Origin of the sequence: Veillonella absiana (genome assembly GCF_032970865.1) — a bacterium.
In the GTDB taxonomy this organism is placed as follows: domain Bacteria; phylum Bacillota; class Negativicutes; order Veillonellales; family Veillonellaceae; genus Veillonella; species Veillonella absiana.
The window spans coordinates 1-230686 of record NZ_JAWJZB010000003.1 but is presented as its reverse complement, the minus strand read 5'-3'; the positions used below and the strand labels follow the sequence as shown (position 1 = coordinate 230686).

Here is a 230686-nt window from a genome sequence, read left to right as displayed (position 1 = left end):
ATGGCCAGCCGAAGTCTGGGAAGGTCAAATCGACATTCTTATTTTCGTTGCCCTCTTATTGTTCAGCTCCTTCCGCCATGCTAAAGGCCAAGTATTCGTCCTCTACGCCATTCTGTACTCTGGCGCACGATTCTGCTTGGAATTCATCCGTGGTGATTATGTGAACCTCACTATGGGCCTCAAATCTGCTCAAATGACCAGCCTCATTGTTATGGTTATTGGCGTGATTATATTCTTGTATCTTGGGTATTTAGATCGTAAAAATAATCCTGTTGCTGACTCCATTGATGAAAGTTCAGAAACAACTGAAGTCGCTCAAAACAATTCAAAAAAAGTACATAAGAAACGCAAATAGTAAAAGGCTTCTACGCATATCTATAAGATAACGTAGAAGTCTTTTATGCAGACTATTTCCTAAACAATATAGTTTCGTTATACACAATTTCAATAAGTTGATTCTGTTCATTTAATACAAAACTACCAGTTAAACCACCTTTATGGATAAACACATATCTTCCATCAATATATTTTACATTATCTAAATATGGAATTGTATGCATATATAATTCTTTCCTAATTATTTCTGCTTCAGATTTAGTGCATCCAATAACGCCTCTTAAATATTCAATTTCTAATTGATCTTTAAGGTCTTGTGTCTTTTTAGTTCGTAAATAATCTCGCAAAATATTTACAGACCAATACATCATTGCCAGTGGAAAAATTAACTTCAATAAACTTAGTTCCATAGACTTATTTACTCCCCAAAAAACTTATCGTACACTATATGCCGCTGATATTCCTAAAAAGGCACTAACCACTAGATGTAGTTAGTGCCTATACTTATTTCAGCTCATTAAACTTATATCACTAGTTATAGCAATAATCACACATGTGATTATAAGTTACAAGATATAATTCGACAAATCCACATCCTGCACAATGGTTCCCAAACGCTCCATTACCATTTCAGCAGTTATGGTAACGTCTACTGGACTTTCAGGTGGAGCATTAAAGGAAATGTCCTGCAAGAGTTTTTCCAAAATTGTATGCAAACGACGAGCACCGATGTCCTCGGTTTCGTTGTTCACACGATATGCTAATTCCGCAATTTTATCGATGGATTCGTCTGTGAAGTGAATCGTTACATCGTCAGCCTTGAGGAGCATATGATATTGTTTCAACAACGCTTGTTCCGGTGTAGTCAAGATAGCCTTAAAATCCTCTTGTGTCAAACTATTCAATTCCACACGAATGGGGAAACGACCTTGTAATTCAGGAATCAAATCGGAGGGTTTGGACACATGAAATGCACCAGCAGCGATGAAGAGCATGTGCTCCGTTTTAATAGGGCCATATTTCGTATTTACCGTCGCACCTTCCACGATTGGCAAGATATCGCGTTGCACTCCTTCACGAGAAACATCGGCACCACTACGTTGGTTTGAGCTAGCAATTTTATCGAATTCATCAATGAACACAATGCCTTCGTGCTCCGCTTGGTACACGGCTTGTTCTGTAACAGCATCCATGTCGAGGAGTTTTTCTCCCTCTTCGTTGATGTAGATTTCACGAGCTTTACCCACAGTAGTATGACGTTTCTTAGTTTTGTTTGGCATCATGGAACCTAGCATATCTTGTAGATTGCTAGTGATTTCATCCGCATTGTTGCCCGCTAAAATGCCGGTAAAGGATTTTGGCGCCTCTGCTACATCAATTTCGATTTCACGATCATCCATCATACCAGCGACAAGACGATTATAAAACTCTTCACGTTTTTGACTGCGTTCAGCATCATCAGCTTTTTCTTCATCGGATTTTTCTGGTTCGATGGCTGTTTCATCGTTAGTTACAGTATTTTTATCAGCTGTGTTAAATAACATTTCCAAAGGGTTCGTGAACTTTTTGCCTTCATCTTTCACAGGTTTTGGCCATAAAATATCGAGCAAACGTTTGTTAGCAAGTTCAGTAGCTTTTACCTTTTGCTCCTCAATCATTTGTTCTTTCACCATGCGCACAGCATTTTCTACGAGGTCGCGAATCATTTGATCCACATCACGGCCTACATAGCCCACCTCTGTAAATTTAGTAGCCTCCACCTTGATAAATGGGGCTTTCATCAATTTCGCCAAACGACGAGCGATTTCCGTTTTACCTACACCAGTCGGTCCGATGAGGAGAATGTTTTTAGGCACGTATTCCTCGCGTACGTCCTCTGGCAATTGTTTCGCGCGCCAGCGATTACGAAGCGCAATGGCCACCATTTTTTTCGCATCTTGTTGGCCTACAATATATTTATCTAATTCCGAAACGATTTGTTTCGGTGTGTAATTCATTTCCATCGATTAACCCTCGATTTCCTCTACAATCACATTATGGTTCGTATACACGCAGATATCCGCTGCAATGTGCAAAGATTTTTCTGCAATTTCCTTTGCTGAAAGCTCTGTATTTAGCGTCAATGCACGTGCCGCTGCCAATGCATAATTGCCACCAGAACCGATGGCACAAATACCATCATCAGGTTCGATAACCTCGCCATTGCCAGATAGCATTAAAATGGTGTTGCCATCTGTTACGAGCAATAGAGCCTCTAAATTGCGGAGCACCTTGTCACTACGCCATTCCTTGGCAAGTTCCACAGCACTCCGTAATAATTGACCATTGTATTGATTGAGTTTTGCCTCAAACTTATCAAATAAAGAAAATGCATCTGCCACAGAACCAGCAAAACCAGAAATGATTTTACCGTTATAAAGGCGGCGTACTTTTTGTGCGGTATTTTTCATGACTATGGATTGGCCCATCGTCACTTGACCATCACCCGCGATGGCTACACGATTATCTTTTTTTACAGCACATATGGTGGTAGCGTGAAATTCAATCATACTAAACCTTCCTTCTCTTGTAATGCATGTAATTCCTCCAAGGCACGTTGTGCAATGAGGCCATTTTTTTCTTTTTTCTTACGAATACGTTGTGGCCATGGATCCATAATACCAAAGTTCACATTCATAGGTTGAAAATTAGAACCTTCATAATTGGAAATGTATTGGCTCAACGCACCAACAGCCGTTGTTTTTGGGAACTCGATGAACTGACGTTCTTCACAGAGACGGCCCACTTGTAAACCCACCATCAAACCAGATGCAGCAGATTCCAAATAACCTTCTACACCTGTCATTTGACCGGCAAAGAATAAACGACCATCTTGTTTTAATTGGAATGCATGATTCAACAATTCTGGGGAATTGATATACGTATTACGATGCATTACGCCATAACGAATGAAATCTGCATTTTCAAGGCCTGGGATCAAGCCGAATACACGTTTTTGTTCGCCCCATTTTAAATGCGTTTGGAAACCAACTAGATTATACATAGTGGCTTCTTTATTTTCCTTACGTAATTGAACGACTGCATAGGATTCCTCGTTTGTCCGTTTATCTACGAGACCTACTGGTTTTAACGGTCCATAACGAAGGGTGTCCTTCCCACGGCTCGCCATAATTTCAACAGGCATACAACCTTCAAAATAGATTTCTTTTTCAAAATCCTTTGGTTGTACTGCTTCTGCGGTAGTCAATTCATGCCAGAAGTGTTTGTATTCTTCCTCTGTCATTGGGCAGTTCAAATAATCTGCATCGCCTTTATCATAGCGAGACGCAGCGAATACCTTATCATAATTTAAGGACTCTGCTGTCACAATAGGTGCTGCAGCATCATAGAAATAGAAACTAGTTTCGCCTGTAAGTTCGCGGATTTTATTCCCTAATGTTTCAGATGTCAACGGACCTGTTGCAATAACCACCACACCGTCTTGAGGAATGTCTGTTACCTCTTCGCGATGAACAGTAATCAATGGGTTTTCAGACACCTTCTTGGTTACCATTTCGCTAAATAAGTTACGATCTACGGCCAATGCACCACCGGCTGGAACAGCTGTGGCATCCGCACATTCCATGATAAGGGAACCGAGACGTCTCATCTCTTCTTTTAACAAACCTACGGCATTTTCAATATTGCCCGCACGTAGTGAATTACTGCATACGAGCTCTGCAAATTGTTCCGTTTGATGAGCCGGTGATGTTTTCACAGGTCTCATTTCATATAAATCAACTTGGATTTCTTGTTTGGCTAATTGCCAAGCTGCCTCAGAGCCAGCCAGGCCGGCCCCGATAACAGTTACTTTATTTGTTTTCACATCAAACTCCTTATAGGATACTTGTATTTATTAATCTGCTATATCTTCAGATTTCTTAGTTTTTTTAGTATTAGTTTTTTTAGCTGCTGTCTTCTTAACTGTTTTCTTTGTTATATCTGTTTCAGCAGCTACTATCTCAACAGCCTCAGTAGATTCTGTGGCCTTTTTGCGAGTACGTTTTGGCGGTCTTGTGGAACATTCTTCATTAGAGCAGTATTTTTTTACTGTTCCATTTTTATATTCCTTTTGTACCATGATGCTGCCACAAGTGTCGCAGAATTCATTAATTGGTTTATCCCAGGCAGTAAAATCACATTTTGGATAGCGTTCGCAACCATAGAATACACGTCCACGTTTAGATTTACGTTGTACAATTTCGCCTTCTTTACATTTTGGACATGTCACCCCAGTACCTACGGTAATAGGTTTTGTATTTTTACAATCTGGGAAATTAGAACATGCTAAGAAGCGACCAAATTTACCAAATTTATATACCATTGGACTACCGCAAAGTTCACAAGTTTCGCCACTTTCAGTAGCCGCGATTTGAACCCGTTCCACATTGCTGGCTGCCTCTAGTTCTTCGGCAAAGATTTTATAGAACTCGCCCAGCACGTGTTGGTACGTTTCCTTACCATTAGCCACTTCGTCTAGTTCTTCCTCTAGATCGGCGGTAAATCCAGTATTAATGATTTTACCGAAATATTCCTTAAGAAAATCTACCACTACAAAACCAAGTTCTGTGGGTACGAATTGTTTATTCGTATTTTCCACATAGTTACGGCTAACAATAGTATCAAGAATTGGTGCATATGTACTAGGACGACCAATGCCTAATTCCTCAAGAGTTTTAATCAAGCTAGCCTCAGAATAACGAGCTGGTGGTTGTGTGAAATGTTGTTCCGGCGTAATGTCCATATTTTCCACAGCATCACCTTTTTTTAGCAATGGTAATTGCGGTGTTTCCTCTTTTTTAGCATCTTCGTAAACGGCGATAAACCCAGGGAAAATTACCTTGGACCCACTAGCCTTGAATGTATAATCCTCTTTAGCAACCATTTCAATAGTTAACAATTCTGATTGTTGGGGCGCCATTTGGCTCGCCATAAAACGATTCCAAATCAATGTATATAATTTCAATTCCTCTTTTGTAAGGAATGGTTCCACCATTTTAGGTGTTAATTCCAAGGACGTAGGACGAATCGCCTCATGGGCATCTTGGGCTGAGTCTTTGGAACCATAGAAATTAGGTTTTGCTGGATAGTAGCTTTCACCATAGGTACGAATGATATAATCGCGGGCTGCACTCACCATTTCCTTGGCGATACGCGTGGAATCGGTACGCATGTATGTAATGAGACCTACGTGACCGTAACTGCCGATTTCCTTACCTTCGTACAAATGTTGGGCAATCATCATAGTACGTTTCGCACCAAAATTCAATTTACGAACACCATCTTGTTGCAATGTGGATGTGGTAAACGGCGGTTGTGCCTTGCGAGATCGCTTGCGTTTTTCAACGGCAACGACGGATACTGGTGCCTGTTCTACATCAGCCTTGATAGCATTTGCATCGGCCTCATTAGTGACGTCTAATTTTTCACCCTTAATATGCGTGAGCACTGCTGTAAATTCTTCGCCCTCTGTTGTTTTGAAAGTACCGTCAATGGACCAATATTCTTCTGGAATGAAGGACTGAATTTCCCGTTCCCGTTCGCAGATGAGACGAACCGCAACGGATTGAACACGACCAGCACTCAAGCCCTTACAGACCTTTTTCCATAATAATGGGCTCAATTTATAACCCACAATACGGTCAAGCATGCGGCGCGCTTGTTGGGCATCCACCATGTTCATATCGATGGTGCGTGGATGCTCAATGGCCTCTGCAACCGCTGTTTTTGTGATTTCGTTAAATGTAATACGACAATTTGTCTTGTCATCCACATTCAAAATGTACGCTAAATGCCAAGAAATAGCCTCCCCTTCGCGGTCCGGGTCAGTTGCGAGGAGTATAGCACTACTCTTATCTGCTGTAGCAACGAGATCATCGATAGTTTTCTTGCGACCTTCTAAATTACGATATTTTGGGGTAAAGCCATTTTCAATGTCGATACCAATTTGTGTTTTTGGTAAGTCTCGTAAATGGCCCATACTAGCCTTAACTACATAATTAGGGCCCAGAAATTTCTCGATAGTTTTAGATTTTGCTGGGGATTCCACGATAACCAAAACTTTGCCATCTGGTTGGTATACACGTGGTTCACGATTGATGATAGTAGGTGTACTTTTTAGTACTTTTTTATCATGCACGATACCTACCGTTGTAGTAGGTTCCTTCGTTTTTTTAGTTTTTGCTTCTTTAGTTGTACTAGCTTTCTTGCTAGGTTTTGTACTCTTTGTTGATTCTTTTTTAGCAGTGGATGCTTTTTTAGTTGTTTCAACGGTACCGGAACTATCTTGTTCCTTTTTATCCTTTGGTTCACCAATTACGATGGTACGTTTAATGGACAAGTACATCACTCCTGTTTTGACATAATATATAACCGCGAGAAGGTATCTTCTCTACGATCTGCTTCATTTCTAACTCTAGTAATAAACTATAGATTTTATCCATAGGAATGCGAGTATCTTGATACAATTCATTAATTGAAATAGCCCGATTTGTAGGGATGGCCTTAATCAAGTTACTTTCTTCCAAACTAAAGCTTAACATACTAGACTTGGATATGTCACTATCTTTTATGTCTTTTGTCATGGCCCAACCAAAATCCTCCATAATATCTTCTGGTTTCGTTAATACATGGGCACCTTGTCGCAATAGCCAATGGCAACCGTCGGCATAATGCTCCAAAACATTACCAGGCACCACATAGACTTCTCGTCCAGAATTGATGGACATATCTGCAGTCGTCAATGAGCCGCTACTGGCCCGTGCCTCCACAACGATGACCGCCTGTGAAAGTCCGCTAATAATCCGATTTCTAGCAGGGAAATTTTTAGCATGAGGTGGCATAAATGGCGGATACTCAGAAACGAGTAATCCCTTTTGATCAATAATTTGATTGAATAATTTTTTATTTTCTGGAGGATATGTTTGCTCTAATCCACAACCCATAACAGCTATAGTATGTCCATGTCCCAATAGCGCTCCCTCGTGACTGGCACTATCGATACCTCTAGCTCCACCACTAACAATGATAACTCCATAATTAGCGAAACTTTTACCAAAGTGTTTCGCTACATTACGAGCATAATCTGTACATTTTCGAGCCCCTACCATGGCTATGATTCGCTCAGATTTTTTTAAAAGTTCAATATTGCCTTTCACAAAGAGCACCGCCGGCGGATTATATATTTCCTGTAGGCGAGCCGGGAACAGCACATCTAAATACGTTACATACCCAATATGGTAATGACGGAGCGCCGCGTAAAGATTCGTCAGAGTTCTATCATTAGCTGATTTACATATGGCATTTTTTCGATGTTCAGGAATGGCAGAAATCGTGTCTACCTTATCTCTATCACCTAGCGCACACCATGCCTTGTAAGGATTACCAAATCGATCAACTAAGAGTCGTATGGTCGCAGCCCCAAGATTTTGAATACATTGCATGGCAGCTATATAAAAATTCATTTCATATTGTTGTGTCATTCCCTTATCCCCTTTCCTTACGATAAGCCATAGCCTCGGCTATATGTTCTCTTTCAATACATTCAGCCCCATCTAAATCAGCAATGGTGCGTGCCACCTTTAAAATCCTGTCATAAGACCTTGCACTCAAATGAAATTGTCTAAATACCGTGTTGATTAAATCCTCCGCCTCACTAGATAGCACACAAAATTTCCGAACTGCTCGATGCGTCATCTGACCATTGAGTTGAAAGGATTCCCCCTTATAGCGTTCAAATTGTAATGCGCGAGCTTGCTCTACATTCTCTCGCATCGCTTTTGATGACCATCGTTCATCAGGCTCAGACTGTTGTTGTAATTCAAATAACTCCGGCCGGTCCACATAAATTTGTAAATCCATTCTGTCTTGCAATGGACCAGATATTTTATACAAATATTTTTTTATTTCCCCATCCGTACAGATGCAATTGTGATAAGGATCTCCATAATATCCACAAGGACATGGATTCGATGCGAGTACCAATATAAATTCTGCGGGATAGGTATAATTGCCATATACACGTGAAATGGATATCGTATAAGACTCTAATGGCTGCCGTAAAGCATCTAATAACTCACGCTTGCATTCTGGAGCCTCATCGATGAATAATACGCCCTTATGGGCTAATGTAATCTCTCCAGGCCTAACCGATTGACCTCCACCAATCAAGCTGGCTAGGGTCGCTGTATGATGAGGCGCACGAAATGGCCTTTGTTGCATTAAATGATGTCCCGTTAATAGTCCAGCAATATTATGAATCTTACTAACCTCTAATTGTTCATCCTTCGATAATATGGGCAATATTGTGGGCAATCGTTTGGCCATCATCGTCTTACCCGCCCCAGGTGGTCCCACCATTATAATATGGTGAAAGCCTGCGGCCGCTATTTCCATACCACGTTTAGCAAACACTTGGCCTTGTACATCAGAGAAATCGTATTCATTATTTATATTCAACTCAATTTTATCCGTTGATTGCTCTAGATAATCTTGACGTTCTAATGTATTCTTTTCAATACCTCTTACTAGATTCTCTAAATTAGATGCACCAAAAATATCTAGCGATTCAATACAACTGGCTACTGCACTATTTTCTATGCCTGTATAAATACGTTCATACATCGATTCATAGGACTGGACAGCCATAGCCAATAATCCATTGATAGGTTTAATATGACCTTCTAGCGAGAGTTCACCAATAAATACACTCTTCGCCAATAATTGATTCCGCTTTGGTTTTCGTAATTTGATTTGTCCTGATGCCTCTAATATACCGATAGCAATGGCTAAATCTAGACCGGAACTCTGTTTACGTAAATCAGCAGGTGCTAAATTTACTACAATACGTCGCATGGGAAATTCAAAACCACTGTTTCGTATAGCTGCCTTCACACGTTCTCTCGATTCTTTCACAGACTGATTTGGCAAACCCACAATATCTAAACTAGGTAAGCCCGCCGATATATCCACCTCGACGGTTACAATATATCCTTGTAATCCATCTATAGTAGCACCATTTATCTTTGCATACATATACACACCTCACATAAGAGAAATAATTTCTGCACACATTGCAATTTCAACAACCGTTAAAATGCATCCTCAATAAATCGTATGCGACAAGTATTATCGTTGTACACATAGATTTCAATAAAATCAAAAGATAATTCATCCCAATCTACATTATTTTGATACATGTCAGATACATAAATCATAGCAGTTCGTTTGATATGTAATTGTTTCTTTTTAGAAATAGCCTCACAGCCCAAGCCAAATTGAGTACCTCTCCGTGTTTTCACCTCAATAAAATGATATGTTTTCCCCTTTATAGCGATAATATCAATCTCACCTAGTTTTGTCTTATAATTAGCTCCTACTATAACAAACCCTTGACGCTCTAAAAATTGTAACGCCTTTGCTTCGCCTAATATACCAAGTTCATGGGCATCTACTTCTACAATCTTCATAATCCACCTCCACACACAGACACTTAGAAACTTATCAATCTTGCAATTTTTAACTATACATGTCACTCAACTAGCCTTTTATATCCTCATAATAGTTGATGTTCCCTGTGAAAGTAAATACTTTCGGATTGACCATTAGTCACTTTTGCTCCTATTAGTCACTTTGTTGAATAGCAGCAACATGTGTAACGCAAGTTCACCTCAGTTCTTTTCACGTTCGAATGCCCATACAATATGGCAATATGGCAATCTAACAATTCAAAGATCATAATAATGGCATAGAAAAACACCATGCGATCCATAAGGTTCACATGGTGTTACTTCAACATATTTCATGCTGAAACAATATATATTGATTTATTGTTACTCGATATAACATTATTATTTTTTCACCCATCCAACGATGGATTTCACAGGTTCAAAGCTCTTACGATGCAATGGTGTAACACCTTGTAATTCAATAGCGTCCTTGTGAAGGTCTGTATAGTACCCTTTATGGATAGCAAAGCCATAGCCAGGGTATTCATCCTCTAATGAGGCCATATATCGATCACGGGTGACCTTAGCAATAATACTAGCGGCCGCAATGTTCGCACTTTTACTATCACCTTTAATAATGGACTCGACGGGAATTGTAAGGTCTGGTAATTTCATGGCATCTGCCACTACTGCCTCAGCTGGTACCGCTAATGTACGGATAGCTTCATACATAGCCTGACGTGTAGCCTCATAGATATTGAGTTCATCAATTTTCTCTGGTCCATAGGATACACAAGAAACAGTAATCGCCTTTTCCATGATTTCATCATAAAGGGCTTCACGTTTTTGTTCGGATAACTTTTTAGAATCATTAAGACCACCGATGAATGTATGAGGTGGCAAAATTACGGCTGCCACAGTCACAGGGCCAGCAATTGGTCCACGACCTACTTCATCAACGCCTGCCACATGATATAGACCATCCTCGTAGAACATGCCTTCGTAATCATACATTTTTTCAATGCGTTGTTGTTCCTCAAGAACTTTTTTCTGACGCATCACATAGGCCGCTGCCAATTTACGAACAGAACTGCGCTCATCTTCTTGGGCCCACATGAGGTCCTCGAAATCAACTGTGCCACTCAAGAGCTCTTTGATGTCTTTCACCTTAAGTTGACTAAACTCACTCTTCAACATAGTATGGTTCCTCGTCTACTGTATCAAGTGTAATATTACCTAGTTTTGCATTACGATAATCAGCCAATACGATACGTCTAGCCTTGTCTAGGTCAACAATCCCGCCACTAACGAGACAGCCTCTACGACGGCCAATATTTTCAAGAATATCGTCGAGGTTTTCCATTTCCTCTGGTTTTAATTTATACCGTTCTACCAAAATCTCTGGCGTGTTATCTTTCAAATGACCAAGCAATTGTTTCATTACATTTTCAAGATCATATACATCATCCGAAATAGCCCCTGTCATAGCAAGGCGTGCTGCCGCACGTTGATCCTCTAATTTAGGCCACAATACACCTGGTGTATCCAATAATTCCATGTTCTTACCGATTTTAACCCATTGTTGACCACGCGTATGACCAGCCTTGTTCGCCGTACGTGTCGCCGCAGAACCTGCAAGGGAATTGATTAACGTGGATTTACCAACATTTGGTATGCCCAGAATAATAGTACGAATAGAACGACTACGAATGCCTTTATTCAACCAACGTTCAATGATGGGTTTGCTCAATTGTTCCACCGCACGAATAAGTGCTTTGTTTCCCTTACCAGATTTAGAATCGATAGCTAATACCGTGATTCCTTTGCTAGCCAAAAACTCAGTCCATTCCTTCGTCGCAGCTGGATCAGCCAAATCGACCTTATTTAGCAAAATAATATGTGGTTTTTGATTGATTAATTCAATAATCACAGGATTCGCACTACTGCGAGGAATACGCGCATCTAACAATTCGATGACTACGTCTACCTTTTTAATATATTCTTGAATCATACGAGTGGCTTTGGCCATATGTCCAGGGAACCAATGTACAATTGGAGAGTCTACCATAGTATATCCTTTCTGTGAAAGCTACGTTATCTTATATATTTTTTATTATACTATATTTTAAATACCCTCGCTAAAACATAGGGTACTACCATTTCTATTTCTTATTTAGTAAAAAATAAAAGGCTGCCATAGGCAGCCTTTTATGAGGATTAGCGTTTTTCGCGAATACGCGCAGCTTTACCAGTAAGGTTACGTAAGTAGTACAATTTAGCACGACGAACGATACCACGACGCATCAACTCGATTTTTGCAAGACGTGGGCTGTGAAGTGGGAATGTACGTTCTACACCTACACCAGATGCAATACGACGAACTGTGAAAGTTTCACGTACGCCACCGTTTTTACGGTTAATTACCAAACCTTCGAAGATTTGGATACGTTCGCGAGTACCTTCGACAACTTTTACGTGAACGCGTACTGTATCACCAGCACGGAATTCAGGAATGTCTGTACGAAGTTGTTCTTGTTCGAGCACGTTAATAATGTTCATGTTTCCTCCTATATTGCAGACATTCTTTAACTACACCTTATAGCCAGCGGACTGTCTCAAATTAACAGAAATAATATACCACATTTAACGCATCAAATGCAAGGTCTTTTTATTTCTTGATTTTATTAAGTAATTCAAATAATTGGTCTTTTTCCTCAACGCTTAAGTCTTGGAATAGCTCTTCTAATTTGGAGTCTTGTTCTTGTTTAGCTTCTTCAGCTTTCACTTGTCCTTTTTCAGTTAATGAAATAATAGTAACACGTTTATCTGCATCATCCGCAGTTTTTGTTACATACCCATGAGCTGCTAAAATATCTACTTGTTCAGATACAGAAGCTGGTTGAATCCCTACCACTTCTACTAAATCCTTTTGTTTTGCCCCTTCTGGTTGATTCAACAAAGCAACTAGAATACGGTTACGAGAGCTTTCGCGGCCTTTTCTACATTTTCCGCCTTTTCCCTCTGTACCTTGGGCTACTACAGTTTCACCTGCAGCCGCTGCTGCAGCTGCACGTCTTGCCTTACAACCACAACCAGGACCACCATGGACATGTCCTTCACCATGATGATGTGCACCGTGCCCATGTTCGCCATGCTCACCATGATGATGTTTACCATGACCGCCTTTACCGTGCCCTTTGCCACCCACTAAAGAACGTAATGCTTCGAATAATTCTAAATTTGTTACATTTGCCATCGGTATATCTCCTTGAATGTTTAATCCTAATAGATCTAATTTAATATATTTTCACACTACTGTGTGAGTTTAATAATTTTCACGCTTCTACATGAGATGATTCTAATATAATCATCAATAGGCTTAAATCGCACATCTTCTTATCATGTACTGGTATTAATAAAAATTAACTTCTTATAATAGTTAGGTACCTAATTAAATTATACCAAATAATATAGAATAGTCAATTAGTTAGATTCCGAATTAATCTTTTATTTTTTACTATATATCTTTTTTACTTTCACAGAATAAAACGTATATTAAGCGGCTCATTCAATGGAAAATGAAAAAGACCCTACACCAATACAATGTATTAATGTAGAGAATAATTAATCAACTATGTAATTCTATCAATTGTTAGTCTTTCTTAAACTAGACAGATAAATTACTCTCATGGCACAATGGAAAATAAAGATACCTTACATTACTGAATTAATCACATTAGCATAATTTAGACAAACGTAAAAACCCCTGGTAACTAGTTTCTACAGCGACATTCGGCTTTGCCGTCAGGATCGAGGGAACTAGTTACCAGGGGTTTACCATATCCAATTAGAACTAGGGATTATTTTAGTTTAGACACATCACCTATCACAGCGATAACGCTATAAGCTAAGCGCACCAACTGTAAACGATTAGCTTTAATTACTTCATCTTTGTCCATAACCATTACATCTTCAAAGAACTTATTAATGCTATCTACCAATGTAGCAGGCACAGCTACTACGCCAGCATAATCCATGTTGTCCCATGCTTCTTGGCTCACTGCAGCAGCTTTTGTAGCATCAGCGAACAATGCTTTTTCAGCATCTTCTACTAATTTGCTTTCATCAACGCCTGTGTAAGTTACATCTTTCACCAAGTTGTACATACGAGTGTAAGCTTGAACAAGTTCAACGTTTTCATCAATGCGGTTATTCATTACTGCGTTTGCCAAACCTTCAGCATCAGCAACGGACAATGCAGTGTTGGACAACAACAAGTCGATTACATGATGAGGAATTTGACGATCAAGGTAGATATTTTTCAAACGCAATGTGAAGAATTCTTCCAATTGACCTTGTAATTCAGCTTGTTTATCCGCTGGAACATTAAGTAAATTCATAGCAGCCACGAAGATTGGTCCAAGATTTACATTCCATTTGGATTCAAGCAAGATGTTCAAGATACCGATAGTTTGACGACGTAAAGCATATGGATCTTGAGAACCTGTAGGAATTAAACCACGGCTAAATGTAGCCACGATGTTGTCTACTTTATCAATGATGGACAATACTTTACCAGTATCAGTTTTTGGCAATACATCGCCAGCAAAACGTGGTAAGTATTGTTCGAAAATAGCTTCTGCTACTTCTGGGGATTCACCGTCAAGCAAGGCATATTCTTTACCCATTACACCTTGTAATTCAGTGAATTCTGTAACCATACCAGTTGTTAAATCTGTTTTCGCCAACAATGTAGCGCGTTCTAATTCAACTGCTGCATCTTCATCAAGTTCACAGGCTTCGCCAAATACACGGCCTAATTCAAGTAAACGTTTTGTTTTATCAGCTAAGTTGCCAAGACCTTCTTGGAATACGATTTTAGTAAGGCCTTCTTCACGGTCGATTAATGCTTTTTTACGGTCTTCATTAAAGAAGAATTTCGCATCATCAAGACGAGCACGTAATACACGTTCGTTACCAACTTGAACAACTTCGATGGATTTATCGTTACCATTACGAACTGTAAGGAACATTGGTAATAATTTACCATCTTTGCTCATCAATGGGAAGTAACGTTGATGGTCTTTCATTGGTGTAATGATAGCTGCATCAGGCAATGCCAAGTAGGAATCTTCGAAACCACCGCAAAGTGCTGTTGGCCATTCTACGAGGTACAAGATTTCTTCTAATAAATCATCATCCCATACGATATCTGCATTTTTTTCTGCAGCGATGGCGAATAATTGTTCTTTAATCACTTCGCGACGTTTGTTTTGGTCAACCATAACGAAGTTCTTTTCTAATGTAGCAACATAGTCTGCAGGGTTAGCAATAACGAATTCACTTTCACCAAGGAAACGATGACCACGAGATACATTACCAGATTGAACGGTTGCGAATTCCACTGGAATTACTTGATCATCCAACAATGCTACTAACCAACGTACTGGGCGTACGAATTTATCATCTAAATTACCCCAATGCATGGATTTAGGGAAATTCAAACCACTGATTAATTGTGGCAAGATTTCTTTTACGATATCCTCTGCAGATACGCCTTTGGAAGTAGTTTCTGCGAAGATGTAACCATCCTCTACTACGAGATCAGCTACGTCTAAACCTTTACCACGAGCAAAACCGATAGCTGCTTTTGTAGCATTACCGTCAGCATCATAGGCGATAGATACGGATGGACCTTTATGGCGTTCGCTGATGTCAGCAGATTGGTCTGCTAAGTCTTTCACCAATACAGCAACACGACGAGGTGTTCCATATGTTGTGACAGTGCCGAAAGGAAGATGTGCATCTTGTAATTTTTGAGCTGTCAAATCTTGTAATTGTTGCAAGATACTAGGCATAAATCCTGCAGGAATTTCCTCAGCCCCGATTTCAAATAATAAATCTTTAGCCATCTTATTTATCTCCTTTCAACAATGGAAATCCTAATTCTTCGCGTTTCGCAAGGTATGCTTGTGCACAGATACGCGCTAAACTACGTACACGTCCGATGAAAGCAGTACGTTCACTGATACTGATAGCACCACGAGAATCCAATAGGTTAAATGTATGGGAACATTTTAATACATAATCATAAGCTGGCAATACATAGCCTGCCTCACAGATGCGTTTTGCTTCTTTTTCATACATATCAAACAATGTGAATAACATATTTGTATCTGCTAATTCAAAGTTGTATACGGATTGTTCTACTTCGTTAGCATGCCATACGTCACCGTATGTTACTTGGTCATTCCATTTCAAATCGTATACGTTTTCAACGCCTTGAATGTACATAGCCAAACGTTCTAAACCGTATGTGATTTCAACGGAAACTGGTTTTACATCAATGGAACCAACTTGTTGGAAATAGGTAAATTGTGTTACCTCCATGCCGTCAAGCCATACTTCCCAACCAAGGCCCCATGCACCCAATGTTGGGGATTCCCAGTTATCCTCTACAAAACGGATATCATGGTCTTCTGCATGAATGCCCAATGTTGCCAAGGATTGTAAATATAATTCTTGGATATTATCAGGGGATGGTTTCACGATAACTTGGAATTGATGATGTTGGAATAAACGGTTTGGATTATCACCATAACGACCATCTGCAGGACGACGAGATGGTTCTACATAACATACAGACCAAGGTTCAGGTCCAATAGCATGCAAAAATGTAGCAGGGTTCATAGTACCTGCGCCTTTTTCCATGTCGTATGGATTTTGTACGATACAGCCCTGATCACTCCAGAACTTTTGCAAATTCAAAATAATCTCTTGAAATGTCATTGTTTTGCCTCCACTAACAATACGCACTGACTCTATTGAGTCTATTAACCTCTATATTCACGGGCTACGCCGATGAAAGTGAGCCGTCACAGCAATAAAAAAATCCCTGCAACGAAAAGAATCGTTACAGGGACGAGAATTACCCGCGGTTCCACCCTATTTGGCTGATGCCCTCTTTTTTATACATTTGTGTTGCTCCACAGTGCCTTCAACCCTTGCGTGAGCTTTCACCGTCCTCACTCGCTAATGATAGAGTTTACTCCTCTGTTTCATCACAATCTACATATTATTGTAGCAATTGCCCCTATACTGTGTCAATTCTTAAAATTAATTAGGAATTGTACACTCTGCATAGGCTCACCAAATTGGTGCGTGGCATATTGATATAATAATTGTTCTAGTTCTTGCCACGCATATTTTCCTAGTTCTAATGCGGTAGTTTCCCCCCAATCATAACTCAATACCTGAGGCAATGAATTACGCAATTGAGGTCCCACGGATTTTCCCGTTACCTCATAGATTTCCTCAAAAAATACATCCACCCCATTATTGCTCTCGAAATCCTTGATACTCGGTGTTAATCCGGCCAATGACAATAATTGCCAGCCTAGAATTATGGTGCCCAATCGCACGGATTTTGTACGGATGGATTTTGAATATTGCACCACCCGATTAAATACATTACGATCCACATCGTACATAGCGAATAATTTTAAAATCAGCTCTCCTGCAATAGATGCGTAGCTAATATTCGTTAAATCCGTATCAAGAGATTCTACAATATAACTGCCATCCACTTGGGTGAGATTCATATATTCCCCATCTGGTACGACAGTGATATATACGCCACTGAAAGGTCTCAAATAGGATCCACTACGAAAGGATTGTAATCGTTTATGTGGCATAGAGCATTGGATTATCCCAAGGCCGGGCGTAATAAAGGTAAACACAGAATATAGTTTGTGTTTTTTCCGCCACACCACAATAGCCGGTGTATTCGTACCATCTCTTGTGAAAGCCATGTGACCGCCTCCTTTATTACAATTCCTTTTTCATGAATATTAACCAGTCTATCTTCACCTGATCTAAATAACAATGGCCTATTTATCGTCCTCACTAGACTCAGTATCCTCCGTTAGTTCCGGTTCTGGTACAGGCGTAACTTTCAAACGAGAAATACGATAGCCTTGCATATCAATAACCTTGAATTCATAGCCATGGTCGATAACCGTATCTCCAATGATTGGCGTACGTTCTAGTAAACCAAAGATATAACCGCCAATTGTATCAGAATCTGCATCGGTTAATTCCGTATCCATTACGTCTTCTACTTCATCTACGAGAACCTTGCCATCAAATTCAAAGGAACCATCGGCATAGGCCATTGTGGCTGCCAAATGTGGTTCGTGCTCATCTTGAATGTCACCAACCAATTCCTCGATAATATCCTCCAGTCCTACAAGTCCTACCATGCCACCATATTCGTCTACAACTACAGCTTGGTAAATACGACGAGTACGCATGTATTGAAGCAATGTAGATAATTTCATCACTTCTGGTACCGTTAAAATATCACGGCGTACATTGCGTAAATCTTGACGAGCTTGGGACGGACGTTCCATCAAATCCTTGATGTGAACGAGACCGATAATATGATCCTTGTCCTCTACGCAAAGTGGATATCTCGTATGAGATGTGGCACGAATCATTTTCATGGATTCATCGTAACCATCCTCTACATACACAACATTTACATCTTGACGTGGTATCATAACTTCTTTAGCCATACGATCCACAAAATCAAATACATTGTCGATAAGTTCGCTCTCTACTTGGTCTAGCTCGCCTTCTTGATGACTACGGCTTACGAGCATACGAATTTCCTCTTCCGTATGAACCAAGTCAAGTTCCGTACGATATTTCGTTTGATTGGAATCCAATATAGTATTCCCAATCTTATTGGCAATCCATACAAATGGAGCAATAATACGACCTACAAAGACAACGATTTTACTGTAACTGTAAATATATTGTTCCGCATGAGATAACCCTAATGCCTTTGGAATAATCTCACCAAAAATCAATACAATAGTACTAATTAATAGTAGCAAGATGACATCAAGAACACGTTCCATCCAGGGCTCATAATAGCCCATGGCAATCATCAATTCATGAATTGTCGTATCAAATAGATAAGAACCTGTACCGGCCAACAATAGGATAAAGAATATAATAAGAAATTGTGTAGTATTCAAAAAGCGTTCGGGGCTTTTATACAAATTGAGGAGAAATTCACGATCTTTGTCCTCTAATTGCTCCATATCCTCCACATGCTCTTCACGTAAACGCGCATAGGAGAATTTGGATACTACTAAAAAGAAAATACAAATGATGCAAACTAATGCAATACCTAATGGAAACAGACTATCTGTTATGTCCATGTCTCTTTCTCTCTTCCCTTCTGTTATTTATAACCTAATTCAGATAACATACCTGATTTATTGCGCCAGTCTTTCTTAACCTTAACCCATAAATCGAGATATACCTTTGTAGCTAATAATCGTTGAATATCCGCACGTGCTGCAGCGCCTAATTCTTTTAATAGTGCACCGCGTCTACCGATGATTATGCCCTTTTGGGAATCCCGCTCACAATAAATAGTGGCACGTACATAGGTAGTACCGTCTTCACGAGTTTTCATTTCATCTACGTCGACAGCGATGGCATGAGGAATTTCATCACGGGTAGCTAATAAGATTTTTTCCCGTACAATATCAGAGATAATCAAACGTTCTGGTTGATCTGTAATCATATCATCAGGGAAGTATTGTGGGCCTTCTGGTAGATTTTCATCTAGTACAGTAAGGACTTCATCAAGATTATCCTTTTCCTTTGCGGAAATTGGAATAATACCAGCAAAATCATACGCGTCTTGATAGGACACAATAACCTTCATCAAGTCTTCCTTGGATAATGTATCGATTTTGTTAATAAGTAAGAACACTGGAACTTTCACGCGGACTAACTGTTCAATAATAAAATTATCCCCAGGACCACGTTTTTCATTGCCTGCTACCACAAACAAAACGGCTTCTACTTCTTTAAGTGATTCGATAGCAGCATCCACCATATATTCCCCCAATTTATGTTTAGGTTTATGAATACCTGGTGTATCCATGAATACCACTTGTTTGGTTTCATCAGTATATACACAAATAATACGGTTTCTTGTTGTTTGTGCTTTATCAGAAACTATTACAATTTTATCGTCAATGAGGGCATTAATCAAAGTTGATTTCCCTACATTAGGTCTTCCTACAACTGCTACAAATCCAGATTTAAAATGCTCATTATTCATTATATGGTGCATCCTCTCGTACGTAACCCAAGTTACCTAATACAAATTCTTCTTCCTTGCGCATTTCTGCCTTGTCCTCGTCAGTCATATGATCGTATCCGAGGATATGTAAACAACCATGTGTTGTTAAATACGCCAATTCCCGTTCAAAACTATGTCCGTATTCCTCAGCCTGTTCAGCTGTGCGTTCCAAAGAAATAATCAAATCGCCCAACAATTGGGATTCCTCCTCGCTATCCTCGTAATCTTCACCTTCATTTAATGCAAATGAAAGCACATCTGTAGGACGGTCAATTTGACGATATTCACGATTCAACTCGTGAATTTTTTCATTACTACACAGTAAAATACTGAGTTCCTCTCCACTTGTTAGGCCGTACACACGACCTACCTCGGCACAGACCTTTTCAATAATGTTCTCTACCGCTTTATTTTCAGTCATATTGTCATCATAACTGATTGTGATGTCCACTATATATCCTTCCTTTTCTATCTGCTTATGAAAGTCCAAACATACGATTCTGATTTACTACCTAGATGAGCTAGCAAATCATTAAGCTGTTTCATTGGACTTTGCTTCTTCATTAGCCTTTTTCTGTTTTTCATTATATACTTCGTAAGCCTTAACAATGCGGCCTACCAAATCATGACGTACGACGTCTTGATCGCTAAAGTATACCATCTTAATACCCAGCACAGAACGCAATACCTTTTCGACCTCACCAAGGCCTGAGCTAACGCGAGATGGTAAATCAATTTGCGTTTTATCACCATTTACCACCATTTTAGAGTTATTCCCTAAACGGGTAAGGAACATTTTCATCTGTTCTGGTGTTGTATTTTGTGCTTCATCAAGAATGACAAAAGCATTTTCCAATGTACGACCACGCATATACGCTAGCGGTGCTACCTCAATGGTGCCACGTTCCATAAAGCGTTGTACTTGTTCAAGCCCGAACATTTCGTTCAGTGCATCATAGAGTGGGCGCAAATAGGGATCTACCTTTTCCTGTAAATCACCTGGTAGGTATCCAAGGCGTTCACCAGCCTCTACGGCAGGACGGGTAAGAATAATTTTATCTACATTTCTATTTTTCAAATAGAATGCTGCCAATGCAACGGCAAGGAATGTTTTCCCCGTACCAGCTGGACCAATACCAAAGGTAATGGTATTTTTACGGATGCTGTCGACATAAAATTTTTGACCTTCCGTTTTTGGTGTAATTGTCTTGCCACGCATGGTCACACTCAACGTGTCCTCAAACATGGTATGAACAATATCACTTTTACCCCCGGCAATGAGTTTCGCCGCAATTTTTACTTGTGCTTCTGTTATGGTACTGCCTTGTTGATGTAAAAATACGAGCTCTGCTAAGGTTCTTTCAAAATTAGTCACATTCGTTTCATCACCATTAATGGTTACTATATCACCACGTGACACAACTGCAGCGGGAATGACTTCGTTAATCATTTTTAAATGTCGATCTTGCTGCCCTAAAATAGAAGCTGCTAAATCATAATTAGGAAACGTAAATATACGTTCACTCATAGATGGTTCTCCTTTTTACAGAAACTTTCTAACTGCACGTCCATTTAAATAATTACACAAATCACCTTGATGAGCATCCAGGGCTTCCATTCTTTCATCAATCAAATCTTGCACACGCCACCAGCCCATGGACCAGTTCGTGAATAGCGTATTATCCTCAGGCGCACGCCCTACCAGGCGTTGCAACACAATATTAGGATCCAGATGTCTAAGAAAGGCAATGACGCGATCAGCGTATTCCTCAGCAGAAATTAATGTAAACTGCCCCTCTTGATACCATTTTGCCATCAATGTATTTTTTACGATGTATAGGGCGTGGAGTTTTACTTGATCCACACCGAGGGCGGACAATATTTTCGCCCCTTCAATAGTATCCTCCATCGTATCCCATGGCAAATTAAGAATCATATGAGTTGTCACATTAAATCCATATCGTTTAATACGCAATACGGCATCAATAAATTCAGCCATTGAATGACCACGATTAATTTTCTCTAATGTATGATAATTCACAGATTGTAGGCCTAATTCAATGTAAATATCTTTGTTGTATTTTTCTTGAATATCCTTGAGAATCTCAAGGTATTCTTCGGCAATACAATCTGGACGCGTCGCAATGGCAATGCCTACGGCAGAATCAATACAACCAGCCTCCATATAGGCTCTAAAATCCTCTAGATTTAAATAGGTATTACTAAAATTCTGATAATACGGAATATATTTATAGGCCTTGTATTTCGGGGCAATGTGGGCAATATTTTCGTCTAACTGCATCTGCACCGTCATCCAAGCCGGCCGATTTTCATAACCCGCACCGATTTCACCACAGAATACACAACCACCTACACCTGCAGAACCATCTCGATTCGGACAAGTTAATGGCAATGCCACCGGTAATTTATATACCTTTTCTCCGTATTTTTCACGATAAAATTTTGAAACCATGCGATAGCGCTTTGGTTTACTTGTATCACTCATATATATCCTTTATATAATTGATGCTAAATACCTCCATGTTCAGATTGTAACGTAATAAAATCTGCACTGTATCTAGTCATTGTAATCTCTTTGTAATAATCAAATATACACTACTGTTAGTAGTATATATTGGCTGCCATCCCCTACTATATATGGGAATTCTGCCCGTGAAAGTATGGTTATGCTATATTAAAGTATGGTTAATGCTATATTATAGAGGTCGTACGAATGGCTGTGACTTGCGATTTACATCGATAATCACAATACCACTATCACCAGTCATAGCCTCTATATTACGAACACCTAAGTAGCGTGCTGTCTGTTCAGACATTGGCATTTCTACATATTGTTGACGAATTTGACGCCACTCCTTAAAGCTATAATTAGGAATGTATTGGCCTGCCAATTCTTCATCTCGCCAAAAGGCTTCGCCAGCCTGTAATAGTTCCTTCGTTTGCTTCGGTAAACCTACAGCCTCACTACGGACCTTACCGCGATAGCTGCATAATGTGTCATATTGCAGTAGCTCGGCACCGATGGTGTCTACACGATTCATCAAGAATTGGTATAGGAATTCAATTTGATCAATATCCTTCAAATTCACTTGATGATGGTTGTTATCGAGCCAAGCTCGCGTCATATGACAGAAATAGCTAAACGCATCTTCTGTATCAGAATCAATTAATTGTTGCCCAATATACCCAAACACAGTACGGAATCGCTCACTATTATAGAATCGTTCAAATACATCCTCAAAATGTTTAAGAAAACGTACTTCATCATAACTGAGTACATGGGTACTCAATACTTCATAGGGAGCTAATGGATCGCTAGTATACTGGTATTCATCCATACGTCGTACACCGGAACCTTTTAATAATTTCAAGAATCCAATTTGTAGTGCCTGTGGTTGTAAACTAAATAAATCATTAAAGGATTGACCAAATCGCTCAAATCCTTCATGCGGTAGGCCCACAATTAAATCCATATGCACATGCGTACGACCGGCCTCAATAATAGGTCGAATAGATTTTTGAATATAAGGCCAATCATTATAACGGTTAATGGCATCCAAGGTTTGTTTATGAGTACTTTGTACCCCTACCTCAATTTGAATGCGCCCTTCTGGGGTATGACAGAGTAAATCTGTTTCCCATTCCGTCATCAACTCTGGTTCCATTTCCAAATGGAAATTTGTATCCGTGTCGGCATCGCGCATGAATTCCATCAATGGTCTATGATGACCAGGCGCACAGTTAAATGTACGGTCTACAAATTTAATTTGTTTTACTCCATGGTCGATGAACCACTGTAATTCCTGTAATGTTCGTTCTTGTGGAAAGAGCCGCACTGTATTTTTATTGCCAGACAAGCAATACTGACAGGAAAATGGACAGCCACGGGAGGATTCGTAATACATGATTTTATGCTCCAAATCCTTCATATCTTCTTCCGTATAAGGAAAAGGAATGGTTGATAAATCACGTACCTCTACAGCCTCTGTAGAACCTTTGAAAGCACCATCAGTAGCGCGTCCACGAATGCCATCAATAATTGGTGTCAGCCCATCCTGACCAGCAATTAGAGCTGATACGAGATTGGCAAAGGCTTCTTCCCCTTCACCTTGAATAATATAATCAATGTCCTTGCATCGTGCCAGTAATTCATCAGCTGTGAATGATACCTCTGGGCCACCTAAGACGATTTTAATGTCTGGGCGCACAGCTTTCACCAAAGAAACCACATGCAATGTCATCTCGATATTCCAAATATAGCAAGCAAAACCGAGCATATCCATATCTCGCTCTGTAATGTCGCTAAGAATATGCAAAACAGGCATATTGATGGTGTATTCTACCACATCATATGCCTGTCCACGGGTCGCCCCATAGGCCTTGAGATAACGCAAAGCCAAGGAGGAATGTATAAATTTTGAGTTTAGAGTCGTCAATACTACGTTCATGGTACCTCTTTATCATCGAATGGGCTCGTCCCACCGTCTAGTCATAATAGATATATTATACCACAGTATGCCGTTTCTATACTAATATTCTAAAATAATCCAAAAATCATGGAAATCAATGTGCCAATGATAAATACAATGCCGACAATTGTTAAAATAACGCCACCAAAGAAGAATATAACTGCCGCAATGGCTGCCACTACGGCTATCAAAATAATGCGCGTTAACCAGCCAGAGGCGTTTAAATTAACTACCTTTACGCGACTATAGCCTTCATCATAGGTTTCATTAAATGTATTAGGATCATCAGGGGAACGGTCCATATGGACCTCTCCACCAGCTTCATCGATGGTTACACCATCAAAACCGTGGCGTTCTTCTTCGGATAACACGCGCGTATTATTAGTATCTTCGGAATTGTGATTGTCAAAATAATCAGATTGTGTTTGATTGTTTTGTCCAGTATAGTTATTTGTTGTCATAATTCTCCGTATTTTATGATAAAAGTGCCCCAATGGGAGGGCACTTTTACATTAGTCGTTCAAATGTTTTTGTAACAATTGGTTAACTACGCCAGGGTTCGCACGACCTTTGGATTCTTTCATAACTTGACCTACGAGGAAGCCAATTGCTTTTCCGTTACCTGATTTGAAATCTTCTACTGGTTGTGGATTATTAGCGATAACTTGTTTTACGATTTCTTCGATAGCGCCAGTATCGGTAATTTGTACAAGACCTTCTTCTTTTACGATTGTGTCTGCATCTTTACCAGATTCCCACATGCTAACGATAACTTTTTTCGCGATTTTACCGGAAATAGTCCCTTTGTCCATCAACGCGATCATACCTGCTAGATTTTCAGCAGGTACTTTGCTTTCACCAAAGGTTAAACCATTTTCGTTTACCATTTTGGACAAATCACCAAGAATCCAATTAGAAGCTGTTTTAGCATCGCTGCCAGCGTTAACTGTAGCATCTAGGTAATCCGCCATTTGACGTGTAGATGTCAAAATTGTGCTATCCTCAACGGATAAACCATATTGGTTCACGAAGCGATCCATTTTTTGATCTGGCAATTCAGGCAATTCTGCGCGAACGGCTTCGATTTCTTCATCAGTGATGATGATTGGTACCAAGTCAGGTTCTGGGAAGTAACGGTAGTCATTTTCCGCTTCTTTTTTACGCATTGACAATGTAATGCCTTGTGCGTCATCCCAAGTACGAGTTTCTTGAATAACTTGACCACCTTCTTCGATAAGCATGGCTTGGCGTAATGCTTCGTATTCGATACCTTTTTGGATACCTGTAAGAGTGTTCATGTTTTTAATTTCAGATTTTGTGCCTAGTTTTTCTGTGCCACGAAGACGAACGGAAATATTCGCATCGCAACGCAAGCTACCTTCTTCCATACGAGCGTCAGTTACGTCGAGGTATTGAAGAATGGAACGCAATTTTTCAACATAGGCTTTTGCTTCTGCGCCAGAACGAATATCTGGTTCAGATACGATCTCAAGCAAAGGTACACCAGTACGGTTGTAATCGACATTAGACGAATTGGAATCGCTAATGGTATTACCGCTATGTACCAATTTACCAGCATCTTCTTCCATATGGATACGAGTGATGCGAATACGTCGAGTTTCACCGTTTACCTCTACATCAAGGTGACCATTGAGGCAGATTGGTAAATCATATTGGGATGTTTGCCAGTTTTTAGGCAAATCTGGATAATAATAGTTTTTACGGTCGAATTTGTTAAAGTGCAAAATCTCGCAATTCAAAGCCAAACCAACTTTAATAGCATATTCTACTACTTTTTTATTCAACACTGGCAATACACCTGGTAAACCAAGGCAAACTGGGCATACATGTGTATTTTGGGCACCACCAAATTCAGTGGTACAACCGCAGAATATTTTAGAATTAGTTTTTAGCTCGGTATGAACCTCCAAGCCTACCACCGTTTCGTATTTACTACTCATAAAGAAACCTCCCCTGTTGGTGCCACAACTTGGCAATCAGGACGTGCTTGTTCAAATGTATAGGCAGCACGTAACAACACTTCTTCACCCATAGCTGGGCCTAATAATTGCATACCGATTGGTAAATTACTAGAGCTCATACCTGTTGGAACGCTAATACCTGGAATACCTGCAAGGTTAGCTGGTACAGTACATACGTCTTCGAGGTACATCGCCAATGGATCATTTAATTTTTCACCAAATTTGTAGGATGTATTCGGTGCTGTTGGGGCTAATAATAAATCAACTTGTTTGAAAGCTTCGTCAAATTCGTTTTTGATTAAACGACGAACTTTAAGGGCTTTCAAATAATAAGCATCGTAATAACCAGAGCTCAATACATAGGTACCAAGTAAGATACGACGTTGTACTTCTTGTCCGAAGCCTTCTGTACGAGTTTTCGTGGACATTTCAACTAAATTGTCGGCTGGCACACGAAGACCATAGCTAACGCCGTCATAACGTGCAAGGTTAGTACTAGCCTCTGCTAAAGCGATGATATAGTAAGCAGACAACGCATATTTAGTAGTAGGCAAAGATACCTCAATTATTTCAGCACCTAGCTTTTTGTACGTTTCGATAGCTTCGTCCATAGCTTTACGAACTTCAGCGTTTAAACCTTCTCCATAGTATTCTTTTGGTACACCAATTTTAATGTTTTTAACATCATTTACAAGTGCTTTTGTGTAATCTGGACGGTCACCTGGGATAGATGTGGAATCTTTCACATCATGGCCTGTTATGGCATTCATAACGATGGCAGCATCAGTTACATCGCGTGTAACAGGTCCAATTTGGTCCAAGGAAGACGCGAAGGCAATCAAACCATAACGAGATACATTACCATAGGTTGGTTTCATACCTACTACGCCACAGAAGGACGCTGGTTGACGAATGGATCCGCCTGTATCAGAGCCTAATGCCCAAATAGCACTGCCACTGGATACAGCCGCTGCACTACCACCGGAAGAACCACCTGGTACACAATCAGTATTCCAAGGGTTAGCTGTTTTAGCAAGAGCAGAGTTCTCTGTAGAACCACCCATAGCGAATTCGTCCATGTTCAATTTACCAAGGCTCACAACGTCTTGGCTGAACAATTGTTCCATAACGCTTGCATTATATGGAGGAATAAAGTTTTCCAACATTTTAGATGCACAAGTCGCTGGTTGACCTTGAATACAAATATTATCTTTAATAGCGCCTGGCACGCCTGCTAATGGAGAAATAGCTTCGCCTTTGGCGATTTTTTCATCCACATTAGCTGCTACAGCTAGGGCTTGTTCATGAGAATCAGACAAATACGCATGTACAGCTGTTTCTACTTGTTCTTTATGTGCAATCACTGCCTTCGTCAATTCAACGGCAGAAATTTCTTTATTCACTAATTTTGTGTGAAGTTCATGAATGGTTGCCACTGTAATCCTCCTATTCTTGTACTACGCGAGGTACTTTGAAATATCCGTCTTCTTCTTCTGGCGCATTAGATAATGCCAAATCATGATCGAGGGATGGTTTCGTTACATCTTCACGGAATACATTGTGAATAGGTACAGCGTGTGCCATTGGTTCCACTCCTTCTAAATCGAGCTCATTGAGCTCTGCTACATAGGATAGAATATCGCTTAATTCTTTTTCCATATGCCCCATATGTTCTTCTTTCACTTCTAATCGTGAAAGTAATGCAATTTTTTTAATCTCTTCTTGAGTGATTTTCATCGGTGCACATCCTTTCATATTCTCTTATTATAACAAAATTGAAAGTACTTTTAAATGATTCGAGCTTCTATTTACCCCAAGATTCTGTAAGGGCGATAAATTCTTCTTCATTGATAACACGAATACCGAGTTCATTTGCTTTCGTAAGTTTGCTACCACTATCTTTACCGGCCACAACTAGTGTTGTTTTTTTGCTGACAGAGCCAGTGACTTTAGCACCATGTGCCTCTAGGAGTTTCCCAGCTTCGCTGCGTCCCATCACCTCTAATTTACCGGTGAGAACAACGACTTCGCCTTCCATCTCATTTCCTGCGGCTTCTTGTATTTCTACAGTCATCACAAGACCTGCTTGAGTCAATCCTTCGATGATAGCTCGATTAGATTCTATCTCACGGTAAGCCACAATACTATCCGCCATAGTAGGTCCTATTTCCTCTACACTAAGGAGTTCTTCCTTCGTAATGGTCAGGAATCGTTCCATGGAGCCAACTTCACTTGCAATCGTACTAGCTGCTTTAGAGCCGATGAGTCGAATACCAAGTCCAAATAATACTCTATCTAGACCACGAGATTTGGAGTCAGCGATAGCTTTCACCAAATTTTCAGCGGATTTTTTACCCATACGGTCCATCGTCACCAGTTGATCCACCGTAAGATGATATAAATCCACCACATTCGTAATCAAATGATTATTGATGAGGTTTTCTACGATGCTTGGGCCAAGGCCATCAATATTCATAGCATCACGGGAGGCAAAATGAATAATTTGTTCCTTCTCAATGGCTGGGCAATGATCATTAGTACAACGAATGGCTGCCTCACCTTCACGGCGCACCGCTGGAGAATGACAAATAGGACATGTAGCTGGAATCGTAAAGGCCACTTCTGAGCCTGTACGTTTTTCTGGTAATACACGAATGACCTCTGGAATGATTTCCGCCGCCTTGTGAATAAGCACATGGTCACCAATACGGATATCTTTCTCCATAATGAAATCTTGATTGTGCAAGGTAACACGACTCACATTAGTGCCCGAAACAAATACAGGTTCCAATTCACCTGTTGGCGTTAATACACCTGTGCGACCTACATTAATGGTAATATCCTTAATGATGGTTTCCACCTCTTCTGGTGGGTATTTATAGGCCGTAGCCCATTTTGGGTCTTTCACAGTGGAGCCAAGAATCTCTTGGTCAGAGAATGCATTAACCTTAATAACCATACCATCTGTATCATATGGCAATGTATGGCGTTTTTCGTTCCATAAATCGATAGTTTCAATAACCTCGTCAATGGTTTTGCAAACGGTGTAATTCGGATTTACAGAGAAACGGTATTCCTTGAGCTGAGCCAATAATTCCTCTTGAGAATGAATGTTGGCACCCTCCTCGGAACCGATGGCATAGGCAAAGAATGCTAGATTACGGCTCGCAGTGATGGCCGGATCTTGCTGTCGCAAGGAACCAGCCGCTGCATTACGAGGATTTACAAAGGTAGGCAAACCTTCCTCTTCGCGTTCCTCATTAATACGTTGAAACTCGCTATGTGGCATATAGGCCTCACCTCGAATTTCAATAAACTCAGGAGCATTTTTAATCATCAACGGAATGGATTTTATAGTTTTTACATTAGATGTTACATCCTCACCCACACGACCGTCACCACGAGTAACGGCACGCGTTAATATCCCATTTTCATAGTGCAAATTCACTGCCAGTCCATCAATTTTTAGTTCCACCACATAGGTAGGCGTATGGTCTAGATCCTTGACCACGCGATTGTGAAAGGTCCGTACTTCGTCAGCATTAAATACATTGCTGAGACTGAGCATAGGTCTACCATGAACCACCTTTTCAAAAGGTCCTTCAATTTTAGAGCCAACCCGTTGTGTAGGAGACGTAGGCACAATATATTCTGGATGTGCAGTTTCGAGGTCTACTAATTCACGATACAGTTTATCATATTCATAGTCAGAAATAACCGGTGCATCCTCTAAATAATAGAGTTCTCCGTAATGTGTTAAATCTTGTTGTAATTGTTCAATTCGTTCTTTTGGATTCATAGATTCTAGTTGATTCGTAGATGCTGTCTGATTCGTAAACTCTTTAAGAGTGATAGATTCTTTGGAATTCATAATATTATCCTTTTTTAACAGGTGCGAATTTAGCCATTACTACGCGTAGGCCTTGGGTTGGGAATTCAATGGATAATTTCATAGCTGCCCCTTCACCAGTTACGGCTACAACCTTACCATTGCCCCATTTGCTATGTACCGCCGTATCGCCTACTTGCCATTGTTCGATTGTTTCATTACGCACAATTGGTTTTGTCACAGGTCGACTCATAACGGACATATGCTGAGGCACATGACGTTTTACATCTTCTGGCACCTTTCGTTTAGCCCGTAATTCCTCTACCAATTCCTCTGGAATTTCATCAAGGAAACGTGATGGTAAATACCCACTAGTGCGACCAAATACAGTACGCGTTGTGGCATTGGAAATAAATAATTCCTTTTCAGCACGCGTAATACCTACATAGGCCAAACGACGTTCTTCCTCTACCTCTTCAGGATTTAATAAGGTACGACTGTGTGGGAATAGACCTTCCTCTAAACCGCCGAGGAATACGATAGGAAATTCTAGCCCTTTTGCGGCATGCAAGGTCATCAATGTTACTTTAGAGTCCTCTTGTTCAAAGGAATCCACATCATTGACAAGGGCTACTTGTTCAAGGAAATCTTCAACAGTTCCCGTTGGATTTACGTCGATAAAGTCCTTCGCCACAGATAATAACTCACCAATATTCTCAGCGCGAGCTTGATCTTGTGGATCCGTACTTTCCTCCAATAAGGCCAAATAACCAGTACGATCAAGAATGGCCTCTAATAAATCCAGTACATTTTTCTCTTCCATCTCGGCTACGAGAGTAAAGATTAAAATACCGAACTCTTCTAGTTTTTCTTTTGTTTTTCCTTTCACAGAATCCACTAAATGAAGTTGTGTTAGCGTCATAAACAAGGAGGTACCATTTTCACGTGCATAATCTTGCAATTTAGACACTGTAGTCGCACCAATACTGCGTTTTGGCACATTGATAATACGTAACAAACTCAAATCATCAAAGGGATTATAGAGAACGCGTAAATAGGCAATAACGTCCTTGATTTCTTTACGATCGTAGAACTTTGTGCCCCCTACCATTGTGTACGGCACAGCCCGTTTAATGAGCGCTTCTTCGAGCACACGAGATTGCGCATTGGTACGATATAAAATGGCCATATCACCGTATGGCACATCGTGAATATCATGTTTCTTCACAATGGTATCACCGATGAAAGCTGCTTCTTCGTGTTCAGATTGGGCTGTAAAATGTTGAATCTTAGCACCGTCTACCTTGTCGGTCCACAAATTCTTTTCTGGACGCCCTTCATTATTGTCGATGACGGCATTAGCTGCATCTAGAATAATTTTTGTAGAACGATAGTTTTGTTCCAATTTAATAGATGTACAGTTTGGATAATCCTTTTCAAAGTCAAGGATATTTTGAATATCCGCACCACGCCATGCATAGATACTTTGGTCAGCATCACCAACGACACAAATATTTTTCCAATGAGCTGCCAATAAACGAGCCAATAAATATTGCGCATGGTTCGTATCTTGATATTCATCAATCATAACATAACGAAAACGTTTGCTATATTTTTCTAACACATCCCCATGAGATTGTAATAATTTTACCGCTACCAAGAGTAAATCATCAAAATCTAAAGCATTATTTTTCCGTAATTCCCGTTCATAATAGGTGTACACGTCGGCCACTTTGGAATGGTAAAAGTCCTTTGGATTTCTAGCGTATTCAGAGGCAAACTGTAAATTATTTTTCGCTTCTGAAATAGCTGACATCATAGCCCCAACTGGATAGTATTTGTCATCTAAATTCAACGCTTTTAGCGCAGCTTTAATGACTTGTTGAGAGTCAGATGTATCATAAATAGTAAAGTTACTATTATAACCAAGGTAATTATTTAATTCAAAACGTAAAAACTTCGCACAGAAGGAATGGAATGTGCTGAGCCAAATTCTATCCGCTACACTGCCAACGAGCCCTTCTACACGACTCTTCATTTCCTTTGCCGCTTTGTTCGTAAACGTAATGGCAAGGATTTCATAAGGATTGACACCTTGTGCCAACAAGTAGGCAATACGCACCGTTAGCACCTTTGTTTTACCAGATCCAGCGCCCGCTAGAATCAATAAAGGACCATCCGTTGTTTGTACGGCCTGTTGTTGTTCTCGATTCAATCCATCTAATAGTTGATTCATATGTGTCTCCAATGGGTGTGTAAACAACAAAAACGTTGCAGAGCAACGTTTTGTCGTGAAATACATGTATTATTTCATAGCTCCTAAAATTGGAGGAACGATTTGTTTTTTACGAGACATAGTGTTTTCCAAGAATACACCATTATCTTTTACTTCTGTATTGAAAGCTTTTGATACGACTGCATCAGCATCACCGCTATATAACAAGTCAGTGCTTTCTTTCAAAATATTAGTAATCATAATATAAGATGCGGCATAGTTATTGCTAGAGCGAAGTGCCTCTAAGGCAGCTACTAATTCATCACGTTTAGCCAACAACTCTGTTGTATCCATAACAGAGATTTGACCGATGGAAATAGTTTGACCAGCTTCGGAGAATTCTTTCATATCTGTCCGAACGATTTGATCATTAGTCAAGTCGGATACGTCTGCACCAGCTTTTAACATGTCTAAACCATAGGATTCAATATCTACACCAGCGATAGGCGCTAATTTTTCAGCAGTAGCCTTGTCCTTAGGTGTACATGTTGGGGAACGGAACAATACTGTATCAGAGATAATTGCAGATAACATCAAACCAGCAATAGTTTGTGGAATCTCTTGATTGTTATCAAAGTACATGTTCGCCACGATTGTACTAGAGCAACCAACTGGTTCCATATGAATGTATACAGGCCCATCAGTTTCAAAATCTCCAATACGATGATGATCAACCACCCCTACTACGTTCATAGATTTGTATCCATCAATAATTTGCTTGGATTCATTATGGTCAATTAAAAACAAGTCACCACCATTAGGAGCAAATGTTTCCCAATTTTCAACAATTTGTGGATGTGCTACATTAAAATGATTCAATATAAACGTAGTTTCCTTATTGGCACTACCTGCACATACTGGTGTAGCTGATGTGCCCATTTGAGTTTTGAAATTAGCAAATGCAATAGCGGAGCAAATAGAGTCTGTATCTGGGCTTTTGTGACCAGATACATAAAGAGTTTGTTCACTCATAGTATCACCTCATACTTATATATAATTAATGTTAATGTTTTTTCTTGCGTAAATCTTTGATATCACTGAAGCCCAATTTTTCAATCAAAATGAAGAGCATTGGGATTACGAAGATACCAAACAATGTAGCTGTAGTCATACCTGCTGCTACTGTGATACCCATGGATACACGAGCACCTGCGCCGGCACCTGTGGATACTGCCAATGGCAATACGCCTAGGATAAATGCAAAGGATGTCATCAAGATTGGACGTAAACGGATTTTAGATGCTTCAATAGCTGCATCAACAATATCCATGCCACGTTCGTCAACACGAATCTTCGCGTACTCGATAATCAAGATTGCATTTTTCGCGGCCAAACCAATCAATGTTAAAAGACCGATTTGCATGTAAATATCATTTGCTAAATTATAGCTACCTGTTAGGTTCAACAAGTACGGTACTAATGCGGCACCAATTAAACCAGATGGTACGGAGAACAATACGGCAAATGGTACTTTCCAAGATTCATACAACGCCGCTAAAATCAAGAATACAAAGGCTAAACCAAAGCCGAGGATAACCACTGTTTGTGTACCAGCCTTAATTTCTTCACGAGCCTGACCAGAGAAGTCATATGTATAACCTTGCGGTAATGTTTTAGCAACTTCTTGTAATGCATTAATAGCATCACCAGAAGAATAACCACTCGCCTCTGCACCACCGATTTGAACTGCCATCGCATTATCAAAACGAGTGATAGTAGATGGAGAACCAGTTTTATTCTCTATAATATAGTTTGCTACCGAAACAGATTGACCTGCACTATTGGTAACATAGAGCATATTTAAATTATTAGTATTTTGACGGAATTTTTCATCCGCTTGTACTACTACCTTGTAGTTTTTACCATATTCAGTAAAGTCATTAACTTGAATACTACCGTAGAAGCCTTGCAATGTTGTAAAGATATCAGAAATCGCTACACCATCTTGAGCTGCTTTTTCACGGTTTATATCGAATTTTAATGTAGGTGTACTATTATCAAATGTTGTATAAATAGAACCAATAGCAGGGTTTTTACGAGCTTCTGCCATGAATTCATTCGCCCGTTCCATCATAGTAGTAGTATCATCGCCAGCTTTATTGATGAGATACATTGTGAAACCACCTGTATTACCAAGACCTGGAATAGAAGGCGGATTCAAAGCAATTACAGTAGCCTCCGGTACGCCCTGAGCTGCAAAGCCGAAGGTTTTACCAATTTTAGTATTAATATCTTGACCTTTACCAGTCCGTTGATCCCAATCTGTTAAGGATGCAAAAATAGCACCAGCACTAGATTTTTGTCCACCTCCAAGAAGATCAAAACCAGCAACTGTAAATACGGTTTCCATATCTTCGTCTTTTTCTAAGAAGCGAGCGATATTTTGGAGAGTTGCATTTGTGCGATTTAAAGTTGCCCCTGGTGGTTCATTTACCGCCACCATATAGTAACCACTATCCTCTGCTGGTACGAAAGCAGATGGTAGGCTAACCATAATAACCCCACCTACACCAGCAAATACTAGCAAAGCAATAATAGTTAAATATAGTTTATGGGATAATTTAGCCAATTGGAATCCATACCAATCACTAAAGCGTTCCAAATAGTAATTAAACTTGTTTAATCCGCGATGAATAAAGTTTTCATGTTCATTAGGCGCGTGTGGTTTTAACATTGTTGCGCATAATGCTGGTGTTAATATCAAGGCCACAATAGCAGAAATAACAACTGATACGGCAATTGTCAAGGCAAACTGCTTATACAAAATACCGGTCATACCACCCATGAAGGCAACTGGTACGAATACGGCAGACAATACAAAGGCGATCCCAATTACTGGGCCTTGTACATTTTCCATAGCTTTAATGGCTGCTTCTTTTGGATGTAAACCATTAAATTTCAATTCATATTCAACGGCCTCTACTACTACGATAGCATCATCGACGACAAGCCCAATGGCCAATACCATAGCGAATAATGTCAATGTATTGATCGAGAAGTCAAGAACCGTAAAGGCTGCAAATGTACCAAGCAAGGATACTGGAACAGCAATCATAGGAATGATTGTGGAGCGCCAGGATTGCAAGAAGACATATACAACGACTAATACCAATAACAATGCTTCTACGAATGTATGAATAACTTCATTAATAGAAGCACGTACAAATTTAGTATTATCTACAACTACTTTATATGTTAGATCTGGAGGGAATGAAGCAGATTGTTCTTCTAGAATTTTTTCTACATTTTCAATCGTTTGTAGGGCATTCGCATCATTTTGTAATGAGATAGCAAAACCAGCAACGTCCAGCCCCTCTTGTTGGGAGTCAAAGCTATAAGACTCAGCGCCTATACCAATATCAGATGTGACATCTCGTAAATGAAGAACTGTACCATTAGATGTGGTCAAGGAGATATTACCAAATTCCTCAGCTGTTGTTAAACGCCCCTTAATGGTAATTGGGTATTGGAAGGCTTGCTTACCATTCGTTGGGTTTGCACCAACAGTACCGGCAGCTGCTTGAAGGTTTTGCGCCCTAATAGCACTCGTTACTTGACTCATTGTAACGCCCAGTTTTGCCATTTTAGCTGGATCCAACCATACACGCATGGCATAATCAGAACCAAACTCTTGTACAGAACCAACACCTTTAACAGATTTAATAGGATCCATTAGGTAGTTAGTACCATAGTTTTTCAAGAATGTTTTATCATATGTACCATTCGGAGAGTTCAAGGAAAAAATCAATGCCATATCACCAGAGGACTTTGTGGTTGTTACACCAACCTGTTGTACCTCAGATGGCAAAGATGCTACAGCTTGTTGTACACGGTTTTGAGTATTAACCGTATCCATATCTGCATCTGTGCCTTGATTAAATTGTACTGTCAAAGAATATGTACCATTACTTGTACTTGTAGAAGACATATAGTCCATGTCTTGAACCCCAATAATTTGGGTTTCAATAACGGATGCTACTGTATCATTTACAACCTGTGCAGTCGCGCCAGTATAATGAGCACTTACACGCACCGTTGGTGGTGAAATTTGTGGGTATCGGGCAATTGGTAGATTAACCATAGCCAAAATACCGACCATCGTAATAACAATAGCGATTACGATGGCAAATATTGGGCGATTAATAAAGAATTTTGACACTTGTGCGCCTCCTATTTACTAGATTCAACTTGTTCTTTAGTTAATAATGTAGCTTTTACAGTCACACCATTTTTAACTTTTGTTAAGCCATCAACAACAATTTCGTCGCCAGCTTTCAAGCCAGATTTAATAATAGTATAGCCACCAGTTGTACCTGCAAGTTCAACTGCAGTTTGTGTTACCTTACCATCAGCACCAATCACATAGATAAAGTTTTTATCCATAACTTGTAGAATAGCTTTAGATGGAACTAGAATTGCATTTTTAACAGTAGCCCCAGAGGTAGTTACAGTAGCAAACATATTTGGCAATAATAAATGATCTGGATTAGCGAAGGATGCTTTCAAAATCAATTTACCGGTACCACTGTCAAGACTTTTAGCAGCTTGTACAATGCTACCTTCATAAGCATATGTGGAACCATCAGCTAGTTGTAATTGCACTCCACCATTACCTGTAGAATCAGTAGCACGTTCTGTCATGAATTGTAAATATTCAGGTTCTGTCATACTGAATTCAACAATGACAGGGTCAATGGAATCGATTGTTACCAATGTTGTAGAACCAGCTGTTACATAGGTGCCCAAATCGATGTCATCCATTTCCAACGTTCCGGAATATGGTGCATAGATGATGGTATCACTCAAATTATCTTGTGCAATTTTTACAGCAGCTTCATAAGCCTCTAATGTAGCAGCGTTTTGTTGTACTGTGCTTGCTTGTGTATCATAAGTTTGACGAGCAATGGCATCTTGTTCAGATAGAATTTGATAACGTTTCAAATCCACTTGTGCATTTTGTAAATTAGCACGGGAACTTGCTGCTGTCGCTTCTGCATTTGCTAAATTTGCTTCGTATTGGCGAGAGTCAATACGGTACAATGGTTGACCTGCAATTACTTGTTCGCCACCTTGTACATATTTTTCCACTACATAGCCAGACACACGAGCATGAACCGCTACACTATTTTCAGCCTTAATAGTGCCACTGAAAGATTGTTTAATCGCTGTATCACTAGCATTTACTTTGTAAGCATTAACAGCTACATTCGTTGATTGTTGTGCCGCCTCTTTACCACAACCTGCTACCATGACGGCTGATAGAACCAGAGCTGCTAACATACTAGAATAACGAAACTTCATTATACATACTCCTCTCGAGCAAAAAAGAAGAAATATTTATATCCCAAAAGATATTAATTCCAAAGATTTCAATTTCATAATAATCCTCATAATATTTTACTTAAATTTCTTCGAATAGTCAAGAATTTCCGGCCACCTCGACAATTAAAAAGTGAGATTTTACCTATATCCATAAGCATCAATTGCATACAATTTTTTAGCATGAGTGTACACACTTTTTCTAAAAAGTCAATACAATTTAATTCAATAAGTAAAAAACGGCAGAAATATCTGCCGTTTGCATATGCTATGTGGTGGAGACGAGGGGAGTCGAACCCCTGTCCAAAAGTGGTGCCATATAAATCTCTCCGAGTGCAGTCAATGATTTAAGATCTCAAGTTCCTATCGCTCACCGACAAACTACAGAACTCCAGTTCATAAAGTCTCGCCTAATTTATATGAACAACTAAATTAAGCCAGCCCGTTGTTTGACGTTCATTCCCTCTCCACGGGCGAGAGAGAGATGAACGTAGCTTATGCAGCTAATGCAAAATTTTCTTCTGCGTTTAAATGTTTTCCCACCGTTTAACGGCCTCATGGAACGCCGACTCGCTATCTATACCACACGCACCCCTGTCGAAACCATTACGTCCCCGAGTTGCTTTGTAAACTTAATTATACGATTATACTTTATGAATTGTCAAATTTTATTGTTCAGACTTATGCAAATTTCGCAATCACACCAACAAAAGAATATATAGATACTGATGTTTCTCGACAATGAAAAACACACTCAGTATTTCTGTTGTTCTTTTAAACGTTTTTCTATGTCACGTTTTGCATCCCGTTCTGCCATATCTTGACGTTTATCGTATAATTTCTTACCGGTTACAAGACCTACTGTTACCTTCACATACCCACGGCTAAAGTGAAAGTTCAAAGGGATTAAAGAGAATCCCTTCTCTTTCACCTGCCCCAACAACTTGTGAATTTCAGCTTTATGCATCAAAAGCTTACGAGTTCGTTCTGGCTCATGATTAAAGCGATTCCCCTGTTCATAAGGACTAATATGCACTTGATATAGTAAAAGTTCGCCATTTTCAATACGACAAAAACTATCCTTTAAGTTCAATTTACCTTGTCGTATCGATTTAATTTCAGTCCCTGTTAAAGCGATACCCGCCTCATAGGTTTCATGAATATTAAAATCGTGGCGCGCTTTTCGATTGTCTGCTATGAGAGAATTAGATTTCTTTTCTGTCATATATTACCTCATTATTTTTTATGTTTAGACTTTTTAGATTTATTAGTCTTTTTCTTTCCACCTTTAGATTTTATCTTAAGATTGGAACGACTCTTGCTACTGGAACTGCGATTACTACTAGAATTTCTACTAGAGCCTCTCTTGCTACTAGAATTCCGTCCTTTTGATTTATTGCTAGACTGTTTCAATTGTTCTTGAATGAGCATCAAATTATCAACTTCTCCAAGAACAAAGTCAATTTGCTTACGTTCTACATCGGCTTTCACCAAAGTTACTGTTACCTCTTGGCCAAGGCGATAGATAGTACCAGTTCGTTTGCCTACCATCACAAAGTGTTCTTCATCATAGAAATAGTAATCATCATTCATCATGCTAATGTGAACGAGACCATCGATACCATTTTCTAATTCCACGAACATACCAAAGGATGTAATGCTCGATACATGACCCGTAAACACTTGGCCCACAAATGGAACCATGTATTGTGTTTTCTTAAGATCATCGGTTTCACGCTCTGCAGCTACGGCCACTTGTTCTTGAATAGATGAGTGCTCAGAAGCACGCGCCAAGAATTCTTCTTTTACATCACGTAGTTTATAGCCATCCTCCCAATGCATATCAGCCTTGAGCAAACGATGTACCATTAAATCCGGATAACGACGGATAGGCGATGTGAAATGAGTATAACAAGTGGATGCCAATCCAAAGTGACCTACATTTTCAATGCTATATTTTGCTTGTTGCATTGAACGCAATGTCATAATTTGAGCTACTTGTTCAATATCTGTGCCCTTGATGGCATGTAAAATATCTTGGAAATTACGTGGTTCTATTTCATCAGCGTTTAATAAAATATTTTGTCCCAAATAGTTTAATACCGTTTGGAAATTAGACAATTTTTCTTCACTTGGTTTTTCATGAATTCGATACACAGATGTACGGTGTGTATTTTTCAAGTGTGTTGCCACAGTTTCATTGGCAATAAGCATACATTCCTCAATAAGTCGTTCCGCAAGAGTCCGTTCACGTTTTACAATTTGTAAAGGTGTTCCATCATGATCAAGCATAACGCGATATTCAGGGAAATCAAAATCTAGTGCCCCTCTACGTTGACGCATTTTGTTTAAAATTTGAGATACTTTATACAAATTATGAAGCATAGGCATGAATGGAATCATATCATCAGGAATAATATTTTGATCTATAGCCTTAAATACTTCCTTATAATTACACCGACGTCCCACATTAATAATGGACGGTGTAATCGTGTAGTCTACAACTTTGCCAGCCTCGTTAATTTCCATTAAACATGTCATAGCATAGCGATCTTCATGGGCATTCAAACTACAAATACCGTTAGACAATGCTACCGGTAGCATTGGGATAACACGGTCTACTAAATAGACACTGGTGCCACGTTTGTAGGCCTCTCTATCGATTTCACTGCCAGATATAACATAATGACTCACATCAGCAATGTGAACACCGAGTTTATAATTACCATTATCCAGTACTTGTACGCTCACAGCATCATCAAGGTCTTTAGCATCTTCACCATCAATAGTAACGAGCTGTTCATTACGCAAATCTAGACGTTTGGGATTATTCCTAATGATAGTATCAATACGTAAGCTTTCATCAAGAACCTGTTTTGGAAAGGAAAAGGGAATCTTATGATTTGCCATAATACAATTAATATCAAGGCCAACATCACCTTCATAGCCAAGAATTTCTGTTATGATACCTTCAGCCTTGCGTTTTTTCTCAGGCCAGGAGATAATTTTCACCAATACCTTAGCCCCACTACGAGCGTTCATAGTATTTTCTAAGGCTACATAGACATCTTCGCCAATGCGTTCATCATCAGGAATAACGAAACCGAAAGATTGTTGACGATCATAGGTACCTACAATGGTTTCATTAGCACGTTCTAGCACCTCCACAACGAGGCCTTCTTTTTTTTGATTTCCTGCAGTACTGCCAAGAATACGCACCCGTACCTTATCGTTATGCATAGCAGAGCCTTTGTTCTCAACGCTAACATAAATATCGTCGATACCATCAGGCATAATAACAAATCCGAAAGACTTTCGGTAGCCTTTATAAATCCCATCTACCTCTTGCCCTGAACCTGCGTATTTATAAACATCAGTATATTTAGCCATGAGATACTCCTCCTTTGCTAACAGTCGTACAATGCGTGCTTTATTTATATAAAAAGAAAAAGCCTGCTGTGCAGGCTTATCCTATTAGTATTGATGCATTAATGCGCCAAGAACAAGGCTAAGCACAGCAAAAATAACACCTAAAATAACTGTGAGACGGGACAAAAGACCATCTAAACCACGTTCCTTACCACCGAATGAGGAATCTGCTGCACCAGATACAGCCCCCATACCAGAGCTTTTACTAGATTGAAGCACTACTACTACAATCAACAAAATAGAAACGATTACCTCTGCACCCATTAAAACATTATTCACAATTGTCATCCTTCCTGTGAGACTTGATCTGTTTGATTAATTAAACGATCTTCTAAATACTTTTCCAATTTTCGCTTTACTCGTTGTAAAGCATTATCTATCGATTTTATGCTGCGATCTGTTTCACCGGCCATTTCCTGGTAACTTTTACCATCCAAATAGCCCAATAAAACATGCCATTCCAACTCACTTAGCAAATACGTCATATTTTTTTCAATATCTGCAAACTCTTCACGAGTAATGATGAGTTCTTCGGGATCTGATACACGAACATTGGCTATCATATCCATCAAAGTACGCTCAGATTCCTCCGTATATACCGGTTTATTCAATGATATATAGGAATTTAATGGCATATGTTTTTGACGTGTCGCTGTTTTAATAGCCGTAATGATTTGACGTGTTACACATAATTCAGCAAATGCCCTAAACGAAGCTTGACGCTCATAATCAAAATCACGTGTAGCCTTATACAAGCCAATCATACCTTCTTGTATGATATCGTCTCGATCAGCACCTACTAAAAAATAGGACCGAGCCTTAGAACGCACAAAATTCTTGTATTTATTCACAAGATGCGCCATGGCTAATTCATTACGGTCTTTTTGTACTAAGACCACAACTTCTTCATCGGACATTTCATTAAAATTGTAATCGGACTTACTCATATGATTTTCTTTCATCAGATGCCTCCATACGATTTACAAATGGAAATACCAATTCATTTTACATTATACTTTATGATGATTGGATTAGCAATGTTTATTTATTTCCTCGGCGAATCGCCTCTAATTTCTCAGCTACTGTTGGATCTAGCAAATCTCCAAGCTCATTCCGTCTAATACGCATATGATCTCGATGATGATTATGGGTATATTGCTTACGCTCTTCTGCTTTGGCCAATCGAATATCATTATACAATTCTCTTGCGGGTATCCTCAGTCCCCCCGAACCAAGAATTTGATTTTGTTCATCACCATCAGAGGTTACTACATACACATTCGTATATTTGCCCTTGCGCAAAAACACCTCCCTCTCGATATAAGAATCAGCTGTTTCCCCATCATCTGTATAGACTTCGAAAAAACCTTTCGCTAGTTCCTCTACACTAGCCGGTGTGGCCGTATATTTACCATCGAAAACAAGTATGCCTTCGTATTCTTTATATTTACAGAAATTCATCAATTGATCTCTTAATGTAAGCCGTGCATGTTCCAAAGATTCTCGAGAAAGCTTCTTTAACTCCGGCCATGCAAATATTACATTATATCCATCAATGATCAGGATGTCTTTTAACATAGTAACACCTTATTTGTTATTTCTCTGACGTACTGCTTCATACATAAGTACTGCTGCAGCTACAGAAGCATTTAAAGAATTCAAATTTCCATACATTGGTATCGTTACCAAGAAATCACACGCTTCTTTCACCACTTTGCTGATTCCCTTGCCTTCGTTACCGATAACAAGAACAGTTGGGATTGTCATATCTGCCTCATACATGGTGCGGTCGCCCTCCATATGAGCGCCCATAACCCAAAAACCTTGCTTTTGTAATTGCTTAATGGTTTGCGATACATTACCTACTTGTACCAATGAAATTTGTTCCACCGCACCCGCAGAGGTTTTGGCAACCGTTGCATTGATTGGTGCATTATGTCGTTTAGGAATTAAAACCGCCGTAGCGCCTACACATTCAGCTGTGCGGATAATAGCCCCCATGTTATGTGGATCCTCTACACCATCAGTGAGAATTAATAATGGTGTGGTATCACTATGTTCTTGTAATACTTCACCAAGATCCATAAAATCGATGGCTGCTACCAGTGCTACTACACCTTGATGAGGCACTTCTTCAGCATATTTATTTAATTGTTTCACTGGTGTTGGTCGCACTTCAATGCCTTTAGACTTTGCTAGCCCCGCAATATCAGCCAACGCCGTTTTAATTTTATCGTCTGCAATCAATACACGTTGTACAGAACGACCTGCTCGCAACGCTTCCTTCACAGCATTACGACCTACGATATATTCGTCCATAGTGACCTTTCTCTATCTAAATGGATATATATATGCACTAATTGCACTAATATTATTTTAATTCTACTAATGTTACCCTATATGCCTTAGACATTAGTTCTTCTAGTCTATCCATTTGACGTGTTTCATATAAGAATCCAAGAATAGATTCAAAGGCCGTACTGCTACGATATTCTTGAACCGTACTACTCTTTGGTACATTCACATTGCTATTACGACCGCGTCTAGCAATATGTTGCTCAATGTCCGTCAAATCATCTTCTATTGCTAGTAACACTTTTGCCTGTGCTTTAGCACAAATAAAATCAGTAACAATAGTATGTAAAACTTGAACTTTACCAATCCCCATTTGAATAACACGTTCTCGAACATACATAGAATATACAGCATCTCCAATATAAGCAAGCATTAGGGCGTCTGCCACTAATGTTTCCTCAACTGTTAGGGGTGCTATCCCTGTATGATTCTCATCGAGGTCTCGTAATTTACGAAGAGCCTCGCTTTTTAAAAATTGAAATTGTTTAAATTTCACGTTTTTTCCACCGAGCTCCTTGCGGAGAGTCTTCAATAGTAATACCAATTTCAGCTAGACGATCACGGATACAATCAGCAATCCCCCATTGTTTTTGCTCACGAGCATCTTGGCGCACTGCCAAGATGACTTGCATTAATTCATCATATTCTTCTGCATTGGCGCCAGTTTGACCTTCCCATGTCTTCTCAAGAATGCCAATAACTTCTGTCATGAAAGAGAAAATACGTTTCACTTCTGCTAGCGCTTCTTGGCATACTACACCATCACGACTTACAACGGACTGGTAATAGATGTTGATTTCCTTAGCCAATCCAAACATTGAGGATGTAGCCAAGGCTGTATTGAAATCATCACTCATAGCAGCTTCGAATTCTTCTTCATATTCTTTTGCTTTTGAAAGTAAAGTTTCTGCTTCTTCACATTGACCTGCAGGACAAGTTTCCAAATACAATACATTTTGGATAGCTGTTGTAAAACGTTCTAATGCTTTGTTCGCTTCTTCCAATCTTTCATCAGAGAAATCTAATGGGCTGCGATAATGCGTACTAAGCAAGAAATAGCGGAGTGCATCTGGGCTATAATGTTGCAATACATCTTTCACTAAGAAGAAGTTATTCAAAGATTTTGACATCTTTTCTTGATTGATAGTAATAAAACCATTATGTAGCCAGTAACGAACGGCTGGATGATGACCAGAACAACCTTCGGATTGGGCAATTTCATTTTCATGATGTGGGAAAATTAAATCGCTGCCACCACCATGGAAGTCAAATTCTTCGCCAAGGTATTTATTACTCATAGCAGAGCATTCGATATGCCAACCAGGACGACCTGGGCCCCAAGGAGATTCCCAAGATGGTTCACCTGGTTTCACAGATTTCCACAATGCAAAGTCCATAGGATTCTTTTTACGACCATCAACCTCGATACGGGCGCCTGCTTCCATATCATCCAAGGTACGTCCAGATAATTCACCGTAATGTTCAAATTTTTCAACGCTATAATATACGTCACCATCAAGTTCGTAAGCATAGCCATTTTCAATCAATTTGGCAATCATTGCCACAATATCATCGATGTGAGTAGATACACGAGGATACACATCAGCGTGTTTAACACCTAATTGATCCATAACTTCGAAATAACTATCGATATAACGATTAGCAATTACGTCCCAAGTTACACCTTCACCATTGGATGTATTGATGATTTTATCGTCCACATCTGTGAAGTTCTGTACATATGTTACTTTATAACCCACATGTGCCAAGTAGCGACGAATTACATCCCAAGTTACAAATGGACGTGCATTACCAATATGCGGATGATTATATGGTGTTACACCACATACATACATTTTAGCTTCCCCAGGTGTCACAGGATTAAATATTTCCTTTTGACGTGTCATAGTATTAAAAACTGTAATTTCTCTCATCGTTACCGATGCCTCCATCTATGTTAAATAAAAAAAGACCGTTCATCTCATACAGAGACGATGGTCCGCGGTTCCACTCTGTTAAGTACAATTGTACTCACTCAACGCATAACGGAGCGACTCCGGATGAACCTACATATCAGCCCACCAGCTCGTGAATGCATTTCCTTTACCTATCCATAGACCCTTCCACCATCGGTCCTCGCTAGTAAGTTAGTATTAAAGTACTTCTTTCAGTCATAGCTTTTCCTATAAAAATATATATTTAATGATACCAACACTATCGAAAAAAGTCAATGATTATCTAACCTTCGCACTAAAGCAGAAGCACTATGTCAAACCACTTCCTATCTACTAAAGCCGATTCTGTATGATAATCCTATCCACCTCTCCCTAGTTCTCTATTACTCATAATTTCACTCGTCAGATAATGATGGGCCCATGCCGAAAAAAGATTCTTAACACCTTCAATACGATTGTATATGAGAAGAATCACCCTATCTATCTCGACATTCGCGGAACGCGTCAGGAGAGAAAGATAGGGTGATTCTTCGAATACTTATTTAAATGTTTTTAGAATCATTTTTTCGGCAGAAACCCGCAAAGATGGAGCCTGTGAAATTATGAATAATAGAGAACACTGCACCAGCTACGGCTGCTTGCGGAGTAAAGTGTGTCATCGCCAAACTTGCTGCCAAAGCTGAGTTTTGCATGCCCACTTCAATTTGCATAGCACGACGAGAAGCTGTTTCCGTACCAACCAGCTTACATACACCATAGGTTACTAAATAACCACTTAAGTTTTGTAGCAAGCAAGCCACGAAAATAATGGCACCTGTTTCCATAATATTATTACGGCTAATAGCAGTTACACCACCAATAATAATCAATACTGCGATAGCTGCAATAGTTGGTAATACTTCTTTTACCGGTTCAATTTTAGAACCAACAAAATAGTTAATGATGATACCTAACACAATTGGCACAACTACGATTTTCACAATGGACATGAACATAGGCCAAAACGCAATTTCAATGCTAGATGTAGCACCAGCATAAAATACGATAAAAATAGGTGTCAAAATTGGGGCCAACATTGTAGAAACAGCTGTAGCAGAAATGGATAATGGTACATTGCCATTCGCCAAGAATGTCATAACATTAGATGCAGTACCACCTGGACAAGCACCTAATAAAATGAAACCTACTGCAACCTCAGGGGGAAAATTAAAAATATACCCAATTAAGAACCCTGCTAACGGCATCCAAGCAAATTGTATAACTGATACCAAAATAACTTGCCATGGTTGTTTAAATACGGCTACGAATGCTGATGCTGTCAGCGTCAACCCCATACTAAACATAACTAGTTGTAACAACGGAACCGTTTGCTTTGCAGCCCAATCAAATAAACCTGGTACCAAGAAAGCCACCACGGCTACGATTAATACAATCCATGATAGATAACTATTAAACGCCTTATTAATAGCTTGAACTAAACCCATAAAAAACACTCTCTTTCTTCAATAAAAAACAAATATGTTTTCTATTATAACAAAAGAGAGTGTTTAATACTATAGACTATTAAGTTTTAACCTGTTATAGCTTATGCCAATAATAATTTAACATTGTCCAAGCGGTGTAAGCATTTTTCCTTACCGAGCAATGTTACGATATTATTCAAGTCAGGACCATGCATTTGACCAGTCAATGCAACACGCAATGGCATAAATACAGGTTTACCCTTTAGGGACGTTTCTTTCATTACGGCTTTGATAGATGCTTTTACGTCTTCTGGAGTTACCGTATCCATAGCTTCTAATTTAGCACGGAATGCAGCAAGTACTGTTGGTACAGTTTCTTCTTTCAATACTTCTTTTAATTCAGCTTCATGACCTTCTTCAAGGAATACAGCATCACCCATGAACAAGCCAACTTGTTCTTTAATTTGAGCGCCATAGCTAATATGATCACGAACAGTAACGCATAATAATGTTAACCATTCGATATCTTTTGGAGATAGGCTATCTGGTGCAATACCAACTTCTTTCAAATGTGGTAAACACAATTTGAAGAGTTCTTCATCAGATAATTTTTTTATATAGTTAAAGTTAATCCAGTTCAATTTATCAATATCAAACACCGCTGGATTTTTAGCCACACGATCCATGGAGAATTGCTGAATCAATTCTTCTTGACTGAACAACTCTTGTTCCCCTTCAGGTGCCCAACCAAGCAATGCTAAGAAGTTTACTAATGCGTCTGGCAAATAACCCAATTGTCTATATTGATCCACAGAAGTAGCACCATGACGTTTGGACATTTTTTTGTAGTCTTTACCAAGAATCAAGGAAATATGACCAAATACGGGAATATCCCAACCAAGAGCTTCATAAATTGCCATTTGCCGTGGAGTATTGGATAAATGTTCTTCCGCACGGATAACATGAGTAATCCCCATAGTGTGATCATCCACGACTACGCCATAATTATATACAGGAATGCCGTCAGATTTTACGATAACAAAGTCGCCTACACCATTGGAATCAAAGGATACATGACCACGTACCATATCATCAAAGGCATATGTTTTATTCAAAGGTACACGTAAGCGTACAGTTGGTTTGCGACCTTCAGCTTCATATTGAGCCTTTTGCTCAGCAGTTAAATGTTGACAATGACCATTGTATTTAGGAGTTTCGCCTTTATCCATTTGGGCTTGGCGTACTTCATCAAGTTCTTCTTGAGAACAATAGCAATAATATGCTTTGTCTTCTGCAATCAAACGATCTGTAATTTCTTGATAGATATCAAGACGTTCAGTTTGACGGTATGGACCATTATGACCACCTACATCGATGCCTTCATCCCAATCCATGCCTAACCATTTCAACGCAGCTTTGATATTTTCTTCACTTTCACGAGTGGAACGCGCCAAATCAGTATCTTCGATACGAAGAACGAATTGACCTTCCTCTTTACGTGCCAATAACCAGTTAAATAATGCAGAACGAGCACCACCAATATGGAATGGGCCTGTTGGACTTGGTGCAAAACGAACTTTCATGTTACTCATAAATTAAACCTCTCCTTCATATAAGGTTACCACAGCTTGTGCTGCAATCCCTTCACGGCGTCCGAGGGCGCCAAGCATTTCATTTGTCGTTGCTTTGATGCTGATTCTATCAAGTGGAATCTCAAGCACACGTTGTAAATTCGCCTTCATCTCTTCGATGTGGGGCTTTAATTTTGGTGCTTCTGCAATCACCATAACATCTATATTATAGGCTTGTAATCCCTGTTCTTTCAACAAGGAATTCACCTTTTCTAGTAAAAGTACACTAGAAATCCCTTTATATTGGTCATCCTCTGGTGGGAAATAGTAGCCAATATCTCTAATCCCAGCGGCCCCAAGCATAGCATCCATCAAGGCATGAATCAATACATCGGCATCAGAATGACCATCTGGTCCAATAGGCGATTCAATGGTAACGCCACCTAAAATACAAGGGCGTCCCTCTTTAAATCTATGAATATCATATCCAAATCCAACGCGCATTTTATTTGTATCTACTCCTAAATATCGCTTAGCCACACTCACATCATTCAGCGTGGTAATTTTAATATTCTTATAATCGCCTACCACAATATGAACGGGCTCACCTAAATGTTCCACCAATGACACATCATCAGTGCCCAAGAAATTCGTCGCTTGTGCATGTGCTTGTGCCTTGAGGAACAATTCCTTTTGAAAGCCCTGTGGCGTTTGCATATTGTACAGTTCTTGACGTTGTAATGTTTCAATGACTACTCCAGTAGCATCTACCCGTTTTACCGTATCCGTAGACGGTACGGCAACGACAGCTGCACCATATAGTTTAGCGCCATCTGCCACTTTAGTGAAACTATCCGCATCCGCTACAGGACGTGCCCCGTCATGTACCAAAACAATATCACAGTCGGGTGATACATGAGCAAGACCATTCACCACAGAATACTGACGTTCCTCACCACCTACAACAATTTGAATAGGACATGGCAGAATCATGGATTGTATATGTTCTTTCATGACCTCTTGTTCACTATCTGCCACCACTAGAATTATTTCTTGCAAATTAGGAACACCTGCTACATGTTCCAATGTCCATTGGATAACAGATTTACGTCCTAAGGATACATATACTTTATTATGCTCTAGTCCCATACGGCGGCCAGCACCGGCCGCTAGGACGATACAACTAATCTTACTCATGTACACCTCCGTCTACACGAGCAAAAATCATACGGCCTGCACTTGTTTGTAGAATAGAAGTTACCATAACAGCTACCTCTTGACCTACATATGGTTTGCCATCTTCTACAACAATCATAGTACCATCATCAAGATAAGCAACACCTTGATGGATTTCCTTGCCTTCCTTCATGATTTGCACCGTTATCCATTCACCAGCAATTAATGCCGGTTTTAATGCGTTGGTCAGCTCATTAAGGTTTAAAATCGTTAATCCTTGTACTTTGCCAACTTTATTTAAATTAAAATCGTTAGTCATTAATTTCCAGTTTTTTTCTAATGCTAAGCGCATCAATTTAGAGTCCACTTCATGAATATCATCATAATCGTTATCGACAACAATAATAGGTACATTTTTATCCTCTTGCATTTCATGTAGAATATCAAGACCACGACGGCCACGATTTCGCTTCATAGAATCTGCAGAATCAGAAATCAATTGTAATTCTTCTAGTACAAATACAGGAACGATCAAAGGACCATCAATAAATCCAGTAGATGCTAATTCCTTGATACGACCATCAATAATAACGGAAGTATCTAGCAATTTTGCAGTTTCATCATTGATTTGCTGATTATCTTGTTTTTGTTTGCTTTCACCAGAACCAAACATTTTAAAGCGACCCGTTTTTTTAGTATCATCCCCATCACGTTGTTTCATATAATTGCCATACATTTCAGGACCCTTACGAGCCATTAAACGCAAGCCAATATAGCCAAATATGGCGCTCAAAATGATAGGAATATACGGCCCCACAATAGGAATCTGATTAAAGGCAACACCAATAAGATTAGCAATAATAAGTCCAAATAATAAACCGATAGTGCCTGCCACTAATTCTTGATTCGGAACACGTGTTAATAACCGCTCCAACTGACGAGAAATAATTAAACCTTGGTTCAAAATGAATGACGAAATGAAATAGCCAATAGCCGCGCCCACGAGACTGCCTGCCACAAGAACTGCTATTTTAATAGCTGTTAATGTTAAACCACTGGAATTCAGGAATTTTGCATCTATATAGGGATCAAGTAAAGGCATCGCCCCATCGATTCCCATATAGCTGGCCACCCCTGCCAAGAGAGCAATCACATAACGCAATATATTGTAAATCATAATGTCACCTCCTTTTTAGAAAATATAAAAACTATACATATTGTATTCCATACTGATGATAACAATATGAATAAAAAACTATATAGATATACTACTAAATATTCATGTATTAGCCGTCATATATATCACTAACGACAAAGAATAGAAAAATTCTATAGCATAAATTGTGATTCTTTAATTAAATGCCAGTTGCATAGCCTCTTGAATCGTTTTTACCCCACGAATTTGAAGTTCACTATTTTTTGTTTTTACTTGACGTAAATTTCCATCAGGAATAACAAATTTCGTAAAGCCTAATTTTTTAGCTTCACTAATCCGTTGTTCGATACGTGGAATACTTCGCACATTACCAGTGAGTCCCACTTCCCCAAGAATAACCATATCGGCAGGCACCACACGATTTTTCAAATTAGAAACGATGGCTACCGCCATGGATAAATCACAAGCTGGCTCATTCACCTTGAGGCCGCCGATGACATTTACATACACATCCTTATTGCCCAATGTAAAACCACAACGTTTTTCAAGTACTGCCAACAAAACTATAAGACGATTCAAATCATATCCTATGGATGTACGGCGTGGCATACCAAAGGCTGTGGGTGTGACAAGACTCTGTACTTCTACAAGTATAGGGCGCACCCCTTCTAAATAAATCATGACAGCACTGCCGCTCTCTTCATCAGAACGTTCAGCTAATAGTGCTTCCGATGGATTTTCAAGTTCCCCTAGGCCTTCTTCCTCCATGGCAAAAATACCTGTTTCCGACGTAGATCCAAAACGATTCTTGATAGCACGTAAGATACGGAATTGGTAGGATCGTTCCCCCTCAAAATAGAGTACCACATCCACCATATGTTCTAGCATTCTTGGTCCAGCAATATTACCTTCCTTCGTCACATGACCGATGATGATAATAGAGATATTTTGCTCCTTTGCAAACCGTAATAAACGAGCTGTACATTCACGTACTTGGCTAACGCTACCTGGCGCCGCCTCAATATCTCCAGTATACATGGTCTGAATAGAATCTATCACTAGTAATGATGGTTTATTTGCCAGTGCTTCTTCCAATACATGATCCAAATCCGTATCAGCTAATACATGTAAATTCGCACTATTAATACTCAAGCGTTCCGCTCTAAGTTTTAATTGTAATTGTGATTCTTCACCAGACGCATAGAGTACGATACCCACATCTTCGGCTACTTGTTTAGATACTTGCAATAGCAATGTAGATTTACCAATACCAGGATCGCCACCGAGGAGCATTAATGAACCTGGCACAATGCCACCACCCAAGACGCGGTCAATTTCCTTATACCCCGATGGAATGCGTGCAATATTGGACACTTCAATATCTGGCAGGGCCACTGGTTTCATCACGTTTTGGCCTACACCACGATTTGTAGGTGTACGGCTATGCTTTGTTTCCTTGATGACTTCTTCTACTAGAGAGTTCCACTCCCCACATTGTGGGCAACGGCCCATCCATTTAGAGGATTCTGCACCGCAGTTATTACAGAAAAATGTTGTCTTAACCTTCGCCATATATCCTCCCTTATCAAATAATAATAAAAGGTCATGAACCAATCATTCATGACCTTTTATTTGCATAATTGTTCTACAGTTCGGTCAACTATTGTTATCTAATAGTATACCATTTTTTGAGACATATTTTTATTGTGAAAGTGAATTTATCACTAATTTTTATGCAGAAACTGTAATTTCTCCATCTGTTGCATCAACTTTAATTGTCTGACCTTCTTTAACACCTCCTTGGAGTATTAAATCAGAAACCGGATCTTCAATGAGTCGTTGAATAGCACGTTTCAATGGACGAGCACCGTAAGCAAAGTCAGAGCCTTCTTTTACAAGTACATCCATAGCGCTGTCAGAAATAGTCAATTCGAGGTTAATAGTACCTAAACGTTTTGTTACATCCTTCATCAAGATATGTACAATTTGTTTTAAATCAGTTCTTGTTAATGGATGGAATACAATCATTTCATCAATACGATTCAAGAATTCTGGTCTAAAGTGACGTTTTACAGCATCTAAAGCAGCTTTTTTAGCTTCTTTAAATTGTTGTTCTTCTGTATTTTCTACAGTTACATCAGTTTTCTTGCTGGAGATAAAACCAAGAGCTGCATTATCAGTCTTCAATTGTTTGGAGCCTAGGTTGCTTGTCATGATGATGACTGTATTTCTAAAGTCTACTGTACGACCTTGGCTGTCTGTTAAACGACCATCATCTAATACTTGAAGCAAGATATTAAAGAAATCAGCATGAGCTTTTTCTACTTCATCAAGCAAGATAACGCTATATGGTTTACGACGTACTGCATCTGTTAATTGGCCACCTTCTTCGTGCCCAACGTATCCTGGAGGCGCTCCGACTAGACGAGATACAGTATGTTTTTCCATATATTCAGACATATCAAGGCGAATCATAGCATTTTCATCACCAAACAAGGAGCTTGCTAATGCTCTAGCCAATTCAGTTTTACCAACCCCTGTAGGGCCTAGGAACAAGAACGAACCAATTGGACGTTTTGGATCCTTTAAACCGGCCCGAGCACGACGAACGGCTTTCGCTACAGCTACTACTGCATCGTTCTGACCAACTACACGTTTATGAAGTTCATCTTCCAAGTGTAATAATGTTTCCGATTCTTTTTCGGCAATCTTGGATACAGGAATACCAGTCCATTGTGTTACTACGGCTGCAATATCATCGTCTGTAACAACGAGTTGTTCATCAGATTTTTCCTTAGCCGATGCTTTTTTATCTTCAATTTCTTTTGTTACTGATTTTTCTTCATCACGAAGTTTAGCTGCTTGTTCAAAGTCTTGAGATGTAATGGCTGCTTCTTTTTCTTTTTGAATATTCGCTAAACGATCTTCCAATGCCTTCACATCAGGTGTAGCAGAAAATACTTTCATACGAACTTTAGAGGCCGCCTCATCCATAACGTCGATAGCTTTATCTGGGAGGAATCGATCCGTAATGTAGCGACTAGATAATGTTACAGCCGCTTTCAAGGCTTCATCAGTAATTTTAGCTTTATGGAACGCTTCGTAACGGTCACGTAAGCCTTCCAAAATGCTCAATGCATCCTCTTCGGTAGGTTCCCCTACTTGTACTGGTTGGAAACGACGTTCTAAGGCAGCATCTTTTTCGATGTGTTTCTTATATTCATCCAATGTAGTGGCACCAATAACTTGGAATGTGCCACGAGCTAATGCTGGTTTCAAGATATTAGCAGCATCCATAGCACCTTCAGAGGCACCAGCCCCAACCAATGTGTGGATTTCATCAATGAAAATAATCATATCATCATGTTTTTGTACTTCATCGATGGCTTTTTTCAAACGTTCTTCAAATTCACCACGGTATTTAGCGCCTGCCAGCATGGCACTGATACTCAAGGAAATAATTCGTTTGTTACGTAAAATTTCTGGTACATTACCAGTGACAATACGTTGTGCAAGGCCCTCAGCGATGGCTGTTTTACCAACACCAGGTTCACCAATTAATACTGGGTTATTTTTAGTACGACGGCTCAAGATTTGGATAACACGTGTAATTTCCGTGTCACGGCCAATGACTGGATCAATCTTGCCTTGTTTAGCAGATTCATTCAAATCAGTGGCAAAATCAGCTAAGTCACCTAAATTGCTATTACTAGATTGTCCTTCTTGTCCACACCCTGATTGTGCTTGTTGATTACCGCCCAAACTATTGCGTATAGCATTCACTACATCGTCACGACGTACATTTAAATCTTGCAATATAGCTACGGCTACGCCGCCACCATCACTTAATAGGCCAAGTAAAATGTGTTCTGTACCTACGTAATTGTGTTGCATACGGTTAGCACTTTCAATAGCTAGTTCCAATACGCGTTTGACACGTGGTGTCATATATATTGTGGAACCACTGTGATTACCTTTACCCACTTGTTCCACTACATCGGATTCTACATCCTCTGCAGTAACGCCAAGTTCATATAAAGCCTTCGCAGCTACGCCTTGTTTTTCTTTCAACAGGCCAATCAATACATGTTCTGTACCCACATAATCATGACCTAATTCACGAGCTGCTTGCTCTGCTAAAGATAATACACGTTGTGCTCCATCTGTAAATCGTTGCATCATAAAACTTCACCTCAATTTCTCTCTATGATTGCTTTCATTTATTGTTGTTCTAATCTATGTAAACGTCTAAACTCACTAGTCAAGTTTTTGACGGATAATTTTAGCGCGATAACTATCACGCTCACTACTAGTCATGGTATCTTTTTCAGCATATTTGCTAAGGAAGTTTGGTCGTGTTGTCGCCACGAGCTCATTAAATACATCGGATTTCCATGTTGGAAGAATTCCCATATCCATTCCCAATTGAGCATCACTCAATAATGACAAGGCTTCTTGGCCACTAATACGACGTGCATATTTTAGCACACCATAGGATCGCCACAATCTATCTTCAAAGGCCTCTACATCACCTTGTTGTAATGCAGTACGGCATTTTTGCTCTTCTGCTACAATGCCTTCTACAATTTTTTGTAATTGTTCAATAGTTTCATCTTCACTTGCACCCAATGTACGTTGGTTAGATACTTGGAAAATATGGCCTAAAGCTTCAGAACCTTCACCATATAAACCTCGTACTGAATACCCTAATTGGATGATGCTGCGAATTAAACGATTGATTTTTTCAGTCATTGCCAATGCTGGCAAATGTAACATTACGGAAGCCCGCATCCCTGTCCCTACATTGGTAGGACAAGCGGTTAAATAACCATATGTTTCATGGAATGCATAACTATGTTTAGCCTCGATGGCATCATCGATGACGATGGCATGTTCATAGGCCTTACGAAGGTTTAAGCCAGCCTCCATAGTTTGGATGCGTAAATGATCTTCTTCGTTAACCATGATGGCTACGGAACCATCCGCGGATACAATCAATCCGCGATATAGTAATTTTTCTGCTAATGCTGGGCTGATTAGATGTTTTTCAACTAATGCCGCACGTTCTACATCAGACAATTTATCTAACGAAATATTGGAGAACTCTTTAGAATCAGCCTGGCGTAAGGTGGATAATAGGCCTTTACCAATAGCATCAACCTTTTTCAAAGATTCCTCATCATTTCGGTTGGTAAACAATATATCTTTAAAATTTCTAGCTAAACGAATGCGGCTTGAAATTACAATATGTTCTTTATCATTTGTATCCTTCAACCACTCACTAAGAGGGGCGTCTAAAATTTTATCTAACATCACAGCCACCTCCTTATTCAGCGCTAGGATGTACAGTTTCTTCTAATGTTTTAATTTTATCTCTGAGCTGTACAGCTTGTTCAAAATCTTCCACTTTAATGGCTTCATCTAATTGGTGGCGTAATCGTTTAATTTCCCGCTTTGCTCTAAATACATCATTACCACGACTTGGAACACGACCATTATATTCTAATGTACCCTGAATCCGTTGTAATAATGGTTGTATTTCTTTACTGAAAGTATCGTAACATTGATCACAACCAAATTTACCTGTGCGATTAAATGTATCGTAGCTTATGCCACAATGTGGACAAGTTCTTCGCTCTCTAGATTGTAATAAACTGTCTGGATACACCATATTTTGGAAGAAATCATTAGTAAAGAAGTTATTGTCCCACATATCGTTAGCAAAGGAACTAAATGGTGAGAACTTACCTGCCTTTTGTAATTTGTTGGCACAATCAGCACATAGATGCTGTTCTGTCTTTTGATTATTAACGATGCTTGTCATATGCATCGTTGCTTCATTATGTTTACAGTGATCACATAACATAGTTCATCACTCCTTCTTTAAGATATCAATCATGGATGCATATAGATTTCGGATTACTTCATTACGATCATCCATATCAACATAATCGATAATAGAAGCAAAGAAATTATGCATTAGTTGTGCTTCACGTCTTGTAATTTTATCTTGTTGCAACAATTGGAATAATGATTGGTCCACATCTCGTAAATCAATCAATCTTTCACTATCATCAGGTGTTTGATAAATATGATAAGGTGAAATCACCACTGGCAAATACCCAGAGGATGTAGGTGTTAATTTACTAATGCGAATATAACCACCAAGACCACGTCTAGATTCTACATCAAACCCACGATCATTAGAAAAACGAGTACTCAATACATAACTAATTTGAGATGGTGCACAATTTAATTCATCGGCTAACTCATTTCGTTTTAAGATGATGCGCTCTTGTTCTTCTTTCATTTTTTCTAATATAAACTTTTCTATTTTATCAGCTATAATACTCATATAAATCACCTCTTTGTCTTTTTGTCCTTTATTATGATTACATTATATTCGTCCTTTTGACCTTTGTCAACAATAAAAAGTCAAAAAATCAAAATTAATTTTTGACTTTTAAAAAACCTGGTTTTATAAGCATTTATAGTACTTTCTTTTAGTCAACTTTAGAATGTATAGCCTATTAAAATTTGACTTATCATGTCTAAAAGTCAAAAATCATATTCATTTTTAGTTTATGTTTACACCTACCAAGATACAATGTATAATGAATTGAATATATATCTAATAGAAAGAAGGTGTTCCCCTATGGCAGATGCATTAGGCCAACAATTATTAATCGACTTATATGCTTGTGATGAAGATACAATCTCTTCTGCTACCTCCGTACAAGAAAGTGTAGCAACTGCTTTTGATTTAGCTGAACACGAAGTAGATGAAATTAGTTGCCAAGTAATGGACGACGAAATTATCCTCATCGCCATTGCTCCAAAATTCCATTTATGCTTACATACATATCCAGCTCTCGGTTACGTAGCTGGTGACATGTATAGTTTTGAAAATGAAGTGCCTTTAACACTAATGATGAAAGCCTTACGTAAATCATTCCGTGCAGAAAAAGTCAAAGCCACTAGCGTTCAACGTGCTGACTTTGGTAATGAACGTGATATGAAACCTCGTCGTCAAACTAAAATCACTACATTAGGTCGCGTATCGCGTACTCGTATCCAATTAAAACAAACTGGTAAAAAATTAAAATCTCAAAGTGCTAAAGTATTTAAAGTAATTGCCAAAAAAGGCAAAGGCCAAAAAAATAACGGCTAATCCATTTTTAGCGACCATTGTGTAGATTCATTGTAATACTACTCAACCTACTTTCACAAAAATAAAACCCTGTACCTCGTATCATACGAAGTGCAGGGTTTATTTTATCTGCGCACCATCATTTCCTCTAAATCAAGAGTCATTGCAATTTCATCTGGTTCATCACAAAGATATTCTGCATTGGCTGCCAACAATTCTGATTCAGCACCATAACCATAGGTAACACCGATAGAAATACAACCTAAGGCATTAGCAGATTCCACATCATATTTACGATCTCCTACCATGTAAGCAATACGACGACCATTTTTATCTTGTAATGGTTGACCACTTAGATTTAGGGCTTTTTTCAAAATATCTTCCTTGTGAATGAGTCCACTTGCAGCATCAGCGCCAACAATTAAATTAAAGTATGGTGTCAAATAAAAATGATCGAGAATTTCACGGGCAAAGTGCTCTGGTTTCGCTGTAGCTACCGCCACATAATAATGTTCGGCTCTCAGTTTTGTCAGTAACTCTGAAATACCATCGTAGACTCTGTTTTCAAACTTCCCTAATGTGCCATAGCGCTCTTGGAATTTTTTGTACGCAATGCGTGCCTCTTCCTCTGTCATACCACAATGTTCTTGAAAAGATTCCACAATAGGTGGTCCTAAAAACAATTGCAATGTATCTTCATCAGGAATTTCATAGTCAAATGCATTAAGCGCATATTTAATAGAATTGACAATACCTTCTCTAGAATCTGTTAACGTTCCATCTAAATCAAATAATACGGTCTTCATCAGACACCTCTTATATAAAAATAGAATAATAAATATAACACCATTATTATAACATAAACAGCATAGTCCAATGGACTATGCTGTTTAGTATTCACCATTAGATAACAATCCAAAGGGTTTATATTTTTAGTGCTTCTTTCAATGTATGCCAAGCAAGTACGGCACATTTAACACGAGCAGGCATATTTGAAATATTTTTTAATGCCATAGCATCTTCCAATTCCTCTAACTCTTCGTCATCAGTAACGTCTTTCTTGATCATACCCAAAAATAATTCAACTAAACGCAATGCTTCTTCTACAGATTTGCCTTTGATAATATCAATCATCATAGATGCAGAGGCTTGGCTGATGGCACAACCAGAACCTGTATAAGCAGCATCTTTCACAATACCATCTTGTACATCTACTTGTAATGTTAAATCATCGCCACAACTTGGATTATGACCATGTTCAGATACAGTAAATGCATCAAGTTCATGTTTATTACGTTTATCTTGATTATGTTCTAAAATTAACTCTGTATATAATTGATCCATTTCCATGGTTCTAATCTCTCCTAGTCTTTATATCCCATAACAGAACGAACTGTTTTTAATACGTCCAAGAATGCATCCAAATCTTCTTTACGGGTATACAAGTACATGCTGAGTCGGCTAGATGCAGCTACATTGTAGAACGCACCTAGTGGCTGTGCACAGTGATGGCCAGAACGGATACAAATACCTTTGCTATCCATAATGGTTGCTACATCATGAGGATGTACATCTTCTACTGTGAAAGCAATAACACCATGTTTTTCTTTTGGATTTGTACTACCTAGTACACGTACATGAGGAATTTCAAGCATCTTTGGTAAAATATAGGCTACTAATTTTTCTTCGTAGCTTTCAATTTGCTCCATACCGAAGGATTCCAAATAATCAATGGCCGCATGTAATGTTACAGCACCATCTGCATTTGGTGTACCAGCTTCAAATTTATATGGCAATTCATTGAATGTAGTAGTTTGTTCTTTTACATATTCAATCATGTCCCCACCTAACAAGAATGGAGGCATGGCTTCAAGCAATGCACGTTTGCCGTATAAAACACCGATACCTTGAGAAGCACACATTTTATGACCAGAGAATACGAAGAAATCGCAGTCAAGTGCTTGTACGTCAATTTTCATATGCGGTGTAGATTGTGCACCGTCAAGAACGACGATGGCACCTACGGAGTGAGCTTTCTCGATTAATTCTTTTACAGGGAATTCCATGCCCAATACATTACTTACATGAGCAAAGGCCACAATTTTAGTGTGTTCATCAATTTTATTGATTTCACCATCTTTTAAATGACCAGTTTCATCTAAATACATATATTCAAGAGTTGCACCAGTTTTATTAGCTACATATTGCCAAGTTACTAAGTTCGCATGATGTTCTGCCACAGTAATTAGGATTTTGTCTCCTTCTTGTACATTGTTAACACCATAGCAATGAGCCACAAGATTCATGGATTCAGTACTATTGCGAGTAAAAATAACCTCTTCACGTTCACGAGCATTGATAAATTCAACAACGCGGTCACGAGCATTTTCATAGGCTTCACTAGCTTCTACAGCCAACACATGGGAACCACGGTGTGGATTACCATTATGTTGTGTCATATGTTCAACAAGACGATCCACTACCACTTGTGGAATTTGTGCTGTAGCACCGCTATCTAAATAGATAACACGATTGCCATTATGTGTTTTATTTAAAATTGGAAAGTCTTTGTAAGCTTCTGTAATGGGTTTCATATATATCCCTCTTTAAATTTTATTTCGTACAGCTGTTAATGCTGCTTCTTCGATATCTTCATTACCAATACGGTCAATAATTGGACGAATCATAGATTCTACGATGATATGTTTTGCTTCGGCTTCACTGAAACCACGGCTCATCAAGTAGAATAATTTTGTTTTGTCCAATTGGCCGGCACTGGCTGCATGGTTACCAACTACATTATCTTCTTTACACAGCAATAATGGCAATGATACAGATTTTACAGTTGGATCAAGCAATAAACAAGTATCTTCTTCCGCACCTTCAGAACCAGTAGCACCATGAAGGAAATCAAGTGTACCACGGAAAGATTTTTTAGACACATCACTTAATGCACCCAATGTATGAATATCAGATTTAGATTTTTTACCACCATGACTCATCAACATAAAAATATCAAATTTCTGTTCTTTATCGCCAAGATATGCTAAATCATGAATAAGTTCACATTCTTCACCGGCTAAATCCTGTTCAAAATGTAAGATATTTTCTTTACCGCCAATTTCGATGTTAATAAATTCCACATTAGCACGATCAGCAAGTTTAGTGTAGCGGTGTTCAATTTGTTGCAATTCTTCGCTTATCAAATTAACCTTCTTCACTACTACATTTGCTTCCTCACCAATGATGAATTCTGTAAAAGTTTCAACACTAGTATCTTTTGCGTCCCCAGTCATAAGAATGAGAACCTCTAATTCCGCTCTATCTCCTACATGGAATTGGAAACGGCTAGCTATACGTTTAGCAGCATTTACTTCAATTATAACTACCTCTTTACCATTTGCTGGCACAGTAATCAAATGAGCTTCACCAGTAGAAATTAAATTTTGCAAAGCTGTTGGGTTAACACCTGGGAAGGTTGCTTTCACCAACTCTGTATTAATCAATGGTGTTACAACACCTGCATTGGCATTGATTACCACATTTGCTCTTTCGTCTGTTGCACCTAAAACTTGACCTTGTGTATGGTTAACACGTAACCATCTAAAGGTTGGTCTTGGAAGCACATTAAATAATAAATTTTCGCTCATATGTCCTCCTACCCAATGGAACCTTCAAGTTCTAGATTAATCAAATTATTCATTTCTACAGCATATTCCAATGGCAATTCTTTAGAAATTGGTTCAACGAAACCACGTACAAGCATAGCACGCGCTTCCTCTTCACTAATACCACGAGTCATCAAGTAGAAAATGGCCTCATCAGAAATACGTCCAATTTTTGCTTCATGACCGATATCCACATTATCATTTTCAATGATGATAGCAGGGATTGTATCAGATTGAGACTCTGCATCAAGCATTAAGGATTCACAAGAAACAGTTGCTTTTGCATGTTCTGCATTAGGTCCCATTTTTAACAAGCCACGGTAAATAGCAGCACCACCACTTTTAGAGATAGATTTGGAGTTTACATTACTTGTTGTGTGTGGAGCATTATGAACAACTTTACAACCTGTATCAAGGAACTGACCTTCACCGGCAAATGTAACACCTGTAAATTCACAATGTGCCCCTTCACCATTTAGAATACTCATTGGATATAAGCAAGCTACACGAGATCCGAATGAACCAGAAACCCACTCAATCGTGCCACCTTTACCAACAATACAACGTTTTGTATTCAAATTGTACATATTCTTGGACCAGTTTTCGATAGTAGAGTAGCGAAGAGATGCATTATCTTTTACAAATAATTCTACAGCACCCGCATGAAGGTTAGATACATCATATTTAGGTGCAGAACAGCCTTCGATAAAGTGAACTTTCGCACCTTCTTCTACGATAATCATAGTATGTTCAAACTGACCAGCGCCAGGAGCATTTAAACGGAAATAGGATTGTAATGGAATATCTACTTGTACGCCAGCTGGTACATATACGAAGGACCCACCAGACCAAACAGCACCATGTAAAGCTGCCCATTTGTGATCCGTCGGAGGAATCAATGTCATCCAATACTTTTTAACGATTTCTTCATGTTCATGAAGAGCCGTTTCAATATCTGTATAGATAACACCTTGCTTAACCAAATCTTCTTGAATGCTATGGTATACAACTTCTGAGTCGTATTGTGCACCTACACCAGCTAAGGATGTTTTTTCCGCTTCTGGAATACCAAGGCGGTCAAATGTGCTCTTAATATCTTCTGGAACTTCATCCCAGCTTTCTTTCATGTCCACCTTTGGTTTTACATAGGTGACAATGTTAGACATATCAAGACCACTAATATCTGGAATCCAAGTTGGAATATCCATCTTATTATATATATCTAAGGATTTTAAACGGAACTCAAGCATCCATTCAGGTTCATTTTTGTTCGCCCAAATCTCACGGATGATTTCTTCCGTCAAACCTGTATCAGCAATATAGGAATAATCGAACTCGTTTCTGATGTCATAGACACCACGGTCCATATCCGCAACTTGCGTCTTCTTTCTTTCTTCCATGAATGCCTCCTAAGCCAATTCTTTATATGCGTCGTAACCTTTTTCTTCAATTTCTTTTACTAGGGATGCATCGCCAGTTTTAACGATTTTACCGTTAATCAAAACATGAACGAATGTAGGATTTAATTTTTGAAGAATTTGATTGTGATGAGTAATAATCAATACTGAGTTCTTTTCATTATGGAAACGATTTACACCTTCAGAAACGATGCGAACAGCATCCACGTCAAGACCAGAATCAGTTTCGTCAAGAATAGCTAATTTAGGATCAAGAATAGACATTTGTAAGATTTCATTTTTCTTACGTTCACCACCAGAGAAACCTTCATTAACATAACGTTGCGCATAGGCTGCATCAAAAGATAATTCATCCATTTTAGCTTTTAATTCTTTTTTGAAAGCCAATGCACGTACATTTTCACCAGTAATTGTAGATTTAGCTGTACGAATAAAGTTTTCAACAGTGATGCCTGGCACAGAAATTGGATGTTGGAAAGACATAAAAATACCAGCTTTGGCACGGTCATTAACAGCATCTTCTGTAATATCGTTACCATCAAATACGATGGAACCTTTATCTACAGTGTAAATTGGGTTACCCATAATAGCATTAGCCAATGTAGATTTACCAGCACCATTTGTACCCATAACTACATGGATTTCACCTGGATTAATTGTCAGGTTAATGCCTTTTAATATTTTTTTACCTTCAACAGATACTTCTAAATCTTTTACTTGAAGCAGTTCAGCCAAAATAATTCACTCCTTATATACTATATATAATGCTAAAACAATATGAATATTACTAAATAAAATATATCAACACATGTCTTATATAGACGTAAAAAAGCGGTATGCACCAAAGTGAATACCGCTGTATCTTCTCGCCACTTTAGCAAGTCATGTGCATAACTATCTATACTTATTATACATGCTTGTCTAATTGATAGCAAGATATTCCTACCAAAATATATTGGAATTAAAAGAATAGTATATATTACTTATATAAATAGGCTTTTTATCCAAATGAGTATTTTGGTATCAATTCTCAATTAATACTTTTTACTTATAATTTTTTATTATAAATTAGAGAAATCCAATGTGCCAAACAAATCATCATATGTTTCAGCACGACGAATTTGTGTTACGCTGCCATCCTTATGCAATAATAATTCAGCAGAACGTAATTTACCATTATAATTGAAGCCCATAGAATGACCATGTGCACCAGCATCATGAATAATAACACGATCCCCGATATCAATTTTTGGTAATTCACGTTGAATAGCGAATTTATCATTGTTTTCACATAAAGATCCAGTTACATCATATACATGATCTAAAGGCGCATTTTCCTTTCCCATTACTGTAATGTGATGATAGGAACCATACAATGCTGGACGCATTAAATTAGCCATACAGGAATCTAAACCAATATAGTTACGGTAGATTTCTTTTTTATGAATCGCTGTAGATACGAGCCAACCAAATGGTCCCGTTACCATACGGCCACATTCATATGATAAGGCAATATGTGGATACTGATTTCCCACTAAAATACGCTCATAAGCTTCTTTGATTTCAGCACCTAATGCTTCAAAGTCCATAGGTTCTTCTTCAGGACGATAAGCAACACCTACACCACCACCAAGATCGATAAATTCTAACTCAATACCAACTTTTTCACGAATTTCAAGAGCAAATTCAAAGCAAATTTCAGCTGTTTGTTTATGAGCCATCACATCTCTGTCATTGGAAGCTAACATAACGTGTAAACCAAAGTGCTTAACTCCAAGTCCTTTCATACGTTTGTATGATTCTAAAGCTTGTTCATGAGTCATTCCATATTTAGCTTCTGTTGGAACACCAATGATATCGTTACCACCAGATTTTAAATCACCAGGATTATAACGTAAACACATTGTATCAGGTAAAGAACCATGGTTTTCTAATAAATAATCGATATGTGTAATATCATCAAGATTGATGATAGCCCCCAAATCTAATGCTTTCTTGTACTCTACATATGGTGTGTTATTGGACGTGAACATAATATCATGACCAGTGATACCAACCTTTTCACAAAGAATTAACTCTGCCAAAGAAGAACAATCTGCCCCTACGCCCAATGGTTGTAATAAACGCATTAGGTAAGGATTTGGTGTAGCTTTCACAGCAAAATAATTTTTGAAACCTTTGTTCCAATTAAATGCTGCTAAAAAACGTTTCATATTATTTACAATACCTTCTTCATCATAGATGTGGAAAGGCGTTGGGTATTCTTTAATAATGTCTTCAAGTTGCTCTACTGTAAATGGGACTTTTTTCTCGCTCATCTGACTCTCCTATTAGGAACAAAAAATATATTCTAACAATTGGCATAACACTACACTAATAGTGTATAGATACTTTACCATGTATTTTCTATAGAATTTTAACAATATTTATTATAGAGGAATCCACAGACCTAGTCAATGAATTTATTCAATATAGTAAAACAACCCTTATATCAATACCTTGATATAAGGGTTGTGTATGTATAGCTATGTAATTAGCAATGATATAAAACTCTATATATGGAGATTACATCATGCCGCCCATGCCACCCATTGGAGGCATAGCTGGCATTGCTGCCGCACCTTCTTCTACTTTGTCAGCAACGATTGTTTCAGTTGTCAACACCAAGGATGCAATGGATGCTGCATTTTGAAGAGCAGAACGAGTAACTTTTGCAGGATCTACGATACCAGCTTTTACCATATCTACATATTCTTCAGTTAATGCGTTGAAACCAACACCTACTTCAGTATTTTTAACTTTTTCTACTACAACAGAACCTTCTAAACCGGCATTGTATGCGATTTGACGAACTGGTTCTTCTACAGCGCGTTTAACAAGGTTAATACCAGTTTGAACATCGCCAGTTGCTTCTAATGTGTCAAGAACAGGAATGATGTCGATGAAAGTAGTACCACCACCAGCAACGATACCTTCTTCCACAGCGGCACGAGTTGCATTCAATGCATCTTCGATACGAAGTTTTTTATCTTTCATTTCAACTTCTGTAGCAGCCCCTACTTCGATAACTGCAACACCACCAGATAATTTAGCCAAACGTTCTTGCAATTTTTCTTTATCGAATTCAGAAGTAGTTTCTTCTACTTGTGCACGGATTTGAGCTACACGTTGAGCAATTACTGCTTTGTCACCTACGCCATCGATGATAACTGTTTCATCTTTGGAGATACGTACTTGACGAGCAGTACCCAAATCTTCTAATTCAACGCTGTCGAGCTTACGTCCCATATCTTCAGTGATAACAGTACCACCAGTAAGGATAGCGATATCTTCAAGCATTGCTTTACGACGGTCACCGAAACCAGGTGCTTTTACAGCAACGGCTTTGAAAGTACCACGCAAACGGTTAACTACCAATGTAGCCAATGCTTCGCCTTCAACGTCTTCAGCGATAATCAATAATTCTTTACCAACTTTTACTACTTTTTCCAATGTTGGAAGCATATCAGCGATAGCAGTAATTTTACGGTCGGTAATCAAAATCAAAGGATTGTCGATAACTGCTTCCATACGATCAGGGTCAGTTACCATGTAAGGGGAAATGTAGCCACGGTCGAATTGCATGCCTTCTACTACGTTCAAACCTGTTTGCAAGCCTTTGGATTCTTCAACAGTGATAACACCATCTTTACCAACTTTTTCCATTGCTTCTGCAATCAAACCGCCAATTTCTTCATCAGCTGCAGATACGGACGCAACTTGAGCGATGTCAGATTTGCCAGATACTTTAATAGCACGTTTTTTAACTTCTTCTACCAAAGCGCCTACTGCCATTTCAATACCTTTTTTCAAGATCATAGGATTAGCACCAGCAGCTACGTTACGCATACCTTCTTGAATCATTGCTTGAGCCAATACTGTTGCAGTAGTAGTGCCGTCACCAGCTACATCATTAGTTTTTGTAGCAACTTCTTTTACTAATTGTGCCCCCATATTTTCAAATGGATCTGGAAGTTCGATATCACGAGCGATAGTTACACCATCATTAGTGATAGTAGGAGCACCAAATTTTTTATCCAATACAACATTACGACCTTTAGGTCCCAATGTAACTTTTACTGCATTTGCCAATTGATCAACGCCACGACCTAATGCACGGCGAGCTTCTTCATTAAACAAAATTTCTTTTGCCATTGTATATTGCCTCCTTGAATAGTACTCTATTCAAATTACATGTAATTAATACATTAGTCACTGTGAAAGCAACTAATAGAACATTCCAATTCACTACAATAAGCTCAATTATTATAGTGAATCAATTTAATCTTATAAAACTGCTAAGATATCGCGTTCACTAAGAACTAAATGATCAACACCATCAATATTTACATCTGTACCAGCGTATTTAGCGAATAATACTTTATCTCCAACTTGCACTTCTAATGCAACACGTTGGCCATTGTCATATACTTTACCAGCACCTACGGCTACTACTTCACCTTCTTGAGGTTTTTCTTTTGCAGTATCTGGTAAAAAAATACCACTTTTAGTTTTTTCTTCTTTTTCTAATACGCGAATAATAACGCGATCGCCTAATGGTTTTAACATGAGAAGTCACTCCTTATTAGTAATTTATTTTTATATTGTTAGCACTCAAACATCTTGAGTGCTAATCACATGTATTATTATATCCTATCCCTCAATAATTGCAAGTATATTTTTTTGATTTTTTGACTAATTAGTTTTTTACTAGACTTTTATATAACTTTTACAATATAAAGTCAAATCAAAAGTGCAAAAAGCTATAACAAGATGATGTTGTAATTCATCTTGTTATAGCTCTGTCTACATTTCGTTATTATTTTTTATCCGTTATGCCATATTATTTTTTACTCACTATACCAATATTATTTTTTACTCGCCGATGCGATAATCTGTTCGCACAAAGTAGCAATGGTCACTTGTTTTTTCATTGCCAAGCCACGAATCCGAGAAAACGCCTCATCCTCAGTTACTTTATACATATCCATTAATAGCCCGGTAGCACGACTAATAAGTTTGCGATCCTCTAAAGATTGTTCTAAAGATGCCATATCGGCACGCATTTGCTCATCCTCTTTAAAACGGCCAATAGCCATTTGTAATGTAGGAATCAGTTGCTCTTCTCTAACGGGTTTAATCAAATAGCCAAATACGCCAGAGTCTTTTGCTTTTTTAACTAGATCATCTTGACTAAACGCCGTTAATAGCACAACTGGTGCATAATGATTATAACCAATTTGTCGAGCTGCCTCTATACCATCTAATTCTGGCATTTTTACATCCATAAGGATTACATCTGGTTGTAATTGTTTTGCCAACCGAATGGCTTCAACGCCATTAGCACCTTCTCCTATAATTTCACAGCCACCAGACTCTAGAATATCTCTAAGATCCATTCTAATTAAAGATTCATCATCTACGAGTACTACCTTCATATTATTCTCCTTTTTCAAAATCAATGGTCACAATTGTCCCCCCAGACTGATGATTTCCCATCTGTATTGTGCCTTGTAATTCATGAGTCACTAAATTTCTAATAATTTGTAATCCTAATCGCTTGGATGCATCCAAAGAAAATGACTCTGGCAGTCCCTTGCCATCATCGCCTAAGGTTATCAAAATACGCTGATTATTGTCCTGTACCGATAATGTGATATGACCATCTTGTGTCCCAAGTCCATGCTCAATGCTATTAGATATGAGTTCATTAATAATCAAGGACACATAACTCGCTTGATGTGAGGAAATGATAATATCATCTCCTATATAATCACATTGCACCTGTTGCTTTGGTAACAGCATACTATTTTTTAACAATCTACTAAGTTCATCATAAATACTACGAATAGAAATATAATCCTCATCATAGTGGGATACGATGTCGTGTACCAATGCCATACTTTCAATTCGAGAGATTCCCTCTTGTAATGCTTTTTTAACCTCATTAGAGTCTGATCGTCTAGCCTCCATGCGAAGCAGTCCTGCTACGGTTTGCAAATTGTTTTTTACGCGATGGTGAATCTCTTTAATAACGGAATTTTTTACTAATAAAGCCTGTTGTTGTTTACTTTCACGTGTCATATCCTTTAAGAACAAAAAACTACGGCTCAAACCGCGCCCAAAGAATACGGGAATGACCGTTTGACGAACCACAATATCCTGGTATATTTCCTCACTAATGGCCCCTTGTCGTTCAGTGAGCACTTTTTTTACAAAGGACAACTTCAAGGAACTGCCATAAATAGATGACCCTACTAATCTCCGATCAAAGCCTAGTAAATTAACAAGTCGAGATGCCGATTCATTACCATACATGATGGTGCCCCCTTCATCAAATATGATAACCCCATCCTGATAGGATAGTGGTTCATAAAGGCTCTTTGGATTATCCAATATATCTTGTGGCATTAACATAGACATATATGTGGTCTCAGTTAAAAGAAGAATTTGTTGAATAATATTTTCATCAGCCACACTTTCTATATGAGGATTTTTAAATACGAGTCCCCCTATCACCTTACCACCATTATCTACAATAGGATAGGTAATAATAAATGCTAATTTTCCATTTTGCTCCTCTTGAAAGCCCTGTATAGGTTGCCCTTCAGACAACAGCTGTGTCCAAATGGGAACAATCGTAGCAGATAATGATTTACAAGCAATACCCTGCTTTATAGGGTAGATTTTCAAAAATCCCCCCTCTTGATTTGCCGTAAACATATACACAGCATGCTGTACCACTGATTCAGCAAAAGGGATAAACTCAGCAATCCGCAACAACAGGCTAACTTGTGGCTCAGACAGATTGGTATCTTTTAATAATGTACTTTGTATATCCATTATTTAATCGACTCCACCCAAGATACGGTACCAATATCTACACTTGGTTTTGCATTTAATGATAAATCAGAAAATTTACCTGCCTGTGCCATGTAATACGCACGACATCCAATCATAGCTGCATTATCGGTAGATAAGATTTTGTGCGGTTCATAATACATAAATCCATTTCGTTCGCACATTTCCTTAATAGCCTTCTGTAACCCCTTATTGGCGGATACACCACCAGCAATGGTGATTTTCATTTGCCCTGTACGTTTTGCGGCATCCTCTGTTTTTTCCACTAATACATCAACCAATGCTTTTTGGAAGGATGCGGCAACATCGGCCTTGTTAATTTCAATATTCTTCTGCGCTGCACTATTTAAATAATTTAATACGGCAGATTTTAATCCACTAAAACTAAATTCAAAGTTACCAGGCTCACTCAATGCTTTCGGAAATTCGATAGCCTCAGGGTTACCTTCCATAGCAATGTTATCAATATGCGGGCCACCTGGATATGGAAATCCCATAACACGAGCAATTTTATCAAAAGCCTCTCCCGCTGCATCATCGCGAGTTTGACCTAAAATTTCAAATGTTTCATAGTCTTTTACGACCACGAGCATAGTATGACCCCCAGAGACTACAAGGCTCAAAAATGGGGGTTCTAGTTCTGGATTAGCTAGGAAGTTAGCAAAAATATGACCTTCCATATGATTTACACCGATAAGAGGAATGTCCGTAGCAAAGGATAAACCTTTCGCCGCTGCCACACCTACTAACAAAGCACCTACTAATCCTGGGCCATAAGTAACACCGATATGATCAATATCTTGTAATGTTACATGCGCATCTGCCAAAGCTTGGTCGATAACAGGGATGACTTGTTCTATATGATGACGCGAGGCCACCTCTGGCACAACGCCACCAAATTTTCTATGAATTGGAATTTGACTAGATATAACATTGGATAAAATTGTACGACCATCCTGCAAGACAGCCGCCGAAGTTTCATCACAACTACTTTCTAGTGCTAATGTATATACACTCATTGTACATCCTCTTTAATTAAAGACATGATATATGCGTCTTCAACAGGTTCTTGATAATAATGTTTCCGCAATCCTTTTACGGTAAATCCTAAGCGTCGATATAGTGACATGGCAGCCACATTCGATACGCGCACCTCAAGAAAAATTTCAGCAACACCACGTTTAAAACATTCTTTTACAAGTTTTCGAACAAGCATAGCCCCATAGCCTTCACGGCGCGCACAAGTACGAACGGCTACATTAGTGATTTGCCCTTCATCTGCCACAAGCCACACTCCAGCATAGGCTAATAATTGTTTATTTTCCTCAACTACGAAATAGAGTTTATGTCCAGGGTTTTCTAATTCATTCACGATGGAATCCATGGACCAAGGAATAGAAAAACATTCTTCCTCAATATCGAAAATTTCTTCCGCATCGGAAACCTCTGCTAGTCGAATAATCATAGATCCACCTCACTAGTCTTATCAGTTGTTACTGATACTTTAGCTATATCACCTGTATGGTTTGTAGCATCTATATACGTAGAGTCATCTAACGATGTTAATACATTGGCTGTTTTCACGGTCTCAATCACGATAACTGTAGAATTTTGTGCCAGCATATCAACATTGTCTTTATGCTTTTCTTCCCACACAACTTCAGCCTCAGAGCGACGAATATAGTATGGCACCATCGTCATCGGATTTTCAGTTTCACCAGCTTCAATCTGTGGCATTGCTGCTAAGACAAGCGAACTTGCCTTAGGTATAGTTGCTGTCATAGGTGCAATACGAATATGTGGTGTATCGTCAGGCATCAATTTAGTAATACGTTTAATGCCATCCCCAATAAATGTTATGGAATGACCATCAGCCACCACCTCATTCATAAGATCTACTGCAGCTTTCACCATAGGTAATTGAGTACATATCAACGAATTGTCTTGCCATTCATAACGCGCTTCATAAACATTTTTCTTTTGCGCATCGATAAGAACAGAAATAATACCCTCACAATATGGCAAATTATAGGCCATTCCGTCCATAGTCATTACACCATATAAAGGAATGTTGAGGGCATAGGCCATCGCCTTGGCTGTACCCATACCGATACGTAAACCTGTGAAAGAACCAGGACCAGTACTGACCACAATTCCCGTCAAATCAGATTTTTGTTTCCCCGTCATATTAAATAGGGCATCAATATGTGGCACCAATTGTTCAGAATGAGTAAAGCCTGCTTGCATAGTGATTTCACCAATCACTCTAGTTTCATCCACCAGAGCTACACTTGATACTAGGCTACTTGTTTCAATTCCTAACCACATATTGACCTCCAATTTGGGCTAATTCATCATCACTGAGGATGTCACTAGCCATCATGATTTGACGTTCACTCTCGCCAAGACGTGTAATAGTAACCCATAATGTTTCATCTGGCAATTCATGAGGAAATTTATTTGCCCATTCAACAATACTAATTTGGTCTTCTGTATATTCGTAGAATCCAATATTTTCTAATTCACACACATCATCCAAACGATATACATCAAAGTGATATAATGCTTGACCATGCGCCTCATAAGTATTCATTAATGCAAAGGTAGGGCTCGTCATTTCCTCTTTAATGCCAAAGCCTAATCCAATACCTTGAGACATATGCGTTTTCCCAGTTCCTAAATCACCTATGAGAGCCACACATAAGGGTTCTTGGCGTTCTTGTAAAAATGCACCTAATTGCTTTCCTAATTGAGTTGTATCCTCCACGGAGTGTGTTTGACACTCCACTCTATACTTAGTTTCCAAAATGATTATATCCTCTCGCCTCTAGCGTTTCTATTTTCCGTTCCTTCGTCACCATTTGTACAATATTATTACCTTCCAATACTTGACCGATAATAGTGATTTGACCTATTTTTTTTAAAGTGTCTTCCAACTCCTTTGGTGCCGTAAAAACAAGCTGAAAGTCTTCTCCACCATATAAGGCATAGTCAACGGGACGTGTGCCTAATGACTTTGCTAACGTATAGGTCTCTTCATGAAGTGGTACTATTTGTTCATCAATGACAATATTCACGCCTGACGCCTTAGCAATTTCATGTAATTCACTAGCTAGGCCATCGCTAATATCATTCATACTTGTTACACCATGCATGCGTAGAGCTTGACCTAATTCAATTTGTGGATCAGGACGTTGATGACCAAGTATCGTCATGTCATAGCCATCATAACCATACGATAAAGCACCTAAGCCTGTAGCAGCATACCCAACATAATTGGTAACCCCTACAATATCTCCAGGTCGTGCACCACTACGTAGAACAGCCGTACCACGAGGCACCTCACCTATAATCGTTACAGTTAATACGATGCCCTCTTGAGAGCTCACAGTATCGCCACCAAGAATATTTACATGATGTAGTTTACATTGATCTTTTATGCCCTTATAGAATTCATCTAATATGGCCACATCTAGTGCCTTTGGTGCTGCCACAGATAATACAACTTGTCGTGGAATACCACCCATAGCTGCAATATCACTAAGATTGGCAGTCATCAGACGATAACCTACGTCATAAGGTGTCATATACCGCAAGGAAAAATGAATTTCCTCAACCATCGTATCAATGGATACTAATTGTTCCATCTCAGGATTTGCCTTATAAATGGCACAGTCATCGCCAATGCCTGTCACCACCGTAGATGCATCGTTAATCACATCTGAATTAATACTATCTATGAAATTAAATTCACCAATATCTTGTAATTGCATAATAGCTCACATTTCTAAACTCATATAATAATCTAACTTATACTATATCAAATTTTACAAAAAATCTGTAGCAATTAGATTGCTACAGATTTCTTTTACTCTAAAGAGTCATTATTTAATTAAATTTTTCATACGTGTTAATGGTTCAGATGTATCAAAAGAAGCAATAGACTTAACTTGTTTTCCATCAACCACAAATAGAACACTGTTAATATCATCAAAGGAGGTAAGTGTATTAACGATGGCTGCTAATTGTAATTTAACAGTCAAATCGCCCCCTTTACCAGCTGCAAAAGCTTTATTTACCTCTACCGTTGCAACTTTATCCTTAACAGTAACAGAGCTAATTTCAATAGCTTTATCAAAGATTGGATATTTATGACTACGATCAGATTTTAACATCGCTAACAATGCTGCTTTTGGCGTGCTCTTATCTGCAGAAATCTCTACAGATTCTTGGGTAACACCAGATGCATCCTCAGTAGGTATAAAATAAATCATTTTAACAGATTCACTAGAGCTACTTTTATCAAGTTTTCCAGTTGATGCATCCTTATTTGCTTTAGTATCTTGCTGTACTGTTTTTTTACTAGAATCAGCTCCTGGGATAGCCATATCAGAACTACAACCAACGGCTGACACAGCTAATATGGCAATACACATAGCAGATACTAATCTCATTTTTAACTTCATAGATTAGCCTCCAAAGTAACTTGCTAAACCTGCTGCAATTTCTGCGGCAAAGCTTTGTTGTGTTTTTGTTGTATTCAATGCTGCCTCTTCAGTTGGATTAGAGATGAATCCAAGTTCTACCAAGATAGCTGGCATATCGGAATGACGTAATACATACAAGTTCCCCTCTTGAATACCACGGTCACCATTAAATTTTGGTTCATTCATGATTTGATCTTGTACTCGTTGAGCTAATTTAGCATCATACCCAGTTTTACTATAATAATAAGTTGCAATGCCACCTACGCTAGGATTGCTGAATGCATTAATATGAATACTTACAAAAGCATCAGAATTATATTTATTTGCTACATTAACACGAGCTTGTAACTCATCTACACCACTCGCATTGGGTGCATATACATCAACGTCAGTTGTACGAGTCATATATACTTTAGCTCCACGTGCTTCTAAATCAGCCTTTAAGTATTTAGCAATTGGCAATGTAACTTGTTTTTCTTGTAAACCATTAGGCCCAATAGCACCTGGATCGCTACCACCATGCCCAGGATCAAGAGTAATAACTTTACCTGCTAATCCACCAGAAGTTTTGTAATTACCATTAGAACTAATTGTTGTTGCAGCACCTGTCGAAGTTGAGCTTGTTTTTTTAGTGGAACTCGAACTAGACTTAGCAGTTGTTTTCTTACTGCCATAATAGTTACTTTTAGGTGCAACCCCTTGTTTTTGTACATCCATCACTATACGGTATGGTTTATTATTAACCGTATCCTTTTTCAAAGAAAATACTTTAATTCCATCTGTATCAAGAGCTTTAGGTGTTTTAATAGTTACATTTACATTTTTTCCAACTTGTGTCAACTTAGCTGAGCTAGCAATGGAGGAGTCCATTGTCATCGATGACTTTACCTTACCAATTTTGGTATTCTTTAATGTAACGGTCGTCGTTTTTCCATCTTCACTAATAGATGCACTAGCTTTCACTGGTGCAGATAAATCCATTACCATCCGCACATATGGTATGGGTGCATCATTTCTAGTTACCCATCTTGCATCTTGTAGAGTGGCCGCCTGTGCCTCAAATCCCATAAATGGAATCAACATAAGAAGGGCAAAGAAAAATAAGTAGAGTTTTCGCAAAACATTCACTCCAATCAAGTTCAAATCCTAGTACATCATTGGTGTAAATTAATTCATATAATTTACACCACGTGGTACGCTATCATAATTTTAATGTCATATCTCAATTATAGTCTGATTACATCGTAATAAGATGAAGATTTACTATTTATTTTCATAAATAACATTCGATTGACTAAATGTCATTAAGATAACAATATATTCACAAAATCTCATTACGTCAGTTATTTATTATACCACAGAATTCCGCTCTAGGTACACAGTCAATGTACATTCAAGTCCTTAAATCCCTCTATCAAAACACATAAAAAAGGGATATATACAATTTACAGCATATATCCCCTATATATATGACCTTATATGGTATATTATGAGTAAAAATTTTTTTACTACTTTATCGTTCTGTCTCTACTTGCCATGTCTTTCCATCTGTACTAATGTGCACTATACCCATCGTGTCAGTTCTATAAATAGAAACCTTTTCTTGTTGTAACCTAGTTAATGTTTTATCCCCAGGATGATTATAACTATTATGTAAACCTACAGAAATAACACCAATTTCTGGGCGTACAGATCGGATAAACTTTGTAGGTGAACTATGATCAGAACCATGATGCGCTACCTTGAGAACACGAGCAAATAATTTACTATTCTGCTCCTTCACCAATCGAGCTTCTTCAATCTTTTCAGCATCACCAGTAAATAGCATAGAAAATTTACCAAATTTAAACTTTCCCACAATAGAATTATTATTCAAATCAGGTTTCCCTTTTGAATCCTTAATAACGTCCTCCCACGGGGCATAGACGATGAAAGTTGAATTACTTCCAAAATCTACCACATCACCTTTATGTAAACTATGATGTCTAATATGATTTTTTTCGATGATTCGTCGATAGGAATTTTCCACCGTTGTTTTGGTGATTATACCATTGTCATAAACATTTTCAATTTCAAAATTTTTAGCTATGGCTAAAAATCCCCCAATATGATCCTCATGTCCATGAGTAATAATAATATTTTTAAATTTCTTTACCCCTAATTGTTGCAATTGAGCCACTATATTGGGGCGATGTGCCACATCCCCCGTATCAATCAAGCTATATTCATTTCCGACCTTAACGAGGAATGCGTCACCTTGTCCAATATTTAGAGCATATACATGGACCGTCCCCTTAGCTTCATTAGGATAATCGTCACGCTCTTGATCATTGACTGAACTTTCAGCAGCCCCGTTTGTCACATTTAGTACACTCGTGGCTTGATCTAAAATAATATTCGCTGCACTTTCATTGTTACATCCTGCTAGTGAAAGTACGAACACAAGGAGACACAAACAATATGTAATTATTTTTTGTATTGATTTCATTCACACACTCCCAATAATATAATCTCTATCTACTTCTAAATACATAGACTACACTGAATATACAAACAATATACTAAACATTCAGTGAGGGAGAAAGCAATTCGCTAATAACACTCCCTATACGAACACTCACATCACTAGGAGTATATCCCCACAACTTTTTTGTCCCTAAGCGATCTGCAGTATAACTATGTAAAAACGTACCTATAAGTGCTGCTTCATTTACCTCATATCCTTGTGCCACAAAAGCCGAAATCATACCGGTTAGCACATCACCCATTCCTCCGGTGCCCATACCTGAATTACCAGCCATATTTATATAAATCGTCCCATTAGGCAATGCTACTAATGAAGGAATGCCCTTTAAGACAAGAACAACATGTTGTGCTATAGCAAAGTCACGAGCACTTTGAACATAATTCTTTTGAATGTCTAAAATTGAGCGCCCTGTCAATCGACTGAACTCACCTAGATGCGGTGTCATAATAGCTGGATGAGAGCGAGATTGCAAAACTCCATTCGTCTCTCCATTAGCCATATCTCCCAAAGCATAGAAAGCATCGGCATCAAGCACAATAGGCCCATCATAGGTCGCTAAAAATTCGAGTACTATTTGTGCCGTTTCCTCACGTCTCCCTAATCCAGGGCCCAATGCCAGCACACTCTTATCTTTTACCAAATCCATTATATCTGACACACTGCGAAAAGAGGCAGTCATCACCTCTGGCATAACTTTATTTTGCAACGTACGTAAACAATCGTCTGGTACAGCTACAGTTGTTTTACCTGCCCCACTATGAACAGATGCCTCGCCAGCCATCAAAGGTGCCCCAATCATACCATTAGAACCACCAATAACTAGAGTGTGCCCATTACGGCCTTTATGGGCTATTGCACTCCTAGGACGCAATAGGGTCTCTATTAATCTAATATCTAATCCCCACGTATTGTGATAGGCTTGATAATTTTGTAACACCTTCTCAAAGGGGATACCTAAAGGTTTTACAATTACATGCCCAGCATACTCTTTACCAGGATACAAACATACGCCTTGTTTGGTAGCGCCAAAAGTAATCGTATAATCAGCCTTAAAACTAGAGTGAGATACCTCACCTGTATTAGCATTTACACCAGCCGGTATATCAATGGACCATTTACTGATAGAATATAATTCACACTGAGATTGTACTATTTCAATAACCTCCTTCATCTGAAACCGCAATTCACCTTTCATTCCAGTTCCAATGAGACCTTCCACAACCGCCCATATAGTATGCCATGGAATATCATCTAGTGATGTATAGATTGCTATCCCTAACTGCTTAACCATATGTAATTGCTCTTTAAATAGCTGAGAGCCCTTTTGACTTTCACCAAAAAGATATATACAAACAGGAATTTCTAGTTCCATTAAATGGCGAGCTGCCACAAGACCATCAGCACCATTGTTACCATTTCCAGAGAGAAATAAAATAGATTTTGCCCCTTTGTAATGATTGGCCAAAACTTGTGCCACATCAGAACCTGCATTTTCCATGAGATACCCTAATGGAATTCCGTATTTTTCTGGCGCCATACGGTCAATGTATTGGGACTCTTCCTTTGTTAATATTCGCATGTTTTCACCTCAATCAATCTGAATTTGAACTATATGTCCTCATTACGGTAGTGGGTTAGAGAAAATATCTATCCATGATTTACTAGTATCTATTTGCTCAAAATAACTTGAGCCATTGCTATGTTCTGACAATGACTAATAGATACTTGTACATCACTATACCCCCCTTGTTCAAATATATTTTTAAATACCCCAGATATTGTAATATAAGGGGCTCCTAATTCATCATGATCAATTTGAATCTCTTGCCAGGAACCATAACGCATTCCTGTTCCTAAAGCCTTCAAAAATGCTTCTTTTGCAGCGTAAAGGCCTGCAAAGGACTCATATTGATGTTTCCCCTTACTCTTACAATAGAAAACCTCTATAGGTGTATATACGCGTTCTATAAAGGCATTATTTCTTTCAATAGCCATTTGAATCCGTTCAATTTCAATTATATCAATGCCTAGTTTCATGCATCCTCCTCGGATGAGTGTAATACAAAATACAAGAGCTGTATACTCATTATACACAAGGCCTTATAAATAGACAAAAAAAATCCCAACCCTATTGATACAACAGGATTGGAACTTTATTAGCTTTATGGTGCCGGAGGTGGGACTTGAACCCACACGGTGTTACCCGCTTGATTTTGAGTCAAGTGCGTCTGCCATTCCGCCACTCCGGCACATCGGAACAATTGCTATTATACCGAAACGACTATACCTTGTCAACAATTTTTTTTACAATTTCCATATCTTCATCATTCTGCTGCTTCCAGGTTAATGCTACTACAGTAATTACGCCATGTTCTATGCGTTCTACATCCGTAGGAATATCGTCCTTATCAAACTCTAAATGACCGCCAATCCAAAAGTATTCATCCCCGCGACGACTCATGCGAGCATCAATAATATCTGTATATCGCTGGAATCCTTGACTTACAACCTCTACATGATCCCAGTCACATGGGCCTTCCAATGGAAAATTTACATTTAAGAGACCATGAAATGCTTCCTTTACAAATATTTGCTCAATAAAAGACTTAATAAATGGCAACATCTCTTCCCCACGTCGAGAACTGTATTTTCTCACTGAAAGCGCTAACCCTGGTATATTATAGAACATGGATTCCATAGCCCCTGAAACAGTGCCTGAATACAGTACATCAGATCCTAAATTAAATCCATGATTAATACCCGATATCACCAGGTCCGGCATATCATCTACAAGTAAATAACTCATAGCTAGTTTCATACAATCAGACGGTGTTCCTGTAACTGCCATCAATCTTGGGTTTGCTGTATCATCGCTAAATTTACGAATCTTTAAAGGTGTTTCAATCGTCAAGGCATGTGATTTGGCACTTTGCTCCACTTCGGGTGCCACAACTGTGACTTGATAAAATTGTGCTAAATAATCGGCCATATCACGAAGGCCGGGCGCTAAAATACCATCATCATTACAAATTAAAATATGCATATATACCTCTATAAATTATTAATTCTACACTATCTAAAACCATGTATCCTATAGGATAACTCTAGTGAGCTCACATATAATCATCATATGAACTAACATAGTATAACTTTCATGAGATTATTATACTTGAAAATTCCTCTCTATAGCAAAAAGCAGCCGATCAAAATCGACTGCTTTCATATTATTTTTTATTCATGTTGCCCATACGAGTTAATTTCACATCCTCAAGTGCAACGGCACGAGTATGAATCGTATGAGACCAAACCTTGTTGTAACGGCGGAAATAGCCAAGAATATTGACTGGAACCCAGGAGTACACAAAGAGTGGATATAACAAATAATAGAACCAAATTTTTGGTGGCACCTTAATTTTAAGGAGTACAATCAATGGGAAAAGATATTGTCCTACCCCAATGATGGTCCACACCGTTACTGGCATAATTTGATACAAAATATTTGTATAAATTGGGTAATATCCATTGATGTAAGATAATACTAAGTATACGGTAGATAATAATAAGAAATATGGCTGACTCACTTGGAAAATCCCATCAAGAATCATAATATTTCCAGTTTTTACACCTATGGTAAAGAGTTTTGGAATATATCGCTCTGCACATAGAAATTGCCCCTGTGCCCAACGAAGACGTTGTTTACAAGATGCCATCATAGTAGTTACTTTTTCATCATATACAATAGCATCATGAGCCCAACAAGTACGAATTCCATGAGTCAATAACTTCATAGAGAATTCCATATCTTCTGTAAGGCTGTTACATTCCCAACCATAGTCTCGAATGATAGAGGTGCGAATACACATACCTGTGCCACCCAATGCAGTAGATAAACCCAATCTGTATTTAGCTAGATGCCACATATGATTAACCATCCAAAACGCAATAGAGAATGTACCTGCTACCCAAGAGTCTGTAGGATTTTTGGAGTTCAAATACCCTTGAATAACAGATTCACCTTTTTCAAGATGATCATTCATTTCCAAGAGAAATTGTGGATGCACTAAATTATCAGCATCAAAGACAAGATAGGCATCATATTTTCGTTGCATTTGTTCAACGCGCTCAAACATCCACCCCATAGCATAGCCTTTGCCTACTTCTTCTTGGTTAAAGCGTTCATGCACTAAGGCCCCTGCTTCACCAGCTACTTTTGCAGTATTATCTGTGCAGTTATCTGCTACCACAAAGATATCATAGAGTTCATCAGGATAATCTAAACTGCGTAGATTCTTGACTAATTCTCCTACTACAACCTCTTCATTATGCGCACAAATAACAACGGCAAAGGAGTTTTTCGGTGTATAGTTTTTATGTACGCGTTGACGCCACATGCCTACGACGGCCAACACAAAATAATAAATCGTGTAAATTACGATTATTACCTGCATAGGAATCAATAGTAGATCCAGTAGGTAATCCATGTAATACAACCTCCACCTTACTTGCGAATAACTAAGTTAAGTGCTGAGTTAATCAAGCCAAATAACACATAGCCAGCAAACAACAATACAGCCCAAGCGTGATAATCACAAATCAAGCCCAATACTACCAATAGACCAACAATACCTATGGCAATTTTTTGAATACACAAAGAACTATGACCTTTAAAATCAGGATATTTTACTTCGCTAACCATCAAGATGCCTACGCAAATCATAGAAACCATCAAGACGATTTGAGGCACCATAACACCACATAATACATAGGTTGCTGCCAAACAACCAGCAGCTGGAATTGGTAACCCTTGGAAATACCCATGTACCTCTTCTGTCATAATATTAAAACGGGCCAATCTGAAAGCACCCAATACAGCAAATGCTAACAATGGTACATAAGCGTACCAACCTAAACCATATAGTTCTTTCACATATAACATATATGCAGGCGCTACACCAAAGCCCACAACATCAGCTAGCGAATCTAATTCACGGCCAAATGGACCTGACACACCTAAAGCTCGAGCCACGCGCCCATCCAAACCATCTGCCAATAGAGACAACAAAACACAGATTGCTGCATATGTTGTTTCCCCTTGTGCAGATAATGTAATCCCAATAACGCCAAAAGCTAAATTGCTTCCGGTAAACAAATTAGGAAATATTGATTTATTCATGACCTAACCTCCCAATAACTGTATCTCCGGCAGTCACATGTTGACCTTTTTCAACAAAAATTTCAACATCTTTATCCATATAGATTTCTGTGCAAGAACCAAACTTAATCATTCCATACAGTTGTCCACGTTTCAATACGCTATCTAGGTCAGTCCAAGATACGATACGTCTAGCCAAAAGACCAGCAATTTGTGTTACTAGTACTTTTGTGCGGTCATTTTCAATACAAATTGTGTGGCGTTCATTTTCAAAACCTACTTCATCCTTATAAGCTGGTAGAAAGCCACCTTCTGTATATTGACGATATATAATTTTTCCATCGATAGGTGCACGATTAGCATGCACATCAAATACAGATAAGAAAATTGTTACTTTTTTACAATCACGATGCAAATATAAATCTTCATATACATCGGCAATATCCATAACTTTCCCATCCGCAGGAGATAGAATCAAGTCTGGATCTTGAGGAATTACGCGCTTTGGATTTCGGAAAAAATTGACAAAGAACAGTGCCAATATAAAGGGAATAATTGCAATATAATAATGTCCAAAAGCACATAATAGTACCGCTATTAGGAGCATGGCACCAATGAGCGGAAAGCCTTCTTTTATAATAGGACCTGTGGGCACGTTGCACCACCTCTCTAGCGTTTATTTTTAATAACAGTAAGCATAAATTTAGGTATGCTCATCATACGACCAATACGTTTTGGTTCTAAATATAGACGATATAACCACTCTAAACGATTATGTTGCATCCACTCTGGGGCACGTGGAATATTACCAGCTAATACGTCAAAGGATCCACCAATCCCCATAGCCACAACACCATCAAGATGGGACAATTTATGTTGAATCCACTCTTCTTGTTTTGGTATGCCCAGTGCTACAAATATGATTTTGGCGCCACCCTCTTCGATAGTACGAATAATATTCGTTTCTTCTTCAGCATTAAAGAAGCCATCATGAATACCAACGATATTCAATGGACCTACTTCTTGTTCTATATTAGACACTGCTTTTTCTGCCACACCCGGTGCAGCCCCCAAGCAATATACAGGAATCGATTGTTCACTAGCGACCTTAAATAGACCTTTAGCTACATCGATACCAGCTACACGTTCTGGGAAATGTTCTCCATTTTGTTCTGCTGCCCAAAGCACACCTGCTCCATCTGGAACCACTAGGCTAGCATTCGCTAATATTGTATGCAAAGAAGGATTACTATTGGCAAGCATAACCATTTCAGCATTAGCCGTGGCTACAATATGTAGCCCCGGCTCGTTCATCATCTCTTGAACACGCTGAATAGTTTCGTCCTTCGTAATAACATCAATTGGCACAGACAATATATCAATACGCTTGCGCAATATAACACCTCACTAAAACCTTTATCATAATCTGTTTAAAATAATCAGTATATATTTATACAGAAAAATATATCCAACCTATAATTTATAACATATTTTTTCTAAATATCCAACCAGAAAATTTTACAATCCACAGTAAAAAGGATTATAAACCACTATAGTTAGGAGCCTCTACAGTGATGCTAACATCATGTGGATGACTTTCTTTCAAACCAGCTGCTGTAATTTGCATAAATTGTGTATTATCCATCATTTCTTGAATGTTATGGCAACCACAATAGCCCATGCTGGCACGAAGACCACCAACCATTTGGAAGATAGTATCTGCTAACATGCCTTTGTAAGGTACGCGACCTTCGATACCTTCTGGAACGAGTTTTTTCGCTTCTGTTTGGAAGTAACGATCTTTACTGCCCAATTTCATAGCCCCAAGACTGCCCATGCCACGGTATACTTTATAGCTACGACCTTGGTAAATAACAGTTTCCCCTGGGCTTTCATCAGTACCAGCCAATAGGTTACCCATCATTACAACATTAGCACCAGCAGCGATAGCTTTTGCAATATCACCAGAGTATTTAATACCGCCATCGGCGATGATAGGAATACCATAACGACGAGCTACTTTTGCTGATTCGTATACAGCAGTGATTTGTGGAACACCAATACCAGCGATAACGCGAGTTGTACAAATGGAACCAGGTCCAATACCTACTTTAACAGCATCAGCACCAGCTTCGATTAACGCCTCTGTACCAGCTGCAGTAGCTACGTTACCAGCGATAACTGGAATATGAGGATAGGCTGCTTTAATTTCTTTTAATGTACGCAATACACCTGCAGAGTGACCATGTGCAGTATCTACAATAATTACGTCAGCTTTTGCAGCTACTAATGCATCGAGACGATCGTACATATCTTTAGATACGCCTACAGCTGCACCAACTAATAAACGACCGCTACCATCTTTAGCGGCATTAGGGTATTTTGTAGCTTTTTCAATATCTTTGATAGTAATCAAGCCTTTTAATTCACCATCACCATTAACTAAAGGTAATTTTTCAATGCGGTGTTCACGCAAAATTTGTTTAGCTGTTTCTAAAGATGTACCTTCTGGAGCCGTTACAAGACCTTCTTTTGTCATACAAGCACCGATAGTACGAGTCATATCAGATTCAAAACGCATATCGCGATTTGTAATGATACCAACCAATTTCCCATTTTCAGTCACAGGCACGCCAGAAATTTTATATTTATGCATCAATTCTTCTGCATCAGATAACAAATTTTGTGGACTCAAATAAATTGGATCTACAATAACACCATGTTCAGAGCGTTTTACCTTATCTACTTCGTGAGCTTGTTCTTCAATAGACATATTTTTATGAATAACACCAAGACCACCTTCACGCGCCATAGCAATGGCCATACGGGACTCTGTAACGGTATCCATACCAGAACTAATCATAGGAATGTTTAACTTAATGTCTTTTGTTAATTGTGTAGATAATTCTACTTGATTTGGTAGTACATCAGATGCTGCTGGAATTAATAAAACGTCATCAAATGTTAAACCTTGAATACCAAATTTATCTTCTCTCATGGTACTTTCCTTTCACTTATATAAAACTAAAAACTGCGTTATCATAAAGGGCCGTCGTAACGGCCCCTTTGACATCGCAGTTTATCTTTCAGACCGCAATACGCCGCCTTCCATAAAATCATCTTTTTTCATATCAACAAAAATTACTTTTACTGCATCCACAGGAACCCCTACGATATCTACAGTTGCTTTTGTAATTGCTTCGCCCAATTGTTTCTTAGTTTCTTTACTACGACCTTCAACGAGTTCAACATGAATTAATGGCATAATTTTTTCCTCCATTGGATTGATAATCAAAAATAAATTATTAAATTTATTATACGTGAAAGAGAGTATAGATACAACTAAAACATTAGATAAAATCTAATATTATAGCACCTTATAACATTATAACCAGTATATCTTAATTATACAATATTCTAATAAATTTTTCACCAAATCGTTTCGATAATTCACTACTCATAACAGTTTGTAATTGTTCAATACCAAACTCCTTAGCGTAATCTAAAACATCCTGCCGTGCTTGCACTAAAATATCTATATCTTTAATAATATTAGCAACACGTAAATCTGGCAATCCTGACTGTGCCACCCCAAATAACTGACCGGATCCACGCAACAATAAATCTTGTTCCGCCAATTCAAATCCATCGTTTGTAGTTTCCATCAATTTTAGCCGTTCTTGACTAACATCAGTTTTAGAATCACTAACGAGAATACAATAGGACTGAATATCGCTACGACCAACACGACCACGCAATTGGTGCAATTGTGAAAGTCCGAAACGTTCCGCCCCTACAACGCACATAATAGTGGCATTCGGTACATTCACACCTACCTCGATAACCGTTGTCGACACGAGTAGCTTTACATCACCTGCATGGAATCGTTCCATAATTTCATCTTTTTCGGATGGTGTCATACGACCATGAACGAGACCTACGTCAAAACGTTTATAGAAATAGTCACGTAATTCTAGAAAGGTTTCCTCTGCCGCCTGTAAATCTAATTTTTCGGATTCTTCCACTAAAGGACAAACCACATAGACTTGATGTCCTACAGTCATTTCCTTTTCAAAAAATTTACGTAATCGTTCCGTATACGATGTATCCACCACATAGGTTTTCACAGGTTTACGTCCCGGTGGCATTTTCTTAATGAGACTCACAGCTAAATCACCATACACAGACAAAGTCATGGTTCTTGGAATGGGCGTTGCCGTCATGATAAGTACATGGGGATGTATTCCTTTTTTTTGCAATGATGCCCGTTGTTCTACGCCAAAACGATGTTGTTCATCAATAACGACAAGGCCTAGTCGATCAAACACAACACTGTCCTGAATAAGTGCGTGAGTACCAATAATCATCTGAATAGTGCCATCCGCCAATCGATCGTATATATCCTGTTTTTCTTTCTTTGATGTAGACCCTGTTAATAAAGCAATGGTAATATCAAGATTATGACAAAGCGCTTGTATACCTTCATAATGTTGAGCGGCTAAAATTTCCGTCGGCGCCATCAATGCCCCTTGGAATCCATTTTCAATAGCCTTTAACAGACTCAATGTAGCCACCACGGTTTTTCCAGAGCCCACATCACCTTGCAACAATCGTTGCATAGGGCGTTCATCTTGCATATCACAAGAAATTTCATACAACGCTTGCTGCTGATCCCTAGTCAATGTAAATGGCAGAGCCTCTGTGAAAGCCGCCATTAATTTCCCATCAGGCTCCATTTTATGGCCCACATAATTCTGAGCTTTATTACGCAATAAAGCCAAACCAGCTTGCATGATAAATAATTCTTCATAGGCCATCTGATGACGAGCTTGTTCGTATCTTTCACTCGAGGTAGGAAAATGCATATTATAAAACGCATCATAGCGACTCATAAATGTATGTTTTTTGCCTATGGACGGCGGCAATACCTCATCCATAAATCCATGGACAGAAAACCAATTTCTCACTGCACTACGGATAATATATTGACTCACCCCATCCACCAAAGAATAAATAGGTACAATACCTGTATCCGGATTTTGATTGGGCCCTAAATTTTCCATTTGTGGCGTGTTCATCTGCAATGCACCATAACCAATTTCCACCTTGCCATAAGCATATAATCGTTGACCTTTTTTATAAAAGTTCTTTTTATAGCCTTGATTGAACATAACGATTTTCAAGGAACCCGTTCCATCCGTCACCACGATTTCTAAAATAGATAATCTAGGACGTGGCCGTTTTTCCCCGACAGCGATTACGGTACCAATAATACCTCTCGTCATGCCAACTGTTAATTCCTTGATACTATAAATTTTACGTCTATCCTCATAAGTACGTGGAAAATACGACAGCAAAGAGGATACCGTATGGATACCTAATTTATGGAATTGTTTTTCCCTACCAGGGCCAACGCCCTTGATAGAAGTTAGTAATTCACTCATAATATACCTAGTATTTAGTCTAATAAAATATTATAATCTATGGAGAGTATACCATATATTGATGAAATCAGGAAAACTTACTCATTATGTGCTTGCTTTACTATTCTATTTGTGATAATATATTTTTGTTATGTTGTAGAACTATGCTTGGAGGTGGAAACTATGGCAAACCTTTGCGAAGTATGTGGCAAATCCACATCTAGCGGTATGAACGTGAGTCATTCTCATATTCGTACAAGAAAAACTTGGAAACCAAACATTCAAAGAGTACGAGCTGTTGTCGACGGTGCTACTAAAAAAGTAAACGTGTGCACACGTTGCCTTCGTTCTAATAAAATTACACGCGCGTAATATAAAAAGTACATGTACTCAACGAAGAAAAATAAGGGAAGAAATGATAACTCATTTCTTCCCTTATTTTTTTATAAAAACCTATTGCCTACATACAGCAAAAAACCGGATTTACCAACGCACCTAATTTGGTAAATCCGGTTTTTCATTTATAGCATAATTTTAGGAATGTAAAATTTCTTGAATAGTTTAATAGCATATTGGTCTGTCAGGCCCGCTACATAATCCACCACATCTACAGTAGAATAGAACCCATTATGGCCAAAGTCTTCTTCCATATCTCCTGGATGCTCCATGAAATAGGTAAATAAGTTTTTTACCACATGAGCCGCCTTATTTCGATCAGGGATTAAGGCCGGTGCTAAATAGACTTCTTTAAACATAAATTGACGGAACCGATTCATCGTTAATTCTACATCTGCAGACATTTTAATTTCAGTCTGATCCATAGAATTTTCTACAATATCCATTACCATGGATGTAATCATTTCAGAGGGAGTAATCCCTAAGACTTCACGGACGTCATCAGGCAATCTATCCTCGGATAACATACCGGCACGCTGTGCATCATCAAAATCATGACATAAATAAGCAATACGGTCTACAATGCGAACAATTTGGCCTTCTAATGTAGACGGAATCACCGCCCCGGTATGGCCCACAATTCCCTCTTTAACAGCTGTTGTTAAATTAAGGCCCTTCCCATTCTTTTCAATGACCTCAACCATGCGTAAGCTTTGTTCATTATGATTAAAATGACCAACTAAATCACGAAGTGCGTATTCCCCCACATGACCAAATGGGGTATGCCCCACATCATGGCCCATCGCAATAGCCTCTACTAAATCTTCATTAAGACGCAATGCTCTAGCTACGGTACGACTAATTTGTCCCACTTCTAGTGTATGAGTCATCCGTGTACGATAATGATCACCAGGAGCTATATACACCTGTGTTTTATGTTTCAAACGACGGAAGCATTTACTATGAATAATCCGATCACGATCTCGTTGGAAGGCCGTACGCAAAGGATCTGGTTCTTCCTCTCTACTACGTACAGCAAGACGACTTTTTGCCGCTAATGGAGAGAGTATTAACTCTTCCCGTTCTTCTATTTGCTCTCTAATATTCATAACACCTCTTATTGTTTATTATCCATAGCACGATTACGATCAATCAACTGCATTACAAAGGACGATGTTTCTTCAATCGACTTATTGGACACATCCAATACTTGGCAATGTAAACGTCGCATAATAGCTTTTGCATATTCTAATTCTTGATTAATACGTTCTACAGATGCATAGTTAGCCTCATCCTCAAGACCAATAGCACGCAGACGTTCAGAACGAATATTATTCAATTTGTATGGATCGATAATCAAGCCTACAATTTTCTTTGGTGGAATTTTGAATAATTCTTCTGGCAATGGAACTTCTGGAACTAACGGAAGATTAGCAGCTTTTATTTTTTTATATGCTAAATACATAGATAGCGGTGTTTTACTAGTACGAGATACACCAATAATTACGATATCAGCCTTTGCAAATCCACTTGGATTTTTACCATCATCATATTTAACAGCAAATTCAATAGCTTCCACCTTTTTGAAATACTCTTGGTCTAGTTTGTGAACCATACCAGCTGTCATACGAGGTTCAGTATCTGCAATAGTACCTACTGCATTTAAAACAGGCCCCATAATATCTACTGCTTGTACACCATATTCTTTGGCCTTTGTATGCAAATAATTACGCAAAGAAATAGATACAATAGTATGACAAATTACATGTCCACCAACTTTCGCATCCTCAAGAACTTCATCAATTTGTTGTTCACTTACAATATAAGGAACCCGAATAATTTCAATTGGCTCCTTATCATATTGACTGGCTGTCGCTCTTGCTACAGACTCTGCCGTTTCCCCGAGAGAGTCCGATATAGCATAAATAATTTTATCTTTCATTAAAACTACCTCATTGTATACTGCATTCTAAATATGTCTTTGTTACTGTTGTTTTTGACACTCGGCCAACTACTTTATATCGTTTCTTCTTAGCCTCTGCCTCTATGATAACTACAGGTAAACAGTCGACTTCATAATCTATCATTTTCTGTGCTGCTTCCACTAATGTATCCGCAGGCTCCACAAATATCACCTTACTAACAGGTGTCATTATCATCGAAATAGGCATAGTATTTGAATTATTTTGTCCCATAGATGCCCGCAATAGATCCTTCCGCGATACAACACCTAATAAATAGGAATCTTCACACACTAGAATCGTACCTACATCCTCTGTAAATAGGGTTACAATCGTATCATATAAACTAGTCTCTGGAGTTACCACTACAGCTTGAGACAAAACATCTTGAACGGTGAAGGAATTCAATGTTTCAGATACTTGTGTTTCTGTAGATAAACCAACATAGTAATACCCTACATTTGGTCTAGCATCCAATACGCCTAACATGGTGAGAACTGATAAATCCGATCGCAATGCAGATCGAGTAACATCCAGATATTTAGCTATAGCATCACCGGTAACAGGCCCTTCTTCGCGAACAATATGTGCAATTTGTTCTTGCCGTTGTGAAAGTTTCAATACTGCTCCTCCTTTCGTTTACATAGTTCCATTATATCCTGTATTTCCATTTGTAAAAAGAGGAGACTTAAATAAGTCTCCTCTCTCTATAATCTTATGCTCAAATGATTTACAATTACCAAGTTAAATCTTCAGATTCTTGGCGTCCACGACCTGTTACAGCATCAAGCATCATACGTTGCTCTAATTGGGCAACCATTTTCTTAGTACTCTTAACAGCATCTGGATTTACGGAAATGGAATCGATACCGCTCTTAACTAAGAAATCGCATAATTCTGGATATACACTTGGTGCTTGGCCACAGATAGATACTGTTTTACCATCTTTATGAGCCACTTCAATTAAATGACGAATAGCACGACGAACCGCAAGATTTCTTTCATCATAAATATGTTGTACAGTTTCGTTATCACGGTCACAGCCTAGTACCAACATAGTTAAATCATTGGATCCGATAGAATAGCCATCCACGTATTTATTAAATTGATCTGCCAAAATAATATTAGATGGAATTTCTGCCATCAACCAAATTTTGAAGTCTGCACTACGCACAAGACCTTCTTGAGCCATCAAATTAGTAACCAGTTCGGCCTCTTGTACTGTACGACAGAATGGAATCATAACTTGAAGATTTTTAAATCCATATTCATTACGCACTTTTTTAATAGCTTCTAATTCTAATTTGAAAGCTGGTAGATATTTTGGATCATAATAACGAGATGCCCCTCTCCAACCTAGTAAAGCACTAGATTCATGAGGCTCATATTTATCGCCACCTTTAAGATCACGATATTCACTAGATTTGAAATCACTCAAACGAACTACGACTTGACGAGGTGCCAAAGCTTGACATACTTTGCGCATGCCTTCAGCCAGTGTATTAACAGCCACATCACTGCGACCAGTTTCAATCAAATACAATGGATGTTCATGGATGAAAGTAGTCCAAATGAACTCTTCACGCATTAAGCCGATACCATCACATGGCAATACACCATATTTTTCAGCTAAATCAGGATCACCAAGATTCATATACACCTTCGTGCCTGTTACAGGAATATATTCTGTAGCTACTGCAGCTGCTGCAGGTTGTTCTGCTTTTTTCACAACGTCTTCAATAACGCCATCATAAACAATACCATTAGTAGCATCTACAGTAATCATTTGACCATCTTTTATAGAGGTTGTAGCTTCTTGACTACGGCTCTTTGTACCAACGATACAAGGAATACCAAGTTCACGGCTTACGATGGATGCATGACAGGTCATACCACCAGCATCAGTAACGATAGCTTTTGCTTTTTTCATAGCTGGTACCCAGTCAGGTGCTGTCATCGCAGTCACTAGAATTTCGCCTTCTTTGAAATCATCAATATCAGAAGGATCGATAATAACATGAGCTTTACCAGCTGCATTACCAGGGGATGCTGGCAATCCTTTTACAACAATTTCACGATTTCCGGTATCACCCAAAGAAGGTGTTTCTGCTGATGTATCAGATTTTTCTTTTCGAGACCATACTGTTTCTGGGCGAGCTTGTAGAATCCAAAGTTTTCCATCTCTTTCATCAACGCCCCATTCCATATCCATATAGCAACCATAATGTTTTTCAATTTGTTTAGCATAATCAGCTAACTCTAATACTTGTGCATCAGAAAGTACTTGTGCTCGAGCTTCATCTGCAGGTACCACTTCTTCAATGCAGTCACCATCAGCCTTACGAACTAGACGAATGTGTTTATCATTAATCATACGGTCAGTAATAACCATATCATGTTTATTTACGTGGAAATTATCTGGTGTCACTGTACCTTGTACAACATATTCCCCAAGTCCCCAAGAACCTTCAATTAAAATATTGTTGTCATCGCCAGTTACCAAATCAACCGTAAACATAACACCAGCTGCTTTGGAGAACACCATCATTTGAACAGCAGCACTCAATGCTACTGTCATATGGTCAAAACCTTGCTTTACACGGTAATATGTTGCACGATCTGTAAATGTAGATGCATAACATTCTTTAACTTTTTCAATAATTGTGTCTGCACCACGAACATTTAAATAGGTATCTTGTTGACCTGCAAAACTCGCATCTGGTAAATCCTCTGCTGTAGCACTAGAGCGAACAGCTACGAATGGATCTTTTTCACCCACTTTTTTACCAAGTTCTTCATAAGATACACGAATAGCTTCCGCTAAATCAGCTGGCATTTCTTCTGCGCAAATCATTGCACGAATTTTAGCACATACGTCACGAAGCAATGCAGAGTTTTCTACATCATCAAGACTATCTAATGTTTCTTTAATACGGCTTTCCAAGCCTGTTTTACTCATAAATTCACGATAACCATGAGCAGTGGTAGCAAATCCATATGGCACTGGAACACTAGTAGAAGAAGTCAATTCACCAAGAGATGATGATTTACCACCTACAAGTGCAACATCTTCACGTTTTAATTCATCAAACCATAATACATATGCTGTTTCGCGATTCATTTGAGAGCCTCCTAATTTTAATTAGTGCAACATAATAAAGTAACTACATTAAAATAGTATATCATATTATGTGTATTGTCAAATTAAAAACCAACTAATATTGGCTATTTTATCATCTTTATAATATATCAATTATACAACACTAATATAGGAACCACTGAAAACTATCTTTGTTTTCAGTGGTTATGCCTATAACTCCAAAAAAGTAGCAACTCATTACGAGTTGCTACTCAAATATTGCTTTAACCTATTGTAGTCACATCAACCACTACATTATATATGACTTTATATAGATTAAACCTACATAAATAACCGTGCTATTTATCTATGTATTCTATTACAAATCTCCCCGATAAATATCAAGGAAGTTTTTTAGGACCCGTGCCGTAAGCCCCCAAATCGGATACCCCTTATAAGGATAGAAATAAACTGGATAGGATTGACGTGTTTTCCAATCTATTTCATAGTCTTTTAACAAATGGAAAGGAAATCCCTCCATAGGTTTAGTTGCAACCTCCACACGTGCCTCGATAGGTTCCATAGCTAACAATTCCTTTAAAGGAACTGTAAATATTTCGCCTACCTCATGTTCACTAGGATGAAAATCCAATGTATGTAATCTCACAGCTACCGCATGTAAGCGAACGCCAATAGCAGATACTAAGCAATCCAGTGGCCCTAATAATTCAATGGACCGTACTGGAATTCCCAACTCTTCAGAGCATTCACGAATTGCAGCATCTGTACCAGTCTTATCATCAACTTCACAATGTCCGCCTGGGAAACTAATTTCCCCGGGCTGTCGTCGCAATGTTTTGCTACGTACCGTGAACAAGATATGATTTTCACCATCCATAGATACAATTGGTACAGTAACAGCCGCATATACAACATTTTGATCATCAATAATTTGAGGCTCACGATGACTGAGCTTATCTTTGAGTGCCGTCATCTTAGTATACCTTAATTAAATTTAACTTTCACAAACTTACGTTTACCTACTTGTACAATCATACCATCTTCAAGGGTAATATTTTCTTCTGTATATTTTTCACCATTGATTTTGAAAGCACCAGCCTTGATTGAACGTCGCGCTTCCCCATTACTAGCAGTTAAACCTGCATCTGTACAGAATTGTGGTACGAATACAGGACCTTCTGGTGTGGCCATTTCATATTCAGGAATATCTATTGGCAATGCATGTTGTTGGAATACGCGTTTAAATTCTTCTTCTGCTGCTAATGCAGCTTCTTCACCATGATATAAACGAACGATAGTGCGCGCCAATTGCATTTTCACATCACGAGGATGCGCTTCACCAGATTCTAGTTTAGCTTCCAATGCTTCTTGCTCTTCAATAGTCATATCTGTAACAAGCATGAAATAACGCATCATCAATTCATCAGGAATAGACATAGATTTACCGTACATTTCCTTAGGAGCTTCAGAAATACCGATATAGTTCCCTAAAGATTTACTCATCTTTTGAACGCCATCTAAACCTTCAAGTAATGGCATAGTAATAACAACTTGTGGTTCTTGACCTTCTTCAGCTTGTAATGTCCGTCCCATCAACACGTTAAAAGTTTGGTCAGTACCACCAAATTCAACATCTGCCTTGATAGCTACAGAGTCATAGCCTTGCATCAATGGATACATAAATTCATGGATGCCGATAGCTCGGCCTTCTTTGAAACGTTTATTGAAATCATCTCGTTCCATCATACGAGCCACTGTATAGCGACCTGCCAAACGAAGGACATCTGCAAAATTCATTTCTTCTAACCATTCGCTATTATCTCGAATGATAGTCTTATCTTTATCAAGAATTTTAAAAATTTGTTCTTTATACGTAGCTGCATTTTCTGCTACTTGCTCTTTTGTCAATGGCGGACGAGTGACACTTTTACCAGAAGGATCACCAATACGAGCAGTAAATCCACCAATGATGATAACAACTTGATGGCCGAAATCTTGGAACAATTTTAATTTACGTAAAGGTACAGTGTGACCTAAATGAATATCTGGAGCCGTTGGATCCAAACCTAATTTAATAGTTAAAGGTTTATTTTCCTTAATAGAGCGTTCTATTTTTTTCAGTAATTCTTCTTCACGAATTAAATCAGCTACACCATGTTTAATTTGGCGTACTTGTTCTTGTGCACTAATCATGAGCGTCCTCCTAAATTAATAATATGTTTTAGTATACCATATTCCCTATATCCTTACCATGGATAACGTAGATTAGCTATGTTCAGTACATAAGTAAAAACTTTATACACTCAAGTAAATATGTAAGGTCTTTAATGTACATAATTTGTAAGTTTTTTATATAGCCCATATAAGGAAGTTATATTGATAATTTTTAAACTATGCTATAATAATTATAACTGTGTAAGTAATTTACCTCAGTTCCTAAGTAAGTACCAATTTTAAAGATTATTTATTACCAAAAGAGGTGTTCTCTATGAACAATACAAAGTCGTCAGCCCCTCGTCGACGAACTACACCAAGAAAAACTACACCACCGAAAAATAAAAACTCCTCGGTGAAACGATTTTTCTGGATAACTATGCTACTATCTATACTTATTGTAGCCGGTGCTGGCTGTGGCTTTATTAGTGCGACTATGTCAAATTTACCAGATGTAGAAAATGTGCAACCTGCAGCATCCTCACAAATTTATGATGTACATGGCAATCTACTCACTACAGTTCATTCTACGGAAAATCGATTACCTGTACCCATCTCTGAGGTACCAAAAAGCTTACAAAATGCCTTTGTTGCTACAGAAGATGCTCGTTTTTATAGTCATCACGGCATAGATCCTGTCGGTATTCTACGTGCCGTATGGGTAAACATTGCACGTAGTGGTGTATCTGAAGGTGGTTCTACCATTACGCAACAACTTGCAAGAAATGCATTTCTTTCACAAGATCGTACACTAAAACGTAAAGTATCAGAAGCACTCCTAGCATTACGTATTGAACAACGATACACAAAACAAGAAATTTTAGAAATGTACATGAACCAAATTTATTTTGGTCAAGGTGCGTATGGCGTTCAAGCAGCCTCCAAAGTTTATTTTGGTAAAGATGTACAAGACTTATCCTTAGCCCAAGCGTCAATTTTAGCAGGTCTTCCACAAAGCCCTAACTACTTCTCTCCATTCAATGATTTAGAGGCTAGTAAAAAACGTCAAGCTATCGTGTTAGGCCAAATGGTTAAATATAACTATATTACTCAAGCACAAGCTGATGAAGCAAAAGAAGCAGACTTAGAATTAATTGCTAAACAAGATGCTACTGCTAGTACAGATACTAATGCATCCTATTTTATTAATTACGTTATTGCTCAAGTTTCTGAAAAATATGGTGATGATGCAATCTATAAAGATGGTTTAAAAATCTATACCACAATCGATATGGATGCCCAAAATGCTGCAGTCCGTGCGATGGGCGACCTTCCAACATTCTATACAGATCAAAATGGCTTACAACAACCACAAGGTGCCTTAGTAGCTGTAAATCCACATAATGGTTATATCGTGGCTATGGTTGGTGGTCGTGGCAATGACTCCTTTAACCGCGCTACACAAGCTACACGCCAACCTGGTTCTTCTTTCAAACCATTTGTATACCTAGCTGCTATTCAACAAGGTATGACACCAGGTACAATCATTGATGATTCCCCTGTTGACTTCAATGGCTGGAAACCACAAAACTATGAAAGATCTTACTTTGGTCAAGTACCATTACGCTATGCACTGCAACATTCCTTGAATGTGGCTACCGTTAAACTAGCAGATGATATTGGTATGCGTAAGATTTTAAATCTAGCCAAAGAAATGGGCATTACAAGCCTTACTGATTCTGATAACAACCTAGCTGCTGCACTTGGTGGTTTAACACATGGTGTCAGCCCTATCGAAATGGCTACGGCCTATAGTGTTCTTGCCAATGGTGGTTTAAAAATTAATCCAACAGCGATTACAAAAATTATCGATCGCAATGGTCAAGTTCTAGAAGAATCTTCTGTGGATGAAAAACGTGTCATCGAAGAAAAAGATGCTGCTATCATCACAAGTATGCTTGAATCAGTAATCCAAGGTGGTACTGGTGGTAATGCTGCCATCGGTCGTCCTGCAGCCGGTAAAACTGGTACAACAGATGATTCTAAAGATGCATGGTTCGTCGGTTATACACCTGACTTAGTAGCGGCAGTATGGATGGGCGATGACTTTGGTGTGGAAACCTTAAATGGTACAACTGGTGGTACTATCCCAGCTATGATTTGGCATGACTTTATGAACCAGGCATTAGCTAACACCCCTGTTTCCGATTTTAATGTTCCTGCATCTGCACAATCCATTATTAATCAAGGATATCGTGCTGTTGCTAAAGAAACTCCAAAAGAAGAAGCAAAAAAAGATAGTAAAGATGAAAAATCTGATGAAAAAGTAGAATCTAAGGATTCAAAAGATTCTAAGGAAACTGTTAATGAAGAACCAGCTCCAAAAGAAGAAAAGAGCTCTAAAAAATCTTCTAAAGAGTAACGTCTTATAAATCACATATAATTGTAATAACAAAAAAAGAACTCCTGAAGGAGTTCTTTTTTTGTTATATATAAGTTTTCTACCACTTAATAGAGGACTAATTCATTTCAAAACAATTGTAACTTAGAGTAAAGCCAAATTTACTTCAACACAACATTAGTAGCCCCTGCTCCACCTTCATCATAGCCAGCAGTTTCAAAATGTCTAACTTGTGGTAAGGTACGTAAATATTGATGAACCCCATCACGCAAGGCACCAGTGCCCTTGCCATGAATAATGCGAACTTGACCAATACCAGCCAGCAAGGCCTGATCAATAAATCGCCCTACCGACACAACGGCTTCGTCTACGGTTTGACCTAAAATATTGATCTCTGTAGATGCTTGTTGCTGCCGGAGCACAGCCATGCCAGAACGCTTGCGTTCCTTTGGTTGTGGTCTCTTTTGGTCGCGTTCTAGTTTATTACCTTCTTCGCGAGTGGTACTGCGTAATTCATTGAGTTTTACGGTCGCTGTGAGTCCATTAATATCAACATTCACACGTTTACCATTAATAGATAATACAGTGCCCAAGGAACGTAATGTGGTTACGTACACTACTTGGTTTACTTTGATATCGTTAGCTGTAAGTTCCTTGCGTTCATCATCTAGCGGTGCCTGCGGCACTTGTACACCAGATATCCCTTTACGAGCTGCGTTGATGGCATCTTGGCGTTTCTTCGTATTCGTTTCAGAGAATTGCGATTTCAATTGCTTGATAATCTGTTCTCCTTCTACACGAATGGAACGCTTCATGTTCTCCGCTTCCTCTTGAGCCTTCGTCATCATGGTCTTGCGCTTTTCATTGAATTGTTTTTTCTCACGCTCTAGTTGACCACGCATACGACGTGCTTCATCTAATTCTTTTTTCAGCGCCCGTTCACGGTCAGAGGCGCGACGTAATTGTTCATTCAAATCGCTGAGTACTTCTTCCATTTCATTATTGGCGAATTTAGATTTGTACTCTGCCGCATCTTTCACAATATCCTTAGGCAATCCAAGACGTGCCGCAATACTCAAGGCATGACTACTACCAGCCACACCGATGTGCAATCGATAGGTTGGTCGCAATGTGCGTTCATCAAATTCCACATGGCCATTTTCAATGCCCTCTGTATGATACGCATAATTTTTCAATTCATTATAATGAGTACTCACCATCATAAGGGCGCCTTTTTTGCGGAAATAGTCGAGAATGGCAACGGCTAATGCGCTCCCTTCCTCTGGATCCGTCCCAGAACCCAATTCATCGAGGAGCACTAAATCATTAGGGCCTACATGTTTAATGATGGAAATAACTTGCGTCATATGGGCAGAAAATGTACTGAGGCTGGCCTCTATACTTTGTTCGTCCCCAATATCAGCATAAATATTATGAAAGATTGGTAACATGGACCCTGGTTCGGCAGGAATGCAAAGACCGCTTTGATTCATCAAACTCAACAGGCCCAATGTTTTAAGGGACACCGTTTTACCACCTGTATTAGAGCCAGTAATCAAGAGAATGCGATAATCCATGCCCAACGTAATATCCGTTGGAACCACAATATTGGCAGGAATGAGTGGATGACGAGCCTTCATGAGTTTGACTTCACGATTAGGACTCAATACTGCAGGGCTGGCCTTCATAGTAATAGCTAAGGCCGCCTTACCATAGACGAATTCTACATGGGATACCTTTTCACAGGCATCCATCAAATCATTGCTACTAGCTTTCACCAAGCCAGACAATTCCTTATAAATACGCAGAACCTCTTGTTCCTCACCCAAAATAGCCTCTTGCAGATCATTATTTAGGTTTACTAAGCGCATAGGTTCGATGTACAGGGTTTGACCCGTCGCAGATTTATCGTGAATTAAGCCATCAAAATATTGACGATATTCTTGTTTCACCGGAATTACGTAGCGATTATTACGTTGTGTAATGAGCGCCTCTTGGAAATATTTTTGATTATCCTTGTCATGCAAAATAGCTTGGATATCATTTTTAATACGTTCCCGTGTTTTAGTAATAGTATTACGTAAACTAGCTAATTTAGGAGATGCTGTATCAAGCAATTCGCCTTTTTCATCAAATACACGTTTCAATCGGTTTTCGATACGATCGTGATTTGGCATATCCTGAACCCATAAAGAAAGAAGTGGATATTCCATGTATTTTTGACGGAAAAATTTAGTCATCCGCTTGTAGGCGCCAATAGTGATGAGGATATCCCATAAATTTTCTCGTGTTAACACAATGTCTTTACGACTTTTTTTACAGGATTCTCGAATATCACGAGTACCGCCAAGGGGCTGTTCAATTTCCATTTGCAAAGAACGAATAGCCTCTACCATTTCATCCAAGGCTTCTTGAATGACTTCGCGTTCATCCATCGGTTCTAGTTGGCTCGCTAGTTCTTTGGCAATCTTAGAGCCACAATGTTTTTCTAATTCTTTTTTTATGGTAGAAAAATCTAATGTTTCTTCATTGTACATACAGTTCCTCCTCTCTTTTTTCTATCCCACTGAACTATGTCACCACAGTGTTTAATATTTCATCTAGCCTAAGCATATATCTATATATGATATGAATCAGCTAGTATCAATTTCACTTTACAATATACCACGGAAATAATGGCCTCTCGTGATTGGTGCCTCCATAGCATCTTGTTGTTTAGGTGGTGCCGGTTTACGTTGTTCCAAAATATCCACGTAATCTCTAACTGTTCGTTCCAATTGTTTTGATCCCACCTGACGTCCATCAATGCGCAAAATGGAAATCCCTTTTTGTACCAATTCAGGCACATAAGCCTTCATATCCATCTCATGACTGTTCATGATGTGCATACGACAATAGGGATCTGTACGCAATAGGAATAATTCCCCCTTGCGGTCCTTTAATGCGTAATGTTGTTTCAAACATGGGGCTGGGCAATTTTCCTTTTGGCCCGTCCCCACAAAGCTTGCAATAGCACAGTATTCGGAAATCATCATCTCCGTACGTCCATGGACCATTGTCTCAATCGGAGTATGAATATGACGTGTCAATTCACTGATTTGCGTCAATGTCATTTCTTGAGACGGTGCTATAGCGCTCACCTGTAGACCTTCCCAGAATTGAGCACTATGGGTGTTAAATATATTCAGTCCCGTATCACATTCAATATGTCCAGTAAAACCTAAATCATTGAGCCAAATCAGGGCTTGTGGTACATGAATACCAATAGCATCAGGTTTAGCACCTATCATCGCTTGTAGCGTTGTTAGGTATGTTTCTACTTCATCATCCTTGATGACACGTGGTATGGTGAAAGTACAATACACCTGTCCTTTACGACAGAGTTCAACCACCTGTGCATATACATCCGCTTGATATGGTGTACGTTGCAAGCGGTCACCGCCAAAGACGATTTTATGAGCGCCCCCAGCTATAGCTGCACGAACACCATCTAGCTCATCTACACGAGCGCTAATGGCTGGCAATGATAAATTGCTGTTCTGTACTTCTAATTGAGATTTCGTCTGTAATTGGGATTTCACCTCTAATTGAGATTTCGCCTGTAATTCAGAATAATCACTTGGTTCTGCACTACGTTTTGCCCACTCAGTTCTATGATACTCTATCAATTCCGCCTCTAAGGCCTCTACACCACGACGGCGTAAATCATTGAGTACACTAGCTGGCCATAAATACGGACCTTCTGGCATATTCACACCAGACAGTGCAAATAGAGTATTGCCTAAACGACTTAATTGATCTTGTACTTTTTCAATACTAGTTGGATTGTGATCCGCAATTTTAGGAACATACTCATGGTCTACCGTTACGGTCATGCCATTTTCTAATAATAGCGTTAAGGATACACCAGGGTTTTCCATTTGTAAGTACGCATAGACAGGATATTTGCGAGTAAATTCTTGTAGACCTCGACTCTTTTGTTGTTTCGGTGCTGACGCAACATAGACCGTCCCATCCGCCATACCTTCCTCTGGGGTACCTACATAGTGCCCCTCTTTGATTTGTTTCCAGGAGGAATCAAATTCATAGTACACCACGGAACCAGCCTTTTGAATGACCTTTAATAATGAGCCGTGTTCAACAGTTTCCTGTAAAAGAAGCTCTAATTTACCTTTTTTATGAACAGCCTTGCCCACTGGTTTTCCTTGATTATTGGGGGCTACCGCCGTGATCATTTGTCGGCCTACCTGATGTTCCAAATAGGATGTAGAAAACCCACGATTAAATCCAGATTCTAAGGCTAATGTATCATGTTTAGTTAATTTCGTAGGTTCATGTTCATGGCCTTTAGCGCGATTGAGGATATCTCGGTACGTACCGATAACTTGGCGCACATAGGATACCTTTTTCATACGGCCTTCTACTTTAAAGGATGCCACACCGGCCTCTACGAGCTCATTCATAAACGCACTATAGTTCAAGTCCTTAAGACTCAACACATAGTTTTCATTCGGTGGCAACACATTTTTGCCACTTTCATCAATGAGTTCGTACGGCAATCGACATGGTTGCGCACAGGCACCACGATTACCGCTACGGCCACCAATAAAGGAGCTCATCAAACATTGCCCAGAATAGCATACGCAAAGGGCCCCATGAACAAAGATTTCAATTTCAACCTTGCAGTTTTTACAGATATGGCGGATTTCATCAAGACTCAATTCACGGCCTAATACAACACGAGTAAATCCCAATTTTTCATAGAATCGAACTGCATCTAATGTAGTAGCCGTCATTTGCGTACTACCATGAAGATGTAAATTAGGTGCCACTTGCTGGGCCAATTTAGCCACTGCCAAATCTTGTACGATAATGGCATCTACACCAATACGCTCTAGGTCCTTTAAATAACTGGTAAGATCCTTCATTTCACGGTCACCAATGAGGATATTTACTGTTACATAGACGGACACATCAAGAATGTGCGCTAAGCGTATAGCCTCAGCAAGCTCATCAATATCAAAATTTGCTGCGTGAGCACGCGCATTAAATCCTTTACCACCTAAATAAATGGCATCGGCACCTGCCTCAAGGCCTGCTATGAAATTTTCCATGGTTCCAGCTGGCGCTAATAATTCCATGAACTCTCCTTTATATAATAGCTTTATAAATAGCCATAAAAGGGCCTACCCGAAGGTAGAACCCTTTATAGATCTTGTCATTAGCGAAGTTTACAATTAATTTCGCCTAATTTTGTGATAATAGTTTGAATGCTTTCTTCAATATCTTCATCATTCAACGTACCTTCCATGGAACGGAATTGCAAGTTGTATGCTAAGCTACGGAAACCAGCTTCAATATGTTCACCTTCATATACGTCAAAGATATGAACGGATTCTAAGAATTCACCGCCATTGTCTTTGATAATTGTCATGATATCACTACTTGTTACAGCTGTTGGTGCAACGATGGCAAGGTCACGACTTGTACCAGGGAATTTACTGAATGGAGCATATCTAAAGTGAGTATTCGCTAATTCCAATACGGCTTCCAAATCAATTTCAAACATAAATGTTTTGCCTGGCAAATCAAAGTTTTTCACCGCTTGTGGATGTAATTCACCAAAGTTAGCGATAGTTACGCCATTAATGAAGTACTGTGCACTCACACCTGGGTGGTAATAGCTTTCACCACTTGGAGCAATTGTGTAACCCTTGATTCCCACAGCTGTTAGCAAACCATCAACGATACCTTTTACATCGTAGAAATCAGTATCACGTTGTGGTGCATTCCACGCTGGATCAGTAGTTTTCCCCATCAAAATACCACAAGCCATAGGGCGTTCATGAGGTACTTCTGTTAATGGCAAGGATTTTGGTTCGTATACATTAGCAGTTTCGAACAACCAAAGGTCCTTGTTTTGTTGCGCAATATTGCGTTTCGCAGCTTCAATAACGGCTGGAATCAATGTAGTACGCATGTATGGGAATTCTTCGGAAATTGGATTCAAAATTGGAATCGCTGTATAGCGAGTATCGCCTTCAGGGAGCATCATATTGGACAAACCATCTTTGTGCATGAAACTGAATGTGATAATTTGAGATAAGCCAACCTCAGCAAGGTAATGCGTTACTTGTTTAGTCAACGCTTTTTTAGCTGTCATTGCACCAGATGCAAGAACTGCGACTGGAATTGTTGGTTTAATATTATCGTAACCATGAATACGCGCTACTTCCTCTGCGATATCTGGCATTACTGTCACATCATCGCGCCATGTAGGTACGAGCGCCTCTGCATCTTGACCATTGCGAATCACTTCGAATTGTAAGTCTGTAAGGATTTGTACCATTTCATCGCCAGAGATACTAGTACCAAGATATGCATTCACTTGATCGATATTGAAAGCTACCGTACGTTGTTCTACTGGATTTGGATATACATCTACAATACCTTGTGCCACTTTACATGTTGGGCAGATTTGTTGCAATAATTGAGCTGCACGATCGATGGCATAAGCCGTATATTTATGGTTTACACCACGTTCAAAACGACCAGATGCTTCAGAGCGCATACCCAATGCTTTGGACGTACGACGAATGGATGGGCCATTGAATACAGCAGCTTCAAATACAACAGATGTTGTCTTAGCTGTTACTTCACTATCATAGCCACCCATAACACCTGCTACGCCAACAGCTCGTTCAGCATCACTGATGATGAGCATAGATTCTGTTAAATCACGATTAGTACCATCAAGAGTTTGGATTTTCTCTTCTGGTTTAGCCATGCGAGCTACTAGTTTATGACCTTTAAGGAAATCATAATCATAAGCATGCATTGGTTGACCAAATTCAAGCATTACGTAATTTGTTACGTCTACTACATTGTTGATAGGACGAATACCAGAATTACGCAAACGATTTTGCATCCACAATGGAGATGGTGCCACCGTTACATCTGTTACTAGACGACCCATGAAACGTGTACAAAGCTCTGGTGCTTCGATTTCGATATCTACTTTGCCTTCAATAGATTCACCATTTTCGTTCACCATAATAACTGGGAACAAGGCTTTTTGATTTGTCATCACACCAAATTCACGGCTAAGACCAATCATGGAGAAGCAGTCTGCACGATTTGCAGTGAGTTCAAATTCATATACTGTATCATTGAGCATCAATACATCTTTAATATCTTGTCCAATCGGCGTACCTTCTGGGAAAATATAGATGCCTTGTGCTTCTTCTGGTAATACTAAATCAGTGGATAAACCGAATTCAGCAACGGAACAGAACATACCGTCAGACACTTCACCACGAAGTTTACCTTTTTTGATTTCTGTGCCATCTGCTAAACGAGATTTATGATATGCTACTGGCACCACTTGGCCTACTGCCACATTAGTAGCCGCTGTAACGATTTGTTTTGTAATAGGTTCGCCGTCTTCTGTTAAACATTCTACTTGGCAAACCTGTAATTTATCTGCATCTGGATGTTTTGTAATTTCTACAATTTTACCAGTGTAAATCTTTTTAAGACCTGGGTCCATAGATTGAACTTCTTCTACGGGAATCCCTGCTTGTGTCAACGCATCTGCTAATTCTTGAGCAGGACGAGTTTGATCAACAGGCACATATTCATTCATCCATGTTAAGCTTGCTTTCATCCTCGTAACCTCCTAAAACTGATTCAAGAAACGAACGTCATCTTCAAAGAATAGACGCAAGTCACCGATTCCATATAATAGCATAGCAATACGTTCTACACCCATACCGAAGGCAAAGCCTTGTACTTGGTCTGGATCATAGCCATTAATGCGCAATACATTTGGATGCACCATGCCACAACCAAGAATTTCGAGCCAACCTGTATGAGAACATACACGACAGCCTTCGCCACCGCACATAACGCAAGAAATATCTACTTCTGCAGATGGTTCTGTGAATGGGAAGAAACTTGTACGGAAACGAACTTGAGTATCTTCACCAAACATGTGGCGCAAGAATGCCTCTAAGGTACCTTTCAAATCAGCAAAGGTAATATTTTTATCGATAATTAAACCTTCTACTTGATGAAACACAGGGGAATGTGTGGCATCATAGTCCCAACGGTATACTTTGCCTGGTGCAATCATACGGATTGGGCTATTAGGTTCATGACGTTGCATCGTACGCGCTTGTACAGGAGATGTATGAGTACGCAACAAGAAATTTTCTGTAATATAGAAGGAATCTTGCATATCACGAGCTGGATGATCTTTTGGTAAATTTAGGCATTCAAAATTGAAATGGTCCTGTTCTACTTCTGGACCTTCTTCAACGGTATAGCCCATTTTCATAAAGAAATCTTCAATCATTTCATTCACAGCTGTGAGCGGATGAATATGACCTTGACGAGTTACTCGGCCTGGCAATGTGATATCGATTTTTTCAGAACTCAAACGTTCTTCCATTTCTTTACGGTCCATGTCAGCCTTAACAGCATCTAATGCTTCTTCTAGGGCTACACGAACTTCATTCACAAGGGCACCCATTTTAGGACGTTCTTCTGGTGAAAGTTTACCCAAACCTTTTAACAAAGCTGTTACTTCACCTTTTTTGCCTAAATACTTAACGCGCACATCTTGTAATGCTTGATTATCTTGTGCTTCATGAATTGCTGCTAGCGCAAGATCTTTTATGCGCTGTAATTCTTCTTTCATACAAAGCCTCCTAAAAAACAGACCTCCACCCACAAAGGGCGAAGGTCATCATTCGCGGTACTAACATAGTAATTATACAGGATTTTACTAGTAAAAGTCAAAGAAAGCTAGCCATAATAAGGCAATTTTCTCTAAATTACTCTTGCTGAGATTATCCCAAGCTCAGTAATGGAATGATCACATTACAACCTATGAAATCCAATACGATTACTCAATCGTGTCCTCTGGAATTATCGACCATGGCAAATCTGGAAGCTCCATATTATGCAATACATAAAATGTACCCCGTCCGACGTGAACAAGCTCTCCTTTTTCATTGTAAATACGACTTGTAGCCACCATTGTTCGAGTGCCATTATGTTCAACAATACCTACACCACGTAATTTTTCTCCACCTTTGACAGCACGTACGTAGTTCCCGTTAATATCGATGGTGCTAACATTTTTCCCTAAAGTAAAACAGGCAATTCCCATAACACCATCTGCTAAGCCAGTACATACTGCACCATGTACATCGCCTCGAATATTACAATATTCTGTGGTATTAGTTTGTAATGTATTTTCTGCATACCCCGATTTTACACGTATAACTTTATCATCTTTCATCCAGAAAAATGGAGTGTTGTCTAATATATTTTGAAAATGCTCAACCATAGTTTTCATCATGTACATCCTCCCCATATAAATTTGATATGCTTTAATTATATCAAAAAAGCTCTTCTATATGAATAAAATCCATATAGAAGAGCCTGTGTATTGTAATCTATAGATATTTTATACATCATCTCTACACAAAAAACAATATTCTAAATTATTCGTAATGCAATGCATCGATTGGATTCAAACGAGCTGCTTTGCGGGCTGGATATACACCAAAGACCAAACCGATGGCAATGGAGAACCCAAAAGACAAGAAGATTGTCGGAATTGATAGTACCGTGCTCATGCCTGAGAATTTACTAATCAGCTGCGAGGCGCCGATACCAAATATAATTCCTATAATGCCCCCCATCAAGCTGATTACAACTGCTTCAATAAGGAACTGAGTAACAATGACATTATATGTAGCACCAAGGGCCTTCCGAATACCAATTTCACGGGTACGTTCTGTTACGGATACGAGCATAATATTCATAATACCAATACCACCAACTACTAGAGAGATAGCTGCTACGGCACCGAGGAACAATGTTAAAGTACTTGTTGTTTGTTGCATGGTTTCCATAATGGATTGCATATTCCTAATATTGAAATCATCAAGATTACTATCCTTAATATTATGACGAACACGAAGTAAGTTTTCTATGTCTGCTTGCAGTCTATTGATACCATTATCATCATTAGCAGATACATAGACCATACGGAGATAATCAACACCTTGCACACGTTCCATGGCTGTTGTATATGGAATATATACTACATCATCTTGGTCCTCGCCCATAGAGCTATTACCTTTACTTTCAAGAACACCGATAATCTTGAACGGAATATTCTTAACACGAATATCTTTACCTACAGGATCTTCATTACCAAATAAATTTTTTACAATTGTACTACCAACAACGGCTACCCGTTCTCGATTTTGCACATTTTTCTCTGTAATAAAACGACCATCTTTCATAGTCAAATTATTGATAGTTTGCAGGCTAGGGCTAACACCACTTACCGTAGTTGTCCAGTTGTTGCTTTGATAAATGGCCACATAACTATTACTAGTAAATGGACTCGCTGCTGCTACACCATCTAATTTAGCAATTGCTTTATAATCGCCTTCCTTCAAAGATCTTTGTGATGATGCTGTAGGTCGAACCCCTGGCGTTCTCGGAGCCCCAGGCATAACCATAAGTAAGTTTGAACCCAAGCTCGAAATAGAATCAGATACTTGCTGCTTTACGCCATTACCAATAGATACGAGGGCAATAACCGCAGCTACACCGATAATAATGCCAAGCATGGTCAAAATTGACCTCATTTTGTTAGCGATGAGGGATGCCCATGCCATTAAGAAACTCTCTTTATACATGTTGTGCCCCCTCTATTTTTGCCATATTCAAATTTGGTTTATCTTCCAAAATCAAACCATCCTTTAATACTACATTACGACTCGCATAAGTAGCAATTTCTGGTTCATGTGTAACAAGGATGATAGTACGACCTTCTTTGTACAAATTCAAGAAAATATTCATAACCTCTAATGTTGATTTAGAGTCTAAGTTCCCCGTCGGCTCATCGGCCATAATAATAGATGGGTCATTTGCCAATGCACGAGCAATAGCCACACGTTGACGTTGGCCGCCAGACAACTCCGCGGGTAAATGATCAATGCGATCTCCAAGGCCTAAATCAGTTAATAATTTAGCGGCTCGTTCCATACGAGTCACCTTGTCTACTCCACCATATACCATGGGCAATGCCACATTCTCTTGAGCCGTCAATTTAGAAAGCAAGTTGAAACTTTGAAAAACGAATCCAATTTTCTTGTTACGCACAAAGGCTAGTTGATCATCATCTAAATTGGCTACTTCTTCTCCACTTAATCTGTAAAATCCATCTGTAGGTCTATCTAAGCAACCTAAAATATTCATGAAGGTTGATTTACCAGAACCAGATGGCCCCATGATAGATGTGAACTCACCTTCAAAAATTTGTAAATCAATACCGTGTAATACAGGCACTTGTAATTTACCATTTACATAGGTTTTTGTTACACCTTTAATGTCAATTACCGCTTCTTTCATAGATGTATTACCCATTAGAATGGCCCCATACGACTACTAGATTTACTAGTGCTAGTCACATCACCACTCACAACGATTTCATCGCCTTCGGAAACACCATTGAGAATTTGAATATTTGTATCCCCAGTTAAACCAGTAGAAACAGATGTTCTTGTTGGTTGACCATTTTTAATAACATACACGTATTCCCCTTGTTTATCAGTACGAACAGCTGTCATTGGTACAACCAAAATATCCTTTTGTTCATCCCCATAAATGGTTGCACGCGCAGTCATTGTAGGAAGGAAGTTATCTGCAATATCCGATGGAATTTGAACTTTTACAGTATAGTACACTACGCTAGAGCTAGTAGTACCCATTTCACCTTTTGTACCTTTAGCAATTTGAGATACGTAACCAGTAAATGTTTTACCTGGTTGAGAGTCAACTGTAAAATCCACTTTAGAACCAGAGCGAATATTACCGATATCAGTTTCATCAACAGTTAAATAAATTTCTAAATTTGATAAATCAGCGATTGTGGCAATAACCATTTGTGTGGAAATACCAGTACTAATAGTTTGACCAGCTTTCAACGGTGTACCAATAATAGTACCCGTCATTGGCGCTGTAATCGTTGCATCAGATAAATTCGCTACTGCGCTATCATATGTTGCTTTTGCTTGTTCATATGTAGATACTGCTGTGTCATAAGTTTGACGAGCAATTGCATCTTGCGCAGCTAATGTAGCATAACGATTCATATCTTTTTCAGCATTATCCATTGCTGATTTTGCACGGTCTACGGTAGCTTGCATGGAACGCATATCAAGGTAAGCAATGACTTGACCTTCCGTAACTTGGTCATTTTCTTTCACCAACACAGATTCCAATTTACCCGCTACATTTGTGGAAATATCAACATAGTTTACTGGGTTAATCGTACCCGTAGCACTAATCAAGGTTTTAACAGTACCTTTTTCTACTTTACCAGTTGTATATTGGGTTTTTGTTTGTGTTGTATTCGTGTGCATGTAATAATACGTGCCTCCACCAATAACACATATGGCAAGTGCAGCTGCCACTATTTTTGAACGATATTTATTAAAATCCAATGTTCTATAACTCCTTTTTGTATAAACCCCTAAATTTTATCTATAGTTTACGTTTCCCTGGTGAAAGTAACATGAACTGGTAAATTAACTACTAAGTATAGATACTAATTCGTACTGCTCTTCTTGAATTGGATACGTGATTTCTTTAGCCTCTTTATATGGTAACGCTCGCAATGCACCATCTACATAGCCAATAATCCGATTATCTCGACCATCTAATAACGCATCAATAGCCAATTCACTCATGCGAGCAGCCATAATAGCATCCATAGCGCTAGGAGCACCACCACGCTGTAAGTAACCTAATACAGTAACACTAGGATCTAAATATGTATTTGCTTTTATAAAGTCACTCACTTCGTAACTATTATAAGCACCTTCGGCTACAATAATAACACTATACGTTTTGCCATTACGATGTGTTTCATTTAAACGCTCACATACTTCTGTCAAAGGCAATGGGTGCTCAGGTAACAAAACAATCTCAGCACCACAAGCAAGTCCTGATTGTAATGCAATATGACCCGCATGACGTCCCATGACCTCTACAATAGCTACACGCTCATGAGCACTAGACGTATCTCTAATTTTTCCAACACATTGAACCACTGTATTTACAGCAGTGTCAAAACCAATCGTATATTGTGTGCCCCCCATATCATTATCAATGGTACATGGAATTGTTATCGTAGACATCCCCAAATTAGTCAACGCTTGAGCTCCTGCCATAGATCCATCCCCGCCAATAACCACGAGATGATCAATATCATATTGTCTTAAAATTCTATAGGCTTCTTGTTGTACTTGTGGATTCTTAAATTCTGGAAAACGCGCAGTTTTAAGGTAGGTCCCCCCAGTGGTAATAATCCCTCCTACATCACGTCGTAATAAAGGTTTAATCTCTTCATTTAAAATACCTTCATAGCCCCGTTCAATACCAAAGACATTAAATCCCTCATGAATTGCCTTTCTTGTGATTGCTCTTATGGCTGCATTCATGCCAGGTGCGTCTCCTCCGCTTGTTAAAACGGCTAGATTTTTCATATCCTTCACCTTCTTTATGTTGTTGAATTGATTTCGATGGAATTAAATTTGATTGGATTGACTTTGCTTTTATATCTAATGATTTTGACTTCTTCGGCTTACTATCCAGTTTACGAGTCTTAAACAAAACCTCTTCATTATAGAAAACATCTTCAATGACTTGCATCAGATCTTCAGTACGACCATTTGTAGTATCTAGTACATAATCGCACTTTTTATATACTGGTTTCCATAATTGCATCATGCTATGTACGTACCCAGATACATCATCATAATCCATAGTAGGTCGTTTCCCAATCTTACGATTAACACGACTCACAATTCTAAATTGTGCCGCTCTAATACCTATAATATAAGAATATTTTCGTAATGCTCGTAATGTTTTTAATTCAATAGGGAAATTTCCCCCTACAGAGATAACAGCTTCATGGTACATAGATACTTTTTTTAGTACATCTAGTTCCGCTTTTTTAAAAGCTTTTTCCCCGATTTTTTTAAATATTTCAGCAATGGGCAACCCAAATCGTCCTTCTAATACCCGATCAGTATCTACAAATTGCCAATTCTTCATTTCAGCCAAATTCCGACCAAAATGACTTTTACCGCTGCCCATAGAACCGATCAAAATAATGTTTCTTTTGATAATCATGACTCTTTTTCTTACCCTTCATATACATTTATCTTTTATTTTACTACATATTAATAGTCTTGAAAATAAAAAGAGAGTGTATCTCAAGATATTTCTGTGGTCTTGCTCTTACAGAAAATCTATCTTAATATACACTCTCTATGTTTATATGTATACATTTATCCATAAACTCGCACTGTTACATATAAGGATTTCCCCTTAATTTCCATAGATTGAATAGACACCACTCCGTATATTATTTGTGCGTTCAATTCATCAATACATTGAAGAATATCCATTAGTTCCCCTATCAATTCAATTTCCATAGCACTATGAAACTGATGAGTAGTGATATGTTCAGTACGATTATCCATGGGTAAATCTCTTGTCCCTACAACTACTATAGGATATTTCTTTATTATCATCATAACATGAGAAGTCATACTGTGTGCTGACTCCTGTTGACTCTTAAAATACTTAATAGTCTTTGCTTCCTTAGAATTTACAAGAATTCTTTTCTCTTCGTAATCACCTTTTACGACTAGCCACTCTTGATATAGTGCCGAATACTGTTGATGGAAATAAACCATTCCTACCAAACCAATGGCAACAATGAAGCACCAACAACCAATAGCTAAATACACCGTTTTAATCGGTACGGGAATTATCTCGACGATGTCCTTCCAAATGAAAGCCCACCATCTCAGAGTTCTTTGGAGCATCTTGTTTTCCATGTATATCATAACCCCTTAAATATCCCATCAGCTTTTGTTTAAATGTATCATACACTTGTATATTCAACACTTGTCCATCAATAGAAAAAGACTTTTCATTTGCTATGATTTTTGTAAAGCTTATCTGTTGCTGTGGATGATTCAACTGATTAGCACTATCTAATAATACCATTATCAAATGACGATTCTGCCCATACATAGGCTTCAGTATCTCCCGTTCTATTAACTTTAGCTTTTGGAGCTCATGTTGTAACTGAATATATTCTGTGTTTGCTTGAATATTAGCCATATTCGTAACTAATGTATTGTATGTCCAGTAATCATATAAAAATCCTCCTAGAATTGAAATAGCAAATACTGATATACAAGTAATCCCAACTAAAACCCAATACCTATACCTATGAAACCATAATCGCATTTGAATGGGGCGTTTTAGTAAATTAATCATCGTATCAGCTTTCATATCGGCCCCCATTTATATCAATCAAACAAATGGTAAATATATTATCTATCGACTTGGTAATACATAATCTAAGCCTCTAATGACTAGACCTAGCGCCATATCCCAATGTATATCTCCACTTTGAAAATTTTCCTTAGCACGATCTACTATTTGCACATCTGCAGTCTCCATTAAACCATATTCCTCCTCAATAGCATGGATATCATATTGAGTTTCCTCAGCTAACTCTTCTATTCCATATATTTTTACCCCCTGTACCTCTTCTATACCGTAAGTTTGTAAATGACTTTCCAACTCATTGATACTTGCAACAATTGCAGGCCCATTAGCATCAACTTGACTCTCCATTATACAAACCCCTTTCCACCACGCGTATAAATGAACAGAGTCACCTTGTACTTCCCCTAAAATAAATCCATTGCGATGAGTGTACAAGTATATTAATGGACTTGGCCAATAATCAATAATTTTTACACGTATATGAGATAATAAAATACCTATATTTACATCATCTAGATCTTCGGTTTTAAGTGCTGCTACATACAAATATTTTTGTCCCATATCATCAATACGCAAACAATAATCATAGGTATAGATTTTAGTGTCCCATCCTGTTATATCCTCTAAATTCCAACGCAAAAACTCTTCAAAGTCTACCTCTTTAGCCACACCAACCATGCACTTTTGCGTATCCATCTGTGCTACAATACCAAAACGCTCGCCGTCTAGAGAGTTTTGTTTTATAAATCGATGCAAGTCATGACCGCGATCAGTGGTTCTATCCATAGAGTATGCATCCGTAATGAGCAAAACCCCTTCTTCAATATGACCTGTAACACCTATAATACAATCTGTATCTATGCAAATACCTGTAAACGTTCTTCCACTCATAACAACCTCTCTAATATCTATCCATACAATTTATTAAACACCCTTACTTTTACTCTTACTCTTACTTCAGCTATTAGTTAGTGCACTGTAATCTTCAATGAATTTTATAATATCTACTAATAGGGGAATATAGAGTCTATAACTAGCTGTTGACGCTCTTTATCCAAATGAAATACTACTTTAGAACGAGCCGAACAATGACGTGCTTTATTAATAGAATGAACAATAATATGTGATTCATTCGCCTCATATAAAGGGCGTTTAATATAAATTTTTTCAGACTCTGTTTCAATCAAAGGAATTTCTTGTCCCTTTTGAATTTGACCTCCCTCATGGATATACATAACAAACCACATTGCCCCTCTTTCAGCCCCATACTTAGCTTGTACTAAATCTAATTCTTTTTGAGTCATCTCTACTTGTGACTGTGTCAGTACCAGTAATGTACTCCCGGTCACTAAAAATAACATCATAGTAATAAGTACTACATAAGAAATCATCCCTTCTTGTCGATTATTAGACATAAAAATTCCTCATTTCTATATGGTTATTATTTCAATCTACCCTATACCATATATAGTCCGGAAATACAGCAGCATCAACCACATATTGACTTTTACCACCTTGACCTGGAATAAAGAATGTTTTTCCCTTATGAATTCGATTATTAACAACCCAGTTCATATATACTACATTATGATCATCCATAGAAAAGGGGTGTTTCTTATATTCAACGATTCTTTTATCTAATACATTTGTAATGCGACTACCGCTCAAAGGTTGAATATCTCCATCTGATAGCTCTCTATATAATGCGTCTCGTGAAACCACCCACTGCCAAAGCATAGGGCCCTGCGATACTAACCGTTGACCAAATTGTTGAATTACAATATTTCTAGAATTATGCTTCACTCGTCCAGCTATATGTATGCGTGTATATCTACCATCCTCCATAACGGCTATGTCTTCTCTAATTTTATGATTCCACAAATATAAATAAGACAAATATTGTAATATGCACAAAGTCACAATACTAATTATTACACCAGTAATCATCAATTGGACCAATATAAAACCATCTATCGATTTAGTGTTTACTAGTTTTTGGTAATAAATAGGTAGAAGCTTCATAAACAACCACTCCATCTTTCATTGCTTGCACTGTATACTGCAACATTCCTATATGATTTACCTCCACCGATTTCACATTAGATTTATAAGTAATCCCATCAAGAACCTGCATATCCGATGCTATTTCACCAGTATCAAATCTACTGTTTCCAATATTTAAATTTCCAATGCTCTTTGAATAAAAATATTCTGCTTTTCCTACTTCTAATTGATTTGAAACCTGTTGCAATACTTTATCATTGATATATGCTTCACGAATTCCAGTTGTACAGTAGTTATAAATCATAAAAATATATGGAATCATAATCATAAACAACGTTACACCTACCAGTGTATCTTCATATAGAAATCCATCATTATGTTGGCATCCAACCTTATGTATCCTAGTGCTCTGCATCAGTACCATGCTCCCAACGTATTCGACCAGTTGTCTTAGAAATCCAAATATGATTCACCTTTTTAATTCTTGTATCTCTCAGTTTAATATGACTTTCACTAGCAGGAAGACCCGAACTATGAAACGTCACCTCTGTAGCTAAGCCAGAATTTTCAATATATGGAGGAAATATATATTCAGAGCCAGGTACAGTACTAGCTCGTTCAAGCCAAAATGAATGATCTTTATGAATCATCATAAATGGACGGTTTAATCCTTCTGATCGATAACCTAACATATTCATCATCTGCACCTGTTTAATTTCAGCTACTAATTGCTCCGTTGTCGTATCCAATTCTTTGCGGTTCTGACTCGATTCTGCTACTCCAGTAATCACAATAGTGCACAATATACTTATGATAGCCAAAGCCATCATCCATTCCACCAATACAAAACCAGATATCCACGTACTATGAAATTTATTCATAGCGCTCACCACAATACAGTAATATACGCACTCAAACAAAGAAATGGACCAAAAGGCACCCTTTGGGATAGGATAATTGATTTGGTGCTACATGCATATTGATATATGAGATAGAGTGTGCCAATAATAAAGGAAAGGCCGAACATAAGCCATACGCCTTCTACAGTTTGCCATAGTGCCAATGCTCCAAACCACTTGATATCACCCCAACCAAATCCACCTCGACTGAGAATTCGTAAGAGGTAACACAAAAGCATTATCACCAAAGACATTAAACCTGTAATAGCAAGCCATCGTCCCTGACCATAAGAATATAGCAAGCCTACAAGACCTAAGAGTATAGCGCCTTCATCGGGTAAAATATAATATCGCTTATCGATGGTAGCCCCCCATACTAGTACGATTGTGAATATAAGAAGCTGAATGACGATTATACCGTCCCCGTATCGGTCACAAAGCCATAGAACATATCCTAACACCCCTAACAAATACCATATCTGTTGATATCTTTTGATCCAGTTTCTTTGTTTAAACATATCACTGACCTTCTCTTAAACTGCAAAAATCACATTGTGTTCCTATGTGTTAGACTATTATTGTCCATCCGAACTTTTAACAACAACAGATTTACTAGTATTTCCATCTACTGCTTCATAACTAATCGTATAGTTACCTCCTTTAGGTGTTTTGACATTTTCTGTTAAATAGCCTTCTTTATAGAGATTTTCTACTGTTGGTGGTGTATCTACATTGCGATCAATCATGTACAGTTGGGTAGCATTTTTGATGATTTGCATATCTGCCACTTCTTTAGCAGATTTAGCTTTATCCGCAGCTGACATAAATTGTGGCATTGCAATGCCTGCTAATATTGCAATAACGGCCACTACAACCATCAATTCAACGAGTGTAAACCCCTGTTTACTTTTATGCTGTCCTTGTACCATACGCGATTCCCATGCACGGATATAATGAATCACAGAATCTACACCTTGTTTCACATAGCTATTCATAGTATTAATGTTTAACATATTGAACACTCAACTTTCTTTTACTAAAGAATATCTTCTTAACACACATTATTTTGAAATTGCTGAGATTGATGTAAACATGGGATACATCACAGATACCACCAAAATTCCTACACCAATTCCCATTACACTAAGCAGAATAGGCTCTAATAAACGTTCTAGATTAGAAATATATCGTGCCAACATAGCCTCATAATAATGGCTACAATGAGAGAGCATAGATACTAATTCCCCGCTCTCCTCGCCAATACTAACCATATCCCAAATAAATTCATTGCCTACATCACAATCCTGTAAGGATGTATGGAATGTCTGTCCTTGACGTAAAGCTATACTAATTTGTTGAGCTCGTTCACGACCATATAAATTTTGCCATAATGGCTCCGTTAACGTAAGAGCTTCCAATAAGGATATCCCACTCTCTAATAACAATGCCCATACACGTAATATACCGGTGTAGTACATACAACTGAGCCACAACCATTGCTTCGACTGGCTCCATAGTCTTTTATGAATACGATGTTTTACTGTAGGTAATCGATATCCAATTACCATTGTAGCTACAAGTACAATACATATAGCGACACAGGCATAACTATGGTTGGTAATCAAATCTCCTAGAGAAAATAATATTCTTGTCATCAACGGTAATTCAATCTTCATCGTTATGAATACTTTCTTAAAGGAAGGGAGTATAAATAGTACTGCAACGAAAAAAAATACGACCATTAATGACAACAAAAATATTGGATAGCTGATAGCACTCATTATCTTTTGATGATGTTGTTGTTCTTTTTCATAGTAAGATTTTATGAGTTGAAAGCTTACACCTAACGTTCCTGCCACCTCACCTGCACGTAACAATGCAATCCCAATTTGTGGAAATCCACAATTTGTTAAAGATTGGGATAAACTCTTACCCTGTTGTACATCAGCACAAATGGATTGATACGGTATTCTAGGGCTCTGTCTTTTTGATACGAGCTCCATAATTCTACGTAGAGGTATTCCCGATTCAATGAGTAGCCCCATTTGATAGGAGAATTCAATAATATCCTTATGTTTCCACTTCTTTGGTCTATGTTTCTTTACTGCTGTAATAGAAACAATATATAGTTTTTCATGACGTAATCGAATTGCCACTTCATCAACAGAAGATGCCCAAATCTGTCCTTTCTTTTCTTGCCCCTCTATCGTTTGGGCAACATATGCATAAGCCTCCATATCCACTACCTCATTCTAGTAACTATCATTAGCTAGTATGACAGCAACCAAAACTACTCCTAGCCAAAACATTACGTAAAAACTATCATAAAAGTTCCTTGAACAAATCTACCTGACCATACCTTAGAGCAAGTTTATTAACTGCCATTTCTAGAGTTTGCATAGGTGGCTGCGTTTCTTGGATTGATATAATTTGTGCTTCCTTCTTTGATCGAATGAGATTTGCAACAGCTCTCGTATTAATAAGGATATCTTTAGGTACTAAGAATTTATGCTCTAAGCGAAACAATCGTTGACATAATACGACACGCAAAACTTGAGATAATTGACTGCGTATCTCATCTTGTTGTTCTGCACTAAACATAGAAATAATCCGATTAATAGCCAGGACTGAACGTTGTGTATGCATCGTTGCAAATACAAGATGACCTGTTTCAGCAGCATGCAGAGCCGCTTCTAACGTTTCTTTATCACGTAACTCTCCCACCATAATAACGTCAGGATCTTCACGTAATGCATCTCGAATTCCTTCCGCCATAGAATTAATATGTATACCCAATTGTCGTTGATGAATGAGGCCCTTTTGATTGGTAAACTGAAATTCAATAGGATCTTCTAATGTTACAATATGCTTAGCCATTGTTTGATTAATAAACTCTAAACAACTCGCCATCGTATAAGATTTACCTGATCCCGTAGGACCACAAGTGAGAATTAAACCATCCCTATATTGGCAAAAGGATTTTAATAACAAATCATCCTCTGTATCCCCTAGCACTAATTCTTTGTGGCTTAATATTCGCAACGTCCCACACACAGCATCGTTGGACTTGTACAAATGTGCACGAATGCGTGTTCCCTTATAGCTGAAAGCTTCATCTACAGAGCACCAACACTCTCTTGAGAGTATATGGCACAATTGCAACAATTCATCAATCATAATCGTGTCAGCCTTATAGGAAAGTTCATGTAAACCACTAGCATCTCTAGCATACACAGGCTGATGCTCTTCTAAATGAATATCTGTTGCCTCTAATCGATAAGCCTCCTCTAACACAGGGCCCAATTCGCTAAACAAGCATGTACACATACGTACCTCCTTCATCACATGGCTTATTACACACTTATCATTGCTATACTTTAATTGAATGTATATGGCTAACATCAAATCAGTAATCCTACACAGTCCCCTTAAATAAGCAATCCCACACGTTGTACTTCCTCTAATGACGTTATCCCCTGTTCAATAGCTGATTTAGCAGATACTTCTAGAGTAGTTACCATAAACTCATCAGGCATATGCCAATTAGGTTGCTGCATAGGCACCTCCATTAATTCAAAAAGTGCCGTACGCCCGCTATACTGCCCATTACCATCTAATTTTCTTACAAGCCTCTGTGCAATAGCCCCCATCAATGTCGCTTTAATCAAATAAGGTTCTACCCCCATATCTTGCAATCGTTCAATGACACCCAGAGACGTATTCGTGTGTATAGTAGATAATACACGATGGCCTGTTAGAGCAGCCTGTACCGCTAAGCGTGCCGTTTCATTATCTCGTATTTCTCCAATCATTATAGAATCAGGATCTTGTCGTAAAATGGCGCGTAATCCTTTTGAAAATGTTAATCCGATTTTCTCGTTAATGCCTACCTGAATGGCCCCCTCAATATCAGCCTCTACAGGATCTTCTAAACAAATAAGTTTTGTTGTACTACGTGGTAGCATCATAAGCATGGAATATAAAGTAGCTGACTTTCCCGCTCCTGTTGGGCCATTAATAGTTAGTAAGCCATAAGGTCGTTTTAATAGCTCCTGTACATGTGTATATAACTCTTCACTCATTCCTAACTCTACTAAAGATTTATAGCTTCCTTCGTTTCCCATCAAACGGCACACAATAGTTTCACCATATATACTCGGCATAGAGGAAACACGCATAGTAATCTCTTTATAATCAGATATACCTTGACGAATGAACTTCTTATCCCCTATATTTTGTTCCTGAATTTGATGACGATTCCATTTCCACCGACCATCTTGCGGTATCCGTTTCTCGCTAATATCCATGCCACTTAATACCTTAATTCGATTAATCATCTGTTCTTGGTACGCCCTATCAATCGTCTCATACCGTGACAATAATCCATCGCAACGAAATCTCACTTCCAAGCCAAGCTGAGTCGTATCGAAATGAATATCACTGGCCCTTTTTTGATGAGCAACCTCGATGATTGCATCCAACTCTATGTCCACATACATAACAACCTCCTTTACTTGCGCTAAAATTTACACCATACCTGCTTATTGCACTGTAATATTCACCATGATTTCTAAAACTCCTGCTTTGAAAAAATAAATTTTTAAAATTCTGCGAATCGTGTAATTTTTCCATAAAGGGTTCCAGTTATGCTAACAAAATAAGTTATCACATCATATTTCATCAAAATAAAAAACTCCCGATGATCCATGATAATCATGACTCACCGGGAGCTTCTCAAATCGGTACACATAAATAATAATCAGATATATGCTATCCACTTATTACTATGTTTACCAATTACATCATATTATTTTTTAATGTTATAGAACACGTCATCGCCACCATAGCGAGCAGTTTCGTACAACAATTCTTCGATGCGAAGTAATTGATTATATTTCGCTACGCGTTCGCTACGAGCAGGTGCACCAGTTTTGATTTGGCCAGCGTTAACAGCTACTGCGATATCTGCGATAAACGCATCCTCTGTTTCGCCAGAACGATGAGATACAACGCAAGTATAACCAGCGCGTTTAGCCATTTCCATAGCTTCAAACGCTTCTGTTAATGTGCCGATTTGGTTTACTTTTACCAAAATGGAGTTACCAACGCCAAGTTCGATACCTTTAGACAAGCGTTTTGTATTTGTTACGAACAAATCATCGCCTACCAATTGAACTTTATCACCGATGCGATCAGTTAATAGTTTCCAACCGTCCCAATCTTCTTCAGCCAAACCGTCTTCGATGGATACGATTGGATATTTTTCAGTAAGGTAAGCATAGAATTCAACCATTTCTTCTGCAGTTTTTACTTTACCTTCGCCAGCTAAGTTGTATTTACCATCCTTATAGAATTCAGAGGATGCGGCATCGATAGCTAATTTGAAATCGCTACCTGGTTCATAACCAGCTTGTTTGATAGCTTCACAAATAATTTCCAACGCTTCTTCATTGGAACCCAAGTTTGGAGCGAATCCACCTTCGTCGCCTACAGCAGTGCTCAAACCTTTGTCATGCAATACGGATTTCAATGTATGATAGACTTCTGCACAGCTACGAAGCGCTTCGCTAAGGCTCTTAGCACCTACAGGCATAATCATGAATTCTTGTAAATCCACATTATTATCTGCATGAGCACCACCATTCAAAATATTCATCATTGGCACTGGCAATTCTTTCGCATTAAAACCGCCTAAATATTGGAACAATGGCAAATCAAGGGACATTGCTGCTGCACGAGCTACGGCCATGGATACGCCTAAAATAGCGTTTGCCCCAAAGTTACCTTTATTATCTGTGCCGTCTAATTTCATCATCAATTGGTCGATGGCTACTTGTTCTGTGGCATCATAACCGATGATAGCAGGGCCAATTTTAGCATTTACATTATCCACAGCTTGTAATACGCCTTTGCCATTGTAACGGGATTTGTCGCCATCACGCAATTCAACGGCTTCGTACATACCAGTAGAGGCACCAGATGGAACGTCTGCAGTGGCAATTGTACCATCTTCCAAACATACTTCTACTTCTACTGTTGGATTTCCGCGAGAATCCAAAATTTCTCTAGCAAATACTTGTTCAATTGCTGCCATTCTTCATTCCTCCATATTGAAAGCTTAAAATAATTTATGTCCAGTCATTTCCTCTGGTTTTTCAATACCACCCAATGCAAGCATTGTCGGTGCGATATCACAGAGTTTACCAGGTATTAATGTATCTTGTTTATGTGTATCACTCACCAAGATGAGAGGTACTAAATTTGTTGTATGCGCAGTATGTGGTTCATTAGTTTCATGGTTTACCATAACCTCTGAATTGCCATGATCCGCTGTTACCAACAAGTGACCATGTTTCTTAAGAATTGCCTCAGAAATTCTGCCCAAGCAAGTGTCTACTGCCTTAATAGCTTTCACAGCGGCCTCGAATACACCTGTATGCCCCACCATATCTGGGTTGGCAAAGTTCAAGATAATCATGTCATATTTCTCAGCTTCGATGGCCTCTACCACCTTATCAGTAACCTCATAGGCACTCATTTCAGGTTGTAGATCATAGGTCGTAACCTTTGGTGAATTTACCAAAATACGGTCCTCACCATCGAATGGAACCTCTTTGCCACCATTAAAGAAGTATGTTACATGAGCATATTTTTCCGTTTCCGCAATGCGGAGCTGACGATAACCACCCGCACTCAATACTTCGCCTAATGTTTTTGGCAAAACGTCCTTTTCGTACACAATGTCGACTGGCAAATTATCTTCGTATTTTGTCATAGTCGCCATATAAATATCGAGCTTATCTCGTTTAAATCCATCGAAATCATCAAGTACCAGAGCCTTTGTTAGCTCACGACCACGGTCAGGTCGGAAATTACAGAACATTACGGCATCACCGTCTTGAATCATACCCTTCGGATTTAAGATGGTAGGTACGATGAATTCGTCCACCACATCTCTAAAGTAGGAGTAATCGATGGCTTCTTTTACGCTATTTGCAACAGGGCCATCACCCTCTACCATAGCGCGATATGCCAGTTCTACACGTTCCCAACGATTATCGCGGTCCATGGCGTAGAATCGACCTGCTACAGTAGCAATAGAACCGACACCGATAGTACTCATGTAATGTTCTAAATCGTTTATGTATTCCATAGCAGATTTAGGTGCCACATCACGACCATCTAGTAATGCATGTACATAGACCTCTTTAATGCCCTCTGTTTTAGCCCCTAAAATAACGGCTTTCACGTGGTCAAGAGAACAGTGTACATTGCCATCAGAAATGAGGGCAATTAAGTGTAATCGGTGTTGCTTCGCATGTTGATATAATTTTTGAATGACTGGACGCTTGTAGAACTCGCCATCCTCCACGTCTTTTGTGATACGTGTTAAATCTTGATATACAATACGGCCAGAACCTAAATTGAGATGTCCTACCTCAGAGTTACCCATCTGACCTTTCGGTAGACCTACCGATAGACCTGATGCCTCTAAAGATGTATGAGGATACGTATTCCACAAATGATTGAAATTGGTTGGATGCGCTTGCACCACCGCATTCGTTTGATCACCTATATCGCCCATTCCAAATCCATCGAGGATACAGAGCATAACAGGCGCTGTTAGTTTGGCCATGTCCAATCCTTCCTATCTATTATTTCGTGCCATCAATGATAGCTTTAAAATCAGCCGCTATCAATGAGGCCCCACCAACGAGTGCCCCGTCAATATTCGGTTCACTCAATAATTCTTTTGCATTACTACCTTTAACACTGCCGCCGTATTGAATACGAATAGCCTCAGCCGTTTCAACATCATAGAGATGAGCCATTTTTTTACGGATATCACGACATACCTCTTCAGCTTGGTCCGCTGTAGCCGTTTTACCTGTACCAATAGCCCAAATTGGTTCATAGGCGATAACCGTTTCCATAGCTTCCTCTTTAGGAATATCTTTGAAAGCACCCTCTAATTGACCTTCGATCCAAGCCTTTGTATGGTTTGCTTCTCGTTGTTCGAGACTTTCACCAACACAGACTATGGGTGTCAAATCATATTGAAAGGCCGCCTTGATTTTAGCATTCACCGCCGCATCTGTTTCACCATAGTATTCACGGCGCTCAGAATGACCTAGGATGACATATTGTGCGCCTACCTCAGTAATCATAGCGGGAGACACCTCACCAGTGAAAGCGCCAGACTCATGGTAATCCATATTCTGTGCACCTACACCAATTAGTGTTTCATCTACTAAATCAAGAACAGTAGCTAATGTAGTAAATGGAGGACATAGCACCACATCACATGGCAATTCCTCTGTTCCTAGTAAGGATTTCAATTCCTCCACCAAGATAGTTGCCTCTGTAATGGTACCATTCATTTTCCAGTTTCCTGCAATAATTGGTTTTCTCATATTAAGCCTCAGTTAACGCTGCAATACCAGGTAATTCTTTACCTTCCAAGAATTCAAGAGATGCACCGCCACCTGTAGAAATATGAGATACTTGATCTGCTAAACCGCTCTTTTCAATAGCGGCAACAGAATCACCACCGCCAACGATAGTTAAACCGTCAGACTCTGCCACTGCTTTCGCAATTGCATTTGTGCCAGCTGCAAACTTATCCATTTCGAATACGCCCATAGGACCATTCCAAATGATAGTTTTCATAGGTTTTAACGCATCTCCGAATAATTCACGAGATTTAGGACCGATATCCAAAATCATCCAATCATCTTCAATATTTTCCACGTCTACGATTTTTGTATTTGCTTCATTGCTGAAAGCATCAGCCACAACAGCATCAATTGGAGTCAATAGACGCGCACCAGCTACGCGAGCTTCCATTACTAAATCGGTAGCCACATCTTTTTGGCCTTCTTCCAATAAGGATTTACCAACATTGCAACCTTGGGCTGCGATAAATGCATTAGCCATACCACCACCGATGATCATAACGTCTACTTTTGGAAGTAAGTTAGAAATTACAGAGATTTTATCGCTTACTTTTGCGCCACCAATAATAGCTGCTACTGGTTTCTCTGGATTATATACAGCTGCACCTAATGCTTCGATTTCTTTTTTGAGTAAGAAACCTGCCGCCATTGGGATATAGTCAGCAATGCCAACAACGGAGGCTGCTTTGCGGTGAGATACACCGAAAGCATCATTGATAGCAACATCTGCCAAACTAGCTAATTGTTTAGCGAAGTTTGGTTCATTTTTTTCTTCTTCAATATGGTAACGCAAGTTTTCCAATAAAATAACTTCGCCACCTTTAAGTTTAGCGATAGCAGCTTCTACAGCTTCACCAATGCAATCATCTGTAAAGGCTACTGGTTTACCAAGAAGTTCAGCTAAATGTTTAGCACAAGGGGCTAATGTCATTTCTGGTTTCCGATCCCCTTTTGGACGACCAAAATGGGATCCTAAAATAACAACTGCACCTTGTTCCATTAAATATTGAATCGTAGGGATCGCAGCACGGATACGAGTGTCATCAGTGATGACACCGTCTTTCATAGGTACATTAAAGTCAACGCGGACAAATACCTTTTTACCTGCTACTTGCACATCATTAATTGTTAATTTCATGTTCTATGCCTCCGCTACGGATTATAAACCTTTACTTGCTACAAAAATAGCCATATCGATCAAACGTTCAGAGTAGCCCCATTCGTTATCGTACCAGGAAACTACTTTTACCATGTTACCGTCCATAACCATTGTTAAATCAGCATCAACAATGGAGCTACGGGAATCGCTACCAAAGTCGCAAGAAACCAATGGCACATCAGATACACCAAGGATGCCTTTCAATTCGCCAGCAGCTGCTTTGCGGAATGCTTCGTTGATTTCTTCTTTAGTAGCTGGTTTTTCAAGTTCAGCCACCAAATCAGTAGCAGATACGTCTGGAGTAGGAACGCGCAATGCGAAACCATCCAATTTACCTTTCAATGCAGGCAATACTAATGCAACGGCTTTAGCAGCACCAGTTGTTGTAGGGATAATAGACATCGCTGCTGCACGAGCACGACGAGGGTCTTTATGACGAGCATCTAGGATTTTTTGGTCATTTGTATAGGAATGAATTGTAGTCATCAAACCGCGTTTGATACCGAAGTTATCAAGCAATACTTTTGCAAATGGTGCCAAGCAGTTTGTAGTACAACTAGCATTGGAAATGATGTGATGTTTAGCTGGATCATAAGCGTCTTGGTTAACGCCCATAACCATTGTTAAATCTTCGTTTTTACCAGGGGAAGAAATCAATACTTTTTTAACTGTTGGTTGATTCAAATGAACTTTTGCTTCTTCTGCATCACGGTATTTACCTGTACATTCAATAACGATTTCAACGCCTTCTTCAGACCAAGGTAATTTAGAAGCATCACGGTCATGGAATACACGAATTTTTTTGCCGTCCACGATGATATAATTTTCGTCAGCTGTTACTTCGTTAGGAATTGTACCATGAACGGAATCGTATTTTAACAATAATGCAGTACCTTCGTTATCACCTGTTGCATTAATAGCTACAACTTCGATATCCGGATTATTAATAGCTGCACGAACTACACATTTACCAATACGACCAAAACCATTAATACCAACTTTTACTGCCATTGTTATGTCCTCCTCGACTAAAACTAAACTAAAATTTATGATACATTATATGTTTATGACAAATGTCATATAAAACCTAATTGACACAATTACAAAACATCAACAATAACGAATTAACGTAATTGCAAAATTTCTGCAATGCCTTCGGCGGCTTTGTCATCAATGATAAGCATGCCTTTTTTACAAGCCCTCATGATACCGATGATGGCCATAGATTTTTCCCTGCCTCCAGCCACTGCGATAACATGTGGGATATCCTTGATAGATTCCAGTGTAATGCCCACATTATTGCTAGCATACACAATATCACCATCCATCGTACAGTAATGACCTAGGGCCTCGCCGACAGCTTGTTTTTGTTCCAAATAGTCTTTTAACTCTTTGCTCAAATGTCGTTGGTTCGCCATATGCATGGCCTGACCAATACCAAAGATCAATATGTCCGTTTCATTAGATAGTTCCTCGATTTCTTTGATTTGTGGTTCCATCTGTAACAGAACTTTCAACGAATCCTCCGATAATCCATCGGGTAGATGAAGCATTTTATAATTACCTTGTAATTGTTCTGCTAGTACTGCAGCAATTACATTTGCTTGGTATTCAACGCGTTCACCAATTCCGCCACGAGCGGGAATCACGGTAGGTTGAATTTTTTTCTGAGGCATCGCATCGGCCATAGCAGCCATCGTACTACCACCACTGACGGCGATAATATCATGAGCTTCCATGATATCCTGCAGTTCCTTGGCCGCTGTAAAACCCAATTGTTTCAGCATCGTTTGACCATCACCGCTTGTAATGACCACCTTATCTAATTGCAAGGCCTGTTGAATCAAGACCTCTAACTCGTTGATTTTATTTAGCTCATGCAAGGCACTACCTAGTTTTGGTAATAATGCTTTTCCTTCTTCTGAAAGCACCATCCCCTGCTGCGTAAATTCAACCAGCCCATTGTCCTTCATCAACTCCACATGGGATCGCACAATCCGTTCCGACAATTTGCTAAGACCAGACAACATACGACGTCCTACAGGTTGAGAATAAGAAATGTGATTTAATAGAACATATCGTTCCTCCACAACATCCATAAGCTCTGGCGCGATACGTTTATAAATCTCTATTAATTCATTCATGATCCACCCCATTTCCTATAAGACCGGACATTATTCACTATTAGAAACACAACGTCAATATAATCTAAGTACTAAATACACTAGTTATTCGATTACACCATCATCATTTACGTCCCACCTAAGCAAATTAAGTCCCAGCTAAATCAAAAAAATCCCTCTACACATGTATTTTACCCCCTATAACAAAAATCTTCAAGTAAAATTTATTTAAAACACATACATCTTGCGAGTTCCATCTTGCGAGTTCCATATCAACTAAATACTCCATATAGTACCAATCATTCTAAGCCGTATGATAAAATGCACCTAAATTACTCTACCCTTTAGCGCTGACCACACACGAATACAGGCAAATCCGTACGGTTCCCCCACCTCCAAGCATATGGCAGAACAAAAACTCCATCTCCTCCCGCTCTATCCCTAACACGGATACATTTCTACCTAGCTCACCTATACTGCGATCGTATTTTCTGACAAATAAGGAAATAAAGAGCCCCCAATATAATCTTGTAGCGACATTACGCCGAAGGCGTTCCGAGCAAAAGATTATATTGGGGGCTACAAATATTTAATTATTTAGTACCGAAAATACGATCACCAGCATCTCCCAAGCCAGGAAGAATGTATCCGTGTTCATTTAATTTTTCATCTAGTGCTGCCACAAAAATCTGCACATCAGGATGTTGTTTATTTACTTCTTCAACACCTTCAGGTGCCGCTACTAAACACATCAATTTAATGTTTTTAGCACCTTTTTCTTTCAATAATGTAATAGCTGCAGATGCACTACCTCCTGTAGCAAGCATTGGATCTGTGACGATAAAATCGCGTTCACCCACATCACTAGGTAATTTGCAATAATATTCTACTGGTTTTAAAGTTGCTGGATCACGGTATAAACCAACATGACCAACCTTAGCAGTTGGGATCAATTCTAACATCCCATTTACCATACCTAAGCCAGCACGTAAGATTGGAATAATACCCACTTTTTTACCAGCAATACGTTTACCGACCATCTTAGTTAGAGGCGTTTGAACTTCCACGTCTTCCAATGGAAGGCTTCTGGTAATTTCATAGCCCATCAATAAGGTAATTTCATCTAATAATTGACGAAAATCTTTAGAGCCTGTGTTTTCATCACGCATTAGCGTAACTTTGTGTTGAATCAACGGATGTGTCATTACATTTACATTCATGACGGTGCCTCCTAAAAATGACTACTTCTACAACATGTACTCTTCTATCTCATACTATATATTAATACAAATGACAAAAAATTTAAAGATTTACACGTAATTTACATAGAAAAACGACACAAATCCGAAGAAAGGTGTCGTTATATCTATAATAAGTGGATGAACTATAATAAAACTTTATTTTGCAAAGATCTATTCACAATCCAATGATTATCATGTACTAACTTACTAATTAGTACAATGGATATGCTGCTGTTAATGCATCTACGCGTTTACGAGCATCTTCTTGTACAGCTTTGTCTTCTGGATTTTTCAATACTGCTGCAATGATAGATGCAATTTCTTCCATATCTTTTTCTTTTAAACCACGAGTTGTTAATGCTGGTGTGCCAAGGCGAATACCGCTAGTTACAAATGGGCTAGCTGGATCGAATGGAATTGTATTCTTATTACATGTAATACCGATTTCATCTAATAAATGTTCTGCATCTTTACCAGTTAAACCAGTATTACGAACGTCTACAAGCATAACATGTGTATCAGTACCACCAGAAACAATTGTTAATCCTTCTTTTTGAAGTGCTGCGGCCAATGTCTTAGCATTATCGATAACTTGTTGTGCATATACTTTGAATTCTGGTTGTAATGCTTCACCAAGTGCCACTGCTTTTGCTGCAATCACATGCATCAATGGGCCACCTTGGATGCCAGGGAAGATGGCTTTATCGATTTGTTTTGCATATTCTTCTTTGCAAAGAATCAAACCACCACGAGGACCACGTAATGTTTTATGAGTTGTAGTTGTTACAACGTCAGCATATTCCACTGGATTTGGATGTAAACCAGCAGCTACTAGGCCAGCAAAGTGAGCCATATCTACCATGAAAATAGCACCAACTTCATGAACAACAGCTGCCATCTTTTCAAAGTCGATAATACGACTATAGGCACTACCACCAGCGATAACCAATTTAGGTTTTGCTTCCAATACTACTTTGCGGAATTCTTCATAGTCGATTTGTTGAGTATCTGCATCTACACCGTAAGGTACTACATTAAAGTAGTTACCAGATACGTTTACAGGAGATCCATGAGTCAAATGACCACCATGAGACAAATTCATGCCTACAATAGTGTCACCAGGTTGTAACAAAGCAAAGTATACGCCAAAGTTTGCTTGGGAACCAGAATGTGGTTGTACATTTGCATGTTCAGCACCAAATAGACGTTTTGCTCTTTCAATAGCAAGAGTTTCGATAACGTCAACATTTTCACAACCGCCATAATAACGTTTTCCTGGGTAACCTTCTGCATATTTATTAGTTAAAACACTACCTTGTGCTTCCATAACTGCTTGAGATACAAAGTTCTCAGACGCAATCATTTCTAATTTGTCGCGTTGACGCATTAATTCTTGATCAATAACAGCTTTCACATTTGGATCTTGTTTTGCTAAAAAACTCATAATGTCCTCCTAAAATCTATTCTTCAATATCTGCAATTTTAGCGACACGACGTTCATGTCGGCCACCTTCAAATTCAGTAGTTAACCAAATTTTCACAATGTCTCTAGCTAGACCCGGACCAATAATGCGTTCCCCCATTGTTAAAATGTTAGCATTATTATGTTCACGAGATGCATGAGCAGAGAATGTGTCATGACAAAGCGCAGCACGAATACCTTTTACCTTATTCGCAGCAATACCAATGCCGATACCAGTTCCACAAATCAAGATGCCACGGTCAAATTCGCCGTTCGCCACAGCATTTGCTACAGGAACTGCAATATCAGGATAATCAACAGAATCAGTACTATTTGTACCAAAATCAGTTACTTCGTAACCTCCATCGGCCAAAAGAGATTTAATATCTTCTTTTAAATGTAAGCCACCATGATCACAACCAATTGCTACTTTCATTTTGTCACCCCTATTATTCACCATCAACTGCACTAAGGCCTTTTGTTACCAAATCTTGTATTTGCGTTGCACACGCATCATATACCTCTTGACTCTGACCAAATGGATCTGCCACTTCACCTTCACTGCCACCCCATTCAGCTAAAGTTTTAATTTTAGACTCAAGAAACGGAAACTGACGAAGTAGTACAGATTTATGCTCCTTTGTCATACCGATAATTAAATCAGCTGCATTCACTAGTTCCATTGTTAATGGTCTAGAGCGATGTTCTGAAATATCCACGATAGAAGCAACTGCTTTCACAGCTTCCTCTGTAGGTAATGCACCATATGCTGCAAATAGGCCTGCAGAAATTGTTTCTACTGCTTTGCCCTCTTGTTTGGCAAGCTCTCTTGTTAAGCCTTCCGCCATAGGACTTCGGCATGTATTGCCGGTACAAACAAATAAAATATGCATTGTTACATCCTTTTCAGTACAAATAACCTGATGGCTATTTATACATTATACCAAATAACTCCAATATGTAGAAACAAAAATACATCTCAAAGGGACAACCTTTATTTCTAATATTTCATAGTACAATTCTAATGAAAGCATATAAAATTTCATCATCTCTAGTATACCAAAGATTAGCAAAATTTTTTATACATATATCACATGTTTATTACTTGCCTTTTCCATGCGATTCATAATAGCTACACCGATACCTTCAGATAATACACCTTGTGCTAAAATACGCGTAACGCCAGCTTCATTGAATAGTAATAGTGATTTGTAAAAGCTATGTGCCAAAGCCACATAGTCTAATGATGAACCATATACAATACAATAATATTGTTTATCATCTGTAATATCTGAACCGAGTAATTCAAATACCTCTTGGCTCAGTAATAAACCAATTTTTGACTGTACCGTTCTTATTGAATGCTTCGTTTGTGTATCTAATAATGACGTATCAGATTCTATTAAGCTCTGTTTAATCGCCTCTGCCACATTCCTATCGTCCCCTACAAAGGTAATCATAGGAGAATCTGGTGCATAGTGTTTATACTTCATACCTGGTGCCTTTGGAACAGTCTTTCCAGTGACCAGATTCGGATCATAATCCACATGAGCGACTACAGTTTCTAGCATTTCCTTCGTAATACCACCGGGCCGCAAAATGGTGACGGCATCATCATGAACCTCAACTACAGTCGATTCCACGCCAATTGTACAGGGGCCATCGTCTAAAATATACTCAATGCGACCATTCATATCATGATACACATCCTCTGCCGTTGTGGGACTTGGTCGCCCAGATATATTCGCACTGGGTGCTGCCACAGGAACGCCAACTGCTACCAATAACTCATGACAGATAGCATGATCTGGGCAACGTAATGCCACCCGAGGTAATCCACCAGTAGCACGATCAGGTACGAGGTCTGATTTAGGTAATGTTATGGTCAATGGACCTGGCCAAAAAGCATCCATTAATTTTTGCGCTGTTTTCGTTACCTCTAATACCAACGGTTTGATACTTTCTGCATCGGGTACATGAAGAATCAGTGGATTATCAGATGGGCGTCCTTTAGCTGCATAAATACGGTCCATGGCCTCTGGATCGAGGCCATTGGCCCCTAATCCATATACTGTTTCCGTGGGAATTGCCACCAATTTCCCATTCCGAATGGCTGCCCCTAATTGTATTAGCATGCCTCTAGATGGCTCTTGAACTACTTGTGTGATGATATCGCTCTTGATTTGAGCTGAACTATTCAATTGTTCTTTGTCCATATAGACACCACCTTACATACGTTTTGCTACTATAACGCGATTAATCCCAGCTAAATCCTTACAATACTGAATCTCGTGAAATTGACCTGTAGCTTCTAACAATTGACGTACGTCATCTCCCTGATGTATACCAATCTCCATAGCTAATATGCCACCAGGCACGAGGTACTGACCACTATTAGCTACTAATATACGATAGAAATCAAGGCCATCTGCGCCACCTTCAAGGGCCATATGTGGTTCCGCCAACACCTCTGGTGCTAATATTCTCATATCTGCTGATGTAATATACGGTGGATTGGAAACGATGACGTCAAAGCTTTCACCAGAATGTTCAATAGCCTTGAACATATCAGAATGTTTAAATATACTGCGCTCAGCAAGCTGTAATTGATTACGATTCTGCTCTGCTACCTGTAATGCCTGTATTGATAATTCCAAGCCCATTCCACTTGCCTGTGGTAAATAATGTAATAAGCTCAACAGAATCGTGCCTGGGCCACTGCATACATCGAGAATACGTCCAGAAAAATCCTTAGGTAATGTATCTAATACGTATTCCACTAAGGTTTCCGTATCAGGACGCGGAATCAGTACATGTTCATTTACCTTAAAGGTAAGCCCCATAAAGTCCTTTTCCCCAATAATACTGGCCACGCTACGGCCCTTTGCACGTTCTTGTACAAGTGGACGAAAAGCGTCTAACTCCTCTTGCACTAAAGGTTGGTCATAGTGAGTATATAAATAAATACGATCTTTCCCTAATATATGAGAAAGCAGTACTTCCCCATCAAGTCGAGGTGAATCCATCTCCTTGCTACGAAAATACTGCTCTGTCCATTGGAGAATACGACCGACAGTCCAAATCTCCTTATTCATTATTTGCTGCTCCTTGCATTTTAGCAGCTTGGTCAGCTGCTACAAGGCCTTGAATGAGTTCATCAAGGTCACCATTTAAAATGGCATCTAATTTGTACAATGTTAAATTGATACGATGATCTGTCACACGACCTTGAGGGTAGTTATAGGTACGAATACGTTCACTACGGTCACCAGTACCAACTTGACTCTTACGGTCAGCGGCTACAGTAGATGCGGCCTCTTGGTCTGCCTTATCTTGCAAGCGTGCACGCAATACTTTCATCGCTTTATCACGGTTTTTGAGCTGAGAACGTTGGTCCTGACAAGCTACAACAATACCTGATGGGATGTGAGTAATACGTACAGCAGATTCTGTTTTATTAATATGCTGACCACCGGCACCACTGGCACGGTATGTATCGATTTGAAGATCTTTTTCGTTGATTTCAACATCAACCTCTTCCATTTCTGGCAATACCGCTACCGTTACAGTAGATGTATGAACACGACCTTGTGTTTCAGTTGCTGGTACACGTTGTACACGATGTACGCCAGATTCGAATTTCATTTTAGAATATACACTATCGCCATCAACAGAGAATACAACCTCTTTGAAACCACCCAGTTCCGGTTCATTAGCATCAATGATATCGCACTTCCACCCTTGCGTTTCCGCATATTTTGTATACATACGGAACAAGTCACCGGCAAATAATGCGGCTTCATCACCACCTGCACCACCACGAATTTCAATGATAATATTTTTATCATCATTAGGGTCTTTTGGTAACAACAAAATGTGAAGTTTTTCTTCTAGCTCTTCACGTTGTTCCTTCAACTCTTTTAATTCCTCTTGCGCCATGGCACGGAAATCTTCATCAAGAGATTTATCTTCTAAAACCTCCATCGCTTCGTCCAGGCCAGATAAAACTTTTTTATAGGTTCTGAAAGTTTCCACCGTATCTGTAAGGGACGCATGTTGGCGAGTCAATTTTTGCCATTCTTGTTGACGTGCAATGATTTCAGGGTCACTGATGCGTTGCTCAAGGTCCATAAATTTGTCTTCAATAACTTGTAATTTATCTACTAACATAAATCTGATTAACTCCTAATCTTCTTCATATGCATCTTCTTCGCTAGGTCGTACTTCTTGAAGAGCACGAATAGCTACTTCTATTTGATCATCATCAGGCTCACGTGTTGTCATATATTGCAACCATAAACCTGGTGTGATGAGTGCTTTCACAATTGAGTTCTCGCTACGACCAGCAATGCGAATCATTTCATAGGAAATCCCCGCCACCACAGGCATCAATAATACGCGAGATACAATACGTTCCAATAGATTTGGCCAACCGAGGAACGCAAATACGAAAATGCTGACCACCATAACGATGAGCAAGAAATTCGTACCGCAACGGGCATGTAAACGTGAATGGTTACGTACATTTTCAACGGTCAGTTCCATGTCACTTTCATAGGTGTGGATAGTTTTATGTTCCGCCCCGTGATACTGAAAGACCCGTTTAATATCTGCCGTTAAGCCAATGGCCCATATATATAATAAAAACAATACGAGGCGAATCACACCCTCTACTAAGTTCAATGCTACATGATTATCCCCGATACCAGGAATCCATTTCGTTGCATACGTAGGCAATGCCAAAAACAATGCAATTGCTACAACTGTCGAGAACGCCATAGTCATGGCAATCTCAGTATTACTCATTTCCTCATCGTCTTCACCGGCAGCCTTGGCAGAGAAAGACAATGCTTTCATACCAATGATGAGTGATTCATATAAGGACACACAGCCTCGTAAAAAAGGTTTCTTTAAAATAGGAAATCGATCCGAAATAGATGTAGTCGCTTCCTTGTTGACAACAATGGAACCAGATGGTTCACGTACCGCTGTCGCTGTATATCCAGGGCCACGCATCATCACACCTTCGATGACAGCCTGACCTCCAACAAATTTTTTAATCCGTTCTGTAGTCACAAACGTCTCCTCTATTAAACAAATATAGGCAGAGCTCTAAGCTCTGCCATATACATGCTAAGTAACAGTACGATATTATTTACCGTAACGTTTGTTAAATTGTTCAATACGACCACGAGCTTGAGCCGCACGTTGTTGACCAGTAAAGAACGGATGACATTTAGAGCATACGTCTACACGAAGGTCACCTTTAACGGAACCAGTTTTGAAAGAGTTACCGCAACCGCAAGTAACTATAGCTTCTTTATAGTCTGGATGAATACCTTGTTTCATTCTATACACCTCTTTCCAGCATTCCAATATTATTCTTATAGATTATAGCACGATGAACCCTTAAATGCAATAGTTTAGTCAGCAGTACCGCTGATTTTTATTCTTTAGAAGCTTGCTTTTCTGCAATGGCTGCTTCAAGAACTTCTTCTAAATTAATTTCATTTAAAAGATCCCGTAAGGCAATAATTTCTTCTAAATTTAAGGTAATACCTTTCTTCATACCTGTGTATTCACTGTCCCAGGAACGAAGGTCAAATTTAGGATTGTATTTGCCCCAACTTGTACATGTTAATTGTTTTTTCCAACCGTCTTTATCTTCAGAAAGTGTGCCTAGCACATTGAAGATTTCAAAATTGATAACTGCCATGAGTTACCCTCCTCTCATTCGTAACGTTAATAGATTTTGCTATTAACTAATGGCGAAATGGGGCAATATTAAATCTATGATTTATTTATGCCTACACTATATAGTGTACACCATATGTCAAGTCCTATATTTTCTACCACGTATACGATTAACGAATCTACTATATAATCAATACATTAATTTGTCTTCATCATGGACCAACGATTAAATAAAACAGACTTTACCAATAATTATTTAATACTTAATCCATGATGACCCATCTATTAATTGTTATCTGTATAGGCCTCTAAATCAATGGATTCTACCAAAGGTACAACCTTAGTGGCCACCGTATCAATTGTGTGTTGCCATGATTCTTGGGCTTTGGTAATCGCTTCCGCATACGCCACTTGTCCTTTAGTAACAGATTCAATCAAGGCAGCTTCATCATTTACATTTAATATAGAACGTCGACAATTCCCCAAGAAATAACCGAACCCCTCTTCTGTTCTTGCAATATGTGTAATATGGGCCATAATTGTTTTCCCAATGGTACTCGTGAAATAGGTATACCATAGGTATGCCAATTCTTGATCGGGGAACATCCAGTATACACCTTGGTCCGGTGCTTGTGTAGTTAATACTACCTCTACATCTTCACCATCTTGTTTGAAAGCTACCATATACGCACCTTCTGCCGCGAAACTTGTACGTGTAGTCACTGGCACACGACTGTCTAAAGAATAGATACCATCTTGACCTAATGTGGGATCCATTTGCCCCCCCGGTAATAATATAGATCGCAGAGATAGTGCATAATTAAGTACAGTAAATACCGTCATATCACCAAATACGCCATGTGGCAATTTAATGAATGCCGTTTCCTTCCATTCGTTGCCATCAAATTCACGAACACCGATGTTCATTTTCTTTACATCGGCCGGTCCATAAATAATTTCATAAGCCCCTAGTGGTGCCCATTCACAGATTTTTTCAATCCGCTTTTGTGTAAGGAAGAATTGTAGAGCCATTTTATTTAGGCCTACTTGTGCTTGCGCCATAGTAGATGGTACAAACAAACGTGCTGTGCCATATTGTACGAGATTATTAAGACCATTGGCCACTTCTTCTACAATATCTTCACATGGTTTAAACATGCCCACAGATGCAGTCACAATATGATCAAAGTAACTAGCATGTGGCCAACGATTAATGATTTGCGCCATTGGATATAGACGAGACAATACGCTATAGCATACAGGAGATGCTGTATAGAGCACTACCTTCTTAGGCTCAAAGGATTGTAAAATCTCCTCTATCATGCACGCATATTCTTCTACATAGGCGAACAATACAAGATGATCTGTATCCTTGTGAGCTTCGATGCTTTCACGAATAGGAGTTTCCCATTGATGACCAGCATCAATGCCCTCTAAATAATCTGTATCAGTAATAAAATCAATAAGATTAATCGCGAAAGATGGACCATAAATTTTAGTCATCGTTTCTTCATCATATGGTATTGGACCAAATGCCTCTGAGGTAGAACGTTCTGCCAATTTATAGAGAGCCTCCGATGTTAATCCCCACTCGCGAGCATGTGCATTAGAGGAAACCAATTGATCTAGTGCTTGGAAACGCATCAATTCGTTTACCATATCGATGCCTTCCAAATTATGAGATTTATATAATTCAATAATGGATTGATATTTTTCTAACATATTACACAACCTTTCCGGCGGATGGGCATACATGCGCCAGCATACATTCCCCACATAATGGTTTACGTGCCTTGCAGAGGCGACGTCCATGATAAATTAACCAATGATGAGCTGCACTCCATTTATCCTTTGGAATGGCTTTTTGTAATTTTAATTCCATTTCCTCTGGTGTGGAGGCTACGCCTAATTTTAATCGATTAGATACACGGAATACATGAGTATCTACAGCGATTGCTGGTGTACCATATAGAACAGACACGACCACATTCGCCGTCTTGCGTCCTACCCCTGGTAATTCAATGAGCTGCTCGAATTCGTGAGGTACCTCCCCCTTATATTGATGCACCAAAATATCGCAGGTCTTAATCAAATTATTAGCCTTTGATTTGTAGAGTCCACAATCCTTGATGAGCATTTCCAGTTTTTTGACACCAATGGATAACATCGCTGCTGGTGTATTTAATTCAGGGAAAATACGGCGAGTTACAATATTTACACGTTCGTCCGTGCATTGTGCAGAGAGCACAACGGCTACTAATAATTCAAAATCATTGGAATATTCTAATGCCGGTTTCGCATCAAAATACGTTTTTTCTAATATACGGAGTTGCTCCGCTTTAATCGCTTTCGTTACACGCATGATGCTCCTTTCTACACTTGTGAAAGTACTATAATGCTTTCTATTATACATTCACAATTATATAGTATTCATCGCTTCTAGTCTATGTATGAACACTTTTAGTCTATATCAAAAACAAGTAGTATATTGAAAAACAGCATACCTATGGTACAATAATAACCGATGAAAATCATAGTGACAGTATTTTTACCAATATACAACAGGTATAACCTCATTTATCCTTGCCATGTAATTATATTAGGAGTTACCCATGAATATTAACGATACAATAAAACGCATTAATGAGCTAGCCCATAAAAAAAAATCTGGCCAACCTCTTACAGAAGCAGAACTCGCTGAAAAGAAAAAGTTATATGATATCTACCTCGGATTCATTCGTGGTCAAGTGACCCAAACGTTAGACCGTGTGGAATTTGTTGAGGCCGATGGATCTATTACCCCTGCCAAACAAAAGAAAACACAATGATGAGAACTTCTTTCCTCCCTATTGGGGGCATGACCCAAAGTAATGACATGTAACTATAACAACATATAGAAGACCGCCTAAGCACTGAACTCTCCCCCTAATGTTAGACCTAGTATTCTAACGTTAGGGGACAGTTCACACTGCTTGGACGGTCTTTTATTATATACCACACTATATATCCAACTACGAGAGTTATGACACAACTATTTTTATTAAATTAACCTTTTATCATAAATCAAATTTTACACCTAAATTTTTCTTACCGTAATCTTAGTTATCATTACCAATAAACTCTCGCAACAAACTTCTCTTCGGAACAAAAGAGCCGTCCAATTCCTTAAATGGTGATAGAAAGCGAATCAAATGGTGTGCCAACGGATAATATTCATCATCTTTTGAAACAGATTCTAATAATGGCATTGCCTCTTTCTTCAATACTGGCAACTCATAAATAAGAGCTGAATTAAATATGATATCCGCATCCTCTTGAAAAGGGAAAATATTTGTTTTCTCCCCTTTTCGTACATCTCGCCACATTTTAAACGTTCGTTGCGCATTAGCCCCTCTAAATTTAAAATCGCGCACTAAACGACGAACTAAACGAGTATCAGAGGTAGAAATACGATTGTGATCATTAATAGCTAACTGAGTTAATGCACCTAAATAAATTTTTATCTTTTCATAGCGAGGTACAATGCGACTTAAATCATCATTAAGGGCATGCAATCCTTCTACCACAACAATAGAATTAGATTCCAACTGTACGGCATCATCTCTAAAAGTCCTAGAACCATCAGTAAAATGGAATGTCGGTAAATGAACGGCCTTGCCTTCATAGAGGTCACGAATATTTTCATTAAACAGGTCAATATCCAATGCGGCTATCGACTCAAAATCATAATCACCATTCGGTAATTTCGGGGTTTTACTTCTTTCATAGAAATAATCATCTAGAGATAACATCAACGGTTTACGATCATTAATACGCAGTTGTGTACACAATCGTTTCGTAAATGTCGTTTTTCCTGCCGAAGATGGTCCAGCAATTAACACTAATTTAATAGCCGGAGACTGTGCCACAATCATATCAGCAATACTAGCCTGCTTTTTCTCTTGTAAACCTTCAGCAAGCTCAATAATATCTGTAATTTCTCCTGTATCAATATAATGATTTAATTGATTCACATAAGAACAATCAAGTATTCGTCCCCACTGCTTTGCCTCTAAAAAGACTTTAGCAAATTTAGGTATTTCTTCATAGGGTTCTAATACATAAGGATCATCGATATCTGGATATTTCAGTAAAAATCCTGGTGCATAATGTTGCAACTCAAATAGTTCTGCATATGTTAATGATGGTAACATGGGGCCAAAATAATAATCTGCCATATCCCCATTACGATAATAAGTCACATCTACGCGTTCCATATGTTCAAGTAAAGCAGCGTCATCCGCCTTGCCTACACCTTGCAAATATTCAATGGTTTCCTCACGTCCCACCTTAATCTTTTCTATGTCTGGAAACTCATCTTGAATACGTTTCATCTGTGCTTCTAATTGATGTACGTGATGAACAGTTAATAGCTCTCCATCTGGAAACGTTAATTCACAATACAATGCTTTTCCCAATGAATGGGCAACACGAACATAACTATGGGGGAATAACATATCCGCGGCTCTAACTAGCATTAAAATTAAAGTTCGTTGATAGGCACTATGACCTTCCTGGGTATTAATCGTAATCCATCTAATATGAGCATCACACTTAATTATGGTTTGAAAGTCACTCACATCATTATTGATAGCCCCTAATACAATTGGATATTTGTCATGTGGCTTTAATAGATTATAGGCTTCGCCCAAAGTTGTTCCTTCTGGTATATTCACTGAGGAACCATAATTATCGGTAACAGTAAACAATACAGGACCCTCCCTCTCTATAAATAAGTACTTATTCTTAATCAATTATATCGTCTATCATATATCATGCGAGTATACTATAAATTATATTCTTAGCATACCACATATAGAACCAAAAAAATAATGAGTGTTACTCAACAACACTCATTATTTTTACTAAACATTTTTTTCGCATTATAATTTTTTGTACTTACTAATATATTAGTATTCCAATTCTAGTAAAACCAAATCATAGTTTACCCAAACGTTTCATAACCTCAAACATTTTACCTGCTAATCCCTTCATTTGACGTTTAGGGATACCACAAGCAGCTACACGAATACCATTAGCTAGTGCGATAACATAAATATGGTCTTTTTTCAATTCTTCACAAATTTCAGTTGCTGAATCTGTAGGAATAGTAATAAAGAATCCACCATGGTATGGCAACATTGGTAAGCCACATTCCTCAGCTTCTTCCTTAAAAATATTGGCACGTTCATGAATTAATACATCATATTGATCTCGTTCAGCTTCATAAGCTTTATATTTCTCTTCATTAGCCACAAGATTTACAACTGTTTTCATGGCAGGTCGACAAATATTGGACCATGTAGCACGAGATGTCATTTTATTAATTTCATAAAATTCATCAGCTACATCTTTATCAGCAGAAACACCAATCATAGCGCCAACGCGTTGACCGTACATAGTAAAACCTTTAGAAATACTATAACAAACAACGGTGAGCATCTCTTTTGGCAAATTACCAAATTTTTTGAAGAATTTACGGACCGCCTCTTTATCACCGGAGTAATCAATATAGGCTACATCAACCCCAATAATAATATTTTTACCAGAAGATGCTTTTGTTTTTAAGAAGTCTAAAATTTGATCCCAATCAGCTTCAGGAATGGAATATCCTGTTGGATTATTACCTGGAGTGTTGAAAATCATAACAATATTATCTTGTTTTTCACAAAGAGTATTTACCTTAGCTTGGAAGTCAACATGATTGAATTTGTTTTCATCATCAAATAAAGAATACGTAACTAATGTACGACCACAGTCATTACACATAACTTTATAAGAGCCCCAATACCAATCGGCAGTCAACACTTCATCACCAATATCAGTATAGTTATAAATTAAATGATGGACACCGCCAGTTCCCCCAGCAGTAGCAATATCACGAATATAACCTTCTGGCTTATAATTACCAAAACAAAGATTTTGGACAGCCTCAAGGAATTCAGGAATACCTTCGATTGGTGCATATCCCACATAATCTGCATCAGGAAGATTGAGATACGCCTCTTTTACAGTTTTAAGAAATACAAGATTTCCATCTTCATTTAAAATAGATCCAACTGTGCCATTTAATACGTTTTCCTTGCCAATAGCTTTTGCATCAGCTTGCGCCTGTCCTGATGTTACAAAGATTACATCTTTCAGTTTTTTCCCTTTTGCATGTTTTGCTGCTAAACTTGTTGCCATGAAGAACACCATCCTGTCTAAATAAGTAAATTACATACCTATCATACCCAAATAAGAGTATTTATACAACAGCTATACCAAAAAATTTTAAAATCTAGTAAAGAATATTGTATACACAATAGTTTTTAAGAAGTTGGAAGTTGGAAAATGACCAATGACTACTATAGCGGTCTATATATAGAGTATTATTTAACTAAACCGCATAAAAATCGTCAAATTTAGGTATTTAAAAAGCGTCCAATCAAAGTGATTGGACGCTTTTATTATGCCTATTCTATCAACTCTAAAATTAGAAAGAATAACCTACACCAGCGTGAATACCTTTAGCTGTTTTATCATTATTATCAATACTATATTTATCGTACCCGTAGTATACGTTCAAATCGATATCAGGCTTAAGTGCATAGGCTGCACCAATTTGGTAAGATTGTTTAATATCGTTACCAAAACCAGCTTTTGCATAACCTTTAATACGATCAGTTAAATCTGTATGACCAATTACACCACCTTGGTAGCCAAATTCAGTATCTCCAGATTTAATGTAAGTACCCGCACCATAAATATTTACATTATTATGTACTTTATATACATATGCTAATTGATGATCTTTAATATCACCATTATCAGCATTAGTTTTTGAGTACCCATACTGTAATGCAGATTTGTCGCTCAAATCATGAGATAAAGATGCACCGAATCCATCATCACGACCGTCAGAACCGGATACATGTTGATCAAAAGCATATTCTACCTGGATTTTAGAAGAATCTTTACTCATTTCTGTTACAGGTACTACTGAGGCAAATGCCGCACCAGTTACCAATGTAGCTGCTAATGCAGTCAAAATAATTTTTTTCATGTCTACTTCCTCCTGTATATAAACTAGAAAACTAGTTCCCCAACATAATAAAGACTAGAATAGATTATTAATCATAACAAAATTCAAAGACTTAACAGCAATCGATTGTTATGAGGTCATACAATCATAAAACGACAATTAGCGTTTCATGAATGTAGGGATATCTGGACCATTGTTAGGTGCAGAGAATGTTTTTTTGCCAAATTCAGGCACAGATTTGTTACTAGAACCAAAACCTGTAGCTACTACAGTGATTTGTACTTTGTCACCCAAGTTATCATCGATAACGGAACCGAAGATGATGTTTGCATCAGGATCAGCGGCTTCAGAAATAATTTCTGCTGCTTCGTTAATTTCAAACAAACTCAAGTTGCTGCTACCACTGATGTTAAGCAAAATGCCTTTTGCACCTTCGATAGACGTTTCAAGCAATGGGCTGTTAATAGCCATTTTAGCAGCGTCAGCTGCACGGTTTTCACCTTCGCCAACACCAATCCCCATCAAAGCTTCGCCTTGATCAGTCATGATAGTTTTAACGTCAGCAAAGTCAAGATTGATAAGACCAGGTACTTGAATCAAATCAGAAATACCTTTGATACCTTGACGAAGAACATCATCAGCAGTACGGAATGCATCACTTAAGGAGCATTTTTTATCTACTACTTGTAGTAATTTATCATTAGGGATTGTAATGATAGTATCTACTTTTTGAGTCAAAAACTCGATACCTTTGTCAGCTTGTGCACGACGACGTTTACCTTCGAATGCGAAAGGTTTAGTTACCACACCAACTGTTAAAGCGCCTAATTCTTTAGCACATTCTGCAACGATTGGAGCAGCACCTGTACCAGTACCACCGCCCATACCTGCAGTTACGAATACCATGTCAGCACCATCAAGAGCTTTCATGATTTCTTCGCGAGATTCTTGAGCTGCTTCTTCACCAACTTGTGGATTTGCACCAGCACCAAGACCTCTAGTTACTTTTTCACCCAATTGGATTTTAACATCTGCTTGGGACAATTCTAATACTTGGCTTTCTGTATTAGCAGACAAGAATTGTACGCCTTGAAGGCCACTTTCAATCATGCGGTTAACAGCATTATTGCCGCCACCACCGACACCAATAACTTTAATATTTGCAAAATCAGACATCGAAGTTCCTCCTCTAATCGCTTTTATATCAATATATTATAACGCTTCTCATTAATATACTGCTTTACTTTTAATCAATTACTATTATTCTACAATAAATTTAGAAAAGTTTCCACTATTACAATATATCTTATGAGAATTAATAGTAAATGAAGTCATTAATAACTTTCACTATACGCATAATGAAAGAATATTTTGAATGATTAATGGACTAAGTTTACTATAAGCGTTTTGTCATAACTATATTTCGTATAGCAGATACATTTAAAAATACCCGAATTCCAAAGCCAATTAATGCTACATAGTATAAATTAATACCAATTAAATTACCAATATACACTAAAAATACGGCAAGTACCATATTGGCCACAAAGCCAATGATAAAATTCTGTATATCAAATACTCGTTCTAGGGCTGCCCGACTGCCTCCAAATATAGCATCTAATGCCGCTAGTACAGCTACTGATGTATAGGGCGCATAATTTGCAGGAATCGATATGGGTGCAAACCATCCTATTACACTCCCAAGTATGAGCCCCATTAAGGCAAAGATATAAATATTCATCCTTTACCTCCTTGCTCATTGGGTTGCAAATAATCAGATTTAAAGGTGCCTGTAAAGGCTGGTACTGCCACAGACTGTTCCTTTTTCACAGTCACTTTAATACCCCAATGTTTTAATGAATCTACAACCCCACCACGAAGTGTGAGTGCCGAATTTAATGTATCAGGATCACCAATAGCAGTCACAATAAATGGTGCGCCAAAAACCTTACCATTTACAGTAATAGTTGGACCAGAGCAACGAATTTCACTTGTTCCAATTAATCGTTGATCGTTAATGGCTATAGCCTCAGCACCACCCGCACGAAGTTCATTGACTACACGTAAAATATCTTCATCATGGATGATGTACAAATTTGGATTTTCTCCACTCTGTATAGGCGCCGAGCTATCTTCAATGGTAACAGATACCCCCTTTCCTTTTACATTGGTCAGGCCTGCACGCAATTTGAGTTGTTCATCCGCTATACCACCATCACTGACACCTTGCGATTTCATGTATTCCACTTGTTTGAGTAAATCGTCTCGTTCTTTTTGAACGGCCGTCAATTGGACCGCCAAATCACCGGTACGTTGTAACCGAATATTTTCATCTATATTTTGTTGTGTCATCTTGTATTGAGTGACCACCATAAACCCCAATACAAAACTTACCAACGCTATGGACCAGCGTTCATGTTTCACTTCTTAAATCTACCTCTTCTACGCATTATTGCGCTTTAATGTATGGTGACGTTAAATTGACATCTATATATTGAGCATTTACTTTTCGTGTTTCGATATCTTTGATCATCGATTCTGAAAGTTCTGCTTTTTTCGCTAAATCTTGAGAATTTCCTAACCGTAATTGTAATCCGTTAACTGTATAGGCCAATAAATTATCAGGATCTCCGATATTTACTTCTGCAATGTTTTTAAACCCATCTCTGCTCAACGCATTTAAATAGGTCAACGCTGCCAAAATATCTGGATTGGTTATAGTATCGCCTAGCAAAATATTACCCGTCTTTACCCCAGAAATAATTGGCACATTAGTTGCCGTAATAGCTGGTTCACTAGCAACGACTTGGCCAGTTTTATCTAATGTTAGATATCCAAATTGAGATGGAATAACCGCAATTGCACGACGTTCAACAATATTAACGACCATGGTCAGAGGAAATTCATAACTAATTTGTGCTTCCTCAACTCGTAAGTCTTTAGACAATCGATCTTTTAATTTTTCTGTACGAACTTTTAATAGATTTACAGGTTCATCTATATTGCCAGCTACCTTCACATCCTCCAGCGTCACTTTGTCAGACCCAGTGACACGCATATCTCCTAATGGAATTGGCAATACATAGAGTAATGCTAATCCCACTAAAACAGCGGCACCGATTTTAACAAGTTTGCTTCGTTTATTGGTGGATGGGGGTTCTTCTGCATGTCCATGAGACATACGACGGTGTGTCTCACTATGTTCAGAATCATATGTACTACGTTCATATTCCTCTTGCGCAGAATAAGCAGCTGGTTGAAATCTTTGTTGTGTTTGTCCAGAGTCTTGTATAAAAGGCTGTTGTTTTACAGACTCTTCGTGAGAGGGGCGCGGATGTCTTTCGTTACGAAATTGTCTTTCGTCCATGTCCTCTCCCTTCTACTCTTTACAGCAGCATACTACTCTATACTGCCATAATCTTTGATTTTATAATTTTCCAATACCTGCAGACAATAGGATTTCTTCACATAATTGTGGGAATTCCATACCAGTTTCTTTTGCTGCTTTTGGCACCAAAGAAGTAGCTGTCATGCCTGGTACAGTATTGTATTCCAATACGTATAAATTATCCTTGTCATCAGTCATAATATCCACGCGGATAACGCCACTAGCTTGTAATTCTTGGAATACAGACTTTCCAATATGTTGCATTTGAGCAGTCATGTCATCATTAATTGGTGCTGGTACCAAATAATCTGTTGCACCGGCTGTATATTTTGATGCATAGTCATATTCGCCAGAATGTGGACGAATTTCGATAACTGGCAATGCTTTACCATTCAATACAGATACGGTAAATTCACGACCATTCAAAAATTGTTCTACTACTAAAATTGGATCATATTTCAAAGCCTCTTTCACGGAATCTGCTAATTGTGCTTCTTCTTTTACAATGGTGACGCCAATACTAGAACCTTGTGTAGCAGGTTTTAACACTACAGGGAAAGAGAAATTAGTATGAATATGATCAATAATATCTTGTTCGCTTTGTACATTACCATTATAGGATTCAGACATAGCCGTTGGAATACCAGCGCCTTTAAAGACGGCTTTACTAATTTTTTTATTCATCCCTACAGCATGCGTCATAACGCCAGAACCTGTATATGGAATTTCAGCCATTTCAAGTAAACCTTGTAATGCCCCATCTTCACCATATTTACCATGGATAGCATTAAACACAACATCACCATTCATAGCTGCAATATCAGCAAGTAATGTAGTAGGATTTAATTCAAGAGTCTTAGCTTGATAGCCAAGACTTACTAGTGCGTCTGCAATAGCAGCTGCAGTACGACGAGATACATCAGCCTCTTTAGATGGGCCCCCCATTAATACGACAACTTGTTTATCTTTCATCATAAACCTTCTTCTAGCAATGCTAATAATTTAGGACCATATTGATTAATAGAACCTGCACCCATAGTTATGACTAGATCATTAGGGCGAACAACATTCTTCAAAATACCAGGTACATCATCTACATTTTGTACATAATTAACGTGTTTATTCGTAGCTTTCAAAATAGCATCTGGAATCGTATGTCCGTCAATGCCTGGAATTGGATCTTCACCCGAGCTATAGATGTCCGTAATATACAATTCATCTGCATAGTTAAATGCTGTACTGAATTCATTAACCAGGAGACTAGTACGAGTATAACGATGCGGCTGGAATACGCAAATAACACGGTGTTTTTCAAGTTCTTTCGCGGCTTTTAATGTCGCTTTGATTTCTGTTGGATGATGCGCATAATCATCCACCACCCAAACACCGGCAACATGGCCTTTTGTTTCAAATCTACGTTTTGCACCGATGAATTTGCCCAAACCTTTTTGGATATCTTCAATAGAAACCTCACAATATTCATGGCCTATAATGAAAGCTGCCAAAGAATTCAATACATTATGTTGACCTGGCACACGTAAATTAATACGTGCTACATTCGTATCTTTATGATACACATCATATACGAGTGTACTATCTTGGTAGTGAATATTTTTAGCTACATAATCATTAGATTCATCCAAGCCATAGGTGATAAATTGACGATTTACCTGTGTCATCACATATTGGATTTTGTCATTGTCCCCACAAACTACGGCTTTACCGTCAACAGGCAATGTTTCCACAAATTCACAAAATGCTTTAAGTAAATTATCCATAGTTTTGTAATGATCCATGTGATCATTTTCAATGTTTGTAATAACAATAGCTTTTGGGCGTAATTTCAAGAAAGACCCATCGCTCTCGTCAGCCTCAACAACGCTAAATTTACCTTTACCAAGGCAACTACTACCTTTCAGGTAATCTACTTCGCCACCGATAATTACAGTTGGCTCTACCTCACCTTCTACTAGGATTTGACCAATCATGGAAGTAGTGGAGGTTTTACCATGTGCACCTGCCACTGCTATGCCGTCTGTTACATCTAGTACGGCTTTCACGATATCAGATCGATGAAGGACTGTAATACCTTGCTCTCTCGCTGCTTTCAATTCCGGGTTATCTTCACGAATTGCCGTAGAACGAACCACTGCATCCACACCATTTACATAAGATGCATCATGACCAATATGGATGGTAGCACCCATGGAACGGAATTTTTCAGTCGTTGACGATTCTGCAAGGTCAGAGCCAGATACTTCATAGCCCTTGCAAATCAAAATATTTGCTATAGCACGCATTCCTGATCCAGCTATACCAATTAGATGAATTTTATGAATACCATTTAACATGGTGATTTCTCCTAACTTCTCATTTTGCAATTTCTAACGCAATTGTTGCAATGTCATGGGCGGCCTTTGGCTTGCCTAATTGTAACGCTCCTGCTGCCATTTGTTTTAATAAAGCAGAATTGTCCATAAACATTTCAATTTCACCGATTAAATCTTTCGGTGATAGCATTTTATCTACTATCATGTGGGCGGCCCCTTCTTGCACGAAAATGCGTGCATTATAGGTTTGGTGATCCTCAGCAGCATATGGATATGGCACTAAAACAGATGGAATCCCACGAACCGCCAATTCCGCCAGCCCAATAGCACCAGAACGAAACACTGCTAAATCAGCTGCCGCTAGAGCTTTTGGCATATCGTGTAAATACGGCAACACCATTGTGGCTTTACCATATGTAAATCCGCCTAACTCCTTGGCGATATCTGCTTGATTTGACTGTGTAAAATCACCATCTAATGCGGCTTTCACCGTATCAAATTCACCAGAGCCTGTGACGTGAATCAATTTAAGATTCTCTCGATTTTTAAAATGCTTGTGTACTTCTATCATGGCTGTATTAATAGTACGCGCACCACGAGAACCACCAGCAATCAACACAGTAAAATCTGTATCAGTTAAATTGAAATAATTACGACCTTGTTCGCGAGTATCTACTAATACCTCTGGACGCACAGGATTTCCTGTATATACAACACGTTTTGCTTTGCCAAAAGATTTTTTAGCTTCTTCATACCCAACGGCTACAACATCCACAAAACGGCTTAAAATTTTGTTCGTAATACCTGCGATTACGTTTTGTTCTTGAATAATAGTAGGCACCTTACGTAATGCAGCGGCTAGTAAAATGGGGCCGCAAACATAACCACCTGTGCCGATAACAACATCTGGTTTAAAATCAGAAATAATGGCATTGGCCTTTACAAGAGATAAACAAGTTTTTCCCAATGTAGTTAATGTTTTTAAAGACAACTGACGTTGCAAACCTTGTACGGGAATCGTACGGAATGCAATGCCCTCTTTTGGAACTAACGTAGCCTCTAAACCAGCCTCTGTACCTACATATAGTACTTCAGCGTCAGGAAGAATAGCCATAATTTCTTTATAGATAGTGATAGCTGGGTAAATATGACCACCTGTACCACCGCCAGAAATGATGATTCGTTTCATTAAGGCTCGCTCCCTTCTTCTAATGCTAATACTTCTTTCTTAAAATCCTCGCCCCGTTCTTCAAAGCAAGAATACCAATCGAAACTAGAACATGCAGGAGATAATAATACGATATCCCCGGGCTGTGCCAAGTCACGACCTAATCGAACTGCTTCCTTCATACTTTGGGCCCGATGAATGTCTTTGATCCCCGCAGCTCTTGCAGCATCTTCAAATCGCTCAGCTGCTTCTCCCATCAGAATGAGTTCTTTTGCTTTTTCTTTAACCAGTATCATAAACTCTTCTACTGGCGTCATTTTATCATGACCACCCATGAGCAAAATAACTGGTTTAGGAAATGCTTGCAATGCTTTTACAACAGAATCTACATTCGTCGCCTTAGAATCGTTATAATAGGTCACACCATTGATTGTTTTTACACGTTCCAAACGATGTTCTACACCAGTAAACGTAAAAATTGCATTACGAATTAACTCAGCGCTCACACCCAATGCATAGGTTAATGCAATAACGGACAAAATATTTTCAATATTATGTGCCCCTGGGATATGAATTTGGACCACTTCAATAATTAATTCTTTATTACCATTACGAACCACATAGAGATGACCATTTTCATAATATGCACCATTCTCTACTGCATGCTTTTGGCTAATATATAATACCTGACTACGGGCACGGTTTGCCATATCGACTACAACCGCATCGTCTGCATTTAATACTAAATAGTCCGTTGGTGTTTGAGACTTAAAAATATTCTCCTTCGCCAACACATAATTTTCCATTGTTTTGTGGCGCGCCAAATGATCTGGGCTAATATTGAGAACAATGGCCCCTAATGGGTGAAATTCCTTAATAGACTCTAATTGATAGCTAGATAATTCTGCAATTAAATAGCCACCTATAGGCATTTTATAAGCCATTTCACTCAATGAATCGCCAATATTACCACCTACAAAAATTGGTTTACCTGTTGCTTTCATTACTTCTGTGAGGAGTGTTGTAGTTGTGGTTTTACCATTAGTTCCTGTAACCCCCAAAATAGGAGACTTGGAAATATCATAGGCTAATTCAACTTCACTGACTACCTCGATACCACGTTCTTTAGCGGCTTTCACAATGGGAATATCCAAGGAAATACCTGGAGATATAATAATACGATCCACATTATCTAACAAAGACTCATCTTGGTGCCCCGTAATAACCGTTACTCCTACCGTCTCAAGCATGGCTTGTACATCACTAGGCAATTCAATTTTCTTATAATCATTTAACACCACGTGAGCACCTAATTGTGCCACCACATGAGATGCACCGATACCACTTTCACCAGCGCCAAGAACTAGAATGTGTGTATTGTTATAATCCATCATGAACCACCTAAGTAAGAAAATACTGCATGTATCATCACTAATCATATACCAATGACTATGAATGAGAAAAAATAGAATGTTAACGTTATCGTACTGCCAATAAAACACCAAGTACCGCCAATAAAGCGCCACCTAACCAAAAACGATTGACCACCGTTTGTTCGGACCAACCAGATAATTCAAAGTGATGGTGGATAGGACTCATTTTAAACACTCGAACACCACGAGTTTTAAAGGAGATAACTTGAATAATTACAGATAAAGCTTCCATGACAAAAATCCCACCAATAATGACAAGAAGAAGTTCTGTCTTCGTCAAAATTGCCATGCCTGCAAAGGCACCACCTAAAGCAAGTGATCCAGTATCGCCCATAAATACCTTTGCTGGGTTGATATTAAATGCAAGAAAACCTACACAAATAGCACAGACTATAGCACCAAAAACAGCTACACTCGGCATATTATGAATCAAACCAATAACAGCAAAGGCAATTGCTGCCACCGCAGATGTACCAGCTGCAAGCCCATCAAGACCATCTGTAAGATTAACAGCATTAGTAGAGCCCACAATAATCAAGAAGGCTAATACATAGTAGCCCCAACCTAAATTCACATTAATATCTGCCACTGGAATCCACAATGTAGTAGGAATCACTAAAATCTCTGTAATAAAATAACAGAACACCGCTGCCAAAATAAATTGACCCAGTAATTTTTGTTTTGCTGTAAGACCTAAATTGCGTTTTTTTACAGATTTTACGAAATCATCAAAGAATCCTAACAAGGCATGACCTATAGTTAAGAACAATAACATACCTGTGGCTACATTCCAAGGCGCAAAAATTGCAATACCTATTATCATGGCAATCATCATAAATGTACCACCCATAGTAGGTGTGCCGGCTTTCGCTTGATGACTTTCAGGTCCTTCTTCGCGAATACTTTGTTGTGCATGTAATGATCTTAATACAGGAATACCTAGTTTTCCTAATATTAAGGTAATAATTAAAGTAGCGGCAAAGGCTAATACGATTTGGTATATCATAATGACTCCCTTTTCTATCTATGAATAGCATAATACGGCTAGTATGACCTAGCCGATTATACTACAGAGCTTCACGCTCTTTCAATTCTTCTACAACGCGCTCCATTCGTAATCCACGAGATCCTTTTAAAAGAATAACATCGCCTTTTTCACGAACGTCGCAATATTCATTAGCCATATCCAAATGACTATCACATCTATATACTGTAACACCATATTGCTTCGCTTCTTTAGCAATATATGCTGCCGCCTCTCCAAAGGTAAATACAATATCATAGCCTTCGTCAGCTAGAAGCTTACCAATTTCACGATGTTCTTTTTCAGTATACTCCCCTAATTCTAACATGTCACCTAACATGGCAATTTTCCGTTTACCTTCTAGTTGACCTAGGGCTTTAATAGACTCAGCCATAGAGGATGGATTTGCATTATAGGCATCATTTAACACAACAATATCATCGAAGGTCACAATTTCTTGACGCATTGGCGTACCAACAAAATCACCAAGTCCTTTTTTAATTTTTGTAGAGCTAATGCCCAAGACGCGACCTGCACCAATAGCAGCTAATGCATCATATACATTATGTGTACCAATCATTGGTAAAAATATATCAAACACTTCGTCATAGCATTTACATGTAAATTTGATGCCATCTTTCTTATAACGCAATTGGCTAGCAATCACAGTAGCATTGCTTTCAATACCATAAGTGATGGTTTTGCCCTCTGTCAATTGACTCATAGCCTTAACATAGGGATCATCTTCATTCAAAATGGCAATGCTATCTTTACCAAGGCAACGTATTAATTCACCTTTAGCCTCTGCAATAGCACCTTGAGATCCTAATAGTTCAATGTGAGATGTACCAACATTTGTAACAATACCAATTGTAGGTTCTGCAATCAATGCTAATTCTTCAATTTGACCAAGACCACGCATCCCCATTTCAACAACGCAAGCTTCATGATCTGCGGTTAATTTCAGCAATGTTTTTGGCAGACCAATTTCATTGTTAAAATTCTTTTCTGTTTTCAATACATTAAACTGTGTAGCTAACACAGCTGCCACCATATCTTTTGTTGTTGTTTTACCAGAGGAACCAGTAATAGCTACAACAGGAATATCAAAACGACGACGATGATATCTAGCCAACTCCTGGTATGCGACTAAAGTATTTTCCACTTCAACGCAAAAAATACCATCAACAGCACGGCCTTTTTCAACAATCGCTGCCGTCGCCCCTTTTTCAATGGCTATTTTAATAAAATCATGGCCATCAAAAGTATCACCCTTTAAGGCTACAAACAAATAATCTTTCTCTATAGTTCTTGTATCTGTGGATACATCTAATAATGTGAGTTCTTGTTGTAATTGGCAACTACCATGGGTAGCCTCTACTACTTCTTGAAGTGTAAATTGTGCCATCTTATTTCTCCTTAAGAGCTTCTCGTGCCACTTCTCTATCATCAAAATGAATAGTTCTATCTTTTAAAATTTGATAGTCTTCATGGCCTTTACCAGCAATAATTACAATATCTCCAGTGCGAGCACTGCGCACAGCCTTTTTAATGGCTTCTTTACGATCTACAACCACTTCGTACGTAGAACCTTCACGGAGCCCCTCTTTGACGCCCACTTCTACATCTTTTACGATTTGATTTGGATCTTCTGTACGAGGATTATCAGAAGTAACGAAAATAGTATCTCCAAACTCGGCTGCGATACGTCCCATAATAGGACGTTTTGTAGCATCGCGATCACCACCGCAACCGAAGACAACAATCATTTTGCTCTCTTTAATCTCTTGAGCTGTTTGTAAAATATTTTGTAAGCCATCTGGTGTATGGGCATAGTCCACTACAACTGCAAAATCTTGACCTTCTTCAATCAATTCGAATCGACCAGGTACAGATCTAAAGGACTGCAATGCTTCATCAATTTTTTCCATGGAAATATTTTCATACAAACAAGCACCAATGGCCGCCAATGTATTATACACATTAAATAGGCCCGTGGTATTCATCTTGATAGGATATTGTTTTCCGTCAAACTCAATAGTGTATGTTGATGTTTTAGATGTCATCGTCACATCATGAGCATTTAATGTACCTTTACCTTGCGTACTATATGTCATAGTTGGTGCTGTTGTGGCTTCTATCACACGATGACCATACGGGTCATCAATGTTAATTACAGCGCCTTTACCAGTTTTCACTTGGTTTGATGCACTTACTTGCTCAAATAATTTACATTTTGCTGCTAAATAATTTTCAAAGGTCTTGTGAAAGTCCAAATGATCCTGTGTTAAATTCGTAAATACTGCCGTATCATATTCTACACCAGATACACGACCTAACGCCAATGCGTGAGAGGAAACCTCCATAATGCAGTGTGTCACACCTTCATTTACCATTTGATTTAAAATATGTTGTAAATCAACTACATCTGGTGTGGTGTTGTGGATTGGATAGGATTTGTCTTCAATCATAATATGAATGGTACCGATAATCCCCACTTTATGCCCTTGAGATCGTAAAATATGACGAATCATATGCGTCGTTGTTGTTTTACCATTAGTGCCAGTAACACCAATCATACGCATTTTATTGGCTGGGTAATCAAAGAATGAAGGAACTATATCCATCATAGCTTGGCGAGTATCTTCTACCTTTATGATGCATACATCGCTAGATACAGTCACATCTTTAGAAACCACTAGCGCTACTGCACCAGCATCTACTGCTTTCTGAGCAAATGTATGGCCATCTACTGTAGCACCATCCAAACAAATAAATAGGCTCCCTTTTTTTACTTGGCGAGAGTCCGCAGTAATATCTGTAATCGTTACTGTTTCATTACCTGTAATGGATATTATTTTAGTTGTTGTAAGCAAATCTGTTATTTTTTTCATCCTTGCCACTCCTTATCACAAATCAGTGTCTTATCACTGTGACTGTATATACGCAGTAAAAGCAGCCCCATAAAGGGCTGCTTTACCTATTAATCTACTATCTGAGACGCCGCTCTTATATTGCGTTCTGCAGTAGTACTTTTTGTGCTATAAACAAAAGAACTAGGTAAAACCATTCCCAATTTTTCTTCTGCAATTTTTTGAATACGCACTGGGGATTTCAAAGCAGATACTTCAACATCCAAAGTATCATTGTCTTTTGTCAATTGCACGATGTTTTGTTGAACCTTTACGACTTCATATCCTACTTTTGTACGAAGACTATTAATAACCATAACGCCTAAGCAAAAAAGAACTAATACAAGGCCCCATGAAACCAATTGTTTCATCATAGGACTAAAATCAAAAACAAAACTCACGTCCCGTTTCTGACGTCCCACATATATATCTGGTTTTACTTGTGCCCCTACTGCTTTTCTCGCTAGCATTACTAATAGCCCCCTCAAAAATTATATCTTTATAGCGATTCGCAATTTAGCACTCCGTGAACGAGGATTCAATTCCACTTCTTCTGGACTTGGCTCAATCGCTTTATTCTTAGCTTTCACCGTTGCCACATGGTGACATACACACATCGGTAATTCCGGTGGGCATATACAACCTGTACTCAACTCTTTAAATGTTTGTTTTGTTATTCGATCCTCTAAAGAATGAAATGTAATCACTCCGATTCTGCCACCCGGTTTAAGCAGTGATACTGCATCTACGAAGCTATCGTGAAGAATTTCTAATTCACGATTCACCTCAATGCGAATAGCTTGAAATGTTCGTTTTGCCGGATGCGGACCATCTTGCCTAGCCTTAGCAGGAATTGCTTTTTTTATAATACTTACTAATTCACCAGTGGTTGTTATCGCATTCTCTTCACGTGCTGCAACGATGAATTCGACGATGCGCTTAGCCCATCGTTCCTCACCATATTCACGCAAGATGCGATGTAACTCATCTGGTGCATAATGATTTACTACATATTCAGCGGTAATTGGTGCACTCTTGTCCATACGCATATCTAATGGGCCATCATTCATATAGGAGAACCCTCGATTTGGGGTATCCAATTGATAACTCGACACGCCTAGGTCAAAAATAAAACCGTCAACCTCTGTAATACCTTTATCAGTTAGTGCTTGTTTCAAATTCGCGAAATTGGTTGGTATCGTCATCACCTGGCATGTTAAATCGCTCAATCGTTTTCTCGCAACACCTAGTGCATCTTCATCTTGATCAAGACCTACAATCATCCCCTTCGGTGAAAGCTTCTCCCCCACCGCATGAGCATGACCTGCTCCACCAAGAGTGCAGTCTACATAAATCCCATCAGGATTTTGTACCACACCGTCAACTGTCTCACGTAATAATACGCTTGTATGATTAAATTCCAAGACAGCCTCCTATAACATAATACCTTCCAAACTTTCCGCTAATTCTTCCATGCTTGGTGCTACTTCTTCATCATACGATTCATATTGTTCGCGACTCCAAATTTCAACATGATCACCAGCGCCCAAGATAACCGCATTTTTTTTCAAATGTGCATGTTCACGCAATGGGCTTGGTACCAGCACACGACCTTGACGATCAAAATCAAGTTCAGCAGCGCTACCAAATACGAAACGTTTCAATGCACGAATACCTGCTTTAGTGGATGGTTGTGATTGTAAAGCAACGGAAATTTTTTCCCATTTTTCTAGTGTATATATGGATAAACAGTCATCGAAGCCCTTAGTAACGATACAAGTATCGCCTAATTGTTCACGTATTTTTGCAGGAATAATCAAACGACCTTTTGTATCAATCGTATGGTTAAATTCGCCCATGAACATGCTTCGTCACCTCCCTTTCTATTCCATATTCACCACTATATGGTAAATTCTACCACATTCCCCCACTTGATACAACAATTAATTAATAAAAAATGCCGATTTTATATAGTTTTTTACTACAATCTTTCTTTTTCTCCTTTTCTCTCTATATTCTACGAATTTATGTTCGACATTATAAATATAAAAAAACTTTATCAAGATTTCTCAAGATAAAGCACCTAATCTAGATATAATATATATAAGGTTTTATAGCAACAAAATCATACAATTTATAGTTTCACAACATACTATTATTTAGATTTTATTAATCTCACATATCAACCATCATTATATTCAATTTTTACTAATCCCCCACTTTATTTCCCTCACTTTTCCACAATGTCACCTATAGTTACAATTTACAAAAGAATCAAATAATGCAAAAATCCCCCACTATGTGACACCACATAATGAGGGATATATATTTGATTATAATTGTGCTTCTACAGCACCTTGTAAATCACCTTTAGGCAAGTAACCAATTTTACGATCTACTACTTCACCATTTTTTACTACTACGAATGTTGGTAACACTTCAACTTGTAATGCACGTGCTAAATCAGTTTCTTCATCAGCATTTACCTTTACAAAGTTTGCTTTACCTTCCATTTCACCAGCGATTTCTTCTACTATTGGCATCATGCGAACACAATAGCCGCACCATGGTGCCCAGAAATCAATCAAAGTAATACCTTCTTGATTAAGAAGATCTTGGTATTCTGCAGTTTTTAATTCTTTTAATTCGCTCATTGTTGCCTCCTAAGGTAATTGAACTAATACGCAATCCTCTATGACATTTAATCCCACTTCTGTAGCTTTTTTCACAACAGCCGGTTTATCTGCGCCTGGTTGTAACCACACCGTAGGAATACCTAATACTTTACATTCATCAACAGCAGCTAATCCTACCTTTTCTGGAACTACGAAATCCACAACATTAGGAACTACTGGTAAATCCGTTAATGATGAATAGCACTTATCACCATCAATACTATCAATATTAGGGTTTACTGGATAGACTTCATATCCATGATTCTTCAGATGTTTATAGATCTTGTAACCGAACTTATCGGTCTTATGTGTTGCTCCAATTACGGCCCACACTTTTTGATCGAGAACTTGTTGAATTGTCATAAGAATCACCTCTTCTATTTATATTATAGCTCGATATCGATATTTGTCAATATATTAATATCGAATTTTATTAATTTAATTTCGCACAACAATTTCATCTCTAAACAATGTATCAACACTCATTAGTTCTGAATTTCTTGCACGTTCAACCAATTCGCATAGTGTAATCGTTCCATGTGATAAAAGCTCATCTTTCATCACTAAATCACACTGTTTACAGAGTTCCCCCAAAATTCTCTCACTACTATATCCAGATTCACGCAGTTCCTTAATAGTTATACTCTTCTGTCGTTTAGATAATCTATGGCCTTCTACATCAATCAATAAAGGGGCATGTCCATAATGTACTGGGCTTTCACCCAACAAAGAATATAAATACATTTGTTGTGCTGTTGTGTCCAGCAGGTCTGCACCTCTAACAATCTCTGTAACCCCCATTGCCACATCATCTAACGTGACAGCCAGATTATATGCAAACATACCATCCCCACGTTTCACCACAAAATCATCCACTTCACTACGAAGCACTCGAGTTTGTAATCCTTGCCAACGATCCATAAACTCTATGGTACGATCCTCCACCTTAATTCTCCAAGATGGTTCTTTCTGCGTCCATTGCTCTTTTATATCGGCTAACGACAAGTGGCGACAATGACCGTCATATAAATGGGGAATTTCCCCACGATGTGGGGCTGATGCAATGCTCTGAATACGTGCCCGATTACAAAAACACGGATATACAAATCCCACTGACTCCCACTGAGCGAGTGTTTTTTCATAATAATCATAACGCTCACTCTGCCAATAAGGGCCATGTGCCCCACCTATTCTTGGGCCTTCATCCCACTCAAAGCCAAGCCACTCTAAATCGTCAAGCAACTGTTCACCTAGCTCACGCTTAGATCGCTGTATATCAATATCCTCCATACGAACAAGAAATGTACCATGTTGTTGCTTTACCGATAAATACGACAAAAGAGCGATCCACACATTACCCAAGTGGATATGTCCTGTCGGGCTCGGTGCGAATCGTCCTTTCATTGTTATCTCCTTACTAGTTATAAGCAATACCTAGTCATTACTTGCCATATTCAGTCTATTAATTTGGCAAAGATACGATTTCATCAAAGGTACTACCAGCCGCTTTGATTTTTTCTTCATTTCCCATTGCACAAATGTGATTATCCTTAATAACAGATTCTACCACATCTGCCAATGCCACGATGTCTTGTGGTTGGCAGGCAATAACTTGTTTACGGAATTCAACCTTATCGGCTAAATTTGTACCACTAAAATACAATCCCATAGCACGGGGACCACGCAAAGATGGTGTCATTGTCAAATCTAAAGAACTCATAGTACCAATGATATATTTACGCATTTCACGATCTGTTAGGTTAAAATTACGTAAATATTCAGGTAATTCTTTATATACATCTAGGGTTTCTGTAAGGTTAGGATCACGGTAACTACAGAATACCATACTGCCATCATTATAGAAATTCGCAAAAGCACCATAGGCACCACCTTGCACACGTATACGAATCCATAAATATTCGTAGCGCAAGATAACCTCTAATACACTCATAGCACCTTTATGGTCAAACCCATGATCTTTAAAATTACCGCCTTGAGCCACATATTGCACCTTACCAGCTGTGACAATAGCTTCGTTAGTTGCTTGTTTTGTCATTACTAGCTTATTACCTGGAACTACATCATGACTCCAATTAGAAATAATTGGTGTAATCATGTCGATAAATGGTGCTAATTCCTCTTCCTCACCAACAAACATGATATCTAGATTATTGGATCTAAAGATTTTCTTAGCTACTTCTGCTAATTTTTCCGGTAATAATGGTAATGCTGCTGGATTTGTAGCTAATTCACTGATTTTTTGATAGTAACCCAAGTTACCGCTATCACGGAATTTACCAGCCCCGGATACTTGTGCCAATACGCGTTGCGTCACGATAGTGTGTCCACGCCGGAATGCCTCATTATCCCAGATAGCTTTGCTTTCTTGTACGAGTTCCGTTAAACGTTTTACATTAGTAAATCTAGATTCGCTAATAATTTCGTTAACAATACGGCACAAATCAGCCAATTTAGAATGTAAAGCCTTACTGCGCACAATCAACAATGGTGTGAATTCATCACGAGTACCATCCTTGGCAATGGCTGTAATATCCGCAGTAAAACCACCTAAATTTAGATTAATATCCTTAGACAATTCTTCATAAGAGCGTTTTGTGTCTACACGACTCAAAATATCCGTCAAAATATCTGCATAGAACAAGTCTTCTTCGGTGAGGCAATCTAATTTGAAATAGAATCCAGTGTAGTTAATACCTTTGGCAAAGGTTGGCACAAAATGAACCTTTGTGTCTCCTACCATTTGTTCACGCCGTTCTACATCTTCAATATTTGGATTCAAATCAGATAATTCAAGCAATGGAATCGATTCTAGTGCTTCTTCAGAATCTGGTGTTTCTTGACGAATTTTCAATGCTTTTGTTTGTTCCACAATGGCATTAATTTCATCTTCACTCATATTAGCTTTAACCGCTGCCAATTTTTCTTTTACAGCTTGATCTTTTTTAGCTTGTAACCCTTTTTCAGGATAGATAGACACTAATGCTTTATGCGTATTGTTAAGCAGTGTTTGAGAAATTAAATCTTCAAAATATGTACCGCTCAAGCCTTGACGGATATTTACTAGTGCTTCTTCATAATGCAATAATTCCAATGGATCCATATCATAAAGCCATTGGTCCATCATACGAATAACATAAGCTAAGCCAATTGGACGTCCACCAAAGTCATTTTCACGCAATGTAAATTCAATACTATTTAAAGATGCTTCTAATAACTCTTTATCGAGACCATTTGTTACCATCTCTTTTAATGTAGATTCCACAATGTCTTGCAACAATTGTTGTTTATCCATTTCAGAGCCAGTCACTGTCACATTCCACATTGGTTGACGAATACTGTCTAGATAATAGCCGGTTACATCACTGCCGATGCCAGCTTTCACCAAGGCCTGTTTCAAAGGCGCTGCAGAGGATGTCAACAATGCATGTGTTAACACCTCGTAGGCTAAACTCTGTTCTGGTGTCATATGTGTTAACACATAGGACAAGGCGTGCAGTGTTTTATTATCTGTACCTTCATCGGCACCAACGCTAAATGGATAGCTCACAATCTTACCTTCTGTAAATGGTTGTTGAATTCCCACCTCTGTATGCACATCAATGGCATCAAAATGTTGTAAATATTCATCATTCAAGAATGCCAATTGTTCTTCGATATTCATCGTGCCATATAGGAAAATATAGCTATTGGATGGATGATAATGAACACGGTAGAATTCTTGGAATTGTTCATACGTTAAATCCGTAATGAAATCAGGATCCCCACCAGAATCTACACCATACGTAGTATCTGGGAACAATTCATGCATAATTTGACGTTCCAATACGGAATCAGGAGATGAATAGACCCCTTTCATTTCATTGAATACAACGCCCTTGTACGTCAATTCATCATCAGCATTATCTAATTCATAATGCCACCCCTCTTGCATCACGATTTCTGGGTCATTCGCCACACGAGGATACAATACGGCATCCAAATATACGTCCATCAAATTATGGAAATCCTTGTCGTTCTTGCTGGCCACCGGATACATTGTTTTATCCGGATAGGTCATAGCATTTAAAAATGTATTTAAAGACCCCTTAACGAGTTCCACAAACGGCTCTTTTAATGGGAACTTGCGAGACCCACATAAAACGGAATGCTCCATGATATGTGCGACACCAGTGCTATCGCTAGGTGTCGTACGAAACGCAATATTAAAAACTTTATTCGTATCTGGTGAATCTATGTAAATTAGACGAGCACCAGATTTTTCGTGCTTCATTTCATAGGCAGTGCCATTGATTTCATCAATTCGTTCAACACGATTCAATCGGAATCCAGAATATACTTGATTTAACTCCACTGTACCCCTTCTTTCTATTATTAAATAATAAACACAGATGTGAATCTGTGTTTTTCTAGTGATTTCAATGTATTTCATCATTGTGAAAACTAGTACTTACTACACCGTCCACATATGAATGTACTTAAAATTATCGATATATATTATATCATATTTTAGGAAAATCTTACATACTAAGAACGCTTATCATATGCCATAAATATTCGTATAGCAGGTAAAAAACGCCAGAAATAGATTGAGTATTGAAAGATTCCTATTAAAACTATATACGTTAAACAAAAAAACGCTTTATTTCTAAAGCGTTTTTTCTGTATTTCGTTGTAATGAATGCACTAATTCATCGATTTGTTCTTCTGTATGACCAGCCATTAATGTAATACGCAATATGGCTTCGCCTTCAGGAACCGCCGGATAGCGAATCGGAGTTGTCCAAATCCCATCCTCCCATAGTTTTTCAGCCATCGCTACCGCTCTTGTCGCACTCCCCATAGGAATTGGTACTATATGACTACTATTCTGTACCGCAAAACCAATGCTGGCCAATCGTTGCACCAAATACTGCTGATTATGTTGCAACCGTTCAATCAACTCTGGATGTTCTTGAATATAGTCTAGAGCGGATAACGCAAAGGCAATAGAAAAAGGTGAACAAGAGGTCGAAAACATATAACTACGCCCTAAATTCTGTAGTAAGTGAATAATAAGTTGAGAACTAGCTACAAAGGCTCCTTCTGAACCTATAGCTTTACTTAGACATCCCATAAGGATATCAGGGCGTGGTGTATAAGGCATATTGGTAATACCAAATCCATGGGCATCATCAATAACGGTAATCGCCTCCCATCGTTTACCGACTTTCACAAAATCCTCTAGTAAAAGTACATCTCCATCCATGCTAAACACATAATCTGAAACTAATATAATAGGCCCCTTATGACCATTACGTCGTGCATCCCCTACCATGGTTTCCAACGCCTCAAGATTCATATGTGGATATACAGTTACCTGGGCGCGACTCATGCGGAGACCATCAATGATGGAAGCATGGTTTTTTTCATCCGAAAACACAAGTGTATCAGGAGTAACCAACGCAGAAAAAATCCCTATATTAGCCATATATCCAGAAGAAAATAATAGGGTTGACTCATATCCAGTCATTTTAGCTAATCTAGCCTCTAATTCAACATGTAATGCAGTATTACCTGTGGTCAAACGAGAACCACACGCCCCTGCACCATAAGTTTTAGAGACTTCAATAGCCTTGTCCCAAAGTGTAGGTAATTCACTGATAGACAAATAATTGCTAGATGAAAACATCAATATGTCTTGATGATCTACAACAGATTTTGTCAATTGAGCCGATTCAATGATACGTTGAGATCGTAGTAAACCTTTATCCAATAATTCTGAATATTTTGATTCATAGATTTCCCACATAGCAGTTTTAACCCTCTTTTACTATTACCACTTGATGCTCCAAATAGTGTTGACATGCTTCCATATCAGCTAATCTAGAGTCTACTACTAAAATCCTACCACCCAAATTAGATCCATAGGGCTTAACTTTTGTAATACGACAATACGCATCAGCAGTAGCAATATAACCAATTTGGTATTCTGGATCATCAGATATACAAATCTCAGCTATTACACCATCTGCTGATAATGCTTTGGAGGCAAGAACAAGAGCCTCTTTATAATGATTTTTTCCTTCGTCCACCACTGTAGTATTTTCATAATCCATATTTGACAATCTAATGCCTCTCTCATGATCTGGTTCCAAACGAGAGTGTGTTGCTATATCATACATAATGGCCCCTCTCATATTCCCCGTTTTCGCCAATACATCAACGAGGTACCCTGCCAATTCAGAGGAGAAGCCTGGCAATGCACTAAGTTGTTTTGCCATTATTTTTAATCCATCCTGATAGGTATCTACGGCTATCATGTTCGTGGGTAACGCTTGAATATACTGAATGCATTTCTCTTCAATACCTTCCACCTTGATATTGATGAAAGTAGGCTTACCTTTGCTATGATTTTGTGCACGGGTGATAAGTTGTTGACTCACCTTGGGAACTGCAGCTTCATCAACAATTCGCTCTGCTCCAGATACATGAACCTCTTGTCCGCACTCCCACTTAGAGGCCCTCATCTTCACACAATACTTCATCTACACCAACCCCTTTGACCATGGAGTTTCCACATATTCTAAAAATCCAGTTTTCTTCATCATTTGATATCCCTTTGTATACAAAATATAAGCTACTAACGGGGTTATCACTAGGCCTGGTAAAATTGAAATAATCAGAGGTAATACCGGTACTTGAGTCACTACACTCACTGCAAATCGAGCTGCAATGCTTCCTAAAGGACCAGAAATCAATAAGGATACTTTTCTTGTACCCAATATGACAATACACAAGCCTACAACTAAGCGAAATACAAATTGAATCAAAATTCCATACACTGTAATGGTTCCCATTGAAAATGCAAGTATACTTGCTAATATACCGGCCAATATATACGTTCGAAATCCAAATAACATGGCAATTGTCACCGCAATAGGCGCAGACATTTGAAATTCCGCCCCTCCCACAGGAGATGGGATTTTAAAATAACCACTAACTAATATCAAGATACCTAAGAACGCTGTCAATACTAACTCTTTTGTTTTCATTGTCACACCTCTATACACTTCATGGCACTATAAATCTAGCCCCATAATATCAAATCACATTTATTTTGACAACTACAAAATTATAATAGGTTAACAATATAAATATAAGAATACAAAAAAACTGTACACTCGTAGGAATTTAAATTTTAAAACAATCTACGCTTGTACAGCTTTTTATGTATTATTTTGTATTCGCCCATCGTTGGTTACGACGGCATGCTATTAGACCTTCCAAAACAACCTCAAAATGAGGAAATCTCATCGTATGATCCGCATATAAATCGGGTACTACCTTATAAGAAATTGTTACTTCATGAGTATCATAGTTATAATAAACCCCATGTAAATTGCTCATCGTAGTATATCCAGTTTTCGCTTGTTCAAGCGTTGGGATAGGTTGTGTTTTTAGGTTTTCTAATAAATCGCTAAGAAATCCTTCCTTACGGCCCTGATCTGCTAGCATTTCTTCCATAAAACTATCTAAACTATCCATCATATCTCCTATTAATGATTAGCCACGATCATCCAATAATAATTTATCATGGATAACACGAACAGCATCTTTTACCCGTTCTTCTGCCACTAAACAAGAAATACTAATTTCAGAAGTACTAATAATTTCTACATTAATGCCTTCTTGACCAAGAATATCAAACATTTGCGCCGCTACACCTGGCTGTCCAAGCATACCCGCACCAATGATGGATACTTTGGCCATTTTTTCATCAATGTTGATTTTTTCAATTTTGATAGAATTGCTTAAATTTTCCAACACTTCACGAGCAAGCACTACATCATCTAAAGCAACTGTAAAAATCAAATCAGTTGTAGCATCATCTTTAGATCTTATGCTTTGAACAATCATATCTACATCTACATTATTTTTAGCCAATGCCTTAAATACAGTGGCAGCAGTACCCGGCTTATTTTCAACACCTACTAATGCCACTTTCGCTGTGTTAGTATCATCAGCAACACCTGTAATTACACGTTTATTTGTTTCCACGGTATAATCCTCCCGAATAATAGTACCAGTATTGTTATTGAAAGTAGAGCGTACATGAATAGGAACATTATAACGGAATCCCATTTCTACCGCACGGGGCTGCATAACACCAGCACCAAGACGTGCCATCTCAAGCATTTCACCATAAGTAACTTCTTCTAATTTAAAAGCACCAGAAGCAACACGTGGATCCGTAGAATATACACCATCAACATCTGTGAATATTTCACAAACGTCAGCTTTCATGGCTCCCGCCAAAGCAACTGCAGTTGTATCAGAACCACCACGCCCTAATGTTGCCATATCACCATCTTCTGTGATGCCTTGGAATCCTGCAACAACTACGATATTACCATCATCTAAAGCTTCGAATACACGATTAGGATCTACACCAAGAATACGACCTTTGCCAAATGTATCACTACTATTGATACCCGCCTGCGCACCAGTCATGGAGATTGCTTTTTGACCGCGTTCTTGGAATGCCATTGCCATCAATGCAATAGTAACTTGTTCACCTGTACTCAACAATCTATCCATTTCTCGACCATATGGTTTAGATGTTACTTGCTTTGCTAATGCCACTAAATCATCAGTAGTGTCCCCCATTGCGGATACGACCACTACAATTTTATCGTCTGCATTACGTTCCCGTAATACACGATCTACAATGTTAAAAATCTTTACTGGTGTTGCTACAGAGCTACCACCAAATTTTTTCACGATTAAGGCCACAATTATCCCTCATTTACTCAAAGTTACTAAAAAAGAACATGAACATAATTTACCACAAACAACCCAGTATGTAAAGGGAGTCGGAAATATTTTCCACTACAGAAGTATATTTTTCTTTTCTAGACGGACTATTTTCCAAAATAAAAAGGCCGGCATACACCGACCTTTTAAAGTAATTACAATTATGCAACTACGATAGCTTTTTCTTCAGATTCCCACAAACCGTGGATGTTGCAGTAAGATACAGCAATCAATTTACCGGATTGTTTGAAGGAAGTTACAACAACTGCTTCTGCTTCAGAGTATACAGGGCCTTCGTTAGCGCCTGCAGGAGATTCACCATGTACGTTGAATTCAACAGCAGCTACTTCGTAAGGAAGTTGTGTACCTTCTGGAATGAAGTATAATTTAATCCAAGCAATATGATGTTCAGTAGTATTAGGATGTGCAATATCTTTGCCTACAGAAACTTCAATTTTTACTTTTTCGCCAGCAGCTACTTGAGCTGGAGCTTCGATAACTGGAACGTGTTTTTCACCTTTGAAATCGCCGGATTTGATGTAATTGTTAAGTGCCATTTGTAAACCCTCCTGAGGTTAATAAATATATGTTCTACTTAAAATAAACGTTTCTTAGAGGTCACTTGAACCTTATGACTATATTATACAAATCCGATATAGTTCTTGCAAGTACTTTTTCGATAACTTTAGATATATTAAAACTCTATCCCTTTTACAGCTTTAATTCCCTGTTGGTACGCGTGTTTAACTACCTTCATTTCTGTAACCGTATCAGCTAATTCAATTATTTCATCTTTTGCATATCGTCCAGATAAAATAACATGTAATCGTCTTGGTTTATTTTTTAGCATTGTAACTACATCATTAACATCAATTAGTTCATAATTTACGGCATTATTAATTTCATCCATAACGATTAAATCCCACTGATCAGAATTAACTTCATCAATAAGCATATGCCATGCCTCTTGGGCAGCATGTTTATGAACGGCCAAAGTTTCTGCTGTAACATCATTTTTTTTATAATATATAAAACCTTTACCCATAGACCGAATCTCAACGGAGTCGCCTAGTAATTCCAGCCCTTTTAATTCACCATAGCCGTTCCCACTCTTAATAAATTGTAAAATTAATACCTTTAATCCTTGACCAACAGCGCGTAATACTACACCAAGAGCTGCTGTCGTTTTACCTTTGCCATTCCCGGTATTAACTAAAATCAGGCCACGATCTTCCATATGGCACCTCCTACCCTTTTATATCTGTTTATATTATTAAATAAGAGGACCTATGTCATACAGTGGCACAACATAGGTCTATTAGATATGTATTCATACCTATATCAATGTATTATTTACTTTTTTTATATAAAATGCATCGATCAATAAAATGACGTGTCCCCTCATCAGTACCAGCAAAATTTAGATGCAAATAAGAGGCCAATACATTATCTGTAGCATAGCCACCTTCATAAGATTGTGGTTTCCGGCCCCCTTCTAGGTGAAAGGCCCATGGGAAGTTTTCAATATGAGGTTCCATAATAGAGAAATGGAATTCATGCCCTCTCAGGGATTCACCAACAGGTCCAAGCAATGTATCTCGTAATGCCGTAGCCGTTACGTAGCCTACCTTTTGTAAGGATTTTTGCATTACACAATCCGCCGGGACAAGGCCCACAGTATCATACGTTTCACCTTCAAAGCCTACAATGTGCTCACATAAATACATAAGCCCCCCACATTCAGCATAGATGGGCATTTTTTTATCATTAGCTGCTAAAATAGCCGATTTCATAGCCGTATTATCAGCTAATTGTTGAAGGAACATTTCCGGAAATCCACCACCAAATACAAGTCCATCTACATCTGGTAATGAACTATCTTTTAATGGACTAAAATAGACTAATTCTGCCCCTTGTTCTTCTAAGGCGGCTAAACTAGCCGGGTAATAGAAGGAAAAAGCCTCATCATAGGCTACACCGATTTTAGGTTTCCCCAGAGCTTCATCCCTAGCCATACTATCCACTGGACTATCTACTCTAGCTGTAGAATTATTTGTTACATCCACTATTGTATGTCCGTCTAATTCAATAGCTGATGCACTGCTAGCAATATCATGTAATTCATCCAAATTCACCATGCTATGCACGGCCTCACGAATAGCATCAATAGCCGTTGTAGGATCAAATTCAGTAACTGGTGTTAATCCTAAATGACGTTCTGGAGAACCCATACGGTCATCACGATGGATGGCACCAATAACAGGAACACCGATTTTAGCCATGCCTTCACGAACCATACGTTCATGATTGGCAGAGCCTAAACGATTTAAAATAACCCCACCAAAATTCACTTGTGGATCATATTCTCTGAACCCTAGTGCTATAGCAGCAGCGCTTTCACCCATAGCCTTGCAATCGATAACAAGAATAACAGGCGCGTTCAATTGTTTCGCAATCTCAGCCGTGCTACTAACCCCTTCACGACCACCATCATAGAGCCCCATAACTCCCTCTACAATAGCCATATCTGCATTTTCACACATGCGTGCGAAGAAAGGGTTCATTTTATGCGGTGGCACCAACCACGTATCTAAATTATAACTGTCACGGCCCGATGCAATTTTATGAAAGCCCGGATCAATATAATCCGGGCCTACTTTAAAGGATTGCACTGCGAGACCGCGCTCACGATAAGCTGCCAATAGGCCAGCTACTATTGTTGTCTTACCGACACCAGAATTAGTGCCCGCAATAACAACGCGTGGAATCTGTACAGTGTTCATATATTCTACCTCTTGTTAATATTATTGCATTCATGCTGCACTAGCCATCAAAGAAAATAGTAGTCAGATTTCCATGCAATTACCAAATGCATTCGCGATCTTTACGCTTTGCCAAAATAGTAGATAAATAATTTAATTTTGTATCAGATGGCATATTATCCAAGCCTCTGAACACCTCTTCATCAGGAAGACCAACACGGCTAATCATCACTGCGTCATCTGCCATATCATGTTTTTTCAATGTTTCTTGCACTTCATCAAAGTTTTTATATACTTTCATGATAACAGCATCATCGGCAACGGCAAGAACTGCATCAATTTTTTCTTTTGGTGCCGTAGCAGGCACGATAGCCAATACTTCTTCTTTTTCTACAATCGGGTACCCCAAGTGAGAGCCAATAGCACAGAATGCTGGCACACCAGGAATTGTTTCGATATCGTATCCCGTATTTTCGATGAGTCGATATACATACATGTAAGTACTGTAGAACATTGGATCCCCTAATGTTAGGAACACAACGTTTTTACCTTCTTCAAGGTAGGAAACAATGATATTTTTAGCTTCAATCCAAGCATCACTCAAGGTTTCTGCATGGAATACCATTGGGAATACTACAGGAACGATTTCAGTATGATCTTGAATGTATGGTTGCGCAATATTCAATGCTACAGAACCATCTTTCTTTTCAGTTTTAGGTGTGATAATGATGTCTGCTTCACCCACGAGACGTGCAGCTTTCACCGTCATTAATTCAGAATCCCCAGGACCTACTCCAATGCCGTATAATTTACCTTTCATGTATCTGTATGTATGACACCCCTGTCATACTACTCCTTTCAATATAACCTTTTATATAAATGAAAGTACTATGCACCCTGCACCACAGTACACTATAAAACCTATTTTACATGACCCTATCCATAGATACAGTAATGTAATTAATATATTATATTAATTTATCTAGTAATAACAACACAAAGTTATTTAATAGTAGGAATAGCTGGTCTATGTTTAGAACGTTTCCCATACTTATCATCAATCAAATCCTGTACATGTTGAGTAAACAAAGCTTGTACAGATTTGTATTCCCCCAGCCCTTGACGCATAGCCTCTACTTCATAGCCGGCCCCGCGTAATTCATTAATAACACTATCCTCCTCATCTCCAAAGAGATCATTTTGTGCATGATCCCCCATAACGAGTAACAGTGGATGTATGTAAATTTTATTAGGTCGCTTCCCATCAAGCCATTCCCAAGGCATCGCAACATCCTCTACGTACGGATAATTCTCCAAAACACCTACACGTACATTCGTATGCCCCAATCGGATCAATTGAAACTGTAAATTACCATATGAGGAATTACCAGAGCTCAATCCACCATGCCCTACGAGCAACAAACCATCATCTTTCGAAATATTTAGTGGTTCAATACATTCCTTAATAAAGATTTCATAATCGTTTGGATGTTCTTCTTGCCCCATGTAATATACTAGAGGTCGACCAACGCGTAATGTTTTAAGTTGACCAGCCCCTTCATGAGATAAAATATTATTTTTTAATTTATCGAACTCTTCGCCACCAGTAAAATGCAATGGTTGTACATAAATATGTTCATAACCAGCTTCAATGAGTTGTTCCAAGGCACCTTCCTCTGTAGGAATTGTCACACCTTGTTCACGTAAGCGTTTTACAATAATACGCGAAGAAAACGCCAATGATACATCATAAGATGGGAATTGTTGTTGAATATATGCAACAACAGAGTCGATATTATGTTGTCTTGCCTCTGCCACTGTGGTGCCAAATGCTACAACCAATATAGCTTGCTTCATGTATATCTCCTAAAAATAACAATAAGTTCACAAAACGCTACGTAAATAATCATACCATATTATAAGCGTTATGCGTATACTAATGATAACTTTTATGAAAGTATGAAAGATTTTCATAAAACTACAGTCAAATGATAGTGGTAACATCTATTTACTTGAAATTATCATGTACAAAACAAAAGCTCTTTCTCCCCTTTAACAGGAATAAAGAGCTTTTATAACCCATATATGATATAGACGTTAACATACACTGGAGATATTTACCTATTTATAACTATATAGATTCGAAAGTATCTATTGGATTTTATGTTTAAGAAATCATACCTTGTAAACCCATACCACCGTCACGAGTCTCCATAACTCTATTATTTGATGTTCTCATAGATTCTTTGTTGGATATACGTTTACGATCAGATAATCGAATAGCTTGACCTAGATGTTTTAAAAACAAGTTTTGAATATATGGATTTTCACCTAAACCTTCATTCCAAATAGATACAGAATAACCTGCCTCAGCTAACAAAGCATAAATAGAATCAGATCGATCCCCGCCTAGATAATCCATTAAATGGGCTGAACCGATCAATGCCAATGGTACTACCAAAATATCTTTATGACCAATTTGATTCACTAATTGCAACGCTTGTTTAAATGTAGGAAAACCATTTGTTGTAAATACGGCTACATTAGAACCTATGCCATACATAGCTTTCAATTGCAATGTACTAAATTCCAACTGGTTTTGACCATTGGCCATTAATAATACTGTTTTATTTAAAGCTTTTGTATTCACATGACGTAATATGCTTTCAATAGTCGCTTCATAATCATCAGCATAATTTTTAACACCTAAAGACGTTAGCAAAGGTTTACCTACATTAATTTGAGTAAATCGAAACTCACGACTATGAACATATTTCATGACTTGCTTGCGCAATTGTTGGTAGCATTGATCTGCCACCAATGTAATTGGTTGAATATAAACCTCATCCACCTGTAATGCTTCTAATTCTTTCAATGCTTGTGGTAAGGATAAAATCTTTTCATCATATTTTTCATTCCACTTTTCCACTAATGCATCTGACAAGAATACTCTACGCACAAAGGCATCACCATATACGTTACGAACAGCGGACTCTATAGAGCCAATAGATTTTTCTACAGCATCTTGATACACCGACCCAAAAGATGCGATGATAATTCCTTTTTTAGACATATATAACCTCCATACAAAATGACTTCATTTACGTCACAACAACTGCGTTTAACAATTAGTATGCCTCAAAATTACAACATATGATTTTCTTGACTAATTCATTTATGTACGCGTTGTTATTAAATGAAAACTATTATCAACTACTATGGGATTATATTACATTATTTTTTAATAATGGTCAATGAGAAAAACTATCAAATATTTTATTGCTATTATTTAGAAAATAATATATAGCTAAAATTCATAGGTATCCTAAAAATATTCATTAAACTTAACTACATAGGTTCTATCTAAAATTTACACATTAATGGGCATGCACAGTCTATACCCCAACCAGTATAGGATTTATTGACACTATTTCCTGCTTCTGCTAGCATGAACCTTAGATTGAATCATAATTATAGAACTACTTATTAATAAGGGAGCGTGTTTTCTATGAACAACTTGTCTAAAAAATTATTTTCTACAATGCTAGGGGCTACTGCGCTGATTGCTGTGGGCACAACTATTCCTGTACAGGCAGCCTACCAATTAAACTCTGAAGTAACAACAGCAACACCAGCTCTAAAAGAAGCATCTGAAATTGGTGTTCGTACACATGAAACTGCAGCGCTTCAACAATTGGAAAATAAAGATGCTATCGTAGTAACTAGTTTTGGTACCACCTTCAAGGATACGCGAGCTAAAACAATTGATGCTACCATAGCAGCAATTCAAAAAGCACATCCAAACACTAAAATTGTTACTGCTTTCACATCCCACATCATCATTGATCGCATCAAAGCTAATGAAGGCATTTCCTACCCTACGCCTGAAGAAGCATTAACACAGTTAAAAGCTGATGGTTATACACGTGTAGCTATGACATCCCTCAATGTGATTCCAGGAATGGAATACAAATATAGTACAGCTGTATATAACGAATACAAAAATAATTTCAAAAAAATGACTTTGGCTACACCTCTCATATATTGGATGGGCCAAGAAGGTCAAGTTGACCAAGTCACTGAAACCATGCAAGCATTGACAACACAAATGCCTAAGGTTGGTGCACAAGATGCTATATTGATTATGGCCCATGGTACGCCGGATCCATCCAATGCGTATTATGCAGTAATGCAAGATCGTATCGATAGTTTAGGCTTAAATAATACATATATCTATACTGTTGAAGGCACACCAAACCTTGAGCAAGTCATCCCTCAATTAAAAGCAAAGGGCATCAACCATGTAACATTAATGCCTCTTATGATGGTTGCTGGTGACCATGCTAATAATGATATGGCCGGCGACGAAGAAGATTCTCATAAATCAATTTTGACAAAAGAAGGTTTCAAAGTAGATACCTATATCCATGGTATTGGTGAAAATGCAGCGATTCAAAACATCTTTGTAGAACGCGCCAACGAAGCATTTGATGCTTTGCAAAAGTAATAAGAACTTTCTATTGAAATAGTATTATTTATTTCTACACCTGGGGACTTAGAAATAATTCTTGTCATCCCCTATCAAAGCTTTTACAATAATAGATAGAAACTCTGAAGTGCGTGTTCCTAGAATACGCACTTCTCTCGTATACATAACAGGGCTGTTGTTTTATCTATATTTATATTAGAAAGGCAAGTAATTATGAAATCAAATCGACTCAGTCTCATTGTTTTATTATGTGCAACGCTATTTATGACCCTCTTCCTTGCTGGATGTGGTAAAGAAGATGCAACAAAAAACGGTACCACTAAAACAGTGACCTACGAAGGGCAAAATTATACTGTCCCCGCAAATCCACAACGAATTGCCGTCCTATCTAACTCAGTGCTCTATCTCTTGGATGCTACTGGTGGCACGGCTATCGCCCGTGTTAACACAAACGATAAATTACCAGAAAAATTAGAGGCTCTTCCTGCACTTGGTCAAACTGCCAATATTAATATGGAGTCTTTACTTGGTTTAAAACCAGATTTAGTATTAGGTCTAGATTCACAACACAGCAAATATAAAGATCAGCTCAATAGCAATCATATTCCCTATATTTTAATTAATTATGATGGTGTAAATGACAATATACCTTTAATGACATTACTTGGGGATATCACGAATCACTCAGATCAAGCAAAACAACAAATAGAAACCTACACAAAAAAGGTTGATACTGTAAAAGCTGCCATCAAAACTATAAATCCTGCAAAAGTTGCTGTATTGCGCGCCACTGGTAAAGGTGTCACAGCAGAAACAAACTTAGCCATAACTGCTGGCATGGTAAAAGATCTAGGGATGAACAATGTAGTACTTACCCATTTATCAGATACCACAAAAGATAAAACAGTTCCCTACTCTCTCGAAACCTTGACACAAGATAATCCAGATATTATTTTTATCGTAACTATGGGCAAGGAAGAAGACATTACAAAAGCTATGGAAAAAGATATGACCTCAAATCCAGCATGGAACCATCTCAAAGCAGTGCAGAACAACAAGGTCATTTATCTACCTTCTAAATTATTCTTGCTTAACCCAGGATTGCAAACACCTGAGGCCATGGCACGTTTAGTACAAGATGCGTATGGCATAACAGTAGATTTAAAGTAAAACTCACCATATAATAAAGTAAAACGGCGATAGTCCTAGTTTTCACACTAGGACTATCGCCGTTTATTATATTCAACTATTGTACTGCACGACTTTTTCTAAATTGCATAATCAAGCTCACCACAAGTGCTGTTCCTAATAATGCAGCATACACATATAAAGTAGATGCATATCCATTGGACTGCTCTTTTAATACAGAGATTAAGTAAGGCCCCGCTAAACCAGCCATAGCCCAAGCGGTTAAGACTTTACCATGAATATTACTCAAGGATTTTGTACCAAATAAATCTGCCAGATATGCTGGTAAACAAGAGAATCCACCACCATAACAAGAAATAATCACTAAGAACAAAGCTTGGAATAAAAATTCAGTAGTCGTATCGGCAAGCATAATACATGCTACAATTTCCAAAATAAAGAAAGCGATATATGTAAAACCTCGACCAATATAATCAGAAATTGAGGCCCATACGAGTCGGCCTGCACCATTTACTAGGCCGATAATACCTACCATTGTAGCAGCTCGTTCTGGAGATAACCCTACAACTTCTTGTGCCATTGGAGAGGCTACACTGAGAAGGCCTATACCACAAGTAATATTGATAAATAACATCCACCATAAACTATAGAAAGGCTTTGTTTTCATAGCTTCAGGCGCTGAAAATTGACGTTGTGCTGCCAGAGATTTGATTTTTTCTAGTTTTTTACTATCCTTTTCAGATTCACTTTTATTAGCTTTCAAAGCTTCTTGTACCGCAACATCACCATCTGTCGGAGCTTTTAAATAAAAAGCAGAACCAATCATAACGATAAGATAGCTAAGGCCCATAATAATAAAAGTATTTACTAATCCCACATTAGTATTTAAAAATTGTATGGCTGGTCCCGCCACCAATGCGGCAAAACCGAAACCCATGATTGCCATACCTGTTGCAAAACCACGATTATGAGGGAACCATTTAATGAGCGTTGACACTGGTGTAATATACCCTACACCCAGTCCTACGCCGCCAATTACACCATATGATAAATACATAAGCCATATATTATTAATATAAATGGAGAGTCCTGTTCCTAATAATCCAAGAGAGAAACATGCCGCAGATAGTATACCTGATTTTGTAGGACCAGATTGTTCTACAAAGCTACCAAAGAATGCCGCAGACATTCCAAGGAAAAAAATAGCCAAAGAAAATGTAAATTGCACTGATGCCAACGTAGCACCTGTGGCCGCAATAATTGGTTTAACAAACACGCTCCATGCATATACACTACCTACAGAAATATGGATCCCTACTGCACTTGCAGCAATGCCCCAACGATTTCGTTTCATTCAAGCCTCCTGAAATAAAAAACGCCAACAATCTAGGCGTTTGCCCAGACGGTCGGCGTATCTTCATATGTGCAGCCTGTAGTCAATTCTACAAATCCGTCAGCCTCACATATTGCGTTTCTATTTGTATTTATTGTAGCAATGAAAAAATATGGTGTCAATGACTTTATTGATAAATCTCAATGTGAAATTAATCACATAAGCCTTTAATCTTCACATATACATGTTCATCCACTGTCTCAATTGTAGACCTCACATAAAAAATATCATGCAACAGTGATTCTGTAATTACCTCTTGAGCACTACCTGTGGTCACTAATCGCCCCTCTTGCATCACACCGATGTGATGGGAATATTGGGCCGCCAAATTGAGTTCATGTAGTACCATCAGCACCGTAAGACCTTTCGTCTCATTCAATCGTTTCAGTAATTCCATGATTTCAAATTGATGGTTAATATCTAGATATGTCGTTGGCTCATCTAATACAAGTAATTGCGGTTGTTGTGCTAATGCCATAGCAATCCACACGCGTTGCCGTTCACCACCAGATAGAGATGGTATGAGTTGTTCACGAAGATGACTTGTCTTTGTAATCTCTAATGCTTCATCAACAGCGAGACGATCTTCCTGGGCTGTATTCTTCCACCACGCTTGGTAAGGGAAACGACCACAATATACGAGCTCCTCTACGGTCATGTCCCGTGGCATATCTGGCACCTGCGGTAGAAATGCCATATATTGTGCCAGGGACTTGTTCGTATAGGACGATAATGGTTCATTTTGAATGTAAATGGAACCTTCTGAGATTGTATTATGACCAATCATAGCCTTTAACAAAGTACTCTTGCCACAACCATTGGGGCCGATGAGTGTAGTGATCTGCCCGCTCGGCACGGACCAGGTGATATCCTTCAACACTTGTTTCGGACCAAAAGAAAGGAACACATGATCCACTAAAATAGCAGCAGTATTATTTGTATACTCACCTTTATCCTGTTTTGTTTGAGGAATAGTTGGTGCTTTCACAGTATCCATATCAATCCCTCCTCAACAAGTACAAGAAGAACGGCGCCCCAAAGAAGGCCATGATGATGCCCACAGGAATTTCAATAGGGCTGAGCATGACGCGCCCCACTGTATCGCTCACGACGAGGACGATAGCGCCCAATAGAGCGGAACTAGGCAATAAATAGGCGTAATCGTTACCGATTAATAGGCGCACAATATGTGGCACCACGAGCCCTACAAAGCCGATGAGCCCCGCAATACTAACAGCGCCCGCCGCTAACAAGGCCGCTACAGCGGTCATCATGAACCGTGTTTGTTCTACAGGCAGACCAAGGCCCTTCGCTGTTTCGTCACCAAGGCTCAAAATCGTCAATCGACGAGCCCCTAAAAAGGCGAGGAATAGTCCCACTGCCGTGTATGGGAACAGCACGTATACCTGCGGCCAACTACGCGCCGCCAGTCCCCCTACCATCCAAAGCAAGGCACCTTGCACTCGATCCCCATAGAATACGAGGAGTGCAGAAATACCGGAGCCTAAAAAAGCGGCTACAGCAACACCGGCCAAAATGATACGGCTCGGTCTCACCCCATTTTTCCAAGCCAGTGCATAGACCATTAATGCCGCTGCCATGGCTCCGAAAAAGGCAAAGCCCGGCACGAGATAATCATAGCCAGGGAACAAAATCAAAATAATAACCCCAGCGAGGCCCGCCCCAGAGGAAACACCTACAATTTGTGGATCCGCCAATGGATTTTTCATAACGGCCTGTAATATAGCACCTGATACAGCTAGGCTTGCCCCTACCAAGGAGGCCACGATATTACGAGGCAATCGAATATTCCAAATGACCATGTCCTGTGTATCCTGCAATTGGCTAGCCCATAATGTATGCCAGATTTTTGACAATGTAATATCGGCTGAGCCAAATACGAGAGATATAATCATAGCTCCTGCTAGTAACACCAGCAGGAGCATCATAAAGGACATACGAAAAGCTTTTCTTCCAGTAGCTTCTTTCATGTCTATCACTCTTTTATTTACTTTCTTTACCTTCAACTTGAAGCATATCGTTGCGTTTTACACCAGTGTATAACAAGGCATTACATACGGAAGCAGCGATGGGGCTACCACCTTTATTACCTTCTACTGTGATGTATGGCACTGGGGATACTTCAGTTAAATATTCTTTGGATTCCGCAGCGCCTACAAAGCCTACTGGAATACCGATAATTAACGCAGGTTTTACACCTTCTTCAAGAGCCAAACGCAATACTTCGTATAACGCAGTTGGTGCATTACCGATGGCTACGATTTGACCTTCTAGTTGTTTACCGAATGTGCGCATAGCTGCGATAGAACGAGTAACACCCAATTTTTTCGCGAGTTTTGCTACGCCTTCGTCTTTGATCAAGCAATGTACTTCGCTATTGTGCAAAGCCAATGCTGGTTTACTGATACCAGTGCGCACCATTTCTACGTCAGTGTAGATATGGGCACCATTGTTCAATGCATCAATACCATGTTGTACAGCGTTAGGACTCATGCGAACAAGTTTAGCGTATTCCACGTCACCAGAGGCATGAATCGTGCGGGATACCACACGAATTTCGTCTTCTGTTAAACCTAAATCTTTTACGTAGTCGTAAATGATTTCCATACTTTTATCTTCAATTGCTTTTGGATTTTTAACGAACTCCATGTAGTTCTTCCTCCCATAAGGTATAAAATTCTTCCACCGATGAAATCTGTGGACCGTTAATGGTAACACGTGGACGGTCAATGACCACAATATGGATACCTAAATCCATAGCCGCCTGTAATTTAGTATCTGCACCGCCTACGAGGCCAGAGTTTTTCATTACCACTACAGATGCTGCCGTATCCTTGAACATGATTTTATTCATATCATAGGAAAATGGACCTTGCATACCGATGATGTATTTAGGACTCACAGCAAGATCCTCCATCATTTGTAATACTTCTGCAGTTGGTAACACGCGAGTCCAAACCTGACAATCTTGGAGTACCTCAGCCTTGGCAAAAATATGCATCGTCTTGCTCCCCGTTGTAAGGTATACACGACTATTTTCATCATGAGCTAACTTACCGGCTAATGCAGCCGCCGTTACCTCATCTTGTACGACATGTAATTTGTCATACTTTGGTAATGGTACCTCCTTACGTTCAAAACGAACGAAAGGAATGTCCATTTTCTTAGCCGCCTCTTGTGCCGTAGCCGTTACGATAGCTGCATAGGGATGGCTCGCATCGATGAGTAAACGGATGTTGTTATCTTGAATGAGGTCACACATGGCACTTTCATCAAGGCGCCCTGTATGAACGGTAATGCCAGGATGCTCGGCCAATTGTGCGCCGTATTGGCTCACGACAGATACGAGGACCTCCTCACCGGAGTGTTCCTGCACGCGGGCCGCTAAATTACGACCATCTAGCGTTCCTGCAATGACCCAAATCATAATTTATAGCCACGTGGTGTAATCATACGACCATTTTCCACGTATGTTTGGCTATTACCGATGATAACCAATGTTTGCATATCTACTTCTTCTTTTGTGAAGTTTTCAAGATCAGAAATCACCATATGCTGTCCAGGACGACCTGCTTTTTGTACGATACCTACAGGTGTTTTAGGATCGCGGTGTTTCAATACGATTTCTCGAACTTCATCAAGATGAGTCACACGTTTTTTACTGCGTGGATTGTACAAGGAAATAACCATATCCCCTTCTGCGCAAAGGTCAGCACGTTTTTTAATCAAATCCCAAGGTGTCATCAAGTCACTCAAGCTGATCACTGCAAAATCATGCATCAATGGAGCACCTAGTACAGATGCAGCCACGTTTACCGCACTCAATCCAGGTACGATATCAACGGATGGGCGATTGTCAGCTGGGACTTTATTAGCCAATTCCAATACTAGACCCGCCATACCGTAGATACCGGAATCACCAGAGGATACTACCACAACTTGGTGACCAGCTACGGCCAAATCAACGGCTTGTTGGCAACGATCTACTTCTTGCATCATCGCAGTGCCTACAGTTTCTTTGCCTTCAATAAGGTCTTTAATTAAATCAAGATATGTCAAATACCCAACCACACGATCTGCACCGAGAATGGCTTCACGAGCTCGTGGTGTCATAAATTCTTCATCACCAGGGCCAATGCCGATTACTTTGATGTTACCAGTGCAATGGCTACCGTTGTTTTGGGATAAATTGTTTTCTTCTGCAATAATGTTTGGCTCTTGGCCGCTAGTAACGCTGTTGTCTCGCATACGTTTCCTACTCCTATAGTTTGTTTAACAAAATTAGATTCTTGTAATTCTTCTTGTTCTATGTAAGGGGCCATTTCCTCTTGTGTGTAAAATGTAATAGGCCACGCTAATGTCTGCATCGCTGTGAGCAAACCTTGTTCGTCCGCCTTGACGATAACAGATGCGGCGCTATGACAGCTCTTTGGTGAAAGCTGCTGGTCCGCCAATGATTGGGTCACTGCATGTAAAATAAGTTCCTCTGGTGCATCACGGCGACAACCAATGCCTACCGTATACGTTTGGGGACGTAATACCAATGTATTGGCCCCTACGGGCACTACCTTGTCGGTAATAAGAACACAGGGTGCATCATCCAATAAGAATGACACACGGTTCGTATCAATGTCTGTAGCATGAATATGAATAGTCACTGGATCAATGACCTCTACAGGCACCGTACCGTGAACATGTGCTAGTGCTGCTTGTTCGAACTCAGCTACACGAACGAGGGTACTATCAATATAGTATGGCACGGTTTGGCCTGCTACGATGGCTGCATTGACGTTAATTAATGCCTTGAAATCATCCACCTGGAATTGACATTGACGCGCCAATACATCAGGGGCTGGTAGACCATTTACGTCGGTAGCCGTCGTGATCACAGGATGCGCATCAACGGCAAGACCTATCATAGAGGTCCATTCATTGGCACCACCCAAATGACCTGATAGTAAACTAATTACATTATGACCCGCCTCATCCATTACAACGATGGCCGGATCCTCCGATTTATGGACAATATAGGGCGCAATCATACGCACCACAATGCCTACGGCCATAATACAGAGTACACGATCATAGGTTTTAAATACATCGCCTATGATATCTTTCATAGAGGAAAATGTAATGTCCTCGTGTCCAGATGTTTTGCCTTCTTTTTCAAAGCAAATCGCATCGGGCGCGATAGAGTGTTTTACACGTTGACCTAAACGAGCACCTTTCATAGTGACAGAAATAATTGCTGTCTTCATGTGTGCTCCTTTATTAGTCTTTAGCACTTCTGTACATGTGGGCAAAACCTTTATCGTACAATTTGGATAATTCGTATTCACTATTTAATACATGGCTTACCACGATCATAGCTTGGCGCAATACGCCTTCCTCAGAGATGATGCCTGCAATAGTTTCCAAAGTGCCACGAATAATGCGTTGGTCTGGCCAAGAAGCCTTTACTACAATCGCCACAGGTGTTGTTTTATCATAACCACCTTCGATGAGTTCTTCTACTACTTTATCAATCATTTGTACGCTAAGGAAAATACACATTGTGGCTTCATGAGCCGCTAGCATTCTTAATTTTTCCTTTGACGGCATTGGTGTACGTCCTTCCAAACGTGTGATGATAACAGTTTGGGACACATTTGGTAATGTGTACTCTTGTTTCAATGCCGCTGCCGTTGCCAAGAAGGAGCTCACGCCTGGTACTACTTCATAAGTAATGCCCATTTTATCAAGATTATCCATTTGTTCTTGGATAGCCCCGTAGATAGCTGGGTCACCAGTATGTAAACGTACCACTTGTTTACCTGCCTCTTTGGAGGCTTTCATCACCGCAAGAACCTCATCAAGGTTCATAGTCGCACTGTTGTGGATTTCACAACCAGGTTTACAAGCCTCTAAAATTGCTGGATTTACCAAGGAACCGGCATAGATGACAACGTCGGCCTCTTGTACTAAACGATATCCTTTACGGGTGATGAGTTCTGGATCCCCAGGACCTGCCCCGATAATATATACATCAACCAATTGTTTCCTCCCCTTGCACCTTTGTGGCGCTCACAATAAAAATAGGACTCAATGGATCTAATAAATGATAAGGTCCGGCCTTGCGATAGCGATTGATGGCCATTTGATAGCCATGATACTCGAAAGGACGTCCTTTGAGTTCTTTCAAAATCGCACTGCCCGTCTCCATCGTTACGGCTGTCACCACGAGGCGACCACCGATTTTAAGGAGGCGCTGTGCCTCATCAATGATATTCCCTAGTTGACCGGCACTACCGCCAATAATCACCGCATCAAGTTCTGGCAAATCCTCCATCCCTTCTGGTGCCTTGGCTTTGATAACCGTCATATTGGATACATTGAACTTTTCCATATTTTGCTGAATCAATTCAATGCCTTTGTCAAATCGTTCGATAGCGTATACATGGCCTTTTGGTGCACCCAGGGCTGCCTCTATGGAAATAGAACCAGTACCAGCACCCACATCAAGGATCACGCTATCTTCGTCAACGCGTGCTTCATTCATAACAGCCATGCGAATTTCTTGCTTCGTCATAGGTACGTCGCCACGAATAAATTCCTCGTCACGAATTCCGAAAAAATGTCTCATCCTAATACCACCAATACGGAATGTCCAAACCCTTCTAGGTCTTGCAGGGATTCGAGGGTGCCACGAACGATGTGTTCATCGTCGTAACTGAGTCGCTCCAAGGCTGCAGCCGTCGTTGAGGCTGGCCATCCGCTTTCACATAATATACGAGCAATATGTGCCGGATTGTACTCTGGATCCGTGAGGAATCCCATTTTCTTGCCCTCCCGATACGCCAATTGTTCTGGACTTGGTTGGCGTCCGTGAAAGCTCATTAAATCCGCATCATGCCACACTTCGCCTAATCGCGCAAACGCAAATGTCATGGAACTGATGCCAGCAATGACCTCTATAGGTTGATTAGGAAATTTCTTTTTCAAATACGGCAACAGACTATAATAACCTGTATCTCCGCTTACCATCACCACTACGTCATGGCTTACCAGTTCCTGCTGAATTTGTTCAGCTAGTATACTAAGTTTACCCGTAATAGCATAGGTAGTTTGACCTGGAGCACGGAAGTCCTCCAATGCTCGTTCACTGCCCACAAGAACAGTGGCTTTCTTTATTGTCTCAATGCCCTTAGGCACGACATAGTCAGGATTTCCTGGACCTATGCCTACGACATACAAGGTATGTTCCAATGTTCAATAGCTCCTATCTCTTGGGCCCGTTGATCGACTCCTAAAATACGGCCGTCTAATGTAGTTATAATAATGCCTACTTGTGCTTCCCCCCCAATGTAGCGCTCGCTCCGTAATGATGCGCGATCTACAATACGTTGGTATACACCATTTAGACCTTCTCGTTCTAAAATAGGGAATGTGGATTCCGTGGTTTGGCAATTAAATAACTCCTCGCATACTGCCTGACTCGCCCCTTCAAGGGCTGCATAGGCTACAATGGTTTCCATACGACCATCACTCATGCGATTATGCGTGTGAAAGCTGCCATTAGCGAGTTTAATCAATTTGCCGATATGACCAATGATCAAAATCCGTTTAAAACCGATATGAGCCGCTTGCTCTAGCATGAAACCAATAAAATTACTGGTCTCTGCCATTTGATTCTTGCTGATGCCCAATACACGTTCTGCCAAATCTTGGCCGATACGTCCTGGTACAAGGATAGCTGTTTCACAGCCATTCGCCTTCATCACCTTTAATTGGGGAATCAAGGAATTCTTAAAGCCTTCCTCACTCATAGGTTTCACAATCCCCGTCGTACCGATGATAGAAATACCACCTTCAATACCAAGGGTATGATTTAATGTTTTCTTCGCCAGCACGAGACCATTCGGTACACTCACTGTTACGGTCACGCCTTGACCACGAGTACAGAACTCATTAAAGACGATTTTCATCATTGCCCGTGGGCCCGGATTAATGGCTGGTTCCCCTGGAGGCATAGCAAGACCTGGTTTAGTGACAGTGCCCACACCAAATCCGGCTTTGAACATCAGTTCACCAGTCGTATCAAGTGATACTGTCGTCTCTACATCATTACCATGGGTCACGTCAGGATCATCACCACCATCTTTCATCACCGTTACCTTTGCCTCTGTATCAGATATGACCTCTACAGACTTAATAGGTACCTCGATATGTTGGCCTTGTGGGTTTTCGATATATACGGAGTCTACTGTAGTATGATCTAGCAAAGCCAATAGGCCTGCCTTCATACCTGCCGTAGCACATGAACCTGTGGTATAACCACCTTTCATGTCTTCTACTCTCATGCGTCCTCCTATGTATTAGTTATATCCGCATCATATATGACCGTATTAAAGTATCCCTTAGGGTATCTACATATGTGGGCATATCTTGCGGCTACGAACTACTACTGTTAGAAATTAGGAACGGAAATTAACGAATTGCAATTCTACTGGTACATCCAATTGTTTTAACATTTGAATCACTTGTTGCAAATCGTCTTTATCTTTACCAGATACACGAACTTGATCTTCTTGGATACTTGCTTGTACTTTCAACTTCATATTTTTAATTGCTTTTACTACGTCTTTAGCATTTTCTTTGGTAATGCCTTTTTTGATAGTAATGATTTGACGAACTGTAGCACCTGCAGCAGGCTCTACTTTACCGTACTCAAGGTTTTTAATCGCTACGTCGCGTTTTACCATTTTACCTTTTAATACATCGATGATAGCATTCAATTTATAGTCATCATCAGCAAGGATTTTAATGGTATCTCCTTCTAAAGAGATTTCTGCTTTACTACCACGGAAATCGTAACGTGTGCCGATTTCTTTTTTTGCTTGGTTTACCGCGTTGTCTACTTCTTGCATATTAACTTCTGATACAACGTCAAAAGAACAATCTTTAGCCATTTTATACCTCCTACTACTAGTCTCTGTTGGGCATTAGAGCTAGTGAACGTAATCATCATCCACGTATTCGCACTATTTGATACTATGCAGGGGAAAACCATTACAGTTTTACTACGTATTGGCATATATACGCAATATTACTCCCTAGTGAAAGTTATCATTTACTTTCACTATAGCTAGACATACTAATAGCAGAATACACTATCTATAATTATACTGTACTATGCATGAGTACTGCAATGAATTGGACGTAAAAAAGCCCTCCAAGATTAGATTTTTATCATTTCTAACCTTAGAGGACCCTCAAATTGATAAAATGATTTAGTTTATGAGAATATGATTATAATGACTAGTACGTTTATGCTAATTACAATGTTTCGATATTATCATACATAGGTTGTACCACCCAGTTACCATTCATGTCTACAACGCCCCATTTACCATTAACCTTAACCGCACTATGTCCATTCGTGAATGTTTTCACGTCACTAAATACATTTGCGTCATCAGTAAAGAGGATATTACCGTCCATATCAATAATACGGTATTTACTATGGCCTTTATGTACCCATGTATACACATCAGTACCAAAGCCATCAATCATATCATCTTTAACGGTAGTGAATACAGCCTCACCAGTTTCCATATCTACAAGGTATTTCGTATTCTCTAATGTTGCCACCATACGTTTTGTTCCGGCAAATGTAATATCATCATATACGAATGGCACCACTTGTTGACCATTATCAATACTAAAGATACCTGTTTTATCAAGATCTTTATTTTTTACCACAAGTAAACCATTATATTGATCAATTTCACCTGTTTCATAATTGTTAGGTTGAATAATGTATTGACCATCGCGATTCATAAAACCAGTTTTACCCTGATTTTTGACGATAGTACCAAAACGTGTCATAGGCCATACCGCATCATTCTTACTGTCGATAACAATATCACCACTGGTATTCATATAACCACGTTTTACACCATCATAGGTAAATCCACCTACACCATAACCATTATAACCCCATCCATGCCCACTAAATGTACCGCCACCTATAAATCCTAATAGGCTACCAAAATTAAAACCACTTACCTTACGACGATATTCAGCTAACCCATTATCATCAAAAGAACTCACATCTTTGGATGGTGGTGTAAACACCTCTTGACCATTACCATCAATAGCCACTATCTTGCCTTCTTTATTTTTAACGAAAGCTCGGTCACTGCTAAAATAGGTAATTATATCCTTAAATTGAGGTTCAATAACTACTTCTCCAGCTTTATTCTTGAAGCCGTATTTCTTATTCGTATCTTGAAAATATTCATACTCATCACTAGGATATGTAGTTTGATACTGTGCCAATTCAGCCTTCACCTTAGCCAATTCAGCGTTTTCCATTTTGATACGCTCAATATCCTCTGCCATTGAAATTTCTTTACCATTTTTATCCATATACTTAGTGGCTTTACCATCTTTATATTTGAAATTTCCATACAGGCCTGTTTCCAAATCTTTATACTGTGCAGGTATTAAAACTTCTCCATTAATGCCTAAGACTCCGTATTTCCCATTATCTCGAAAAATCCCTAGTACTCCTTCCTTTGCATAAGTACTATTAGTAATGGTTACCACTTGATCCGCTAATTTTAATTCTGGCGCATTTCTATAAGGATTAATAATAGAGCCAATTTCTAAACCAATATATGAGCCAGAATGATGATAGTGACTGCGCTCACTATAAGTATATCCACCTACAGATGTAGATACTGTGCTTTGTGACCGCTGGATACGTTCTTGCACAACCTCTAATCGTTTATCATTCTGTGCATTACCAGCTGCATCTACAGTAGGCATAACTACCATAGTAAAAGCCCCTAATACTGCCGCTAATAATACTCGTTGTTTACAACTTCTCTTAAAAATTAAATTCATTATAATAGTACCTTCAACGGCATCACACAGTCCGTCACCTTTCTTTCACACACAAAAAAGAATTATAAAATAACAATGTCTTCGTATGTTGGCTCTACATACCATTTACCATCTTTATCCATAATACCCCATTTCCCATTAGATTTTACAGGGCTATAGCCATGGTTAAAATATGTTGTTTTTTCAATGTTATTTTCTGTATTTTGATATTTCAAATTACCATCCTTATCGATGATTCGGTAATTTTTCTTTCCTTGATGAACCCACGTATAGTTATCTCGTGCAAATGGTTGAATTGTGTCCGCTTTTACAGTGGAGAACACAACCTTGTCACTCTTGGTATCGATAATATTGCGCATATTACCATTCACACGAATGACCCGATTACTTTCTTCATAGGTTACCTTTGGTTCTGGTTTAGATGTATTTTCAGCCTTAATTTGTTCATCTATAGATGGCGTAATAATCTCACCTTTTTTAGTAATATGTCTAATATCCTTTCTCGACATTTCACCATAAAAAGTACCATCCACAGCGGCTTGAATATTCTTATACACCGGTGCAATGGATACTTGACCATCTGTACCTAGAATACCCCATTTACCATTCGATTTCACCTTAGCAAGAGAGCCTCGATCAAACATGGTATTATCAATTCGAATCATACCAGGTTCTAACATAGCCTGTTGAGGTACCTCAACATTATAGACGGTAACTACTGGAGTACCAAAATAATCATAATAGTCTTGACCATAATAGAATGGGTTACCAATAAATACAGATCTAATATGATGACGTACAGAGCGATGTTTAACAATACGACGATCACCACGTCGAATATCCGATGGTACACGAGGTCTTGGACCTAATTGTCCATCGCGACGAACCATAGGGCGATTAGAACTATTGACACGATGCCGTGAACCAGAAATACTAGTTCCACTACGTCTTACATGTTCTCGTCGTTCATAGGAACTGTTAGATTCAGAACGCGATGTATGTACTTGTTCACGATGTACTCGTTGTTCTACATGAGCGGGGGCTTGACGCTGCCCATGCCTAGGCCAAGCCGCGTTAACCTCCGTAGTCGCACCTAATGATAAAGCAAATGCGCCTAATACTGCAGCTAAAATGAATTTTTTATTTATCCGTGTATTTGTTTTCATATAGTGTTGTATGGTTCACACAAACCATATACTCCTTTTACATACTCCTAACTCCACAGAGTCTTAAAAACTTACTATATTATAATCATTTACATTATATATGTATTGTACCACAATTAATTGTGTAACAAGTATTATCTTGCAACTAAGTATTATCTTGCAACTACTGTTATATAAATTTCACATAGAGAAAACAATTTTAACAGAAATACTATGAATAGTGTTACAATATATATACTTTTGATGTAAGCAAACTAAATTAAGAAAGATTTCTATTTCCTATGATAAATCATTTACAATCTATTATCTCTATCAAGATTCCCCCACATACCCCTACACAATCCATCAATCATACCATCAAGAAGGCAAATATATCGCAACGCTCACGACGCAAATTGCGCAATGATGGTGTATTTCTATTAAATGGTAAGGCTTGTACCTGGGATACTCTAGTTCACTGTGGTGACACACTCCAGGTATTCCTCCCTACCGAATCATCTATTACATCCTGGGCACACACACTTGATATCATCTACGAGGATGAACATCTATTAATCATTAACAAACCATCCGGCCTATTAATGCATCCTACCTCAACAGTTCGAGACAAAACCTTAGCCAATGCTGTTATGCATTATTATGAAAGCACAAAACAATCTTATGACTTTCACCCAGTCCATAGACTAGACAAAGATACATCCGGTATAGTAGTCCTCGCAAAAACTGCCAGAGTGCAGCATTTATTTACGAAACAACACATTACATTCCATAAAGTCTATGATGCCATTGTGGAAGGTCATATGCCCCTTGCACAACTCGCCATTCATTGGCCTATTGCCCGCAAGGAAAGAAGTATTATTGAGCGTTGTGTCCACAAAAATGGCAAAGCAGCCCATACAGATGTAACGGTAATAAAAACAGGAGCTATGGCGAAACCACTTTGTAATGATACTATATCATCTGGTGCTCAACCTTATACGCATATCCGTTGCATCCTCCATACGGGCCGTACCCACCAAATTCGTGTACACCTCTCCCATTTAGGATATCCATTACTAGGCGATGATATATATGGTGGACATCTAAATGTAATACAACGCCAAGCATTGCATGCCTCTGAGTTATGGTTTGCTCATCCTGTAACTGGAGAGGAACTCCATCTACATGCTGAGCTACCTAATGATCTAAAAAACATACTTGTACTATAAATATAATTTCAAATCGTACGTATAGAAGAACCGGTATACAGCTAATTCACTTAGCTTCTATACCGGTTTTATATATTCTCTACCCGAGAATATTCCTATTCAATTATGCAAATAACTTTTTTCGCCTGTATTGGCCTTATGACTCTAACTGCTCCGCTTGATACAAATCATATCCCTCATAAGCATAACTAACATCAATGCCCTTCATATAAATAAGGCGATCATCAATTTTATCCGTTAATGCAGCCTGCAATGCTACACGAATTTCTAAATCATTGATTGGACTTCTTTCCATAGCAGACAAATAATCCTGCTTATGTACACGTTGCCAATCGATGACTTGCCCTAGGGATGCTTTCAACATGCAGTCCAGCCAAATACGCATGGCACGGCCATTCCCCTCACGAAATGGATGGGCCACATTCATCTCTACATATTTTGCCAAAATCTCTTCAAATGTAGTGTATGGTAGATTATCAATTTCTTGCAATGCTTGTTCTAAATAGAGAACCGGTGCAAAGCGAAATTGACCTTTCGCAATGTTCACAGTACGCATTTGACCAGCAAAATCATAAATATCTTGGAATAGATACTGATGTATTTCACAGAGCCCTTTGAAAGTCCCCACTTCAATGGTATTCAATAAACCTTTAGAGAACAATTCTAGGGCTCTAATTTTTGTTAATTTTTCCTCTGAATTAGCGAGTTCAGTAGAACTCGTAATATTCAATTTATTTTGTAATACCATTCTACTAAACTCCTTCTCTATGACAGTAAAATTATTATATATCAATTATACAGAATTCGATAAAAACTTTCATCAAAAACATAAAAAAATATAGCTATTAACCTTGATTCTTGCTATACTAGTCTTGATTGTAAATGTTAAATCATTTAACGGAATAATTAGGCCCACAAGGCTCAAGGAGGACAACATGCCATTAGTAACTACTAAAGAAATGTTCAAACAAGCGTATGACGGTGGCTACGCTATCGGTGCTTTCAACGTAAATAATATGGAAATCGTACAAGGTATCGTAGACGCTGCAAAAGAGGAAGAATCTCCTCTCATTTTGCAAGTATCTGCAGGTGCGCGTAAATATGCAAAACACATTTACCTCGTAAAATTGGTAGAAGCTGCATTAGAAGACAGCAATTTACCAATCGCCCTTCACCTTGACCATGGTGATTCCTTCGAAATCTGTAAAGACTGCGTTGACGGCGGTTTCACATCCGTTATGATCGATGCATCCCATCACGATTTCGACGAAAACGTAAAAATCACTAAACAAGTAGTTGAATATGCCCACGCTCATGGCGTTGTAGTAGAGGCTGAACTTGGCCGTTTGGCAGGCGTTGAAGACGACGTTAACGTTAGCGATGCTGACGCTCGTTTTACTGATCCAGAACAAGCTGCTGAATTCGTTGCATTAACAGGTGTAGATTCCTTGGCTATCGCTATCGGTACAAGCCATGGCGCCTACAAATTCAAAGGTGACCCTTACCTAGATTTCGAACGTTTGGAAAAGGTTGGCAAATTATTACCTAACTTCCCTATCGTATTGCATGGTGCATCCACAGTACTTCCTGAATTCGTTCAAAAATGTAATCAATTCGGTGGTAACATCCCTGGTGCTCAAGGCGTTCCAGAGGAAATGCTTCGCCGTGCAGCGACAATGTCTGTATGTAAAATCAACATCGATACTGACCTTCGCTTGGCCATGACTGCTTCTGTTCGCGAATATTTAGCACAAAACCCATCCGAATTCGACCCTCGTAAATACTTAGGACCTGCACGTGACGCTATTAAAGGCATGGTAGCTCACAAAATTAAAAACGTGCTAGGCTCCTCTCATACACTCTAATATTATGGCTAGTGGATTTTTAAAAGGAACGTTAATCTTAACCATTGCTGGTTTCGTGGTGAAAGCCATTGGCAGTATCAACTGGATTCTCCTCTCCCGTGTACTCGGCGGTGAGGGTATCGGGATTTACCAAATGGCTTTTCCGATTTATTTGTTCCTACTTCAATTTTCAAGCGCAGGTGTGCCAATTGCCATTTCCATTTTGACTGCTGAACGTCTAGCGATCTATGATTATACCGGTGCCAAACGAGTATTCACTCTATCCTTTTGGATGCTCACCGCCACAGGTTTAATCGCTAGTTTTGCCATGTATTTTGGTGCCGATTGGCTCATTAGTAGCGGCTATATCATCGATAGTCGTGCGTACTATTCCATCATTGCATTGGCGCCAGCCGTATTCTTCGTAACCTTGATTTCCTGCTTCCGTGGTTACATTCAAGGCTTTGAATTGATGACACCTACTGCAGTCAGTCAGATCGTAGAACAACTATTACGCGTTGTGGTTATGCTCGGTGCCGCGTCCATGTTGATGCCCTACGGACTGGCAGCTGCCGCTGGTGGTGCCAGCCTTGGTGCTGGTGTTGGTGCCGTTGGTGCCCTCATCGTATTGCTCTACTACTATTGGAAACTACCGAAATCTCCTGAAAATGGTGAAAGCTACGATGGTATCCAAGAATCCTCTGGTACTATCCTCGGCCGACTCATTCGCCTAGCTGTGCCAATTTCTTTGGCAAGTATCATGCTCCCATTAGTAGCCAACCTCGACCTATTCATCGTTCCAAGACGATTGGAGGCCGCTGGTTTCTCTACGGGTGAGGCTACAGAGCTATTCGGTTATTTAACAGGTATGGCGGTGCCACTCATTAATTTGGCTACCATCATCACTGCAGCTTTGGCTACGAGCCTAGTGCCTTCTATCTCTCATGCCCTTGCCAAACATGACAAACAAGGTATCTTTAATCGTACTGCTGGCGCGATGCGCCTATCCTTTATGGCCACCGTACCATTTTCTGTAATGCTTTACGTCTTAGCAGGACCAACTGTAACTTTGATTTACAATGCCCCAAAAGCAGAGGCAGCCACTCAAATCTTGGCCATCGCCAGCTTCTTCCTCGGCATCCATCAAGTTACAACTGGTATTTTGCAAGGCCTTGGCAAACCAACACTGCCAGTTATCAACATGGGTATTGCTATGGTCATAAAGGTTATCTTGAACTGGAACCTCACCGCTATTCCTACATTAGGTATCGCCGGTGCCTCCTATGCTACCGTAGCCGATATTGGCTTTGCCGCATTACTCAACCTAATTTATATCAAAACCTATACAGGCTACTTCCTCGACTTCTCCATTTTATGGAAAAACGTAGTCAGTGCCACTATCATGGGCGTACTCATCTATATGAGTTACCACACCCTTGCTGAAAGCCTCCCAATGGCTGTTAACTTTATTTTAACAGGCATCGAAGGCATCATCCTCTATGTGGTGATTATGGTTCTGTTGAAAGGACTGAATCGCCAAGATGGGGCTAGCATGCCACTCATTGGTCGCTTCTTCCGCTAATAAGTAAAATCCCATACATATCTACTATTGATGCTCGATAGGACTATAATGTTCTTTCTTTCGTTGTGTAGATACACGAAAACCCGCTGGGTGCTATCTTTGAATGACTTACGCCAAAGGCGTTCGGATTGAAAAGATAGTACCCAGTGGGTCATTTTTGTAAATATACGCAATTATAGAAAAGAACATTATAGTCCTAACACCGCCAACAACTGCATATACAAAGGTATGACGATAATAAACAGCACAGTACTTAGCGTCACGAGACTCGTTGCATAAGGCAAGTCCCCTTTTCCTTCATTTACTAAGATTGGTAATACTGCCGCCACCGGTGTAGCTGATTGGATCACATATGTCTGAAACTCTAAACTACTCATGGGCAATGACATATACTGTACCCCCACATACAACACCCCTATCATACCCATAGGTGTTATGATGAATCGACCAAATAAACCACCTATAGTATCTTTATTAAGTCTAATACTGCTAAGGCCAGTATCACGGAGGACAATACCAATATAGACCAAAGACAAAGGCGTCACCATATTACCAAGATAATCAAGGGTTTTTGTAATGATAGGTGCCACCGAAATAGAGAAGATCAATACGATTATGGCAATAATAAAACCAATCATAGGGGGCGGTAATAATTTTTTCCAACTAACGGCTACCCCAGGTTTTTTATCTTCATCTAATAATGGATCAGCATCAATAAAGAAAATTCCCACCATCCATAAAGACAACGTATTCATAATATAATACAGCAAGAAAAATGGGAACGCCTCTTCTCCAAATAAAGCCATTTGCACGGGTAAACCAATAAATAAGCAATTATCATTTACTACCATATTAATAAAAGCGCCTTTTCTACCTCGCTGTATATTGAGAACTTTCATCAATATATAGGCCAGTACATAGCCAAGGATAAAACTAGCAAGTACGAATAGAAAACTTGCACGCAGAGACCAAATAGCCGCAATGTCCAAATGATGAATAACAGATACGAAAATACCAGCAGGCAAAGCAATTTGTAAAATAAATTTAGATAAATTCCCACTGAATGTATCATTAAACATGCCACGGCCACGCAAAACATAACCTAGCGCAATTAGTACAAGTATAGGAAATATACTCTCAATAGACGATAACAATCCCATATTATTTACTCCAATGTTGTTTTAGCACAGATGGATGTAAATTAGATACCGAATCAAGACCTTCACCACAAACGGCAGCGATAGTTTTCAACTGAGTCAATTGTTCCATTGTGTAGTATTCAGCATCGCCCATATTGTCGATATCTAAATAATTCTGGCAGCCTCGGCTAGCCTTAGCATTTGGCATATCTCCAGAAATGCGGGCCATAATAGATAACGATGGATGCGCTGCTTGCCATTGGCGCACAGGCTCGATGGAGCCCATGCGAGTTTCGCCGACATAGGCATTTGTCACACCGTGCACATCACGGTCATAGGACAAAGCACTGACGATAATCACATCAAATAATTTTATCACATCAATGCTCATATCGTGAACAGATTGACGGACCGTCATCATCAACGGACGATGCTCTGGATCGAGTTGACCTGCGATAGTCACAATTTCATTGAAATATGGCGCATCCTCTTGCATCACAAATCCTGGTTCATGAATAAGACTCCAACCAATGATGGACGGATGATTTTTATGGGCCTGCATCAAGGTCCGAATCATAGTGATATGTTGTGGTAAAATGCGTCCTCTAATATCACCGCGACTATAAAAGGAAATATGATTGGTTAGCTCACCGATAGATGTAACACCTAGACCAGCAGCCGGCAATTCATCTAGCACGAGTAATCCCATTTCGTCTGCCATCGTTAATAACAACTCTGGCAACACATAGCCTCCTGTGTAAATACAATTACCACCAAGTGATAATACACGTTGCAATTCACGACGTGCTACGACAGCATTCGACAATATGCCAGGAATATTCTCTATATCTAGCTTAACACCTTGTAAACGGATAGATTTACCATTCAAATTCCATACTCCATCTTGTAGCCCTACTTGGCGGATACCGATTGGTATAGAATATGTATCATGTTGTTTACCGAGACGACTCACATCAAAATCGACACGGTACATATAGCCGTCTCCAATACTCCACAAATGTGGATTTTCAAGAACAAGCTGACCATTTCCACCTACGCCAGTGGCCACCACACGGCCATCCCGGTCCCGTAATATAGTCGTTACTAAACAATTCCCTTTGATACTTGCTACATAACTAATAACGGCTTTATCAGCACACAATTCCTCAATGTGAAAGTTCACATCCAGCAATCGATTTTGTGGTGCCGTCGTCATATGCACAGTGCCACATAGTCCACTTGGTACGCGATAGGGTACAGCACTTACGCGTTGTTTTTGCCCATCCACACCTTCTACCAAGGTGCCACCGAGCATATCATAGGGAGCAATATCGTTATTAACTTTCACAATAACGGTATTATCCTCACCATAATGTAGATGGCGAGTCACCTCGAATGAAGCTGGTACAAAGGCCCCTTCATGGCGCCCTACCTCTGTGCCATTCACATATACAACGGCACGACGGCCAATATTTTCAAAATGAAGGTATACGAGCTCGCCTAACCATTCCTTTTGAATATACACATGGCGCTCGAACCACATAGTACCTGTGTAGTTACGGTCGTGTAAATCTATAAAATTATCATGGACGTTAGAAGGAACGATGACCTGCATCCCTTTTGGTACAGATTTCTCCCAACTAGCGCCATCTTGGTCAAATTTAAAATGCCACGCCCCATCGAGCGATACCGAATGACGATAGGCATTTTGCAATGGATATATGAGATCCATATAATATCCTCCTTATGGTACTATTACTATCTTTCAGTATACATAAGAATGCAAGAAAAATAAAGAATTGAGCGCATATTTATGGGTATTTTCAACGTCCTCAAATATCAGTATAATAAAAACATGAACATTTAACTCGTAATTTATTGTGAAAGTAGGTTCCCATGAAATATACTACCATCATTTTTGATTGTGACGGCACATTATTAGATACCCTAACGGATTTAAAAAACGCTGTAAACCACGTATTAGCATCCCACGATTTTCCAGTGCGTTCCAATGCAGAGGTTAAACGTGCTCTTGGCAATGGCGTGGAACATCTCCTCCGTGAAAGCCTCCCCACATCTGTCACAGAAAACGAAATCCCTCCCCTCCTCTCAGAGTTCAAAGAATATTATGGCGAACATCTTCAAGATTTTACCTCCCCTTATGACGGCATTCTAAACGTTCTTGATGCACTTCGAGCTGAGGGCTATAAACTAGCTATCGTTTCTAATAAAATTCAAGAAGGCGTTATCCCTTTGGCTAAGAATTATTTCGGTGATCGATTACCTGTTGCTATCGGCGAACGTCCTAATTTACAACGCAAACCAGCTCATGATATGGTGTTACAAGCTCTGAGAGAACTCGATTCCACCCAAGAAGAATCCGTCTATATTGGCGATTCCGAAGTAGACGTAGCCACAGCCCGCAATTCAAAACTCGAATGCATTGGCGTCACTTGGGGGTTCCGTGAGGAATCTTTACACCAAGAATTAGGCGTGAAATATATTGCCCGAAAACCAGCAGATATTCTAGATATTATGAAACTATTGAACCAATAGTACGAGAAATATATAGTATCTGAACCACTCATCAAGGAGCAGTTCTTTTCTGTCATTATCAGTGTATAGTGCAGTAGTAATTCAGAGCATCAAAAAAGGAGCCCATAGGGCTCCTTTTTTATTTTATATTGATTACGCGTTTTTTGCTACTTCAACAAGTTTAGCAAATGCTGCTGCATCATTTACAGCAAGATCAGCTAACATTTTGCGGTTAACTTCTACGCCTGCTTTAGTCAAACCAGCGATGAAACGGCTGTAAGTCAAACCATTCATACGAGTTGCTGCATTGATACGAGCAATCCATAATTTACGGAATTCGCGTTTTTTCGCACGACGGTCACGACGAGCATAGAATAATGCTTTCATTACAGTTTCGTTAGCTTTTTTGAACAAACGACTGCGTGTACCACGGTAACCTTTAGCTAATTTTAAGATTTTTTTATGACGTGCATGAGCTGTAACGCCCTTTTTCACTCTTGCCATTGTAATTTCCTCCTGCTATTAATCGAATGCTTATGCGTATGGTAACATTTTTACAACACGTTTGTAGTCAGATTTGCTAACCAATGTTGCTTTACGAAGATTACGTTTACGAGCTGGGGATTTTTTTTCAAGAATGTGGCTTTTGAAAGCTTTTGCACGCTTGAATTCACCAGTACCAGTAGCTACGAAACGTTTAGCCGCTGCGCGACGAGTTTTAATCTTTGGCATAATTTGAATCCTCCTCAATTATCCTTTGCTTGCTAAAATCATAGTCATATTTCTACCCTCAAGTTTCGCTGCTTTTTCAACAGTGGCACTTGCTTCCAATTCCTTGGCAAAACGGGTTAATACGTTAAGACCTAGTTCCGGATGGCTCAATTCACGGCCACGGAACATGATTGTAACTTTTACTTTGTTGCCTTCACCTAAGAACTTAGTTGCGTTTTTCATTTTAACGTAAAAGTCATGATCCTCAATATGTGGACGAAGTTTTACTTCTTTCAAAGTAACAATCTTCTGCTTTTTCTTAGCTTCTTTTTCTCGTTTTTGCTGTTCATAACGATATTTACCAAAGTTCATAATACGACAAACTGGTGGTTTACCGTTAGGGGCAATCTCAACGAGATCAAGTTGTTTTTCTTCGGCTAATGCTAAAGCTTCGCGGGCTGACATAATACCGATTTGTTCGTTGTCAGGACCGACAACACGAATTTCACGTGCACGAATTTCTTCGTTAATACGTGGTGTATCCTTGCTAATACCATTCACCTCCAAGTGAAATAAAAAAAAACGGACGGCATAACGCCATCCGTAGCAAAGTTCACACTATTTAACCTATTATTTCTCGATACTAGGTGAGTGGCGGATGGCCTCTTCTTTATTAGTTACTCAATTATATTACCAATAACTATGAATATTGTCAATACTTTTCTTATCTTATCTTACTCATACTATACAAATTGTGTACAAGATAATGTATATTATACAAGATCGACTCACCCTTACACAATAGCTCCTACGGTTTTATTCTCGCCCCCAATTTATATACTTTCACTCTTATTACATTTCATTATAAGTCCTTCATAAAATAATCCATACCATTTTATTTGCTTTCTGTATAATTTTTCTACATATTAAAAATCTCTTTATGTTATACTAAAAGTGACCCAATATTTTTTTACTATTCTACAAAATATATTTGTGAATTGCGTGATTTTGCAATATGAAATCTTCGTAGGTACTCACATCTATATAGTAAAAAAGGAAAATTTGATAGGGTATGTATTATAATATGTTACAAATGTAACAGAAAGGTGGCATGTGTATGTCTCAAGAAAAAGTTGCACCTTCCCGTACAAAGGTGCAAAATATCGGCCTAATCTTAGGGTTTCTTATACTCTTAGGTATTTTGGCCATTCCTACACCAGAAACACTATCTACTGGTGGTCACCGTATGATCGGTGTATTAGTGTTTGCTATTGTAATCTGGATGACCTCTGCCGTATCCTATCCAGTAAGTGCAACTATGATTACAGCATTAACGGCGCTCCTACTCGGTTTCTCTCCTAATCCAGAGGCACCGGCCAAATTATTAGGTACTGGTAAAGCTTTAACAATGGCTATATCTGGCTATTCTTCTAATGCCATGATTCTCGTAGGCGCAGCAATGTTTATTTCTGTGGCGATGAGAAAAACAGGTCTCGATCGTCGTATTGCAATGGCTGTATTAAGCAAAGTTGGTACAAAGGTTAACCGTATTTATTTTGGTGTACTAGTAACTGGTCTTATCCTATCATTCTTTGTTCCTAGTGCTACTGCGCGTCTAGCCTGCTTAGCTCCAATCATTATTGGTATTACTGAAAGTTTAGGCATTCCACGTCGCAGCCAATTAGCAGCACTTCTTATGGTAGGGGCTACCCAAGCAGATACATTCTGGAATATCATGGTCCAAACGGCTGCTGCACAAAACTTAGTTGCTGTAGGCTTTATGAACTCACAACTAGGTCAAGCTGTAAGCTGGATTGACTGGCTAACTGCTGCTGCACCATATTCTATTTTAATGGTAATTATTTCCTACTTTCTATCTAAAATGCTTATTAAACCAGAATTTGATGAACTCGTTGGTGGTGATGAACAGCTTGCTAAAATGAAAGCTGAAATGGGCCCTATGAGCTTCGATGAAAAGAAATTGCTTGCTATTTCCGTAGCATTGCTATTCTTCTGGTCTACAGGGGGAAAATTACACTCTATTGATACAACAACCACAACAATTGTGGCTATCGTACTGTTCTTCTTCCCGGGCATTGGCATTATGGACTGGAAGTTCGCCCAATCTCGTATCGATTGGGGTTCTGTAGTCATGTTCGGTGCTGGTATTGGTTTAGGTTCTGTATTACTAAAAACAAAAGCCGCTACATGGTTAGCTAATGTATTCGTAACAGCCTTTTCCTTAGAAACAGCTTCCGTATTCTTATTAATTGCGATTATGTCTGCATTTTTAATTGTTGTTCATCTTGGTTTCGCTTCTGCTACAGCATTGTCCTCTTCTATGATTCCTATTGTAATCTCTATCGTTGTAGGCCATACAGCAGATGGTATGAATCCATTAGGTGTAACAATGTTAATGCAATACTCCATCTGTTTTGGTCTTGTACTCCCTGTTAACTCCCCACAAGGTATGTTATCCTATGGTACAGATACATACGATGTAAAAACATTCATGAAAACAGGTATTCCATTAACAATCATCGGTTATGTGTTATTCCTTGTATTTGCAGCAACATACTGGCATTGGATCGGATTATCCTAATATACAATTTCATACTAAAAAATGGAACCTTTAAAGGTTCCATTTTTTATACTATCATTTTATTTTCTCAAACGATTGTGCTCCGCTTGTGCATATTATTTATTTCTGATTGATAGCTTTACGCAAATCCACTACATGATTTTTAGTGCGATCAGGTAATTCTGATTTCATTTCTTTAGTAGCTTGTTTTGCAGCAAACCAAACAGCTTCATTAACATAAGAACGTAGTTCATCGTTAGCAATGTTGGATTGATGTGCTTTAACAACATCTGTTAATTGCATAGCCAATGCAGACGCTTGTTCTTGTGTTTGAGGCATATTGCTTTCAGTTGCTGTATTCAATACATCGTTAAGAGCTGCAGCAACAGAACGTAATTCATCTACACCATAGCTATTAGTGTAACCAGCCTCTTTTGTATAGCCAGGTAATGTTTCATAGCTATAATTGCGGTCATGTTTATTATCTTCATTCCAGTTATGAGAGCGTTTATAGAATTCTACACGACGTTCTAAATGATACACAAAACGCTCTGCGTAGCTATGTTTAGCTCCTTCTAACCAAGCTTTATCATTAGCTGATAATTTTTCATTATTAGATTTTTTATCCTCTACCGCGGTAACCACCCATACCCGCCATGATTTGTGTCGGTTCCATAGGATCGTAGGACATAGGTTTTAACGCAGCCAATGCAGCTGATTTAGCACCCGCTTCATTAATATCTCCACGAAGTTCATTGATTTTTTCATTTACACCATCATTGTTGTTGATGATAGTTTTAATATTGTTAATTTCAGTAGTATTTGCATCCACTGCATCTACCACAGCTTTCAACTGACTGCCATTCACTGCATCTGTAGATGTATCACTGATCAAACCAGGTGCTACATTTTGAATGCGGCGAGTACCAGTAGTGCTACCCACACTCACTACTCCAGTAGTTACATTACCACCAGCAAAGGCATATGTTTTTCCACCGATTGTACCACTAGTATAAGACGTAGATAAACCTGCTGTTGTAGCACCTTCCGTAACATAGGCAGAGTTAGCACCTAGGAACATCCAGTTGTAACCGCACCAATCGCAATCGCACTGTGGCCACTCGCTACTACGCCATAGCCGTTAGCAATCGAGTATTTACCAGATGCTAACGATACATAACCATTAGCACTAGAAAACTCTCCAGTTGCCTCAGACAATGCGCCTACTGCGATACTTGCAGTACCTGTAGAACGAGATGAAACACCTAAGGCAGAACTATACGTATTAGTAGCTCTTGAATTGTCACCAATCGCCGTTGAAGTGTATCCAGTTGCCTGTGCAAGCGCACCAAAAGCACTCGCACCTGTACCATTAGCAGTAGAATCCGCACCTACTGCTGTATCTAAAGTGCCTAAAGCTTGAGCCGTTCTTCCAATAGCCGTACTAGCCTGTGCCCCCGCCTTAGCCTCCTGACCTAATGATATCGCCGCTTGATGCTGAGAGCTAGCACCTTTACCAATAGCAATGGAGTTTTTAGCAGTATCTGCAGTTTTAGCATCTTGACCAATAGCTACAGAATCAGTACCACTTGCAAGAGTTGTACTAGTAGTAGCTGTTGTATTGATTTTTAATTGATCCACATCTGCAGCACTCACACTACCTACAGCGCTCACAGCCAATGTACTCAATACTAATGTCTTCAAAATATTCATAAAACCCCATTCTGGTTTCTCTCTCAAGATAACCATACAATATTAATAAAAATGATAATACAATCCCAACATATGCTACACTCTTTAACTTTGAGTTCATCATATATTCATCATATTAAATTGTTAACAATTTAATTTATATACAGTCACACTTATTTTACATTTATAAAAATAAAATACCACCATTGTTTTATTCATATATTGTCTTGTATTGATTCATTCTAGATATACTAGAAACAAACAATCACAATACAACCTATGAATCACAATGATGGTATTTATGATGGTATTCTACATAATAAGCTTTTCAACAGATTGGAGCCTATACGTAAACTCTATTTTATTTACGGTTTTTCACTTCTTCTTTAATATCCTTGAAGAAGTCTTCCCATTTCACAGTGCCTAATTCATCGCCACCATGTTTACGAACGTTCACAGTGCCATCTTCCATTTCTTTTTCCCCTACTACGAGCATGTAAGGTACTTTTTCCATTTGAGCTTGGCGTACTTTATAACCGATTTTTTCGTTACGTTCGTCAACTTCTACACGGATGTAGTCATGACGCATTTCTTTCGCAATTTTATTAGCATATTCAACGTGTTTTTCGCTGATAGGCAATACTTTCACCTGTACAGGGGCCATCCAAGTTGGGAATGCGCCTGCATAGTGTTCAGTAAGGATACCGATAAAGCGTTCCAAGGAGCCAAAGCATGCACGGTGAATCATAATAGGACGATGTTTTTGACCATCCTCGCCGATATATTCCATGCCGAAACGTTCTGGAAGGTTCATATCCAATTGAATAGTACCACATTGCCATGTACGGCCAAGGGAATCCTCGATATGGTAGTCAAGTTTAGGACCGTAGAACGCGCCGTCACCAGGATTTACAACGTAAGGGATACCTTTTGCTTCGATAGCGTCACGAAGTGCGTCTGTAGCCAATTCCCAAATGTGGTCATCGCCCAAAGCGCCTTCTGGTTTTGTACTCAATTCCACATGGTATTTCAAACCGAATTGACTGTAAGTGCGGTCGAACAATTCGATAACTTTCATCAACTCAGGCTTAATTTGTTCAGGAGTCATGAATACATGCGCATCATCTTGAGTGAAGCTACGTACGCGGAACAAGCCGTGCAACGCGCCGGACAATTCGTGACGGTGAACTAAACCAAGTTCCGCCATGCGGATTGGCAAGTCTCGGTAGGAATGCATTTCGTTTTGGTATACCAAGATACCGCCTGGGCAGTTCATTGGTTTGATTGCGTAATCTTCGTTATCGATTTGTACTGTGTACATGTTTTCGCGGTAGTGATCCCAATGACCAGAAGTTTCCCACAATTGACGGTTCAAGATAACTGGTGTGCGGATTTCCACGTATTCGAATTCATGGTGCAATTCGCGCCAGAATGTTTCTAATTCGTTGCGAAGTGCCATACCTTTTGGAAGGAAGAATGGGAAACCAGGACCTTCTTCTTTCAATACGAATAGGCCAAGTTCTTTGCCCAATTTACGGTGATCGCGTTTAGCTGCTTCTTCCAATAATTGAAGATATGCTTCAAGCTCTTCTTTTTTCTCGAAGGCAGTACCGTAAATACGTTGCAACATTTTATTTTTTTCATCGCCACGCCAGTACGCACCAGCAATGCTTTGCAATTTGAAGGCTTTTACTTTACCAGTAGACGCTGCATGAGGGCCTACACATAAATCGATGAAATCACCTTGTTTGTAGCAAGAGATGATAGCATCCTCAGGCAAATCTTGGATTAATTCCACTTTGTAATCTTCGTTTAAATTTTTGAAGAATTCGATTGCTTCTTGACGAGGCATTACGTTCTTTTCGATTGGCAAGTTTTCTTTAACAATGCGGATCATTTCTTTTTCGATTTTAGGCAAATCTTCTGGCACCAACACGTGTTCCATATCGATGTCATAGTAGAAACCTTTGTCGATAGCAGGACCGATTGCTAATTTTGCTTCTGGCCATAAACGTTTAATCGCTTGTGCCATGATATGAGATGCAGTATGGCGCAATGTGTGTTTACCGCCGTCTTGTTCAAATGTCAAGAAACTAACTGTGCTACCGTCCACTAATTCTTCGCGCAAATCAGTCAATTCGCCGTTAACTTCTGCCGCCAATACTTTTTTAGCCAAACTATTAGATAATTGTTTTACTGCTTCACCTAGAGTAGTGCCAGCTGCGTATTCCTTAGCGCTACCATCAGGTAAAATGATTTTTACATCTGCCATTGTTCTTTTCCTCCATTGTGAAAGCCACCGGCGGGACACGGGGTTTTCTATTAACTTTAATTCTAATCTATGCATTGCCTATGAAAGTTTTGTTTTCGGCAATAAAAAAAGACCTTCTATTCCCTCTACAAGGGACGAAGATCATATTCGCGGTTCCACCCTAGTTAATTACACAACCATTTTACCTCATTGTATGTCAAGGTAATACATTAGTGCATAATTCACTCTTAGATTCTAACGGTTCTTAGCCGGGAGTGCCTACTTAGGTTCGACAGACCAGTTTAAAGGGGGTAATGAATAGCTATATGTGAGGTATTTCCACCAGCAACCTCTCTCTGAGACATAGGGAACTATGCATCATGTCCTTTGCATAACTTTTAACATAGCTATTGTAGCACACTAGGTTTTTGAATGCAAGTATAGACTTCTACATAAAATTATATTGTGCGAAATTATTATATCTATTTTTCAAAATAAACTTTATCGCCTAAACTCGTTAGTATCTCAATAGCCAATTCTCTCGTATCCGGCGTACACCGCACCATACTACGGCCAGTGTTATCTAATGTCGTCATAACACCCACATACTCATAGCCCTCAAGAATTCGATTAATATAATTCGTATCGCTAGGATTGATTTTGAAATATACGTAGGATTCCTCTCCAGTCATAGGTGCATCCGCACCATCTACGCGTTTCATTAATTCTACTGGTTCCGCCATTAAATTTGTTTTAGGTTTATCATTAATTGGTAGCATAGTCCATCCTAAGTTTGTTCACAAAAAAAGTCATCGTAATCTATCTGTATTATATCAAAATTGATACCATACGGACATCATACGATGACTTTATTTACATTGAAATGCTAAAGTACATACATCTTGAAAACCTAATCGGATTTCATATGACACTTAAGTCTATTATATTTCTTACGCTTCTTCTTTCACCTTACACTCGCGGCGCATCATGGAGAATGGTTCTAGAGGTGTATCGATGTACAAATGAACTTTCATTTGTGCATGTGGGGCCACGTCGATTTCATTGCCATCTACATCGGTCATTTTGGTGATAACGTGTTCAACGTTTGGACCTTTAGGTTGGCAGAATTCTACCTTATCGCCTACCTTAAAGTTATTACGTTGTTCTAATTCAGCATAACCGCCTTCAACATTATAACCTTCTACCAAACCAATGAAGTCATGAGTTTGTGTGTTACTGGATTTACCATAGTTTTGAGCTGTTTCGTTAGCTTTACCAACGGAGAAGCCTTCTGTATATGGACGGTGGGAGATTTTTTCTAATTCTGCAATCCATTCAGGACGAACGTACCAGTTTTCACCTTCTTCAAGGTATTTGTCGATCGCTTCGCGGTATACTTTCGCCACTGTTGCTACATAGTGAACGCTCTTCATACGTCCTTCGATTTTAAGGCTGTCGATACCTGCTTCGTAAAGATCAGGAATATGGCCTAATAGGCATAAATCCTTAGAGTTAAAGATATACGTACCTTTATCATCTTCTTCGATTGGGTAGTATTCACCAGGGCGGTTAGATTCAACGATTGAGTATTTCCAACGGCAAGATTGGGAACATTGACCACGGTTCGCATCGCGAGTACCAGTCATATAGTTACTCATAAGACAACGACCAGAGTAAGCGATACACATAGCACCATGTACGAAAGATTCGATTTCAATATCTACTTTATCTTTCATTTCCTTAAGATCTTTAATAGATACTTCACGAGCCGCTACGACACGGTGTGCACCTAAATCTTTCCACATTTGTACAGTCATAAAGTTTGTTGTACTTGCTTGTGTACTTACGTGTAATTCGAGTTTTGGTGCTACCCGTTTAGCGAGGCCAAAGATACCCATATCCGCTACGATAATAGCATCTACACCAATACTTTCAAGATATACTAAATACTCTTCAAGACCAACAAGATCTTCATTGTGAGGGATGATATTACATGTGACATGAATTTTTTTACCATGGGCATGTACAAACTCTACAGCCTCTTTCAATTCTTCATTAGAGAAATTAGAGCTGCTAGCGCGCAAACCAAAATGTTGGCCTGCACAGTATACGGCATCCGCACCATAGCGAATGGCCATTTTTAATTTATCCATATTGCCTGCTGGGCAAAGCAATTCAATAAAACGTTTTTCCATTATTGTTCAGGACTTCCTTTCCAAACACTAACACTCATACCATCACCTAGTGGATAAATGGTGGTATTAAATAACTCTTTATTTTCTACAAAATTCAAATACTCTTGTAGCCGTTTTGTAATCGTTTTAAATCGACGCGGTGGTTCTTTATCCCCCCGCACATAACCTCTAAAGAGTACATTATCGGCAAGAACCACTGCACCTTCTTTCAACAAAGGCATAATAAGTTCTAATTGTTTCAAATATTGCCCCTTAGGGCCATCGAGGAACACAAGATCATACTCACCTTTCAGATTCACCAGGATTTCATTGGCATCCCCGTTCAAGAGATAAACATTGTCCTTGTAATCGGATTGACCAATATAATATTTTGCCATCTCATGACGCACCGTATCAAGTTCAATGGATGTAATATGACCACCCTCACCCATTTGACGTGCCATGAGCAATGTAGAATAGCCGATAGCCGTTCCAATTTCAAGGACTGACGTCGGTTGATACAAACTTAATAATTCTTCAAAGAGATGTACTTCTGATTCACGCAAAATTGGCACATTATTAATCATGGCATAAATGCGTTGCTCATTTAATATCTCATTAGTTTCCATAAATACTTTCCACTACCTTCAAATGTTCTTCATAAGTTTTTGTAAAATGATTATGACCTTCTTTGTCTGCCACAAAATACAAATACTCTGTATCGCCAGCATTTAATACGGCCTCAAGGGATTTTTTACCAGGGTTCGCAATCGGTCCTGGTGGCAAACCATTGATAATGTACGTATTATAAGGGCTTTGTAATTGCGTATCCTCAATTGTCACATGCGCCTTTGGATAGCCTAGGATGTATTGAATACTCGCATCAGATTGGATAGGCATACCTAATTTTAAACGTTTTTTGAATACTGCCGCGATTGGCTCACGATCTTTATCAAAGAGCGCTTCCTTTTCTACTAGGGATGCTAATGTGATAAATTCAAAAATCGTCATGTGTTCGTCGTCCAATTGTTTCCGTATGTCTGGCGTTAATTGACTATTCATTTCTCTAGCCATCAAATCAATGATATCCTTTGCAGATGCATCCACAGGGATATCATAAGTACTAGGAAACAAGAACCCTTCCACACGGTACGTTACCGGTTTTGGCCCATACATATATTGATATGGTACATAGTTTTTTGCCACATCTAGGAATTCCTTAGCCGTCACCAAACGGTCTTTTTCAAGTGCAATGGCGATTTCACCAATGGTATATCCTTCTGGAATAGTAACACGAACTGCTTTTACATGGCCTTTTTGTAAGAGCTCAATTAACTCTGTTTGATTCACTTTATTAGGGATTTGGTAGTACCCAGTTTGTAACTTCGCACCATTACCACTAATACGTAAGGCTAATCGAAATAATTCAGGAGATCGAATCAATCCTTTTTCATAAAGCATTTGGGCTATTTCTGCTCCAGTTTGCTTTTCTTCGATAACCACTACTTGCTCATCAGTCGTTTCGTTAAAGGTATTAGGCAAATAATACATTGCCCCCCATAAAGTTGCCGCTCCTATACATAGGAGAACCGCAAATATGCCCAGGGCAATACGTATTCCTTTTTTCATGAGTTATATCCTTTCTTATGCGCGATACAACAACACAACTCCACAGAATTATGTACTAAGGCGTCCCTTTATTATACCATATCTGTTGGGATTTACCTATATCCCTTATATCTCCATATTGTTGACCTCACATTACCAAAAAAGAGGCCTTTCGGCCTCTTTAATTCACGATTATGTATTATTCTTCTTCATCCGATTCCATGTTTTCATAGATTTCAACAACAGCATCAAAATCTTCATCGTTTTCATCTAATGTAACGTATTCTTCTTCGCCTTGTTCATTCACTTCAATACGTGCCAAAATCATATACGTTTCATCTTGACCTTCATGGTCATCGTCTTCGTTTGGAATTTGTGCTAAAACAGCAAATTGTTGATCTTTATAATTAATTACCACATCTTCAACAAAAGACTGTGTATTGCCATCTTCGTCTTCAAATTGAAGTACATACATTTCGCCTTCGTAATTTTCATCAATCATGGGTATTCCTCCTTAATGAATTATATAAACAATATGCATCAACCTAGAATCTTAGGTTACATGTATATATTCTCATTTCATATGTTGTAATCGGTCTAAATATCCCTGTAGTATCACTACAGCAGCCATTTTATCGATAACAGATTTTCTTTTTTTACGGCTTACATCAGCAGCGATGAGTTGGCGTTCCGCCATAACGGTAGATAAGCGTTCGTCCCAAAATGCCACAGGCAAATCAATGACCTCTTTCATTTTTTCTACGAACTCTTCCGTTTTTTCTGCACGCTCACCTTTGGTACCATTCATATTTTTCGGCATGCCTACAACGATTTCATGAACCTCGTACTCGGCGATAATTTCTTTCAAGCGATTGAAATCTTTTTCAAGGGACGTGCGACGCACCGTTTCTATACCTTGAGCGGTCATTAATAATGCATCACTGCAAGCCACCCCGATGGTACGGCTGCCCACGTCTAAGGACATAATTCTCATTATAATTGTTTAGCCTTTACATATTCTTTCACAAGCTCTTCGATTAAATCATCGCGTTCCAAACGGCGAATGTCTGTGCGCGCATTGTTATAGCTCGTAATATATGTTGGGTCCCCAGAAATTAGATAACCTACGATTTGATTAATAGGATTATATCCCTTTTCCTTCATGGATTCGTACACGCGAGTCAAGACTTGCTCAGCAGTCATTGGTTCGTCATCTACCTTTTTAAACATCATAGTTTCATCTGCTACACTCATGGTTGTCCCTCCTTTAACAGTATTAATATATTTGTGATTCAATTATATCACATATAGAATGTAAGGTCTTAGTGAAAGTATCAACTAAGACCTTACTGTTTAATATTTTACAGAACATATATGAACACTAGATGATAGCATTATATACAATTCTTTTTGTAAAAGATTAGTTTACACATGCATAGTCGTCAGTTCAGACTGCATATGCTGATACAAGTACTAGCCAATTACCCTAGCATTGCTTTCAAAGCTTCACCAGCAGCACGTAATGCATCGTTTAATTTTTCTGGATCTTTACCACCAGCTTGCGCCATATCTGGACGACCACCGCCATTACCGCCTGCAGCTTGAGCAGCAGCCTTAACGATATTACCAGCATGAGCACCACGTTTTACAACGTCTTTGGATACTTTACACACAAAGTTAATTTTGTCTTCATTAACGGATGCCAATAATACAACACCAGAGCCTAGTTGTTCGATACCTTTGTCTGCATAGTCACGAAGATTATCCATGTCGGATGCTTTTACCATTGCCAATACAGTTGGTACGTCATTCACCATAACCTTAGCAGACACAACATCAGCTACGCCAGTAGCCGCCAAATCCTTACGGATGTCAGCCAATTCGCGTTCAACGGATTTCGCTTCTTCCAATACTTGGTGTAAGCGTTCTTGGACTTGGTTTGGTTTCGTTTTCAATGTGGCAGCCATTTCGGAAATAGTTTCACGATCATGACGAGCCGCTTCAACAGCTGCGGCACCAGTGATTGCTTCGATACGACGAACGCCAGAACCGATACCTGCTTCGGAAATCAAACGGAATGTACCGATGAAAGCAGTGTTACCTACGTGGGAACCACCGCACAATTCAACGGAGAAGCCTGGTACTTCTACTACGCGTACTACATCGCCATATTTATCGCCGAACAAGGCCATAGCGCCTTTTTCTTTTGCTTCGTCCATGGACATTTCAGCAATGGCAACGTCAGTAGCTTTCAAAATTTCTTCGTTCACTAGGTATTCGATTTGATTCAATTCCTCTTGTGTAACAGGGGAGAAATGTGTGAAGTCAAAACGCAAGTAACCTGGTGTTACCAAGGAACCGGCTTGGTTTACATGTGCGCCCAATACAGTTTTCAATGCTGCATGGAGCAAGTGAGTAGCTGTATGGTTGCGCGCCATAGAATTACGACGAGCTACGTCAACATTAACTTGTACTTTGTTGCCTTGATTCAAGGAACCTTCTACAACAGTACCAATATGATATACAGTGCCTTCTGGTAAACGTTTTGTATTATGAATTTCCATCTTACCCATTGGGCCAGTGATGAAACCAGTATCGCCTAATTGACCGCCCCCTTCAGCATGGAATGGAGTGGAACGAACGATAATAGTTACTTCGTCGCCATCAGCAGCTGTTTCGATGCGATCTGAACCTTTACCAATCATCAACACTTCAGATTCAGTAGCAGACTCATCCTCGGTTAACGTTTCATTAGCGAGGTATGTGATGTCTGGTGTTGCCACTTTTGCATCTTCCGACGCACGAGCTTCACGAGCGCGTGTACGTTGTTCTTGCATCGCCGCATCAAAACCTTCATGGTCGATAGCAAGACCACGTTCAGATGCAATTTCTTCGGTTAATTCCCATGGGAATCCATATGTATCATATAATTTAAATACTTCTGTACCAGGAAGTACAGTTGCTTTTTCGTCCACTAAGGAATCGATGAGAGAGCTCAACAAATCAAGGCCTTGTGCCAAAGTTTGGTTAAAGCGTTCTTCTTCGTTCGCTACAACGCGTTTTACGAAGTCTTGTTTTTCCGCAATGGATTGAATGCCAGGGCCAAGAATATCCACTACCACATCTACGAGTGGTGTTAGGAATGGACCTTCGATACCGAGTAAACGACCGTGACGAACAGCACGACGTAAAATACGACGCAATACATAGCCACGACCTTCATTAGATGGCAATACACCGTCAGAAATCAAGGCAGTTACCGCACGAGCATGGTCCGCAATAACCTTTAAGGATACGTCAGTATTTGCATCTGTATGATAAGTCACACCCGCTTTTTTAGCTGTTGCTTCAATAATTGGGAAAATCAAGTCCGTTTCAAAGTTACTTTCACAATTTTGAAGAACAGATGCCAAACGTTCAAGGCCCGCACCGGTATCAATATTTTTCTTAGCTAATGGTTCATATTCGCCAGTAGCAGTTTTGTTGAATTGTGTGAACACAAGGTTCCAAATTTCAAGATAACGATCACAATCACAACCAGGTGCACAATCATCACAACCACAGCCACGTTCTGGGCCAAGATCAAAGAAGATTTCACTGTCTGGACCGCAAGGACCTTCACCGATTTCCCAGAAATTATCTTCTAAACGGGAAATATGGTCCGCTGGAACTCCACAGTCGTTCAACCAAGTATTGTATGCTTCTTCATCATCTGGATATACAGTCACATATAATTTGGATTTATCTAGTTTAATGACCTCTGTAAGGAATTCCCATGCCCAATGGATAGCTTCCTTTTTAAAGTAATCACCAAAGGAGAAATTACCAAGCATTTCAAAAAATGTATGATGACGCGCAGTGCGACCTACGTTCTCCAAGTCACCTGTACGCATACATTTTTGACTTGTTGTAATACGTGTACGAGGTGGTACAAGCTTACCAGTAAAGAATGGTTTTAATGGCGCCATACCAGCACCAATCAATAACAAAGAGGGATCATTATCAGGAATTAAAGAGAAACTATCTAATTTCAAATGACCTTTATTTTCGAAAAACTGCAAGTACGCTTGACGCAGCTCATTACCTTTCATATGTATAACCTCCCTAGGATAAATCAATACATTCTATTATAACAAATTTTATACACAAATACTATTAAATTTATCTAATTCAGTGCTCCTATTAGGAGCATTCCCCAAGTAAAAAGAGCCTACTCAATCCCTTGACCTCTGTTATAATAAACATAAGGTAGCTGATGAGTTAGGCTCGTCCCCGAAAGGGGGGAATGCTATGAGTACTTTCGAAGTATTATCTTTGATGATTGCTTTCGCAATGCTTGTGGCTGTTACCCTCAAGTAGAGGAAAAGCCCTAACGCGTTAACGTCAGGGCCATTTCTCAACCTAAATGAGTTATAGAGATGAGCCTGACGCCAACAACATCGGCTACCTCTTTGTATTTATTATAACACAGAACTACATTACGTCAATAAACTTGCCCTTAGTAGCTCTTGTGTATAGGCTACAGCACTGTCTCTCAGTTGTGCTCCATCATCAATAGTATCAACCACACAACCATCCTTCATAACTACTATACGTGTAGCCATATCTTCTACTACTTCAATATTATGACCCGCCGCTCACTTCATGGGCAAATTTTTTGGTATATGATGCAGGTAAATCAACCTCTTCTAGCACGCGATTCACCTGAGCAAGTGATTCGGATACAGATAATCCCTTCATACAACGGTAGGGCTCACTCATAAACTCTCCAATGGTCATGCGTGGGCTAATCACAGACCCGGGATGTTGAAACACCATTTAAATCTGCTCATAGGCACGACGTCTTGCTGAAAGCGTCATACCACTTACCGAGTGCCCTGATACTAGTATGGCACCTGATGTAGGTTCTTCAAGCAATGCAATAAGGCGCAACAATGTGCTTTTGCCGCTACCGCTCATGCCCACAATCCCTAGTGATTCCCCATTATCTAGTAATAGATCAATGGGCGCTAGGGCTTGTTTTGTTTCTAAACCTTTTGTATATGATTTTTCCAATTGTTGTAATTCTAATAGCATAGGCTAATTCACCTTTTGACACTGCCCATCCACCAATCGATAGATAGCATCTGAGACGTAATGTGCCGCCCTTTCATTATGAGTAATCATCAGTACCGCTACCTGCTCTTGTTTGGCAATTTGTTGCAATAAATCAAGAATTTCCTTTTGTGTAATCACATCGAGAGCACTAGTGGGTTAATCAGCCAATAATAGAGCCGGTCGTAAAAATATAGCCATACCAATCGCTACACGTTGCAACATACCACCACTCAATTCAAATGGGTACGATGCCATAACACGCTCTGGTGAAAGTAACTGCAGATGCTCCAACTGTCGTAAAAATTCATCATATCGATCAGTCACGTGATGGGCCTCTAAAAAATCACTAACATGTTGACCGATTGTGCGCAACGGAGAAAATATTTGGCTCGGATTTTGAAACACCATAGACACTACTGCCCCATGAAATCCCTCGTGACTCGCCAATACATCTATATCTTGATTATCTACCAATATACGGCCCTTGCTCCTATGTGCCTGACGTGGCAAATCATGCATAATCGTACGGAGCAATGTGGACTTGCCTACCCCGCTTTTTCCTAAAACAGATACAATTTCACCATAGTTTACAGAAATAGACAATTCCGACAACACGGTTTTCTCACCATACGAAATAGATAAATTTCTAAAATTGCAAGTTCAAATTGAACACCTTTAACCAAATAATTTAAGCTGCATAGACGATATCTAAATAAGCTTCAAATAAATCATCAGGCGTATCATACCCAAGGGACTTTCTAGGTAATGAATTCATATCCTCTGCAAACCAGAGAATCTGCTCAGCAGAGTAGTTTTCGATAGACTTTCCTTTAGGTACGTACTTTCTGAAAATGCGATTGTGACGCTCATTTTGAGTTCTCTCATAAGAGCTATATGGATGAGCAAAATATATTATTATACCATATCGTTCTAACTGAGATAATTCCGCAAACTCAGTTCCGTTGTCTGCTGTAATTGTTTTAAATACAGTAGCAAATTGTGATCCATTTCAGTAAACAGATTATGCTTCTTAGCATAGCCAGCACATACGTCTAATGACCAGTTAGCTTTTTTAACTTGCTCTGCAACCCAAATAGCAAATGGACTTTCAGACGTAATGCGCTGTTTACGACCAGAACGTTTTCTGTTTTCATAGTAAACGGCTTGACCTCGACTAGGTACATACTCTGTTGGTCTGCCTCGATGGCGAGGTAGGGTATTAATGGTATTATTTAGGTAGTCCATAGTGATTGCCTCCGGTTAATTTTGTGTCGTAACTTAATTTTACCATTGATGCAATCCTATGGATCTTTTTATTTAGTTTTAGTGTTCAATTTCATTCTACAATTTACGATTCATAAGCAAATCACATTATATAAAAAATACCTGTAATATAGCTATTTTTAGCTATATTTCATTAGAACGCAAAAAACACATCGATAAAGCATATCACTTATCGATGTGTTTTTTACTGTTTGCATATAATTAAACTCTTACATTACATAACGCGTTTCGCGCCCAAGTAACGATCGCCCCAGTAACCACTAGTCATATCAGCTACAGCAACACCACTGCTAGAAGTAGCACTGATGAATTTGCCGTCTCCAATATAAATACCAGAGTGAGATGGCCCTGGTTCATAGGTTTCAAAGAACACTAAGTCACCTGGTTGCAAATTAGATTGTGAGACCGCTTTACCCATGCGGTACTGTTCGTCTGCCATACGTGGCATTTCCATGCCTTGCTTTGCAAATACATAGCGAATATAGCCAGAACAATCAAAACCGCTCGGTGTAGCTCCACCAAATACATATGGTACACCGCGGTATTTATCTGCCTCTTGCAAAATGCGTTTTACATCACCAGATACCGGTGCATATTTTGTAATACTAAATTCAGAGGATGCTTTTTTGGCCTTAGATTTAGACTTAGATGATTTGGATATCTTGCTTTTATTAGTCTCACGACTTTTTTTACTTGCTTTCGCATCACTGCTCATGGCGCCCATTAACGCTTTATACGTTGTAGGTCCCACTATGCCATCAACTTGTAATCCATTATCTTCTTGGAATAGGCGTACTGCCCATTTTGTTTCTTTTCCGTACACGCCGGATTTGTCTGTAGCATTATAGCCATGCTTAATTAGTTTTTGTTGAATAGTAGTAATGTCTTTGCCCTTATCACCAAATTGGTATGTTGCTGCACTGGCATACACCGTGGACATGCAAACTACCGCGGCAGTTAATGCAATGATACGAACTTTACTATATTTTGACGTCATATGTTTCCTTTCTAACACAATTGGTTAACCTATTTATTCAAAATATATTAGGCTTTTATGATAAGTCGCTATCTGAGGCGTTGCTTTCACCATAACGATGTTCGTTGGTGAAAGTCCCGAAACACAGCATTACATGCTATTCATATGGTAAAAATTATTTCATCACCTTATAGTTACTGTGATAAGTGTCAGGTTGAATAATCTCCTGAGTCTCCTCAAAATTGATAGCTGATTTTACCCAATATAAAGGTCTTTGTTTTACTTCTTCGAATACACGACCTACGTATTCACCGATAATACCAATACCGATGAGCTGAATGCCACCTAGGAATAGGATTGATACACCTAATGTAGTCCATCCATTGAGTGCTTGACCTGTTAAATACACATAAATAATATGCAAAATCAACAAGAAGCTAATACCACCGCAAATAATGCCCCCATACAAAGCGGCACGCAATGGTACACGAGAGAATGCAGTTACACCATCTAATGCAAAATGAAGCATTTTACGAACATTGAATTTAGACACACCTGCAAATCGAGGTGGCGCCACAAAATGCAATTCTGCCTGACGGTACCCAAGGTCCCCCACTATACCTCTCAAGAAACGACCATGTTCACGGAATCGTTTTAACGTTTCCAAGGCCTTGCGATTTAATAGTCGGAAATCTGATCCACCCTCAACGATAGGAACAGATGCCATTTTATTCATAAGTTTATAGTAATACTTGGAAGTGAACGCCTTGGCCCAAGTCGCATCCTCAGTAGAATCACGAATAGTACGAACTACATCATACCCGGATTCCCACAACCGGACAAGCTCTGGAATCAAAGCCGGTGGATGTTGCATATCCCCATCCATTGTAATCACCGCATCACCATGAGCGAAATCAAGACCACATGTTAACGCTAATTGATGTCCAAAATTACGAGCCAAAAGAATCACCTTTACACGTTTATCATTGAAGGCAATCTCGCGCAATATCATTGCTGAAGAATCAGAAGACCCATCGTCCACATAAATCAGCTCATGATCATACTCGAGTCCTGACATGACCTCAGTGACTGCGTCGTAAAATGTCCTAATATTCTCTTCTTCGTTATATACAGGAACAACAATCGAAATTAACATATATCCTCCACAAATTATTACGTATATATTTTACTAAAAATTGTAGCACATGGCAAATCCATAAGGTTGACAATACCCGTCACTACGCCCTACATATCCATATATAGTAGGGTCCATGTCTATTTCATTAGAATCCTATACACGATTTTCCACCGAAAAAACTACAAAATTTGTACAGAAGGATTACAATATAGTTACATCACTCTTCAAAATTCTTCAAAATTTTACCTTCAGGAGTGTTCTGCTATAGATTCTAGGTAACATTATTGTCTATTTCAAACCTCTTTTCAAAAGGCGTCTTATAGCCATTATAGCTATGAGGCCTATTATGGTTATACCATAAATGCGCAAACTTAGAAATATCTGCTTGTAAATGTTCAGTACTAAAATACTGATTAGTATTAATCAATTCAGTCTTTAATGTATTAAAATATCGTTCCATTGGGGCATTATCATAAGGACAACCTGCAGCACTCATACTTTGTATGATTTTTTCTTGCTCACAGAATTCTACAAATTTTTTCGAGGTAAATTGGACGCCTCTATCACTATGAAGAATTAATGATTTCGGTTTCTTTTTAGCAAAGCATAAAGCCATTTTAACCGTATCAATCGCTAACTGTCTAGTTAAAGCATCCGAAGTAATACTGGCTACTACGCAACGATCATATAAAGCAATATAATTGTACAATTATATTGCTTTATACCTTAGATTGTAGGTAAGTAGGTAAAATCAATACACCATTTTTCATTAGGTTTTGATGCTGAAAATATTCGTTCAATTTTATTATGCCTTGTTGCACCAATAGTCGATACATCATCCTATATCCTATGACACCTTTGTGTTCTAAATATAGTTGAGCTATTTGTTTCTTGAATTCAGGTTCATATACTTTAACCATATAAATCACTCCTTGTTTTTAGTATACTCCTTTAGACAAGTGTGTTACCTGAAATTTATAGCAGTACAACAGCCCTATGCACGTATGCGAGACGAGCTTAGACTTTATGTCTAGCCGAGACGAGTATACGTGTATAGGGCTGTTACATTATATTCAATTATAGTTGAGATGCCTCAATCCAAGATTGCAAATCGTCTTCAGCTTGAATCATATCTTCATCATAGGTCTTCGCTAGTTCAGGATAATAGGCGACTTCAATGGTATGCAAAATTCCGTCATTGCGCGCATTCTTAAATGTCCCCACCCATATGCCTGGAAACTGGCTTTCTTGCCAAGTCACTGGTTGGTCTGTTTCACGAAAATCAATAGTCACAGTACCTTTACCCAAGGTCTGTAGAACTTCAACTTGCTCTTCTTCAGAAAGGCCTGTTTTTTCCACATAGATGGTATAACCTTCACCTGTGGTGCGGAGCGTTTTTAGAGCCCCTTTTAATTCTGCCAATACAGCACGAACATTACTATAATCTTCAATCATTTAGGACTCACCTCCACATTCCATGATTGTAATACTTTCAATACACGTTTTTTAACCTCTGGTAGCGCTGCTCGTACTACTGGACTCGGTTCAAACCCAATCTCCAAGGATTCAGGTTCTACTCCAACCACTACAGCATCCTCTAGTGGGTCTTCTTGGAGTGCGCGAATGCGTAATATATCTTGCATCCCTACCTCGTGTACGGAAATATGTTCTGTAAAATATGTTTCTAATTCTTGATGAGGAAACTCATAAATCGTTCCTGGCTTATCTCCACCATTGATGGCATCGATGAGTAATAATTTTTTCATGCCCCTCATATAGGACAATAATTCCATTCCCATAGTGCCTCCATCTACAATATTGATAGGTGGCGCGAAATTATAGCTTTCACGAAGATCATTAATCACATGAACCCCAAGGCCCTCATCTGTGAGGAGTACATTCCCAACGCCTAGTAGAACGATACTATTGTCACCATCATCATAGAGTCTAGTAATATCAATGCGCGGACCCTCTGAGCCCGCGCTGATATTGACCCCACCTAATTGTATAGAGTCCGTATTAATCATTTAGTAATTCCTTTTCCTTTGGATCATCTGGATTACTTGGACGATATGTAGTTCCAGTTGGAACAACCACACGTTCGCCACGATGACGTTTCGCATTCAAATCTTCGATATCGATAGGATCGTGTGCATAATATTTCATACCAGAAACCATAGATGATACTTCACCAGATTCTTCCATTACATCTTCACGGAAAGACATGTATACATGAACAATTGTAAAGAACAAGAAGCACCAAGCGATGTAATGGTGAACAATATGAACATTATATTCACCACCCAATAAGGCAATAACTGGAGAAAATAAAACAGCCATCCAACTATTTGGTGTTACCATCGCATACATAGCAAAGCCTGTAGTGATTTCAGCAATAAACAAAAGGTAGACTGCTGCATAGGCTGTACGTGCCAAGGAGTTACGCAACCAATGATGTTCATGTTTCTGTGGAATCATCAAATAGTGAAGCGTAGTTTCTCGCAAACCATACCAATAGCGTTTTTGATTAAATCTAGGCAATAATCTATCACCACGATTGTAAATAGCACCAGCGATACGGAAAATAAAGGAGAATGCCAAGATAAACCCAGCAATAAAATGTATGCGTCGAATTGTTTCCATAGAAAACCATGCATCAACTGCATAGGTAGGTTCTACATGACCCGTTAATGCAGAGAATCCTGGATCACCGATGTACAATCCTGTCCAAAATAGAGCTGTTACACTGAGCACCATGGTCCAGTGGAATATGCGTAGCCATAAACTAAATACGACATACGCCTTTTTATCAGTATGTATTAACATAGCTCCGTCTCCTTATTTACACAATGCATCTGTATTCACAGAGACGATTTTTTCACCTTTTTTATTGTACAAATGTGTCGCACATGCAAGGCATGGGTCAAAGGAATGAATAGCCTTTAAGATTTCCAAAGGTTTATCAGCAATCTTAACCTTTGTATCAATCATGCTATCTTCATACGCACCATGTTCACCGGCTGTCGTTTTAGGGCATGCATTCCATGTAGATGGAACGATACATTGATAGTTTGCAGAGCGGCCGTCTTTAATGTGAATCCAGTGACCTAGACCACCACGTGGAGCATCCACTAAACCTACACCTTTACTTTCAGGGGCCCATGTATTAGGGTCAAAATTAGTTGTATCCGCCACAGCCACATCACCGGCCTTAATATTAGCCACAAGTTGATTGTAGAAATATTGGCTAATAGTAGCTGCTACTTGTGCATCAAGAGCACGACATGCTGTACGACCTACTGTAGATGTCATCCAAACATGAGCTGGTACGCCAAGCACTTGGCTCACTGTATCAATTTGGCGAACAATCATTTGCTCTGCCCAAGTTGGGTCTTTCAAAATACCTTGTTTAACCTTCGTATACACAACAATATATTTTGCTAATGGACCCACTTCACAAGCTTTGCCTTTGAAAGTTGGGGATTTAATCCAAGAATATTTATTATCTTCATCAAGGAATTCCCATTTTTCTTTTGTACCGGTTTTAGGACCCGTAAATTTAGGGTCTGTCACACCATCGATAGGATGTAATGTTTTTGTACCATTTGGATATTCAAACCAGGAATGATCTACTTCTTCACTGAGGTATTGAGGATCCATGAAATCCTTACCTTCTAAATTGATGAAAGTAGCTTTATCTACGCCTAATGCAAAGTTTTCAACAACACCATTAGAGCGAACGATATTTTTACGATGGTAATCGCCATCAGCAATACCAGTATATGGTTCATCTGGATAATCCCCATAGGACAAGGCACGTTTTTTGGATAAACCGCCACCATCAACCTTACCAGCTTGTACATAAATTTTGCCGATAGCCAAAATATCTGGCAAGTAGAAATAATTCACCAAATCTTTTGTTAGAGAAATGGATTGATCTACTGCTGCTAAACGAGCTGTATTAATTGGCGCATTCATATCATCCATAGAAATCGCACATGGCATACCACCTACAATATAATGTGGATGAGGATTTTTACCACCAAAGATAACATGAGGAATCACGATATCACGTTGACGATCTAGAATATTCAAATAATGAGCCACGCCCATTAAATGTACTTCTGGAGGTAAAATATTGTAATCAGGATGATCCCACCATTGAGCAGAGAAAATGCCTAATTGACCAGAATCAACGATTTTTTTGATTTTCGCTTGTACTGCTCCAAAATACGCAGTAGTCGCCTTAGGAAATTCTTTTGGATATGCAGAGGATGAAGATTCCAAATCTGCTGGAGCTAATCCTGACACATTATAGGTATTCAAAATATCATTTTGCAATTGTGCTGTTTTAGCTGGGTCTGCAGCTAATGCTGCTACAGGGCTTACCCAGTCAAGGGCATGTAAATGATAGAAGTGAACAATATGATCATGTACATCTAAACAGCTATGCATAATGTTCCGAATAGCATTGGCATTTTTAGGAATTTTAATACCCAACGCATCTTCTACGGCACGCAAGGATGCCAATGCATGTGTACTTGTACAAACACCGCAAATACGTTGTACAAATGCCCATAAATCGCGAGGGTCACGATTTTTAGCAACTAATTCAATACCACGCCACGCAGTACCACTGGATAAGGCGTCTTCAACTTTACCAGTTGCTTCGTCAACTTTGATTTCTACTCGTAAATGACCTTCTATACGAGAGATAGGATCTACTACAACACGTTTCATTAGTGACCTCCTCCGTTATTGTTATGTTTCTCTTCATCCCATAAACCAGCTTCTTTGAGACGTTTTTCTTCTTTAATATCGTCATATTTATTTTTAGCTAGTGTAAGGGCTCCATGAGCTATTACTGCACCAGTTGCTGAGAACGCTGCTACGGTACCTACTGTATCAGCTGTTGTTATAGTGTTAGCCATTGGAATATCTGGTATACGTTTGTAGAATACATCATTATCCCAGAATCCTTTTTCAGAGCAACCAATACAACCATGACCAGATTGAATTGGATAGGACAAACCATTCCACCAACGTAAATTACCACAAGAGTTATACGTTTGTGGTCCACGACAACCTACCTTGTACAAGCACCAGCCAGCTTTGGACCCAGCATCATCGAATTCTTCTACGAATAAACCGGAATCAAAGAATGGACGGCGATAGCAAGTATCATGGATACGATTACCATAAAATTGTTTTGGACGGCCTTGATTATCCAATGGTGGAATTTGACCGAACAATGCATAATGCATAATAACGCCTGTCATAACTTCAGGAATAGGCGGACAACCTGATACCTTAATAATTGGTTTACCCGATACAATAGACGATACAGATACAGTATTTGTTGGATTAGGTTTAGCTGCTTGAATACCGCCCCAAGCTGCACAAGAACCGTATTCAATAATCGCTACGGCACCTTTAGCACATTCCTTCAATACTTCAACAAATGGACGACCACCTACAGTACAATAAATACCGTTTTCCTCAAGTGGTACACCACCTTCTACAGCCAAAATATATTTACCGCTCTTATTTTGGATAATGTTGTGCAAATGTTCCTCTAGTGGAGCGCCTGCCGCTGCTGCCAAAGTATCATCATACTCAAGAGCAATCATGTTTAAAATCACGTCAGATGCAAATGGTGAAGATGAACGAATGAAAGATTCATCACATCCTGTACATTCATGACCATGCAACCAAATTACCGTAGGCAATTCTTTTGTTTCAGCAGCTTTAACTACTGAGTCTAACTTAGTTGGTGGCAAACCCAATACAGCAGTTAGGGCCACACAGGATTTCACAAACGTGCGTCGGCTTAGACGTCGCTCTTGAAAGAGTGTCCATAAACTATTTAATCGATCTTTCACGGAACACAACCTCCTTCTCAACAACTTTGAAGTAGAAATGTATAATCCAATACTTATTCATTTCACGAAACAATACAATACTATGTATATATAATAGTATATCATTACTCAATATTAATGACTATTGAAAATATTAACGACTATTGAAAATCCATAATATTTCAATTTTTTCTATGAAAGTTACAAATCATTTTTATCAAAAATCCAAATAGATAATCAGAAAACTATACATAGCCTTACATTTCAGCATTTCACGCGGGTCCAACACAGAAAAAGCCCCCATATATGAACTTTCAGGACATTGCGCGTGCGCTCAGGAGTGAAAGTTTATATATGGGGGCGTTTTCATCTTATTTGATTACTTCGCGGATGAGTTTTTCAAGTACGTCTGCTTTTTTATAACCAGCTAAACGATCAAGTTGTTTTCCACCTTTATAGAATACCAAGGAAGGAATACCTTCGATTTCTTGTGTTAACAAGACTTCACGAAGATCTTTGTTTTCCGCATCAAGGCTAAAGAATGTTACTTTACCAGCTAAATTTTCTGCTACTTTTTCAACCTCTGGACGCATAACTGTACAAGGTGTACACCATTCTGCCGAGAAATCTACTATAGCTAAACCTTCACATCCTAATACTTGGGTATTAAACTCCTCTACGCTATTGATAGCAATGATAGACATAAACTTCTCCTCATCTCTCAGGTAATTATTATTAAATGTAGAAGCAAGCAATCAATAAGCCGAGTTCTGTTCCGTATTGCTACGGTGACGATTATCTTTCTAGGCGTACAGTCGCCTGCACGCTCGAGCGGCACAACCCGAAAGGTCGGCGGGACCACCTCAACCCTTTCCTATTCGGCCTTGCTCCGGATGGGGTTTACCGAGCCAGCCTGTTACCAGAACTGCTGGTGAGCTCTTACCTCACCTTTCCACCCTTACCACTTGCGTGGCGGTTTTCTTTTCTATGGCACTTTCCCTAAGGTTACCCTCGCCAGACGTTATCTGGCATCCTGCCCTATGGAGCTCGGACTTTCCTCGAATCCAATGGACTCGCAATCGTCTTTCATACTTGCTTCAATTCAGTATATCATAGTGGGTATTATGAAAGCAAAGAAAGTTAGATAAAAAAGAAATCCTCTTGCTCATGATGGGCCACGATATTCATGTCACCCCATTGCAATTTTTCTTGTTCATCACGCAAAAAGGCTACAAGGCCATCAGCTACAATTTCCTCTGTGCCAAAATGCCCCGCATCAGCCACGAGAATACCTGCCTCCTTGGCACGTTGGGCATCATGGTATTTCACATCACCCGTAAGGTATACATCGGCTTTCATAGCAACTGCTTGTCCAATGAAGTCAGCGCCACCGCCTGAACAGAGTGCTACAGTTTGGATACTTTCACAAGGAACCCCACCAAAACGAAGGATTGCATGGGGTAAACATTCCTGCAAGTAGTCGCGGAACTCATCAAGGTTCATCGATTCTGGCAATTCACCGATGCGGCCAAGATAAGAATCCTTCGTCGGACCCGCCAATTCATATACGTCGTAGGCCACCTCCTCATAAGGATGCGCCGCTAGAAGTACTTCAATGGCCTTGCCCAATCGTTGTTTACTCACAATGGTTTCAATACGTTGTTCCTCAGCCACCTCTAGTTGACCTGATTCACCAAGGAATGGACTCGTATCCGCTGCACCTTTGAATCGACCTTCGCCAGTAGTTGTAAAGGAACAGTCACTGTAATTTCCGATATGTCCGGCACCCACCGCACCTAATGCCGCACGTACTGCATCCGCATGCGTAGCCGGCACGAATGTAACAAGTTTCATATACCGTTCAGATCTAGTTTTCACAAAGCCACGCACGTTCGTGAGACCAATACGTTCTGCTAACATATCATTGAGACCACCACTAGCAATATCAAGATTTGTATGAGCACTATACAACGCAATATCATGTTTCACCAATTTACGAATGATACGTCCCTGCGGTGAATTCAAATCAATTTGTTTCATCCCCTTAAAAATGAACGGATGATGTGTTACCACTAGATTGCAATCGTTAGCAATGGCAAAATCCACCACCGCCTCCGTTGGATCCAATGACGTCACAATACCTGTTACATTTTGCGTACGGTCACCCACCATAAGTCCAGGATTATCCCAATCCTCTGCCAAATGTAGTGGTGCCATCCGTTCTATGCTTTTGATAATGTCTTGTACACTTGCCATAAGGCCTCCTACACATTTAATTTTCTAATTTTCATCAACCCACCATATCTGTTGTGCCTAATACGCAATATTCAAGCCATTTAGATTAGGTGGCTGTACCTATACATACGTTTTTAATTCTTGGATTTCTCGTTCTAATTCTTGGTATTTCTCTGTATGTGCCAGTTCTGTAGTCATACCATCTATGGCACATTGACGTTGGTAGATCAAAAACTCAATATGTTCACGCCATAGCTCAGGGCGTTCTTGCTCTGCCCAAGCACCTACGAGCCACAACATAGAGTTTGATTCTAATCCATCATAAGGATTTTCTTCCACTACACGTTTTGGTGTAATAGGACCACTTTCTGAGATGTACTGTTCCACAACATCACTACGAACTGCCAAAAAGGCTTGGTACATTTTCCCCATATCGGTCATGACAATATCACGTAGGATTTTGTAACCTTGCTGCACCATGTACTGACGTAACTCCGCTTGTCCATTTTGTGGTTGCAGCACATAGAAATCTAATAATTCGGGACCTTCGTCAACAATATCTCGCATGAGGAATCCGCCCATGCCACAGATGACAGCACCTTGTAGTTCGCCTACCTTCGTAGCCTGTAATCCATTGCCTAATCGACATTCTATGTTATCATCTAGTCCACGTTTTTTGATGTATGCTGCCGCAGAGGCCAACGGACCTTTATTTACGTCCCCAGCGATAACACTGTTTGCCTTACCTCGCGTTAATAATTCGACCGCCATATAGCCGTGATCCGTACCAATATCGCCAATAGCATTCGCTGTAGGGATAATGGTGAACACTGCTTCTAGACGATCCGTCATAGTTCGAATCTTCACAATTGTATCCTTTATATATTCAGTGTAATAGTTAATCTATATCCCATATTGTACCATAGGTACATTAGTGTGTAAGTTCATTAGCAAGAATATATCAAAAAGAAATAGTGTTGACTAATGTCACTGCTAGGAACATAGGGTATGGTGTATTGTGATACATTTGGAAGTTTACTATAATAGAATCAAATCAATTACGGCTCTAAATCCAGTTTACAAAAGTAATACTTTTAAAATAGTGTGTATTTAAAGTGTGAATAGGAGGTCAATATGTATTACTTCTTCTTTGATGAGTCAGCAGGACCAGGTGCTGTTACAGAAACTCATGCTACTAACCCATTTCAATCAATTAAACACGTTAGAGATGATGGCTCGGAGTATTGGCTAGCGCGAGAGTTACAAACAGTACTTACTTATGGAAAATGGGAAAATTTCCATAAAGTAATCCTGAAAGCAATCGATGCTTGTAAAACCAGTGGAAATGCGGTGTCTTTGCATTTTCCTGACGTCAGGAAAATCGTTAAAGCTGGGCTACTAGAAAAAACAGTTCATGACTACGAACTAACTAGATATGCGTGTTATCTAATAGCCATGAACGGTGATTCACGGAAAAAAGTCATCGCATTAGCGCAAACTTATTTTGCAGTCAAAACTCGTGAGCAAAAAATAAGAGAACAATTCAACGAACTCAACGAGGATCAAAAAAGGCTATTGATTCGTGAAGATTTGAAACCAAACCAAATAGGTAGCAGAAAACGACACCGCCTACGAGGTGTCGTTTTTGTTTTATAACGCATTATACACTTCATCAGTCACAGGTTCACACCATTCGTTACTTGTATTTTCACCTGGCGCTTCGATGGCAATATGGGCAAACCAAGTATTCTTTTTCGCACCATGCCAATGTTTTACTTCTGGAGGAATATTGATCACTGTTCCAGGTGTGAGGCTCACTGGTTCTTTCCCTTCTTCTTGATACCAACCTTCGCCAGCATGACAAATCAAAATTTGTCCGCCCCATTTAGAAGCATGATGAATATGCCAATTATTACGACAACCCGGTGCAAATGTTACATTAAACATTGGTACCGTAGATGTGCCTGGTGCAATCAACGGGTTCAAATAGGAATCGTTAATAAAATATTGTGCGTACGCACTATTAAATTCACCAGTGCCAAATGTGTTCACTTTATCAAATTCTGCTTTATCCATGTATTTCATAACTCTACCTCTTCCTAAATGCTAACTTAACAAACTATATGCTTGTGCATCCAAGAAACTAAATTCTTATGTATTCAATACACTAACTTCTTATTTTATCCAAGAAACTGTATCTTATTTATTCAACAAACCCTTGCTCCACTGTGCCAATTCAGACTCTGTCACATGAGCTGAGAATCGACGTCCTTCTTTCATTACATTTAGTAGAATGCTTGATTATATAATGGTAGCATTTACAAATTATCCTTATAGTCACAGTATAATGAGCTCTGCTATAAATAGCCAACAGTTATATTCAATTATTTACTATCGTTTTTAGGAATGATAAAATTAATGTATAGAATTAACCTCAAGTACAAATTTACAGCATTCAACCACCGTATTATACATTACTTTCACAAAGGGCCTTCCTATGATCGAAACAAGATTATTACAATATTTTCTAGCCATCGCACACGAGGAAAATATTACTCGTGCTGCTGAAAGCCTCCATATTACGCAGTCCACATTATCAAAACAAATGCAGGACCTGGAGAAACAAATCAGGAAAATATTATTCATTCGCGGCAAACGCAAAATTACCCTCACCGAAGAAGGTCGATACCTTCAACAACGAGGGCAAGAAATCATCGCCTTGATGGAGACAACGGAGTCTGCACTCAAGGAAAATCAAGAGCTATTAAATGGCAATATTTACTTCGGTTGCGGTGAAACAATACAAATGAACACCATTATTTCAGTGTTCAAGGGCTTACAACGTATCCATCCGCAAATTCAATTCAATATGTATACAGGAGACCACATCGTTATCATGGATCGGCTCGAAAAAGGTCTCCTTGATATTGGATTGGTATTTGAACCACAATTCAAAGAGGGTTATGATTATATGCCCCTTCCCGATGAGGATGAATTCGTACTAGTGCTACCAAAAGATGATGACTTAACCAAATATTCCGCCATACCTAGAGAAGAATTAAAAACCTTGCCACTCATTCTATCACGACAAGGTTTTGTAAATCCCGTGGATTATGAATTATTCGGCACCAGTCGTTCAGCACTCAATATTGCTGCCACCTATAATCTCATCAATAACGCTACCTACCTCGTGTCTCAAGGTATCGGCTATATGCTCGCTATCAGTGGCCTCATCGATATGGTTGCTCATCCAGATTTGACCACTCGCCCATTAGAGCCAAGCATGAGTGGTACCTGGTATGTTGTGACTAAACAGCATCAGGTATGTTCTCCTACGGTGGCACGGTTCTTGGCTGAGTTAAGCACCCGGATTAAAGGATAGTATAATTCGACAGTATTGCTTGCCATAGGTAGCAGAAACCAACACCGTGTACGAGGTGTCGTTTTTATTTTATATCATCAAAAGAGGCACCTCCCATCGGAGGTGCCTCTTCTCTATTTTTCTATGTCTCTCTAACAAGTTTGACGCTCTCTATTTCATCTACTATGACATTCAAAACCCGAATTCCTAATCAGTGTATCAATAAAGCAATATCATCGATCACCATCATGAAGGCCAAATTATAATATCAAATTATTGATCAGCATACATTTTGAATTCGCTAGCACGCATAGTTTCGCGTAGAGCGAATATCATCACTTCGTTTGCATAAGTACGTAACTCTGATGAGTATACGTCTTTCATTTCGTTGCCTACGATGGATACCAACGTATTTGCATCGAAACCTCGAACGGCTTTGCCGTTAATAGCAGCCCATAAATCGACTTTACGGAAGTTACCATGTACCGGTTGATCAATCACGTTAGCGGCTTGATTACGGATGGCATCCAATTTAGTCCAACCATAGCTTTCGCTATTCCAACGGTGGAAACCAAGATAAAAATCAGTTCTTACATTGATGAAGTCCATTAGCTTTTTATTAGCTAATTCTTGACATGTATAGGTAACAGATGAACCGCCAGCAACTGGAATTGTGTATGTTTTACCTTCTTCAGCTGCATACCAAGCATTATAGGATGCTGCTAATTCTCGCAAACTTTCACTAGGTGCCACTACTGTACCAGCCTCTTGAGTGGCAGTTAATACTGTTTCATTACCTGTGGCTGGATTCATTAATACATCTACATATTCAGCTTGAGCCGGCGCTGTGAAAGCGCCGACTGCTAATACTGACAATACACTTGCTACTTGAATTAAACGTTTCATATGTTAATAACTTTCAGATTATAAACCTAATTTTGCCATAACCATTGCTAATTTAGCTTTAGTATCTTCATTTTCTTGTTTAATTCTTGCATTTTCTTCTTTCAATGCAGTAATTTCATCGTTCATTACGTATACAGAGCTAATTGGACCACCTTGATAACGTTCAGGGATTGCTTTTTTAGCTGCGGAAGAACCTAATTTTTTAGTTACACCCACATTGAACATGTTATCTTGATCATCAAGAGTTACACCAGCGTGGAACATAGTACTTTCATTAGTGAAATGAGCCACACCAACTGCTACAGCAGATTTATTATGATAATGACCATATGCTGCCATGATTTGAGTTGGTTCCAATGGATCGTATTGGATTGGTTTCAACCCAGCCAATGCTGCTGCATTTGCACCAGTTGTGTTGATTTTACTATCCAAACCACGAAGGGCTCCGTTGATACCGTTCTTAGCCTCTTGTACTTGACCTACAGTAGCTACATCATTAGCAGCAGTACCAGGTGCTACATTTGTAATTTTACCACCGTTAACACTAATGTTCTTATCGCCGTTACCGCCTAATGTAATCTTACTGCCTGTTGTGTCTCCATTAGAAATAGAGCTTACATTCTTCAACTCAGGATTCAATGTAGCAGTCACTTGTCCGTTATCACCGGTTGCCATTGTAATATTATTAGTACCAACGAAGTTTAACCCATCTTTCAAGCTTACCTGTTTCGCTGTGCCACCATTATCTTTATAACTTAATTTAGTCTTTTCAGCTACTTTACTATAATCAACTTGTACCTTATACTCATGGTTTTTACCATCAGGAGTATCATTTACTATCACAGAGTCATCCCCGGAAGTTACCGTAGTCACCCCATCTTTTAAGCCGGCAGCATTAATCGCTTGTGCCACACTATCGCCTGTCACTAGACTAGTTGTATCGCCGCCCGCGGTTACAGTGCCATTTTCGTCCACTGTCAAGGTTGTTGTTTTAGCTGCTAACTCATTATTAATCGTTGCTATTGTCGTATTATCTGTATTAGCGGTCACTCTATACGGATGCAATATCGAACCCCAACCTGTAACTGTTGTATTATAACCATTCAAAACAACATCCGCACTAACCATGTTCACACCACCAGCAACTACAGTCAACCCCAACACAGCCGCTGCAGCTAATCAAGCTATACCTTGAAAACGGCATGTACCTTTTGCAGTTTCAGATGTAACTACGTTACAACCTTTTTTAGCATTCCAAATCACTTTAAACTTGTTCATAAAAACCCTCCCATTATCTAAAGATTCAACTTACTTAAAATACATAAAATGAAAATCTATCAAATTAAATCAATAAGAATTTAATTTAACACATTCTTAATTTAACACATTCTTAATTTAACACATTCTTAATTTAACACATTCTTAATTTAATGCATTCTTTATTTAATCTAAACAGAATTTCATAATATTCATCATTAATTGTCAATTAATTGTCAAGGTATCTATAACTAATTTCTTAATTCAATTATAAACTTTCATTACTAAAATTGCAAGTTCAAATTGAACACCTTTAACCAAATAATTTAAGCTGCATAGACGGTATCTAAATAAGCTTCAAATAAATCATCAGGCGTATCATACCCAAGGGACTTTCTAGGTA

222 protein-coding genes, 1 tRNA gene, 2 other RNA genes, 1 pseudogene, 1 riboswitch and 2 other annotated features (1 of these 229 cut by a window edge) are annotated in these 230686 nt (G+C 39.0%); of the genes and pseudogenes, 15 read left to right on the top strand and 211 right to left on the bottom strand.

Annotated elements, in window-relative coordinates:
- A protein-coding gene (gene lgt, locus RVY80_RS03785; RefSeq protein ID WP_295188064.1) for a prolipoprotein diacylglyceryl transferase crosses the window boundary here: on the top strand, window positions 1-355 show its 3' portion. The gene continues 506 nt to the left of window position 1, outside the view; the window shows 355 of its 861 coding nt (coding positions 507-861); its start codon lies beyond the left edge, outside the window; the stop codon is at window positions 353-355.
- 52 nt (window positions 356-407) lie between these two features.
- Here lgt and RVY80_RS03780 read toward each other — a convergent pair whose 3' ends face one another.
- The 48 genes from RVY80_RS03780 to RVY80_RS03545 form a co-directional block, all read right to left on the bottom strand.
- On the bottom strand, window positions 408-746 hold the full coding sequence (locus RVY80_RS03780; RefSeq protein ID WP_295188066.1) for a hypothetical protein: 339 nt from the start codon (window positions 744-746) through the stop codon (window positions 408-410).
- A gap of 156 nt (window positions 747-902) precedes the next feature.
- The gene (hslU, locus tag RVY80_RS03775) at window positions 903-2339 is read right to left on the bottom strand and encodes an ATP-dependent protease ATPase subunit HslU (RefSeq protein ID WP_317329718.1); all 1437 of its coding nucleotides are present in this window, start codon (window positions 2337-2339) and stop codon (window positions 903-905) included.
- A gap of 3 nt (window positions 2340-2342) precedes the next feature.
- Window positions 2343-2885, bottom strand: coding sequence for an ATP-dependent protease subunit HslV (hslV, locus tag RVY80_RS03770; RefSeq protein ID WP_317329717.1), 543 nt, complete (start codon window positions 2883-2885; stop codon window positions 2343-2345).
- Window positions 2882-4201 carry a methylenetetrahydrofolate--tRNA-(uracil(54)-C(5))-methyltransferase (FADH(2)-oxidizing) TrmFO gene (gene trmFO / locus RVY80_RS03765; RefSeq protein WP_317329716.1) on the bottom strand — a complete coding sequence of 440 codons (1320 nt, stop codon included), beginning with the start codon at window positions 4199-4201 and terminating at the stop codon, window positions 2882-2884. The genes hslV and trmFO overlap by 4 nt, the downstream gene beginning before the upstream one ends.
- Before the next feature lie 30 nt (window positions 4202-4231).
- On the bottom strand, window positions 4232-6715 hold the full coding sequence (gene topA / locus RVY80_RS03760) for a type I DNA topoisomerase (protein WP_295188072.1): 2484 nt from the start codon (window positions 6713-6715) through the stop codon (window positions 4232-4234).
- The gene (gene dprA, locus RVY80_RS03755; RefSeq protein WP_317329715.1) at window positions 6705-7856 is read right to left on the bottom strand and encodes a DNA-processing protein DprA; all 1152 of its coding nucleotides are present in this window, start codon (window positions 7854-7856) and stop codon (window positions 6705-6707) included. Before dprA ends, topA begins: the two co-directional genes overlap by 11 nt.
- Before the next feature lie 4 nt (window positions 7857-7860).
- The gene (locus tag RVY80_RS03750; protein ID WP_295188075.1) at window positions 7861-9408 is read right to left on the bottom strand and encodes a YifB family Mg chelatase-like AAA ATPase; all 1548 of its coding nucleotides are present in this window, start codon (window positions 9406-9408) and stop codon (window positions 7861-7863) included.
- 56 nt (window positions 9409-9464) lie between these two features.
- Window positions 9465-9842, bottom strand: coding sequence for a YraN family protein (locus RVY80_RS03745; RefSeq protein ID WP_295188076.1), 378 nt, complete (start codon window positions 9840-9842; stop codon window positions 9465-9467).
- Between the two features lie 381 nt (window positions 9843-10223).
- A complete protein-coding gene (locus tag RVY80_RS03740; RefSeq protein WP_295188077.1) occupies window positions 10224-11018 on the bottom strand; it encodes a ribonuclease HII in 795 nt (264 codons plus the stop codon).
- Window positions 11005-11889 carry a ribosome biogenesis GTPase YlqF gene (gene ylqF / locus RVY80_RS03735; RefSeq protein ID WP_295188078.1) on the bottom strand — a complete coding sequence of 295 codons (885 nt, stop codon included), beginning with the start codon at window positions 11887-11889 and terminating at the stop codon, window positions 11005-11007. The genes RVY80_RS03740 and ylqF overlap by 14 nt, the downstream gene beginning before the upstream one ends.
- 149 nt (window positions 11890-12038) lie before the next feature.
- The gene (gene rplS, locus RVY80_RS03730) at window positions 12039-12380 is read right to left on the bottom strand and encodes a 50S ribosomal protein L19 (RefSeq protein WP_295188079.1); all 342 of its coding nucleotides are present in this window, start codon (window positions 12378-12380) and stop codon (window positions 12039-12041) included.
- A gap of 109 nt (window positions 12381-12489) precedes the next feature.
- Complete coding sequence (locus tag RVY80_RS03725; RefSeq protein WP_295192754.1) at window positions 12490-13077, bottom strand: MarR family winged helix-turn-helix transcriptional regulator; 588 nt, start codon at window positions 13075-13077, stop codon at window positions 12490-12492.
- A gap of 604 nt (window positions 13078-13681) precedes the next feature.
- Entirely contained in the window at window positions 13682-15733 is a 2052-nt protein-coding gene (glyS, locus tag RVY80_RS03720; RefSeq protein ID WP_317329714.1) for a glycine--tRNA ligase subunit beta, read from the bottom strand.
- A 1-nt stretch (window position 15734) separates the two neighbouring features.
- Complete coding sequence (gene glyQ, locus RVY80_RS03715) at window positions 15735-16610, bottom strand: glycine--tRNA ligase subunit alpha (protein ID WP_317329713.1); 876 nt, start codon at window positions 16608-16610, stop codon at window positions 15735-15737.
- A 314-nt stretch (window positions 16611-16924) separates the two neighbouring features.
- Window positions 16925-17632 carry a DNA recombination protein RecO gene (locus RVY80_RS03710; protein ID WP_317329712.1) on the bottom strand — a complete coding sequence of 236 codons (708 nt, stop codon included), beginning with the start codon at window positions 17630-17632 and terminating at the stop codon, window positions 16925-16927.
- A gap of 78 nt (window positions 17633-17710) precedes the next feature.
- The gene (locus RVY80_RS03705) at window positions 17711-19051 is read right to left on the bottom strand and encodes a hemolysin family protein (RefSeq protein WP_295188086.1); all 1341 of its coding nucleotides are present in this window, start codon (window positions 19049-19051) and stop codon (window positions 17711-17713) included.
- Between the two features lie 23 nt (window positions 19052-19074).
- On the bottom strand, window positions 19075-19968 hold the full coding sequence (gene era, locus RVY80_RS03700) for a GTPase Era (RefSeq protein WP_317329711.1): 894 nt from the start codon (window positions 19966-19968) through the stop codon (window positions 19075-19077).
- Window positions 19961-20440: an rRNA maturation RNase YbeY gene (ybeY, locus tag RVY80_RS03695; RefSeq protein ID WP_295188090.1), complete on the bottom strand. Its 480-nt coding sequence runs from the start codon at window positions 20438-20440 to the stop codon at window positions 19961-19963. The genes era and ybeY overlap by 8 nt, the downstream gene beginning before the upstream one ends.
- Before the next feature lie 81 nt (window positions 20441-20521).
- Window positions 20522-21517, bottom strand: coding sequence for a PhoH family protein (locus RVY80_RS03690; protein ID WP_295188092.1), 996 nt, complete (start codon window positions 21515-21517; stop codon window positions 20522-20524).
- A gap of 15 nt (window positions 21518-21532) precedes the next feature.
- Complete coding sequence (locus tag RVY80_RS03685) at window positions 21533-22495, bottom strand: TIGR01212 family radical SAM protein (protein ID WP_295188094.1); 963 nt, start codon at window positions 22493-22495, stop codon at window positions 21533-21535.
- A gap of 211 nt (window positions 22496-22706) precedes the next feature.
- Window positions 22707-24458 (bottom strand): B12-binding domain-containing radical SAM protein, encoded by a 1752-nt coding sequence (locus tag RVY80_RS03680; RefSeq protein WP_317329710.1) that lies wholly within the window; start codon window positions 24456-24458, stop codon window positions 22707-22709.
- A gap of 89 nt (window positions 24459-24547) precedes the next feature.
- Window positions 24548-24940, bottom strand: coding sequence for a DUF4229 domain-containing protein (locus RVY80_RS03675; RefSeq protein ID WP_317329709.1), 393 nt, complete (start codon window positions 24938-24940; stop codon window positions 24548-24550).
- Between the two features lie 51 nt (window positions 24941-24991).
- A complete protein-coding gene (gatB, locus tag RVY80_RS03670) occupies window positions 24992-26440 on the bottom strand; it encodes an Asp-tRNA(Asn)/Glu-tRNA(Gln) amidotransferase subunit GatB (protein WP_317329708.1) in 1449 nt (482 codons plus the stop codon).
- Complete coding sequence (gene gatA / locus RVY80_RS03665) at window positions 26437-27897, bottom strand: Asp-tRNA(Asn)/Glu-tRNA(Gln) amidotransferase subunit GatA (RefSeq protein ID WP_317329707.1); 1461 nt, start codon at window positions 27895-27897, stop codon at window positions 26437-26439. The genes gatB and gatA overlap by 4 nt, the downstream gene beginning before the upstream one ends.
- 10 nt (window positions 27898-27907) lie before the next feature.
- On the bottom strand, window positions 27908-28198 hold the full coding sequence (gene gatC / locus RVY80_RS03660; protein ID WP_295188104.1) for an Asp-tRNA(Asn)/Glu-tRNA(Gln) amidotransferase subunit GatC: 291 nt from the start codon (window positions 28196-28198) through the stop codon (window positions 27908-27910).
- Window positions 28199-28265: 67 nt separating this feature from the next.
- Window positions 28266-30260, bottom strand: coding sequence for an NAD-dependent DNA ligase LigA (ligA, locus tag RVY80_RS03655; RefSeq protein ID WP_317329725.1), 1995 nt, complete (start codon window positions 30258-30260; stop codon window positions 28266-28268).
- A 76-nt stretch (window positions 30261-30336) separates the two neighbouring features.
- Window positions 30337-32526, bottom strand: coding sequence for a DNA helicase PcrA (gene pcrA, locus RVY80_RS03650; RefSeq protein WP_317329706.1), 2190 nt, complete (start codon window positions 32524-32526; stop codon window positions 30337-30339).
- A gap of 69 nt (window positions 32527-32595) precedes the next feature.
- Window positions 32596-33537, bottom strand: coding sequence for a manganese-dependent inorganic pyrophosphatase (locus tag RVY80_RS03645; RefSeq protein WP_317329705.1), 942 nt, complete (start codon window positions 33535-33537; stop codon window positions 32596-32598).
- Between the two features lie 31 nt (window positions 33538-33568).
- Entirely contained in the window at window positions 33569-36724 is a 3156-nt protein-coding gene (locus tag RVY80_RS03640) for a multidrug efflux RND transporter permease subunit (protein ID WP_317329704.1), read from the bottom strand.
- 11 nt (window positions 36725-36735) lie between these two features.
- Window positions 36736-37866 carry an efflux RND transporter periplasmic adaptor subunit gene (locus tag RVY80_RS03635; RefSeq protein WP_317329703.1) on the bottom strand — a complete coding sequence of 377 codons (1131 nt, stop codon included), beginning with the start codon at window positions 37864-37866 and terminating at the stop codon, window positions 36736-36738.
- 291 nt (window positions 37867-38157) lie between these two features.
- Window positions 38158-38500: a transfer-messenger RNA gene (gene ssrA / locus RVY80_RS03630) on the bottom strand.
- A 138-nt stretch (window positions 38501-38638) separates the two neighbouring features.
- The gene (gene smpB / locus RVY80_RS03625; RefSeq protein ID WP_317329702.1) at window positions 38639-39109 is read right to left on the bottom strand and encodes an SsrA-binding protein SmpB; all 471 of its coding nucleotides are present in this window, start codon (window positions 39107-39109) and stop codon (window positions 38639-38641) included.
- An 11-nt stretch (window positions 39110-39120) separates the two neighbouring features.
- Window positions 39121-41322 carry a ribonuclease R gene (gene rnr, locus RVY80_RS03620; RefSeq protein ID WP_317329724.1) on the bottom strand — a complete coding sequence of 734 codons (2202 nt, stop codon included), beginning with the start codon at window positions 41320-41322 and terminating at the stop codon, window positions 39121-39123.
- 36 nt (window positions 41323-41358) lie between these two features.
- Window positions 41359-41601: a preprotein translocase subunit SecG gene (secG, locus tag RVY80_RS03615; protein WP_310746182.1), complete on the bottom strand. Its 243-nt coding sequence runs from the start codon at window positions 41599-41601 to the stop codon at window positions 41359-41361.
- Entirely contained in the window at window positions 41598-42275 is a 678-nt protein-coding gene (sigH, locus tag RVY80_RS03610; protein ID WP_317329701.1) for an RNA polymerase sporulation sigma factor SigH, read from the bottom strand. The genes secG and sigH overlap by 4 nt, the downstream gene beginning before the upstream one ends.
- A gap of 79 nt (window positions 42276-42354) precedes the next feature.
- Complete coding sequence (locus RVY80_RS03605; protein WP_317329700.1) at window positions 42355-42891, bottom strand: NYN domain-containing protein; 537 nt, start codon at window positions 42889-42891, stop codon at window positions 42355-42357.
- Window positions 42892-42900: 9 nt separating this feature from the next.
- Entirely contained in the window at window positions 42901-43632 is a 732-nt protein-coding gene (gene rlmB, locus RVY80_RS03600) for a 23S rRNA (guanosine(2251)-2'-O)-methyltransferase RlmB (RefSeq protein ID WP_295188117.1), read from the bottom strand.
- A 52-nt stretch (window positions 43633-43684) separates the two neighbouring features.
- Window positions 43685-44164, bottom strand: coding sequence for a Mini-ribonuclease 3 (locus RVY80_RS03595; protein WP_295188118.1), 480 nt, complete (start codon window positions 44162-44164; stop codon window positions 43685-43687).
- On the bottom strand, window positions 44154-45602 hold the full coding sequence (gene cysS, locus RVY80_RS03590) for a cysteine--tRNA ligase (RefSeq protein WP_317329699.1): 1449 nt from the start codon (window positions 45600-45602) through the stop codon (window positions 44154-44156). Before cysS ends, RVY80_RS03595 begins: the two co-directional genes overlap by 11 nt.
- A 50-nt stretch (window positions 45603-45652) precedes the next feature.
- Window positions 45653-45852, bottom strand: a binding site (T-box leader).
- Between the two features lie 313 nt (window positions 45853-46165).
- Window positions 46166-47107 (bottom strand): bile acid:sodium symporter family protein, encoded by a 942-nt coding sequence (locus RVY80_RS03585; protein ID WP_317329698.1) that lies wholly within the window; start codon window positions 47105-47107, stop codon window positions 46166-46168.
- A 101-nt stretch (window positions 47108-47208) separates the two neighbouring features.
- Window positions 47209-48678 (bottom strand): glutamate--tRNA ligase, encoded by a 1470-nt coding sequence (gene gltX / locus RVY80_RS03580; protein WP_295192731.1) that lies wholly within the window; start codon window positions 48676-48678, stop codon window positions 47209-47211.
- A 3-nt stretch (window positions 48679-48681) separates the two neighbouring features.
- Window positions 48682-49854, bottom strand: coding sequence for a 2-C-methyl-D-erythritol 4-phosphate cytidylyltransferase (gene ispD / locus RVY80_RS03575; RefSeq protein ID WP_317329697.1), 1173 nt, complete (start codon window positions 49852-49854; stop codon window positions 48682-48684).
- On the bottom strand, window positions 49847-51010 hold the full coding sequence (locus tag RVY80_RS03570) for a PIN/TRAM domain-containing protein (RefSeq protein ID WP_295192728.1): 1164 nt from the start codon (window positions 51008-51010) through the stop codon (window positions 49847-49849). Before RVY80_RS03570 ends, ispD begins: the two co-directional genes overlap by 8 nt.
- Window positions 51011-51184: 174 nt before the next feature.
- On the bottom strand, window positions 51185-52561 hold the full coding sequence (gene radA / locus RVY80_RS03565) for a DNA repair protein RadA (RefSeq protein ID WP_295188130.1): 1377 nt from the start codon (window positions 52559-52561) through the stop codon (window positions 51185-51187).
- A 159-nt stretch (window positions 52562-52720) separates the two neighbouring features.
- A complete protein-coding gene (locus RVY80_RS03560) occupies window positions 52721-55171 on the bottom strand; it encodes an ATP-dependent Clp protease ATP-binding subunit (RefSeq protein ID WP_317329696.1) in 2451 nt (816 codons plus the stop codon).
- A 75-nt stretch (window positions 55172-55246) separates the two neighbouring features.
- Window positions 55247-56302, bottom strand: coding sequence for a protein arginine kinase (locus RVY80_RS03555; RefSeq protein ID WP_317329695.1), 1056 nt, complete (start codon window positions 56300-56302; stop codon window positions 55247-55249).
- Window positions 56303-56315: 13 nt separating this feature from the next.
- Window positions 56316-56855 carry a UvrB/UvrC motif-containing protein gene (locus RVY80_RS03550; protein ID WP_295188133.1) on the bottom strand — a complete coding sequence of 180 codons (540 nt, stop codon included), beginning with the start codon at window positions 56853-56855 and terminating at the stop codon, window positions 56316-56318.
- A gap of 6 nt (window positions 56856-56861) precedes the next feature.
- Window positions 56862-57344, bottom strand: coding sequence for a CtsR family transcriptional regulator (locus RVY80_RS03545; RefSeq protein WP_295188134.1), 483 nt, complete (start codon window positions 57342-57344; stop codon window positions 56862-56864).
- Window positions 57345-57644: 300 nt separating this feature from the next.
- On the opposite strand from RVY80_RS03545, the gene RVY80_RS03540 reads away from it, so the two are divergent.
- Entirely contained in the window at window positions 57645-58160 is a 516-nt protein-coding gene (locus RVY80_RS03540; RefSeq protein ID WP_295188136.1) for an S-adenosylmethionine decarboxylase family protein, read from the top strand.
- A gap of 104 nt (window positions 58161-58264) precedes the next feature.
- On the opposite strand, the gene RVY80_RS03535 is transcribed toward RVY80_RS03540, so the two are convergent.
- The 30 genes from RVY80_RS03535 to recG all read right to left on the bottom strand — a co-directional run bounded on the left by RVY80_RS03535 (window position 58265) and on the right by recG (window position 87735).
- On the bottom strand, window positions 58265-58948 hold the full coding sequence (locus tag RVY80_RS03535; protein ID WP_317329723.1) for an HAD hydrolase-like protein: 684 nt from the start codon (window positions 58946-58948) through the stop codon (window positions 58265-58267).
- Window positions 58949-59063: 115 nt separating this feature from the next.
- Window positions 59064-59489, bottom strand: a complete 426-nt coding sequence (gene sufU / locus RVY80_RS03530) for a Fe-S cluster assembly sulfur transfer protein SufU (RefSeq protein WP_295188140.1) — start codon at window positions 59487-59489, stop codon at window positions 59064-59066.
- Between the two features lie 14 nt (window positions 59490-59503).
- Entirely contained in the window at window positions 59504-60733 is a 1230-nt protein-coding gene (locus RVY80_RS03525; RefSeq protein ID WP_295188142.1) for a SufS family cysteine desulfurase, read from the bottom strand.
- A 12-nt stretch (window positions 60734-60745) separates the two neighbouring features.
- Window positions 60746-61789 carry a SufB/SufD family protein gene (locus tag RVY80_RS03520; RefSeq protein ID WP_295192719.1) on the bottom strand — a complete coding sequence of 348 codons (1044 nt, stop codon included), beginning with the start codon at window positions 61787-61789 and terminating at the stop codon, window positions 60746-60748.
- Window positions 61790-61797: 8 nt separating this feature from the next.
- Window positions 61798-63207 carry a Fe-S cluster assembly protein SufB gene (sufB, locus tag RVY80_RS03515; RefSeq protein WP_317329694.1) on the bottom strand — a complete coding sequence of 470 codons (1410 nt, stop codon included), beginning with the start codon at window positions 63205-63207 and terminating at the stop codon, window positions 61798-61800.
- Window positions 63208-63216: 9 nt separating this feature from the next.
- Window positions 63217-63960 (bottom strand): Fe-S cluster assembly ATPase SufC, encoded by a 744-nt coding sequence (gene sufC, locus RVY80_RS03510; protein ID WP_295188147.1) that lies wholly within the window; start codon window positions 63958-63960, stop codon window positions 63217-63219.
- Between the two features lie 326 nt (window positions 63961-64286).
- Complete coding sequence (locus RVY80_RS03505; RefSeq protein ID WP_317329693.1) at window positions 64287-65543, bottom strand: diaminopimelate decarboxylase family protein; 1257 nt, start codon at window positions 65541-65543, stop codon at window positions 64287-64289.
- 247 nt (window positions 65544-65790) lie between these two features.
- A complete protein-coding gene (gene groL / locus RVY80_RS03500) occupies window positions 65791-67419 on the bottom strand; it encodes a chaperonin GroEL (RefSeq protein ID WP_317329692.1) in 1629 nt (542 codons plus the stop codon).
- A gap of 132 nt (window positions 67420-67551) precedes the next feature.
- A complete protein-coding gene (gene groES / locus RVY80_RS03495) occupies window positions 67552-67833 on the bottom strand; it encodes a co-chaperone GroES (protein WP_295188152.1) in 282 nt (93 codons plus the stop codon).
- A 299-nt stretch (window positions 67834-68132) separates the two neighbouring features.
- Complete coding sequence (locus RVY80_RS03490) at window positions 68133-68702, bottom strand: ANTAR domain-containing response regulator (protein WP_295188154.1); 570 nt, start codon at window positions 68700-68702, stop codon at window positions 68133-68135.
- Window position 68703: 1 nt separating this feature from the next.
- Window positions 68704-70107 carry a sensor histidine kinase gene (locus tag RVY80_RS03485; protein WP_295192715.1) on the bottom strand — a complete coding sequence of 468 codons (1404 nt, stop codon included), beginning with the start codon at window positions 70105-70107 and terminating at the stop codon, window positions 68704-68706.
- Complete coding sequence (gene tsaD, locus RVY80_RS03480; protein WP_295188157.1) at window positions 70107-71144, bottom strand: tRNA (adenosine(37)-N6)-threonylcarbamoyltransferase complex transferase subunit TsaD; 1038 nt, start codon at window positions 71142-71144, stop codon at window positions 70107-70109. The genes RVY80_RS03485 and tsaD overlap by 1 nt, the downstream gene beginning before the upstream one ends.
- On the bottom strand, window positions 71141-71590 hold the full coding sequence (gene rimI / locus RVY80_RS03475) for a ribosomal protein S18-alanine N-acetyltransferase (protein WP_317329691.1): 450 nt from the start codon (window positions 71588-71590) through the stop codon (window positions 71141-71143). Before rimI ends, tsaD begins: the two co-directional genes overlap by 4 nt.
- Window positions 71587-72453, bottom strand: a complete 867-nt coding sequence (gene tsaB / locus RVY80_RS03470; RefSeq protein ID WP_295192713.1) for a tRNA (adenosine(37)-N6)-threonylcarbamoyltransferase complex dimerization subunit type 1 TsaB — start codon at window positions 72451-72453, stop codon at window positions 71587-71589. The genes rimI and tsaB overlap by 4 nt, the downstream gene beginning before the upstream one ends.
- Window positions 72437-72931, bottom strand: coding sequence for a tRNA (adenosine(37)-N6)-threonylcarbamoyltransferase complex ATPase subunit type 1 TsaE (gene tsaE, locus RVY80_RS03465; RefSeq protein WP_295188163.1), 495 nt, complete (start codon window positions 72929-72931; stop codon window positions 72437-72439). The genes tsaB and tsaE overlap by 17 nt, the downstream gene beginning before the upstream one ends.
- On the bottom strand, window positions 72921-73898 hold the full coding sequence (gene thiL, locus RVY80_RS03460) for a thiamine-phosphate kinase (protein WP_295188164.1): 978 nt from the start codon (window positions 73896-73898) through the stop codon (window positions 72921-72923). The genes tsaE and thiL overlap by 11 nt, the downstream gene beginning before the upstream one ends.
- A gap of 111 nt (window positions 73899-74009) precedes the next feature.
- Window positions 74010-74591, bottom strand: coding sequence for a GerMN domain-containing protein (locus RVY80_RS03455; protein ID WP_317329690.1), 582 nt, complete (start codon window positions 74589-74591; stop codon window positions 74010-74012).
- A 3-nt stretch (window positions 74592-74594) separates the two neighbouring features.
- The gene (locus RVY80_RS03450; protein ID WP_317329689.1) at window positions 74595-75731 is read right to left on the bottom strand and encodes an N-acetylmuramoyl-L-alanine amidase family protein; all 1137 of its coding nucleotides are present in this window, start codon (window positions 75729-75731) and stop codon (window positions 74595-74597) included.
- 394 nt (window positions 75732-76125) lie between these two features.
- Window positions 76126-77100 (bottom strand): ComEC/Rec2 family competence protein, encoded by a 975-nt coding sequence (locus tag RVY80_RS03445; protein WP_317329688.1) that lies wholly within the window; start codon window positions 77098-77100, stop codon window positions 76126-76128.
- Between the two features lie 73 nt (window positions 77101-77173).
- On the bottom strand, window positions 77174-78718 hold the full coding sequence (locus tag RVY80_RS03440; protein ID WP_317329687.1) for an NAD(P)H-hydrate dehydratase: 1545 nt from the start codon (window positions 78716-78718) through the stop codon (window positions 77174-77176).
- 89 nt (window positions 78719-78807) lie between these two features.
- Window positions 78808-79176, bottom strand: coding sequence for a holo-ACP synthase (acpS, locus tag RVY80_RS03435; RefSeq protein WP_317329686.1), 369 nt, complete (start codon window positions 79174-79176; stop codon window positions 78808-78810).
- Between the two features lie 128 nt (window positions 79177-79304).
- A tRNA-Leu gene (locus RVY80_RS03430) sits at window positions 79305-79388 on the bottom strand.
- A 32-nt stretch (window positions 79389-79420) separates the two neighbouring features.
- Window positions 79421-80182: a 5'/3'-nucleotidase SurE gene (surE, locus tag RVY80_RS03425; protein WP_295194004.1), complete on the bottom strand. Its 762-nt coding sequence runs from the start codon at window positions 80180-80182 to the stop codon at window positions 79421-79423.
- Window positions 80183-80363: 181 nt separating this feature from the next.
- Window positions 80364-81620, bottom strand: a complete 1257-nt coding sequence (locus RVY80_RS03420) for a glycosyltransferase family 2 protein (protein WP_317329685.1) — start codon at window positions 81618-81620, stop codon at window positions 80364-80366.
- Window positions 81621-81637: 17 nt separating this feature from the next.
- On the bottom strand, window positions 81638-82312 hold the full coding sequence (pssA, locus tag RVY80_RS03415) for a CDP-diacylglycerol--serine O-phosphatidyltransferase (protein ID WP_295194005.1): 675 nt from the start codon (window positions 82310-82312) through the stop codon (window positions 81638-81640).
- On the bottom strand, window positions 82305-82946 hold the full coding sequence (locus tag RVY80_RS03410) for a phosphatidylserine decarboxylase family protein (protein WP_295188177.1): 642 nt from the start codon (window positions 82944-82946) through the stop codon (window positions 82305-82307). Before RVY80_RS03410 ends, pssA begins: the two co-directional genes overlap by 8 nt.
- Before the next feature lie 14 nt (window positions 82947-82960).
- The gene (locus tag RVY80_RS03405; RefSeq protein WP_295188179.1) at window positions 82961-83686 is read right to left on the bottom strand and encodes a WecB/TagA/CpsF family glycosyltransferase; all 726 of its coding nucleotides are present in this window, start codon (window positions 83684-83686) and stop codon (window positions 82961-82963) included.
- A gap of 145 nt (window positions 83687-83831) precedes the next feature.
- Entirely contained in the window at window positions 83832-85289 is a 1458-nt protein-coding gene (gene guaB, locus RVY80_RS03400; RefSeq protein ID WP_295188182.1) for an IMP dehydrogenase, read from the bottom strand.
- Between the two features lie 81 nt (window positions 85290-85370).
- Window positions 85371-85556 carry a 4-oxalocrotonate tautomerase gene (locus RVY80_RS03395; protein WP_295188183.1) on the bottom strand — a complete coding sequence of 62 codons (186 nt, stop codon included), beginning with the start codon at window positions 85554-85556 and terminating at the stop codon, window positions 85371-85373.
- Between the two features lie 136 nt (window positions 85557-85692).
- Window positions 85693-87735, bottom strand: a complete 2043-nt coding sequence (recG, locus tag RVY80_RS03390; protein WP_317329684.1) for an ATP-dependent DNA helicase RecG — start codon at window positions 87733-87735, stop codon at window positions 85693-85695.
- A 162-nt stretch (window positions 87736-87897) separates the two neighbouring features.
- Between recG and rpmB the strand changes: the two genes are divergently transcribed.
- Window positions 87898-88086, top strand: a complete 189-nt coding sequence (gene rpmB / locus RVY80_RS03385; protein ID WP_005386334.1) for a 50S ribosomal protein L28 — start codon at window positions 87898-87900, stop codon at window positions 88084-88086.
- Window positions 88087-88235: 149 nt separating this feature from the next.
- Here rpmB and RVY80_RS03380 read toward each other — a convergent pair whose 3' ends face one another.
- The 6 genes from RVY80_RS03380 to tyrS form a co-directional block, all read right to left on the bottom strand.
- Window positions 88236-89219 (bottom strand): deoxyguanosinetriphosphate triphosphohydrolase, encoded by a 984-nt coding sequence (locus RVY80_RS03380; RefSeq protein ID WP_295188187.1) that lies wholly within the window; start codon window positions 89217-89219, stop codon window positions 88236-88238.
- An 8-nt stretch (window positions 89220-89227) separates the two neighbouring features.
- A complete protein-coding gene (locus tag RVY80_RS03375) occupies window positions 89228-90052 on the bottom strand; it encodes a pyruvate, water dikinase regulatory protein (protein ID WP_317329683.1) in 825 nt (274 codons plus the stop codon).
- 10 nt (window positions 90053-90062) lie between these two features.
- Window positions 90063-90692: a helix-turn-helix transcriptional regulator gene (locus RVY80_RS03370; RefSeq protein WP_317329682.1), complete on the bottom strand. Its 630-nt coding sequence runs from the start codon at window positions 90690-90692 to the stop codon at window positions 90063-90065.
- A gap of 115 nt (window positions 90693-90807) precedes the next feature.
- On the bottom strand, window positions 90808-93192 hold the full coding sequence (ppsA, locus tag RVY80_RS03365) for a phosphoenolpyruvate synthase (protein ID WP_317329681.1): 2385 nt from the start codon (window positions 93190-93192) through the stop codon (window positions 90808-90810).
- Between the two features lie 337 nt (window positions 93193-93529).
- The gene (locus RVY80_RS03360; protein WP_317329680.1) at window positions 93530-94144 is read right to left on the bottom strand and encodes an NUDIX hydrolase; all 615 of its coding nucleotides are present in this window, start codon (window positions 94142-94144) and stop codon (window positions 93530-93532) included.
- Window positions 94145-94155: 11 nt separating this feature from the next.
- Window positions 94156-95364, bottom strand: a complete 1209-nt coding sequence (gene tyrS, locus RVY80_RS03355; RefSeq protein ID WP_310746178.1) for a tyrosine--tRNA ligase — start codon at window positions 95362-95364, stop codon at window positions 94156-94158.
- Window positions 95365-95659: 295 nt separating this feature from the next.
- On the opposite strand from tyrS, the gene RVY80_RS03350 reads away from it, so the two are divergent.
- Window positions 95660-97747, top strand: a complete 2088-nt coding sequence (locus tag RVY80_RS03350; RefSeq protein WP_317329679.1) for a transglycosylase domain-containing protein — start codon at window positions 95660-95662, stop codon at window positions 97745-97747.
- Window positions 97748-97887: 140 nt separating this feature from the next.
- On the opposite strand, the gene RVY80_RS03345 is transcribed toward RVY80_RS03350, so the two are convergent.
- The 40 genes from RVY80_RS03345 to nth all read right to left on the bottom strand — a co-directional run bounded on the left by RVY80_RS03345 (window position 97888) and on the right by nth (window position 138528).
- Window positions 97888-100263: an endonuclease MutS2 gene (locus RVY80_RS03345; protein ID WP_317329678.1), complete on the bottom strand. Its 2376-nt coding sequence runs from the start codon at window positions 100261-100263 to the stop codon at window positions 97888-97890.
- Window positions 100264-100380: 117 nt separating this feature from the next.
- The gene (locus RVY80_RS03340) at window positions 100381-102867 is read right to left on the bottom strand and encodes a DUF3656 domain-containing U32 family peptidase (RefSeq protein ID WP_317329677.1); all 2487 of its coding nucleotides are present in this window, start codon (window positions 102865-102867) and stop codon (window positions 100381-100383) included.
- Between the two features lie 80 nt (window positions 102868-102947).
- Complete coding sequence (gene pheT / locus RVY80_RS03335) at window positions 102948-105392, bottom strand: phenylalanine--tRNA ligase subunit beta (protein ID WP_317329676.1); 2445 nt, start codon at window positions 105390-105392, stop codon at window positions 102948-102950.
- A 12-nt stretch (window positions 105393-105404) separates the two neighbouring features.
- Window positions 105405-106427: a phenylalanine--tRNA ligase subunit alpha gene (pheS, locus tag RVY80_RS03330; RefSeq protein ID WP_295188202.1), complete on the bottom strand. Its 1023-nt coding sequence runs from the start codon at window positions 106425-106427 to the stop codon at window positions 105405-105407.
- Between the two features lie 207 nt (window positions 106428-106634).
- The gene (locus tag RVY80_RS03325) at window positions 106635-107093 is read right to left on the bottom strand and encodes a PaaI family thioesterase (protein WP_295188204.1); all 459 of its coding nucleotides are present in this window, start codon (window positions 107091-107093) and stop codon (window positions 106635-106637) included.
- 145 nt (window positions 107094-107238) lie between these two features.
- Window positions 107239-108450 (bottom strand): ABC transporter permease, encoded by a 1212-nt coding sequence (locus RVY80_RS03320; RefSeq protein WP_295188206.1) that lies wholly within the window; start codon window positions 108448-108450, stop codon window positions 107239-107241.
- On the bottom strand, window positions 108443-109165 hold the full coding sequence (locus RVY80_RS03315; protein ID WP_317329722.1) for an ABC transporter ATP-binding protein: 723 nt from the start codon (window positions 109163-109165) through the stop codon (window positions 108443-108445). The genes RVY80_RS03320 and RVY80_RS03315 overlap by 8 nt, the downstream gene beginning before the upstream one ends.
- A 14-nt stretch (window positions 109166-109179) precedes the next feature.
- On the bottom strand, window positions 109180-110259 hold the full coding sequence (locus tag RVY80_RS03310) for an efflux RND transporter periplasmic adaptor subunit (protein ID WP_317329675.1): 1080 nt from the start codon (window positions 110257-110259) through the stop codon (window positions 109180-109182).
- 84 nt (window positions 110260-110343) lie between these two features.
- Window positions 110344-111258: an ATP-dependent 6-phosphofructokinase gene (locus RVY80_RS03305; protein ID WP_295194098.1), complete on the bottom strand. Its 915-nt coding sequence runs from the start codon at window positions 111256-111258 to the stop codon at window positions 110344-110346.
- Window positions 111215-111952, bottom strand: a complete 738-nt coding sequence (locus RVY80_RS03300; RefSeq protein ID WP_317329674.1) for a shikimate kinase — start codon at window positions 111950-111952, stop codon at window positions 111215-111217. Before RVY80_RS03300 ends, RVY80_RS03305 begins: the two co-directional genes overlap by 44 nt.
- A 158-nt stretch (window positions 111953-112110) precedes the next feature.
- Window positions 112111-112665, bottom strand: a complete 555-nt coding sequence (locus RVY80_RS03295) for a hypothetical protein (RefSeq protein WP_295190977.1) — start codon at window positions 112663-112665, stop codon at window positions 112111-112113.
- The gene (locus RVY80_RS03290) at window positions 112580-113128 is read right to left on the bottom strand and encodes a hypothetical protein (RefSeq protein WP_317329673.1); all 549 of its coding nucleotides are present in this window, start codon (window positions 113126-113128) and stop codon (window positions 112580-112582) included. Before RVY80_RS03290 ends, RVY80_RS03295 begins: the two co-directional genes overlap by 86 nt.
- Before the next feature lie 45 nt (window positions 113129-113173).
- The gene (locus tag RVY80_RS03285; RefSeq protein WP_295190982.1) at window positions 113174-114019 is read right to left on the bottom strand and encodes a hypothetical protein; all 846 of its coding nucleotides are present in this window, start codon (window positions 114017-114019) and stop codon (window positions 113174-113176) included.
- A gap of 116 nt (window positions 114020-114135) precedes the next feature.
- Window positions 114136-114543: a hypothetical protein gene (locus RVY80_RS03280; protein ID WP_295190986.1), complete on the bottom strand. Its 408-nt coding sequence runs from the start codon at window positions 114541-114543 to the stop codon at window positions 114136-114138.
- Window positions 114544-114574: 31 nt separating this feature from the next.
- Entirely contained in the window at window positions 114575-115075 is a 501-nt protein-coding gene (locus RVY80_RS03275) for a hypothetical protein (protein WP_295190989.1), read from the bottom strand.
- Between the two features lie 31 nt (window positions 115076-115106).
- Window positions 115107-115460, bottom strand: coding sequence for a hypothetical protein (locus RVY80_RS03270; RefSeq protein WP_295194095.1), 354 nt, complete (start codon window positions 115458-115460; stop codon window positions 115107-115109).
- Window positions 115461-115533: 73 nt separating this feature from the next.
- Window positions 115534-116013 (bottom strand): pilus assembly FimT family protein, encoded by a 480-nt coding sequence (locus RVY80_RS03265; protein ID WP_317329672.1) that lies wholly within the window; start codon window positions 116011-116013, stop codon window positions 115534-115536.
- A 5-nt stretch (window positions 116014-116018) separates the two neighbouring features.
- On the bottom strand, window positions 116019-116549 hold the full coding sequence (locus tag RVY80_RS03260; protein ID WP_295190998.1) for a prepilin peptidase: 531 nt from the start codon (window positions 116547-116549) through the stop codon (window positions 116019-116021).
- Window positions 116550-116606: 57 nt separating this feature from the next.
- Window positions 116607-116960: a competence type IV pilus major pilin ComGC gene (locus RVY80_RS03255; protein ID WP_295191025.1), complete on the bottom strand. Its 354-nt coding sequence runs from the start codon at window positions 116958-116960 to the stop codon at window positions 116607-116609.
- A gap of 132 nt (window positions 116961-117092) precedes the next feature.
- Window positions 117093-118268 carry a type II secretion system F family protein gene (locus RVY80_RS03250; RefSeq protein WP_295191001.1) on the bottom strand — a complete coding sequence of 392 codons (1176 nt, stop codon included), beginning with the start codon at window positions 118266-118268 and terminating at the stop codon, window positions 117093-117095.
- Between the two features lie 85 nt (window positions 118269-118353).
- The gene (locus RVY80_RS03245; RefSeq protein WP_295191003.1) at window positions 118354-119358 is read right to left on the bottom strand and encodes a type IV pilus twitching motility protein PilT; all 1005 of its coding nucleotides are present in this window, start codon (window positions 119356-119358) and stop codon (window positions 118354-118356) included.
- A 101-nt stretch (window positions 119359-119459) separates the two neighbouring features.
- Window positions 119460-120530: a GspE/PulE family protein gene (locus RVY80_RS03240; RefSeq protein WP_295191006.1), complete on the bottom strand. Its 1071-nt coding sequence runs from the start codon at window positions 120528-120530 to the stop codon at window positions 119460-119462.
- A gap of 308 nt (window positions 120531-120838) precedes the next feature.
- Window positions 120839-122125 carry a phosphopyruvate hydratase gene (gene eno / locus RVY80_RS03235; RefSeq protein ID WP_295191009.1) on the bottom strand — a complete coding sequence of 429 codons (1287 nt, stop codon included), beginning with the start codon at window positions 122123-122125 and terminating at the stop codon, window positions 120839-120841.
- A 24-nt stretch (window positions 122126-122149) separates the two neighbouring features.
- Window positions 122150-123667, bottom strand: coding sequence for a 2,3-bisphosphoglycerate-independent phosphoglycerate mutase (gpmI, locus tag RVY80_RS03230; RefSeq protein ID WP_317329670.1), 1518 nt, complete (start codon window positions 123665-123667; stop codon window positions 122150-122152).
- A gap of 19 nt (window positions 123668-123686) precedes the next feature.
- Window positions 123687-124445 carry a triose-phosphate isomerase gene (tpiA, locus tag RVY80_RS03225; RefSeq protein WP_295191013.1) on the bottom strand — a complete coding sequence of 253 codons (759 nt, stop codon included), beginning with the start codon at window positions 124443-124445 and terminating at the stop codon, window positions 123687-123689.
- A 1-nt stretch (window position 124446) separates the two neighbouring features.
- Window positions 124447-125625, bottom strand: a complete 1179-nt coding sequence (locus tag RVY80_RS03220) for a phosphoglycerate kinase (RefSeq protein ID WP_295191016.1) — start codon at window positions 125623-125625, stop codon at window positions 124447-124449.
- 21 nt (window positions 125626-125646) lie between these two features.
- Window positions 125647-126657, bottom strand: a complete 1011-nt coding sequence (gene gap / locus RVY80_RS03215; RefSeq protein ID WP_317329669.1) for a type I glyceraldehyde-3-phosphate dehydrogenase — start codon at window positions 126655-126657, stop codon at window positions 125647-125649.
- Window positions 126658-126770: 113 nt separating this feature from the next.
- Window positions 126771-127790 carry a sugar-binding transcriptional regulator gene (locus tag RVY80_RS03210; RefSeq protein ID WP_295191022.1) on the bottom strand — a complete coding sequence of 340 codons (1020 nt, stop codon included), beginning with the start codon at window positions 127788-127790 and terminating at the stop codon, window positions 126771-126773.
- A gap of 572 nt (window positions 127791-128362) precedes the next feature.
- Complete coding sequence (gene upp / locus RVY80_RS03205; protein ID WP_295191571.1) at window positions 128363-128989, bottom strand: uracil phosphoribosyltransferase; 627 nt, start codon at window positions 128987-128989, stop codon at window positions 128363-128365.
- 232 nt (window positions 128990-129221) lie between these two features.
- On the bottom strand, window positions 129222-130454 hold the full coding sequence (locus tag RVY80_RS03200; RefSeq protein ID WP_295191574.1) for a serine hydroxymethyltransferase: 1233 nt from the start codon (window positions 130452-130454) through the stop codon (window positions 129222-129224).
- A gap of 16 nt (window positions 130455-130470) precedes the next feature.
- A complete protein-coding gene (gene rpiB / locus RVY80_RS03195; RefSeq protein WP_295191577.1) occupies window positions 130471-130908 on the bottom strand; it encodes a ribose 5-phosphate isomerase B in 438 nt (145 codons plus the stop codon).
- A 13-nt stretch (window positions 130909-130921) separates the two neighbouring features.
- Entirely contained in the window at window positions 130922-131365 is a 444-nt protein-coding gene (locus RVY80_RS03190; protein WP_295191580.1) for a low molecular weight protein arginine phosphatase, read from the bottom strand.
- Window positions 131366-131551: 186 nt separating this feature from the next.
- Window positions 131552-132688: an L-threonylcarbamoyladenylate synthase gene (locus RVY80_RS03185; RefSeq protein WP_295192627.1), complete on the bottom strand. Its 1137-nt coding sequence runs from the start codon at window positions 132686-132688 to the stop codon at window positions 131552-131554.
- A gap of 12 nt (window positions 132689-132700) precedes the next feature.
- A complete protein-coding gene (prmC, locus tag RVY80_RS03180) occupies window positions 132701-133567 on the bottom strand; it encodes a peptide chain release factor N(5)-glutamine methyltransferase (RefSeq protein WP_295191586.1) in 867 nt (288 codons plus the stop codon).
- Window positions 133560-134642, bottom strand: a complete 1083-nt coding sequence (prfA, locus tag RVY80_RS03175) for a peptide chain release factor 1 (protein ID WP_295191588.1) — start codon at window positions 134640-134642, stop codon at window positions 133560-133562. Before prfA ends, prmC begins: the two co-directional genes overlap by 8 nt.
- Window positions 134643-134657: 15 nt before the next feature.
- Window positions 134658-135491: a DUF1385 domain-containing protein gene (locus RVY80_RS03170; RefSeq protein ID WP_295191597.1), complete on the bottom strand. Its 834-nt coding sequence runs from the start codon at window positions 135489-135491 to the stop codon at window positions 134658-134660.
- Window positions 135492-135623: 132 nt separating this feature from the next.
- The gene (gene rpmE / locus RVY80_RS03165; RefSeq protein WP_317329668.1) at window positions 135624-135821 is read right to left on the bottom strand and encodes a 50S ribosomal protein L31; all 198 of its coding nucleotides are present in this window, start codon (window positions 135819-135821) and stop codon (window positions 135624-135626) included.
- Window positions 135822-135918: 97 nt separating this feature from the next.
- The gene (locus RVY80_RS03160) at window positions 135919-136188 is read right to left on the bottom strand and encodes a YdbC family protein (RefSeq protein ID WP_295191594.1); all 270 of its coding nucleotides are present in this window, start codon (window positions 136186-136188) and stop codon (window positions 135919-135921) included.
- 263 nt (window positions 136189-136451) lie between these two features.
- Window positions 136452-137888, bottom strand: coding sequence for a hypothetical protein (locus tag RVY80_RS03155; RefSeq protein ID WP_317329667.1), 1437 nt, complete (start codon window positions 137886-137888; stop codon window positions 136452-136454).
- Between the two features lies 1 nt (window position 137889).
- The gene (gene nth / locus RVY80_RS03150; RefSeq protein ID WP_317329666.1) at window positions 137890-138528 is read right to left on the bottom strand and encodes an endonuclease III; all 639 of its coding nucleotides are present in this window, start codon (window positions 138526-138528) and stop codon (window positions 137890-137892) included.
- A 250-nt stretch (window positions 138529-138778) separates the two neighbouring features.
- On the opposite strand from nth, the gene RVY80_RS03145 reads away from it, so the two are divergent.
- Window positions 138779-138994: a DUF896 domain-containing protein gene (locus tag RVY80_RS03145; RefSeq protein ID WP_295188645.1), complete on the top strand. Its 216-nt coding sequence runs from the start codon at window positions 138779-138781 to the stop codon at window positions 138992-138994.
- Between the two features lie 270 nt (window positions 138995-139264).
- Here the strand turns inward: RVY80_RS03145 and RVY80_RS03140 are convergent, their stop codons facing one another.
- The 32 genes from RVY80_RS03140 to RVY80_RS02985 all read right to left on the bottom strand — a co-directional run bounded on the left by RVY80_RS03140 (window position 139265) and on the right by RVY80_RS02985 (window position 172808).
- A complete protein-coding gene (locus RVY80_RS03140; RefSeq protein ID WP_317329665.1) occupies window positions 139265-140914 on the bottom strand; it encodes a nucleoside kinase in 1650 nt (549 codons plus the stop codon).
- 229 nt (window positions 140915-141143) lie between these two features.
- Window positions 141144-142391 carry an aminotransferase class I/II-fold pyridoxal phosphate-dependent enzyme gene (locus RVY80_RS03135; protein WP_295188639.1) on the bottom strand — a complete coding sequence of 416 codons (1248 nt, stop codon included), beginning with the start codon at window positions 142389-142391 and terminating at the stop codon, window positions 141144-141146.
- A 289-nt stretch (window positions 142392-142680) separates the two neighbouring features.
- A complete protein-coding gene (locus tag RVY80_RS03130) occupies window positions 142681-143250 on the bottom strand; it encodes a porin family protein (RefSeq protein ID WP_317329664.1) in 570 nt (189 codons plus the stop codon).
- A 138-nt stretch (window positions 143251-143388) separates the two neighbouring features.
- Complete coding sequence (gene ftsZ / locus RVY80_RS03125) at window positions 143389-144405, bottom strand: cell division protein FtsZ (protein ID WP_317329663.1); 1017 nt, start codon at window positions 144403-144405, stop codon at window positions 143389-143391.
- 220 nt (window positions 144406-144625) lie between these two features.
- Entirely contained in the window at window positions 144626-144970 is a 345-nt protein-coding gene (locus RVY80_RS03120) for a small basic family protein (protein WP_295188630.1), read from the bottom strand.
- A complete protein-coding gene (locus RVY80_RS03115) occupies window positions 144967-145602 on the bottom strand; it encodes a DUF881 domain-containing protein (protein WP_399416901.1) in 636 nt (211 codons plus the stop codon). The genes RVY80_RS03120 and RVY80_RS03115 overlap by 4 nt, the downstream gene beginning before the upstream one ends.
- Window positions 145603-145678: 76 nt before the next feature.
- Window positions 145679-146596 (bottom strand): cell division protein FtsQ/DivIB, encoded by a 918-nt coding sequence (locus RVY80_RS03110; RefSeq protein ID WP_317329662.1) that lies wholly within the window; start codon window positions 146594-146596, stop codon window positions 145679-145681.
- A 60-nt stretch (window positions 146597-146656) separates the two neighbouring features.
- Window positions 146657-147589 carry a D-alanine--D-alanine ligase family protein gene (locus RVY80_RS03105; RefSeq protein WP_317329661.1) on the bottom strand — a complete coding sequence of 311 codons (933 nt, stop codon included), beginning with the start codon at window positions 147587-147589 and terminating at the stop codon, window positions 146657-146659.
- Complete coding sequence (murC, locus tag RVY80_RS03100; protein ID WP_317329660.1) at window positions 147589-148968, bottom strand: UDP-N-acetylmuramate--L-alanine ligase; 1380 nt, start codon at window positions 148966-148968, stop codon at window positions 147589-147591. Before murC ends, RVY80_RS03105 begins: the two co-directional genes overlap by 1 nt.
- Before the next feature lie 19 nt (window positions 148969-148987).
- The gene (murG, locus tag RVY80_RS03095; RefSeq protein ID WP_317329659.1) at window positions 148988-150136 is read right to left on the bottom strand and encodes an undecaprenyldiphospho-muramoylpentapeptide beta-N-acetylglucosaminyltransferase; all 1149 of its coding nucleotides are present in this window, start codon (window positions 150134-150136) and stop codon (window positions 148988-148990) included.
- Complete coding sequence (gene murD / locus RVY80_RS03090; RefSeq protein WP_317329658.1) at window positions 150136-151506, bottom strand: UDP-N-acetylmuramoyl-L-alanine--D-glutamate ligase; 1371 nt, start codon at window positions 151504-151506, stop codon at window positions 150136-150138. The genes murG and murD overlap by 1 nt, the downstream gene beginning before the upstream one ends.
- 88 nt (window positions 151507-151594) lie before the next feature.
- Window positions 151595-152554: a phospho-N-acetylmuramoyl-pentapeptide-transferase gene (gene mraY / locus RVY80_RS03085; protein ID WP_295192649.1), complete on the bottom strand. Its 960-nt coding sequence runs from the start codon at window positions 152552-152554 to the stop codon at window positions 151595-151597.
- 61 nt (window positions 152555-152615) lie between these two features.
- Window positions 152616-153980: a UDP-N-acetylmuramoyl-tripeptide--D-alanyl-D-alanine ligase gene (locus RVY80_RS03080; protein WP_317329657.1), complete on the bottom strand. Its 1365-nt coding sequence runs from the start codon at window positions 153978-153980 to the stop codon at window positions 152616-152618.
- Window position 153981: 1 nt separating this feature from the next.
- Window positions 153982-155466, bottom strand: a complete 1485-nt coding sequence (locus tag RVY80_RS03075; protein ID WP_317329655.1) for a UDP-N-acetylmuramoyl-L-alanyl-D-glutamate--2,6-diaminopimelate ligase — start codon at window positions 155464-155466, stop codon at window positions 153982-153984.
- An 89-nt stretch (window positions 155467-155555) separates the two neighbouring features.
- Window positions 155556-155954, bottom strand: a complete 399-nt coding sequence (gene ftsL, locus RVY80_RS03070) for a cell division protein FtsL (RefSeq protein ID WP_317329654.1) — start codon at window positions 155952-155954, stop codon at window positions 155556-155558.
- 21 nt (window positions 155955-155975) lie between these two features.
- On the bottom strand, window positions 155976-156908 hold the full coding sequence (gene rsmH, locus RVY80_RS03065) for a 16S rRNA (cytosine(1402)-N(4))-methyltransferase RsmH (RefSeq protein ID WP_295188600.1): 933 nt from the start codon (window positions 156906-156908) through the stop codon (window positions 155976-155978).
- Between the two features lie 9 nt (window positions 156909-156917).
- Window positions 156918-157349: a division/cell wall cluster transcriptional repressor MraZ gene (mraZ, locus tag RVY80_RS03060; protein ID WP_295188597.1), complete on the bottom strand. Its 432-nt coding sequence runs from the start codon at window positions 157347-157349 to the stop codon at window positions 156918-156920.
- Between the two features lie 468 nt (window positions 157350-157817).
- Window positions 157818-158138 carry a thioredoxin family protein gene (locus RVY80_RS03055; protein ID WP_295192651.1) on the bottom strand — a complete coding sequence of 107 codons (321 nt, stop codon included), beginning with the start codon at window positions 158136-158138 and terminating at the stop codon, window positions 157818-157820.
- Window positions 158139-158147: 9 nt separating this feature from the next.
- Entirely contained in the window at window positions 158148-158522 is a 375-nt protein-coding gene (locus tag RVY80_RS03050) for a CoA-binding protein (protein ID WP_295188591.1), read from the bottom strand.
- Between the two features lie 75 nt (window positions 158523-158597).
- Complete coding sequence (gene gluQRS, locus RVY80_RS03045) at window positions 158598-159563, bottom strand: tRNA glutamyl-Q(34) synthetase GluQRS (RefSeq protein WP_295188588.1); 966 nt, start codon at window positions 159561-159563, stop codon at window positions 158598-158600.
- A gap of 58 nt (window positions 159564-159621) precedes the next feature.
- Entirely contained in the window at window positions 159622-162531 is a 2910-nt protein-coding gene (locus RVY80_RS03040; RefSeq protein WP_317329650.1) for an insulinase family protein, read from the bottom strand.
- A gap of 294 nt (window positions 162532-162825) precedes the next feature.
- On the bottom strand, window positions 162826-163968 hold the full coding sequence (locus RVY80_RS03035) for an aminotransferase class I/II-fold pyridoxal phosphate-dependent enzyme (protein ID WP_317329648.1): 1143 nt from the start codon (window positions 163966-163968) through the stop codon (window positions 162826-162828).
- 7 nt (window positions 163969-163975) lie between these two features.
- Window positions 163976-164704 carry a 6-carboxyhexanoate--CoA ligase gene (locus RVY80_RS03030; RefSeq protein WP_295192656.1) on the bottom strand — a complete coding sequence of 243 codons (729 nt, stop codon included), beginning with the start codon at window positions 164702-164704 and terminating at the stop codon, window positions 163976-163978.
- The gene (locus tag RVY80_RS03025; RefSeq protein WP_295192658.1) at window positions 164705-165211 is read right to left on the bottom strand and encodes a hypothetical protein; all 507 of its coding nucleotides are present in this window, start codon (window positions 165209-165211) and stop codon (window positions 164705-164707) included.
- A 181-nt stretch (window positions 165212-165392) separates the two neighbouring features.
- Window positions 165393-165704, bottom strand: coding sequence for a hypothetical protein (locus tag RVY80_RS03020; RefSeq protein WP_295188573.1), 312 nt, complete (start codon window positions 165702-165704; stop codon window positions 165393-165395).
- 18 nt (window positions 165705-165722) lie between these two features.
- Window positions 165723-166952 carry an aspartate kinase gene (locus tag RVY80_RS03015; protein ID WP_317329646.1) on the bottom strand — a complete coding sequence of 410 codons (1230 nt, stop codon included), beginning with the start codon at window positions 166950-166952 and terminating at the stop codon, window positions 165723-165725.
- A 182-nt stretch (window positions 166953-167134) separates the two neighbouring features.
- Window positions 167135-167530, bottom strand: a complete 396-nt coding sequence (locus RVY80_RS03010; RefSeq protein WP_317329644.1) for a class II SORL domain-containing protein — start codon at window positions 167528-167530, stop codon at window positions 167135-167137.
- A 137-nt stretch (window positions 167531-167667) separates the two neighbouring features.
- Window positions 167668-168210 (bottom strand): cob(I)yrinic acid a,c-diamide adenosyltransferase, encoded by a 543-nt coding sequence (gene cobO, locus RVY80_RS03005; RefSeq protein ID WP_317329642.1) that lies wholly within the window; start codon window positions 168208-168210, stop codon window positions 167668-167670.
- 112 nt (window positions 168211-168322) lie between these two features.
- Entirely contained in the window at window positions 168323-169756 is a 1434-nt protein-coding gene (locus RVY80_RS03000; protein WP_295188562.1) for a cobyrinate a,c-diamide synthase, read from the bottom strand.
- Window positions 169757-169835: 79 nt separating this feature from the next.
- Window positions 169836-170555, bottom strand: coding sequence for a precorrin-2 C(20)-methyltransferase (cobI, locus tag RVY80_RS02995; protein WP_295192665.1), 720 nt, complete (start codon window positions 170553-170555; stop codon window positions 169836-169838).
- A gap of 182 nt (window positions 170556-170737) precedes the next feature.
- Window positions 170738-171592: a sirohydrochlorin cobaltochelatase gene (locus tag RVY80_RS02990; protein WP_317329640.1), complete on the bottom strand. Its 855-nt coding sequence runs from the start codon at window positions 171590-171592 to the stop codon at window positions 170738-170740.
- A gap of 310 nt (window positions 171593-171902) precedes the next feature.
- Window positions 171903-172808 (bottom strand): sirohydrochlorin cobaltochelatase, encoded by a 906-nt coding sequence (locus RVY80_RS02985; RefSeq protein ID WP_317329638.1) that lies wholly within the window; start codon window positions 172806-172808, stop codon window positions 171903-171905.
- Window positions 172809-173243: 435 nt separating this feature from the next.
- Between RVY80_RS02985 and RVY80_RS02980 the strand changes: the two genes are divergently transcribed.
- Both RVY80_RS02980 and RVY80_RS02975 read left to right on the top strand, forming a co-directional pair.
- Window positions 173244-174242, top strand: a complete 999-nt coding sequence (locus tag RVY80_RS02980) for a sirohydrochlorin cobaltochelatase (protein ID WP_399416900.1) — start codon at window positions 173244-173246, stop codon at window positions 174240-174242.
- 195 nt (window positions 174243-174437) lie between these two features.
- Complete coding sequence (locus RVY80_RS02975; RefSeq protein ID WP_317329635.1) at window positions 174438-175394, top strand: ABC transporter substrate-binding protein; 957 nt, start codon at window positions 174438-174440, stop codon at window positions 175392-175394.
- A 76-nt stretch (window positions 175395-175470) separates the two neighbouring features.
- Here RVY80_RS02975 and RVY80_RS02970 read toward each other — a convergent pair whose 3' ends face one another.
- From RVY80_RS02970 to RVY80_RS02905, 14 genes are all read right to left on the bottom strand, one after another.
- On the bottom strand, window positions 175471-176727 hold the full coding sequence (locus tag RVY80_RS02970; RefSeq protein ID WP_317329633.1) for an L-lactate MFS transporter: 1257 nt from the start codon (window positions 176725-176727) through the stop codon (window positions 175471-175473).
- A gap of 35 nt (window positions 176728-176762) precedes the next feature.
- Window positions 176763-176844: riboswitch (ZMP/ZTP riboswitch) on the bottom strand.
- Window positions 176845-176917: 73 nt separating this feature from the next.
- The gene (locus RVY80_RS02965; RefSeq protein ID WP_317329631.1) at window positions 176918-177763 is read right to left on the bottom strand and encodes an ABC transporter ATP-binding protein; all 846 of its coding nucleotides are present in this window, start codon (window positions 177761-177763) and stop codon (window positions 176918-176920) included.
- 1 nt (window position 177764) lies between these two features.
- Window positions 177765-178757 (bottom strand): FecCD family ABC transporter permease, encoded by a 993-nt coding sequence (locus RVY80_RS02960; protein ID WP_295192675.1) that lies wholly within the window; start codon window positions 178755-178757, stop codon window positions 177765-177767.
- Window positions 178758-178770: 13 nt separating this feature from the next.
- Window positions 178771-179436 carry a precorrin-8X methylmutase gene (locus RVY80_RS02955; RefSeq protein WP_317329629.1) on the bottom strand — a complete coding sequence of 222 codons (666 nt, stop codon included), beginning with the start codon at window positions 179434-179436 and terminating at the stop codon, window positions 178771-178773.
- Window positions 179423-180214 (bottom strand): precorrin-6A reductase, encoded by a 792-nt coding sequence (cobK, locus tag RVY80_RS02950; RefSeq protein WP_295192678.1) that lies wholly within the window; start codon window positions 180212-180214, stop codon window positions 179423-179425. Before cobK ends, RVY80_RS02955 begins: the two co-directional genes overlap by 14 nt.
- Window positions 180211-180900, bottom strand: a complete 690-nt coding sequence (cobJ, locus tag RVY80_RS02945) for a precorrin-3B C(17)-methyltransferase (protein WP_295188655.1) — start codon at window positions 180898-180900, stop codon at window positions 180211-180213. The genes cobK and cobJ overlap by 4 nt, the downstream gene beginning before the upstream one ends.
- A gap of 29 nt (window positions 180901-180929) precedes the next feature.
- Window positions 180930-182045 carry a cobalt-precorrin 5A hydrolase gene (locus RVY80_RS02940; RefSeq protein ID WP_317329625.1) on the bottom strand — a complete coding sequence of 372 codons (1116 nt, stop codon included), beginning with the start codon at window positions 182043-182045 and terminating at the stop codon, window positions 180930-180932.
- A gap of 13 nt (window positions 182046-182058) precedes the next feature.
- Entirely contained in the window at window positions 182059-182820 is a 762-nt protein-coding gene (gene cobM / locus RVY80_RS02935; RefSeq protein ID WP_295188536.1) for a precorrin-4 C(11)-methyltransferase, read from the bottom strand.
- Window positions 182813-183409, bottom strand: coding sequence for a precorrin-6Y C5,15-methyltransferase (decarboxylating) subunit CbiT (cbiT, locus tag RVY80_RS02930; RefSeq protein ID WP_295188534.1), 597 nt, complete (start codon window positions 183407-183409; stop codon window positions 182813-182815). Before cbiT ends, cobM begins: the two co-directional genes overlap by 8 nt.
- Window positions 183406-184032 carry a precorrin-6y C5,15-methyltransferase (decarboxylating) subunit CbiE gene (gene cbiE / locus RVY80_RS02925; RefSeq protein WP_295188531.1) on the bottom strand — a complete coding sequence of 209 codons (627 nt, stop codon included), beginning with the start codon at window positions 184030-184032 and terminating at the stop codon, window positions 183406-183408. Before cbiE ends, cbiT begins: the two co-directional genes overlap by 4 nt.
- On the bottom strand, window positions 184008-185126 hold the full coding sequence (gene cbiD, locus RVY80_RS02920) for a cobalt-precorrin-5B (C(1))-methyltransferase CbiD (protein ID WP_317329623.1): 1119 nt from the start codon (window positions 185124-185126) through the stop codon (window positions 184008-184010). The genes cbiE and cbiD overlap by 25 nt, the downstream gene beginning before the upstream one ends.
- Before the next feature lie 114 nt (window positions 185127-185240).
- Window positions 185241-185735, bottom strand: a complete 495-nt coding sequence (locus tag RVY80_RS02915; protein WP_317329622.1) for a YajQ family cyclic di-GMP-binding protein — start codon at window positions 185733-185735, stop codon at window positions 185241-185243.
- Window positions 185736-186102: 367 nt separating this feature from the next.
- Window positions 186103-187677, bottom strand: a complete 1575-nt coding sequence (locus tag RVY80_RS02910; protein ID WP_317329621.1) for a WG repeat-containing protein — start codon at window positions 187675-187677, stop codon at window positions 186103-186105.
- 62 nt (window positions 187678-187739) lie between these two features.
- Complete coding sequence (locus RVY80_RS02905) at window positions 187740-188843, bottom strand: WG repeat-containing protein (RefSeq protein WP_317329620.1); 1104 nt, start codon at window positions 188841-188843, stop codon at window positions 187740-187742.
- A 281-nt stretch (window positions 188844-189124) separates the two neighbouring features.
- Here RVY80_RS02905 and RVY80_RS02900 point away from each other — a divergent pair, with 281 nt between their 5' ends.
- On the top strand, window positions 189125-190051 hold the full coding sequence (locus tag RVY80_RS02900; protein ID WP_317329619.1) for an RluA family pseudouridine synthase: 927 nt from the start codon (window positions 189125-189127) through the stop codon (window positions 190049-190051).
- Between the two features lie 136 nt (window positions 190052-190187).
- Here RVY80_RS02900 and fic read toward each other — a convergent pair whose 3' ends face one another.
- Entirely contained in the window at window positions 190188-190799 is a 612-nt protein-coding gene (fic, locus tag RVY80_RS02895; protein WP_317329618.1) for a protein adenylyltransferase Fic, read from the bottom strand.
- Between the two features lie 187 nt (window positions 190800-190986).
- Here fic and fba point away from each other — a divergent pair, with 187 nt between their 5' ends.
- Both fba and RVY80_RS02885 read left to right on the top strand, forming a co-directional pair.
- Complete coding sequence (fba, locus tag RVY80_RS02890; protein ID WP_295188514.1) at window positions 190987-191916, top strand: class II fructose-1,6-bisphosphate aldolase; 930 nt, start codon at window positions 190987-190989, stop codon at window positions 191914-191916.
- A 4-nt stretch (window positions 191917-191920) separates the two neighbouring features.
- Complete coding sequence (locus RVY80_RS02885; RefSeq protein WP_310746434.1) at window positions 191921-193477, top strand: putative polysaccharide biosynthesis protein; 1557 nt, start codon at window positions 191921-191923, stop codon at window positions 193475-193477.
- A gap of 188 nt (window positions 193478-193665) precedes the next feature.
- Here the strand turns inward: RVY80_RS02885 and RVY80_RS02880 are convergent, their stop codons facing one another.
- Window positions 193666-194637, bottom strand: a complete 972-nt coding sequence (locus tag RVY80_RS02880; RefSeq protein WP_317329617.1) for an AEC family transporter — start codon at window positions 194635-194637, stop codon at window positions 193666-193668.
- Between the two features lies 1 nt (window position 194638).
- On the bottom strand, window positions 194639-196348 hold the full coding sequence (locus tag RVY80_RS02875; RefSeq protein ID WP_295192690.1) for a glycoside hydrolase family 2 protein: 1710 nt from the start codon (window positions 196346-196348) through the stop codon (window positions 194639-194641).
- 164 nt (window positions 196349-196512) lie between these two features.
- Here RVY80_RS02875 and RVY80_RS02870 point away from each other — a divergent pair, with 164 nt between their 5' ends.
- Window positions 196513-197172, top strand: coding sequence for an HAD family hydrolase (locus tag RVY80_RS02870; RefSeq protein ID WP_317329615.1), 660 nt, complete (start codon window positions 196513-196515; stop codon window positions 197170-197172).
- 132 nt (window positions 197173-197304) lie between these two features.
- Here RVY80_RS02870 and rplT read toward each other — a convergent pair whose 3' ends face one another.
- From rplT to infC, 3 genes are read right to left on the bottom strand one after another with little or no spacing between them, the layout of a single operon-like run.
- Complete coding sequence (gene rplT, locus RVY80_RS02865; RefSeq protein ID WP_295188502.1) at window positions 197305-197655, bottom strand: 50S ribosomal protein L20; 351 nt, start codon at window positions 197653-197655, stop codon at window positions 197305-197307.
- Window positions 197656-197685: 30 nt separating this feature from the next.
- Window positions 197686-197883 carry a 50S ribosomal protein L35 gene (gene rpmI / locus RVY80_RS02860; protein ID WP_028256889.1) on the bottom strand — a complete coding sequence of 66 codons (198 nt, stop codon included), beginning with the start codon at window positions 197881-197883 and terminating at the stop codon, window positions 197686-197688.
- 18 nt (window positions 197884-197901) lie between these two features.
- Window positions 197902-198423: a translation initiation factor IF-3 gene (gene infC / locus RVY80_RS02855; protein ID WP_295188496.1), complete on the bottom strand. Its 522-nt coding sequence runs from the start codon at window positions 198421-198423 to the stop codon at window positions 197902-197904.
- A gap of 556 nt (window positions 198424-198979) precedes the next feature.
- On the opposite strand from infC, the gene RVY80_RS02850 reads away from it, so the two are divergent.
- On the top strand, window positions 198980-200464 hold the full coding sequence (locus tag RVY80_RS02850; RefSeq protein WP_317329610.1) for a DASS family sodium-coupled anion symporter: 1485 nt from the start codon (window positions 198980-198982) through the stop codon (window positions 200462-200464).
- 99 nt (window positions 200465-200563) lie between these two features.
- Here the strand turns inward: RVY80_RS02850 and RVY80_RS02845 are convergent, their stop codons facing one another.
- The 12 genes from RVY80_RS02845 to alaS all read right to left on the bottom strand — a co-directional run bounded on the left by RVY80_RS02845 (window position 200564) and on the right by alaS (window position 212259).
- The gene (locus RVY80_RS02845; protein WP_317329608.1) at window positions 200564-201088 is read right to left on the bottom strand and encodes a hypothetical protein; all 525 of its coding nucleotides are present in this window, start codon (window positions 201086-201088) and stop codon (window positions 200564-200566) included.
- Window positions 201066-201524, bottom strand: a complete 459-nt coding sequence (locus RVY80_RS02840; RefSeq protein WP_317329607.1) for a hypothetical protein — start codon at window positions 201522-201524, stop codon at window positions 201066-201068. Before RVY80_RS02840 ends, RVY80_RS02845 begins: the two co-directional genes overlap by 23 nt.
- Window positions 201515-202156 (bottom strand): hypothetical protein, encoded by a 642-nt coding sequence (locus RVY80_RS02835; RefSeq protein ID WP_295188486.1) that lies wholly within the window; start codon window positions 202154-202156, stop codon window positions 201515-201517. Before RVY80_RS02835 ends, RVY80_RS02840 begins: the two co-directional genes overlap by 10 nt.
- 340 nt (window positions 202157-202496) lie before the next feature.
- Window positions 202497-204407, bottom strand: a complete 1911-nt coding sequence (thrS, locus tag RVY80_RS02830) for a threonine--tRNA ligase (protein WP_317329606.1) — start codon at window positions 204405-204407, stop codon at window positions 202497-202499.
- Between the two features lie 127 nt (window positions 204408-204534).
- Window positions 204535-204788, bottom strand: a binding site (T-box leader).
- An 80-nt stretch (window positions 204789-204868) separates the two neighbouring features.
- Window positions 204869-205129, bottom strand: a complete 261-nt coding sequence (locus RVY80_RS02825) for a DUF4911 domain-containing protein (RefSeq protein WP_295188652.1) — start codon at window positions 205127-205129, stop codon at window positions 204869-204871.
- Window positions 205130-205336: 207 nt separating this feature from the next.
- On the bottom strand, window positions 205337-206581 hold the full coding sequence (locus RVY80_RS02820) for a peptidase U32 family protein (protein WP_295188481.1): 1245 nt from the start codon (window positions 206579-206581) through the stop codon (window positions 205337-205339).
- Complete coding sequence (locus tag RVY80_RS02815) at window positions 206581-207189, bottom strand: O-methyltransferase (RefSeq protein ID WP_295188478.1); 609 nt, start codon at window positions 207187-207189, stop codon at window positions 206581-206583. Before RVY80_RS02815 ends, RVY80_RS02820 begins: the two co-directional genes overlap by 1 nt.
- Complete coding sequence (gene mltG, locus RVY80_RS02810; RefSeq protein ID WP_295188475.1) at window positions 207179-208189, bottom strand: endolytic transglycosylase MltG; 1011 nt, start codon at window positions 208187-208189, stop codon at window positions 207179-207181. Before mltG ends, RVY80_RS02815 begins: the two co-directional genes overlap by 11 nt.
- Window positions 208190-208367: 178 nt before the next feature.
- The gene (locus tag RVY80_RS02805) at window positions 208368-208670 is read right to left on the bottom strand and encodes a DUF1292 domain-containing protein (protein ID WP_317329603.1); all 303 of its coding nucleotides are present in this window, start codon (window positions 208668-208670) and stop codon (window positions 208368-208370) included.
- Window positions 208671-208742: 72 nt separating this feature from the next.
- Complete coding sequence (gene ruvX / locus RVY80_RS02800) at window positions 208743-209162, bottom strand: Holliday junction resolvase RuvX (protein WP_295188469.1); 420 nt, start codon at window positions 209160-209162, stop codon at window positions 208743-208745.
- Window positions 209162-209422: an IreB family regulatory phosphoprotein gene (locus tag RVY80_RS02795; RefSeq protein WP_317329600.1), complete on the bottom strand. Its 261-nt coding sequence runs from the start codon at window positions 209420-209422 to the stop codon at window positions 209162-209164. Before RVY80_RS02795 ends, ruvX begins: the two co-directional genes overlap by 1 nt.
- Window positions 209423-209649: 227 nt before the next feature.
- Window positions 209650-212259, bottom strand: coding sequence for an alanine--tRNA ligase (gene alaS, locus RVY80_RS02790; RefSeq protein ID WP_310746224.1), 2610 nt, complete (start codon window positions 212257-212259; stop codon window positions 209650-209652).
- Between the two features lie 199 nt (window positions 212260-212458).
- Here alaS and RVY80_RS10205 point away from each other — a divergent pair, with 199 nt between their 5' ends.
- Complete coding sequence (locus RVY80_RS10205) at window positions 212459-212527, top strand: putative holin-like toxin (RefSeq protein ID WP_366928963.1); 69 nt, start codon at window positions 212459-212461, stop codon at window positions 212525-212527.
- Between the two features lie 119 nt (window positions 212528-212646).
- On the opposite strand, the gene RVY80_RS02785 is transcribed toward RVY80_RS10205, so the two are convergent.
- From RVY80_RS02785 to RVY80_RS02695, 19 genes and pseudogenes are all read right to left on the bottom strand, one after another.
- Window positions 212647-212772, bottom strand: a complete 126-nt coding sequence (locus RVY80_RS02785; RefSeq protein WP_295188461.1) for a hypothetical protein — start codon at window positions 212770-212772, stop codon at window positions 212647-212649.
- Between the two features lie 19 nt (window positions 212773-212791).
- The gene (locus tag RVY80_RS02780) at window positions 212792-212929 is read right to left on the bottom strand and encodes a hypothetical protein (RefSeq protein ID WP_317329598.1); all 138 of its coding nucleotides are present in this window, start codon (window positions 212927-212929) and stop codon (window positions 212792-212794) included.
- Between the two features lie 57 nt (window positions 212930-212986).
- A complete protein-coding gene (locus RVY80_RS02775; RefSeq protein ID WP_317329597.1) occupies window positions 212987-213244 on the bottom strand; it encodes an ATP-binding cassette domain-containing protein in 258 nt (85 codons plus the stop codon).
- A 3-nt stretch (window positions 213245-213247) separates the two neighbouring features.
- Entirely contained in the window at window positions 213248-213403 is a 156-nt protein-coding gene (locus tag RVY80_RS02770) for a hypothetical protein (RefSeq protein ID WP_317329596.1), read from the bottom strand.
- Window positions 213404-213421: 18 nt separating this feature from the next.
- Window positions 213422-213880, bottom strand: a complete 459-nt coding sequence (locus tag RVY80_RS02765) for an ATP-binding cassette domain-containing protein (protein ID WP_317329593.1) — start codon at window positions 213878-213880, stop codon at window positions 213422-213424.
- A gap of 73 nt (window positions 213881-213953) precedes the next feature.
- A pseudogene (locus RVY80_RS10265) lies at window positions 213954-214510 on the bottom strand (IS30 family transposase).
- 253 nt (window positions 214511-214763) lie between these two features.
- Window positions 214764-215546, bottom strand: a complete 783-nt coding sequence (locus RVY80_RS02755; RefSeq protein ID WP_317329591.1) for a C40 family peptidase — start codon at window positions 215544-215546, stop codon at window positions 214764-214766.
- A gap of 154 nt (window positions 215547-215700) precedes the next feature.
- Entirely contained in the window at window positions 215701-216681 is a 981-nt protein-coding gene (locus tag RVY80_RS02750) for a glycosyltransferase family 2 protein (RefSeq protein WP_317329590.1), read from the bottom strand.
- 253 nt (window positions 216682-216934) lie between these two features.
- Window positions 216935-217372, bottom strand: a complete 438-nt coding sequence (locus RVY80_RS02745; protein WP_317329589.1) for an integrase core domain-containing protein — start codon at window positions 217370-217372, stop codon at window positions 216935-216937.
- Between the two features lie 10 nt (window positions 217373-217382).
- Window positions 217383-217583: a transposase gene (locus RVY80_RS02740; RefSeq protein ID WP_317329588.1), complete on the bottom strand. Its 201-nt coding sequence runs from the start codon at window positions 217581-217583 to the stop codon at window positions 217383-217385.
- 157 nt (window positions 217584-217740) lie between these two features.
- Entirely contained in the window at window positions 217741-218118 is a 378-nt protein-coding gene (locus RVY80_RS02735) for a hydrogenase expression/formation C-terminal domain-containing protein (protein ID WP_295191714.1), read from the bottom strand.
- Window positions 218115-218690, bottom strand: coding sequence for a HyaD/HybD family hydrogenase maturation endopeptidase (locus RVY80_RS02730; protein WP_295194053.1), 576 nt, complete (start codon window positions 218688-218690; stop codon window positions 218115-218117). Before RVY80_RS02730 ends, RVY80_RS02735 begins: the two co-directional genes overlap by 4 nt.
- Window positions 218683-219489 carry a Ni/Fe-hydrogenase, b-type cytochrome subunit gene (cybH, locus tag RVY80_RS02725; RefSeq protein WP_295191708.1) on the bottom strand — a complete coding sequence of 269 codons (807 nt, stop codon included), beginning with the start codon at window positions 219487-219489 and terminating at the stop codon, window positions 218683-218685. Before cybH ends, RVY80_RS02730 begins: the two co-directional genes overlap by 8 nt.
- Window positions 219490-219501: 12 nt before the next feature.
- Window positions 219502-221403: a nickel-dependent hydrogenase large subunit gene (locus RVY80_RS02720; protein WP_317329587.1), complete on the bottom strand. Its 1902-nt coding sequence runs from the start codon at window positions 221401-221403 to the stop codon at window positions 219502-219504.
- The gene (locus RVY80_RS02715) at window positions 221403-222545 is read right to left on the bottom strand and encodes a hydrogenase small subunit (RefSeq protein ID WP_317329586.1); all 1143 of its coding nucleotides are present in this window, start codon (window positions 222543-222545) and stop codon (window positions 221403-221405) included. Before RVY80_RS02715 ends, RVY80_RS02720 begins: the two co-directional genes overlap by 1 nt.
- A gap of 350 nt (window positions 222546-222895) precedes the next feature.
- Complete coding sequence (locus RVY80_RS02710) at window positions 222896-223228, bottom strand: thioredoxin family protein (protein WP_317329585.1); 333 nt, start codon at window positions 223226-223228, stop codon at window positions 222896-222898.
- Between the two features lie 39 nt (window positions 223229-223267).
- Window positions 223268-223620, bottom strand: an RNA gene (gene rnpB / locus RVY80_RS02705) — RNase P RNA component class A.
- Between the two features lie 44 nt (window positions 223621-223664).
- Window positions 223665-224780, bottom strand: a complete 1116-nt coding sequence (locus RVY80_RS02700; RefSeq protein WP_317329584.1) for a Nif3-like dinuclear metal center hexameric protein — start codon at window positions 224778-224780, stop codon at window positions 223665-223667.
- A gap of 99 nt (window positions 224781-224879) precedes the next feature.
- The gene (locus tag RVY80_RS02695) at window positions 224880-225626 is read right to left on the bottom strand and encodes a tRNA (adenine(22)-N(1))-methyltransferase (protein WP_317329583.1); all 747 of its coding nucleotides are present in this window, start codon (window positions 225624-225626) and stop codon (window positions 224880-224882) included.
- A gap of 267 nt (window positions 225627-225893) precedes the next feature.
- Here RVY80_RS02695 and RVY80_RS02690 point away from each other — a divergent pair, with 267 nt between their 5' ends.
- Entirely contained in the window at window positions 225894-226415 is a 522-nt protein-coding gene (locus RVY80_RS02690) for a BRO family protein (RefSeq protein WP_317329582.1), read from the top strand.
- Here the strand turns inward: RVY80_RS02690 and RVY80_RS02685 are convergent.
- Window positions 226410-226844, bottom strand: a complete 435-nt coding sequence (locus RVY80_RS02685) for a cupin domain-containing protein (RefSeq protein ID WP_317329581.1) — start codon at window positions 226842-226844, stop codon at window positions 226410-226412. The two genes, RVY80_RS02690 and RVY80_RS02685, sit on opposite strands and share 6 nt — an antisense overlap.
- A 412-nt stretch (window positions 226845-227256) precedes the next feature.
- Here RVY80_RS02685 and RVY80_RS02680 point away from each other — a divergent pair, with 412 nt between their 5' ends.
- Window positions 227257-228141, top strand: a complete 885-nt coding sequence (locus RVY80_RS02680; RefSeq protein ID WP_317329580.1) for a LysR family transcriptional regulator — start codon at window positions 227257-227259, stop codon at window positions 228139-228141.
- A gap of 252 nt (window positions 228142-228393) precedes the next feature.
- Here the strand turns inward: RVY80_RS02680 and RVY80_RS02675 are convergent, their stop codons facing one another.
- The 3 genes from RVY80_RS02675 to RVY80_RS02665 are packed head-to-tail and all read right to left on the bottom strand — an operon-like array spanning window position 228394 to window position 230304.
- Window positions 228394-229026, bottom strand: coding sequence for a hypothetical protein (locus RVY80_RS02675; RefSeq protein WP_317329579.1), 633 nt, complete (start codon window positions 229024-229026; stop codon window positions 228394-228396).
- Window positions 229027-229044: 18 nt separating this feature from the next.
- Window positions 229045-230154: a YadA C-terminal domain-containing protein gene (locus RVY80_RS02670; protein WP_317329577.1), complete on the bottom strand. Its 1110-nt coding sequence runs from the start codon at window positions 230152-230154 to the stop codon at window positions 229045-229047.
- 51 nt (window positions 230155-230205) lie between these two features.
- Window positions 230206-230304, bottom strand: coding sequence for an ESPR-type extended signal peptide-containing protein (locus RVY80_RS02665; RefSeq protein WP_317329575.1), 99 nt, complete (start codon window positions 230302-230304; stop codon window positions 230206-230208).
- Window positions 230305-230686 lie beyond the last annotated feature (382 nt).

What these genes read in the sequence shown, in the direction of transcription:
- cobI (WP_295192665.1), bottom strand. Translation starts at nt 170,555, where the DNA reads ATGAAAGGTAAATTATACGGCATTGGAGTAGGTCCTGGGGATTCTGAA.
- RVY80_RS03745 (WP_295188076.1), bottom strand. Translation starts at nt 9,842, where the DNA reads ATGAAGATTGTAGAAGTAGATGCCCATGAACTTGGTATATTAGGCGAA.
- secG (WP_310746182.1), bottom strand. Translation starts at nt 41,601, where the DNA reads ATGACAATTGTGAATAATGTTTTAATGGGTGCAGAGGTAATCGTTTCT.
- RVY80_RS03325 (WP_295188204.1), bottom strand. Translation starts at nt 107,093, where the DNA reads ATGATGAAAACTATGGTTGAGCATTTTCAAAATATATTAGACAACACT.
- ruvX (WP_295188469.1), bottom strand. Translation starts at nt 209,162, where the DNA reads ATGAGAATTATGTCCTTAGACGTGGGCAGCCGTACCATCGGGGTGGCT.
- ftsL (WP_317329654.1), bottom strand. Translation starts at nt 155,954, where the DNA reads ATGCTAGCGAGAAAAGCAGTAGGGGCACAAGTAAAACCAGATATATAT.
- RVY80_RS02970 (WP_317329633.1), bottom strand. Translation starts at nt 176,727, where the DNA reads ATGAAACGAAATCGTTGGGGCATTGCTGCAAGTGCAGTAGGGATCCAT.
- RVY80_RS03485 (WP_295192715.1), bottom strand. Translation starts at nt 70,107, where the DNA reads ATGGATATACAAAGTACATTATTAAAAGATACCAATCTGTCTGAGCCA.
- groES (WP_295188152.1), bottom strand. Translation starts at nt 67,833, where the DNA reads ATGTTAAAACCATTAGGCGATCGCGTTATTATTCGCGTATTAGAAAAA.
- RVY80_RS02835 (WP_295188486.1), bottom strand. Translation starts at nt 202,156, where the DNA reads ATGAATATTTTGAAGACATTAGTATTGAGTACATTGGCTGTGAGCGCT.
- RVY80_RS03520 (WP_295192719.1), bottom strand. Translation starts at nt 61,789, where the DNA reads ATGAGCGAAAATTTATTATTTAATGTGCTTCCAAGACCAACCTTTAGA.
- RVY80_RS02825 (WP_295188652.1), bottom strand. Translation starts at nt 205,129, where the DNA reads ATGGCGGAACCAGTAGAATTAATGAAACGCGTAGATGGTGCGGATGCA.
- RVY80_RS03545 (WP_295188134.1), bottom strand. Translation starts at nt 57,344, where the DNA reads ATGAGTATTATAGCTGATAAAATAGAAAAGTTTATATTAGAAAAAATG.
- RVY80_RS03710 (WP_317329712.1), bottom strand. Translation starts at nt 17,632, where the DNA reads ATGGCTTTCACAAGAGATGGTACGAATACACCGGCTATTGTGGTGTGG.
- RVY80_RS03255 (WP_295191025.1), bottom strand. Translation starts at nt 116,960, where the DNA reads ATGGTACAAGGACAGCATAAAAGTAAACAGGGGTTTACACTCGTTGAA.
- RVY80_RS03680 (WP_317329710.1), bottom strand. Translation starts at nt 24,458, where the DNA reads ATGAACGTAGTATTGACGACTCTAAACTCAAAATTTATACATTCCTCC.
- pheT (WP_317329676.1), bottom strand. Translation starts at nt 105,392, where the DNA reads ATGAAAGCAAGCTTAACATGGATGAATGAATATGTGCCTGTTGATCAA.
- RVY80_RS03675 (WP_317329709.1), bottom strand. Translation starts at nt 24,940, where the DNA reads ATGACAACAAATAACTATACTGGACAAAACAATCAAACACAATCTGAT.
- RVY80_RS03315 (WP_317329722.1), bottom strand. Translation starts at nt 109,165, where the DNA reads ATGAAAGAAGCGGTAATTGACATTAAAGGTGTAACAAAAACCTATGTA.
- murG (WP_317329659.1), bottom strand. Translation starts at nt 150,136, where the DNA reads ATGAAACGAATCATCATTTCTGGCGGTGGTACAGGTGGTCATATTTAC.
- RVY80_RS03285 (WP_295190982.1), bottom strand. Translation starts at nt 114,019, where the DNA reads ATGAGTGGAAGAACGTTTACAGGTATTTGCATAGATACAGATTGTATT.
- RVY80_RS03380 (WP_295188187.1), bottom strand. Translation starts at nt 89,219, where the DNA reads ATGAATATTAGAGAGCAAATAGAAGAACGGGAAGAGTTAATACTCTCT.
- mltG (WP_295188475.1), bottom strand. Translation starts at nt 208,189, where the DNA reads ATGAAAAAAGGAATACGTATTGCCCTGGGCATATTTGCGGTTCTCCTA.
- thiL (WP_295188164.1), bottom strand. Translation starts at nt 73,898, where the DNA reads ATGCAATTACAAGATATTGGTGAATTTAATTTCATAGATAGTATTAAT.
- guaB (WP_295188182.1), bottom strand. Translation starts at nt 85,289, where the DNA reads ATGAGAGAAGATAAATTTGGTATTCAAGGTTTAACATTTGATGACGTT.
- RVY80_RS02665 (WP_317329575.1), bottom strand. Translation starts at nt 230,304, where the DNA reads ATGAACAAGTTTAAAGTGATTTGGAATGCTAAAAAAGGTTGTAACGTA.
- RVY80_RS03350 (WP_317329679.1), top strand. Translation starts at nt 95,660, where the DNA reads ATGAACAATACAAAGTCGTCAGCCCCTCGTCGACGAACTACACCAAGA.
- cbiD (WP_317329623.1), bottom strand. Translation starts at nt 185,126, where the DNA reads ATGAGAGTAGAAGACATGAAAGGTGGTTATACCACAGGTTCATGTGCT.
- eno (WP_295191009.1), bottom strand. Translation starts at nt 122,125, where the DNA reads ATGGCAGCAATTGAACAAGTATTTGCTAGAGAAATTTTGGATTCTCGC.
- RVY80_RS03605 (WP_317329700.1), bottom strand. Translation starts at nt 42,891, where the DNA reads ATGTTAAAAGACATCCTGATCATTGATGGATATAATGTAATATTTGCA.
- sufB (WP_317329694.1), bottom strand. Translation starts at nt 63,207, where the DNA reads ATGGAAGAAAGAAAGAAGACGCAAGTTGCGGATATGGACCGTGGTGTC.
- RVY80_RS02960 (WP_295192675.1), bottom strand. Translation starts at nt 178,757, where the DNA reads ATGAAAGAAGCTACTGGAAGAAAAGCTTTTCGTATGTCCTTTATGATG.
- prfA (WP_295191588.1), bottom strand. Translation starts at nt 134,642, where the DNA reads ATGTTAGTAGATAAATTACAAGTTATTGAAGACAAATTTATGGACCTT.
- RVY80_RS02795 (WP_317329600.1), bottom strand. Translation starts at nt 209,422, where the DNA reads ATGAGTGTAGCAGATGAAACTATGATGTTTAAAAAGGTAGATGACGAA.
- ftsZ (WP_317329663.1), bottom strand. Translation starts at nt 144,405, where the DNA reads ATGTCTGATTTTGCAAATATTAAAGTTATTGGTGTCGGTGGTGGCGGC.
- RVY80_RS03260 (WP_295190998.1), bottom strand. Translation starts at nt 116,549, where the DNA reads ATGTTTAAACAAAGAAACTGGATCAAAAGATATCAACAGATATGGTAT.
- RVY80_RS03420 (WP_317329685.1), bottom strand. Translation starts at nt 81,620, where the DNA reads ATGGATTACCTACTGGATCTACTATTGATTCCTATGCAGGTAATAATC.
- RVY80_RS02735 (WP_295191714.1), bottom strand. Translation starts at nt 218,118, where the DNA reads ATGATTGAAGATTATAGTAATGTTCGTGCTGTATTGGCAGAATTAAAA.
- RVY80_RS02980 (WP_399416900.1), top strand. Translation starts at nt 173,244, where the DNA reads ATGAACAACTTGTCTAAAAAATTATTTTCTACAATGCTAGGGGCTACT.
- RVY80_RS02755 (WP_317329591.1), bottom strand. Translation starts at nt 215,546, where the DNA reads ATGACGTCAAAATATAGTAAAGTTCGTATCATTGCATTAACTGCCGCG.
- RVY80_RS03025 (WP_295192658.1), bottom strand. Translation starts at nt 165,211, where the DNA reads ATGAAAACAAAAGAGTTAGTATTGACAGCGTTCTTAGGTATCTTGATA.
- RVY80_RS03210 (WP_295191022.1), bottom strand. Translation starts at nt 127,790, where the DNA reads ATGAATGAATTAATAGAGATTTATAAACGTATCGCGCCAGAGCTTATG.
- pssA (WP_295194005.1), bottom strand. Translation starts at nt 82,312, where the DNA reads ATGAATAAATCAATATTTCCTAATTTGTTTACCGGAAGCAATTTAGCT.
- RVY80_RS03170 (WP_295191597.1), bottom strand. Translation starts at nt 135,491, where the DNA reads ATGATGCGTGGCCCTGGATATACAGCGACAGCGGTACGTGAACCATCT.
- RVY80_RS03540 (WP_295188136.1), top strand. Translation starts at nt 57,645, where the DNA reads ATGGCAGATGCATTAGGCCAACAATTATTAATCGACTTATATGCTTGT.
- RVY80_RS03300 (WP_317329674.1), bottom strand. Translation starts at nt 111,952, where the DNA reads ATGATTATCAAAAGAAACATTATTTTGATCGGTTCTATGGGCAGCGGT.
- RVY80_RS03115 (WP_399416901.1), bottom strand. Translation starts at nt 145,602, where the DNA reads ATGGTGGTCACTCAATACAAGATGACACAACAAAATATAGATGAAAAT.
- RVY80_RS03035 (WP_317329648.1), bottom strand. Translation starts at nt 163,968, where the DNA reads ATGTGGGAAATCTATGAATCAAAATATTCAGAATTATTGGATAAAGGT.
- RVY80_RS02820 (WP_295188481.1), bottom strand. Translation starts at nt 206,581, where the DNA reads ATGGAAAAACGTTTTATTGAATTGCTTTGCCCAGCAGGCAATATGGAT.
- RVY80_RS02870 (WP_317329615.1), top strand. Translation starts at nt 196,513, where the DNA reads ATGAAATATACTACCATCATTTTTGATTGTGACGGCACATTATTAGAT.
- dprA (WP_317329715.1), bottom strand. Translation starts at nt 7,856, where the DNA reads ATGACACAACAATATGAAATGAATTTTTATATAGCTGCCATGCAATGT.
- gatB (WP_317329708.1), bottom strand. Translation starts at nt 26,440, where the DNA reads ATGAGTAGTAAATACGAAACGGTGGTAGGCTTGGAGGTTCATACCGAG.
- cysS (WP_317329699.1), bottom strand. Translation starts at nt 45,602, where the DNA reads ATGAGAGAAATTACAGTTTTTAATACTATGACACGTCAAAAGGAAATA.
- RVY80_RS03000 (WP_295188562.1), bottom strand. Translation starts at nt 169,756, where the DNA reads ATGAACACTGTACAGATTCCACGCGTTGTTATTGCGGGCACTAATTCT.
- RVY80_RS03585 (WP_317329698.1), bottom strand. Translation starts at nt 47,107, where the DNA reads ATGGGTTTAGTTCAAGCTATTAATAAGGCGTTTAATAGTTATCTATCA.
- radA (WP_295188130.1), bottom strand. Translation starts at nt 52,561, where the DNA reads ATGGCGAAGGTTAAGACAACATTTTTCTGTAATAACTGCGGTGCAGAA.
- RVY80_RS02985 (WP_317329638.1), bottom strand. Translation starts at nt 172,808, where the DNA reads ATGTCTAAAAAAGGAATTATCATCGCATCTTTTGGGTCGGTGTATCAA.
- RVY80_RS02700 (WP_317329584.1), bottom strand. Translation starts at nt 224,780, where the DNA reads ATGGCAAGTGTACAAGACATTATCAAAAGCATAGAACGGATGGCACCA.
- RVY80_RS03280 (WP_295190986.1), bottom strand. Translation starts at nt 114,543, where the DNA reads ATGTCTAATAATCGACAAGAAGGGATGATTTCTTATGTAGTACTTATT.
- RVY80_RS02720 (WP_317329587.1), bottom strand. Translation starts at nt 221,403, where the DNA reads ATGAAACGTGTTGTAGTAGATCCTATCTCTCGTATAGAAGGTCATTTA.
- RVY80_RS03220 (WP_295191016.1), bottom strand. Translation starts at nt 125,625, where the DNA reads ATGAAATTAACAATTAATGATGTGCAAGTAGCAGGTAAAAAGGTATTT.
- RVY80_RS03245 (WP_295191003.1), bottom strand. Translation starts at nt 119,358, where the DNA reads ATGTGTACATGCTTGTTTAGCGAATTGGGCCCTGTGTTAGAGGAGGCT.
- RVY80_RS02965 (WP_317329631.1), bottom strand. Translation starts at nt 177,763, where the DNA reads ATGGATACTGTGAAAGCACCAACTATTCCTCAAACAAAACAGGATAAA.
- RVY80_RS03055 (WP_295192651.1), bottom strand. Translation starts at nt 158,138, where the DNA reads ATGAGCGAATTAAAAGAATTAAAAACTGCAGAATACCAAGATCTTCTT.
- alaS (WP_310746224.1), bottom strand. Translation starts at nt 212,259, where the DNA reads ATGAAAGGTAATGAGCTGCGTCAAGCGTACTTGCAGTTTTTCGAAAAT.
- tpiA (WP_295191013.1), bottom strand. Translation starts at nt 124,445, where the DNA reads ATGAGAAAACCAATTATTGCAGGAAACTGGAAAATGAATGGTACCATT.
- RVY80_RS03645 (WP_317329705.1), bottom strand. Translation starts at nt 33,537, where the DNA reads ATGAGTGAACAAACTCTTTATGTATCTGGTCACAAAAGCCCAGATACA.
- RVY80_RS03375 (WP_317329683.1), bottom strand. Translation starts at nt 90,052, where the DNA reads ATGAAAGATAAAATTATTTATGCTATATCGGACTCTCTCGGGGAAACG.
- RVY80_RS03190 (WP_295191580.1), bottom strand. Translation starts at nt 131,365, where the DNA reads ATGCATATTTTATTTGTTTGTACCGGCAATACATGCCGAAGTCCTATG.
- RVY80_RS03550 (WP_295188133.1), bottom strand. Translation starts at nt 56,855, where the DNA reads ATGTTATGTGATCACTGTAAACATAATGAAGCAACGATGCATATGACA.
- RVY80_RS03490 (WP_295188154.1), bottom strand. Translation starts at nt 68,702, where the DNA reads ATGAAGGTAGTACTCGTAGATGATGAATCTTTAATTAGAATGGATCTT.
- RVY80_RS03360 (WP_317329680.1), bottom strand. Translation starts at nt 94,144, where the DNA reads ATGACGGCACTCAAAGATAAGCTCAGTCATCGTGAGCCTCAAATTATT.
- gatC (WP_295188104.1), bottom strand. Translation starts at nt 28,198, where the DNA reads ATGAAAATCACTCAAGAAGAGATTAAAAAAATTGCATTACTTTCACGA.
- RVY80_RS03440 (WP_317329687.1), bottom strand. Translation starts at nt 78,718, where the DNA reads ATGCGAATATTAACAAAGGAAGAGTCCCAATACATTGACCGTATGGCG.
- cobJ (WP_295188655.1), bottom strand. Translation starts at nt 180,900, where the DNA reads ATGACACCACGAGCTCGTGAAGCCATTCTCGGTGCAGATCGTGTGGTT.
- RVY80_RS03345 (WP_317329678.1), bottom strand. Translation starts at nt 100,263, where the DNA reads ATGTACAATGAAGAAACATTAGATTTTTCTACCATAAAAAAAGAATTA.
- gluQRS (WP_295188588.1), bottom strand. Translation starts at nt 159,563, where the DNA reads ATGAAAGGACGATTCGCACCGAGCCCGACAGGACATATCCACTTGGGT.
- prmC (WP_295191586.1), bottom strand. Translation starts at nt 133,567, where the DNA reads ATGAATAAGGAGATTTGGACTGTCGGTCGTATTCTCCAATGGACAGAG.
- gltX (WP_295192731.1), bottom strand. Translation starts at nt 48,678, where the DNA reads ATGAGTAACATGAAAGTTCGTTTTGCACCAAGTCCAACAGGCCCATTC.
- upp (WP_295191571.1), bottom strand. Translation starts at nt 128,989, where the DNA reads ATGAATGTAAATGTAATGACACATCCGTTGATTCAACACAAAGTTACG.
- RVY80_RS02880 (WP_317329617.1), bottom strand. Translation starts at nt 194,637, where the DNA reads ATGGGATTGTTATCGTCTATTGAGAGTATATTTCCTATACTTGTACTA.
- RVY80_RS02875 (WP_295192690.1), bottom strand. Translation starts at nt 196,348, where the DNA reads ATGGATCTCATATATCCATTGCAAAATGCCTATCGTCATTCGGTATCG.
- RVY80_RS02955 (WP_317329629.1), bottom strand. Translation starts at nt 179,436, where the DNA reads ATGGAGTTCGTTAAAAATCCAAAAGCAATTGAAGATAAAAGTATGGAA.
- era (WP_317329711.1), bottom strand. Translation starts at nt 19,968, where the DNA reads ATGAATAATGAGCATTTTAAATCTGGATTTGTAGCAGTTGTAGGAAGA.
- RVY80_RS03750 (WP_295188075.1), bottom strand. Translation starts at nt 9,408, where the DNA reads ATGTATGCAAAGATAAATGGTGCTACTATAGATGGATTACAAGGATAT.
- RVY80_RS03270 (WP_295194095.1), bottom strand. Translation starts at nt 115,460, where the DNA reads ATGATTATGATTCCATATATTTTTATGATTTATAACTACTGTACAACT.
- RVY80_RS03525 (WP_295188142.1), bottom strand. Translation starts at nt 60,733, where the DNA reads ATGAAACCCATTACAGAAGCTTACAAAGACTTTCCAATTTTAAATAAA.
- RVY80_RS03240 (WP_295191006.1), bottom strand. Translation starts at nt 120,530, where the DNA reads ATGTATGTGGACATAGAGTTGGATGCAATCATCGAGGTTGCTCATCAA.
- RVY80_RS03020 (WP_295188573.1), bottom strand. Translation starts at nt 165,704, where the DNA reads ATGGATAGTTTAGATAGTTTTATGGAAGAAATGCTAGCAGATCAGGGC.
- RVY80_RS02685 (WP_317329581.1), bottom strand. Translation starts at nt 226,844, where the DNA reads ATGAAATACATGGATAAAGCAGAATTTGATAAAGTGAACACATTTGGC.
- RVY80_RS03185 (WP_295192627.1), bottom strand. Translation starts at nt 132,688, where the DNA reads ATGGACAAAGAACAATTGAATAGTTCAGCTCAAATCAAGAGCGATATC.
- tsaB (WP_295192713.1), bottom strand. Translation starts at nt 72,453, where the DNA reads ATGTGGTTAGGAATTGAAACAAGTAGCCTAGTATCAAGTGTAGCTCTG.
- RVY80_RS03135 (WP_295188639.1), bottom strand. Translation starts at nt 142,391, where the DNA reads ATGGCAACAAGTTTAGCAGCAAAACATGCAAAAGGGAAAAAACTGAAA.
- RVY80_RS03120 (WP_295188630.1), bottom strand. Translation starts at nt 144,970, where the DNA reads ATGAATATTTATATCTTTGCCTTAATGGGGCTCATACTTGGGAGTGTA.
- RVY80_RS03560 (WP_317329696.1), bottom strand. Translation starts at nt 55,171, where the DNA reads ATGATGCAACGATTTACAGATGGAGCACAACGTGTATTATCTTTAGCA.
- gap (WP_317329669.1), bottom strand. Translation starts at nt 126,657, where the DNA reads ATGGCAGTAAAAGTTGGTATTAATGGTTTTGGTCGTATTGGTAAATGT.
- RVY80_RS03295 (WP_295190977.1), bottom strand. Translation starts at nt 112,665, where the DNA reads ATGGAAAACAAGATGCTCCAAAGAACTCTGAGATGGTGGGCTTTCATT.
- RVY80_RS03740 (WP_295188077.1), bottom strand. Translation starts at nt 11,018, where the DNA reads ATGTTGAAGAGTGAGTTTAGTCAACTTAAGGTGAAAGACATCAAAGAG.
- RVY80_RS02805 (WP_317329603.1), bottom strand. Translation starts at nt 208,670, where the DNA reads ATGATTGATGAAAATTACGAAGGCGAAATGTATGTACTTCAATTTGAA.
- RVY80_RS02680 (WP_317329580.1), top strand. Translation starts at nt 227,257, where the DNA reads ATGATCGAAACAAGATTATTACAATATTTTCTAGCCATCGCACACGAG.
- tyrS (WP_310746178.1), bottom strand. Translation starts at nt 95,364, where the DNA reads ATGATTAGTGCACAAGAACAAGTACGCCAAATTAAACATGGTGTAGCT.
- RVY80_RS02710 (WP_317329585.1), bottom strand. Translation starts at nt 223,228, where the DNA reads ATGTCTATCATTGCTATCAATAGCGTAGAGGAGTTTAATACCCAAGTA.
- cbiT (WP_295188534.1), bottom strand. Translation starts at nt 183,409, where the DNA reads ATGAGACATTTTTTCGGAATTCGTGACGAGGAATTTATTCGTGGCGAC.
- glyQ (WP_317329713.1), bottom strand. Translation starts at nt 16,610, where the DNA reads ATGACATTTCAAGAGATTATTTTGAATTTGCAAAAGTTCTGGAGTGAT.
- ppsA (WP_317329681.1), bottom strand. Translation starts at nt 93,192, where the DNA reads ATGAATCGCGAAACAGCATATGTATTATGGTTTGATGAATTAAAACGT.
- RVY80_RS02940 (WP_317329625.1), bottom strand. Translation starts at nt 182,045, where the DNA reads ATGAAGACAGCAATTATTTCTGTCACTATGAAAGGTGCTCGTTTAGGT.
- pheS (WP_295188202.1), bottom strand. Translation starts at nt 106,427, where the DNA reads ATGAAAGAAGAATTACAGCGCATAAAAGATCTTGCGCTAGCAGCAATT.
- fba (WP_295188514.1), top strand. Translation starts at nt 190,987, where the DNA reads ATGCCATTAGTAACTACTAAAGAAATGTTCAAACAAGCGTATGACGGT.
- murD (WP_317329658.1), bottom strand. Translation starts at nt 151,506, where the DNA reads ATGGATTATAACAATACACACATTCTAGTTCTTGGCGCTGGTGAAAGT.
- RVY80_RS03200 (WP_295191574.1), bottom strand. Translation starts at nt 130,454, where the DNA reads ATGAGTTTTTTAGCAAAACAAGATCCAAATGTGAAAGCTGTTATTGAT.
- nth (WP_317329666.1), bottom strand. Translation starts at nt 138,528, where the DNA reads ATGCGTGTAACGAAAGCGATTAAAGCGGAGCAACTCCGTATATTAGAA.
- RVY80_RS03160 (WP_295191594.1), bottom strand. Translation starts at nt 136,188, where the DNA reads ATGGCAGTTATCAATTTTGAAATCTTCAATGTGCTAGGCACACTTTCT.
- RVY80_RS03690 (WP_295188092.1), bottom strand. Translation starts at nt 21,517, where the DNA reads ATGAGTGAACGTATATTTACGTTTCCTAATTATGATTTAGCAGCTTCT.
- thrS (WP_317329606.1), bottom strand. Translation starts at nt 204,407, where the DNA reads ATGGCAGATGTAAAAATCATTTTACCTGATGGTAGCGCTAAGGAATAC.
- sufU (WP_295188140.1), bottom strand. Translation starts at nt 59,489, where the DNA reads ATGGAAATGGATCAATTATATACAGAGTTAATTTTAGAACATAATCAA.
- RVY80_RS03555 (WP_317329695.1), bottom strand. Translation starts at nt 56,302, where the DNA reads ATGTTAGATAAAATTTTAGACGCCCCTCTTAGTGAGTGGTTGAAGGAT.
- recG (WP_317329684.1), bottom strand. Translation starts at nt 87,735, where the DNA reads ATGAGTGAATTACTAACTTCTATCAAGGGCGTTGGCCCTGGTAGGGAA.
- RVY80_RS03505 (WP_317329693.1), bottom strand. Translation starts at nt 65,543, where the DNA reads ATGAGCGAGAAAAAAGTCCCATTTACAGTAGAGCAACTTGAAGACATT.
- RVY80_RS03275 (WP_295190989.1), bottom strand. Translation starts at nt 115,075, where the DNA reads ATGATTACTGGTGTAATAATTAGTATTGTGACTTTGTGCATATTACAA.
- RVY80_RS03250 (WP_295191001.1), bottom strand. Translation starts at nt 118,268, where the DNA reads ATGGAGGCTTATGCATATGTTGCCCAAACGATAGAGGGGCAAGAAAAG.
- RVY80_RS03080 (WP_317329657.1), bottom strand. Translation starts at nt 153,980, where the DNA reads ATGGCACAATTTACACTTCAAGAAGTAGTAGAGGCTACCCATGGTAGT.
- RVY80_RS02915 (WP_317329622.1), bottom strand. Translation starts at nt 185,735, where the DNA reads ATGGCTAAAGATTGTTCTTTTGACGTTGTATCAGAAGTTAATATGCAA.
- RVY80_RS03155 (WP_317329667.1), bottom strand. Translation starts at nt 137,888, where the DNA reads ATGTTAGAAAAATATCAATCCATTATTGAATTATATAAATCTCATAAT.
- smpB (WP_317329702.1), bottom strand. Translation starts at nt 39,109, where the DNA reads ATGACAGAAAAGAAATCTAATTCTCTCATAGCAGACAATCGAAAAGCG.
- ylqF (WP_295188078.1), bottom strand. Translation starts at nt 11,889, where the DNA reads ATGGTAGACTCTCCAATTGTACATTGGTTCCCTGGACATATGGCCAAA.
- RVY80_RS03010 (WP_317329644.1), bottom strand. Translation starts at nt 167,530, where the DNA reads ATGGCACTTAACAATTACATCAAATCCGGCGATTTCAAAGGTGAAAAA.
- rplS (WP_295188079.1), bottom strand. Translation starts at nt 12,380, where the DNA reads ATGAACATTATTAACGTGCTCGAACAAGAACAACTTCGTACAGACATT.
- RVY80_RS03105 (WP_317329661.1), bottom strand. Translation starts at nt 147,589, where the DNA reads ATGAAAGATAAACAAGTTGTCGTATTAATGGGGGGCCCATCTAAAGAG.
- acpS (WP_317329686.1), bottom strand. Translation starts at nt 79,176, where the DNA reads ATGAAACTAGGCATTGATATAATTGAAATTGAACGGATTCAAATGGCT.
- cobK (WP_295192678.1), bottom strand. Translation starts at nt 180,214, where the DNA reads ATGATTTGGGTCATTGCAGGAACGCTAGATGGTCGTAATTTAGCGGCC.
- RVY80_RS03110 (WP_317329662.1), bottom strand. Translation starts at nt 146,596, where the DNA reads ATGGACGAAAGACAATTTCGTAACGAAAGACATCCGCGCCCCTCTCAC.
- gpmI (WP_317329670.1), bottom strand. Translation starts at nt 123,667, where the DNA reads ATGGCCAAACTAACAGCGCCTGTTATGCTCTGTATCCTCGATGGATTT.
- pcrA (WP_317329706.1), bottom strand. Translation starts at nt 32,526, where the DNA reads ATGAATCAACTATTAGATGGATTGAATCGAGAACAACAACAGGCCGTA.
- ligA (WP_317329725.1), bottom strand. Translation starts at nt 30,260, where the DNA reads ATGAATCCAAAAGAACGAATTGAACAATTACAACAAGATTTAACACAT.
- RVY80_RS03075 (WP_317329655.1), bottom strand. Translation starts at nt 155,466, where the DNA reads ATGAAAAAAATAACAGATTTGCTTACAACAACTAAAATAATATCCATT.
- RVY80_RS02905 (WP_317329620.1), bottom strand. Translation starts at nt 188,843, where the DNA reads ATGAAAACAAATACACGGATAAATAAAAAATTCATTTTAGCTGCAGTA.
- RVY80_RS03050 (WP_295188591.1), bottom strand. Translation starts at nt 158,522, where the DNA reads ATGACAATTCAACAAGTTCTCGATCAAAAAGTGTGGGCCGTAATTGGA.
- RVY80_RS02785 (WP_295188461.1), bottom strand. Translation starts at nt 212,772, where the DNA reads ATGGCTACACGTATAGTAGTTATGAAGGATGGTTGTGTGGTTGATACT.
- rpmB (WP_005386334.1), top strand. Translation starts at nt 87,898, where the DNA reads ATGGCAAACCTTTGCGAAGTATGTGGCAAATCCACATCTAGCGGTATG.
- groL (WP_317329692.1), bottom strand. Translation starts at nt 67,419, where the DNA reads ATGGCAAAAGAAATTTTGTTTAATGAAGAAGCTCGCCGTGCATTAGGT.
- RVY80_RS02990 (WP_317329640.1), bottom strand. Translation starts at nt 171,592, where the DNA reads ATGAAGCAAGCTATATTGGTTGTAGCATTTGGCACCACAGTGGCAGAG.
- RVY80_RS03340 (WP_317329677.1), bottom strand. Translation starts at nt 102,867, where the DNA reads ATGGAATTATTAGCGCCAGCTGGAACCATGGAAAATTTCATAGCAGGC.
- murC (WP_317329660.1), bottom strand. Translation starts at nt 148,968, where the DNA reads ATGTTAAATGGTATTCATAAAATTCATCTAATTGGTATAGCTGGATCA.
- RVY80_RS02775 (WP_317329597.1), bottom strand. Translation starts at nt 213,244, where the DNA reads ATGCTATTAGAATTACAACAATTGGAAAAATCATATACAAAAGGTTTA.
- RVY80_RS02850 (WP_317329610.1), top strand. Translation starts at nt 198,980, where the DNA reads ATGTCTCAAGAAAAAGTTGCACCTTCCCGTACAAAGGTGCAAAATATC.
- RVY80_RS03685 (WP_295188094.1), bottom strand. Translation starts at nt 22,495, where the DNA reads ATGAGTGATACAAGTAAACCAAAGCGCTATCGCATGGTTTCAAAATTT.
- RVY80_RS02975 (WP_317329635.1), top strand. Translation starts at nt 174,438, where the DNA reads ATGAAATCAAATCGACTCAGTCTCATTGTTTTATTATGTGCAACGCTA.
- RVY80_RS02885 (WP_310746434.1), top strand. Translation starts at nt 191,921, where the DNA reads ATGGCTAGTGGATTTTTAAAAGGAACGTTAATCTTAACCATTGCTGGT.
- RVY80_RS03570 (WP_295192728.1), bottom strand. Translation starts at nt 51,010, where the DNA reads ATGATTTACAATATATTGCGTTATGTGATTGCTCTCTTGGCAGGGGTG.
- RVY80_RS03265 (WP_317329672.1), bottom strand. Translation starts at nt 116,013, where the DNA reads ATGAATAAATTTCATAGTACGTGGATATCTGGTTTTGTATTGGTGGAA.
- RVY80_RS02740 (WP_317329588.1), bottom strand. Translation starts at nt 217,583, where the DNA reads ATGGTTAAAGTATATGAACCTGAATTCAAGAAACAAATAGCTCAACTA.
- RVY80_RS02690 (WP_317329582.1), top strand. Translation starts at nt 225,894, where the DNA reads ATGTATTACTTCTTCTTTGATGAGTCAGCAGGACCAGGTGCTGTTACA.
- RVY80_RS03725 (WP_295192754.1), bottom strand. Translation starts at nt 13,077, where the DNA reads ATGGCAAATGTAACAAATTTAGAATTATTCGAAGCATTACGTTCTTTA.
- rplT (WP_295188502.1), bottom strand. Translation starts at nt 197,655, where the DNA reads ATGGCAAGAGTGAAAAAGGGCGTTACAGCTCATGCACGTCATAAAAAA.
- cybH (WP_295191708.1), bottom strand. Translation starts at nt 219,489, where the DNA reads ATGTTAATACATACTGATAAAAAGGCGTATGTCGTATTTAGTTTATGG.
- RVY80_RS03705 (WP_295188086.1), bottom strand. Translation starts at nt 19,051, where the DNA reads ATGGACATAACAGATAGTCTGTTTCCATTAGGTATTGCATTAGTTTGC.
- hslV (WP_317329717.1), bottom strand. Translation starts at nt 2,885, where the DNA reads ATGATTGAATTTCACGCTACCACCATATGTGCTGTAAAAAAAGATAAT.
- RVY80_RS02730 (WP_295194053.1), bottom strand. Translation starts at nt 218,690, where the DNA reads ATGATTAATACGGACTCTATACAATTAGGTGGGGTCAATATCAGCGCG.
- rpmE (WP_317329668.1), bottom strand. Translation starts at nt 135,821, where the DNA reads ATGAAACAAGGTATTCATCCAGACTATAAAGAAGCTATAGTTACTTGC.
- mraY (WP_295192649.1), bottom strand. Translation starts at nt 152,554, where the DNA reads ATGATATACCAAATCGTATTAGCCTTTGCCGCTACTTTAATTATTACC.
- tsaD (WP_295188157.1), bottom strand. Translation starts at nt 71,144, where the DNA reads ATGAGTGTATATACATTAGCACTAGAAAGTAGTTGTGATGAAACTTCG.
- RVY80_RS03130 (WP_317329664.1), bottom strand. Translation starts at nt 143,250, where the DNA reads ATGAAAAAAATTATTTTGACTGCATTAGCAGCTACATTGGTAACTGGT.
- RVY80_RS02910 (WP_317329621.1), bottom strand. Translation starts at nt 187,677, where the DNA reads ATGAATTTAATTTTTAAGAGAAGTTGTAAACAACGAGTATTATTAGCG.
- sigH (WP_317329701.1), bottom strand. Translation starts at nt 42,275, where the DNA reads ATGAAAGAAAATCATATGAGTAAGTCCGATTACAATTTTAATGAAATG.
- rpiB (WP_295191577.1), bottom strand. Translation starts at nt 130,908, where the DNA reads ATGAAAGTAGCAATTGGTTGTGATCATGGTGGCTTACATTTAAAAGAA.
- rlmB (WP_295188117.1), bottom strand. Translation starts at nt 43,632, where the DNA reads ATGGACGAATATATCGTAGGTCGTAATGCTGTGAAGGAAGCGTTGCGA.
- RVY80_RS03455 (WP_317329690.1), bottom strand. Translation starts at nt 74,591, where the DNA reads ATGAAGTTAAAAATGAGATTAGTATCTGCTATGTGTATTGCCATATTA.
- surE (WP_295194004.1), bottom strand. Translation starts at nt 80,182, where the DNA reads ATGCATATTTTAATTTGTAATGATGATGGTATTTTAGCGCCCGGCCTT.
- RVY80_RS02840 (WP_317329607.1), bottom strand. Translation starts at nt 201,524, where the DNA reads ATGTTCCTAGGTGCTAACTCTGCCTATGTTACGGAAGGTGCTACAACA.
- RVY80_RS03780 (WP_295188066.1), bottom strand. Translation starts at nt 746, where the DNA reads ATGGAACTAAGTTTATTGAAGTTAATTTTTCCACTGGCAATGATGTAT.
- RVY80_RS03320 (WP_295188206.1), bottom strand. Translation starts at nt 108,450, where the DNA reads ATGTATAAAGAGAGTTTCTTAATGGCATGGGCATCCCTCATCGCTAAC.
- glyS (WP_317329714.1), bottom strand. Translation starts at nt 15,733, where the DNA reads ATGGCTAAAGATTTATTATTTGAAATCGGGGCTGAGGAAATTCCTGCA.
- hslU (WP_317329718.1), bottom strand. Translation starts at nt 2,339, where the DNA reads ATGGAAATGAATTACACACCGAAACAAATCGTTTCGGAATTAGATAAA.
- RVY80_RS03030 (WP_295192656.1), bottom strand. Translation starts at nt 164,704, where the DNA reads ATGAAGTATTGTGTGAAGATGAGGGCCTCTAAGTGGGAGTGCGGACAA.
- RVY80_RS02670 (WP_317329577.1), bottom strand. Translation starts at nt 230,154, where the DNA reads ATGGTTAGTGCGGATGTTGTTTTGAATGGTTATAATACAACAGTTACA.
- RVY80_RS02750 (WP_317329590.1), bottom strand. Translation starts at nt 216,681, where the DNA reads ATGTTAATTTCGATTGTTGTTCCTGTATATAACGAAGAAGAGAATATT.
- RVY80_RS03305 (WP_295194098.1), bottom strand. Translation starts at nt 111,258, where the DNA reads ATGAATGCAGCCATAAGAGCAATCACAAGAAAGGCAATTCATGAGGGA.
- fic (WP_317329618.1), bottom strand. Translation starts at nt 190,799, where the DNA reads ATGGTATTACAAAATAAATTGAATATTACGAGTTCTACTGAACTCGCT.
- ispD (WP_317329697.1), bottom strand. Translation starts at nt 49,854, where the DNA reads ATGAGTAAGATTAGTTGTATCGTCCTAGCGGCCGGTGCTGGCCGCCGT.
- RVY80_RS03395 (WP_295188183.1), bottom strand. Translation starts at nt 85,556, where the DNA reads ATGCCATTAATTCATGTTGAACTCGTTGAAGGTCGTAGTAAAGAAACT.
- cobO (WP_317329642.1), bottom strand. Translation starts at nt 168,210, where the DNA reads ATGGAAGATCGTGGCCTGATTTTAGTTAATACCGGGAATGGCAAAGGT.
- RVY80_RS02815 (WP_295188478.1), bottom strand. Translation starts at nt 207,189, where the DNA reads ATGGAAACTAATGAGATATTAAATGAGCAACGCATTTATGCCATGATT.
- RVY80_RS03145 (WP_295188645.1), top strand. Translation starts at nt 138,779, where the DNA reads ATGAATATTAACGATACAATAAAACGCATTAATGAGCTAGCCCATAAA.
- RVY80_RS02900 (WP_317329619.1), top strand. Translation starts at nt 189,125, where the DNA reads ATGATAAATCATTTACAATCTATTATCTCTATCAAGATTCCCCCACAT.
- RVY80_RS02675 (WP_317329579.1), bottom strand. Translation starts at nt 229,026, where the DNA reads ATGAAACGTTTAATTCAAGTAGCAAGTGTATTGTCAGTATTAGCAGTC.
- rimI (WP_317329691.1), bottom strand. Translation starts at nt 71,590, where the DNA reads ATGATTATTCGACTAGCAGAGGTTTCCGATGCGGAAGAAATTTTCGAT.
- rpmI (WP_028256889.1), bottom strand. Translation starts at nt 197,883, where the DNA reads ATGCCAAAGATTAAAACTCGTCGCGCAGCGGCTAAACGTTTCGTAGCT.
- RVY80_RS03445 (WP_317329688.1), bottom strand. Translation starts at nt 77,100, where the DNA reads ATGAAATCAATACAAAAAATAATTACATATTGTTTGTGTCTCCTTGTG.
- RVY80_RS03635 (WP_317329703.1), bottom strand. Translation starts at nt 37,866, where the DNA reads ATGAAGTTTCGTTATTCTAGTATGTTAGCAGCTCTGGTTCTATCAGCC.
- RVY80_RS03290 (WP_317329673.1), bottom strand. Translation starts at nt 113,128, where the DNA reads ATGAAAGCTGATACGATGATTAATTTACTAAAACGCCCCATTCAAATG.
- mraZ (WP_295188597.1), bottom strand. Translation starts at nt 157,349, where the DNA reads ATGTTCATGGGCGAATTTAACCATACGATTGATACAAAAGGTCGTTTG.
- RVY80_RS02780 (WP_317329598.1), bottom strand. Translation starts at nt 212,929, where the DNA reads ATGAGTGAGCCCTACCGTTGTATGAAGGGATTATCTGTATCCGAATCA.